General features: G+C 44.0%; 158 protein-coding genes and 2 pseudogenes (1 of these 160 cut by a window edge). 113 read left to right on the forward strand and 47 right to left on the reverse strand.

Translation table 11 applies throughout. The annotated features are described in order from the left end of the window. The 11 genes and pseudogenes from F0145_RS26030 to F0145_RS00050 all read left to right on the forward strand — a co-directional run. Positions 1 to 339: pseudogene (locus tag F0145_RS26030) on the forward strand (hypothetical protein); the annotation flags it as partial. A gap of 397 nt (positions 340 to 736) precedes the next feature. Further along, positions 737 to 2,017 carry an MFS transporter gene (locus F0145_RS00005; RefSeq protein ID WP_150086019.1) on the forward strand — a complete coding sequence of 427 codons (1,281 nt, stop codon included), beginning with the start codon at positions 737 to 739 and terminating at the stop codon, positions 2,015 to 2,017. A gap of 219 nt (positions 2,018 to 2,236) precedes the next feature. After that, complete coding sequence (locus tag F0145_RS00010) at positions 2,237 to 4,645, forward strand: ABC transporter permease (RefSeq protein ID WP_150086020.1); 2,409 nt, start codon at positions 2,237 to 2,239, stop codon at positions 4,643 to 4,645. Between the two features lie 338 nt (positions 4,646 to 4,983). Further along, entirely contained in the window at positions 4,984 to 7,374 is a 2,391-nt protein-coding gene (locus F0145_RS00015; RefSeq protein WP_150086021.1) for an ABC transporter permease, read from the forward strand. 215 nt (positions 7,375 to 7,589) lie between these two features. Continuing rightward, positions 7,590 to 9,062: a TolC family protein gene (locus F0145_RS00020; protein ID WP_150086022.1), complete on the forward strand. Its 1,473-nt coding sequence runs from the start codon at positions 7,590 to 7,592 to the stop codon at positions 9,060 to 9,062. Positions 9,063 to 9,463: 401 nt separating this feature from the next. Next, positions 9,464 to 10,006: a DUF922 domain-containing protein gene (locus F0145_RS00025; RefSeq protein ID WP_150086023.1), complete on the forward strand. Its 543-nt coding sequence runs from the start codon at positions 9,464 to 9,466 to the stop codon at positions 10,004 to 10,006. Positions 10,007 to 10,799: 793 nt separating this feature from the next. Beyond that, entirely contained in the window at positions 10,800 to 13,871 is a 3,072-nt protein-coding gene (locus F0145_RS00030) for a T9SS type A sorting domain-containing protein (RefSeq protein ID WP_150086024.1), read from the forward strand. A 418-nt stretch (positions 13,872 to 14,289) separates the two neighbouring features. Further along, positions 14,290 to 14,664: a TM2 domain-containing protein gene (locus tag F0145_RS00035; RefSeq protein ID WP_150086025.1), complete on the forward strand. Its 375-nt coding sequence runs from the start codon at positions 14,290 to 14,292 to the stop codon at positions 14,662 to 14,664. A gap of 120 nt (positions 14,665 to 14,784) precedes the next feature. Next, a complete protein-coding gene (locus tag F0145_RS00040; RefSeq protein WP_150086026.1) occupies positions 14,785 to 16,185 on the forward strand; it encodes an RtcB family protein in 1,401 nt (466 codons plus the stop codon). A gap of 110 nt (positions 16,186 to 16,295) precedes the next feature. Then, positions 16,296 to 16,856 carry a DUF2911 domain-containing protein gene (locus tag F0145_RS00045; protein ID WP_150086027.1) on the forward strand — a complete coding sequence of 187 codons (561 nt, stop codon included), beginning with the start codon at positions 16,296 to 16,298 and terminating at the stop codon, positions 16,854 to 16,856. Between the two features lie 977 nt (positions 16,857 to 17,833). Then, positions 17,834 to 19,615 (forward strand): T9SS type A sorting domain-containing protein, encoded by a 1,782-nt coding sequence (locus F0145_RS00050; protein ID WP_150086028.1) that lies wholly within the window; start codon positions 17,834 to 17,836, stop codon positions 19,613 to 19,615. 112 nt (positions 19,616 to 19,727) lie between these two features. Here the strand turns inward: F0145_RS00050 and F0145_RS00055 are convergent, their stop codons facing one another. From F0145_RS00055 to F0145_RS00070, 4 genes are all read right to left on the reverse strand, one after another. Continuing rightward, on the reverse strand, positions 19,728 to 20,474 hold the full coding sequence (locus F0145_RS00055) for a DoxX family protein (protein ID WP_150086029.1): 747 nt from the start codon (positions 20,472 to 20,474) through the stop codon (positions 19,728 to 19,730). 500 nt (positions 20,475 to 20,974) lie between these two features. After that, positions 20,975 to 22,219, reverse strand: coding sequence for a DUF4153 domain-containing protein (locus F0145_RS00060; protein ID WP_150086030.1), 1,245 nt, complete (start codon positions 22,217 to 22,219; stop codon positions 20,975 to 20,977). A 230-nt stretch (positions 22,220 to 22,449) separates the two neighbouring features. Next, complete coding sequence (locus F0145_RS00065; protein WP_150086031.1) at positions 22,450 to 22,746, reverse strand: winged helix-turn-helix domain-containing protein; 297 nt, start codon at positions 22,744 to 22,746, stop codon at positions 22,450 to 22,452. Then, entirely contained in the window at positions 22,743 to 23,381 is a 639-nt protein-coding gene (locus F0145_RS00070; protein ID WP_150086032.1) for a hypothetical protein, read from the reverse strand. The genes F0145_RS00065 and F0145_RS00070 overlap by 4 nt, the downstream gene beginning before the upstream one ends. A gap of 638 nt (positions 23,382 to 24,019) precedes the next feature. Here F0145_RS00070 and F0145_RS26035 point away from each other — a divergent pair. The 5 genes from F0145_RS26035 to F0145_RS00090 all read left to right on the forward strand — a co-directional run bounded on the left by F0145_RS26035 (position 24,020) and on the right by F0145_RS00090 (position 29,664). Beyond that, on the forward strand, positions 24,020 to 24,163 hold the full coding sequence (locus F0145_RS26035; RefSeq protein ID WP_190277433.1) for a hypothetical protein: 144 nt from the start codon (positions 24,020 to 24,022) through the stop codon (positions 24,161 to 24,163). A 183-nt stretch (positions 24,164 to 24,346) separates the two neighbouring features. Further along, complete coding sequence (locus F0145_RS00075) at positions 24,347 to 26,509, forward strand: PKD domain-containing protein (protein ID WP_150086033.1); 2,163 nt, start codon at positions 24,347 to 24,349, stop codon at positions 26,507 to 26,509. Between the two features lie 623 nt (positions 26,510 to 27,132). After that, on the forward strand, positions 27,133 to 27,690 hold the full coding sequence (locus F0145_RS00080) for a hypothetical protein (protein WP_223815745.1): 558 nt from the start codon (positions 27,133 to 27,135) through the stop codon (positions 27,688 to 27,690). 235 nt (positions 27,691 to 27,925) lie between these two features. Next, positions 27,926 to 28,672 (forward strand): DUF3784 domain-containing protein, encoded by a 747-nt coding sequence (locus F0145_RS00085; protein ID WP_150086035.1) that lies wholly within the window; start codon positions 27,926 to 27,928, stop codon positions 28,670 to 28,672. 116 nt (positions 28,673 to 28,788) lie between these two features. After that, positions 28,789 to 29,664, forward strand: coding sequence for a TraB/GumN family protein (locus tag F0145_RS00090; RefSeq protein WP_150086036.1), 876 nt, complete (start codon positions 28,789 to 28,791; stop codon positions 29,662 to 29,664). 351 nt (positions 29,665 to 30,015) lie between these two features. Here the strand turns inward: F0145_RS00090 and F0145_RS00095 are convergent, their stop codons facing one another. The 6 genes from F0145_RS00095 to F0145_RS00120 form a co-directional block, all read right to left on the reverse strand. Continuing rightward, positions 30,016 to 30,603 carry a phosphoglycerate mutase family protein gene (locus F0145_RS00095; protein WP_150086037.1) on the reverse strand — a complete coding sequence of 196 codons (588 nt, stop codon included), beginning with the start codon at positions 30,601 to 30,603 and terminating at the stop codon, positions 30,016 to 30,018. A gap of 26 nt (positions 30,604 to 30,629) precedes the next feature. After that, positions 30,630 to 34,196 (reverse strand): BamA/TamA family outer membrane protein, encoded by a 3,567-nt coding sequence (locus F0145_RS00100; protein ID WP_150086038.1) that lies wholly within the window; start codon positions 34,194 to 34,196, stop codon positions 30,630 to 30,632. Between the two features lie 113 nt (positions 34,197 to 34,309). Next, on the reverse strand, positions 34,310 to 34,699 hold the full coding sequence (locus F0145_RS00105; protein ID WP_150086039.1) for a hypothetical protein: 390 nt from the start codon (positions 34,697 to 34,699) through the stop codon (positions 34,310 to 34,312). Positions 34,700 to 35,090: 391 nt separating this feature from the next. Continuing rightward, entirely contained in the window at positions 35,091 to 35,291 is a 201-nt protein-coding gene (locus tag F0145_RS00110) for a hypothetical protein (RefSeq protein ID WP_150086040.1), read from the reverse strand. Positions 35,292 to 35,531: 240 nt separating this feature from the next. Then, positions 35,532 to 35,720, reverse strand: a complete 189-nt coding sequence (locus tag F0145_RS00115) for a hypothetical protein (RefSeq protein WP_150086041.1) — start codon at positions 35,718 to 35,720, stop codon at positions 35,532 to 35,534. Between the two features lie 178 nt (positions 35,721 to 35,898). After that, positions 35,899 to 36,099: a hypothetical protein gene (locus tag F0145_RS00120; RefSeq protein WP_150086042.1), complete on the reverse strand. Its 201-nt coding sequence runs from the start codon at positions 36,097 to 36,099 to the stop codon at positions 35,899 to 35,901. A gap of 452 nt (positions 36,100 to 36,551) precedes the next feature. Between F0145_RS00120 and F0145_RS00125 the strand changes: the two genes are divergently transcribed. The 10 genes from F0145_RS00125 (at position 36,552) to F0145_RS00165 (ending at position 44,475) form a co-directional block, all read left to right on the forward strand. Beyond that, the gene (locus tag F0145_RS00125; protein ID WP_150086043.1) at positions 36,552 to 36,941 is read left to right on the forward strand and encodes a hypothetical protein; all 390 of its coding nucleotides are present in this window, start codon (positions 36,552 to 36,554) and stop codon (positions 36,939 to 36,941) included. A 10-nt stretch (positions 36,942 to 36,951) separates the two neighbouring features. Further along, positions 36,952 to 37,455: a hypothetical protein gene (locus F0145_RS00130; protein WP_223815746.1), complete on the forward strand. Its 504-nt coding sequence runs from the start codon at positions 36,952 to 36,954 to the stop codon at positions 37,453 to 37,455. Positions 37,456 to 37,879: 424 nt separating this feature from the next. After that, the gene (locus F0145_RS00135; RefSeq protein WP_223815747.1) at positions 37,880 to 38,827 is read left to right on the forward strand and encodes a membrane-binding protein; all 948 of its coding nucleotides are present in this window, start codon (positions 37,880 to 37,882) and stop codon (positions 38,825 to 38,827) included. Positions 38,828 to 38,978: 151 nt separating this feature from the next. Continuing rightward, positions 38,979 to 39,140, forward strand: a complete 162-nt coding sequence (locus F0145_RS26040) for a DUF6970 domain-containing protein (protein WP_190277434.1) — start codon at positions 38,979 to 38,981, stop codon at positions 39,138 to 39,140. A gap of 302 nt (positions 39,141 to 39,442) precedes the next feature. Continuing rightward, positions 39,443 to 40,216 (forward strand): hypothetical protein, encoded by a 774-nt coding sequence (locus F0145_RS00140; RefSeq protein ID WP_150086045.1) that lies wholly within the window; start codon positions 39,443 to 39,445, stop codon positions 40,214 to 40,216. A 111-nt stretch (positions 40,217 to 40,327) separates the two neighbouring features. After that, positions 40,328 to 41,380: an SMP-30/gluconolactonase/LRE family protein gene (locus tag F0145_RS00145; protein ID WP_150086046.1), complete on the forward strand. Its 1,053-nt coding sequence runs from the start codon at positions 40,328 to 40,330 to the stop codon at positions 41,378 to 41,380. A 26-nt stretch (positions 41,381 to 41,406) separates the two neighbouring features. Beyond that, the gene (locus F0145_RS26755; protein ID WP_190277435.1) at positions 41,407 to 41,685 is read left to right on the forward strand and encodes an SMP-30/gluconolactonase/LRE family protein; all 279 of its coding nucleotides are present in this window, start codon (positions 41,407 to 41,409) and stop codon (positions 41,683 to 41,685) included. 159 nt (positions 41,686 to 41,844) lie between these two features. Then, entirely contained in the window at positions 41,845 to 42,483 is a 639-nt protein-coding gene (locus F0145_RS00155) for a hypothetical protein (protein ID WP_190277436.1), read from the forward strand. 152 nt (positions 42,484 to 42,635) lie between these two features. Further along, a complete protein-coding gene (locus tag F0145_RS00160; protein WP_150086049.1) occupies positions 42,636 to 42,971 on the forward strand; it encodes a hypothetical protein in 336 nt (111 codons plus the stop codon). A gap of 82 nt (positions 42,972 to 43,053) precedes the next feature. Beyond that, positions 43,054 to 44,475, forward strand: coding sequence for a hypothetical protein (locus tag F0145_RS00165; RefSeq protein WP_190277437.1), 1,422 nt, complete (start codon positions 43,054 to 43,056; stop codon positions 44,473 to 44,475). Between the two features lie 208 nt (positions 44,476 to 44,683). Here the strand turns inward: F0145_RS00165 and F0145_RS00170 are convergent, their stop codons facing one another. From F0145_RS00170 to F0145_RS00195, 6 genes are all read right to left on the reverse strand, one after another. Continuing rightward, complete coding sequence (locus F0145_RS00170; protein ID WP_150086051.1) at positions 44,684 to 47,167, reverse strand: TonB-dependent receptor domain-containing protein; 2,484 nt, start codon at positions 47,165 to 47,167, stop codon at positions 44,684 to 44,686. Between the two features lie 266 nt (positions 47,168 to 47,433). Further along, the gene (locus F0145_RS00175; protein WP_150086052.1) at positions 47,434 to 48,309 is read right to left on the reverse strand and encodes an alpha/beta hydrolase; all 876 of its coding nucleotides are present in this window, start codon (positions 48,307 to 48,309) and stop codon (positions 47,434 to 47,436) included. 307 nt (positions 48,310 to 48,616) lie between these two features. Further along, positions 48,617 to 49,744, reverse strand: a complete 1,128-nt coding sequence (locus F0145_RS00180) for an acyltransferase (RefSeq protein WP_150086053.1) — start codon at positions 49,742 to 49,744, stop codon at positions 48,617 to 48,619. A 208-nt stretch (positions 49,745 to 49,952) separates the two neighbouring features. Beyond that, the gene (locus F0145_RS00185) at positions 49,953 to 52,697 is read right to left on the reverse strand and encodes an outer membrane beta-barrel protein (RefSeq protein WP_223815748.1); all 2,745 of its coding nucleotides are present in this window, start codon (positions 52,695 to 52,697) and stop codon (positions 49,953 to 49,955) included. Between the two features lie 105 nt (positions 52,698 to 52,802). After that, positions 52,803 to 54,065 (reverse strand): sensor histidine kinase, encoded by a 1,263-nt coding sequence (locus tag F0145_RS00190; RefSeq protein WP_150086054.1) that lies wholly within the window; start codon positions 54,063 to 54,065, stop codon positions 52,803 to 52,805. A gap of 6 nt (positions 54,066 to 54,071) precedes the next feature. Further along, on the reverse strand, positions 54,072 to 54,749 hold the full coding sequence (locus F0145_RS00195) for a response regulator transcription factor (protein WP_150086055.1): 678 nt from the start codon (positions 54,747 to 54,749) through the stop codon (positions 54,072 to 54,074). A gap of 669 nt (positions 54,750 to 55,418) precedes the next feature. Here F0145_RS00195 and F0145_RS00200 point away from each other — a divergent pair. Further along, entirely contained in the window at positions 55,419 to 56,252 is an 834-nt protein-coding gene (locus tag F0145_RS00200; protein ID WP_150086056.1) for a DUF5694 domain-containing protein, read from the forward strand. A 319-nt stretch (positions 56,253 to 56,571) separates the two neighbouring features. Here F0145_RS00200 and F0145_RS00205 read toward each other — a convergent pair whose 3' ends face one another. Then, positions 56,572 to 56,766 (reverse strand): hypothetical protein, encoded by a 195-nt coding sequence (locus F0145_RS00205; RefSeq protein WP_150086057.1) that lies wholly within the window; start codon positions 56,764 to 56,766, stop codon positions 56,572 to 56,574. Between the two features lie 26 nt (positions 56,767 to 56,792). Continuing rightward, positions 56,793 to 57,254 carry a hypothetical protein gene (locus F0145_RS00210; protein WP_150086058.1) on the reverse strand — a complete coding sequence of 154 codons (462 nt, stop codon included), beginning with the start codon at positions 57,252 to 57,254 and terminating at the stop codon, positions 56,793 to 56,795. A gap of 284 nt (positions 57,255 to 57,538) precedes the next feature. On the opposite strand from F0145_RS00210, the gene F0145_RS00215 reads away from it, so the two are divergent. Beyond that, positions 57,539 to 62,248, forward strand: a complete 4,710-nt coding sequence (locus F0145_RS00215; RefSeq protein ID WP_150086059.1) for a DUF3320 domain-containing protein — start codon at positions 57,539 to 57,541, stop codon at positions 62,246 to 62,248. Between the two features lie 121 nt (positions 62,249 to 62,369). Continuing rightward, the gene (locus F0145_RS00220) at positions 62,370 to 64,136 is read left to right on the forward strand and encodes an APC family permease (protein WP_150086060.1); all 1,767 of its coding nucleotides are present in this window, start codon (positions 62,370 to 62,372) and stop codon (positions 64,134 to 64,136) included. Positions 64,137 to 64,335: 199 nt separating this feature from the next. Here the strand turns inward: F0145_RS00220 and F0145_RS00225 are convergent, their stop codons facing one another. Then, the gene (locus tag F0145_RS00225) at positions 64,336 to 64,581 is read right to left on the reverse strand and encodes a hypothetical protein (RefSeq protein ID WP_190277438.1); all 246 of its coding nucleotides are present in this window, start codon (positions 64,579 to 64,581) and stop codon (positions 64,336 to 64,338) included. Between the two features lie 216 nt (positions 64,582 to 64,797). Between F0145_RS00225 and F0145_RS00230 the strand changes: the two genes are divergently transcribed. Continuing rightward, positions 64,798 to 65,472 carry a porin family protein gene (locus F0145_RS00230; protein ID WP_223815749.1) on the forward strand — a complete coding sequence of 225 codons (675 nt, stop codon included), beginning with the start codon at positions 64,798 to 64,800 and terminating at the stop codon, positions 65,470 to 65,472. Positions 65,473 to 65,597: 125 nt separating this feature from the next. Here F0145_RS00230 and leuB read toward each other — a convergent pair whose 3' ends face one another. Beyond that, a complete protein-coding gene (gene leuB, locus F0145_RS00235) occupies positions 65,598 to 66,653 on the reverse strand; it encodes a 3-isopropylmalate dehydrogenase (RefSeq protein ID WP_150086062.1) in 1,056 nt (351 codons plus the stop codon). Positions 66,654 to 67,347: 694 nt separating this feature from the next. Between leuB and F0145_RS00240 the strand changes: the two genes are divergently transcribed. The 4 genes from F0145_RS00240 (at position 67,348) to tnpA (ending at position 73,830) form a co-directional block, all read left to right on the forward strand. Next, the gene (locus tag F0145_RS00240) at positions 67,348 to 68,619 is read left to right on the forward strand and encodes a Gfo/Idh/MocA family oxidoreductase (protein ID WP_150086063.1); all 1,272 of its coding nucleotides are present in this window, start codon (positions 67,348 to 67,350) and stop codon (positions 68,617 to 68,619) included. 51 nt (positions 68,620 to 68,670) lie between these two features. Next, entirely contained in the window at positions 68,671 to 72,114 is a 3,444-nt protein-coding gene (locus F0145_RS00245) for a DUF1080 domain-containing protein (protein WP_150086064.1), read from the forward strand. Positions 72,115 to 72,561: 447 nt separating this feature from the next. Beyond that, positions 72,562 to 73,197: a hypothetical protein gene (locus tag F0145_RS00250; RefSeq protein ID WP_150086065.1), complete on the forward strand. Its 636-nt coding sequence runs from the start codon at positions 72,562 to 72,564 to the stop codon at positions 73,195 to 73,197. A 201-nt stretch (positions 73,198 to 73,398) separates the two neighbouring features. Continuing rightward, complete coding sequence (gene tnpA / locus F0145_RS00255; protein WP_150086066.1) at positions 73,399 to 73,830, forward strand: IS200/IS605 family transposase; 432 nt, start codon at positions 73,399 to 73,401, stop codon at positions 73,828 to 73,830. A gap of 167 nt (positions 73,831 to 73,997) precedes the next feature. Here the strand turns inward: tnpA and leuD are convergent, their stop codons facing one another. The 7 genes from leuD to thrA all read right to left on the reverse strand — a co-directional run bounded on the left by leuD (position 73,998) and on the right by thrA (position 83,177). Next, positions 73,998 to 74,624, reverse strand: a complete 627-nt coding sequence (gene leuD, locus F0145_RS00260; RefSeq protein ID WP_150086067.1) for a 3-isopropylmalate dehydratase small subunit — start codon at positions 74,622 to 74,624, stop codon at positions 73,998 to 74,000. 6 nt (positions 74,625 to 74,630) lie between these two features. Further along, positions 74,631 to 76,046 (reverse strand): 3-isopropylmalate dehydratase large subunit, encoded by a 1,416-nt coding sequence (gene leuC / locus F0145_RS00265; protein ID WP_150086068.1) that lies wholly within the window; start codon positions 76,044 to 76,046, stop codon positions 74,631 to 74,633. A gap of 2 nt (positions 76,047 to 76,048) precedes the next feature. Then, positions 76,049 to 77,233, reverse strand: a complete 1,185-nt coding sequence (locus F0145_RS00270; protein WP_150086069.1) for a 2-isopropylmalate synthase — start codon at positions 77,231 to 77,233, stop codon at positions 76,049 to 76,051. A 116-nt stretch (positions 77,234 to 77,349) separates the two neighbouring features. Further along, positions 77,350 to 78,669, reverse strand: coding sequence for a threonine synthase (thrC, locus tag F0145_RS00275; protein WP_150086070.1), 1,320 nt, complete (start codon positions 78,667 to 78,669; stop codon positions 77,350 to 77,352). A 146-nt stretch (positions 78,670 to 78,815) separates the two neighbouring features. After that, positions 78,816 to 79,394 carry an O-methyltransferase gene (locus tag F0145_RS00280; protein ID WP_190277439.1) on the reverse strand — a complete coding sequence of 193 codons (579 nt, stop codon included), beginning with the start codon at positions 79,392 to 79,394 and terminating at the stop codon, positions 78,816 to 78,818. A 41-nt stretch (positions 79,395 to 79,435) separates the two neighbouring features. Then, positions 79,436 to 80,362, reverse strand: a complete 927-nt coding sequence (locus tag F0145_RS00285) for a homoserine kinase (protein WP_150086071.1) — start codon at positions 80,360 to 80,362, stop codon at positions 79,436 to 79,438. A 370-nt stretch (positions 80,363 to 80,732) separates the two neighbouring features. Next, positions 80,733 to 83,177, reverse strand: a complete 2,445-nt coding sequence (gene thrA, locus F0145_RS00290) for a bifunctional aspartate kinase/homoserine dehydrogenase I (protein WP_150086072.1) — start codon at positions 83,175 to 83,177, stop codon at positions 80,733 to 80,735. A 517-nt stretch (positions 83,178 to 83,694) separates the two neighbouring features. Between thrA and ilvD the strand changes: the two genes are divergently transcribed. From ilvD to F0145_RS00320, 6 genes are all read left to right on the forward strand, one after another. Beyond that, a complete protein-coding gene (gene ilvD, locus F0145_RS00295) occupies positions 83,695 to 85,398 on the forward strand; it encodes a dihydroxy-acid dehydratase (protein ID WP_150086073.1) in 1,704 nt (567 codons plus the stop codon). Positions 85,399 to 85,500: 102 nt separating this feature from the next. Further along, a complete protein-coding gene (ilvB, locus tag F0145_RS00300; RefSeq protein ID WP_150086074.1) occupies positions 85,501 to 87,240 on the forward strand; it encodes a biosynthetic-type acetolactate synthase large subunit in 1,740 nt (579 codons plus the stop codon). 149 nt (positions 87,241 to 87,389) lie between these two features. Next, on the forward strand, positions 87,390 to 87,950 hold the full coding sequence (ilvN, locus tag F0145_RS00305; protein ID WP_150086075.1) for an acetolactate synthase small subunit: 561 nt from the start codon (positions 87,390 to 87,392) through the stop codon (positions 87,948 to 87,950). Positions 87,951 to 88,081: 131 nt separating this feature from the next. Beyond that, positions 88,082 to 89,128, forward strand: a complete 1,047-nt coding sequence (gene ilvC / locus F0145_RS00310; protein ID WP_146904533.1) for a ketol-acid reductoisomerase — start codon at positions 88,082 to 88,084, stop codon at positions 89,126 to 89,128. 97 nt (positions 89,129 to 89,225) lie between these two features. Then, positions 89,226 to 90,500: a threonine ammonia-lyase IlvA gene (ilvA, locus tag F0145_RS00315; protein ID WP_150086076.1), complete on the forward strand. Its 1,275-nt coding sequence runs from the start codon at positions 89,226 to 89,228 to the stop codon at positions 90,498 to 90,500. 724 nt (positions 90,501 to 91,224) lie between these two features. After that, positions 91,225 to 91,590 (forward strand): response regulator, encoded by a 366-nt coding sequence (locus F0145_RS00320; protein WP_150086077.1) that lies wholly within the window; start codon positions 91,225 to 91,227, stop codon positions 91,588 to 91,590. Positions 91,591 to 91,695: 105 nt separating this feature from the next. On the opposite strand, the gene F0145_RS00325 is transcribed toward F0145_RS00320, so the two are convergent. Further along, positions 91,696 to 94,257, reverse strand: coding sequence for an ABC transporter permease (locus F0145_RS00325; RefSeq protein WP_223815750.1), 2,562 nt, complete (start codon positions 94,255 to 94,257; stop codon positions 91,696 to 91,698). Positions 94,258 to 94,390: 133 nt separating this feature from the next. Further along, positions 94,391 to 95,104, reverse strand: coding sequence for an ABC transporter ATP-binding protein (locus tag F0145_RS00330; protein WP_150086078.1), 714 nt, complete (start codon positions 95,102 to 95,104; stop codon positions 94,391 to 94,393). Between the two features lie 168 nt (positions 95,105 to 95,272). Between F0145_RS00330 and F0145_RS00335 the strand changes: the two genes are divergently transcribed. From F0145_RS00335 to F0145_RS00370, 8 genes are all read left to right on the forward strand, one after another. Then, positions 95,273 to 95,956 carry an arylesterase gene (locus F0145_RS00335; RefSeq protein WP_150086079.1) on the forward strand — a complete coding sequence of 228 codons (684 nt, stop codon included), beginning with the start codon at positions 95,273 to 95,275 and terminating at the stop codon, positions 95,954 to 95,956. Positions 95,957 to 96,141: 185 nt separating this feature from the next. Beyond that, on the forward strand, positions 96,142 to 97,338 hold the full coding sequence (locus F0145_RS00340) for a ribonuclease D (RefSeq protein WP_150086080.1): 1,197 nt from the start codon (positions 96,142 to 96,144) through the stop codon (positions 97,336 to 97,338). A 541-nt stretch (positions 97,339 to 97,879) separates the two neighbouring features. Beyond that, positions 97,880 to 104,404 carry an ice-binding family protein gene (locus tag F0145_RS00345; RefSeq protein WP_150086081.1) on the forward strand — a complete coding sequence of 2,175 codons (6,525 nt, stop codon included), beginning with the start codon at positions 97,880 to 97,882 and terminating at the stop codon, positions 104,402 to 104,404. Positions 104,405 to 104,441: 37 nt separating this feature from the next. Then, complete coding sequence (locus F0145_RS00350) at positions 104,442 to 105,389, forward strand: PorP/SprF family type IX secretion system membrane protein (RefSeq protein ID WP_150086082.1); 948 nt, start codon at positions 104,442 to 104,444, stop codon at positions 105,387 to 105,389. A 30-nt stretch (positions 105,390 to 105,419) separates the two neighbouring features. After that, positions 105,420 to 107,402, forward strand: coding sequence for an OmpA family protein (locus tag F0145_RS00355; protein WP_223815751.1), 1,983 nt, complete (start codon positions 105,420 to 105,422; stop codon positions 107,400 to 107,402). Positions 107,403 to 107,817: 415 nt separating this feature from the next. Beyond that, on the forward strand, positions 107,818 to 108,276 hold the full coding sequence (locus F0145_RS00360) for a GNAT family N-acetyltransferase (protein ID WP_150086083.1): 459 nt from the start codon (positions 107,818 to 107,820) through the stop codon (positions 108,274 to 108,276). Positions 108,277 to 108,393: 117 nt separating this feature from the next. Further along, on the forward strand, positions 108,394 to 109,008 hold the full coding sequence (locus F0145_RS00365; protein WP_150086084.1) for a hypothetical protein: 615 nt from the start codon (positions 108,394 to 108,396) through the stop codon (positions 109,006 to 109,008). A gap of 255 nt (positions 109,009 to 109,263) precedes the next feature. Continuing rightward, positions 109,264 to 111,015 (forward strand): S41 family peptidase, encoded by a 1,752-nt coding sequence (locus tag F0145_RS00370; RefSeq protein WP_150086085.1) that lies wholly within the window; start codon positions 109,264 to 109,266, stop codon positions 111,013 to 111,015. Positions 111,016 to 111,103: 88 nt separating this feature from the next. On the opposite strand, the gene F0145_RS00375 is transcribed toward F0145_RS00370, so the two are convergent. Beyond that, entirely contained in the window at positions 111,104 to 112,594 is a 1,491-nt protein-coding gene (locus F0145_RS00375) for a hypothetical protein (protein WP_150086086.1), read from the reverse strand. Between the two features lie 357 nt (positions 112,595 to 112,951). Between F0145_RS00375 and F0145_RS00380 the strand changes: the two genes are divergently transcribed. From F0145_RS00380 to F0145_RS00480, 21 genes are all read left to right on the forward strand, one after another. Next, positions 112,952 to 113,137, forward strand: a complete 186-nt coding sequence (locus F0145_RS00380; RefSeq protein ID WP_150086087.1) for a hypothetical protein — start codon at positions 112,952 to 112,954, stop codon at positions 113,135 to 113,137. A gap of 102 nt (positions 113,138 to 113,239) precedes the next feature. Next, positions 113,240 to 114,976 (forward strand): ABC transporter substrate-binding protein, encoded by a 1,737-nt coding sequence (locus F0145_RS00385; RefSeq protein WP_150086088.1) that lies wholly within the window; start codon positions 113,240 to 113,242, stop codon positions 114,974 to 114,976. 4 nt (positions 114,977 to 114,980) lie between these two features. Then, positions 114,981 to 116,363, forward strand: a complete 1,383-nt coding sequence (locus F0145_RS00390) for an ABC transporter permease (RefSeq protein ID WP_150086089.1) — start codon at positions 114,981 to 114,983, stop codon at positions 116,361 to 116,363. A gap of 1 nt (position 116,364) precedes the next feature. Beyond that, positions 116,365 to 117,450 carry an ABC transporter permease gene (locus tag F0145_RS00395; protein WP_150086090.1) on the forward strand — a complete coding sequence of 362 codons (1,086 nt, stop codon included), beginning with the start codon at positions 116,365 to 116,367 and terminating at the stop codon, positions 117,448 to 117,450. A gap of 518 nt (positions 117,451 to 117,968) precedes the next feature. Continuing rightward, positions 117,969 to 121,163, forward strand: coding sequence for a SusC/RagA family TonB-linked outer membrane protein (locus tag F0145_RS00400; protein WP_150086091.1), 3,195 nt, complete (start codon positions 117,969 to 117,971; stop codon positions 121,161 to 121,163). 24 nt (positions 121,164 to 121,187) lie between these two features. Then, positions 121,188 to 122,696, forward strand: a complete 1,509-nt coding sequence (locus tag F0145_RS00405; protein ID WP_150086092.1) for a RagB/SusD family nutrient uptake outer membrane protein — start codon at positions 121,188 to 121,190, stop codon at positions 122,694 to 122,696. Between the two features lie 78 nt (positions 122,697 to 122,774). After that, the gene (locus F0145_RS00410) at positions 122,775 to 123,587 is read left to right on the forward strand and encodes a 3-keto-disaccharide hydrolase (RefSeq protein WP_150086093.1); all 813 of its coding nucleotides are present in this window, start codon (positions 122,775 to 122,777) and stop codon (positions 123,585 to 123,587) included. Positions 123,588 to 123,650: 63 nt separating this feature from the next. Next, positions 123,651 to 125,009 carry a Gfo/Idh/MocA family oxidoreductase gene (locus tag F0145_RS00415; RefSeq protein WP_150086094.1) on the forward strand — a complete coding sequence of 453 codons (1,359 nt, stop codon included), beginning with the start codon at positions 123,651 to 123,653 and terminating at the stop codon, positions 125,007 to 125,009. Between the two features lie 110 nt (positions 125,010 to 125,119). Then, complete coding sequence (locus F0145_RS00420; RefSeq protein WP_150086095.1) at positions 125,120 to 125,575, forward strand: cupin domain-containing protein; 456 nt, start codon at positions 125,120 to 125,122, stop codon at positions 125,573 to 125,575. A 304-nt stretch (positions 125,576 to 125,879) separates the two neighbouring features. Continuing rightward, positions 125,880 to 126,743 carry a sugar phosphate isomerase/epimerase family protein gene (locus F0145_RS00425; protein ID WP_150086096.1) on the forward strand — a complete coding sequence of 288 codons (864 nt, stop codon included), beginning with the start codon at positions 125,880 to 125,882 and terminating at the stop codon, positions 126,741 to 126,743. A 100-nt stretch (positions 126,744 to 126,843) separates the two neighbouring features. Next, a complete protein-coding gene (locus F0145_RS00430) occupies positions 126,844 to 127,755 on the forward strand; it encodes a VOC family protein (protein ID WP_150086097.1) in 912 nt (303 codons plus the stop codon). A gap of 670 nt (positions 127,756 to 128,425) precedes the next feature. Further along, positions 128,426 to 131,545: a SusC/RagA family TonB-linked outer membrane protein gene (locus F0145_RS00435; protein ID WP_150086098.1), complete on the forward strand. Its 3,120-nt coding sequence runs from the start codon at positions 128,426 to 128,428 to the stop codon at positions 131,543 to 131,545. Between the two features lie 21 nt (positions 131,546 to 131,566). Further along, complete coding sequence (locus F0145_RS00440; RefSeq protein WP_150086099.1) at positions 131,567 to 133,183, forward strand: RagB/SusD family nutrient uptake outer membrane protein; 1,617 nt, start codon at positions 131,567 to 131,569, stop codon at positions 133,181 to 133,183. Between the two features lie 95 nt (positions 133,184 to 133,278). Then, the gene (locus F0145_RS00445; protein WP_150086100.1) at positions 133,279 to 134,211 is read left to right on the forward strand and encodes a sugar phosphate isomerase/epimerase family protein; all 933 of its coding nucleotides are present in this window, start codon (positions 133,279 to 133,281) and stop codon (positions 134,209 to 134,211) included. A gap of 248 nt (positions 134,212 to 134,459) precedes the next feature. Next, positions 134,460 to 135,251, forward strand: coding sequence for a 3-keto-disaccharide hydrolase (locus F0145_RS00450; protein ID WP_150086101.1), 792 nt, complete (start codon positions 134,460 to 134,462; stop codon positions 135,249 to 135,251). A 57-nt stretch (positions 135,252 to 135,308) separates the two neighbouring features. Continuing rightward, on the forward strand, positions 135,309 to 136,655 hold the full coding sequence (locus tag F0145_RS00455) for a Gfo/Idh/MocA family protein (protein WP_150086102.1): 1,347 nt from the start codon (positions 135,309 to 135,311) through the stop codon (positions 136,653 to 136,655). 15 nt (positions 136,656 to 136,670) lie between these two features. Then, positions 136,671 to 137,756 (forward strand): DUF6807 domain-containing protein, encoded by a 1,086-nt coding sequence (locus F0145_RS00460; RefSeq protein WP_317133161.1) that lies wholly within the window; start codon positions 136,671 to 136,673, stop codon positions 137,754 to 137,756. 430 nt (positions 137,757 to 138,186) lie between these two features. Continuing rightward, entirely contained in the window at positions 138,187 to 138,699 is a 513-nt protein-coding gene (locus F0145_RS00465) for a hypothetical protein (protein WP_150086103.1), read from the forward strand. A 353-nt stretch (positions 138,700 to 139,052) separates the two neighbouring features. After that, positions 139,053 to 139,502 carry a c-type cytochrome gene (locus tag F0145_RS00470; RefSeq protein ID WP_150086104.1) on the forward strand — a complete coding sequence of 150 codons (450 nt, stop codon included), beginning with the start codon at positions 139,053 to 139,055 and terminating at the stop codon, positions 139,500 to 139,502. Between the two features lie 105 nt (positions 139,503 to 139,607). Continuing rightward, a complete protein-coding gene (locus F0145_RS00475) occupies positions 139,608 to 140,552 on the forward strand; it encodes an NADP-dependent oxidoreductase (RefSeq protein ID WP_150086105.1) in 945 nt (314 codons plus the stop codon). Positions 140,553 to 140,663: 111 nt separating this feature from the next. Then, entirely contained in the window at positions 140,664 to 141,458 is a 795-nt protein-coding gene (locus F0145_RS00480; protein ID WP_150086106.1) for an SDR family NAD(P)-dependent oxidoreductase, read from the forward strand. Between the two features lie 413 nt (positions 141,459 to 141,871). Here the strand turns inward: F0145_RS00480 and F0145_RS00485 are convergent, their stop codons facing one another. Then, positions 141,872 to 142,933 carry an oxidoreductase gene (locus F0145_RS00485; RefSeq protein ID WP_223815752.1) on the reverse strand — a complete coding sequence of 354 codons (1,062 nt, stop codon included), beginning with the start codon at positions 142,931 to 142,933 and terminating at the stop codon, positions 141,872 to 141,874. 165 nt (positions 142,934 to 143,098) lie between these two features. Between F0145_RS00485 and F0145_RS00490 the strand changes: the two genes are divergently transcribed. Beyond that, positions 143,099 to 144,457 carry an alpha-L-fucosidase gene (locus tag F0145_RS00490; RefSeq protein ID WP_150086107.1) on the forward strand — a complete coding sequence of 453 codons (1,359 nt, stop codon included), beginning with the start codon at positions 143,099 to 143,101 and terminating at the stop codon, positions 144,455 to 144,457. Between the two features lie 419 nt (positions 144,458 to 144,876). On the opposite strand, the gene F0145_RS00495 is transcribed toward F0145_RS00490, so the two are convergent. Further along, complete coding sequence (locus F0145_RS00495; protein WP_150086108.1) at positions 144,877 to 145,809, reverse strand: alpha/beta hydrolase; 933 nt, start codon at positions 145,807 to 145,809, stop codon at positions 144,877 to 144,879. A gap of 234 nt (positions 145,810 to 146,043) precedes the next feature. Between F0145_RS00495 and F0145_RS00500 the strand changes: the two genes are divergently transcribed. The 3 genes from F0145_RS00500 (at position 146,044) to F0145_RS00510 (ending at position 149,830) form a co-directional block, all read left to right on the forward strand. Beyond that, on the forward strand, positions 146,044 to 146,577 hold the full coding sequence (locus F0145_RS00500) for a hypothetical protein (protein WP_150086109.1): 534 nt from the start codon (positions 146,044 to 146,046) through the stop codon (positions 146,575 to 146,577). A 292-nt stretch (positions 146,578 to 146,869) separates the two neighbouring features. After that, a complete protein-coding gene (locus F0145_RS00505; protein WP_150086795.1) occupies positions 146,870 to 147,832 on the forward strand; it encodes a sugar phosphate isomerase/epimerase family protein in 963 nt (320 codons plus the stop codon). Positions 147,833 to 147,886: 54 nt separating this feature from the next. Beyond that, the gene (locus tag F0145_RS00510) at positions 147,887 to 149,830 is read left to right on the forward strand and encodes a pyrroloquinoline quinone-dependent dehydrogenase (protein ID WP_223815753.1); all 1,944 of its coding nucleotides are present in this window, start codon (positions 147,887 to 147,889) and stop codon (positions 149,828 to 149,830) included. A 181-nt stretch (positions 149,831 to 150,011) separates the two neighbouring features. Here F0145_RS00510 and F0145_RS00515 read toward each other — a convergent pair whose 3' ends face one another. Further along, complete coding sequence (locus F0145_RS00515) at positions 150,012 to 151,124, reverse strand: hypothetical protein (RefSeq protein ID WP_150086110.1); 1,113 nt, start codon at positions 151,122 to 151,124, stop codon at positions 150,012 to 150,014. Between the two features lie 678 nt (positions 151,125 to 151,802). Next, positions 151,803 to 153,425: a hypothetical protein gene (locus tag F0145_RS00520; protein ID WP_150086111.1), complete on the reverse strand. Its 1,623-nt coding sequence runs from the start codon at positions 153,423 to 153,425 to the stop codon at positions 151,803 to 151,805. 792 nt (positions 153,426 to 154,217) lie between these two features. On the opposite strand from F0145_RS00520, the gene F0145_RS00525 reads away from it, so the two are divergent. From F0145_RS00525 to F0145_RS00600, 17 genes are all read left to right on the forward strand, one after another. Then, positions 154,218 to 155,600, forward strand: a complete 1,383-nt coding sequence (locus tag F0145_RS00525) for a glycoside hydrolase family 88 protein (protein WP_150086112.1) — start codon at positions 154,218 to 154,220, stop codon at positions 155,598 to 155,600. Beyond that, on the forward strand, positions 155,600 to 156,430 hold the full coding sequence (locus tag F0145_RS00530) for a sugar phosphate isomerase/epimerase family protein (RefSeq protein ID WP_150086113.1): 831 nt from the start codon (positions 155,600 to 155,602) through the stop codon (positions 156,428 to 156,430). The genes F0145_RS00525 and F0145_RS00530 overlap by 1 nt, the downstream gene beginning before the upstream one ends. A 448-nt stretch (positions 156,431 to 156,878) precedes the next feature. Then, entirely contained in the window at positions 156,879 to 158,030 is a 1,152-nt protein-coding gene (locus F0145_RS00535) for a Gfo/Idh/MocA family protein (protein WP_150086114.1), read from the forward strand. A 104-nt stretch (positions 158,031 to 158,134) separates the two neighbouring features. After that, positions 158,135 to 158,905: a 3-ketoacyl-ACP reductase gene (locus F0145_RS00540; RefSeq protein ID WP_150086115.1), complete on the forward strand. Its 771-nt coding sequence runs from the start codon at positions 158,135 to 158,137 to the stop codon at positions 158,903 to 158,905. A 232-nt stretch (positions 158,906 to 159,137) separates the two neighbouring features. Then, positions 159,138 to 160,427 (forward strand): MFS transporter, encoded by a 1,290-nt coding sequence (locus F0145_RS00545; protein WP_150086116.1) that lies wholly within the window; start codon positions 159,138 to 159,140, stop codon positions 160,425 to 160,427. 216 nt (positions 160,428 to 160,643) lie between these two features. Further along, positions 160,644 to 162,980, forward strand: coding sequence for a GH92 family glycosyl hydrolase (locus F0145_RS00550; RefSeq protein ID WP_150086117.1), 2,337 nt, complete (start codon positions 160,644 to 160,646; stop codon positions 162,978 to 162,980). 365 nt (positions 162,981 to 163,345) lie between these two features. Then, complete coding sequence (locus tag F0145_RS00555) at positions 163,346 to 166,660, forward strand: SusC/RagA family TonB-linked outer membrane protein (RefSeq protein ID WP_150086118.1); 3,315 nt, start codon at positions 163,346 to 163,348, stop codon at positions 166,658 to 166,660. Between the two features lie 22 nt (positions 166,661 to 166,682). Then, the gene (locus F0145_RS00560; protein WP_150086119.1) at positions 166,683 to 168,473 is read left to right on the forward strand and encodes a RagB/SusD family nutrient uptake outer membrane protein; all 1,791 of its coding nucleotides are present in this window, start codon (positions 166,683 to 166,685) and stop codon (positions 168,471 to 168,473) included. Positions 168,474 to 168,775: 302 nt separating this feature from the next. Then, positions 168,776 to 168,934, forward strand: coding sequence for a hypothetical protein (locus tag F0145_RS26045; protein ID WP_190277440.1), 159 nt, complete (start codon positions 168,776 to 168,778; stop codon positions 168,932 to 168,934). A 206-nt stretch (positions 168,935 to 169,140) separates the two neighbouring features. Then, complete coding sequence (locus F0145_RS00565; RefSeq protein WP_150086120.1) at positions 169,141 to 169,908, forward strand: hypothetical protein; 768 nt, start codon at positions 169,141 to 169,143, stop codon at positions 169,906 to 169,908. Between the two features lie 222 nt (positions 169,909 to 170,130). Then, the gene (locus F0145_RS00570) at positions 170,131 to 170,373 is read left to right on the forward strand and encodes a hypothetical protein (RefSeq protein WP_150086121.1); all 243 of its coding nucleotides are present in this window, start codon (positions 170,131 to 170,133) and stop codon (positions 170,371 to 170,373) included. Further along, positions 170,364 to 170,663: a type II toxin-antitoxin system RelE/ParE family toxin gene (locus F0145_RS00575; protein ID WP_150086122.1), complete on the forward strand. Its 300-nt coding sequence runs from the start codon at positions 170,364 to 170,366 to the stop codon at positions 170,661 to 170,663. The genes F0145_RS00570 and F0145_RS00575 overlap by 10 nt, the downstream gene beginning before the upstream one ends. A gap of 209 nt (positions 170,664 to 170,872) precedes the next feature. Then, positions 170,873 to 172,492: an FG-GAP-like repeat-containing protein gene (locus tag F0145_RS00580; protein ID WP_150086123.1), complete on the forward strand. Its 1,620-nt coding sequence runs from the start codon at positions 170,873 to 170,875 to the stop codon at positions 172,490 to 172,492. Between the two features lie 513 nt (positions 172,493 to 173,005). Further along, a complete protein-coding gene (locus F0145_RS00585) occupies positions 173,006 to 176,095 on the forward strand; it encodes a SusC/RagA family TonB-linked outer membrane protein (RefSeq protein ID WP_150086124.1) in 3,090 nt (1,029 codons plus the stop codon). A 20-nt stretch (positions 176,096 to 176,115) separates the two neighbouring features. Then, positions 176,116 to 177,732: a RagB/SusD family nutrient uptake outer membrane protein gene (locus tag F0145_RS00590; RefSeq protein WP_150086125.1), complete on the forward strand. Its 1,617-nt coding sequence runs from the start codon at positions 176,116 to 176,118 to the stop codon at positions 177,730 to 177,732. 394 nt (positions 177,733 to 178,126) lie between these two features. Beyond that, complete coding sequence (locus F0145_RS00595; RefSeq protein WP_150086126.1) at positions 178,127 to 181,654, forward strand: VCBS repeat-containing protein; 3,528 nt, start codon at positions 178,127 to 178,129, stop codon at positions 181,652 to 181,654. A gap of 82 nt (positions 181,655 to 181,736) precedes the next feature. Further along, on the forward strand, positions 181,737 to 182,441 hold the full coding sequence (locus F0145_RS00600) for a TlpA family protein disulfide reductase (RefSeq protein ID WP_150086127.1): 705 nt from the start codon (positions 181,737 to 181,739) through the stop codon (positions 182,439 to 182,441). A 150-nt stretch (positions 182,442 to 182,591) separates the two neighbouring features. On the opposite strand, the gene F0145_RS00605 is transcribed toward F0145_RS00600, so the two are convergent. The 3 genes from F0145_RS00605 to F0145_RS00615 form a co-directional block, all read right to left on the reverse strand. Next, a complete protein-coding gene (locus F0145_RS00605) occupies positions 182,592 to 184,898 on the reverse strand; it encodes a CRTAC1 family protein (protein ID WP_150086128.1) in 2,307 nt (768 codons plus the stop codon). Positions 184,899 to 184,907: 9 nt separating this feature from the next. Further along, positions 184,908 to 188,429, reverse strand: coding sequence for a VCBS repeat-containing protein (locus tag F0145_RS00610; RefSeq protein WP_150086129.1), 3,522 nt, complete (start codon positions 188,427 to 188,429; stop codon positions 184,908 to 184,910). Positions 188,430 to 188,679: 250 nt separating this feature from the next. Beyond that, a complete protein-coding gene (locus F0145_RS00615) occupies positions 188,680 to 190,113 on the reverse strand; it encodes an outer membrane protein assembly factor BamB family protein (RefSeq protein WP_150086130.1) in 1,434 nt (477 codons plus the stop codon). 298 nt (positions 190,114 to 190,411) lie between these two features. On the opposite strand from F0145_RS00615, the gene F0145_RS00620 reads away from it, so the two are divergent. Beyond that, positions 190,412 to 191,851 (forward strand): glycoside hydrolase family 30 protein, encoded by a 1,440-nt coding sequence (locus F0145_RS00620; RefSeq protein WP_223815754.1) that lies wholly within the window; start codon positions 190,412 to 190,414, stop codon positions 191,849 to 191,851. A 292-nt stretch (positions 191,852 to 192,143) separates the two neighbouring features. Here the strand turns inward: F0145_RS00620 and F0145_RS00625 are convergent, their stop codons facing one another. Continuing rightward, positions 192,144 to 193,493, reverse strand: coding sequence for a vanadium-dependent haloperoxidase (locus F0145_RS00625; RefSeq protein WP_150086131.1), 1,350 nt, complete (start codon positions 193,491 to 193,493; stop codon positions 192,144 to 192,146). A gap of 305 nt (positions 193,494 to 193,798) precedes the next feature. Between F0145_RS00625 and F0145_RS00630 the strand changes: the two genes are divergently transcribed. Beyond that, complete coding sequence (locus F0145_RS00630) at positions 193,799 to 194,515, forward strand: LytR/AlgR family response regulator transcription factor (RefSeq protein WP_150086132.1); 717 nt, start codon at positions 193,799 to 193,801, stop codon at positions 194,513 to 194,515. Positions 194,516 to 195,497: 982 nt separating this feature from the next. Next, positions 195,498 to 199,001, forward strand: coding sequence for a VCBS repeat-containing protein (locus F0145_RS00640; RefSeq protein ID WP_150086133.1), 3,504 nt, complete (start codon positions 195,498 to 195,500; stop codon positions 198,999 to 199,001). 266 nt (positions 199,002 to 199,267) lie between these two features. Here the strand turns inward: F0145_RS00640 and F0145_RS00645 are convergent, their stop codons facing one another. The 3 genes from F0145_RS00645 to F0145_RS00655 all read right to left on the reverse strand — a co-directional run bounded on the left by F0145_RS00645 (position 199,268) and on the right by F0145_RS00655 (position 201,303). Continuing rightward, a complete protein-coding gene (locus tag F0145_RS00645) occupies positions 199,268 to 199,840 on the reverse strand; it encodes a hypothetical protein (RefSeq protein WP_150086134.1) in 573 nt (190 codons plus the stop codon). Positions 199,841 to 199,968: 128 nt separating this feature from the next. Further along, a complete protein-coding gene (locus F0145_RS00650) occupies positions 199,969 to 200,523 on the reverse strand; it encodes a GNAT family N-acetyltransferase (protein WP_150086135.1) in 555 nt (184 codons plus the stop codon). A 9-nt stretch (positions 200,524 to 200,532) separates the two neighbouring features. After that, positions 200,533 to 201,303 carry a creatininase family protein gene (locus F0145_RS00655; RefSeq protein ID WP_150086136.1) on the reverse strand — a complete coding sequence of 257 codons (771 nt, stop codon included), beginning with the start codon at positions 201,301 to 201,303 and terminating at the stop codon, positions 200,533 to 200,535. Positions 201,304 to 202,241: 938 nt separating this feature from the next. Here F0145_RS00655 and F0145_RS00660 point away from each other — a divergent pair. The 9 genes from F0145_RS00660 (at position 202,242) to F0145_RS00700 (ending at position 212,766) form a co-directional block, all read left to right on the forward strand. Next, complete coding sequence (locus F0145_RS00660) at positions 202,242 to 203,705, forward strand: 3-keto-disaccharide hydrolase (protein ID WP_223815755.1); 1,464 nt, start codon at positions 202,242 to 202,244, stop codon at positions 203,703 to 203,705. Positions 203,706 to 203,723: 18 nt separating this feature from the next. Beyond that, the gene (locus tag F0145_RS00665) at positions 203,724 to 205,811 is read left to right on the forward strand and encodes a c-type cytochrome (RefSeq protein WP_150086137.1); all 2,088 of its coding nucleotides are present in this window, start codon (positions 203,724 to 203,726) and stop codon (positions 205,809 to 205,811) included. A 352-nt stretch (positions 205,812 to 206,163) separates the two neighbouring features. Further along, a complete protein-coding gene (locus F0145_RS00670) occupies positions 206,164 to 206,475 on the forward strand; it encodes a hypothetical protein (protein WP_150086138.1) in 312 nt (103 codons plus the stop codon). A 6-nt stretch (positions 206,476 to 206,481) separates the two neighbouring features. Beyond that, positions 206,482 to 206,949 carry a hypothetical protein gene (locus F0145_RS00675; protein ID WP_150086139.1) on the forward strand — a complete coding sequence of 156 codons (468 nt, stop codon included), beginning with the start codon at positions 206,482 to 206,484 and terminating at the stop codon, positions 206,947 to 206,949. Between the two features lie 272 nt (positions 206,950 to 207,221). Further along, complete coding sequence (locus F0145_RS00680; RefSeq protein ID WP_150086140.1) at positions 207,222 to 207,773, forward strand: REP-associated tyrosine transposase; 552 nt, start codon at positions 207,222 to 207,224, stop codon at positions 207,771 to 207,773. Positions 207,774 to 208,215: 442 nt separating this feature from the next. Continuing rightward, complete coding sequence (locus F0145_RS26760; protein ID WP_150086141.1) at positions 208,216 to 208,629, forward strand: sulfatase-like hydrolase/transferase; 414 nt, start codon at positions 208,216 to 208,218, stop codon at positions 208,627 to 208,629. After that, entirely contained in the window at positions 208,611 to 209,597 is a 987-nt protein-coding gene (locus F0145_RS26765) for a sulfatase-like hydrolase/transferase (RefSeq protein WP_262719522.1), read from the forward strand. The genes F0145_RS26760 and F0145_RS26765 overlap by 19 nt, the downstream gene beginning before the upstream one ends. An 81-nt stretch (positions 209,598 to 209,678) precedes the next feature. Further along, positions 209,679 to 210,779: a glycoside hydrolase family 43 protein gene (locus tag F0145_RS00695; protein ID WP_150086143.1), complete on the forward strand. Its 1,101-nt coding sequence runs from the start codon at positions 209,679 to 209,681 to the stop codon at positions 210,777 to 210,779. A 349-nt stretch (positions 210,780 to 211,128) separates the two neighbouring features. Next, the gene (locus tag F0145_RS00700; RefSeq protein WP_223815756.1) at positions 211,129 to 212,766 is read left to right on the forward strand and encodes a family 43 glycosylhydrolase; all 1,638 of its coding nucleotides are present in this window, start codon (positions 211,129 to 211,131) and stop codon (positions 212,764 to 212,766) included. Positions 212,767 to 212,847: 81 nt separating this feature from the next. Here the strand turns inward: F0145_RS00700 and F0145_RS00705 are convergent. Beyond that, positions 212,848 to 213,501: pseudogene (locus F0145_RS00705) on the reverse strand (NAD(P)-dependent oxidoreductase); the annotation flags it as partial. Positions 213,502 to 213,573: 72 nt separating this feature from the next. Then, the gene (locus F0145_RS00710; protein ID WP_150086145.1) at positions 213,574 to 213,981 is read right to left on the reverse strand and encodes an Rrf2 family transcriptional regulator; all 408 of its coding nucleotides are present in this window, start codon (positions 213,979 to 213,981) and stop codon (positions 213,574 to 213,576) included. A 430-nt stretch (positions 213,982 to 214,411) separates the two neighbouring features. On the opposite strand from F0145_RS00710, the gene F0145_RS00715 reads away from it, so the two are divergent. Next, the gene (locus F0145_RS00715; RefSeq protein ID WP_150086146.1) at positions 214,412 to 215,764 is read left to right on the forward strand and encodes a glycosyltransferase; all 1,353 of its coding nucleotides are present in this window, start codon (positions 214,412 to 214,414) and stop codon (positions 215,762 to 215,764) included. 493 nt (positions 215,765 to 216,257) lie between these two features. Here the strand turns inward: F0145_RS00715 and F0145_RS00720 are convergent, their stop codons facing one another. Continuing rightward, on the reverse strand, positions 216,258 to 217,409 hold the full coding sequence (locus tag F0145_RS00720) for an endonuclease/exonuclease/phosphatase family protein (protein ID WP_150086147.1): 1,152 nt from the start codon (positions 217,407 to 217,409) through the stop codon (positions 216,258 to 216,260). 232 nt (positions 217,410 to 217,641) lie between these two features. On the opposite strand from F0145_RS00720, the gene F0145_RS00725 reads away from it, so the two are divergent. The 10 genes from F0145_RS00725 to F0145_RS00770 all read left to right on the forward strand — a co-directional run bounded on the left by F0145_RS00725 (position 217,642) and on the right by F0145_RS00770 (position 229,430). Beyond that, the gene (locus F0145_RS00725; protein WP_150086148.1) at positions 217,642 to 218,961 is read left to right on the forward strand and encodes a BNR repeat-containing protein; all 1,320 of its coding nucleotides are present in this window, start codon (positions 217,642 to 217,644) and stop codon (positions 218,959 to 218,961) included. Between the two features lie 129 nt (positions 218,962 to 219,090). Beyond that, positions 219,091 to 220,713 (forward strand): right-handed parallel beta-helix repeat-containing protein, encoded by a 1,623-nt coding sequence (locus F0145_RS00730; protein WP_150086149.1) that lies wholly within the window; start codon positions 219,091 to 219,093, stop codon positions 220,711 to 220,713. 49 nt (positions 220,714 to 220,762) lie between these two features. Beyond that, positions 220,763 to 222,016, forward strand: coding sequence for a glycoside hydrolase family 88 protein (locus F0145_RS00735; protein ID WP_223815757.1), 1,254 nt, complete (start codon positions 220,763 to 220,765; stop codon positions 222,014 to 222,016). A gap of 50 nt (positions 222,017 to 222,066) precedes the next feature. Further along, a complete protein-coding gene (locus F0145_RS00740) occupies positions 222,067 to 223,221 on the forward strand; it encodes a glycoside hydrolase family 43 protein (RefSeq protein ID WP_150086150.1) in 1,155 nt (384 codons plus the stop codon). 77 nt (positions 223,222 to 223,298) lie between these two features. Beyond that, positions 223,299 to 223,880, forward strand: a complete 582-nt coding sequence (locus F0145_RS00745; protein ID WP_150086151.1) for a Crp/Fnr family transcriptional regulator — start codon at positions 223,299 to 223,301, stop codon at positions 223,878 to 223,880. Positions 223,881 to 224,110: 230 nt separating this feature from the next. Continuing rightward, positions 224,111 to 224,944, forward strand: coding sequence for a 4,5-DOPA-extradiol-dioxygenase (ygiD, locus tag F0145_RS00750; RefSeq protein ID WP_150086152.1), 834 nt, complete (start codon positions 224,111 to 224,113; stop codon positions 224,942 to 224,944). 141 nt (positions 224,945 to 225,085) lie between these two features. Continuing rightward, on the forward strand, positions 225,086 to 225,760 hold the full coding sequence (locus F0145_RS00755; protein ID WP_150086153.1) for a YceI family protein: 675 nt from the start codon (positions 225,086 to 225,088) through the stop codon (positions 225,758 to 225,760). 387 nt (positions 225,761 to 226,147) lie between these two features. After that, a complete protein-coding gene (locus F0145_RS00760; RefSeq protein ID WP_150086154.1) occupies positions 226,148 to 227,020 on the forward strand; it encodes an AraC family transcriptional regulator in 873 nt (290 codons plus the stop codon). Positions 227,021 to 227,218: 198 nt separating this feature from the next. Beyond that, entirely contained in the window at positions 227,219 to 228,232 is a 1,014-nt protein-coding gene (locus F0145_RS00765; RefSeq protein WP_150086155.1) for a ScyD/ScyE family protein, read from the forward strand. A gap of 241 nt (positions 228,233 to 228,473) precedes the next feature. Continuing rightward, positions 228,474 to 229,430 carry a homocysteine S-methyltransferase family protein gene (locus tag F0145_RS00770; RefSeq protein WP_150086156.1) on the forward strand — a complete coding sequence of 319 codons (957 nt, stop codon included), beginning with the start codon at positions 228,474 to 228,476 and terminating at the stop codon, positions 229,428 to 229,430. 37 nt (positions 229,431 to 229,467) lie between these two features. Here the strand turns inward: F0145_RS00770 and F0145_RS00775 are convergent, their stop codons facing one another. From F0145_RS00775 to F0145_RS00785, 3 genes are all read right to left on the reverse strand, one after another. Further along, the gene (locus F0145_RS00775; RefSeq protein ID WP_150086157.1) at positions 229,468 to 229,920 is read right to left on the reverse strand and encodes a GNAT family N-acetyltransferase; all 453 of its coding nucleotides are present in this window, start codon (positions 229,918 to 229,920) and stop codon (positions 229,468 to 229,470) included. 98 nt (positions 229,921 to 230,018) lie between these two features. Beyond that, positions 230,019 to 230,264 (reverse strand): hypothetical protein, encoded by a 246-nt coding sequence (locus F0145_RS00780; protein ID WP_150086158.1) that lies wholly within the window; start codon positions 230,262 to 230,264, stop codon positions 230,019 to 230,021. A gap of 375 nt (positions 230,265 to 230,639) precedes the next feature. Next, positions 230,640 to 230,686 carry the 3' end of a hypothetical protein gene (locus F0145_RS00785; protein WP_150086159.1) on the reverse strand. 289 nt of this gene lie beyond the right edge of the window, so the window shows 47 of its 336 coding nt (coding positions 290-336); its start codon lies beyond the right edge, outside the window; it ends in the stop codon at positions 230,640 to 230,642.

The following is a 230,686-nucleotide window of genomic DNA, read 5'->3' on the forward strand; positions in this document are numbered from 1 at the left end:
TTAGTGCAACTCACGCTGCTGGCTTTGTTTGCCGCTAGCAAGATAATGCTCTTGCACCTGGCTTCTAAACAGAAAGAAGCCGTGCCGCTGGCAGAAAGCTTTACCCGGCAAGAAGTCGCTTGTATGCAGGCTTTACAAAAACGTTATGAAGGAAAAACAGCCAAGCAGCGGAATCCTTACCCCCAAGACTCTTTACAATGGTGCTACTGGATAATAGCCCGATTAGGCGGGTGGAAACCCCACGAAAAGCAGGCGGGGGTGATTACCCTTTTGCGCGGTTGGAATTACTTCCAGCATATCTTGCACGGGTGGACCCTGGCCCAAAAATTTGTGTCCTAATCGTAGCCCTAATTTAGGGAAGGTGCCCGGAGGGCGGAAGGGTTAAGCTACTCCAGAAGAAAAGCCGCACCAGCAAAAGCTAAAAAGACCGGAAAAGTACCACAGCATAACAAAGCATCCTGAATAGACAACAAAGAACCTTCATTTTCAAATAATGCCTGTTCAGCCTTCCTCTGGAATAACGATAATATAAATTGGTATAAGACCGAACTTCTAATTTTCAAATGTGAACCAGTTAATTTTTAAGGTGCTGCAAATACTGCCGGCTAAACCATAATCGATTTTTATGCTTTCTCTTTTTTCCTAATCACTTTCTTGTATATTTAATCTTTGAGAAAATACCAATAAAAGACTTATAACCCAACGCTTACCAACCACCACAAAGAAAATTACCCTTATGGAAAATCATATTGCTCAGTCGCGGTGGTACCGCCTGATACCAGTAGCCTTTATCACGTACAGCCTGGCTTATCTCGACCGGGCTAATTTTGGTTTTGGGGCGGCCAGCGGCATGGCCACCGATTTGGGTATTACTCCGGCTATGTCGTCGTTGCTGGGATCGTTGTTTTTTCTGGGCTATTTTTTCTTTCAGATTCCCGGCGCGCACTATGCGGCGCACAACAGCGCTAAACGTTTAATATTCTGGTCTTTAATTTTGTGGGGCAGTTTAGCTACGGCTACCGGTATGGTAAGCGATGTTAACTTGCTCATCGTAATCCGGTTTATGCTGGGCGTAGTAGAAAGCGCCGTAATGCCGGCCATGCTCATTTTATTGAGTAACTGGTTTACCAAAACCGAACGCTCGCGGGCCAACACATTTTTAATTTTAGGCAATCCGGCTACAGTGCTTTGGATGTCTATTTTATCGGGTTATTTAATAGAGGCTATGGGCTGGCGCTGGATGTTTATTCTGGAAGGAATACCGGCCGTAGTTTGGGCTTTTTTTTGGTGGCGCTTAGTAGACGATAAACCGGCAGATGCCAAGTGGCTGACCGACCCCGAGAAACAAGCATTGGCCAACCAATTACAAGCCGAGCAACAAGGCCTGAAACCGGTAAAAAACTACTCAGAGGCTTTCCGCTCCCGCACCGTAATTTTGCTTAGCTTACAATACGCCTTTTGGAGCATTGGGGTATATGGCTTTGTAATGTGGCTGCCCTCCATTATTAAAGCTGCCCCCAACATGGATATGGTAACTACCGGCTGGCTTTCTTCGGTGCCTTATTTGCTGGCAATAATAGCAATGCTGAGCGCTTCTTATTTCTCCGATAAAACCCTGAACCGGAAAGTTTTTGTGTGGCCATTTTTATTTATTGGCGCCTTGGCTTTTTACGCGTCGTACGTGGTAGGTCCCGATAGTTTCTGGGTGTCGTTTGGGTTACTTACGGTAGCGGGTGGCGCCATGTACGCACCTTACGGGCCGTTTTTTGCTATTATTCCGGAAATATTGCCGCGCAATGTAGCCGGCGGTGCCATGGCTTTAATTAACAGCATGGGTGCGTTGGGATCGTTTGCGGGTTCTTACATTGTAGGCTACTTAAATGGTACTACCGGTGGTTTTGGGGCTTCTTATATTTTTATGGCGGGGTCGTTGTTTTTAGCGGCTGTGCTAACCTTGTTGGCCGTAAAAAGCACCACCGCCACCCACCAACCCAAACTGGCCGTAAACCCGGCTTAGTTCGCCAGCCCTGTTACAGAACCGAACAATATTTTGTATCATAACCGAACAAATAATTTTTTATTTATCAACGTAAATTATTGATTAATAATATTTTATAGTTGTGGCATAATTATGATTGCAGGATGTTTGTGCAATAACGCTTGTTGTAAATATTTCCGGAAGGATGGTGTTTTTACAGGCAGGAGCGCACAACCAGAAACCTTTTAATCAGATATTATGCTCCAGAACTACTTCAAAATAGCTATTCGCAATTTATTGCGGCATAAAGCTTTTTCTGTCCTGAACATACTTGGGTTGGCCGTGGGCATTGCGGCGGCGCTGGTTATTTTTCTGGTGGTTTCGTTCGAACTGAGTTTTGATGCTTTCCATACCAAAAAAGATAGGATATACCGGGTAGTAAACGAGTTTAAGCACGCGGCTGGTAAAGATTACCAAACCGGCGTTCCTTTTCCGTTTGGTAAAGCTTTGCAAACCGATCATCCCGAACTGGAAAAAGTGGCTATGGTTTTTAACGGCAACAACAACCAGATTTCGGTACTAGATGCTAACGGCAATGCCGGTAAAAAATTTAGAGAAGAAATTACCGTTGCTTTTGCCGGTCCTGAATATTTCGAAATATTTGATTATAAATGGCTTTCGGGTACGGCTGTGCAAGCCCTGAATAAACCAAATGCCGTAGTTTTAAGCCGGCGCATGGCCGAAAAATATTTTGGCAACTGGCAAATTGCCACGGGTAAATTCCTGAAACTCGATAACGAAGCCTTGTTGCAGGTAACCGGCATTCTGGAAGATTTACCCGAACACACCGATTTAAAAAAGGAAGTAATTATTTCGTATGCTACTATCCGGAGCTTAATTGATGCCAGAGAATTTACCAATTGGCGCAGTGTCTGGAGCGATTCGCAATGTTACCTCTTGTTGCCCGCCAGTACCAGCGAGAAAACGTTTAACGCTTCTCTGGTAAATTTTTTAAAGAAACACCAGCCCGAAGATAAAAACCATATTTATCTTTTACAGCCGCTCCACGATCTCCACTTTAATCCTAATTATCCGCCCCCTTCGTTTCGCAGCATCAGCAAACAGACTATTCTGGCGCTGGTATTAATTGGCTTGTTTATATTGGTAATTGCCTGCATAAACTTTGTGAATTTAGCTACCGCCCAAGCCTTGGGCCGGGCCAAAGAAGCGGGCGTGCGCAAGGTGCTGGGCAGTAATCGCAAGCAGTTGGTATGGCAGTTTTTAGGCGAAACTTTCTTAATTGTGCTTCTGGCTGTACTGTTTGCCGCCGTGTTGGTTCAGTTTATGTTGCCGGTTTTGCAACCGGTTTCTAATCTGCCCGAAAATTACAATGTAACCGATAATATTTACCTGTGGCTTTTCTTAGCGGGGCTGATAGGCGTTGTAACGCTTTTATCTGGCCTTTACCCAGCTTTGGTGCTATCGGGTTTTCAGCCCATACAAGCGCTTAAAAGCAAAATGACCATCCAGACTATTGGCGGGGTTTCGTTGCGCAAAGCTTTGGTGGTACTGCAATTCTCTGTTTCGCAGGTATTAATTATTGCCACGCTTATTGCGGTTTCCCAAATGGATTTTATTCAAACCAAAGATTTAGGGTTTAACCAAAAAGCCATTTTGCTGGCCGAAATTCCGGATGATAGTTTAGCTATTAGTAAAATTAGCACCCTGCGGAACCAGTTTGCGGCTTTACCGGGCGTAGAAAAAGTAAGTTTTCATTCGGATGCCCCGGCTTCGGGTAATTCTTCCATGACCAACTTCCGGTTTACCAATATGGCCGAGGACGAAGATTTTCCGCTGAGCATGAAGGCAGCCGATGCATCTTACTTCGATACGTTTGCGCTAAGGTTTCTGGCCGGCCGACCTTACACCCCCAGCGATACGGCCCGGGCAGTGGTCATAAACCAAATGTTACTCGAAAAAACCGGTATTAAAAATCCGGAAGATGCTATTGGCAAACCCATCAGTATTGCGGGCCGCCGGTATCCGGTGGTAGGGGTGGTAGAAAATTTTCATCAGGCCTCCTTGCGCCAGAAAATTGTGCCCATTGGCCTGGTGAGCCAAAAAACCAGTTTCCGGCAGGTTGCCCTGAAAGTATCGGGCCATAACTTAAAAGAAACGCAGGCCGCTGTAAAGAATATCTGGTCGGCAGCTTTCCCGGACTACGTTTATGAAGCTACTTTTCTGGACGAACGGATAGCTGAATTTTACGAAGAAGAAGCAAAATTGGCCACCTTGTTTCAGTTGTTTGCCGGCGTTGCCATCTTCATCGGGTGTTTGGGCTTGTACGGGCTGGTATCGTTTGTAGCGGTGCAGAAAACAAAAGAAATTGGCATTCGCAAAGTGTTAGGCGCATCCCTCACCAATATTGTGGCCTTGCTTTCGAAAGATTTCTTAAAACTAGTAATATTGGCCAATATTATTGCCTGGCCGCTGGCCTGGTGGGCCATGAATAATTGGCTCCAGGATTTTGAATACCGCACCCCAATTGGTTGGTGGATGTTTGCCGTTGCCGGCTTAGGCGCTTTAATAATTGCTTTGGTAACCATCAGTTTCCAGGCAATAAAAGCCGGCTTGGCCAATCCGGTTAAAGCCCTAAAGAATGAATAATATTCAGCACTAGTTTCTTCTTACTTCACTTTATAAAAAGCCGGTTTTCTGTTAAAGAAGCCGGCTTTTTACTGGAATATTTATTCTGGGTTTAAAGGTATTATTGCCGCTGCTAACCTGTTGCAAAACCGAACATAATTTGTATCAAAACCGAACAATTTTAGCGTTGTTTAAATAATATTTAGATGGTAAGTTGCTGATATTTAATAAGATATAATTGTGGCATTTTTATTACTTATACAGTTGCGGGGGCAGCCTTTGCTAATTCCAGCGCAGTAATATTTTGCGTTATACCCGGTTTGCTTTTTGTTGAATTTCAAAATCCTAAACTTCTTATTATGTTTCAAAACTATTTTAAAATAGCCCTCCGGAATCTGCTGAAACAGAAGTTTTATACTTTTATCAACGTAGCCGGCCTTACTTTAAGCATTTCCTGCTGCTTGCTCATTTTCCTGTTCGTACAAAACGAGTTAAGCTACGATAATTTTCATAGCAAAAGCGACCGGCTTTACCGCGTATTACGGGTAGCGGCCATGAACGGGGAGGAAGGTAAAATTCCCTACACCTCCGGACCTTACGGCCGCGCGTTGGTGAACGATTTCCCCGAAGATATTCAGGCTGCGGTGCGGGTAATGCCGGGCAATACCCTGGTTACCATCGGGAATAAATCTTTCCAGGAAAACGAATTTGTGCTGGCCGATTCTAATTTTTTCCAGGTGTTCAGCTTTCCGCTGGTAAAAGGCGACCCTAAAACTGCCCTGGCCGGACCGGATGACCTGGTAATTAGCGAAGAGTTAGCTACGAAATATTTCGGCACCGAGAACCCCATAGGCAAGGTCATACAACTGGATAAAACCGAAATAGGCAAAATATCTGGCGTGATGGCCAATGTGCCCGAAAATTCGCACCTGAAATTTGATATGGTAGCTTCGCTTAAAGCTGCCGAAAAGCAAGAGTGGTTTTATGTTTGGCGCAATAATGCTATGTATACGTATGTGTTGCTGGCATCGGCAACGCAGGTGCCCGCGCTCGAATCTAAATTCCCGGCTTTTATGGATAAGTACATGAGCAAGGAATTTAAAGAATGGGGCGACAAAACGAATCTGGAACTGCAGCCGCTCCCCGAAATTTATTTAGCCGGCGGTACTATTTTCGATGGCGTGGAGCACGGCAGCCGCACCAATGTGTATATGTTTTCGGCCATTGCCTTGTTTATTCTGGTTATTGCCTGCATCAACTTCATGAATTTAGCTTCGGCGCGTTCGGTGGGCCGGGCCAAAGAGGTAGGCGTGCGCAAAGTGCTGGGCGCTTATAAAAAGAACCTGATTGCCCAGTTTCTGAGCGAAAGTACTTTGCTGGCTTTGGTGTCGGTGGTGCTATCGGTGGGCATGATTATGCTGGTAATGCCCTACTTTAATGCGCTGGCGGAGAAAAACTTAGCGGTGCCGTTTGCCGATGTGCGTTTGTATTTGTTTTTGCTGGGTGTAGCGGTACTGGTAGGCTTGCTGGCGGGTAGTTATCCGGCTTTCTTTTTGTCGGCTTTTCAGCCGGTAAAGGTGCTGAAAGGGCGGCTAACCACTGGTGCGGGTAACTCCATTATGCGCAAAACGCTGGTGGTTTTTCAGTTTAGCATATCTATATTTCTGATTATTGGCACCGCCGTAATTTTTAGGCAAATGCATTATATGCAAAACAAGAACCTGGGCTTTACCAAAGAGCAGGTAATTAAAATGCCGATGAATAATAGCGAAATCCGCGAGCGCGAGCAAACTTTTATCAGCCGGGTAAAACAATTATCCGGGGTAAAAAATATTTCGGTTATGTCGGGCGAGCCCGGCGGCTTCCACGATCGGTTTACGTTTGATGTACCCGAAAAGCCCAACGAAAAGTGGAACTTCCGGACCGTTTTCACCGATTATGATTACTTGCCAACCATGGGGATTAAATTATTAGCCGGCCGCAATATTTCAAAAGCTTTCCCCACTGATTCTACCAAAGCAATTATTTTAAACGAAAGTGCTGCGAAGCATTTGGGCTGGACGGTTAACGAAGCAATTGGCAAAGAAATAGAAGACCTGGGCTTTGGCAGCGATACGCACAACCGCCGGAAAGTGGTAGGCGTGGTGCAGGATTATCATTTCTCTTCGCTGAAAGACCCCATTGAGCCCATGGTTATTATGATGCGCAACGACCACCGCGTGGCGGCTATCCGGTTAGCGCCCGGCAACCCCAAAACAGCCCTGGCGGCCATCGAAAAAGTATACACCGAAACCGCCCCGCAATATCCTTTTGAATATACTTTCCTGGACGAAGAATTTGCAAAACTCTACCGGACTGAGCAAAAGCAAGCCCAAATATTTACGGTATTTTCTATCCTGGCTATATTTATTGCCTGCTTGGGTTTGTTTGGTTTGGCATCTTACACCACCGAGCAGCGCCGCAAAGAAATTGGTATCCGGAAAATATTAGGTGCTTCTACTACTGGCATTGTATCACTACTTTCGTTCGATTTTCTGAAACTGGTACTACTCGCTAACTTGCTGGCCTGGCCGTTGGCCTGGTATGCCATGCACCAGTGGCTCGCTAATTTTAGTTACCGCATTAACCTGGGCCTGGCCATCTTTCTTCTGGCGGGTGTGTTAGCCTTAATTATTGCTATCCTAACCATTAGCTTCCAGGCGGTTAAAGTTGCCGTGGCCAATCCGGTTAATGCGCTACGCGAAGAGTGATGCGGTTTACAGTTAGCAGTAATCAGTAAACAGTTAGCAGTAAACAGTAAACAGTTAGCAATAAACAGTAAACAGTAAACAGTAATCAGTCAGTAGTTAGCAATCAACAACTAACAACTAACAATCAACAATCAGCAACTAACAATCAACAACTAGCAATCACCAATATTCATTAACAATTTTCATACAGCCTGGCGGCGGTAAACAATACAACTATGTCTAAAATTTTAACTTTTCTGCTTGGTTTCCTGGTGTTAAGTGGTCCGGGTAACCTCTTCGCCCAAAACCACCAGGGGCCTTGGTCCTTAGAAGATTGCATTAGTTATGCCTTAACCCACAACAGCGATGTAAGGCAGAGCGAGCTGGCGCTGGAAGTAAGTAAAGCCACGCAGGCCCAGGCCAAAGCTGCTATACTACCAACGGGCCGGGCCGGAGTTTCGCACGGCTATAATTTTGGCCGCTCTATTAACCCATTTACGAACCAGTACGTGGAAGAACAAATCCAGACCAGTAGCCTCGATGTAAGCTCTAATTTATTATTATTTAATGGCTTGCAGTTGCAGAACAATATTAAGCAAACTACTTTGGGCGTGAAGGCCAGCCAGCAGGATTTAGAACAAGCCGCTAATACTGTTTCGTTAAATATTGCCTTAGCTTATTTGGCTATTTTGCAAAACCAGGAATTACTGGAAATTGCCACCCGGCAGTTAACTACCTCGCAGGAACAAATAACGCGGGCCGAAAAACTGGTAAATGCCGGTGTAATTGCGCAATCTACCCTAGCCGATTTACAGGTGCAGGCCGGCAACGACGAACTCGAAAAAGTAAACGCTCACAATAATTTAACTACCGCTAAACTTACGCTCATGCAGCTCATGAATTTGCCCGCTGAGGCCGATTTTCAGGTGCAGCCGCTAAACGTTAATTCTTTGGCCGTGGGTACTTATGATAAAACAGCGGCCGGGGTTTACGAGATTGCCCAGAAAACCCAGCCTGCTATTATTGGGGCCGATTTGCGGGTACAGAGCAGCCAAAAATTGGTGCAAGCGGCGCGGGGTGCGCTTTTGCCCTCGTTGTCGTTGGTGGGTTACATGGGCACCGCGTATTCCAGCGCCGTACCTACCAGCCGGTTTGTAGCCGATGGTACCGGTTTTACCACCCAAGATGTAGCTTCCGAAACCGATTATGTACTCGTAAATGGCAACCGGCAACCCATTATTTCAACGCAGCAAGTACCCAACGGCCAAATGGAAAATTTTTATTACCTCGACCAGTTAAAGTTTAATTTGGGGCGCTACGTAGGTTTAAATTTAAGCATTCCTATTTTAAACGGCTGGCAAACGCGCAATCGCATCAGCAATGCCGTTATTACCCGCAAACGCGCCGAATTTGCCGCCGATAACGCCCGCATTCAGTTGCGCCAGAATATTGAGCAGGCTTATACCAATTTAAACGCCGCCCAAACCCGTCTGGAAACCTCGCGCAAGCAAGCCGATGCTTCCGCTATAGCGTACCAGGCAGCCCAAAAACGCTTCGAAAATGGCAGCGTGCACTTTGTAGACTTAAACTTAGCCAAAACCAACTACGACCGGGCGCAACTAAACATGGTGCGCGCCAGGTACGATTACGTGTTCCGGAAAAAAATACTTGATTTCTACCAGGACAAACCTTTGACTTTACAGGAGTAGACGAATAAAAGTTTAGAACTACTTTTGAGAAACTTCTGCGCTGTTCTGGTATTAAAATTAAGGTAAGAAACCACCTTAATAGATAACGTCACAACTTATCGGAAATAAATATTGCCGAAAAAGGTAACTTAGTTCCCCGCCTAAGTTTAGGAGGGGTTAGGGGTGGTTGTTTTTCTTAACTTAACTTCCATCAGGTTCTGTCGCCGTCTATATTTTAGCCCATTTCAATATTTTCGCTAATTCAACTATCATCAAGTCTTTAGCAATGTAAACCAGCAGAACCGGATAGCACTGGTTTTGGCTTTATTATTGTCCAGTGCTGTAGCAAACGCTGTGTGTTTTTCCTGTGGGCAAGCGTAACGCTGGCGTTTATTTGCTGGTTGGCAATATTTAAGAAGATTATGATGAAAAGTTTCTGGCTGCTTTTATTCAGTTTGTTAATAGCGTTCAGTGGATTAGCGCAAGGACGCGACTCCTTGATTTATAGCCCTGACCGGCAATTAACCTGGGCCGATTTTAAAGGTAAACCTAAATTTTCTGACCAGGCGAGTGGCGCCCAAATAACCGTAACCATTAATCTGAAATTAAAAAAAGTAAACTTCTGGACCGGCAAGGCGAAATACGACGCTTTTGCGGTTGCCTTTACCGATGCTTCCTGGGTAAAAACCGCTTACAAAGATGCCTACACCTTGGCGCACGAACAGCTACATTTTGACATTGCGCACCTGTATGCCGAAACCCTGGAATTAGAACTGAATAATTTAGATAAATCTGGCCGGCAACCAGAACAGGTAGAAAAGCTGCTGCAAAAATATATAAAGCAGATGACCGACTATCAGAAATTATATGACCAGGAAACCAGCGGGGGCAATAATATTGCCCGGCAAAAAGAATGGGCCGCCAAAATTAAAAAAGACCTGAGTATTATTAATAAGGTGCTCTAAATATGCCCGGCAAAAGTGACCATTAACAATGCCTTAAACAAGCTTAAACCGCGAAGCCAGCCAAATAATACTACTATCAAATAGAAAATGCGCTTAAATGTACATTATTTGTCATCCTGAGCTTGTCGAAGGATCTATAACAGCATTGTACAGTAGCTACTACCTGTTTCGATAAGCTCAGACTGCACTAATTTAAGCAAGCGATAAGCTAAGCGTTAATCTAAAGTATTCAGGTCTACGCATGTGCAGGCTGAACAAATATTTAGGTGAGAATACAAATCTTAGTTCTACCAGCAGCCTAAATATTCATGACCGGAGTTAAAGCCCGCACTTTTATAATCAGCTTCTGTCTACTTCTAAAACTAAATTCTTTACCCGGCAGACACCTGACACTTCCCGCTTAAGGTGAACTACCAACTCCACAGAAATATTCCATTCCGACTAATGTTCATAACCCAATACTTGTTGTTTAACCTGCCAAACCGGGCATTAAGCAGATAAAAATTGATTTGCGCCGGGCGCTGATGCAACTTTAAAATGCCGAATGGTATCCTGTTAAAGCGGGCCTGATTTTCTGTACCTAAAATCAGGGAAGAACCGGCTAAACCGATAAAAAACGAGAAATATTAAACCAACTCCGCTTATGAAAATGGTTTTTTAGCAAGTAGAAAATTAACGCTGTTTTAAAACAGAATAGAATACTAACAGGTATCCACTGCAACAGCAGGGCTCGCCTCAACCAATTACCAATCGCGCTTTAATCCCCGACCTAATAAAATAAAACTATTGAAAAATGAATTACAAACCCCTTATCCGGAAAAACAAAAGAACACTTAAAGACCTCTCGTCTGTGTTGCTGTGGCTTTTTGTTTTAATATTCTTGATTCAGTACACCGCCCGCGCCGAAAATATTGATCCTGGTTTAGACCCTACTTTTCAGGTGCCCGATGTTTGGGCCAACGGAACGGTTACGCAACTACTGCCGCTGCCGGAAAACAAAACGTTAATCCGTGGTAATTTCGAGAAAGTACATAACCAGTCTAAACCAGGTCTGGCCCGCCTTACCGCCGATGGTTTGTTAGATAACAGCTTTACCGCCGATGTTTCGGCCTATACCATTCAGGTGATGGCGGCGCAGTCGGATGGGAAAATATTAATTGGGGGCTACGTTAAAAATAATAATGGTACGGCGCAACCGGCGGTGGTGCGCTTAAACCCCGATGGCACCCCCGATAACAGTTTTTTGGTTCAGCTAACCCCAAACGCCAACGGCTTTTTGCTGACTAAAATATTGGTGCAGCCCGATAATAAATTTATTTTGGTGGGGGGCTTTAAAGTAAAAGATACGGCTAAGCAGGATTTGGTGCGATTTAATGCCAACGGTACGCCCGATGCCGGATTTAATGTAACCTTAGTGCCGGAAATTCCTAACCAAGACCCCACGGAGTTTATTCAGGGTATAGGTTTGCAGCCGGATAATAAAATTTTGCTGAGCGGCTTTTTTACCCAGGTAAACGGCGAGGCCATTATGGATTTGGTGCGCCTGCATCCCAACGGCACCGTTGATCATACTTTTACCAGTGCCATTATGGGTGGCGTGCATACATTTGCCTGTCAGGCCGATGGTAAAATATTAATTAGTGGCTGGTTTTACGATCAGCAAGATAAAAGTTTTGTACTGGCCCGTTTAAACCCGAACGGTTCTTTAGATACTGGTTTTGATGCCGTAGAAGAACACGACGACGGGTATACCACTTATTATAATGCCATAAAAGCCATACAATTGCTGCCGGATGGCAAAATATTGGCCGGTGGGTATATTTATAAAGTAAATGGTACAGAAAAAGTAGCACCGGTGGTTCGGATTAACAGCAATGGCACCCTGGATAAAAGTTTTAACTACCAAATGCCTTTTACTGCTTTTGCGGCTTTCCGGGTATTGCCTTTTGGTATATTGGTGGCGGGTACTTTTAACAAAACGGTTGCCGGCGAATGCGTGCACCTAACTCGTTTGCACGCCAACGGCGGTGAAGATGGCAGTTTTAATTTAGCTTTGCAGTACCGTACCGGGGTATACCTGGCGCAGCAACCCGACGATAAAATATTGGTGTATGGTTCGTTTTACCAGGTTGGCCCCCTGGATCGGCGGAGTTTAGCCCGGCTGCTTCCCAATGGCCACCTCGACGTTAACTTTAATCCTGTTTTCGAAAGCCAGGGGCCTTTGTATATTTATGCGGTTAGCGTATTGCCCGACGGTAAAATATTGGTAGGTGGCAATTTTACGAAAGTGAACGGGCAACCCCGCCAGGCGCTGGTAAAACTTAACCCCAACGGCTCCCTCGATAACACCAGTAATTTCCCGGCCATTGAAGGTTACCCCGATGTGGTGCCGGAAATCAGGAGTATACTGGTGCAGCCGGACAACCGGGTAATTATAAGTGGTGTTTTTGCCAAAGTTGCTGGTAAAAATAAGGTCAGCCTTGCCCGGCTAAACAGCAATGGCACTTTAGACGAATCTTTTAACCCCGCCGTGGATAGGGGTGCTGCCAGCCGCATGTATTACCAGGCCGGTGCTAACCCAAGCTCCAGCAAAATTATTATGGCTGGTCTTCTGCGGTTTACCGGGGCAGATGGCCGGCAATTTTACAAAACCATTTCGCGCTTAAACGAAGACGGTACCCTGGATAATAATTTTGCTTTAGATGAAAGTAGTTTTACCTCGTTCAACAGCTTTGCCGTTTTGCCCGATGGCAAAATATTATTGGGTGGCCGCAAGGGAGCTAACGACCCGTCTAAACTTTTTTTGTGCAACGCCAATGGGCAGCCCGATGCAAATTTTAGTGTAACCCTCAATAGCAGCAGCGAAAGAATTCTGGCAATTGCCCCGCAGCCCGATGGTAAAATATTAGTAGGCGGATATTTTTCTGGCATCAACAACAGCAGCCAAACCAATATTGCCCGCCTGCACGCCAACGGCTCCGTAGATACCGAGTTCACCACCAACTTAAGCAGCCCCGCTTTTGTTAGTAGTCTGCTAACCTTATCCGATAATACTATTATTCTGAGCCGGTATACCTTGTTAGCGGGTTCGGGAGATTTACCGGCGGTGCAAAAGCTGGTATTTACTAATAATGTGCCCCCGCCAGCCGAGCAAACCATTACCTTTGCGCCAATACCAAATAAAATATTGGGGGAGGCACCTTTTCTGCTATCCGCTACGGCTTCGTCGGGTTTACCTGTGGCATTTACGGTGGTTTCGGGACCGGCTACCATACAAGGCAACCAAATTACTTTAACAGGTGCCGGCGAAGTAAAAGTAAGAGCCCTGCAAGCCGGTAATAATAATTATAAACCCGTGGCCCTGGAAAGATTTTTTTGCGTTAATCCGGTTAAACCAACCTTAACCGCTACAGGTAATCTGCTTTCTTTTAGCGGCACTGCCCATACTAATTATACTTACCAATGGTACCGGAACGGCTCGGCTATTATTGGTGCTACAGCCGCTAACTACACCGCTACGCAATCCGGCGATTATACCTTAACCGTTAGTGTAGGAGATTGTAATTCGGTTAGTTCGGAAGTGCAAGCGGTAAATCTTCCGGAAGAACCGGCCACAGAACAAATTGCTTTCTTCCCGAATCCCACCCGCCAGGATTTACAAGTGCGGGCAACAGCAATAGCTAGTAGCAAAATAGCGTTCCGGTTAATAGCCGCTACGGGTAAGTTGGTTTGGCAAAAAGAAACGGCCGTGGTAAATAAACAAATCGCCGAAAAAATTAACTTACAGCCATTTGGCGCGGGTTTGTACGTGCTGCAAATAAATACCGGCAGCGGCTGGGTTAGCCATAAAGTTGTAAAAATATAGGTTGAAATATTACGGAATGCTGTTGCACAAATATTGGTAAATATTACTAAGGTAGGGTTCAAGTAACCCACATTTGTCCTTCAGGAGGAACCTATTTTGCAGGTAACCAAATAATTTCCTCCTGAATGACAGCCTTGAATTCCTTAGACTTGTAAATTATTTAAAAGAAAATCTGGTGTAATATCACTTAGTAAGCAAGCAGGGATTATGTTTGAATATTTTAGTAACAACAACGCAGTTTGAGTAACCAGAAAGGCAATATTTTTGGCCGGTTTAATAAAAATACTTTGGGTTAATCTGGTGTATAAAGAAATTTGTAGGCAGAATCCTAATTTATATAGGTTTAATAAATATATTTATCAATCAGTAATTTAAGTTTATTAAACCAACTTCCCTAATCACTTAAAATATACACACCATGGCCAATGTATTTAACTTTATGCCCGAACTGGAGCCCGACGAAATGGCTTTTGTGCAATCGGTTATGCAAAACATGAACGATGCGCAGGCCCAGCAGTTCACCAATATTTACCGGTCGCGGCGCAAAGACCCCATGCTGATTTTAATTACCGCGGCCATTGGCTTTTTTGGAGCGGCTGGTATTCATCGGTTTATTACCGGCAGTATTGGTTTGGGCGTAGTTTATCTGCTTACGGCCGGCTTTTGCTTTATTGGTACCATTGTAGATGTTATTAATTACAAGCGCATCACTTTTAAATATAATGCCAAAGAAGCGCAGCGGGCTGCGGCCTTAGTGGGCGGGCTGTATAATGGCGGCCCCGGCTTTTATTAAGGTTTATCTCTTTTTTTTATTTCTCTGGTAATAAAGTTGGGCTTATCGTTAAAATACCAACACTGCGCCGCCGAATGCCGTAGCTAATTAGCACCAATTATTAAGCGCTAAAGCAGCTATATGGCACGTGAGAAACTGAAAGGCAAAGATATTCTGGATTTGGGCTATCCCGAAGGCAAAGCAATTGGCTTGGCCCTGAACCTGATGGAAAAATATTACAAGAGTACCGCCAAGGACGAGCAGCTGGCTATCCTGAACGACTTGTTTCATAACCCGGAAAAATACCGGCACCACAAAAAACTGGAAAAGCTGGTGCAGGAACTGGATGCCGAGAAAAACAAGCTGCGCGAAATTGCCTTAACCGAAAGTGTGCTGGATTTTAAAACCTACGGTGCCGAATATATTGAGCCGGGCGCGGTATTCCAGATGGAAACGGCCATGAGTTTGCCCGTAACCGTCGCCGGAGCCTTAATGCCGGATGCCCACCAGGGTTACGGTTTGCCCATTGGCGGGGTACTGGCCACCGAAAATGCGGTAATTCCGTATGGCGTAGGCGTAGATATTGGCTGCCGTATGTGCCTGACCTTGTACGATTTGCCGGTGCAGGTGCTGGACCGGGACAAAGCCAAGCTAAAGCAATTCCTAAACGACAACACCCGTTTTGGCGCCGGCAAAGGTTTCGAAAAACCGATGGACGACCCAATATTCGACCGGAATGAGTTTAAAGAAATAGCGGTAGCCAAAGCCAATAAAGCTAAAGCCCGTGATCAGATAGGCAGTTCCGGCTCGGGTAACCATTTTGTAGAATTTGGCATTGCCGAACTTACCAGCGGGCAAAACGAATTTGATTTACCAGCCGGCCATTATTTGGCGGTGTTGTCGCACTCCGGCTCGCGGGGTTTAGGCGCTTCCATTGCCAACCATTATACCAAACTAGCTACGCAAAACCGCAAATTGCCACCGCACGCTCGGCATTTGGCCTGGCTCGATTTAGATTCGGAAGAAGGGCAGGAATATTGGGCCGCCATGACCTTGGCCGGCGATTATGCTTCGGCTTGCCACCACCACATCCACGAGCGCCTGAGCAAAGCCCTCGGCGAAAAACCTTTAACCATGATAGAAAACCACCACAACTTTGCCTGGAAAGAAAAGTTAGGTGATGGGCGGGAAGTAATTGTGCACCGCAAAGGCGCTACGCCGGCCGGCAAAGGGGTACTGGGCATTATTCCGGGTTCCATGACTTCGCCGGGCTTTATTGTGCGGGGCAAAGGCGTAGAAGAAGCCATTTATTCAGCCTCGCACGGGGCGGGGCGTATAATGTCGCGGCGGCAGGCCATGGATACGATTTCGGCCAAAGATGTAAAAGAAATATTGGCCCAGCACGGGATAGAATTAATTGGCGGCGGCCTCGACGAAGCGCCTATGGCCTATAAAAATATTCACCACGTAATGGCCAGCCAGGCCGAGTTGGTAGAAGTGCTCGGCACCTTTACGCCCAAAATTGTGCGCATGGACCGGTAATAAGTCAATACTTTTATCTGGAATCGGGTAATCCAAATATTAAGTATAATTCGTACAATATATTTAAATAAAAAACGATATTTGTTTAACACACCAAAAATTTAAGCGCTATGACCAATATTTCTGTTTTTCAGTTTTTTAGAACCGGCCTGCTTGCGGGGTTGGTAATGCTTTGTTCTTTTATGGCAGTAGCCCAGGAAAATAAAGCTCCTGCCAGTCCGCCGGCCACGGTTAGCGGTAAAATTGGCACCGCCGACGTAACCATTAATTACAGCTCGCCAAGCGTAAAAGGCCGTACCATTGGTAAAGAAATTGCCCCTTACGGACAAGTTTGGCGTACCGGAGCCAATGCTGCTACCAAAATTACTTTTTCTAAAGACGTAACCCTCGAAGGCCAGGCGGTAAAAGCTGGTACTTACTCTCTTTTTACTTTACCTAGCGAAAACGAGTGGGTAATTATTCTGAACAAGACTGCCGACCAATGGGGTGCCTTTAAATACGACCAGGCCCAGGATGCGCTACGCGTAAAAGTGAAACCTACAACCTCCAAAGAAAACAACGAACGCTTTAAAATAACCGTTGCGCCTAAAGGTAAAAATGCCGGGGTAATTACTTTACTGTGGGGAAATATTGCCGTACCGTTTAATGTTAAATCGGCGGGTGGTGTTTAAGCTGTCATAAGCATATGTAAGTGGTATAAATATTTTAAACATAAAAAAGCGCTAATCAATTATTTGGTTAGCGCTTTTTTTTATAGCTAAACGTGAGTAATACCAATTGGTATAATCATTATTGCATAGGAAGGCTGAACAGGCATTATTTTAAAGTAAAGGTTCTTTGTTGTCTATTCAAGGCGCTTTGTTATTGGGTGCTACTAAAGGCCTTTTTAGCTTCACTGGTGCGGCTTTTCTTCTGGGATAGATTAACCCTTCTGCCCTCCGGGCACCTTCCCTAAATTAGGGAAGGAGTTCGGCCGAACCGTATTGTTGCGCATTAGATTTGTTCGGGAGGTTTAATATCTGATAGTGATTGAGACTTAGAAAAGCAGCAGCTACTGGCAAACGACAGCAGTTTGGACAGTGAGGGCCTTCTGGAAGATGCTCTTCTAAGGTTGTGGTGCGAAGCATTCCGACGGAGGAGGAAAACAAGCTTAGACAGCCCGAATGACCAAACGGGGCCCTGCGGCCGGGAGCTAACTTAGGCTTATATATTTAGTTAGCACTTCTGCATTGAAAGATAGAATCTTTCAAAAGATAAACAGAAAGACCAGACTGTTTAAGGAATATCGTTAAGGAGCATTCCTGATAAGTATTATTTTAGTAGCCTCCCGCATTATTAATGTATTTTGTAAATATTATTATACAAGCTCAATTCTGCCTTTCGGCCTAATCTAGCCTTAAAATATAATTATAATAAAATTTAGTGCCGATATATTTATAATTACAATTGTAAAATGTAATTAAACTTTTATGCATTAATATCATGTAAAAAATAAATTTAAATAAAAATAGATAAAATATATATAGTATATTATATATGTTTCTATATTTGTATCGAATTGTATCGGAGAAATTAAAATTTAAACAAATTAAATATTTGTTGCTAATACCAAAGATAATATTGCCATTTATAAATTAAGATTTTCATTATGAAGCTGTCTACTCAAAGTAAATATTTATTAAGTACTAAAAAGGAACATGGTTTTAAAGCTTTGTTACCAATACTAAGCTTATTTGTTTTGGTAAGTATTGGTTTGGTGTTTTTACCTAAAATTGCCTTAGCCGAATGCCCGGATTTCCCGGCTTATGCAACAGTAGTTAATGGCGGACAAGGAGATTATAAAATAAACGGCAACAAGGTTTACGTTTTTAAAGGTAATTTTACCGGCAATATATCCGAACTTGGCAAGAATGCCAGAATATATGTGGATGCTGCGGCTACTTTTAAACCGCAAAATTTTCAGAATGTGGCGGGCGAAGTAATCAATTGCGGTTCCGTAAATCTTAATAATCTTAACCCATCATCTAATTTTAAAATTAGTAACTATGGGGCTGTTAATATTGGTAACCTTAATGCTGCACCTAATTTTGGCTTTACCAACTACGGGTTGGTTGTTATAGGCACTCTGAATACGGCAACCGGCTTTACCCTTACCAATTTTAAAGAAGTTACTTTTAATGGCAGCATTAATTTTAACGGGCAATCATATATTAATAACATGACCGGTGCTACTTTAAATTATGATAAAGGATTTAATTTAAGTAGCGATTCTAAAGTAACCAACGATGGTACCATTATTCAAAAAACGGGCGGCTTTACTTTAAATTCCGGTAAAATTATTAACTACGGTTATTTATCGAGTAGTGCTGGCAATGCTTCTATTAACGGTAGTATAGAGAACTTTGGGGTATTTACCATTAATGGCGGAACATTAACTTTAAATAGTGCGGCTGGGCTGATAAATTATTGTACGGTAGTGGCGAAGCACGGTATTATAAATAACACCACCCTGGAAAATGCCGGTTTAATACTTGCCTCGCAGAATTCAGATAACAGCATTACCAATAACGGCAGAATTATAAACAACGGTTATATACAAGGCTCTGATTTTAAAAACAACAACGCTGTTAACGGCAAGGGTAGTTTTTACTTTACCGGGCACACCAGTACGCAGGGGAGTTTTGCCAATAATGCAGCAGATGATATTACATTTTACGATGCAACTTCTAATAGCGATAAAATATTTGACCAGGGGCAAAATGTGGGTAAAGTGAAGCGCAGCGTAGTAACACCTTTGCCGGAACAACATCGGCCGGAGGCTTGCAGCGCCATTATTACCCCCGTGCCGACGCCAGATGATAAAGACCCGTTGCCGGTAGAACTGGTTAACTTTAAAGGCAAGCTTGTAAATGGCAATATATTGCTGGAGTGGCTTACGGCTACTGAAAAAAACAACGAGAAATTTGAGGTAGAGCGTAGCACCGATGGCCTGAACTTTATTAAAATTGGCACGATTGCCGGCAATGGTACTACTACTCATAAAAACAATTACCGATTCGAAGACCAACGGGCACCTGGTAACAAAACATTATATTACCGCCTAAACCAGGTTGATTTCGACGGAAAGCACACTTATTCTAAAGTTATTGCTGTAAAAACCAGTAATCACCAAATGGTAGTAACCCCCACGCCCAACCCTTTTGGCAACGGCGATCGGGTAACCTTAAATATTACCACAAACGAGAATACGCCAGTGGTGCTAACGCTGCTAAATTTGGCCGGCAATACCATGCTGAAAAAACAAGTGCAGCTAAACAGTGGCAATAGTACCCTTAACCTGGAAAACTTAGAACAACTTACTGCCGGTATGTACGTGTTGGTGTTAGAATATAATGGTAGCCGCCTGCAACATAAATTATTAAAAAAGTAAGCTAATATTTTTGTTAGAAATAATAAGGCCCGGTTTTAACCGAGCCTTTTTGCTTTTACCGGGGAAAGGAATAGAACACTGGTGTTTAAGAAATCCTGCTGTTAGCGGCCGTTTATTTATTGGGTGTTGTACGCATATTAGCCGTCTTGCCGCTTGCTTTTGCCTTTTCGTAATCTGCTAAACATTTGCTTAGCGGTTTGCCCTGGTTATGAATACAATCGCAAAATGCTTCGCAAGCCTTAGGGTTACTATTCCCAGGACAGCCATTCCAGCATTCCGCTGGTTCATTGCCAGGCCGAATATCATAAATAACATTGTTAAAAAACACAACCGTTGCCAGCGTAGCCACTACGCCGCCAAAAAACAAAAATGGAAATTTGTTATCTAGCTGTTTTTCAACTGTCGGGTTCGCAGTAATTTTAACCTGCTTAAAAGGCAGAATAGATTTAAGTCGGTTGTAGTCCCAGCATAATAAAAATGAATTAGCCAATAGCATAAATGTTGCGGCACGCGTGCCTTCAAACCTAAGCGCATAGGTCAGTACACAAATATTTAGTATAATCGGAAAACTGCTAAGGGCACCCAGTAGGGCCGTTCTTGGAATGAGTAATAAGATAGCCACTATTACCTGGCTTACACCAATAAATGTATAATAATACCCGGTATTGAGTAAAGCATCAAAATATTGTCCTAATGGGTGATTATGCGATAAGCCGGCTGCAAAGCGTTCGCCTTTAATTTTTATTAATCCTGAAATTACCCACGCAATAGCTAAGCTCAAACGGCAAAAAACAGCAAAGTAGCCATACCATTTATTCCCTTTTGCTTCATAATAATATTGCTCAAGTTTGTTCAGCATTTTGCTATGTATTTATTTTTATGTTTTAAATCGGCTTTAATTGCCGCTAATATTGCGCTTATAGAAAATAGCTACTAGATGTTTTGTAATTCGAAACTTACGCTTAGGTGTTTACTACTGGGTTATCCTGAGCTTGTCGAAGGATCTGTTACAACCAAATAAAAGTAGATTCAGCTACATCGGGAGGCGCAACATGACTACAATATTTTAAGCGCAATACCAAAATAAAATGATTGCTGCGCTTTTAAATATACAAGGGCATACTACCCAACGTAGTTATTCCGGAGGAATCTTAACGGTTACCTGCTAATAAGATTCTTTCAGAATGACCGGGTTGCGTGGGTATGCTTTAGAAAATATTGGAAAATAAACTAAGGCGCATCTTCAATTTGATAATGGTATAATATTGGTATAATTACTTTATAAGGCGGTTATAGAGCTTTTGACAAGCGCCGGAAAACAAAATGTTAAGCACGGTTACTGTTTAGCAGTATATTCCGTTACTTAAACCCAAATATTACCGGAAATATAAACGTGACGATGATGGCCCAGCAGGCGTAAACGGGCAAAAAGAAAGCAATAGATTTGCCTACTTCGGAAACATCTTTTTTCCGGATAATTACCTGCCAAAGCTTTATGGCTACCAACAGCAGATTTATTAATATTAAAATATTGCTACCCATTACTGCGGCCCGGTTAGGCGTAATGCCCCATTCGGAAATCCGGAATAAAATGGCCGATAGGGCAATACCGTTCACGATTACCGTTACTACCGACAGCAAAAACAAAATAATTATTTCTGTTTGGCGCTGGCTGTTTTTAGCAGATTCGGCCACCGAAAACAAAATAATAGCCATTACCCCAACTAACAGCGCGTTAAAAATAATTAAGAATTCCCGGTCGTTGTAAGGGTCTTTGCCCGAAGTAATAATAGCTACCAGGTAACCAACCAGGGTAATTAAAACCAACGGGCTGAACAGGCGAGCAATTACCGGCGATATTTTATTAACCAGTTGAGGATTGGTTTGGGTAATGTAAGTGCCCACAATAGGCAAGGCGGCCAGGCCCATAATTACCACATATTGAAAATAAATTTCTTCAATTTTATAGCCAATAATGGCGAAAAGGTTAATGGTTATACCGGTAAGAATGCCGCCTGAAATTAACAGCAGCGCACACATAACCAGCAGGTCGCCGTTGTACCGTAAAAAAGAAAGCCGTTTTTGGAGATTGCCCGGTTGGTTGCCTACATAAGCAAAGCCTAACATTGCCCACAAAAGCAAGATCAGGTGTATGCAGGACAAAATTAAGGTATCGCTGTTTTTTACATTAGGCAGGAAGTTGATATAAATTAAAGAAATTACCGTTACGCCAATAATTAAAGCGGTTTTCCTGATTTCTAGGTGGCTTTTTAAGGCAAAGTAGGTGGTAAGCAACGGGAAAACGATAAAACCTATATTACGCGGGTAAAAAAACTCTTCGTCCAGAGAAAATATTGCCGGTATTTTGGCCAGAATACCGGCTACCAGCGCGGCAATAATTACGAATTGCAAATCCCGTCGCGTTCCCCAATAAATTTCATCGGTTTCGTAGTGCAGCCTTTCGTGCCAGAATTGGGCCAGCGAATTATCGCTCAGTTCGGGGTATAAAGCGCTAAAAGCTTTTTTAAAAGCCGATTTGTTTTGCCGGTACAGTTTCTCTAACTGTTGCGGTTGGTTTAAGTGGGTTAATATTTCGTTTTCCATGATGTTGTAGTTTAATATTTTCGTTCTCGGGTTTCTGAGTTATGTACTTTTAAATTTTTTTGTCTTAAAGTACTTTGTATTTCAAAGTATATAATCAAAAAAATAGTGCTCTGTATATTTTATAAAAGCATCAATGGTTAATCTGGAATATTTGCGAACATCCACCAATTAAATATTACTGCTGCCATTGTGCTTCGTTCCGCATAAATTTCTTAGTAATGCATAATAATTTACTCCCGGGTTTTAATGAGCTGCTCCAGCGCATCTAAGTGTTGGTCGAAAGCTTGTTGGCCGGAAGTGGTTACCGCGTAAGAAGTGTTTGGTTTTTTGCCAATAAATTGCTTGCGTACCTGAATAAAATCCAGTTTTTCCAGAGCCGATAAATGGCTGGCCAGGTTGCCATCAGTTACCTGTAAAATTTCTTTCAGTTCTGTAAATTCCATCCAGTCATTCACCCTTAAAACCGACATAATACCCAACCGAATTCTGCTTTCAAATGCTTTATTTAATTCGCCAACCCAGTTCATCGTTCGTATTTTTGGTACATGCGCGCACCGTAAAAAATATGCAGTACCCCAAACCCAATGGCCCAGATAAACAACCCGTAGCCAACTACAAAAGAGGCGAGTAAACCCAAAGAAATTTCGCTTAAAGCCAGGTACCGTAAATCGGGGTAAGTGTATTTGCTGGTATTAAGCAGTGCCAAGCCGTAAAACAACAGGGTAGCCGGCGCTACCAGCGTAAATATACCGTGATCTAGCAATACTAAACAAAAAATGCCGCCCGCCGAGAGCGGTATAAACATATTCCAGACTACGCGCTGCGCGGTTCTATCCCAAATAGGCAAATTATGTTTGCGGGCGCGTTGCGTGGTTAAAAAAATAGCCACCGATACCGAGGCTACCAACACCAGGATGGCCACAGTAAACAGGTAAATAAAAAACTCAGCATCAGGAATACCCGAACTAAGGGTGGCCCGGGTGTAATATTCTTCCATGGTAAACGACAACCGGTACCGGATAGCTACCGCAGCTGCACCCAATAAAGCAAAAATACCCGCAAAAACGCCCGATAAACCGCTCAGGGAAATGAACCGGGAAGAACGCTCCATCATCGACCTGATATCGGTTAATGTTTCCAGGGGATCGGGCTTGTGTTCCATTAGTAAATGTTTTAAAGTACTTTGTAATGCAAAGTTAAAATAACGAACCCGATAACCTAATGTTTCGGCCAGAATATTTTATTTATTAATTGGAATTAAGGAAAATTTCAGATGAAAGTAGTTTAAGAAAAGCGCAGCCATTATACAGCGGAAGTTATTAAGATGCTTACCTGATTGCAATAAAGAGAAAAGCGTTTGTTACGGCGTTTAAGCAACCCATCGCTGTTATTCCAGAGGAACCTGTTTTGCAGATAACCAAATAGGTTCCTCCTGAATGACAATTGTGGGTGTTTTAGGTTGATATTAAGTATCTGAAATACAATGCGATAAATATTTATTGGCGTAAAATTAGGCTTGCGGCATGCTTTGGTAGTTTCAAAATTGGAGGAGGAGGTATCTGCTTAGAATAACCAACCACCAAAGCCAGGTTTAAGTAGTTCGAATAAAATAGCAGCAGCATTCAGGTTCTTATTTGGCTTGTTCAGGACTAATATTCCGGCATTTACCCAATTAAAATTGATTACGGCTTCTTGTTAGTGCTACTTTGTAGAGCAGGAAGGCAAAAACCACGCTGTTAGTTGTTGGGTTTAGCCGCCGCCAGTACCAGAGTTACCCGACCCATTAGCCAAAATAAAACTATGAAAACTATTACCAACCTTTTTAACCTGAGTGCCCTGGAATGGGTACACTGCTGCCAGGAAAGCATTTCTGTTATTTACCGGAATTTTACTTCGCCGGCCAGAAACTTAAGGCCTCTTTTAATAACTGCCCGCGTGCGCTAAAGCCAATAAGCTGCGGGCAGTTATTATTTATTTCGGCCTTGCCCATATAAATACAAGCCCTGACATAAACCAATCACTTAAAGAACTTACAAACCGGAAAGTAGCTAAAATGCTTTTCTTAAAATTTTATTGCCAAACCTTTTTTCCTAACCTAAAAAAACACCTGACCTATTAACAAAAACTATGAAAACCAAAAACCTACCAAGTGCCTTTACCCCAGCAAATAACCGGCTCCGCCTGTACAACCTGGCCCAGTTTAATTTTTCGGTAAAAACTTTAATGCTGCTGCTGGTAGCTGTTATGGCCACCTTAACCAGTTGCGAAGAAGATAAGCCGGAGCCAAAACCCGCTACCACCGTTACAGCCAAAGCCGGCGACGACCAAACCATTAACCTGGGTACTTTGGTTACCTTAGATGCCAGCGCCTCTACTGATAGTGAAGGCAAAACTTTAACTTATAGCTGGGCCATTGTTACCAAACCCGCTACCAGCAACGCTACGCTTACCAACGCCAACCAGGCTAAACCAACTTTTACGCCTGATGTAGCCGGCGAATATGAACTGGAAGTATCGGTTTCGAACGGCACCGGATCGGCCAAAGACAAAGTAAAAATTACGGTAACTGCGCCAACTGGCGGCAATATTAACCTGAACGAGCCCATTGAGCAAGATATAGTGCTAACCAACGTAGTAGCCGACCCTACTAAACCCGATTACCGGCTTACCCAAAACTTGCTGGTGAATGCCAAATTAACCATTATGCCCGGGGTAGTAATAGAAGCAGATGCCGATAAAGGTATTTACATTAACGAAAACGGCGCTTTAATTGCCAAAGGTACGGCCACCAACAAAATTGTATTTACCGGTAAAGATAAAACCAAAGGTTACTGGGAAGGCATTATGGTTATTTCGGGCAACCCGGCCAACGAGCTGGATTTTGTAGAAGTAAATTATGCGGGCAGCAGTAACTTATCTGGTATTGGCTCAGCTATTAAAGCCGGTATGGTTATATCTTACCACGGCACTATTCCGGGCCAGATGAAAATATCCAACACCACTTTTTCCCAAAGCAATGGTTATGGTTTGTACCTGCACGGCATTGGTCAGGTATCTGCTTTTGCCAACAACACTTTCTCGAACAACAGCGGCAACGCCATGTACCTGGCCGCTAACTTAGCCCATAAACTAGATGCCGCTACTAAATTTAAAGGCGGTAACGGCTACGAAGGCGTAGAAATTGCCGGCGAAGTAGAACACAACGACGAAGTAACCTGGCCTGCTTTTACCGATGGGGCTTCATACCTGGTTTCGGAAGATATTATTTTAGAATCGGGCGTGAAAATTACTGCCGGTGCTAAATTAGAATTTGCGAACGAAACCGGTTTTTATGTAAGAGACAACGGTGCCTATTTAATTGCCAAAGGTACTGCCGCTAATAAAATTGTATTTACCGGCCGCAACAAAGTAACTGGTTTCTGGAACGGCGTAATGATAATATCGTCTAGCCCGCTAAACGAAATGGATTATGTAGAAATAGCGTATGCCGGCAAACGCAACTTATCTGGTATGGGTTCGGCTATTAAATCTAACCTGGTATTATCGGGCTTTAACCCGGGCGCTAAATTAAAAGTTACCAACTCCAGTTTTACCCACAGCGGCGGCTACGGCATGTACGTACAAGACGGCCACGCCCAATTTACCGGTTTTGCTAACAACACTTTCAGCAACAATACCGGCTCTGCCTTGTTTGTTTACGCCGAGCAAGTACACAAAATAGATGCCGCTTCTAAACTGAAAAACAGCAACGGTTTTGATGGTGTGGAAACCAGCGGTGAAATATCGCTCGATAACGAAGTAAGCTGGGCAGCCTTTACCGATGGCGCTGGTTACTACATCAACGGCGATTTGTTCTTCGATTCTGGTGTAAAACTGGAAGCAACTGCTAACGCTACTCCAACCCTCTACTTTGCTACCGATAAAGCTTTGTATGTACGCGAAAACGGTTACATTATTGCCAAAGGTACTGCTACTCAAAAAATTACTTTTACCGGTAAAACAGCCCAAAAAGGCTTCTGGAAAGGTATCATGATTGCTACTGACAGTCCGTTGAACGAAATGAACCACGTAAACGTAATGAACGGCGGCAAAACCAACCTAAGCGGGGTTAACGAAAAAGCTAATGTAACAGTACGCTACGATGCCGCTCTGAAAGTGGTTAATTCCAAAATAAGTAACAGCGGCGGCTACGGATTATTTGTAAAGAGAAACGGTATTATCAATGCCGATGCCGGCACCGCCAATACTTTCGAAAACAACACCAGCACCGGCTACCACAAAGAACAATAAGAACAACCTGGTACACCGTGCCTGCTAATTTAAAATATTCATTCTTTTCCCCCGGAGAACAAATTACACAAGTCTCTTTTAGAAAGGTAAAGAATAAAGATTAATAAAAGTTTTACATGCAGTTTGTTTTTAAGGCCTCCTGGTTTCCGGGAGGTTTTTTTTATATCTGCTCGTTCTTTTTCCAGTAACAATTTTGGTAGTTAAACTACAATATTTGCACCAGGTACAAGCCCCTTAGTTCAGAAGGTTTATAGCTTGCAATATTTAGGCTATGGTGCAAAAGCTAATAAAACTTAGTATAAAGGCTTATATTAAGTATTATACCAAATAGTATAAGCTATCTTCCATAGATACGCTCTCTGTCATTTTGAAAAAATCTATTGTTTAGAAGTTCTTACAGGCAACTAGCGTTAAAAGGTATATTACCTTCTTGATTTTCTAACCAAAAGGTCCTTCCAGGATGACAAAAATAAAGGTGCGTTTTATGGAACAGCAAATTTACTATTTGGTATTACTTATTTACAGAAGTTTGCTATAGCTTACTTGCTTTTAGTATTCTATATTAGCTGTATAAACGCACCGCTTACGTTTATAAACAAGTTAGGCGTAGTAAACAATAATTTTTGAAATTGGAAACAATTAAATTAAATAAAACCATTGAAGAAGAATACCGGCAAGCTTTGTTCCTTCTCAACTTCATTAGAGCCATAGAATTAAAGAGTATCAGGTATAAACTCATTTATATACTTTCTTTGACTGCTATATTAGTTGGACTATCTGTGTTCGGCTCCATAGAATATTTAATTGGTTTCTATATTGTTTTAATCGTGTCCTGGGCTATTTTCATAATAAACTACTTTATTAAGTTTCGGAAATACAAACAAAAAAAAGCCAAGTTGAAGGTTGTTGCGGAAGAAAATTTTAATCAGCTAGGAGATTTTATATTGGAATTTAATCAGGATTTAATAAAAGTTACAACTGAAAAATTTAATTCTGAGGTTAAATGGGAATATTTTAGAGCTTATTTGGAGGAAGAAAATACTATTTATATTCTAATGGAGCAGATTAGTTCGACTTGGTCCTTTTCAAAGCAAGAAATTGGCGAAGATGCTCTTAACAAACTGAAACAAATCGTTAAAGAGAAATTGCCGCCACTAAAAATAAAGAATTTTAATGCCTAACAAGGCATATACCAAACCCTTGCTCAGCTGTAGGCTTTGCATATACTAAAAGTTCGGCAGCATTAATATCATGAATTTAATAAAAGCAATAGTAGACAAAAGCAATTATAAAATATTTGACGACTTTCTGAATATCCAAATTGGCGAATACTGGCTTGAGGAAAAATTAATATTTCTTATCCTGATCTTTTTGTCCGAATAAAGTGCCTCAAAACCAGAAACAAAATTTAAGAAAATGATTTATGTATTAATTGGCATGAGTATACTTTTTGTTGCAATCGGGTTTATTGTAACAGAAAATAATGCGAAATATTTGCTTTCCGGCTACAACACCATGCGTGAAGAAGAACAGAAGAAAGTAAACATCAAAGCATTTATTCCTTACTTCCGGAAGTTTCATGTTTTTTTAGGCATATCTTTTCTGGTATTCGGATTAATATTAAATTATTTAATAGATGAAAACGCCGGGGGTATTTTTCTGGCGGTTTATCCTATTCTGGCTTATATTTATTTTATTAGCACAAGTTCAAAATATGCAATAGGTTTCAACACAAGAAGCAATAAAGTTGGTATTTATATTCTTATCGGAACACTAATATTTGTAATAGGGCTGTTAGGTTTTGGTTTAAAGGAAAATAAATTAAATATCAACGCAACGGCAATAGCATTCAGCGGAAGCTACGGCGAAACTTTAACACCATCTGAAATACAAAGTATTGAACTCGTAAACCAACTGCCAAAAATAACCTTTAAAACCAATGGGTTGGCGCTTGGGAAGGTAAAGAAAGGTTATTTTAAAACAGGAACCGGCGAAATCGTAACGCTCATTTTAAATGCAGATAATAAACCGTACATTCTTGTAACAAAGTCCGATGGGGAGAAAATATATTTTTCAGCGAAGCAAACATCTAACACAAGTTTATTAGAAGAAATGAAAAAAGCTTTGCCCGCTATTAAGTATAAGCAGCAGTCAATTCAATAATAATTTAAGGGTTTGTACCGGTAATAAGCTTGAGGTTAGCAGAAAATTAATCATCTTGAAATGTGCTTCTATTGCTATACCAGACTGTTATGTACCATCAATAATTAACTAAAATAATGCAAAGAGTTCTGCTGGTTTTTACGCTAGTTTTGGTTGCTTCGGTGTTGCAGGCGCAGAATATGCCGAAAACAATTCTCTGGAAAGTATCAAAACCTGGCAGTAAAAACGAATCTTTTTTGTTTGGTACTTTTCATGAAGTAAGCCCCTTTTTTTTCAATTCTTTACCCAATGCTGTAAGCAAATTGCAGCAATCAAATATTTTATTTGTAGAAGAGCGCATGGCTGCAGCTAAAGCGTTGCTGCCGGAGGAACAGCCGTTATGGAATTATAACCGATGGAAGAAAACTTTGAGTCAGGCGCAGGCCCAAATATTTACTGATTTTGTTAATAAGGCGGAAGATTCTTCTTACTATAAGCTCGATCCTTTGCTTTTAACGCTAACTACCTCCCGCTTGTACTTGACAAATTTTTGCAATACCGATCCGGTTCTATCGGAGTTGATGGATCATTATATTGAGAAATTGGCCATAAAGCAGCAGAAACAAATTTACTCTTTAGATGGAAATCAGAATGCAATGCTACACCAGGAAGCTAAGCGTTTTAGTGCACCAGAAGATTCTATGTACGCTACTTACGCCATACACTTTATGAAGAGCATGCTCAACAATGATACAACGAGTTGCCAGATAGTAAGTGCCTATAAAAAGTTTGACCTCAACTACGAATTAAACTTAGATATTACCCGCAGCGCCTCCCACTCACCTTTACTTATAGAGCGGAACACCAAGTGGACCCAAATCCTGGATAAAGCATTTGCAGCTAACAATTGTTTTGTTGCTGTTGGGGTCAGGCATTTGTTTTACAAACAAGGTTTAATTCAGCAGTTAAGAACGCTGGGTTACCAGGTTACCCCGGTGCCAACCGCACAATAATATTATTATCTAATATAGAATGCGCTTAAAATATTGTAGTCATCCTGAGCTTGTCGAAGGATCTATAACAGCATTATAAATCTAAATTGGACTTTAAAAACAATAAAATAATGACAACCAAATATCTACTCACCGGGGTCATCCTGGAAGAATTTTATTGGCTACTTGCTAATAAGACTCTTCCAGAATACCTCCTATGGGAGGTAGAGCCTTTGCTTTATTAAAAGCGCAGTATGCATTTGATAAGGATGTTAGCTATTTAGACAGGCTCAACAGGACCGCGATAATGTAAGCGCAGTACCTAAATAATAATGCTATTAAACTAAATTTCTGATAAAAAGAAGGTTTTTTTTAAGGAGCTGCTTTTACGAGTTCGGTAACCGATAAATAGCCCCGGCCATCTTTGCGCACAACCTGCCAGCCTAGTTTTCTTAAACATTTCCGGATAAAAATATTCAGGACGCCGTGTGCCACCAGTACGGTTTTGTTTTCTTGTGCGGCGTATTGTTGCAGCTTCTCGGCGCACTGGCGAGCCCGGTTTTGGGCTTCTTTGTAGGTTTCGATGCCCTGGTTGTTCAGGCCCAGCAGCCACAAGGCCCGGGCACCGGCTAGCCATACTTTAATCGGGAAGCGGAACAAAGGCAAGGATAATATTTTGCGTTCGCATTCATTAAATAATTTATCTTCTACCAGTTCCACTTCCGGACCAAATATTGCCAAAGCCGTTTGTTTTGCCCGCGGCAGCAAACTGCAATGCACCCGTTTTACTTCGGTAAATGGCAAACCCGTGGGTTTGTTAATAATGTTTTCTATACCGGCCGCATCGTATTCCGAAATAAACTGCGTAGCCTGGGTGGCATCAAATAAGCCTTGCTGGTTAACCTTAGGCTTGTAGTGCCGCACCAGAAAAATATGCAGTTGCTCAGTTGGATGCGCCATATTTTTGCCGCCGGTTTAAATTAAACTTAGAACAGGAAACCGGCCCGTAACAAAGGCATGCGGCTTTCTTTCGAAACAGCGTATTCTGCCGATAGTACCAGCAAATTAACCGGCGAAATCCAGATGCCTCCCCCGTAACCGGTGTGCCACTTTTTAGAATTCTCGTTTTTCTCCCACACCCGGCCAATATCATGAAAGCCCAGGATACCCATTGAGCCCGGAAATAAATAAGTCTGGAAGTTAAATAATTTCAGGCGAGCCTCGGTGTTATTGTAAAAGCTGCTGCGCCCGGCAAAGCGGTTTTGACGGTAACCCCGCAGGTTAGATAAGCCATCGAGGCGGTTTGCCTGGAAGAATTCGTAATCGCCGTAGTTTTTAGCGGCACCTGTGCGGTTGGCTAGGGTAAGCCGCACGGGTACCCGGAAAGTACGGTATAAACTAACCTCGCCCGATAACCGGTTAAAATCAGAAGCATCTCCGCCCAAACCTTTATACAGGCCCGGACCTAATGCAATATAAACGCCCTTGGTAGGTTGGCTGGCTTTATCGCGGGTATCTAGCTGGTACCTGAATTCCAGACCACCGTACGTTTTAGCTTCAAATAAATTGTAGTTGCCCTCTTGCTCCCAGGCAAAATTGGTAATAAACCGCTCGGGCGTAAGGTTCAGGTTTATGCGCTGGTACGATGGACCCAACAGCAAGGTCTGGCTCTTGCCAATTTTGCGGCCCAGCATGGCATTAAAATAATATTGCCGCGATGTATAACGGTAAAAATCAATTTCTTCTTTATCCTCGTCGTACTGGGTTTCGTTACCTAAGCCAAAAAAGGTGGTATTAAAATTAGGCGCCCGAACATCGAAGTTTAGTTGTAAATCGAATTTTTTAATAATATGGGTAAAATAGCCGTCGTAGGTAAAGCGGTACGAGTTGGTGCGCAGCGCGTATTTGCCTATTATTCGGTGGGAAGCCGCAAACGGCTCTTTTTTAAAACCCTGGGTTTTAATTAAAGCCCCGGCTCCGAGTTGTATACCGTTATCGCGGTTAAATTCTATGGCGCCCAGCGGACCAAAATAATCGTACACAAAAGCTTTGCGGTCGTATGCGTTTACTTCTTCGCGGTTAGAAGTCAGGTTTTTGGTTTCCGGCCCAAACTTAAACTCGTTTTCGGCGCGGGTATCGTACACGTAGGTTTTTTTAGAGAGGCCGGCAACTTTAGAATTATCGGTAATTTTATCTTTATCATCGCCGCCAATAATGCGCACTTTTATACCCTTGTTTACTTCTCCTGATATCCGGAACTCATCTTCGCCCCCCAAACCATACAACCGGATTTCTTTTGTTTCGGCGGTTTTAAACTGGCGCTGATAAATAACTTGTTCTAAATCGCCGGATTTACTGATTTTGCGCACCGTAACGTTGGTGTGCGCATCGTCTTGCCGCTCTACCAAAAATAATTCAGATTTATCGCTGCCGACTACATCTACTTCTTTGGCCAGGAACTTATAATAATCAACGGCATCGCGGGGTAAGGCATCCCGGCGGGCTTTCAGGTCCGAAATAATGCGCGGCCCGGATAAGCGGAATATTGGTGCGGGCAGTTGCTTAATAGATTTTTCTATTTCAGCATCGCTAATAGAATTTTTAAGATCGTTGGCCGTCTCCAGCCAATCAGTTAATGAAAGTTCTGTTAAGAAAGTGCGGTCGAAATAGCGGGCATTAAAGTTAAAGCTGGCTACATCGCGAATATCATCGTCGAAGCCCTGAATTTTAGGTAGCAACCATTTACGGCTGGCAATATTGGGAATTACGCCCTGGTTTATAAAAAAAGCCATGTCGCGGTCGCGCGGAATAGGCTGGAAAATATCGCCTTTCTCGCCTTGCTTTTCGAAACTGGCCCAGCGCCACTGGTCGTCGTGGCGGTCCCAGTCGCCGATTATAAAATCAAATAATCGGGCCCGCGCCACCGATTTCTGGTCTACTTTGTTGTCGTTGTCTTCCTGCAGGTTTTCGAGTACTTTTTCGGTGCCCTTTACATTTTTAGAATTACCAAAATGCGGCGCATCCGACTGGTCTTCGTCCGGCCGCTCTTCAAATAAACCTACTGTGTTGGCAAAACCTTCGCGGTATTTACCCAGACGCGGATCGTCGGGGATGTAAAAATATTGCGGATTGGTGTGGTATATTTTGGCGGCATCGGCCAAACTACCCAAGGTAAGCGGGGCATAAGGGTGCGAAGCAGAAATCTGGTCTTTCACCACATCGGCCGCAATGGTTTTGCGCAAAGGCCGGGGCAGAGCCGCCGCCGGGTACTTTTCTACGGAACGCAGCACGTATTCGCGCCCGGTAGAGTCGGCGAGGCGCAACGACCGGGTCTGAAACCCGCCACCTTGCTGCACTACTTTCAGGCCACCTTTTACTTGGCCAATATCAAAATAAGGCAGTTGTACTTTAGTGGCCCATTCTTCGCGGTAATTTTCGCCCATGAGCCACTTCCGGAAATTGCTGGCTATGTAATCGGTGCTGGCGCTAACGCTTTTAACACTATCGGCGTAATTAAAATGCTGACCTTTTAAGCTGGCGGTTATCATGGCTTGGGTAGGTTTGCGCATGAGCAGGGTGCGGTAAGCTACCTGACCGGTGGTGTTGCCGGGGTTGGCCGCCGTAATAAATTCGAGCCAGGCCTCACCGTTTTTATAAAAATTTACGCGGGCTACTCCGGCTGTATCGGCCGCGAACAGCTCCTTTTCGCCTTTGGGTAATTTTATTTGACCTGCTTTATTGCCAACCGAAACATAATGAATGCTATCGGAAAAACTGTGGCGCAGGGCAGTACCATTATTTTCGATGTAAATAAGACCAGGATGCTGCTTAAAAAACTGGGCAAAATTGCGGCGCAGGTATTTATACTCCATTGGTTTTATAGTCTGCGGAATATTGGCCGCCACTATAACCTGCTTTTCGTCGTAATTGCGCAAAATATCATCGAGCAGGGCCACCACCTGCGAAGGTCGGGTTGCGGGGCAGGTGCTAAACTCATCGGTTATTTCGTTGCCGGGCAACAGCCGGCGGGTATCCAGCAGAATAAGTAAAATATCCTGGTTAATGTGTATTTCCAGCGGACCGGGGCAGCCGCCTTCGGGTACAAATATTTTTTCGTTCTGGAGGTGGGTTGCAATAAATGCTTCCTGGCGTTGGTAAGGTTTATCGTCGCGGTCGGTTTTACCGCCCGGTGCGCCCGGTATAATCATGGCTTTGCCCTCGTAATTGCTTAAGGGCGCCAGTTGTTCTTTAAGCTTGTTTTCTTCGGTTGCCCGGTTTTCTTTTTGGTTGTCGGGCAAGGTTTGGGGATATAGCGGATTGCCAATAAAGACAACACTGCTATTTTTACCGGCCGCCGGCAAAAGCTGGCTAAGAATAGGGGTAACTATTTGCTTAGCGTTTGCTTCGCCGGTGTTGCCGGTTACAATTACCGAGTAAGTTAGTTCGCTGTTGGGTGAGGCCGGTATATTGGGGGTTTGTGCCTGGCTTAAAGCCGGAATAGTAATACAAATATATACTAATAGTTGTACATATTTAGAAAGTGGCAGGTACATGTTTTTAGCGTTTCAGTATTTAGTTACGTGTATTGGAATTTAAAAGAGGCGGGTTTAATGCCTCTTTAAACGGAAGGTATTTTATACCTGACTACACGTACGTTTAAACGCTATTAATCGTTTGCTTTGGTGCTTTCTAAAGCAAAGGTTTGGTTTTCGCAAGGTACTACCCGGAAATAAAGCTGCCGGCGCTGATCCAGCCACAGCAATTCTTCGCCTTTAACCTTGGCGCAATTCGAATTCAGAATTTTTTCCCACTGCTGTAACTTCTCGTTGGGGTAAATGCTTACCGTTTTATCGCATTTATCGTTGTTAAAATAACAAATCAGGTAAAGCGAGCCCGCTTCGGCTTTGTTGCTCCAGATACTCATATTAGGCAGATCTACAATCAGGGTAGAAGTAGGCTTAATAGAGCTGATGTATTTCTTCTTCTTGCCAATTAATTCCTGTGCAAACAAGGTTACCGGAAACAAGATTAATAAGAGTGTAATGATTTTTTTCATAAGCCTGAATAGAAAATAATTAATAATAAAATATTTTTCAAAAATTAGTCTTACAAAAATAAATACAGAATAATAATATTCCTAAGCAATATTTTAAGCTTATTTATAAATAAAATTATAAATTTAACTATTAATTAATAGGGTTAGTAATTTGTAGTTTGATAAGAATTAAAACAAGCGCTTCGGGTAACGTGGTAAGCTTTGTAATTAGCAGTAAGCGGCAGATGTAACCTAAAGGGGTAATTAATAGCATTAGTTATTAACCAAATTTAGCATGAGCCGGCTTATTTATATTCAAAGCTGCGGGCTTAACAAAAAACAGCTACGTAGTTTATAGCTGGTTTTAGTACGTGGGGCAGAAAAGAAGCGCAGGCCTGAAAGCAGGCGTTACTTACGCCTGAGGCTCCGTTAAAGTTAATTCCTTAATCCGATGCTCCAATTGTTCCATCGATCGGCTAAGTTCTACCCGGTGCGCCAGGTCTTCTTCCCGTCGGTACAGGTAACGCAGCAGCATTAAAGTTTCTTCGCACGCCGCTTTATCAAAGGTGTTTAGCTGATTTAATTTAAATCTTTTTTCGTATGTATTTTCCATAGCAACTCCGGGTTTTAAAACCTTGTGCTTACATAATAACAGCCGGCAAAACAGAGGCAGAAGCCTGAAAGATTAAATATTATTATAGTATGGAGTAATATAAATTATAGCAGAATATACAACCACCAATAAAAACCTGGCAGATAATTATGCCTGCCGGAACATTAAGGTTACTACTTGCCCAAGCTTTGTAAACCGGTTGGTACCGGCAAATAGAGAGATAAATAAAAACAATAAAATTTAACCAATAACCAAGGTAGTAATGCGGTGCTTAATTTTCTGAATATAGGTTCTTATTCTGCCCGATTCGGCCGGAGCTGGTTGCAGGCTTTGCAGATAGCGTAAAAAGTCCAGGGCTCTTCCTATATCTAGCTTTTCAAGAGAGTCGAGCGCAGGCAGGTGCATGGTAGAATTAGTTTCGGATTTCATGGTGTTAAGCGTTAGGTCGTGAAATAAATTTACTAAAAAAGAAATAGATAAGCAATTGAAAATCAATAAATAATAATGGGTTTATGCTTGCCGGAAGATGGATGGAAATGTACTGTCGCATTCCCATCCATTTAGGTTATAAACTTAAATAGTAAATATTTTCAGGTAGTTAATATTATTAAGCCGCATTCGGTTTCATTAACTGCACAAACCTCTTTTCTAATTTTTCGATCTTAGCTTTGTTTTCTGCTGTTTGCAGGGCGGCTACTTCCAAGGTTTGTAAATAACGCATAAAAGCAATGCACTCCCGAATGTTAAACCGCTCTAAGTGGTCTACTTTTGATAAAATGTAAGGCTGAGTTTCCTCTTGTTGTAACATCACCGAATGATTATAATAGATATTTAAATGTTAATAAATGGTTTAATTAATCATACAACACTAAAATGCTGATAAGATTCATTGTTGTAAATAAATTTGCTGATTTTTAAGTATTTACACCTTATTTTAAGTAAATGCCGAAAAAAATATTGATTGGTAAGTTAAAAGCAAGGCTATTCTTATACTTTAACACAAACCTGTTCTCCGGCAGTTACCATACAACAATATTTAGTTTTCTTTACACCAATCAGAACGGCTCCGGTAAGAATTAGTTTAGCTCCTGAAGTTACCAAATAGTTAAGTTAATAAGGGCAGGCGGTTATTCTTGGTTTGATTATTGGCTATATTAAATCAGAAAAAATAAATACTGGCGCAAGCAACCAATTACGGCTGAATTTACTCTTACTCATTAAAGAACTTGCTTTTTTACCGGCTTAATTAACCCATTGGTTATGAAAAATACATACTTGAACCGTTTTATGTTGCTTTTCCTAGTGTGGGCTTTTTCTTTTTCGGCCTGTACCCAGAAAGAAGATGCTGTAATGCCGCAGGAAAATTGCGATACCCTGGCGGTAGTGCAGTACGTGCCCAGTTGCGGCCTGCAATTGCTGTTAGAGAACAACCAGGTAGTGGTGCCGGTAAATGCCTCTTACGCCTATGGGCCAACAAATGAACTGGTGTTTAAAATAAAAGATTTTCCTGTACAAGTGGGGCAGCAAATTATTATAGGCTACAAAAAATCTTACGTAGAAATGGGCGCTACACCTTGTAATGTGGCGGGCTATGGCCATAATAATTTAGTAGATATTACCTGTATAGCCGGTATTGAGCAGGATATTTAGTTAACTTTATATGAAGAAAGGTTGTCTTGTTTTCCTGCTTTTAACGTTTTATAGCAATTTTTCTTTCGGCCAGTTTTTGCCCGAAACGCCATCTCGCCCTAAAATGGCAATAGTAACGGTTAAGCAGCCTTTAATAATAATTGGTTCGTTGGAAACAAATCATCATTCTTTAATTCTCGATCGGAGTAACCTGAAAATAATTAAAACTTACACCGATTCGCTGGAGTTGGTGCCTTTTGGCGAAAAGGGGCAAGGCGGCATTATTTTGGCCCAGTTACAAACCAATATTCCGCTGTTAAGATTAGATGAAGTGCTGGATTATTACAAAATTCCGGCTAGTGACCGCACCTTAAAAGTTATGGTCGATAATAACTTAGTTAATCCGGACCTGTTTTTAGCCGATGTTTCGCGCATTATTAAAATAGAAAAGACCAAACAAGCTATTACCAGCCCATTTTTGTATAGCCTAAATAAAGACGAAGAATACCTGAATATTATAACCCAAAAGGATTAATCGTTTTTATTAAAGTTGCTTCTTGCCCCCAACAAGCAAACTACTGGCTACCAGATTTAAGACATAAGTAGGTAAGCCAATATTTAGTATTTGGTTTCTGATGCAAAAGCTCCTTTAAATTTGAGGAGCTTTTTTGTTTTTTTAAGTTTAGCACGAGTAAAGACTCAACCGCCAAACCCCAGGCAGGTGGCTACAAGAACTAATATTAGTGCAAAAAATGCTTATTTAATATACTATATATCAGATGTATGCCGTTAGTAAAAACAGGAATATTTGCTTTTGGTAAAATGCTATTTTTATAAAAATTGGCAGCAAGTTTGCTAATATAGGTAGAGCAACATTAACCAGACAGCCCAATAAAGCAGACAGGTTATTTGCCTTAAAAACAGGAAAATAATATTAAAAATATTTAATTATAAACGCTATGAAAAACATGATTAAACGGGGTTTGGCCTGGTTGGTAGTAGTAGTGTCGTTGGTGCAAGCGCCCGCCTTAACCGAGGCAGCCGTGGCTACCAAAAATACGAGTGCTGTTCCGGGTAATACGTATGGCGCACCGGGTGCCCGCGATATTATTAAAGAAATTATTGATGTAGTGGGTCTGAAGCCGCGCTTTGAAGTACGGGAAGCTGATGTAGATAATGCAGCAGCCGTTATTTATAACGGGCAACGGTATATTTTATACAATCGCCAGTTTGTGGCCGCGGTAAATAATGCCGTTAAAACCGACTGGGCTGCCGTAAGTATTCTGGCCCACGAGATAGGCCACCACCTGAACGGCCATACTTTATCCAGAAGTGGCAGCAACCCGCAAGACGAATTGGAAGCCGATGAATTTTCTGGGTTTGTACTGCGCAAGATGGGCGCCAGCATGGCCGATGCCCAGGCTGCCATGCGCCTGTTATCCGATGAAGAAGGTTCTTATACGCACCCGGGCCGGAGTTCCCGGTTGGCTTCTATTAGCAAAGGCTGGCAAAGTGCCAACGAGCAAATTATTGCCAGTACCAAATCTAACGGTGCAATTGCCCGGCCAGTAACGCGTCCGCAGCAGCAAGCGCCGGTAGTGGCATCGGCTCCAAACCGTACACCGGTTCGGCAAACCAGCGCGCAGCGGGTAGTATTAACCCAGGCCGATATTCTGCGGAAAGTAACTTTTAGAGCGGTACCGGGCGAGCGGTTTTACCTGACCAAAAAATTATCTTTGATTCACGTAGATGATAATGGTAGGGTAGAGGTAATTGGTAAAATGGCCAATACCAACAGCCGCAATTATCCTTTTGTATTACAAAGCTCTTATTTCGATACTATTTATGTAGGTAATAATGGCGTGCTGGTAACCGAAGACGGCGACCGGATAGGTTACTTATCTTAACGTTTAAAAATATTCCGGAAGAATAATTAATTATAATTAATACCAAAGCCCTGAATTTATTCAGGGCTTTTTTTATGCTTATGTAACTAATTTAAAGCTGCTATATACTTCTGGTAAAGACCTTTATATTGGTAAATCATCTTGCAGAACTATGAAAAAACCATTCTTTATTTTTTATTCTTGGCGCTGTTTACTTCCTGTCAAAATAATTTGCCACCCCAACGGCGGCATTCTCGGCCGCGGCGGCGGTAAATGCGAGGATTTTTTTACAACGCGTCAGCACGAGAAATTAAATTGGGAAGATAAGCGCTAAATAAAATAATTAGCGTTTGTTTCTGAGTTAAAAACAGACAATAATATTAGTATTCTTATCACTTACATCAGGGCACGTTGTGACGTGTAACCCTGTAAACAAATCTCTTGGCAAGTACTTTATATTTGCACCCAAATAGAGAACTACTAAGCGCAAAATATTCTACTGCTCTCTTTATACTTGTTTATATAGATAGTATATTCGATAGTTCAGTTATAGTTAGCTGCAACTACTAATATATTGCAGCTAAGCCAAATATTCGGTTTATACCCTAGTTAACAATAGTTTGACAATATTACTCAATGAAAATTTACCTGCTTTTATTTTCAATTCTCTGCTTGTTAACTAACTGTAATAAGATAAATCAGCCTACACAAAAAACGCACAAAGAGGAATTAATCCGTGCTGAAAGTATATTAAGGTATGGAAATGGTAATTCTATTTTCAAGTTCTTCAATGATAGTAGCTATACCTATGAAGTTAACTATAAGGACTACGATTATGAGAAGAAAGAAAAGTTCGTAGGTTACTGTTCTATAAATAAAGATACAATTATATTTTTCCCTAGTCGGTTTAGATTTAACGGTTGTGAGAAAGCGGTTATCAAGAATGGATTTATTGAGTTTGTAGATGCGGAATCAACATTTAAGTTAAAGATAAGTAAATCTAGAGTGCCAGTAGTCTCTAAACTTGATTTTGAAAGCTTTAATGATTACGCTATCTTTTCTTTTAATCCTAACCTATATATCTATTTCCCTAAAAGTTCCAGCCCTTATGATATAACTCAATCAGATCTAATTAAAATAGATGAAATTCTAAAGGCTTGTTTGAAAGAAAATCCAAAAGAAATTGAAAGAGATATAACAGAGTACATTAAGCAATGTATGATAGTTATTAATGAAAAAGGAGAAAAAGAAGCTTTAATAATGTGCCACTGTAAAAGCCCGGAATCAATTAAAACATTTGAGTACAGTATGTTTAGTTTAGGACATGATGGTGGCGATTGCCGATTTAGAGTAAAAATAAATCTTACTAAAAATACTTATTCAGAATTATTAGTCAATGGTTTAGCATAATAACTTCTACCAACAACCCCTGAAAAGTATTTAAATACATTTTAGCCCAACCGTTGTGCGTCATGTCCTTGATATTTTTTCAACGCTCACTTTATTTAAACCTCTGCTTAGATGAGAATTGCACTACTGAAGTCAACTTTCCTTTTTCTGACCCTATGTTCTGTTTTGCTTGTTAAGGCACAGACGAATTATACCACAGTGGGAATAATTGGTTCTGCCACTCCAAAAGGATGGGATGCATCAACTCCGATGAAACCAGTCAGAGGGAACGAACCGCACCAATGGCAGGTAATGTTGCCCTTGTCGCACGGAGAAGTAAAATTTAGAGCAAACAACAGTTGGGATGTGAACTGGGGCAACAGCTCTTTTCCTTTGGGCATCGCTGTTGCAAGCGGAGCAAACATTCCCATTTCTCTTGCTGGTACTTATAAAGTAACATTCAACGATCTTACAGGGGACTATTCGTTTACGGCTGTTTCCTATGCAACTCCACAAAAAAGAAATGTCCAAAGAGGCTTAAACAGTCAAAAAACAGGTGGCGGAAACATTTTTCCAGCAGCGGCAAGCGTTCAGGAAATCTTTTCAAACGGTGAGGATTTTCTGGAAGGACCTGCAATGTCCCAGGATGGTCTTCTTTACTTCTCTGATTTTAGCGAACAAACAAAGACAGGGATCATCTGGACGTTGAACCCACAAACCAGAGCGTATAAAGTTTTTCGCTCTCCAAGTGGAATGGCAAATGGACTTGCATTTGATGCAAACGGTGACCTCATCGTTTGCGAGCAGGCCGGTGGTGGTGGCCGACGCGTTACAAAGACAAACATGAAGACGGGCATCACCCATGTCCTTGCCGGTCAGTATCGAAACAAACCGTTCAATTCACCTAATGATCTTTCAATAGATGCAAAAGGAAGAATTTATTTTACAGATCCCAGCTACGTTGCCAATGATCCAGTCGAGCAGAATCAAATGGGCGTTTACCGCATTGATGGCGACAGCAGTGTGCACTTGGTTGCCGCTAATGTGAACAAGCCCAACGGCATAGCTGTCTCACCTGACCAGAAGAACCTCTACGTGGTGAATTGTGATTTTCCCGGTAATGGCAACCGGTGGTTTTTGCCTGAAGAAAAAACACGCTGGGGCCAAGCGGTGAAGGGTCAATAATTGCCTTCAACCTACAGGAAAATGGTTTGCTTCAGGCACCTTTAAAACTCATTGATTTTGGAAACAGCATTGTACCGGATGGCATGACAGTCGACGCAGAGGGCAATCTTTATATTGCTTTAGGCGGCCGTGTGGTCGTTTATGATGCAGCTGGAAACAAATTATCGGAGATCAGATGTCCGCAGGCGACCAATCTTTGCTTTGGAAGAGGAAAATACAGTAAAACACTATTTATCGCAGGCGGAAAAAGCATTTATATGGTCGAGACGAACAAAGAAGGATTCGCTTTTTCTGAAAACAAATAAAACAGCAAGCACGAACGTACAACATAATGTTTCTAAAAACAGCGGCTTCAAGGCAAATACTCAACAACATAGCTTTGTTCAAGAATAAATCATGGCTGTTGCGGAAGCAACACAGAATACCGCTACTGCAGAAATACCCTCAACATTATATGCAATCAAATGTATAAACTACTTGCAATTCTATTTTTAGGGTTATCATCGTGTCAGCAGATGGAAAAGGTGAATGAATTACCGCCATTGAAAAATGATGTAGTTGAGCCAATGAAATCTATAATATCTGAAGATGCTCAAAAAAAATATAGCCTGGACGAAATTTACCAAAAGTATATTAGTACAGAATTGCTGTTATTTATTGAAAAAAATCATCCGGCTTGGTCTATTCCGAATGAAAACATGTGGTATCCGCAGTTATTTAATAAATACAAAACGGATAGTTCTCTTGTGAATTCTATAGCGGGTGACTTTGATTGTAATGGGCAAAAGGACCAAGCATTGATCGTTGACAAGGGAAAGAACAGTTTGTCAGCTGTGGTTTTTTTAAAAGTTGATAACAGTTTTGAAGCCGTGGAGTTAACAGAAATTGGTGCCGCCGGTGAAAAAATTGAGTTTGTGCTTACATTATATAAACCTGGGCGCTATAATATAATAGACCCCGATTTAAGCCCATCGGATCTTAATACCGTAGATTTTAAGTGTGATGGTGTGGGAATTGGTAAGTTTAAAGAGCTTTACGAAGGAGGCAACGATGTATTTTATTGGAATCGGAACCAATTGCAATCTTGCCTGATAGAGGAATAGCTGCGTACAACAGTATGGTTATGAAATTAGGCTTGGCCAAATGAGCAATTAATTATAAATTATTACTTTGTTATTGCGGTTAATTAAAACTAACCTATTTTAATGTTGCAGCTTCATAAACACTTTAACATTGGCAAGCATTAAAACAAGAGATGTATAATTACAGAATTAGACTTGGTTATGGAAGTGGCAAGCTTTTAATTGAATTTGTGAAAGGTGTAGAGAAGGAAAACTTCTTGACAGACTTAAAAGAAGCTTTAAGCCCAATTAATTTAGAGTTTGAAGAAATCTTGGAGTTATGGATGAATAACGAAGTTTTATTCCATGTTAATTCTTCAGAGGGAAAATTCTTGCTGTCAAAGGATATATGGGATTTTGCCTTTATTTTGGCAGACGATAATCAGGAGTGTGTTAAAAGAATTGATCAAATTTTGAGTAAAAGCAAATTCTTTATAAAGGAAGAAGTTGATTTATCTAAAAATAAATAAAAGATAACTACACTTAACCACAACTAAAACCCACTAACGCGTGTCTTAATCTAACACGTTGACTGAAAATTAAATAAGAAATATGAGTGAGGTGTCATACGAAGTGCTTTTTAATTCGGCGCCCGTGCCATTAATTGTTACGGATACTAAGGGAGAGATTAAACTCATAAATGAACATGCAGTTGCCTTGTTAGATGATAAAATGCTTGCATTTTCGGGGTTAAACTTTTGCGATTTTATTGAAAAATCATTTTTGAAAGATTATATCAAAACCGATGCAAGCTTTAGTTTTGAAGATTTTTTAGAAATATACCAGACAGAACATAAATATTGGGTAAAAAGTAAAGCAGGCACAATTATTTACGCCGATATTAAAGCTGTACTTTTTGAATCGGTTGAGCAAAGTTTATATATCTGGACCATCGACCCAATTGAAATAAGCAAAAAACTATCTTATGAATTAAAAGAGCGCGTAAAAGAACAATTGGCTATTTTAAAAGTAGTGGAAGTCTTTTCGCAATACCCCGATACGCAAACTGCCTTAGAACTTTGTTTACCTATTATTAAGGAAGGCTGGCAATACCCGGAAGTTACTGGGGTTCGCATATTACTGGCGAATGATGAAGAATATATTACAGATAATTTCCAAAGAACAGAATGGCTCTTGCAAGCAGCAATAAAGAGTGAAAAGGAACAGTATGGTTATTTAGAAGTTTGTTACCAACAGGAAGTGCCTGCCTACGGAAGTTCGATATTTTTGTACGAAGAAGAAAGATTGATTAATATACTTGCCAAGTTGTTAGCAATATTTATTGAGCGTTGGCAAGCGATTGAGAAAAATAATGCGGATGCTTTACTGTTAAAAAAAATTACGAGCAACATACCGGCTAATACTTATCAGTTCGAAATATTACCAGACGGCCATACTAAAATGTTGTTTATTAATAAAGGCAATGAAGCTTTTAATTACGACTATGATTATATAGATATAATTGAAGACACGACAGGAACAACTGAAGTATTATACGAAGCTGATAAGGCTAAAGTACATAATGCGTTTTTAGAGGCTTATAAAACCAAAAAGAATCTTATTGTTCAGTACAGAATTATTATAAATGGTATAATAAGATGGCGGTGGCTAAGCGCCATTCCGGAAAATACAGCCGATGGCAAAACAATATGGTATGGTGCTTCGCAAGATATAACCCCCTTTGTTGATTATGTAACTTCCGTAGAACAAATCCTGTTCGATATTTCACATATTATCAGAAGGCCCATTGCCAATATTAAAGGTATCAGCAAGCTTTTAAAAGATATTAAATTAACCGAAAGTGAACTGCACCATCTTTCAAAACTTTTACTTACAGCTTCTGAAGAATTAGACTCTTTTATTCAGCAATTAAATCTATCGTACGAAGAAAAGCGAAAACTTAATCAAGACTTTCAAATCGACTTCTCGGCATTAGTTGATAAAAGAAATAATTTTTTTGATGCTAGAAATTAACATTCGCCTAGACTTGCCTTACACCAGTTATAATATACTATTATCAATTGATTAATGCGCTCAAATTTTTGCGGTTACGTTAAGTTTGTTGAAATAGCTGAATTTACTTTTTCATAGTTTTAATAGAACCTTCGACAAGCTCAGGATGACCCAGTAGCAAAAACTTAAGCGCAGGCTTCGTTTTATAATAATATTTAAGTTTCTTTATTTAATCTAGTTCTGGAGCATTGGTGTCGTCGGAGTCGTTGTCTTGGTTGCGGCGGTTACGGTCGCGGTTTTGCTGGCCCGGAGTGGAGCCGAAGCGGTATGAAAAGCCAATAAAAGCAATCCTCGATTGGCGTTTACGGTAGCTTTCGGAATTGAAGTTTTCGCCAGCTTGGCTAAAATTAAATTCCATGGTATTAAATATATCGTTCAGCCGGAAGCTAATGGTACCTTTTTTATTCAGCACATCTTTTTTCAGGGCCATCTCGGTGAAAAATATAGCCGACATGGTGCCTTGCGGCAATAATACCGGCGAACGGTAATTGGCGGCAACCTGTAAGTCCAGGCCTTTCCAGAAAGTAAGGTTAGAGTTTAGCCGAGCCGTCCAGCTAAAGTTGCGGTTATCTATATTGGTGCCTTCGTTGGTGCCATTTAAAATATTCCGGAAAGCCGAAGCCGTTCCGTTCAGTTTCCAGTTGCGGGTCAGATTTTTGGTGGCAATAAATTCCAGGCCAAATGCTTGCCGCGAAGCCAGGTTAATATCGGTGTTAAACGTGGTAACGCTATCAATAATTTGGCGGTAGCGCTGAATTACATCGGTAGTTTTGCGGTAAAACAAAGTGGTATTCAGGCCGGAGTTATTTTTGCCGTAGTGAATTTGGCTCAGTTCAAACGCATTCGAAAATTCGGGGCGCAAAGCCGGATTTCCGCCCCGCGGGTTCAAGGGGTCCGATACATCTACAAACGGGTTCAAATCCCACATGCCCGGCCGGTTAATGCGCCGGCTGTAACTTACCTGTAACTGGTTGTCTTTATTGATTTCCTGGGTAATAAATACACTCGGGAAAAAATTAAGATAACTGGTATCGGGGGCGGTAATATTCAAGGCTTTTTGCACGCCTTTGTTGCCGGTATATTCCAGGCGGCTACCCAATTGGTAACTGGTTTTATTAAATTTATTGCCGTAAGTCGCATACAAAGCGTGCACCTGCTGGTCGAAAATAAAGTTGTTCGAAATGCCCGGGTTATTTTCCCAAAGGCCGGTCAGGCTGTTTAATCCCTCAAATCGGTAATCGTCGTCGCGGGTACTAATAATGCTTTTGTAACCGGCGTCGAAGCGGCCATCTTCGCCAATGGGGTCGGAGTAATCTATTTGGGCGGTGAGTTGCGAGTTGGTTTCGTCGGTATTGCTTCTTTCCAGAACCGGGGTTCGGGTTTCGGCCGATACTAAGTAGCGTTGGGTGAAATTCTGGTTTTCGCCGCCGGTAGCCGTGCTGTAAATAAGATCAGCGGTGAGTTCACGGCCTTTTTTTGCGAAAGTTTTGCGGTAGCCCAGCGTATATTCCGAATTGTGGCTGCGGTCGTTCTCGATATTGTTCCGGCTATATTGCTCTTGCAGGCTTTGGATAGGACTAAACAACCGGTTTATTACTTCTTCGTTTTCTTTGGAAAGGCGGTTGCGGTACTGCCACGAGGCACTCAGCGTTTGAGTATTAGTTAAGCTAAAATCGGTGCCTAGTTTAATTACATTGTTTGTAAAGTTGCGGGTTTCTTCTTCGTCCTGGTCCAGCAACGTGGTGCGGCCTTCAAAAGTGGTGTAGCGTTCCTGGTTGCCGTAGCCGTTGCGGTTATCTTTCCGGAAATCGTAGTTGCCAAAAATATTCCATTTGCGGTAACGGTAATTGCCACCCACCGAAGCATTGTAGCGGTTATTGGTACCCACATTTACCGAAGCTAAGCCGTTAAAACCCTGGTTTTTTTCTTTCTTCAGAATAATATTAATAATGCCGCCTTCGCCTTCGGCATCGAATTTAGAAGAAGGGTTGGTAATGATTTCGACGCTTTCGATAGAACTGGCTGGAATTTGTTCGAGAATCTGGGCCTGGTTATCGGCGACCATGCCGGTGGGCCGGCCATCAATTAAAATACGCAGGTTGCTGCTGCCCCGCATACTTATGCCACCATCGGCATCAACGGTAACCGAGGGTACGTTCTTCATCACGTCGGTGGCGGTGCCGGCAATACTGGTTAAATCTTTGGCTACATTTACTACTTTGCGGTCCAGGCCGTAAGCTACGGTGGGGCGCTCGCCTTGCACTTGTACTTCCTGCAACCGAGCACTACTGGCCGCAAACGTTATGGTACCCAGGCGCGCTTCCGGGTTTTCGGGCGTTAAAGCAATAACCGGCAGGCGTTTAGACTTGTAACCTACCAACGATACTTTGGCAATAAACCGGCCATACGGCAAATTATCGACAAGGAAATTGCCCCGGTCATCGGTCATGGCGCCGCCAGCAATCTGGGAGGTATCGGCAATTGGCAGCATTATAATATTGGCGTAGCCTACGGGTTGGCGGCTGTTCTGATCTATTAAAGTTCCCCGTACTTTACCGCCACCTGCAACAGGATTTACCGGGTTTAACTGTGCTGCTACCTGATTTGTGAGGAAGATGCTGAAAATCAAAGATAAATATAAAAACTTCTCCATGCCGTTCGTCTAACGTTTGCCTATATAAAAACGATTAACGAGGGGTATTGTTTAAATTTATATTTAATCTACCGCATTCATAAAGAAGCAGTTGTTAAAATAAAGTGCAAAAAGGCAGGCAATCCGGCTATAATTTTACCTAAACTTTTGCCGGAATAAACCGCCTGGTGCTACGTGTAAAGTAATATTTTGCTAAGGACAGGGCTCCTTAAATTAATAAACTGTTTAAAAGAAAATATTGCCTTACAACGGAAACTTAACAGCGTTTATAATATTAATTTATCAATTTTGGCAATGGTTTCTTGGGGCAGTTCTTTTAAGGTGGTAATGTGCTTGGTACGGGTTTTCCAGAATTCTTTTGGCTCTTGGGCGTGGTCGTAAATTAACTGGCCGTGGTAAAAAGCTACTTCTTTATCAACTTCGCTGTGAATAATTAATTTGGGTGTATTTTTTATATTTTTAATATCTCTTTCGGCTACGTACTCCTGGTTAAAATCTTGCGGCGATTCTTTAGCTTTTTGTTTCAGAAAACTAACCGGCGAATAATCAATGGCTATATTCTGGGCCGAACTGAAACTGCCCTCCAGCACCAGCGCATCAATTAAATTTTGGTTTTCGCTTACAATTTTAACGGCCATTTGCCCGCCCAACGACATGCCGTATACTAATTTTTTCAGAGAATCGGATTGGGTAAGGTTTATAAAATCTTTAAAAGCTACCTGGGTATCTTGCATAACTCCTTTGTAGTTAGGGCTACCCACCGATTTACCGTAGCCCCGCCAATCTACTGTGTACACATTATAATTGCCCTTTATTAAAGTTTGAATAAGGTCCTGGTAGTAGGTAACATTTCCGCCTGCTCCGTGTACCAGAAAAATATTGGCTTTGGGCGTAGACGTAGCCGCTTTAAAAAAATAAGTTTGAATTTTAACGGAATCAGCTACCGGTAACGATTTTTCGGTGAAAGCTAAATGGCTCATATCCCGCATATCTTTTCTAGGAAAATAATACAGTTTAGACTCATCGTTATTAACCATTGCTTTTATAGTGGGGTTGGTTTTATAAGTATAAAAGCCAAACCCAATAATTAATAAAAATATAATTAAGACGATAATCCCGACTATTTTAAAAAGCTTTTTCATGTTGGGGTGTTTGCCGCAAAGCAGGTAAAAAAGTAAGTTTAGTGTTTAAGAAAGTAAATAATTTTCGAAGCTGGTAATTAATAATTTCTGTTAAGCATAAATTATACAAATGACTTTCTATCAGCCTTCGGAAGCCACTCCTGTCATTCAGCAGGAAACTATTTGGCAGTCTGCTACATAGGTTCCTCCTGAATGACAAGAGTGGATTGCTTGAACTCTCATTTTGTTGGCTTTTGCGTAACAGCGGTTAATAAAAGAGTAAAATAATATTTCGGCCGATAATCTGAAAACAAAATATAATTGTGGGTTACATAATTACTTTCCGGGTAATATTATTCAGGCTAAGCAGCCAGCTAACCAACAAAGAAATAACAAAAGAAATAATGGCAATTAATATTATTTTAACAAAAGCCGGCAGGAAGGTAAGCGGGGAAACAAAGTCGTAACTTAAGTGCACAAATATATAATGGCATAAAAATATTCCGAAAGACAGCGCGGCCATTTTGGATAACCAGGGCCTTGCTTTGGGGTTACTTTTCTGGATTACCATAAATATCGGTAAAGTCATTAAAATCACGTTTATGCCGTAGAAATACCAGATAATTTCGAGGCTAGCGTAGCTGCCAGGGAAATATTGCTGAATTAGGATAAAGCCCGCTGTGGTAACCGCGTACCCAACTAGGAACAACGGAATAGCCACAGCCAGGGTGCGGCGCCAAGACCAGTTTAGGGGATATTTAATCAGGTAAAAGGCTAGCACCAGGTAACCTAAAAAGCCGGCAAAATAATAAAACGTGCCAAAAGCATTCCAGAAGCTTACGCCCAATACGCCCCGGTTGCCGTAGTTGCCGGTGTAGCCAAAATGCGGCGCAACTATCTCCAGATAAGGTACACCCATACTAATTATCCAGAAAAGCAGAAACCAATGCAAATCGCGTTTAGAAGCTTGTTTTAGCCACGCGCTAATGATGGGCATAAACAGGTAAAGGCCAATTAGCATATAAACGTACCAGAGGGCAGTTGTATCGTAATTAAAGTTAAACACAAACGTGTACATCTTTTGGATGGTCGTCTGCCAGGTATAATCGGCGGGTAACAAGTTGGAATTAATATTTTTTAGCCCCGAATTAACGTATAAGTAAAAAAGAATGGGCAGCATTAACGACCAGAAAACAAAAGGTAATATTAATTTTTTAAGCCGTTTGGCGTAAAAAGTGGTCATATCGGTAGTTACCGGCAACAGCAATACGCCCGAGATCATGACAAACAGCGGCACGCACGATCGTACTAAGCTACCCATGTAAGCGCCGGCCAGAAATTCGTCAGAATATTTATCTGTATGCCCTACAAACGGACCGCAGGCATGCGAAATAATTACCAGCAAACAGGCCAGCACCCGTAACACATCTACCCAAGGAAGGTGCTCTTTTTGCATTCTATTAATTTAAGTTACCCGAAATTAGAAAGATTAATATGGCTCGCAAATGCCGCCGAAACTAACTTCCGGCCCGAAATATTATTAGGAATATTATTAGAAGGCCCGAAAATTTCAACTCGAATAATTTTCGGAAAGAATGGTTAAAACAAAAGGCGTTACCTGTTTTAAATAGGTAACGCCTTGTTTGTTGAATATTTAGGATTGCTTAATCACGTTGTGGTTGGCCTTCAAAATCTTTTTGGCTGGTACCTACTCCAAAGTAGCGAATGTTGTAGGTAAAGCTAAGCATGAAGTAGCGTTGCAGCACGTTGGTTTGCACATCTTCTACGTAGGCATCCGAAATATTGCGCCAAATGCTGTTGTTTTGTTTGAGTAAATCGTACACGTTCAGGTTTATTTCGCCGCGCTGGTTCCGGAATATTTTTTTACCTACACTCATGTTCCAGAGCAGGAAATTATTGCTTAAATCCGAAAGACCGGAGTAGGCCTGGTGGTGCAAATCGGTGCGGTACACAAAACCTTTCCAGAAAATCCAGTTATAACGCAGGCGGGTAGTCTGGCTAAAGTAGTTGTTGTTCAGGGCCGGCCGCAGGGTATTTTTTACAATATTGTAGTTAGCCCGCGTAGAAATATTAAAATCTATTCTTTCGGAAATATTGCTGCTCAACGATAACCCTAATCGGAAACTGCTGGAGTTAGCCACGTTTATTTCGTTGTTTATTAAGCCGGGCCGACTGGTATGGCCGAAGCCGCCGCCCAAATTAATGTTAGAAGAAATAAAATTAACCGGCTGGCCGTAGCTAAAATAAGAGCGCACATCCCAGTAGCCATTCAGGTTTACCGGCCGGATGAGCTGGGCACCGCGGCCCAAGGTTACTTCTTCGTTTATTTGCAGCGGCTCCTGGGCTATTAAGGTACTGTTGGTTATATAATTTTTAATGAACGTTCCCCAAACTGATGAATAGAATGTGCGGTTAGTATTAGGGTTATGCGAGCGGTATTGTAACCGGGTCCAGTTCTGGTAAGATTGGTTCAGGTTGGTATTACCCACGCGTACTTGCAACGGATTTGAATAATCAATAACGTCTTGTAACTGCCCCACCGAAGGCGCAATGGTAGAAGCCCGGTAATTAAATTCCAGGTTGTTCGCTTCCGAAAATTTATATTCGAAGCGGGCCGAAGGCAGTACGCTTTGGAAACTGCGGTTTAAATTGGCGGACATGGGAAATTCCTGTTTGTTTTTTAAAGTAGCTTCCTGGAAAGATGCTTCTACCTGAAATTTTAACTTCTCGGTATTATACCGGTAACCGGCTTCGGCTTCCTGGGTAATGTAGTTGTTGGTAAAGGTGTTGCTCAACGGAATATTCAGGCCGGAGTAATCATTGTTCGATTCGAGGTAATCGTAAGTGCGTTTATCTGAATCGTTTACGCGGTTGCCTACTTCGTATTCCAGTTCCAGTTGGCCGTTTTTGCCCAAAGGTTCGGTAAACGATACTTCGCCTTCCCAGTCAAAGCCTTTGCGGTCCAGGTTGGTGTATTGGTTTAATATTTCGGTACTATCGCGGAGGCGGCTGTAAAAAATATTCTCGGCCAGCCGGTAGCTGTCGGCATTATCCATGTGGTAGCCGGTACGCAAATTAAACGTAATGCTGCGGCCGGGTTTCAGGAAACGGTGGCTGTACAAAAAGTTATTGTTAATGTCGGAGTTTACATTATCGCCGTGGGCGTTATTCGTCGATTGGTTCAGCGGGTTAAAATCGTTTTGCGTGCGGCCCAGAAAATAAGAGTTGTTGTTGAAGTTCTGTAAATAAATGCTGGGCCGGAAACGAATGCGGTTCCGCTCATTAATATTATAATCTATGCGCATCCGTAAGGTGTGGTTGGCATCGTTGTTTGTATTCCGGTTTTCTTCGGTGTAAACCTGCCCCGAATCGGTGGGCAGTACAAAATCGCGGAAACGTTGCTGGGTGGTAACACTGCGGCGGTTGTTGTAAAAATAACTACCCGATACTTCCAGTTTTTCGCCAAAGGTTTCGCTGTAGTTTAACCCAAAACCATTGGTGTTAATAATGCCGTTCTGCGGCCGTTCGCCGCCGCCATTATTTGGGTCGGCGGTAAAGTTTAAAGTGTTTATGTTGTTGCTGAGGCCGGTTACGGTAATGCGGCGTTCATCGCTGAAAAAGTTTACGCTGGCGCCTGCCTGGTAGCGGTTATCGGAGCCATAACCCACGGAGGTACGGCCAAACCGGCCTATTTTGCGACTGGGCTTGGTAATAATATTAATGGTTTTTATTCTTTCGCCATCGTCGAAACCACTTAATTCGGCTTTATCGCTTTTTTTATCGAATACCTGAATATTGGCAATAACGCTGGCGGGTAAGTTTTGCAGGGCGGTACTCACATCGGTACCAAAAAACGGTTTGCCGTCAATTAATATTTGCTGCACATTTTCGCCCTGGGCCTGAAGGGCACCGTCTTGTACGGTAATACCGGGCATTTTTTGGACTAAGTCCTGGGCGCTGGCATCTGGCGCGGTTTTAAACGCTTCGGCATTAAACTGGGTGGTATCGCCTTTTTGCTCGCCGGGCGGTATTTTGCCAATTATCTGCACTTCGCCCAAATTGGTTGCTTCTTCAATTAAAGCCAGGGTACCTACGTTTACGGCGGCGTTTTCTATTTCAATGGGTTTCCGAAACGTGCTATATCCTAAATATTGCACTTTAAGCGTGTACTTACCCGGTGCCACTTTTTCAATCCGGAATTTACCTTCTACGTCGGTGGTGCTGCCGGTTATGGTAACATCATCTACGCGGTTGGTAATTACTACGGTAGCCCCAATCAGAGGGGTTTTATCGGCGACACCTTGTACCGTGCCCGTTACATCATAGCCCTGGGCATAAGCGCCCAGCATATTTAAACAGCAAAAGCAAAAGAGTAAAACGTTTTTCATTATAATTTAAGCGACAAAATATTCCAAACTAATCTTTACGGCAGCAGCCCATTTTAAGCCTAGTTTGGGAAATATACTTTACAATTCTGTCGTAAATCTGAAGTATCAGAAAGTCAGGTCGAAAAAATGGCGTTCGTTTTGGTAGTGGTGGGTAATGCTGAGGCCGTTTATATCGCAGATTCTTTTAACAATAGCCAAGCCTAAACCCAGGGATTGCGGCTTATCGGGGTTTTTGCGGAAACGGTCAAAAATCTGGTGCGACTCGAACGTAAGCGGCGTACCGGTGTTGCTAATACTTAATTTATGCGGTATTAGCGTAAGACTGATTTCGCCTTTTTTAAAGTTATGGGTAAGGGCATTTTTGAGCAGGTTGCTGAGCAAAACATCTAATAAATACGGATCGATAAACAAGGTGGCTTGCTCGTCTAAATCGGTTATTATTTTTACATTTTTCAGTTCGGCCAGTTCTTTAAAATTAAATAAAATATTCTGAATAAAAGCTTTTAGGTTAATGTGCTCTTTGTTCTGAAACTCCTGGTTATTAATGCGGCTCATGAGCGCCAGCGTTTTACTGAGTTTAGATAACCGGGTGGTAGACTGGTAAATGGCATTGAGCGCCTGGTATTCTTTTTCCGGAATATTACCTGATTTTAGCAGCATTTCGAGTTTGGCCCGCATAACGGCCAGCGGTGTTTGTACTTCGTGCGAAATATTATCGGTAAACTCTTTTATGTTGCGGTAATCGTATTCAATGCGGGTTACCATCTGGTCTATTAAGTGGTTTAACTCCTGAAATTCTTGCGTGCTGGTAGGCTGCAAGGCAATAGCCTGGTTTTTATTAACGGAATAATGCCGGATTTGCTCCAGTGTATGCCGGAACGGTAGCCACAAAAAATGCGACGATAAATAATTGAGCAGCAACAACACCACCATTAAGGCCAGAAACAAGTACACCGCCGCCTGAATAATAAATTTTTGCAGCAGTACGTAATCCTGCATGGCTATAAATATAGAAATGCGGTATACTTTGCCCCGAATGGCTTTGTCAAAAGTGCGCACCCGGAATAATTCGGTGCGGCCCGACATGTCATTAAACAGTTCTACATCTCTGTCGAAGCCCGCAATAACCGGGGCTTTCACGTTAGGTAACCGTTCTACTTTAAGCGTGTTGTAAGAATTTATTAGGTCCAGATCGGGTTTGGGCTCCGATAACAAAGTAAGTACGCGGTGCTCGCGGTACCGGAAGTTTTGCTTTACCTGTTCCTGGATAAAATTATTGGCGGTGGTATATAAAATATAACCGCTACCCGAAATTACCAGCGCAATAATAAGCAAGTACAGCAGGGTAGTTTTGGTTATCAGCTTCATTTTGTGCTACGCCGAAATAAATTTATAGCCCATGCCGTACACCGATTTAATATTATTGCGGCTGCCTTTGGTTAAAACTTTTTTGCGCAAATTTTTAATGTGGGTATAAATAAAATCAAAAGAATCGGCCATATCAATATTATCGCCCCACAGGTGCTCCGCAATAGATTCTTTGTTTAAAATGCGGTTGCGGTTGCTAATAAAATAAAGCAGCAGTTCGTATTCTTTGCGGGTTAAGGTAATTTCTTCGTTTTTTACAAATACCTGGTTGGTGGTGGTATTTACCCGAATATCGTCTAAAACAATTTCGTTGCTGCCGTTAAAGCGTTTGCGCCGCATTAAAGATTGTACCCGGGCATTCAGTTCGGCCAAATGAAAAGGCTTCGTTAAATAATCGTCGGCACCCAAATGCAAACCTTCCAGTTTATCGTCGAGCGCATTTTTCGCCGAAACAATTAACACGCCAGCCTCGGAGCGGTTTTGTTTTAAATTTTTTAAGAGTTCCAGGCCGCTGCCATCGGGTAAGGTAATATCCAGCACGATAATATCGTACTGGTAAATGGCAATTTTTTCGTCGGCTGTTCGGTAATCGGGCGCTGCTTCACAAATGTAACCTTCCTGCCGCAAGTAATTCACCACGGTCTCCGACAAGTCAGCATTATCCTCCACCAATAATATTTTCATATCTCTCCAAATAAAAACTAAAGATACAACGGGAATCTGAAGTAAAATTGAAGCGCCGACTGGTTGTTTAGCCGGTCATAAAATTAAACGGTTTAAGTGGTGCTGGCAAAATATTCTTCTGGTAATGGTTAATTGGTTAAAACCAATATTATAATTAAATGGGCGCAGGTGGTGATTGGGTGGTATGAGAAAAGTGGTAAGGCGTACCGGTAATTTTACCTTGTGGAGGTAGGTAAATAATTCCAAACTGTACCTTTTGAATTCTCATTTCGGATTTCTATCACTTTTTTCAGGGGACTCATCACACTTATTCTCTACTAGAAGAAAATCATAATAGGTTTGTCACATGAAAATAAGATACCTAAAGACAGCCATAGCATCCCTTTTCTTTTATACCAATACTTATGGTTTACAGCAGATAGTTGACTTTCACTGGAGAGGGGCAGTTCCTGATTTATTTGGCTCTCCCAACTGTAAAGGCCGTCACCTTCAGTTGAATTTTATAGGTTTCAATTGACTTACTCGGGCACCTACCTCCTGTTTATTTATATTTTTAGATTCTGTGAGCATTGCAGTTATTCACCCCAATGTCTTTTTGATCGATTTCTAAGACTATTCAAAGACATTTACAGCTTTATTTCATTTTTATTAAAGTAATCAACGCATAGCATGAAGTTATTTTCTTTTAACATAATCTTTTTCCTTTCGATAAGCCTTTCCGGCTTTTGCCAGCAAACGTTAATTCATCCCAAAGAAAAAATTAAAATACTTCTTTTAGGTACATATCACTTTGCTAATCCTGGACAGGATAAGTTTAACGTTAAGGTCGATGACTATTTTTCAGAACATCGGCAGAAAGAGATTCAAGAGGTAAATAATTCCCTGGCGAAGTTCAAGCCGGAGAAGATTTTCACTGAAATTGGTGTCAGATTTCAGCCAGAAGTAGATGAGATGTATCAGAAATTTAAATCCGGAAAAGTCGAACTTACAAAAGGATATGTCAACGAAAAGTTTCAAATTGGCTTAAAGCTTGCCAGGCAACTTAATAATGAGCGGTTCTATGGTGTTGATGCGGGTGGATTATGGTTTGAAGATAAAGTTAAGCGATATGCAGATAGTACTGGGATGGGGTTTTATGCTGCTTTTGAGAAAGCCACACAAAATCATGTGGAGTATTTGAATAATTACTTCAGCACGCACACAGTTAAGCAAAATCTATTACTCCTAAACAGCAAGCAGGAGCAATTAGAGCAGAATCATTACATTTATAATTACATTTTAAGCCGTGTTGGTGCAGGTGATAACTATATTGGTGCTGATTTGGTTGGCGAATGGTACAAACGTAACTTAAGAATATATAGCAATATACTCAAGTTTGTAGATACTGAAAAAGACAAGCGATTGTTGGTGATTTTTGGTAATGGGCATATGCACATTCTTAAACAGCTATTCGAAGATAATCCGGACTTTGAGGTGGTTGATGCTACTAAGTTTCTGAAATAAAGCGTATCGCTGTCTGCCCCATTTGCCGATTAGTACATTTATAAATCTCTTTCAGCCTGCATGGCGCGCGTTTAACGGAGTGTAACGCGTGCCAAAGTTATCTTGAAAATAATTGTAGTCTTTTAATGGTGCTTTAACATCACCTAATAAAAAGGTTCCGGCAGAAAAGCTTTTTGCGTAGCACGCGTTGCGCTTCGTTAAACGCGCGCCAGCTGCTGGGCAAGCATATTGCTTTCGTCTCACAGAATTATATTAACCCCTAAATATTTTTCTGTAGATCGAATAACGAACAACGATTAACGGCTAACGAATAACGCCCTTACCCCTGCACGTAATCCTGCAATATTGCCATGGCTTCGGCATCGGAGGCAGCTTCTACCACTTCGTCCATTACATACTGGATTTCAACTTCCGACCAGTTTTCTTTTTCGGCGGCTTTTACAAAGGCTCCTAAGGCCACATACCGGGAGGCTTCTACGGGCAAAATCATTTTTACTTTTTTCCGGATTCTCATGCGCAGGTTTACGGAAAACCAGAAAATTAAAGCAACCTTAATATTTTAGGGGCTTGGGGTTCCTGGGCAGTTTTCCGGTTTATTTCGGCTATTACTTTTTCGTGCAAATAAGCAATATTCGCGCAAACTTCATATTCTTCCAGCGTAGAGAATATTACTTCGTAAATGCGCAGGTTAACCAATAATATTTCTAAATCGATTAATAAAGCAAAATGCAGGAGCCGGGCTGTATTTTCCTGAGCTGCGGCATCAGCATTACTAAATAACGTGCACGAAAATAGTTGGGAACACGTAGTATCGAGCAGCGAACAGAGTGTTTCGAGGTATTGAATATTATATTTCTGCTGAATGCCGTTCTCGAAAAACAGGTGCAGCAGCTTCATTTTAGCAAAGCTTAGTTTGTCTTCTTCCTGCTGGTAAAGCGGTATAAGGGTTTGGGTTAAGTATTCCTGGTTTTCCAGAAGTTCCCGGTAATGCTGAATAGTCATGATAAGGGTAAGCAGTAAATATTTTGCTAAAGTAATTTAATAAAATATTTTAGTAACAAAGGTGCTCTTACCCGAAAATTTTTGATAAATAAAGTATATTATTATAATAATTGCATTTAGTTTAGAATTTGTTTGAATTAATCTTAAAGCAAACCTCTCGTTGGTTTTGTTAGTATATTAGCTCCTGATTTAAGGTTAATACGTTTTTGGCCCGCCTCAAAATAATGTTTTAAGTTAAGGGCCGTTATTGTTGGATTGAACTTGTTGAAAATTTAGCCTGCTACATGCCTGTTTCCGAACACCCGATTGCTGCTAAACTAGAAGCTGCCCGCCGCGAGCTCCTGGATTTGAGTTTGCGTAACCCTTTGCTGAATTACCGGCCCTTAAAATCGAGGGGCGTAGAAGTGGTAAACGAAATACCCGCTACGGTTTACCGCATATTGGTAAAAGAAGGTAAAGCCATGTCTTTTTTGCCCATAAATGCTAAAACAGCAGTAACGCTGGGTGAACCAAACCCGGAACCCGGAGTAGAAGAAGAACCGACGCCGGAACAATCCGATAACAAACTCCAGACCAAAGAAGCCCCGGCTAAACTAGATGCGCGCCTCCTCGATACCTACCACTCGGCGCGGATGTTTATGGAAGAGCAGGGCGTTAGTATCTTATATTTAGCATTAGGGTCTTTAACCTGGTACGAAGCCGAAAACAGCACCGAAGGCCGTTCGGCTCCCCTGATTCTGGTGCCCGTAGAGCTGGAACGAACCACCGCCCGCGACCGATTTCAGGTACGTTTTACCGGCGGCGAAATTGGTTCTAACCTTTCGCTGATTGCCCGCATGAAGGCCGATTTTGATATTATTTTGCCGGAGCTGCCCGAAGCCGAAGAAATTAACGTGGGGCAATATTTTGATGAAATTTGGCGCCGGGTGGTGGGCCGGAAAGGCTGGGTAATTAATTCCAAAGCTATAACGCTGGGTTTTTTCTCTTTTGGTAAGTTTATGATTTATAACGACCTAGACGAAGCTAATTGGCCCGATACGAGTAAACCCCAGCAACACCGCATCCTGAACGCCTTATTACTGGATCAAGGTTTTACCGAACCAGCCTCGCATATCTCGGAAGATGCCCACCTCGATGAATATTTAGCCCCGGCCACAACCCGGCAAGTAGTAGATGCCGATAGCTCCCAAACCTTGGCTATTCTGGATGTAAACCAAGGCCGCAACTTGGTTATACAAGGCCCACCGGGCACCGGTAAATCCCAAACCATTACCAATTTAATTGCCGAAGCGTTGGGCCAAGGCAAAACGGTGTTGTTTGTAGCCGAAAAAATGGCGGCGCTGGAAGTGGTAAAACGGCGACTGGATAAAGTGGGCTTGGGCGTAGCCTGTTTAGAACTGCACAGCCATAAAACAAATAAAAAAGATTTGCTGCAGGAGCTTAACCGTACCCTGGAATTAGGCAAACCTAAAAACCAAACCCTGGACAGCGACCTGAAATTGCTGGAGCAAGTACGCAGCCGCCTGAACGACTACGCCGAAGCCGTAAACACCCCGGTAGGCGTAAGCGAATTAACGGTGTATACTATTTTTGGACGGCTGATGCAACTCCGGAAAAAGTATGCGGGCGTGGTGCTGCCGCGCTTGGTATTACCCGCTTTCTTAAACTGGACGCTGGATGAATTTAAAAGCCGCGAGGTGCTGGTAGAAGAAACCCAGGCCCGCCTGAAACAAATTGGTCAGCCTACTAATTTGTTGTTTTGGGGCAGCCAGCGCAAAACCTTATTGCCTTCGGAACAAAACCGCTTAGAGCCGGCTTTGGAAGCGGCCGCCGCTGCCACGCAAAGCTTACGCGAAGCCACTGGCCAACTGGCCCAAACCCTTTCTTTGCCAGTTCCCGAAACCATACCGGAAGCCGAAAACTTAAGTAAAATTGCTTACCGTTTGCAGCAAAGCCCCCGGTACCAGGGTATAAATTTGCGTTCCGAAGTTTGGCTGCAACAAGCCACTGATTTACAAAAGCTGATTGCGGCTGGTAAACAAGTAGCGGTTATTCGCCAGCAACACGAACTGGTGTTGTTGCCCGAAGCCTGGGATGCGCCCGATATGTTACCCATTCGCCAGGATTTAATGGCGTACGGCGATAAATGGTGGAAATTTGTATCGGGGCCTTACCGCCAAAGCAAAAAGAAATTAGCCGGTTACACCCAAGCCGGTCTGCCTACTGATAATGCCGGGCAGCTAGCTCTGGTAAATGCCGTGCTGGAAGCTCAGCGGCAGCAAAAAGTAGTAACGCAATATGCTGAGTTGGGCAAAAATGCTTTTGGTACCCAATGGCAAGCCGAAGCCTCTAACTGGAACCAACTGGATGAAGTAAGCCGCTGGGCCACCGCGCTGCACCAAGCCGTAGAAAAAGCTGAACTCCCGGGGGCCGTTATTGCTTTCTTGGCCCAGGACCCGAATCTTGCTGGTTTAAAACCATTGCAGGTAGCGCTGGAAATCGCCTTACAAGAGCAAAACGCCCAACGCCTGGAAATAACGCAATTGCTGCAGCTAAACGATACCCAGCGGTTCGGCGAAAATAATGATTTGCGTAATCCTACTTTCCGGGAGCAGGAAGCCTTGTTTTTGGTATGGCGCCAGCACCTGGATGAACTACACCAGGTAGTAGCCTGGAATAATTTAACCCAGCGGTTACAGGATGCCGGGCTGCAGGAAATAATAAACCTGGCTAATACCTGGCCGGAGGCGGCCCAATATTTAACCGTGGCGTTTGCGCAAACCTGGCTGGAAGCCCTCCTGGAAAAAGCGTACGAAGAACGACCGGCTTTACTGCATTTTGAACGGGCCAGCCACGAAGAAGTAATTCATAAATTTACGCACCTCGATAATTTAATGCTGGCTTATAACCAAACCCGGTTGGCGGCTTTGCATTATAATCAATTGCCTTTACACGAAGCCGGCGGACAATTGGGAATATTAAGACGGGAGTTTGAAAAGAAATCGCGACACTTGCCTATCCGGCAGCTCATGGCCAAAGCGGGCAAAGCCATCCAAACCATTAAACCGGTATTTATGATGGGCCCGCTTTCTATTGCTAATTTTCTGCCGCCCGAAAGCCTGCATTTTGATTTGGTGATTTTTGATGAAGCCAGCCAGGTAAAACCCGTAGATGCTTTAGGTGCTATTTTACGGGCCAATCAGGTGGTAGTAGTCGGCGATAGCCGCCAAATGCCGCCCACCAGTTTTTTTGATGCGCTGGTAAAAGAAGATGAAGTAGTAGAAGAAGAAAATTTTACCGCCGACGTAGAAAGCATATTAGGATTATTTGCCGCGCAAGGCGCTCCCCAACGCATGCTGCGCTGGCATTACCGCAGCCGCCACGAATCGTTAATTGCCGTATCGAACCAGGAATTTTACGAGAACCGGCTGGTTATTTTCCCGAGCCCGGATGCGGGCCGCAAAAAAGCTGGCCTGGTATACCATCACTTACCCGAAACTTTTTATGACCGCGGCAAAACCCGCACCAATCCCAAGGAGGCTGAACGGGTAGCCCAAGCCATAATGGAACACGCGCGCACCTCACCGGAACTGAGCCTGGGCGTAGCTGCTTTCAGCATGGCCCAGATGCAGGCCATTATTAATTACTTAGAAATATTGCGCCGCGAAAATCCGGAGTTAGAAAGCTTTTTTATGGGTAATCCTAATGAGCCTTTCTTTGTTAAAAACCTGGAGAATGTGCAGGGCGATGAGCGTGACGTAATATTTATCAGCATTGGGTATGGGCGCACCGAAGACGGGCAACTCTCGATGAGTTTTGGACCTTTAAACGGCATAGGTGGGGAGCGTCGCCTGAACGTGCTCATCACCCGGGCCCGTTTGCGCTGCGAAGTATTTACCAACCTAAGCCCCGATGATATTGATTTAACCCGTACGCAGGCCCGCGGCGTGCAGGCTTTCAAAACTTTTCTCAGTTATGCGCAAAATGGCCAGTTAACGTTAGCAGCCGGTAACAGCAAAGAATTAGAATCGCCGTTTGAAACCCTGGTTTACGAAACCTTAATTAAAGCCGGCTACGAAGTGGTCGCCCAGGTGGGCTCGGCGGGTTTTTACCTCGATTTAGCGATTGTGCATCCTAAACAGCCGGGTCGTTATTTATTAGGCATTATAAGTGATGGTGCCAGTTACCACCAGGCGCGCACTGCCCGCGATCGCGACCGACTGCGGCAATTGGTAATGGAAGGTTTAGGCTGGCGCATTTACCGTGTTTGGAGCACCGATTGGTTCCGGAACCCCGAAGCTGAACAAAAACGCTTATTGCGGGCCGTGGAAAAAGCCCTGCAGGAAAATACCGAATCCCAGCCCCAGCTAAATGGACAGGTAAAGCAAGTGCTACCCCAAATCCAGCGCGAAGAAGTAAAAGCACCGGCTCCAAATAATGCTTTGCCACTTTACGAAATTGCATCGTTAAAAATTAATACCGGCGCTCGTGAGTTACACGAAGTGCCCGCCGCGGAATTAGCCAAATGGGTTGAGGAAGTGGTTCAGGTCGAAAGCCCGGTGCACCAGGAAGTGGTTCTGGAACGGTTAGCCGAAGGAGCCGGTGTAAACCGGGTAGGACCGCGGTTGCGGCTGGCTTTTGCTACGGCGCTTGATCGGGTAGTACTGGCCGGAACCGTAAAGCAAGCCGGCGAATTTTTGTGGTTACCCGAGCAAATAACGCCGCCCTTACGCGACCGCAGCAATTTACCCGCCGATTCGCGCGACCTGGAATTAATTTCTCCGGAAGAGTTAAGCGGTGTTATTTTAAAAGTAGTAGGAGAGGCTTTGGGCTTGGCGCTAGCGGAAGCAGCCCCAGCTGTAACCCGGCTGCTGGGCTTTACACGCTGCACCGATTATATGCGGGAGCGCACTACCCTAATAATAGACGAAATGCTACAAGCCGGGAAATTAGTAAAACAAGGCGAACAATTGCATTTACCCCGGCCCAAGTAAGTAGCGTAAATATTCATGAACAACGCCAGAACAACCCTCTAAATCCAACGTATGTGCTCTAGGTACTTAGAAACGACCCTTTTAACTTAAATATTCCGGATTTTTTATATTTAAAATCACTATGGATAAAGACTTAACCAACGTCGTTTCTCCAACGCATGCCCCTAAGCTGAAAGAATTACCTGCCACGGCTATTTGTGGTAACGATATTACTTCTTCCTGTTTATACGTTTCGGCGCTGGCTATTATTTATGCGGGCCAACTGGCCTGGGTAGCCTTGCTAATTGTGGGCCTGGTGTTGTTTTTGTTCCGGAAAATATACGCCGAAGTAGTAGGGGCCTTGCCTTTAAACGGCGGCGCTTATAATGCCCTTTTAAATACTACCAGCAAGCGCACGGCCTCGCTGGCAGCTTGCCTTACCTTGTTATCGTACATGGCTACAGCAGTTATTTCGGCTACCGAAGCCATGCACTACGTGCATCATTTATGGGAAGGCTTGCCGGTAATAGCGGCAACCGTTGGGCTCCTGGCTTTTTTTATGGGCCTGACTATTCTGGGCATCGGCGAATCTTCTATTGTAGCAATTGTTATTTTCATTATTCACATGGTTACGCTCTGCTTGCTAATTATAGTCGGAGCTATTTTTCTTTTAAACCATGGCTTCGATACGCTAACCTTAAATTATAGTCAGCCAGTGCAGGGTAGTGTTTTCCGGGCTTTATTTTTTGGTTTTGCGGCGGCTATGCTGGGTATTTCGGGCTTCGAGAGTTCGGCCAACTTCGTAGAAGAACAAGCGCCCGGCGTATTTATTAAAACCTTGCGCAACATGTGGCTGGCCGTAACCATTTTTAATCCGTTAACTGCTTTTTTGGCTTTAGCTATTATTCCAATGTCGGAAGTAGCGCCGCATCAGGCGGCTTTACTGGCTTATTTAGGCGAAATTGCCGGCGGCAACTGGCTGGCCTGGCTAATCTCGATTGATGCGGCGCTGGTACTCAGCGGGGCGGTTTTAACTTCGTATGTGGGCGTAACCGGGTTAGTTCACCGCATGACTTTGGACCGTTGCTTGCCCCAGTTTCTTTTAAAAACCAACCAGCGTGGCACGGCTTACCTTATTATTATTGCCTTCTTTATTTTGTGCGTATCTATTTTGTTTATTACCGAGGGCGATTTGGGCGCTTTGGCCGGCGTTTATACCATTTCTTTTCTATCGGTAATGGCTTTGTTTGGCATTGGTAATTTGTTGCTGAAATTTAGGCGTAACCGTTTGCCCCGGCCGGTAAGGGCCCCCATTATAACGGTGCTTTTAGCGGTAGTGGCAGTAGTGGCCGCGCTGGTGGGCAATGCCTTGTTAAATCCGGCTTACTTATGGGTATTCCTTAAATATTTTATTCCTACAATGGCTGTGGTATACATGATGTTGTACCGCATTAGTTTGCTGCGCCTGCTAACGTATTTGCTGCAACGCGCCGAGAAAAAACTGGGGTGGATGCTCCCCATTACTTCTTATAACCTGAAAAGACTTATTACTGACATTAATTCGCAGCAGTTTGTGTTTTTTACCAAGGGCGATAATATTGCCAATATTAATAAAGTAATGCGCTACATTGAAGACAATGAAAATACCCGGCGCATTAAAATTGTGAATATTTTAACCGAAAATGAATCGCCGCCCAAAAAGCTCATGCACGAGGTAGATGTACTGGACCGGGCTTACCCCGATCTGGACGTAGATTTTATTATTATGAAAGGGCATTTTGGGCCGGAGCTTATTCAGGAACTCTCCCGCAAGTGGAATATACCCAAAAACTTCATGTTTATTGGCTCGCCCGGCGACCGCTTTTTATACGGTGTGCAGGAGCTGGGCGGTGTGCGTTTGGTTATTTAAGAGCAAAACAAGCCTGGTGCTGTACAGGGAATAAAAGTAAAATACTGGCTTTTAGCGTAGGCAACTTACCCACCGCATTTTAAAAGCAGCAATTAAAAAATATTGATCCATTAACCAGAATATCAAGATAGCCTTAACAAAATATTCTTCTGTATCGGAAATTAAAAACTTATAATAAAGATGAATAAAGGCTGGTGGTTTAGCTAAGCTTAAGGGCTTCTATTTGCTCATCAGTTAGTAAAATATACCGGTTGTTGTAGGGGCTGGCGTAAAACTTTTCGGCAATAATATATTCGCCGGTATTTAGTTTATGAATATTGTAGCTAAATAAACTGTTCGATTTTTCGATTACTTTTTCCGTGTTTCGTAGGTCAAATCTTTTTCCGCAGGTGGTGCTAATAATTTGGTTATCATTAATTTCGGAATTCATAAAAATGCTTCTCATTACTTATTTTTTATGGGCTTATCTACGGAATATTTCTCAGAAGGATAAACAATTATTAAGTTAATTTCGGGTAGTTTGGGTATAACTGTTATCCTGCCCGAAGGTTTAAAAAATTAGCTTAAGCCACAATTTTTGTATTTGGCACGGTTTTTTGATAGTTGTTAGACAGCAATTCAACGCTGAAATTTTTCAGTTTAACTCTATAAAGAAACTACCATGAAAAAGATTTTTTACCTCTTCGCCCTGATGCTATTGGCAGCGCCATTTTATAAGGCTTCAGCCCAAAATATTAAAGTTGGCATTAAAGGCGGCTTTAATGCGGCTAACTGGGAAGGCAACGCCATGAATAATTTCCAAAGCATTGTGCAATTATCGAACGGGTACGTTAATACCGAAATGCGGCCTGGTTTTCACGCCGGCGCTTTCCTGAGTGTACCGGTTACTTCGTTTTTAACCATTGAACCGGGGGCTTATTATTCTCAGAAAGGCATTCGCTTAACTGGTCAGCTTTCTTCCCAAACCCTCGATTTTCTGGATGTGCGGGCTACCCTTACCAATAGAGCCGAATACGTGGATGTACCGTTGCTGGCCAAGTTTTTTGTTGCCGATGGATTTCATATTTACGGCGGTCCGCAAATGTCCTTCCTGGTTTCAAATAAAATTAATGTGCGGGCCGGTGCTTTTGGTATAAATGTGTTAAACACCAATATTAATTTCGATAATCAAATCCGGAAAACCGATGTGGGCTTGGTAGGTGGTGTTGGTTACCGTTTTGCCAACGGGCTGAACCTAAGTGGCGGCTACGATTACGGCCTGAATACCGTTGATAAAGGCGGCAACCTGAATACCTATAACCGGGTTATTAAAGTATCGATGGGTTTTGAGTTTTAAGTTGAATCAAAATTTGTTGGATAGTAATTTTGATGATTTTATAAAAAGAAGGCCGCTTAATAGCGGCCTTCTTTTGTGTTACATACCAAATATTTAACATCTGGTTTCTAGCATCAAATATCAAATTAAATAAAATCACAGATTTTCTGACCCACTTCAGTAGTGCTCATAAATTTATCTGGGTTAATATCTTTGGTAACGTAGCCAAGGTTTAAGGCTTCCTCCACCGCGTGGCGGATGGTTTTGCCTTCGGCCATTAAGTTAAACGATGTTTCTAAAAGAGTAGCAGCCGAAAGTACAGCCGCCATGGGGTTGGCAATATTTTGGCCGGCGGCCTGCGGGTATGAGCCATGAATAGGTTCGTACAAAGCTACCTGGCTGCCCACCGAAGCCGATGGCAACATGCCCAAAGAGCCCGTAATTACGGAAGCCTCATCGGTTAAAATATCACCGAACATATTTTCGGTTAAAATCACGTCGAAACGGCGCGGGTTCTGGATGAGAGCCATGGCGGCATTATCGACAAACATCAGCTCCAGTTCAATTTCAGGGTGTTCGGCAGCGTATTTCTGTACTACTTCGCGCCACAGCCGCGAGGTTTCCATTACATTAGCTTTATCTACCAAGGTAACTTTTTTGCGGCGTTTAGCGGCGGCTTCAAAAGCCAGTTGGGTAATGCGGTATATTTCGTCGTGGGTATAGGTGCAGGTATCGTAAGCGCTTAAGCGATCATCCGAACGACCTTTCTTGCCAAAGTAGCTGCCACCGGTTAACTCGCGGAACACCACAAAATCTACACCTTCTACTATTTCGCGCTTCAGCGGTGAGGCATCGGCCAGGGCTTTAAAAGTATTTACCGGCCGAATATTGGCGTATAAACCCAACGCTTTGCGCATGGCCAGTAAGCCTTGTTCGGGGCGTACGGGGGCAGTTGGGTCGTTGTCGTATTTGGGGTGCCCAATGGCGCCAAATAAGATGGCATCCGCCGATTGGCAAAGTTGCAAAGTTTCATCCGGAAAAGGGTTGCCGGTTTCATCGATGGCAATAGCGCCTACCAAACCTTCTTCAAACGTGAATTGGTGGTCGAAAACTTCGCCTATTTTTTTTAGCACCTGTACCGCTATGGCGGTTACTTCGGGCCCGATACCATCGCCGGGCAATACAGCAATTCGCTTATTCATAAGTTTATATCTCTTAACTATTGGTATTGGGCGGTAAAAGTAAGGAGTTTTAATAATTCAGACCGAATAAAATAGTAAATTGTTAAAGCTGTTGCCCTTAGAAATATTCTTGTTCCGGAAATAGCTTAAAGGTTACTTATATTAAATATTAAAAAGCAGTTTGCATAGCAGAAAAGAATAGCTAATCTCACCTATCTGGGTCATTTTGGAATAATCTCCTGATTAGGTATGTCAGAAGATTCTTTCAAAATGACCGAGTTGAGCAGGAAGCAAAAATTTCCTACATCTCTAGCAGATTGTTCAGGCTATTGGGTATTATGCAGCAGCATTATAGGCGTTTGAGTAAGTAGCAGGCTAATATTTAAAAGTTTCTATTTTGTTAAAAGTTAATCTATTTAAGAAAACTTTTATAAAAAAATTGTAAAAGTTTTAAAAAAATAGTTTTACTTTAAGGTCTAAATAGAAAAGCCTATTATAGGTAGTTGCAACCCCGCAAATAATTACTTAAATATAGGTCTGTAAGGCACGAGTTCTGTTAAAATTATAAAGTGGGTACTGTTTCTAATGTATGTAAAACCGACCAGGAGCGTAGCAGTCTGTTGAGTAAAATAAATATTTACTGAGGCGTAACAGAACGCCACTTTAATTATTCACCATAAATAAATTTAAGTAAACTATAGTATTATACCAGTCTATGACTTCACCCAAAGCAAATTCAAGACGTAAATTTTTTAAAACCTCTATTGCGGCTTTAGCTGGCATTACCATTGTTCCCCGCCATGTGTTAGGCGGGCCCGGTTACCTGGCTCCAAGCGACCATTTAACTAAAGGAATTATTGGGGTAGGTTCGATGGGGCGGGGCCACATTGAATACGCCGGTACCAAGGTGGTAGCTATTTGTGATGTAGAAAAGAAACACTTAAAGCTGGCGCTGGATAAAATTGGCAGCAACGTTAAAACCTTTGCGGATTATCGTGAACTAATACAACTGCCCGAAGTGGATATTGTGCACATTGCTACGCCGCCGCACTGGCACGGTATTATGGCCGCCGATGCGGCCCGGGCCGGTAAAGATATTTGGTGCGAAAAACCCATGACCCGCACCATTGGTGAAGGCAAACGGGTGGTAGAAGCCGTACAGCAGCACGGCCGTATTTTCCGGTTAAACACCTGGTTCCGCTTTTCCGATACTTTCTACGGCATGGGTACCACCGTTAAACCCATTAAAAAATTAGTAGAAAGCGGCTTATTGGGCTGGCCGTTAAAAGTAACCGTGGGTGCCACCACTGGCTACGACTGGAAATTTTACTGGGTAGGCAAAACCGACCTCGACCCGATGCCGGTACCCGACACCTTAGATTACGAAGCCTGGTTAGGACCAGCGCCTTACAAACCTTACAACGCGCACCGGGTACATGGCACGTTCCGGGGTTACTGGGATTATGATGGTGGCGGACTTGGCGATATGGGGCAACATTACCTCGATCCGGTGCAATATTTCCTGGGCAAAGACAACACCAGCCCGGTTTCAGTAGAAATTGACGCGCCGCAGCAGCACCCCGACGCCGTAGGAACCTGGCGCCGTATTACCTACACTTACGAAGATGGTTGCCAGATTATTCTGGACGGCGAAGGTAAAGATAAGGATGCCGCTTATATTGAAGGACCTAATGGTAAATTATACCCGGGTTTCCGCTCTACTATTCCGGATCTGGAGAAAAAATTAGCCGCTTTCCCGGACCCGCAGCCGCAGGTTACCGACTTTGTTGATGCCGTTAAAAACCGCAAGAAGTTTGCCCTGAACGAAGAAAACGGTCACCGTTCCTGTACTATTGTAAATATTGGTTTGGCTGCCTTAAAGCTGGGCCGCTCGCTTAAGTACGACCCGGTAAAGCAGGAATTTATTAACGACGAAGGCGCTAACCGGTTGATTAACCAGCCAATGCGGGCCCCTTTCCTGATTTAATAATTTGGTGCTGTAGAAATATTAAAGTTTGTACCCGATAAATTGCTTTACATGAAAAAAATATTTATTAATTGTTTGTGCCTGTTGCTGCTCACGGGACCCGTAGTGGCCCAGACAAAAACAGATAACCGTACCCTTACTACCCGCATTGCCGATGTGTTAGCCATGTTTCCGGCCAACGATGCTGCCCAGCTTAAAAATAACATGAACGAGATCAGCGCAATGGGCGAACCCGGTATTCTGGGAATGGCCAAAATGCTGGTTACCCCCGAAAAAGGCGATAATACCAAAATTGAATATGCCTTGGGTGGCTATTCTTATTATGTGTCGCAAGGGAACCAGGAAGCTTTACGCGCTACGGCCGCTAATGCTTATATAAAAGCGCTGGACGAGGTAACCGACCCGGTAAACAAAGCTTTTATTATTACCCAACTGCAAATGGTGGGCAAAGACGAGGCGGTACCCGCTTTAACTAAATTATTAACTACCGAACAATTTTGCGGTCCGGCTGCCCGGGCTTTGGTAAAAATAAATTCGCCGGCAGCTCAAACTGCTTTGCTTACGGCATTAAGAAGTGCCCAGGGCAATTGCCAGTTATCGTTTGTAGAGGCGCTGGGCGATGCCCGCGCTAAAGGAGCTGCAGCCGATATAAGCAAACTGGCTACCAACAGCAATCCTAACTTAAAAAAAGTAGCCCTTTTTGCGCTGGCTAATATTGGCGACCCTGCTTCGGAAGCGGTGCTGGCCAGCGAAGCCGAAAAAGCCGGTTTAATTTACCATAATGCCAATGCTACGGCCGCTTACCTGCGCTGGATGGAAACCATGCTGGCAGCCGGTAATAAAGACCAGGTAGGAAAAGCCGCGCAAACTTTATTAAGCAAAGCCACCCAGGATACCCAGTTGCATACCCGTATTGCTGCCCTTAACTATGCGGCAAGGGTACAAGGCGACAACAGCATGCCTTTGCTCTTAACCGCCGTAACCGATAAAAACCAGGCCTACCGGGTAGCTGCTTTAAAATACGCCGCTGCTTTAAAAGGCAGTGGCCAAACGCAACAGTGGTTAACTGCCCTGAAAAAAGCCGAACCCGCTGCTCAAGCCGACATTATTAACATGTTGGGTAATCAGCAAGATGCTGCCGCTTTACCAGCTATCACCAAAGCGTTAAAAAGTAAAAACCCGCAGGTAAAAATTGCCGCTATTACCGCCGCTGGTAAAATAGGTCAGCAGGAAGCTTTACCAGCCATTTTAAAAATAATGCGCAAAGGCGATTCGGCCGTGGTACAAGCTGCTCAATCGGCTATTTTAACCATGAAAGGCGAAAACGTAGTAACCCAGGTGGCAGCTGCCTTACCCAAAATGAAAACAGCGGGTAAAACGGCCTTGCTGGAAGTACTGGGTGCCCGCAAAGCTACCCCACACATAAACGTGGTGCTGGACCAAACCAAAAGCAAAGACCCGGTTGTAGAACTGGCTGCCCTGAACGCTTTGAAAAACATGGCTACCCAGGAGCATTTACCTGCTTTGTACCCGCTACTGGCCAGTGCCAATACTCCCGAAGAAGTAACTGCCGTGCAGGAAGGAATTTACAATGCATTAGCAGATGTAAAAGATAAAAATCAGCAAACCGATATTATTCTGGCGCAAATGGCCCAGGCCCCAGCCGATAAGAAAACCCTTTACTATAATGTGCTGGGCCGCATAGGAGGTAAAAAAGCCCTGCAAACCGTAGCGGCCGATTTTAAAGGTGGCGACGAAGAAATTAAAAAAGCCGCTTTCGCCGCTTTAGGCCGATGGAATGATTTTTCGGCGGCAAACGAATTAATAAATATTGCCCAGGCCAATATTGGTTCCCCTTATTTCGACCAGGCCTTACGCGCTTACGTGCGCCAGGTAAGTTCCGCTAAGTTTCCGGGCGAGCAAAAACTGCTGTTGTTAACCAAATCGCTGGATATTGCCCAAACCAACGAACAGAAGAATTTAATACTGCGGGAAGTAGGCCGCAGCCATACATATTTGTCGTTGTTAACCGCTGCTAAATATTTAGATGATGCCAGCTTACAGCAGACCGCGGCTACTGCCGTTTCGAATATTGCGCTGGGTAACAAAGAAATATTTGGCAACGATGTACGCGAGTACCTGAATAAAGCCATGAACGTAATGCGTGGCCAGGAGGTAGAATATACCAAAGCCAATATTCGCAAACACCTCGACGAAATGCCGAAAGATGCGGGCTTTGTATCGCTGTTTAACGGCAAAGATTTAACCGGCTGGAAAGGTTTGGTAGCCGACCCGATTAAGCGTTCGAAAATGGATGCCAAAACCTTGGCAACTGCCCAGGAAAAAGCCGATGAGCAGATGCGCCAGGACTGGGCCGTAAAAAATGGCGAAATCATGTTTGTAGGCAAAGGTTACGATAACCTGACGAGCATTAAAAAATACGGTGATTTCGAAATGCTGATAGACTGGAAAATTTACGACGATGGTAAAGGCGAAGGTGATGCCGGCGTTTACTTGCGGGGTACGCCGCAGGTGCAAATGTGGGATACCTCCCGCGTAAAAGTAGGCGCCCAGGTAGGTTCCGGCGGTTTATACAACAACAAAGTACACCCGAGCAAACCGCTTAAAGTAGCTGATAACCAACTCGGCGAATGGAACAACTTCCGGATATTAATGCAAGGCGACCGGGTTACCGTTTACTTAAACGGCGAGCTGGTAACCGATAATGTAATCCTGGAAAATTACTGGGATCGCAACATGCCTATTTTCCCCGAAGAACAAATAGAACTGCAGGCCCACGGTTCGCCGGTAGGTTACCGCAATATTTATATCCGCGAAATTCCCCGGCCAAAGCCTTTTGTACTAAGTGCCGCCGAGAAGAAAGAAGGTTATAAAGTATTATTTGATGGCACCAACATGCATGAGTGGATGGGCAACACCACCGATTACACCATTGCTGATGGCAACATGGTAGTAGACCCTAAGCCCGGCAGCCGCGGTAACTTGTATTCCAAAGACCAGTACAGCGATTTTGTTTTCCGGTTCGAGTTTAAATTAACTCCCGGCGCTAATAATGGTTTAGGCATCCGGGCGCCATTGGAAGGCGATGCGGCTTACACTGGTATAGAACTACAAATACTGGATAACGATGCCGATATTTACAAGAGCCTGGAAAAATACCAGTATCATGGTTCGGCTTATGGTGTTCTGGCTGCTAAACGTGGTTATTTAAAGCCAGTGGGCGAGTGGAATTACCAGGAAGTAATTGTAAAAGGCCCTAAAATTAAAGTTATTCTGAATGGTACTACCATCCTGGACGGCGACTTAACCGAAGCGCGTAAAAATGGCACGCTCGATAAAAAAGACCACCCGGGTATTCACCGCAATACCGGTCATATCGGTTTTCTAGGTCACGGTTCTAAACTGGCTTTCCGCAACATGCGGATTAAAGATTTAAGCAAAGACAGTAATAACAATCTAAAAGCACAACGTTAATTCAACTTCGGGAATACGCTTCCTGAAACCAACTAAATATTGCCCTGTATTTTGAAGCTTATCAGCCTTAATCTGATAAGTTTCAAACTACAGGGCTTTTTGATTAAAGGCCTCTCTTGTATTACGTTACAGTCAGAGTTTAAGTAACACGTTTCTTGCCGCCATCGCCTAAAGTTGCCAGCGTATACTAAATTGTGTTTATATATAAAAAGTTATATTTATAAGTATAGCAAAGCAACTGCATTTATTAAGGAGATGGGCTTTGCCCGAAAAAGTTAAGGGCATGTATAATTTACTTTAGGAGGTGTAAATTATTGATAAATAACCTGGTAAGTACTTTTTTGTAAATAATTCCGTATTTATTCTTTATTAATTTTTCAGCCTTATTCTTATTTATACCCGTAGAAGAAAGCTGTTTAGATTTTTTATCCTTAAAAAGTTAAATTTATGAAGAAAAGATGGATTTCAGCCGTAGCCGCAGCCTTACTGTTTCCTGCGACATTAGTACTAGCTGATAATAGCGATAAAGGTAAAGTGATTAACCAACCCGCTCAAACCACTGGTGGCTCCACTGCCGGCGGTACTACTGCGGGCGGAACAACTAGTGGTGGCACTACTGTTGGCACTACCACAACCGGTACTACATCGGGTACTACCGCCGGTAGAACCACTACTAGTACCACCAGTGGCATTACAGCTGGTACCAGAACTACGGCTGGCACTACCGCCGGAAGAACCACCACCGGTACCACGGCTGGAACAAGAGGCGGGCGAACTACTGTCGGGACAACTGTTGGTACTACCACTGGAACTAGAACAGGTACCACCACCGGAACCACCTCGGGTAGAACCACTACCGGGAGTACCAGCGGTACCACAACTGGCCGTTCAACCTCTGGAACGACAGCGGGCACTACAGCCGGTACTACCAGTGGAACAACCGCTGGAGGTAGAATGGGAACTACTGCCGGACGGACCACCACAGGCACAACGGCTGGCGGTACTACAACAACCGGTACAACTAGCGGCGGAACTACTTCCGGGGGGACTACCGCAGGAGGTGGAACTACCGGTGGACGGTAAGTAGAAAAGTTTGTTAATAGAAGAGGCAGTCAGGAATATTCTGGCTGCCTTTTTTAGATTTATTGATATTCTAAATCCTGTAAAACAGACTATTCTCTTTCGACAACAAATTAAAAATCCTTAAGTGGGGGCGAAAAGTAAATTAATGTCTGAATTGCCCTGGTTTAGCTCAGGAGCTAAATTTTCGCCAAATAAAAATCTATGCCTTTTGTAAAAATCTGGATTCATTTGGTATGGTCTACTAAAAACCGGGAGCCTTTCTTAACCAAAGAAATCCGGCAAAAAGTTTTTATGCCTATTCGGGAGAACGCCAATGAAAAGGGTATTTATATTGATTTTATAAATGGCCATATCGACCACGTACACTGCCTGATATCTCTAGGGGTAAGTCAGAACATAGCTACAATAATGCAGCTAATAAAAGGAGAATCTTCGTTCTGGATAAACAAAAACAACTTATGTGCGGGTAAATTTGAATGGCAGGAAGAATATTTTGCGGTATCGGTGAGTGAGTCTATGGTGGATAAGGTGCGAGATTACATCAAAAATCAAGAGAGGCATCATCAGTTTAAAACCTATGCAGAGGAGCAGGAAGACTTTAGGCGGATCTATGGTTTTGAAAAGTTGGGTTAAAGCTTTTAAAATAATCTGATTCCTCCATCTAAAGATGGAGGCAATTCAGGGGCGAGTAGATAAGCAGTATTTCCTGGGAAAATGAATGGCCACTAGCTTCAGCTAGTGGAAACAAAAAAGCCAGTTCAAACGAACTGGCTTTTCTATTAAAATAATATTTTTAAAACTTAAGCTTCAACTTCCTGGTCTTGGCTTACCAAGCTCAGATATTTACTCGTTTTCTCGTAAGCTTCAATTTTCTCCCGCAAATTCAACAAATAATCAATATCGTCGTAGCCGTTAATTAAGCAGGTTTTTTTGTACTGATTAATTTCAAACTTTTCCGAAATATTAGTACCAACGATAGTTACGGTTTGGGCTTCTAAATCTACTTCTAATTGCGTGTTTTTATCGGCAAAAATATGCTCGAAAACGGTAGCTAAGAATGATTCAGATACCTGTACCGGCAACAAGCCATTGTTCAGGGCATTGCCTTTAAAAATATCGGCGAAGAAGCTGGAAATAACTACTTTAAAACCGTAATCCGCAATGGCCCAGGCAGCGTGCTCGCGGCTGGAACCGCAGCCAAAGTTTTTGCCAGCCACTAATATCTGCCCGCTAAAATTTGGGTTGTTCAATATAAAATCTGGTTTGGGATTATTCTGGTTATCGTAACGCCAGTCGCGGAACAGGTTATCGCCGAAGCCGTCGCGGGTGGTGGCTTTCAGGAAACGTGCCGGAATAATCTGGTCGGTATCAATATCTTCTATGGGTAACGGAACAGCCGTTGAGGTTATCTTTACAAATTTTTCCATGATGTACTAAGCGTTTAACAATTCACGAACATCGGTTATTTTACCAGTAATGGCGGTAGCGGCGGCCGTAAGCGGACTTACCAGCATGGTGCGGGCACCGGGGCCCTGACGGCCTTCAAAATTCCGGTTAGAGGTAGAAACGCAATATTCGCCTTTCGGTACTTTGTCTTCGTTCATGCCTAGGCAAGCCGAGCAGCCTGGTTCGCGTAGTTCAAAACCGGCCTCTTTCAATATTACATCTAAGCCTTCGGCTTTGGCCTGGTTTTCTACCTGTTTCGAGCCCGGTACAATCATGGCGTTTACATTAGGGGCTTTGTGTTTGCCTTTTACAAAATCGGCTACTAACCGTAAATCTTCGATGCGGGAATTGGTACAGGAGCCAATAAATACGTAATTAACCGGCTTGTCAATTAAGGTGTCGCCGGCATTAAAGCCCATGTACGCCAAAGATTTTTCGAAAGAAGCTTTGCCGCTTTCTTCTTTTAAATCGGCTACGGTTGGAATATGTTCGGTTATTTTAATGCCCATGCCGGGGTTGGTGCCGTAGGTAATCATCGGCGTAATATCGGCAGCATCGTAGGTATATTCTACATCAAACGTAGCGCCTTCGTCGGTGAAGAGGGTACGCCAGTAAGCCACGGCTTCGTCAAATTTATCGCCTTTAGGGGCAAATTCTCTGCCCTTGATGTAGTCAAACGTAATATCGTCGGGGGCAATTAAACCACCACGGGCACCCATCTCGATGCTCATGTTGCAGATGGTCATACGGGCTTCCATGCTCAGGCTGCGAATAGCCGAACCGGCATATTCCACAAAATAACCGGTAGCACCACCCATCGATATTTTAGAAATTATGTACAGGATAATATCTTTGGAAAGCACACCGTTGGCCAGCTCACCTTCAATATTAATACGCATGGTTTTGGGCTTGCTTTGCATCAGGCACTGCGTAGCCATAACCTGCTCTACTTCCGATGTTCCAATACCAAAAGCAATGGTACCAAAAGCGCCGTGGGTAGAAGTGTGAGAGTCGCCGCACACGATGGTCATGCCGGGTAATGTAACGCCCAGTTCGGGTCCGATTACGTGTACAATACCCTGAAAGGGGTGGCCCAAACCGTAGAGTTCAATGCCGAATTTTTTACAGTTCTCGGTTAATTTATCTACCTGAAAACGCGATAGTGGCTCGGCAATGGGTAAATGCTGATCTTTGGTAGGTACGTTGTGGTCGGCGGTAGCCAATACGTTTTGCGGCCGGAACACCCCGATACCTCTTTTTTCCAGGCCGGCAAAAGCCTGCGGACTGGTAACTTCGTGAATTAAATGTTTATCGATGTATAATACATCGGGTCCTTCTTCGATGCTGGTTACGACGTGCGCATCCCAGATTTTCTGAAATAATGTTTTCTTATCGGATGTCATTACTAAATATTAGCTTTAATACCTGCCTTCTCTTTCTTCGTCTCAATTTTTTGGTAAAGTACGCCCAGGTGATCGTCATTTACAACCTTTACCTCATCTGCTAACACCAGGTAATCTTTATAAATTTCATCCAACTCGTCTTTTGAAATAAAGTAGCCCAGGTTTTCCATGCGGTGCTTTAAAGCGGCGCGACCACTGCGGGCGGTTAACACAATTTTAGAGTTATCAACGCCTACATCGTGCGGATCGATTACCTCGTACGTTTCGCGGTGTTTCAGGAAGCCATCCTGGTGAATACCCGAAGAGTGCGCAAAAGCATTATCGCCCACAATAGCTTTGTTCGGCTGCACGCGCATCCGCATCAACCTTGAAACTAAGCGGCTGACGGGGTAAATGCGTTTGGAGTTAATGCCGGTATTTAAGTCAAGCTCTTTGTGGCTCTTCATAATCATCACCACTTCTTCCAAAGAGGTATTACCGGCGCGTTCGCCAATACCGTTAATGGTACACTCAATTTGGCGCGCACCGTTCATCACGCCCGCTATAGAATTAGCCGTTGCTAAACCTAAATCGTTGTGGCAATGCACCGAAATAATGGCTTTATTAATATTTTTTACGTTTTCGCGGAGGTATTTAATTTTCTGACCGTAATCCCAGGGCAAAGTATAGCCGGTGGTATCCGGAATATTAACTACGGTAGCGCCAGCCGCAATAACGGCTTCCACCATCTGGGCCAGGAAAGGCAAATCAGCCCGGCCGGCATCTTCGGCGTAGAATTCAATATCTTCTACAAATTGCTTGGCGTATTGCACGGCCCACACGCCCCGCTCCAGTACATCTTCGCGGGTAGAATTAAATTTATGCTTAATGTGCATATCAGAAGCGCCAATGCCGGTATGAATCCGCTTGCGCTTGGCAAATTTCAACGACTCTACGGCCACATCTATATCTTCTTTCTTAGCGCGGGTTAAAGCACAAATAACCGGTTCTGAAACCGCTTTCGAAATTTCAACGATTGAAGCAAAGTCGCCGGGGCTGGAAATAGGGAAGCCAGCCTCAATTATATCAACGCCTAGTTCTTCCAGGGCTAGAGCCACCTCAATTTTTTCGCGGGTGTTAAGCTGACAACCGGGAACCTGTTCGCCGTCGCGCAGCGTGGTGTCGAAGATATAGACCTTGTCGTTCATGAGAATTGATCTTTATAATTTTAAAAATAAAAGCTTAATGGTAATATATTTTTACAAGTTACTAAGTTCAGCAGAAATTCTGAACAGAAATTTAGGTTTTTTGCTAAAATTGCGGCTTAAGCCTGCGAAATCAGGTAATCTTTTAAGGCTTCATAGTCAGCGCTCATCCGGATAGATTCTTTCTTTTTCTCCAGGTAGCCCTGTAAATTAAAGGGGATTTCTATTTTTTGATTGATAGTATCTTCTACTACATCAATAAATTTAGCCGGATGCGCCGTTTCCAGGAAAATACCAATCTGTTGTTCGTTGTTCGTTATTCGATCTTGCTCCTCGAAATATTTCTTTAAGGCGCCGTAACCAATGGCGCCGTGCGGGTCTAGTACGTAATCGTATTGCTGATAAACTTCCTGCATCAGTTGCCGGGTTTCGGCATCGGTAAAACTGTAACCAATTATTTCTTCCCGGATTTTCTCCAGCGAGTTGTCGTACATATCCATCAGGCGGGCAAAGTTGCTGGGGTTCCCAACATCCATGGCGTTAGAAATGGTATGCTCCGATGGTCGTGGGATAAAGAAACCGGTGTGTAAATATTCCGGCACAATATCGTTGGCGTTGGTGGCGGCAATAAATTTATGCACCGGTAAGCCCATGCGTTTAGCCAGCAAACCACCTGTAATATTGCCGTAGTTGCCGCTAGGCGTGGCAAAAACCACTTCGCGGCCTTTGTCTTTTACCTGCGCATAGGCATAATGGTAGTAAAACGACTGCGGGATGAGCCGGGCAATATTTATGGAGTTAGCTGAAGTTAACTGCATTTTCTGGTTCAGGTCTTTGTCGAGGAAAGCCTTTTTAACCAAATATTGGCAATCATCAAAAGTGCCTTCTATTTCTAAAGCGGTAATATTCTGGCCCAGGGTGGTAAGCTGTTTTTCCTGAATATTGCTCACTTTGCCGCTGGGGTAAAGAATAACCACGTTAATACCAGGTACGCCCAAAAAGCCGTTGGCCACGGCACTGCCAGTATCGCCGGAGGTAGCTACCAATACGGTAATCTGTTTCTGGCTGTCCTGGGTAAAGTGCGCCAACAGGCGCGCCATAAACCGGGCGCCTACATCTTTAAAAGCCGAGGTTGGGCCATGGAATAATTCCAGGGAATAAATATTATCGTGCACCGGCACCACCGGAATATCAAAATTCAGGCTGTCTTCTACAATCGTGCGCAAGTCTTCCCGGCTCATTTCATCCTTCAGCAAGGCGGTAGATACCTCTAAAGCAATTTCAGGCAAAGTCAGCTTCTGAGTATTTTCGAAAAAAGAAGCGGGCAATTGCGGAATGTGCGTCGGCATGAACAAACCGTTATCATCGGCCAGGCCTTTTACCACGGCTTCTTTTAAGTTAACTACCGGGGTTTGTTTATTGGTGCTGTAGAAAGACATTATTCAGTTGTAAGTTGTTAGTTATTAGCTGTTAGCCTTTAGGCATAACTGACCAAATATAAACTAAGGTTAATAATAAATTTATTCGTTTTCAGCGGGCATTAAAATTCCGCTGTTTCATTTTTTTGTATTAAGGGCGAACCGTTTTACTTTTTTACCGCAATAACTATTCCGGTTGCCCAAACTTGCTTGGTTAATATTAAATCTGCTCTTGTTTCTAAATAATTAATTAGGTTAACTGCTTTTTCCTGGTGCCCGTCGGGCCAGTTAGGCTGGGCTAGCATATCGTCTATAATATAAAGTCCGCCTTTGTTTAACATGGCTAAAACATCGTCCAGCAGCAGATATTTTCCGTGCCAGGTGTCCGCAAAGATATAATCAAATTTAGCATTTTTATTCTCGCTTACCCACTCACCACCATCAGTATGAATAAGGTTTAGCCGGTTATCATCCGCCAGAAATTCTTGCGCAATTTCCAGGAATTTTTTATCATTATCGATAGATAACAAGGAAGACGCATCATCCATCCCGTCGAGAATCCAGGCGGTGGAAAGCCCGGTTCCGGTGCCCAATTCCAAAAACTTACCTTTGGGTTTAGTAGCGGCCAGCGTACGCAGCAAAGAACAGGTTAACACATCGGAAGCCATGGTAAACCCCGAGGCTTGGGTCGCTTCGTCTATGGCTTTATACGCCTTCGGTAATGGTTGATTTATTTCTTCCGTCAATGGATTTGCTCTTTAAACAGCTTAGGGTAATTAGCTTATTGCTAAAGCACTTTTGGCCCTTGCTTGTTAATTTTACTTACGTAGCTGTGGTTCTCAATTTCAAACTGGCTGAAAGTTTTGGTCATTGCCTGCGCTACTCGTTGTGCCGTTTCCAGGGAACTACTCAGCGCAAACATAGACGGGCCGGAACCCGAAATACTGGCACCTAAGGCCCCGTTGGCCAGCGCCGCTTCTTTTACTTCATCGAAACCTGGTATCAGCATTGAGCGGATCGGCTCAATAATTACATCTTTTAGGGACCGGCCAATCAGCGGGTAATCACCTTTCATGAGGCCGGCAATTAAGCCGGCAATATTGCCCCACTGGGTTACCGCATCTTTCAGGGTAATACCTTTTCGCAATATTTTGCGGGCATCCTCGGTTTTTACTTCTATCTGCGGATGAATAATAGTGCAGTACAGTTCTTCCGGATAAGGAATCTGAATTAAATCGAGCGGGTCGTAGCTGCGTACCAGCACAAAACCACCCATAATAGCGGGGGCTACGTTGTCGGCGTGCGCCACACCGGCGGCCGCTTTTTCGCCCTGCATGGCAAACTGCACCAAATCGGTTTGGGCCAGCGGCCGGCCTAATAATTCGTTTACGGCAAAAACGCTGGCGGCCGCACTGGCGGAGCTGGAGCCAATACCGCTGCCGGGTTTTATTTTAGAATGAAACGTTATTTCAAAACCATCTTCTGAACCCAAATGCTCTAAATAAGCTTTAAGCGAAACTACGGCCGTGTTTTTATTTACATCGCTCGGGAAAACAGTATCTGCGGTTTTATTAATTACGGTAAATCCCGGCTCGTTCCGGCGGCGCACTTCTATTTCGTCGCCCGGACTTTCCAGGGCAAAACCCAATACATCAAAACCACAGGCCACATTGGCCACCGTTGCCGGTGAAAATACTCTGATACGCTCTTTCATTTATGTAAGCCAAAGGCTCCTGGCCCTGGTTAAATTATTATGCTAGGTAGAAAAAACTACCTTCTTATCCCTTTTAAGAAGGGAAACCTGATACTCTTTTTGGCGGCAGAATTATTTCAGCCTAAACTTTTAATAATACTTGCTGGCGCGAGCGTCCCGCTCGTGTCTATTTTCCTCTGGCCTCCGGCCAACAGTATTTCTATTTTTTTACAGGCCAGAGGCCTTATAAATTATAGACACGAGGCGGAGCCTCGCGCCAGTAATAGTATAAATTGCAATGTCTAATACCCTTACCAAACGACTTGTAGCTTACTTGCCATTAGCCCGGTGCCCCGCCTTAGCTAAGGAGGGGCAGGGGGTGGTTGGATAATTAATTCGCAATTCGGATAATATCGGCAAACACACCGGCCGCTGTTACTTCGGCGCCGGCGCCGGAACCTTTCACAATCAGCGGCTGCACTTTATAACGCTCGGTTGTGAACAGAATAATATTGTCGGAACCCGATACCGAATAAAACGGATGCCCTTTTTCTATTTCCCGTAATTCCACGCGGGCTTTGCCTTCTTCCCAGGCCGCAATTAAGCGGTAGCCTTTGCCTTGATTTTCCAGTTCGGCGCGTTGGGCTTCAAAGGTATTTTCGTAATCGCGCAAGTTTTGCCAGAATTCGTCCATCGGTCCATCTTGTAAGCAGTTGGCCGGTAAAAACGGCTTAATGGCTACATCTTCCAGTTCCAGGTTTTCGCCGGTTTCGCGGGCCAAGATCAATATTTTACGGGCCACGTCTTTGCCGCTTAAATCAATGCGCGGGTCCGGCTCGGCGTAACCCAGATCCATGGCTTCTTGTACCACGGTGCTTAGTTTTTTATCGGCACTTACGGTATTAAACAGGTAGTTCATGGTACCCGAGAAAATACCTTCAATCTTCAGCACGGTATCGCCGCTACGAATTAAATCGTTTAGGGTGCTAATAATTGGTAAGCCGGCACCCACGTTGGTCTCGAACAGGAATTTTACCCCCCGTTTGGCCGCCAGTGTTTTTAATTCTTTATAAGTATGGTAATTACCCGAAGCCGCTATTTTATTAGGCGTTACTACCGAAATGCTTTTATCGAGCAAGGTATTATAAACCGAGGCTACTTCGGCGCTAGCCGTGCAGTCCACAAAAATGGCGTTCGGCAGGTTTAGCTCTAATATTTTATCTACAAACGTGTCAATAGTAGAAGGCTGCGTCGAATTTCCGAGTGCTTCTTTGCAGGAGTCGAGCGGAATACCAGCTTCGTTGAAAATAGCGGTTTTGGAATTAGATAATCCGATTAACTTTAAAGCAATATTATGTCCTTTGTATAAATTAGCCGCCTGCCCGCTGATTTGGTCCATTAAGGTTGCGCCTACGGTGCCAGTACCCACTACAAACAAATGCAGGGTTTTGGTTTCCGATAAGAAGAACGACTCGTGCAACGTATTCAGCGCTTTTTCTTCGTCTTTTTTCTGGATAACGCACGAAATATTAAGCTCCGAGGTGCCCTGGGCAATGGCGCTGATGTTAATACCGTTGCGGCCCAAAGCACTAAATAATTTACCTGCAATACCGGGGGTGTTTCTCATGTTAGAACCCACCAGTGCCACAATCGCTAGGTTATTTTCTATCTGCACCTTATCTACAATACCCGCTTGCATTTCCAGCCGGAACTCTTCTTCCACGGTTTGTTGTGCCCGCGTAGCATCTTTCTGGTTAATGCCCACACTAATTGAGTGTTCCGAAGAAGCTTGCGTAATTAATATAACGTTAACGCCTTTCCGGCCCAGCGCCCCGAAGAAACGCATGGCAATACCCGAGGCACCCACCATGCCACTACCCGAAATAGTTAGCAAGGAAATTTGCTCGATTGAAGAAATACCTTTTACCGGGGCTTCGCTGGGACGCGGACTGTGGGTAATAAGCGTACCGAAAGCCTCTGGCGCAAACGTGTTTTTCAACCTGATCGGAATGCGGCGGCTCAGCGCCGGTTGTATGGTAGGCGGATAAATAATTTTGGCGCCAAAATACGAAAGCTCCAGGGCTTCTTCGTAAGACATTTCCTCAATCGGAATAGCATTTTTTACCCGGCGCGGATCGGCAGTCATCATGCCGCTCACGTCGGTCCAGATTTCCAGGCCCGAAGCTTCAATGGCCGCCGCAATAATAGCTGCTGTATAGTCGGAGCCGCCCCGGCCCAAGGTGGTAGTAGCGCCGTGTTTGGTGGTACCCACAAAGCCCGGTATTACCAGCAGGTTTTCGTTACCGGCAAAATAATTTTGAATATTCTGGTTAGTCAGTTCAAAGTTTACGCGGGCGTTGCCAAAATTATTATCGGTAATAATAAAGTTGCGATAATCAACCGCCGCCGCCGGTAAACCATTTTCTTTAAAAGCCTCGGCAATAATATACGACGATAAGCGCTCGCCAAAACTCAAGATAAAATCCAGGGTTTTTTGGCTGAGTTCTTTTACCAGGAAAACACCTTGCATAATGTCTTCCAGTTCGTTCAAGATAAATTTAACGTTGGCTACAATAGAGCTCTGGCGCTTGGCATGAATCAAATCTTTAATAGCAGCCAGGTGCCGGTCTTCAATTTTAATTAACTCTTGTTTAAAGCTGTCGTCGCCGCGCTCAGCCAGCCGGCTGGTGTGCAGCAAATGGTCGGTAAGGCCGCCAAATGCCGAAACAACTACTGCCAGTTGTTTAATAGAAGCATGCGACCGGACAATATCGAGCACCTTTAATATATTTTCAGGACTACTGACCGAAGAACCGCCAAACTTAAGAACTACCATGCGTTGTGTAAATATGTACGTTACAAAATTGGGTAATCGAAATTAACTTTTTAAATATTAGTTTAATAAGTTAAAATTTTCTGCTGTTGCCAAGGCTTATACAAGCCGGCAGCAAAAACCAGATTGATAAATTTTAAATATTGCCTCAGAAAGATTAACTTGTATTAAATATTTTAAAATTATTTAATCTAATCCCTTTCTGATTGGGTTTTGTGGGTGCCAATATGAAAAAATAGTACGGAAATTAAAATTTATATTTTGTTTTGTTCTGAATTATTAATTACTTAGCGGCCCAAAATAAACATTTACCGGACTAAGAAAAATAATGAACTTTCGTCACGTCATCCTAAGCCAGATTATTTTTAGCGTCATTATCGACGCTAAGCGGTTAATGGTGTGACTTTGTTTTTAAATATAAGATAAGCGCCATTCCCGAAAGAGTGGCGCTTTTTTTTAAATGTGCCGGTACGGAAATAGCATTAGTGTTAAATAAATTTTTAATACCCTAATTAAACCCATGAGTACAAAACTAAACCGATACAGCTACCTGGTTACCCAGGAAGAAACCAATCCGGCCGCTCAGGCCATGCTGCACGCCATTGGCTTAAACGATGCCGATTTGCAAAAAGCCCAGGTGGGTATTGTGAGTACCGGTTTCGACGGTAACCCTTGTAACATGCACCTGAACGACTTAGCCAAACTGGTTAAAAAGGGCGTTAACAGCACCGACGATGTATTGGGTTTAATATTTCATACGATTGGGGTAAGCGATGGCATTTCGATGGGAACGCCGGGTATGCGTTACTCGCTGCCGTCGCGCGATATTATTGCGGATTCTATTGAAACTGTAGTAAATGCCCAGAGCTACGATGGCGTAATTGCCGTAGTAGGCTGCGATAAAAATATGCCGGGTGCGCTGATTAGTTTTGCCCGTTTAAACCGCCCGGCCATTATGGTTTATGGCGGTACCATTGCGCCGGGTAATTACTGCGATGCGGCGGGTAAGTTCACCGATAAGAAATTAGATATTGTTTCGGCGTTTGAAGCGCTGGGCGAAAAATATGCCGGTACTATTTCGCCGGAGGATTTTAAAGGGGTTATTGAACACGCTTGTCCGGGTGCCGGGGCTTGCGGTGGTATGTACACGGCTAATACCATGGCTTCGGCCGCCGAAGCATTGGGTATTGCTTTGCCTTATACCTCATCTAACCCAGCCATTAGCCCTGATAAAAGCGAAGAATGCGTACAGGCGGGTTTGGCTATTCGGCAGTTGTTAGAAAAAGATATTAAGCCATTAGATATTTTAACCAAAAAGGCTTTTGAAAACGCCATGGTGGTAGTTACCATTTTAGGTGGCTCTACTAATGCGGTGTTGCACTTGCTGGCCATTGCCCGCACCGCCGGCGTAGATATTACCATCGACGATTTCCAGCGCATCAGCGACAAAACGCCTTTACTGGCCGATATGAAGCCGAGTGGCAAATACCACATGGAGCAGGTACACAAAATTGGTGGTATTCCAGCGGTTATGAAAATGTTATGGAAAGCGGGTTTATTGCACGGCGATTGCTTAACTGTAACTGGTAAAACCATAGCCGAAAACCTGGAAAACGTGCCCGATATGGCCGAAGGTCAGGATGTAATTATGCCGCTGGATAAACCGATAAAAGAAACCGGCCACATTCGTATTTTGTACGGCAATTTAGCGGAGCAAGGCGGGGTGGCTAAAATAACCGGTAAAGAAGGCGAAATATTTACCGGTACCGCCGTGGTATTCGACGGGGAGTTTGAGGCCAACGACGGTATTCTAGCTGGTAAAGTAAAAGAAGGCGATGTGTTGGTTATCCGGTACGAAGGCCCTAAAGGCGGACCCGGTATGCCCGAAATGCTAAAGCCTACTTCTTTAATTATGGGAGCCGGTTTAGGTAAATCGGTGGCTTTAATTACCGATGGCCGGTTCTCGGGTGGTACGCACGGTTTTGTGGTAGGCCATATTACCCCGGAAGCCCACGTGGGCGGCATGCTTGGTTTGCTGCAGGATGGCGATAAAATTACCATAGATGCGGTTAACAACCGGTTAGAAGTAGATTTAAGCGAAGAAGAAATTGCTCGTCGCCGGGCTGCCTGGCAGGAACGGCCGTTGCGCAAAACTTCCGGTATATTATATAAATACGCCAAAACGGTGTCGTCGGCATCGGAAGGTTGTGTTACCGATAGATAATTTACTTCGCTGATAATCAGAAATAAGTAAAAAAATAATTCTTCGGGATGGAATAATTATCTTTGTAAGATGGTTGATTAAATAAACTTAAGGTTAAAAGTCATGAGTGTAGCAGTAGAAATTAAGGAAAAGGAACCGAAAACCGAGCCAAAAAAGATGCTCGTTACCGGCGCGCAAGGTGTGTTACTGTCGTTGCTGGAAGAAGGGGTCGATACTATTTTTGGATACCCGGGTGGCGCTATCATGCCCATCTACGATGCACTCTATGATTTCTCCGATAGCCTAAAGCATTATTTGGTCCGGCACGAACAAGGCGGCGCACACGCAGCGCAGGGTTATGCCCGCATTACCGGTAAGCCGGGCGTGTGTTTTGCCACTTCGGGCCCGGGTGCTACCAATTTAATTACCGGTATTGCCGATGCGCAGATAGATTCTACCCCGATGGTTTGTATTACCGGGCAGGTATTCTCACATTTATTAGGTACGGATGCTTTCCAGGAAACCGATGTACTGGGCGTAACCATGCCGGTTACCAAATGGAGTTACCAGGTAACCCGCGCCGAAGAAATTCCGGAAGCCATTGCCAAAGCTTTTTACATTGCCACCTCCGGCCGGCCTGGTCCGGTACTGATAGATATTACCAAAGATGCGCAGAATGCCACCTTTGAGTTTAATTACAAAAAGTGGAAAAAAATTGCCAGCTACTTCCCGGTACCTAAATTAAAACAATCGGAAGTAGTTGCGGCGGCCGAATTAATTAACCAGGCTAAAAAGCCATTTGTTATCTGGGGCCAGGGCGTTTTGTTGAGCCATGCCGAAGAGGAATTTAAAGCCTTTATTGAGAAAGCGGGCTTACCAGCGGCTTGGACCATTTTGGGTTTATCAGGATTGGAGACCGAACACCCGCTGAACGTGGGTATGCTGGGCATGCACGGCAATTACGGCCCTAACCTGAAAACCAACGAGTGCGATGTGCTGATTGCGATTGGTATGCGTTTCGACGACCGCGTAACCGGCGATTTAAAACGTTATGCCAAGCAGGCTAAAATTATTCATATCGAAATAGATCAGGCCGAAATAAATAAAAATGTACACGCCCATGTTGCCGTAAATGCCGATGCCAAAGAAGCTTTGCAGGCCTTGTTGCCATTAGTAGAGCAACGGGAGCATAAAGAATGGGTACAAAGCTTTTTCGACTGTTATAAAATAGAGTTCGATAAAGTCATTCGGGAACAATTGTTTCCCAACACGCCCGGTTTGCAAATGGGCGAAGCCGTTCGAATTATTTCGGAATTAACCGAAGGCAAAGCGGTGTTAGTAACCGACGTAGGGCAGCACCAGATGGTGGGTATGCGCTACTATAACTTTAAAGAAACCCGCAGCAATATTACTTCGGGTGGCTTGGGAACGATGGGCTTTTGTTTACCGGCGGCCATGGGGGCTAAAGTAGGCGCGCCCGATCGCCAGGTAATTGCAGTAATCGGCGACGGTGGTTTCCAGATGACCATCCAGGAATTGGGTTGTATTTTCCAGTACCAAATAGGCGTTAAGATTGTAATTCTGAACAACAATTTCCTGGGCATGGTACGGCAGTGGCAGCAACTTTTCCACCATAAACGCTACTCGTTTACCGAAATGGTGAACCCCGATTTTGTAGGAATTGCCAAAGCTTACGGCATTGCCGGCAGCAAAGTAACCGAACGTGAATATTTGCAAGGACATATAAAAGAAATGCTGGCGCACGATGGCCCTTATTTGTTAGAGGTTGTAGTGGAAAAAGAAGAGAACGTGTTCCCAATGGTACCGGCCGGCGATTCAGTAGCTAATATCCGGTTAGATTAGTAGGTATCTTTAATATTTTAAATAATAAATAAGCACAAACAGCCGGTTTGTTTAAAGCTAAAAATTAAGGGTTACAGGTAACTAACAACCTGTAACCTTTAACGCTAACCTTTAACCCAATACCGGCAACAGTAAGAAATATAGCAGCAATGGATACAGCGCCCAATTATTCCGATTCAGAAGAAAGAACTTATACCATATTTGCCTTTACGGAAAACAAAGTAGGTCTGCTGAACCGGATAGTCATTATTTTTACCCGGCGTCATATAAATATCGAAAGCTTAACGGCCTCTGAGTCGGAAGTGCCGGGCGTTTACCGGTATACCATTATTATCCGGGCGCGTTACGAGCAGGTAGAAAAGCTGGTGAAGCAGATCTCCAAACAGGTAGATGTCCTGCGCGCCTCTTTTTACCCGGAAGACGAAACCGTATTTCAGGAAATGGCGCTTTATAAAATCCCGATGACTTCGCTTATTAGCGGCCACGAGGTAGAAAAAATAGTGCGCGATAGCTACGCCCGTATTTTAACGGTAGACCCGCAATATATTATTATTGAGAAAACCGGTCACCTGGAAGAAACCAAAGCTTTATTTGAGCAACTGAAGCCGTTTGGTATTTTGCAGTTCTCGCGCTCGGGCCGGGTAGCAATTACCAAGCACATGAAAGATCTCAGCACATATTTAAGAGAACAGGCTGAGGCGCATTTATAATTAACAGATTACGGCAATGCTGGTACCGTTATAATATGAAGCAAAGTTAGAGCTGAATATTACTGGAAAGTAAACGGTAGCCAGGAAAACAAAAACTAAGGAAAAATCACTAATTAATAAAAAGTAAAACAATGGCAAAAATTAACTTCGGCGGAACAGAAGAAAACGTAGTAACCCGTGAAGAATTCCCACTTGACAAAGCCCGGGAAGTACTGAAAAACGAGACAATCGCAGTATTAGGTTACGGCGTACAAGGTCCTGGCCAGGCACTAAACCTACGCGACAATGGCTTTAACGTAATTGTTGGTCAGCGTAAAGATTCTAAAACCTGGGAAAAAGCCCTGAAGGATGGCTGGGTAGAAGGTGAAACGTTGTTTGAGCTGGAAGAAGCTTGCGAGCGTGGTACTATTCTGCAATTCTTACTTTCTGATGCCGGCCAAATTGCAGCCTGGCCTATGGTACAAAAAGCCCTGAAACCAGGTAAAACCCTTTACTTCTCGCACGGTTTCGGTGTTACTTTCAGCGACCGGACCGGTATTGTACCGTCTAAAGATGTTGATGTAATTCTGGTAGCACCTAAAGGTTCTGGTACCAGCTTACGCCGCATGTTCCTGGAAGGAAAAGGTCTGAACTCCAGCTTTGCCATTTACCAGGATGCTTCTGGTAACGCCCGCGAAAAAGCGGTTGCTTTGGGTATTGGTGTTGGTTCTGGTTATTTATTCGAAACTGATTTCAAAAAAGAAGTATATTCTGACTTAACCGGTGAGCGTGGTACTTTAATGGGTGCTTTAGCTGGTATCCTGGAAGCGCAATACAACTTGCTGCGCAAAAAAGGTCACTCGCCATCTGAGTCTTTCAACGAAACCGTAGAAGAATTAACCGAAAGTTTAATTTTATTGGTAGCGGAAAATGGTATGGACTGGATGTATGCTAACTGCTCTACTACTGCCCAACGTGGTGCGTTAGACTGGAAAAACAAATTCCGCGATGCCGTAGCTCCGGTGTTTGAAGAATTATACGAAAGCGTAGCTACCGGCGAAGAAGCCCAGCGCTCTATCGATACCAACAGCCAGCCAGATTACCGCGAGAAACTGGATGCGGAATTAAAAGAACTGCGCGATTCAGAAATGTGGCAGGCAGGTGCGCAAGTGCGCAAACTGCGTCCGCAGAATAACTAATACATATAAAGTTTAAAGCTATGAGGCCACAGTAACAGAAGAAGGAAACCCGTATTCTGTAACTGTGGCCTTTTGGTTTATTTAAAATAGTAAAGAAATGTCAGAAGTAGTGCAGGCAGTTGTAAAAGATAAAGTAAGTGTAGCGGGCATACAAGCTGCTGAAGAAAGATTAAAGGAAGTAGTGGTGCGTACGCCGCTTATCCGGAGTATGAATTTATCGGAGCGGTACGAAGCAAATATTTACCTGAAGCGGGAAGATTTGCAGGTAGTGCGTTCTTATAAACTACGCGGGGCTTACAATATTATGAAAAGCCTTACTGCAGACCAATTACAAAATGGTGTAGTTTGTGCCAGTGCTGGTAACCACGCCCAGGGAGTAGCTTATTCGTGCCACCACATGGGTATTAAGGGACATATTTTTATGCCGATTACCACGCCTAATCAAAAAATTAAACAAGTACAGTTATTTGGCCGCGAACACGCCGAGGTAGTGCTGGTAGGCGATACCTTTGATGACTGTTATTACGAAGCACTAAAGTTCTCCGAGCAGCATCAAATGGCGTTTATTCATCCCTTTGATAACCCTAAGGGGATTGAAGGGCAAGGCACCGTGGGTGTAGAGATTCTGGACGACATGAAAGGGCCGGTAGATTTACTAATTGTACCGGTTGGCGGTGGCGGTCTGGCCGCTGGCGTGTCTACTTATTTTAAAGCGATGAGCCCCCAGACCAAAGTAGTGGGGGTGGAGCCGGCTGGTGCGCCTTCCATGAAAAAATCGCTGGACGCCGGTCAGAAAGTAACCCTCGACCAGATTGATAAGTTTGTGGATGGGGCGGCGGTAAAATCGGTAGGGGACTTAACTTTCCAGATTTGCCGCGAAAACCTGGACGATATGCTAACCATACCCGAGGGTAAAATCTGTACCACCATTTTGCAGCTTTACAACGAAGAAGCCATTGTGGCCGAACCGGCTGGTGCTTTATCTATCGCGGCTTTAGACTTCTTTAAAGACGAAATTAAAGGCAAAAACGTGGTTTGTGTGGTAAGCGGTGGCAACAACGATATTACCCGTACCGAAGAAATAAAAGAGCGCTCGTTGCTGTACGAAGGCCTGAAGCATTACTTTATCGTAAACTTCCCGCAACGCGCCGGCGCCCTGAAAGAGTTTGTAAACGATATTCTGGGCCCCACCGACGATATTACCCACTTTGAGTATACCAAGAAAAACAGCCGTGAAAAAGGCCCGGCCTTAGTTGGCATTGAGCTAAAAAACCGCGACGATTTTGAGGCGCTGGTAAAGCGCATGGCCGATCGTAACTTTAACTGCGAATACATTAACGACCGTCCAGAATTTTACCATTTTATTATTTGATTGCTTTTTAAAGTTTACAGGCAGCGTTTATCTCTTTCTATTAATATTGTCTGTTTTTCTGGTATCTGGATAAAGCAGGAAGCCCAAATGCTTAAGTAGCCCAGTGTTAATATTTAACGCTGGGCTTTTTGTTTATTAATCTACACCCTTACGTAATGGGTACAGCCCAGCAGCAGGGCTTTTGCGTTAGAATATTTTAAGGGCATGACCAGCCAATAATATTCAATCTCTTCGTGTGCTTGCTGGTTATTGGCTTGCTTTTCATTGTACTATAATCTTATCTATAACAAGCCTGTTTTCAAAGTTTTGAGAAACTTTCCCATCAATTAAAGCGGAACTAAGTTGGCTTTTAAAATATTAAATTACTTATATTATTGATTTAATAATTATAGGATGTGTTTCCAAATGATGGAATAAAATTATATAAATTGAATTATTAAATATTTTAGTAAAATATAATTAAAAATAGTAAGATATTTCCTAATAATTAGTAAAATAGCTAAATAGCTATTTAAAAACAATTTTACTAAATATTTGATTTGTGTAAATTATATTATTTGAATGTATGTTTAATAATTATGGATGTGCTGTAATTAGAAAAGGTAAATTGTACTTAATGTATTTTAATAAAGTACTTTTTGTAAATTTTTAATAAAATTGTATATAGTTAAATTTTAATATATATCTTTGAATCAGTAAAACAACTAATAAAGATTAAAGGGATATGTTTAAAATTCTGTTGGCTGAGGACGATAAATTTAACCAGAGTTTGGTAGCAAAAGTTACAGATGATTTTGGGTTTGACTTAGATATTGCCGAAGACGGACAAGCTGCTATAAATAAATTAATTCAGAACGAGTACGATTTAGTGCTGATGGATATTGAAATGCCGATTATGAATGGGTATGAAACTACAAGCTATATTCGTTCTAAAATGGGAGCCAAAAGTAATATTCCTATTATAGTCGTTTCGTGCAAATCCGATTTGGGCGAAGCGGCTAAATGTATGTTGCTGGGGGCAAACTCGTATATGTCTAAACCATTCAATTCTAATGACCTCTTATCCGAAATAAATACTTTGTTTTTATAATAAGCGATAGTAGTAAAACACACGTATTTGGCTACAGTCTGGCTGACTTTTAAATACAAGTTGGAGTAAGCTAAACGCTACTAATTTTTCAGCAGGGCGTTTAAATCAAACTTCAGTACGCAAAATTTCCAGCGGCGATTTTATTAATACGCTGCGGCTGTTTAACAAACCAATGGCTACCGTTAGCAAAGAAACAATAGCAAATACGGCCAGCGGAGGTCCTAACTGCGGATTAAAAGGCGCCTCGAAGCTGAATTTAGCCAATGCCCAGGTAGCTACAACCGATAACAGAATACCGGTGGCGGCGGCTAAGGCTCCCAGGAAGAAATATTCCAGGGCGGTTATGGTTAAGATTTGCCGCCGGTTGGCACCTAAGGTACGCAGGAGTACACTTTCCTGAATGCGCTGGTACTTGCTGATTAATACCGAAGCAATGAGTACCACCAAACCGGTGCTGATGCAGAAAGCAGCCATAAACTTGATAACAAAGGAAATTTTACCTAATATTTCGTCGAGCGTAGCCAATATTAAAGCCAAATCAATAACCGAAACATTGGGGAAGGTACGTACCAACGCTTGTTGAAACTGAGCTGACACCTGGTTAGATGGTACGCGGGTAACCAGTACGTGAAACTGCGGCGCTTCTTCTAAAACTCCTTTCGGGAAAACCACCAGAAAATTGGTTTGTACCCGGTTCCAGTCTACTTTCCGGAAACTGCCGATTACCGTAGGTATTAAGGCTCCCTGCACGTTAAATAATAACCGGTCACCAATTTTAGCATTTAAATTGTCAGCGTAATTTTCGGCTACCGAAATATAGATGGTGTCGTTGGGTGAGTTTACGGTGCCGCGCCATTTACCTTCGATAATTTTTTCAGAATCTACCAGCGTATCGCGGTAAGTAACCCGGTACTCGCGGTTAAAAACCCACGGTCTAATTTCAGCGGTACTGTCTGCTTTTATTTCTACACCCGTACGGCCATTTATTTCTTCCAGGCGCATGGTTACAATGGGTACCTGCTGCAGCAGCGGTAAGTTGTTTTGCTGGGCTAGTTTGGCTACCTGGTCGCGCTGGTTCGTCTGAATATCAAATAAAACCATGTTGGGCTGGTTGCCGCTCGCCGATAAACTTACCCGGTCAATTAAAATGCCCTGCACAAAATAAAGCGTGGAGATAAAAGCCGTACCTAAGCCAATAGAAACCAGTAATATTAAAGTTTGGTTATTGGGCCGGTATAAATTAGCAAAACCCTGCCGCCACAGATAGCCCCAGGAATTGGGAATAGACCGGCGCATCAGCCACATTAAACCGTAGGCTACGGCGGTAAGTACCGCAAAACCCAATAATACGCCGCCGGTAAAATATACTGCCTGGCGCCAGTTTTCCATTTGCAGCAAGCTAAAGCTTAAGACAAACAAAATAATGAGGCCGTACACCAGCCATTGCAAAGGATCGCGGCGGAAATTTACTTCTTCTAAAGAAAGGCGCAACGTATTCAGCGGCGAAATATTCCGGACCGAAACCAAAGGCAGCAAGGCGAAAAGCAAAGATATAATTACCCCCAGCGCCACGCCTTGCCCAATGGCCGCCCAGGAAGTAGCCATGGTAATTTCGATGGGTAGAAAATCGCCGAGTACGGCCGGTAAAGCTCGTTGCACCAGGGTGCCCAGAGCAGCCCCAATGAGCGAACCCAGCAAACCAATGCCCACAATCTGGATTAAGTAAATCAGGAAAGCTTGTTTGGCCTTAATACCCAGGCACCGTAATACAGCAATGCTGGCCACCTTTTCGCGCATATAAATATGAATGGCGCTGGCTACGCCAATGCAGCCCAGCAGCAAAGCAATAAAAGCTACTAAGGTTAAAAAGCGGGTTAAATCGGCGAAGGAACGGCCGGTATTTTCTTTGGTAGAGGCAATGGTATCTTGGTTGAGGCCTTCCTTATCTAAACGCGGTTCTATGGCTTCGGATAGTTTTTCGACATCAACGCCTTCGTCAAACTTATAATAATACCGGTAGTTTACGCGGCTGCCTTTTTGTACCAGGCCGGTTTGTTCTAAATATTGCAACGGAATATAAACCGCTGGGGCTACGGTGCTAGTGAGGCCGGTCTGGCCCGGCGCTTTGTTTAAGATGCCGGCAATAGTAAAAGATAAATTTCCAATCCGGATAGAGTCGCCCACATGGGCATTAAACTGCAACATCAAGGTTTTATCTACCAGGGCTTGGCGGCTGTTCCGGAAATTTTGGTTAGCGCTGATCGGAGTAGTTTCGAGAGCACCGTAATAAGGATAAGCACCTGCTAAAGCTTTTACCTGAACCAACCGGGTGCCTTGGTTTTTAATGAAATAAATCATCGAAGCAAAACTCCGTTCCTGCGAGCGGGTAGTGCCCAGCGAATCAATCAATTTTTGTAAGGCCGGCGCCGGAACCTGGTTGCTGGAAATAACCAAATCGGCGCCCAGCAATGTTTTAGCCTGATTGTCTATATCGTCGCGCAGGTTGTAGCCAAACGAATAAATGGCCACCAAAGCCGCAATACCCAGAATAATAGACGATACAAATAAAAACAAGCGCGAACGGTTCCGTCGGCTATCGCGCCAAGCCATTTTCAGAAGCCACGGCAGGTTTAAAGGTGTTTTAAAAATGGTGCGATCAATATCCATGGTTTCGTTATGCGTTACTCGTAGTTCGTTGTTCGAGTATCTCTGGTAATTATTTGCTAATTGTTAATTTCTAATTGATAGATGTTCCTGGAGCTGATTAACTCTTTCCTGTTAACTGATTACTGTTTCCTGATCACTGATAACTGTTCCCTGCCAACTGATCACTGTTAACTAATTCGTCGGAAGCAATGTGGCCGCCTTTGATGCGAATAATGCGTTGAGTTTTGGCTGCTAAATCCAGGTTGTGCGTAACCAAAACCAAAGTAGTGCCGGCATCCTGGTTCAAGTCGAATAATAATTTCTCTACTTTGTCGCTGGTTTCGGCATCCAGGTTACCGGTGGGTTCATCGGCAAATAATATTTTGGGCCGGTTAGAGAAAGCCCGCGCCAGCGATACGCGTTGCTGCTCGCCTCCCGAAAGTTGGGCTGGGTAATGGTGGTGCCGGTGCGCCAGACCAACTTTATCGAGTAAATCCAATGCTTGGTTTTTAATATTTTTCTCGCCGCGCAGTTCCAGCGGTACCATTACATTTTCGAGGGCGGTAAGCGTAGGTAATAATTGAAAGTTCTGAAAAATAAAACCCACGTAACGGTTGCGCACCTGGGCCCGCTGGTCTTCGCTGAGGTCATCGAGCCGGATGTTATTTAGCTCTACCGAGCCGGAGGAAGCCCGATCCAAGCCGGCACAAAGGCCCAATAAGGTAGTTTTGCCGCTACCCGAAGGCCCAACAATGGATACAGCCGCTCCTGCGGCAATCGAAAAATTTATATCGGTTAATACGGCCAGTTCTTTGCCGCCGCTCCGGTAGGTTTTGCCCAGGTTCCGGATATCTAATATTGTCGCCACTTTGCTTTTGGGTTATGAAGGCGCTTTTGAATATATTGCCTCCCAGATGTTTTTTTATTACTATAATAAACTCTTAAGTACGAAAATTATTTTAATATCTAAACCCTTAACCCTGCTACCTTGTTTAAATAAACGCTGGTTTTATAATAATCAGTTAAAATAAATTTTATGCTTAAAAATATTATATACGCGTGGCTGTTTTCCGTACTGGTGCTGGCTGGCTGTAATTCCGATAGTAAAAATCAAGCACAGGAAACTACAACAGCCGCAGATAAAGCAGTGGAAGAAAATAAAAAAGTAGAAATGAAGACCATTTTGTTCTTCGGCAACAGCCTGACCGCCGGTTATGGCTTAGATCCGTCCGAAGCCTTTCCGGCATTAATTCAGCAGAAAATAGATTCGTTGGATTTGCCTTACAAAATTATAAATGCGGGGTTGAGCGGCGAAACCACCGCCGGCGGCAAAAACCGGATAGATTGGTTATTGCGCCAAAAAATAGATGTATTTGTCTTGGAACTAGGGGCCAACGACGGCTTGCGTGGCATACCTGTTACCGAAACTGCCCGTAATTTGCAGATTATTGTGGATAAGGTAAAAGCCAAATACCCCGATGTAAAACTGGTGTTAGCCGGCATGGAAATTCCGCCGAATATGGGCGGAAAGTATGCGGCGGAGTTTCGGGTAATATTCCGGCAAATAGCCGAAAAAAATAACATGGCTTTTGTGCCTTTCTTGCTGCAAGGCGTGGGTGGCGTGCGCGAACTAAACCAGGGCGACGGTATTCACCCCACCGAAAAAGGCCACCGGATACTCGCTGAAAACGTATGGGAGATACTGCAAACAGTATTGTAATTGCTTAAACTTAAAGGCTGGTAAAAAAATGGCTTAGGGCATTAATTCGGCGATTCTGTTTTAATTAATTATATTCATTAACCAAAATAGCGCTGCACGAAAACAAGACGGGCAATGGTTTGTTTACTTATATACTACTAATATGAAGTAGAATATATAATTTTGATAAAATAAGTAATTGGTAAATGGCTGAAGTAGTAGCTCCGTTGAATGGGTACGCGGTAAAATATATTTCTGATGATGATGCTTTTCAAGAGGCCATAGCGAAATTAGAAAAAGCCCCGACCCTGGCTTTGGATTTGGAATTTGACGATAACCGCTATACCTACGGCCTTACGCTCTGCCTCATTCAGGTTGCCGATTTAGATACCTGCTACTTAATTGATCCGTTTGGGATTACCAGCTTAAAACCACTTTGGAATATTATTCAAGAGCCGGCGGTAATGAAAATATTTCACAGTGCCAGCAACGATATTTTACTGCTTAAAAAATTAGGTTGCCAGCCCCGCAATATTCTGGATACCGAAATTGCTTCGAAAGTTCTGAATTACGGGCGCACTTCTTTTGCCAACATGATGGCCGCGTTGTTTAATATTGAAATAGATAAATCGTACCAGGTAAGTAACTGGAATATTAGGCCGCTTTTTGAAGAGCAACTAAATTATGCCGCTGCCGATGTGGTGTATTTGCACGCCCTGAAAGACCGTTTGCTCTCGCAGGTGGAGTTGCTGAACCGCCTGGACTGGGTACAGGAAGAATGCCGCCTGCTGGAAGGAATAGAACAGAAAGGCCAGACCGACCGCTATCTGAAATTACGCGGCGCCGACCGCCTTACTTATTTTGAATTATATATCTTAAAGCAGCTTTATGATTTCCGGGAGAGCTTAGCCATTAAATTAAACAAACCGTCCGGCTCGGTTATTCCGAACGAAGTGCTGGTGAACCTGGTGCTGGAGCCACTCACCGATTACCGCGATTGGCAAAACACCAAAGGCTTGATGGGTCGCATTAAAGACCATGCCCACTACAAACTGTTTCAGAAAGCTTACCAGGAGGCCGAAGCGCAAGCCCGTGCGTTAAATATTTCAATGGAAAGGCCACCGCGTCCCCGTCGTCCGGATTACCTGGTTACCCGCGAAGAAGCCGACCGGCGTAAAAGCCGCCTTCAGCCCGTTCGACTCAAAATTATAGAAGAATATGGCGAGTTTACCGCCAGTCTTCTTTTTCCGCAAGGTTTAGTAAACGATTACGCCGAAGGCAAGCCTTTGGAAATTAAGAAAAATTACGCCCGCCAGGTAGTAGAGCCGCTTATCCAGCATTTCATGAGCGAAGAAATATTGCCAGACGATAAAACACCAATTCTATCCGAACAACCGGAGTAAATATATTATTTCCCACAATCCTGCTTCTAAAGCAGCACGGCTTTGCCAGTGCCTGGTATTTTTTTGACTTATCTCAAGTATTCTGTTATTCCTTTTCTGTAATTTTTGCACAAACTAAATATAAAATAAATAATTTGGGTAAAGCCTTAATAAAGCTTTATTTAAAATTAAAGAGTAGAGTTATTTTGAACTTTATCAGGTTTGTAAAATTAATTTAGCGCTGTATTTACAATGTTAATTTATTTAATAAGTAGAATAAATTATAAATATTAAGTTTATTTAATATATACTTAATAGGCGACTATGGTAATAAAAATATAATTATTGTATTCTTTTTAAGTTAGGGTTATTGGATTTTTAAGGTAAATTAGATTTAACTATAAAAAAATATAGGCTTACGTTGAAGTTGTATAATTTGTTGCAGGCAGCTTGGTAAATATAATTTTTATTTCGGATATTTGGTGCTGATGAGAATTGTACTTAATTAAAGTATTGCTTGTTGTGGTAGCAAATGTTATAAATTTACTTTAAAGTGTATTGGATGAAAAAAATTATACTCTGTCTGATACTTCTTACTTTTATAAAGATTTCTGGTAATAGCCAAGTAAAACCAGTGCTGGGAGCAGCGGCTCGTTTTACCGTATTAGCTGGTACCGGGGTAACCAACGCCGGTAATACCGAAGTTGATGGTAACCTGGGGGTGGCTCCCGGCAATAGTTTAACGGGCTTTCCGCCGGGTACCATCCGGGGAGGTACTCATTTAGCCAATACTACTGCTACAACGGCCCAAACAAACTTAACTAACGCTTATAACAGCGCCGCAGCGCAGGTTGCTACGCAAAATTTAACCGGGCAAAACCTGGGTGGTAAAACCTTGAAGCCGGGCGTTTACAAGTTTAACGGTAATGCTGCTTTAACCGGGGCGCTCACGTTAGAAACCAACGGCGATCCCGAAGAAATATTTATTTTTCAGGTTGATGGCAACTTACTGGTTGATAATAGTGCCACTGTTGATTTTCTGGAATTAGCGAAGCCCCGCATCGGCAATATTTTCTGGCAAGTAAACGGCAGTGTTACCATTGGTGCCGGCAGCTTTTTCCGGGGTACCATTATGGCCAATCAAACCATAAACATGGGAACCGGCGCGACCATTCAGGGGCGTTTATTGTCGCGTTCTAGTAATGTTAACTTAATCAATAATATTATTACTATTCCTACCGATTTAGCAGTTACCAAAACCAAAAGTCCGGGCATTAAAGCTCCCGAGTTATACTCGGTCGGCGAAAATATTACCTTTACCATTACGGCCCGTAACCTGGGGCCTTTAGATCGGACCAATGTGCGGGTAAATGATGTGCTGCCTTCCGGTTTAACGTATTTGAGTTCTACCACTACCAGCGGCACCGCTTACGACCCGCTTACTTCGCTTTGGGTAATTAATAATTTGCCGGTAGGCGCCACCGAAACACTTACCATTGTTACCCGCATTAATACCAGCCCTTCGGATTTTATTGTAAACAGCGCTACTATTGCGGGCGACGGCTTTGATGAAATAATTGAAAATAACCGGGCTACCGTAAACGTGTGCGTAGCGCCTTCTGACCCCGGCAATATCGCCGGACCGGTATCAGTATGTGTGAACAGCAGCGGCAATACCTACAGCATTACGCCTATTGATGGTGCTCGCTCGTACAATTGGACCGTACCCACTGGCTGGACCATTACCAACGGTCAGAATTCGGCTACTATTACGGTAACAGCCGGCAACAGTGGTGGTTTTATTACGGTTACTGCCGAAAATGTTTGTGCCGTAAGTGCCGTTAGCCGGAAAGAAATACAAGCTTCCAGATTATTGCCGCCGATGCCCGGGCCTATAACGGCTAACCCGGCCACAACCAATGTTTGCGCCAATCAAACTGGTTTTACTTACACCATTGCGCCGGTAACGGATGCAGCTTCTTACACCTGGAGCGTACCCGCCGGCTGGACCATAACGGCCGGACAAGGAACCACCACCATTACGGTTACTTCCGGTGCAACCGGCGGTAATATTGCGGTAGCAGCCGTTAATGGTTGCGGCAGTAGCCAGCCTCGTACTTTACCCGTAACTACCTCTACTATGCCGCCGGCACAACCTGCTGCTATTACCGGAAATTCCGGGCCTTGTATTGGCGTAAGTACAAGTTATTCGGTTGCACCAATTAGTGGCGTAAACTCGTATAGCTGGACCGTGCCTACCGGCTGGACCATTACCAACGGACAAGGTACCAACACCATTATCGTAATTTCAGGCAGTAACGCTGGTAATATTACAGTTACCGCTGCTAACGGCTGTGGTATCAGTACGGCAACTAATCTGCCGGTAAACCCTATTACGAATACTGCGCCGGCTAATATTTCGGGGCCAAACAATCCGTGCAACGCCAGTTCCGGTAATAGTTACAGTGTAGAAGCCGTAGCGGGCGCTGCCAGCTATACCTGGACCGTGCCGAACGGCTGGACTATTACCGAAGGACAGGGAACGACTAATATTAAGGTTACAGCGGGTAGTAATGCCGGTAATGTTACCGTAACTGCTTTTAATGATTGCGGCCCTAGTGCCACTAAAAGCTTGGCAGTAACGCCAACCAACAAACCGGAAGCACCCGGCGAAATAACCGGAACTACCAGCCAGCCTTGTGCCAGCCAGAGCAGCTTAACTTATTCTATTGCGGCAGTAGCCGGTGCCACCAGTTATACCTGGTCAGTGCCTAGCGGGTGGTCGATTACCGGCGGACAAGGAACAACTTCTATTACCGTTACCGCTGGCACTACGGCAGGAAATATTTCGGTAGCTGCCGTAAATAGTTGTGGCAGCACGCAACCCCGCACGTATGCAGTGTTTCCATCTACCACGTCACCAGCGCAGCCCGCTAGCATTACCGGAAATTCTGCGCCTTGTATTGGCGTAAGTGCTACTTATTCGGTTTCGGCTACAAGCGGCGTAAATTCTTACACCTGGACGGTACCTGCCGGCTGGACGATTACTGGTGGTCAGGGTACCGCTAATATTACGGTTACAACCGGAAATAACGCTGGTAATATTACCGTTACCGCTGCTAATGGCTGCGGAACCAGTACGGCCGCAAACCTGGCAGTAAGTCCCATCACCAATACCGCACCAGGCAATATTTCGGGTGTAACAGCACCGTGCGCTACTAGTACCGGCAATACTTACCACGTAGAAGCCGTAGCGGGTGCTACCAGTTATACCTGGACGGTGCCTAATGGCTGGACAATTACCAATGGACAAGGAACTACCAATATTATGGTTACCGCCGGCAATAATCCGGGCAGTGTTACCGTAACCGCTTTTAACGATTGCGGCCCTAGTGCCACTAAAAGTTTAACAGTAAGCCCAACTAACAAACCGGAAGCGCCGGGAGACATAACTGGAACTACCAGCCAGCCTTGTGTTAGCCAGAACAGTTTAACTTATTCTATTGCGGCAGTAGCCGGTGCCACCAGTTACAACTGGTCAGTGCCCAGCGGTTGGTCGATTACCGGCGGACAAGGGACAACTTCTATTACCGTTACTGCCGGAGCCAATGCCGGTGATATTTCGGTAGCTGCCGTAAATAGTTGTGGTGTTGGGATTGCTGCAAATTTAGCGGTAACACCTAGTACTACCGTGCCCACTGAGCCGATTAGCATTATTGGTAAAGAAAACCCTTGCGTAAGTGAAACCAATGTAACCTACTCGGTAAATCCGGTAACAGGTGCTACCGGTTATACCTGGACGGTACCGACCGGCTGGTCAATTATTGGGGGCCAGGGTACTGCGAGCATTACCGTAACTACCGGTAGCATCCCCGGTGAAATTGCTGTAACAGCAATAAATAATTGCGGCTCCAGTACGGCCAAGGCATTGTCGGTGGTGGCCTCAACGGCTCCTTCACCCGCGCCGGGAACTATTACCAGTAGCCAGTTACAACCTTGCTCCGGCGAAACCAATATTACTTACTCCGTTGCGGCGGTAAACCGGGCTACCAGTTATGCCTGGACGGTACCGGCTGGTTGGGTTATTAACAGTGGACAAGGCACAACAGCCATATCGGTAACAGCCGGTGAAACGCCCGGTAAAGTTACGGTAAAGGCTGTAAACGGCTGCGGCACTAGCGCGCCCAGTGAATTAAATGTAACCCCGCTGTTAAGTGTGCCATTAGAGCCCATTACTATAACTGGTACTTTTATTCCTTGTGCCGGACAAAATAACCTTACTTATTCCATTGCTGCCGTAGCTAATGCTAATGGTTATACCTGGACGGTACCGGCCGGATGGAGCATTACTGCTGGTCAGGGAACAACGAGCATCACCGCAATGGCCGGCACCCAACCCGGCGAAATAGCGGTTACTGCCCGGAATAATTGCGGCAGCAGTTCTGCTAAAATACAAGCGGTAAATGTAAGTACCGTAGCACCCGTTACTCCTGGTGCCATTACGGGTAATACTAATTTATGTGCCGGCCAGAATGGAATTACTTATTCGGTGTTGCCGGTGGCCGGTGCTAACAGTTATATCTGGACGGTACCAAACGGCTGGAATATTACGGCTGGCCAGGGTACAAACGCTATTGTGGTTTCGGCCGGAAGCACCGCTGGTGTTATTTCGGTAAAGACTACAAACAACTGCGGCACCAGCACGGCCCGCGAAGTTAGTGTATCGCCTACCACCAAGGCGCCAAGCAATCCGGGTGTTATTTCAGCAAGCAATACTACTATCTGTGCTGGCCAAACCAATATTATTTATTCGGTAACGCCGGTGGCCGGGGCTACTACTTACAACTGGTCGGTACCGAGTGGTTGGAATATTACCAGTGGCCAGGGAACCAATAGCATTACGGTAACGGCCGGCGCTACAGGCGGTACTATTTCGCTTACCGCTTATAATAATTGTGGAGCTAGTCCTGCGGCTATTTTAGCGGTTACGCCCGGTACACTGCCGGCTCCGCCAGTGGCTATTACCGGCGGTATTGCCCCTTGTTCCGGCAGTACGGGTAATACTTTCCGGATTGCCGCTGTGCCGGGTGCCACTTCTTATGTCTGGACGGTACCAACGGGTTGGGCAATTACCGCCGGTGCGGGAACCACAAACATTACAGTTAGGGCTGGTGAAGGCAAAGGGGTAATAACCGTAGCAGCAATTAATAATTGTGGTACCAGTGCTACCGTTAGTATTAATGTGGGGGCGGCTACGGCAGTGCCGGGTTTACCAGGTACTATTACGGGCAGCGGCAGCGTGTGCGCGGACGTAGCAGACCTTACTTATACCATTAACCCCGTAGAGAATGCTTCTAATTATATCTGGTCGGTGCCGGCAGGTTGGGTAATTACCGGTGGGCAAGGTACTACTATGCTTACGGTTACGGCCAGCAACAGCCCCGGTACTATCTCGGTTATTGCCGAAAATGGTTGTGGGTTTAGCACCGCCAGTATATTGCCGGTAGCCGTTACGGGCTCGGCGCCGCCGGTACCTTTGGCTATTAAAGGAACCACGAAAGTTTGTGCTAATCAAAACGAAATAGAATATTCTATTGGTGGCGTAAACGGCGCTACTACTTATACCTGGACCGTACCTGCCGACTGGGAAATTATTTCGGGTCAGGGAACAACTGCTATTAAAGTGAAAACCGGTACTACCTCGGGTAGCGTAAGAGTGGCTGCAGGCAACGGTTGCGGGGCCAGTACGGCCCAAGCTTTGGCGGTAAATATTACCAACGCGCCGGAACAGCCTTTAACCATATCGGGCATTCTTAACCAATGTGCCGGTAATACCGGTAGCAAGTATAAAATAGATGCCATTCCGGATGCCACTTCTTATACCTGGACTGTACCCACCGACTGGAAAATTACGGCCGGGCAAGGAACCACTACTATTACGGTAACGGCTGGTAAAGAATCCGGCAATATTTCGGTAACGGCGGTTAATGGTTGCGGCAGCAGCAAGGCCAGCACCGTAGTAGTTACTTCGGCCACAACGCCTACCCCGGCTCCCGGCCAAATCCGGACCAGTCAGGTATTGGCGTGTATTGGTCAGGAAAATATTACCTATACCATAGAGCCCATCGCAAACGCTAATTCTTACAACTGGGCCGTGCCCGCCGACTGGACCATTACCGCCGGTCAGGGAACCACCAGTATTACGGTTATTGCCGGGTCAAAAGCCGGCAGCGTTTCGGTAAAAGCGGTTAACGGTTGCGGCGAAAGCGATGCCAGCAGTATCAGCGTAAATCCGGGCCAAACCCCGGCGGTAGAAGTAGGCGTAGTAACCGGCGAGCCAATGGTTTGTACTGGTACTAAAAACTTAATTTATACCATTGAGCCGGTGCCGGGCGCTATTACTTACACCTGGGAGGTGCCGGCTGGTTGGGCAATTACAAATGGCCAAAATACCAATACCATAACTGTTACGGCGGGTAGCACAAGCGGCTTAATTTCGGTAACGGCTGCCAGCACCTGTGCTACCAGTTACCCCAGCAAGCTCGAAGTAAAAGTTAATCCGGCACCGCAGGCCCTCGGCGCAATTAAAGAAACCAGCACTTCTTGTACTGGCCTATCGTACTCGGTGGCGGCGGTAAACGGCGCAACCGGTTATACCTGGGAAGTACCAACTGGCTGGACCATTGCCAGCGGACAAGGAACAAATAATATTACCGTAACAGCTCCGGAAAACAGCAGTAAAGGCATTATTAAAGTTTCTTCGGTAACAGCCAGTTGCACCAGCGAACCCGTTTCTTTTGAAGCTGACCCCAGCCGGGCCAAGTCTAACCTAACCATTGCCAACGTGTTTTCGCCGAACAACGACGGCACCAACGACAAGTGGGAGATCCCAAATATTCTGAATTTCCCGGATAATGATTTGGTAATTATTAACCGCTGGGGCAACGAAGTTTATCGGAGCAAAAGCTACCAGAATAACTGGGACGGCGGCAGCCTGAGCGCCGGTACTTACTTTTATGTGTTAAACGTGAAAGAATGCGACGGCAACTACAAAACTTACAAAGGCTATGTAATGATGATGCGCTAAAAAGTTTGGTCTTAAGAAAGATAAAAAGCAGCAGGATATGAAAAAACTTTTACTCTTCTGGTTATTACTCTTGGGTTACGGGGCCTCGGCCCAGCAAAACCCGCAGTACAGCCAGTATATTTTTAACGGGCTGGTTATAAATCCGGCTTATGCCGGCAGCAAAGGCATTGTAAATATTAACGGTATTTACCGTACCCAGTGGGTTGGCTTGGAAGGGGCGCCCACTACCCAAACCCTGAGTTTGGATGCCGCCGTAGCCAGAGAAAAAATAGGCTTGGGTTTACACGTAATGAACGACCAGATTGGCGCGCAGGGGCAGAAAAGCTTTTACTTCAGCACAGCGTTCCGGGTACGGCTCGGCGAAAGTGCCCGCTTGGCTTTAGGTTTAGCGGGCGGCGCTTCGGAATATTATATTGATGGTACCCAATTGCACCCCACCGATCCGGGTTTTGACAGCGCTATCCCGACCAGTTACGAAAGATCGATGTTGCCCGACGCGAAAGCCGGTGTATTTTTTAACACCGAACGCTTTTACCTGGGTTTATCGGCTTCTAACTTGGTTGGTTTTAAAAACGACTTTGTAGCTACGCCCACGCGCCATTATTTTATTACCACCGGCTATGTTTTTGACTTAAGCGATATGATTAAGTTTAAGCCTAGTGTTTTGCTCAAAGACGATTTAAAAAGTACCGCCAACCTGGATTTGAATAGCTTTTTCCTGATCGGCGACCGGATTTGGCTGGGTGGCGGTTACCGCATGGGGGTTAAATATTTAAGCAAGCCAAACCCCGAAAATCAGGATTTGAGCATGCGTAACGCCTGGATGGGCATGACCGAAATTTATTTCACCCCGAAAATAAAAATTGGGTACTCACACGATATTACCCTTACCAGCTTAAAAAGTTACGCCACCCACGAAGTATCAATTGGCTTTTATTTTTTCAAGAAAGAAGAGGCCCGTACCCTAACTGTTCGGTATTTCTAAGGCCAATATTTTAATAGTATTTAGTTCTATATGATACGCCGTTATACTTTTGCTGTAATTTTATGCTCGTTGCTGATGGGGGTATTTACGCCCGTATTGGCGCAGAAAAAGGAGCTAAAAGCAGCCAATGCCCTGTACCAGCAATTCCATTATGCCAAGGCGGTAGAAGCCTACAAAAAAATATTGGAGCATCATCAGCCTACGCTGGAAGTAAGCCAGAAAATTGCTGAATGCTACCGGCTTATGAATAATTCCAAAGAAACTGAATTCTGGTATGCCCAGGTAATTGGTTTTACCGGCCATACTCCTAAGGATATTTGGAATTATGCCGAAGCGGCCCGCAAAAACGGCAATTATGCCAAAGCTCAGCAATCTTACAGTGCCTATGGCCAGGCCGTGCCGGCCGAAGCTGCTATGGCCGAAAACCTGGCGGCTGCTTGTACCCGGGCGCAGGAATGGCTGGCCAAGCCGCTATCCTACAAATTAAAAAAAGTAACCGCGCTTAATTCCGAAAACACCGATTTTAGCCCTACCTATTACCAGGATGGATTGGTATTTACTTCTAACCGGCCAAATTCCGAAAAGAACGCCGAATTATCGGGCTGGACCGGCAAACCGGATTTTAAACTTTTTTACGCCAAAGGCAGCGACAGCACCTGGCAAGCACCCGAATTATTGCCCGAACCCATCAACAATAAATTCCAGAATGGTTCGGCCGTTTTCTCGCCCGATCAGGCAACAATATTTTTTACCCGCATCAACAAAGTAAAAAAGAAAACCAAAAAGGCGAACACAGACCCCTTTAGCTGGGTTAAATTCCAGGGTGGCAGCGAATATATTAACCGCTTGGAAATATTTATTTCGGAGAAAAAAGAAGATAAATGGACCGAACCCAAAGCTTTCCCTTATAACAAAGTAGCCGAATATTCGGTGGGCCACCCGGCTTTGTCGCCGGACGGTAATTACATGTATTTTGCTTCGGATATGCCCGGCGGGCAAGGCGAAACCGATATTTATGTGTCGCAGAAACAAGCCGATGGCACCTGGGGCAAACCCGAAAATTTAGGAACCGATATTAATACCGCCGGCAAAGAAATGTTTCCCACTTTTGGTCCGGACAGTATTTTCTACTTTTCGTCGGAAGGCCACAACGGCATGGGCGGTTTAGATATTTACGCCGCCGAAGGCTCGGGCAGCACCTGGGGTAAAGTCCGGAATTTAAGAGCGCCGCTGAACTCGCCGCAAGACGATTTTGGTATTTTGGTTGATAAAACCAACGAAGCCGGTTACCTGAGTTCTAACCGCGAAACCCCCGACGGATCTGATGATTTATACGCTTTTAAACTGGTGCGGGTAGCTTGTAACCTGGCCGGTAAAGCCATCGAAAAAATTCAGGTAAAACCCGGTGTATTTCGCGAAGCGCCAGTAGAAAACGTATTGCTGCAATTATTTAAAGAAGGGGATACTACCGCTTTAAAATCTTTCTCCGACGCCAACGGTATATTTTCTTTCCCGATTCTGGACGGTGTACAATACATAGTTAAGGGCAGCAAGCCCGGTTATTTAACCCGTTCGGTTACGGTAGCGCCCAATTGCCAGTCTACGTTAGATATGATTAAAATGGGCATGGTGCTTAACCGCAATACCCTGAACAAACCCATTATTATCGAGAATATTTACTACGATTTAGATAAATACGATATCCGGCCCGATGCCGCAATAGAATTAGATAAACTGGTGCGTACCCTGCAAGATAACCCTAAAATTAAAATTGAGTTAAGCTCGCACACCGATAGCCGCCAAACCCACTCGTATAATAATTTGTTGTCGCAAATGCGGGCCGATGCCGCCGTAAATTATATTATTTCGAAAGGAATAGCTTCTGACCGGATTATTGCCAAAGGCTACGGCGAAACCAAGTTGCTGAACAAATGCGCCGATAACGTAAACTGTTCCGAAGCCGACCACCAACTGAACCGCCGGACCGAGTTTAAAATATTAAAAGCAAACTAAAGGCTACCTTATTTTCCAGTACTAAACTGAGTATTTAATAAAATGCTTCTAAATATTAAAAATCCGTTGCCTCGCAGTCCTGACGCCTGAACAAACTTTTCTGGTCAGATTAAAAAAATAGCTTTTCCGGTTGCCTTTTTACCGGGAAAGCTATTTTTTTAATTTAGTAAAATATAAACCTTAATTACACTTAATAATATTAATTTTCTTCCATAAATACGCGCTTGGTCATTTTGGAAAAATCTTTTGTTTAGATGTTCTTACAGGCAACTACAGATAAAGGGTATTTTGCCTACTTGATCTTCTAACTAAAAGATCCTTCTGAAATTCTCCGAATTCTTCAGGATGACAACAATAAAGTTTTATTTCATGGAGGGCAATATTTACTACTTAGTATTACACACAAGCTAATTAAATGCTAACGCTACACAGAACAGATTCTACCAACCCGGATTTTATACAACTGGTTAATTTGCTGGATGCCGATCTAAGAATCCGGGACGGGGAAGACCATACCTTTTTTGCGCAGTTTAATAAAATAGCTGCTATCCGGCACGTAGTTGTCGCTTATTTTGATGGAGTGCCCGTTGGTTGCGGGGCTGTAAAAGCTTATACAGAAGAAGTAGGAGAAATTAAAAGAATGTACGTGCGGCCCGAATACCGCAAACAAGGCATTGCCGGCAATATTTTAAAGGAACTGGAAAACTGGGCGGCGGAGTTAAACTTTAAAGAAGTAATATTAGAAACCGGCCAAGCCCAGCCCGAAGCCATTGGGTTGTATAGCAAGAGCGGCTACCAAATAATTCCGAATTACGGCCAATATGCACACGTTGCCAGTAGTGTATGTTTCCGGAAAGCTATGAACCTGGGTTAAAAGTAGTACTTGTGATTTATTATTTTTACGAATAAGGGTTTATCTTTAAAAGCATTCGCCCGTAATTAATTGGCAAATACCAGGTACACCAGCCCAACCGGTAAAAATTATTAACGTTTGGAAACATTTGTTTCAGCAGAACTCCACGAAAAAGTAAGGTTAAATTCTTTCGGCGAAAGAAACCATACCCTAATTTTAAATGCCAACTACTTTATCTTAAATAATACCCAAATTAAGCTAGCCGATATTACCCAAATTAAATTTGGCGTAAATAGCGTACAGTTTGGTATGTTTCCGCTGGGGAACCGGTACCACTTAAGCCTCAAAACAGCCGGGCAGGAATTTAACCTGGTTTTGCACAGTTATTGGGGTATCCGAAATAATTATTTAGTTAATTTATACGAAAAGCTGGTTAATGGCATTTGGCTCCGGATAGGGGAGCGACTTACCGATGATGCCATTAATTGTTTAAAAGCGAATAATTCGTTTGTGGTTGGTCCGTGTACTGTAAGCAGGAGTGGCATAAAGTTGCAACAAAAAAGTGCCTTTTCGGTTAATGCTGAGCTTATTACGTGGAACGATTTATTTTACGAAGTAAAATACGACCGCCTGGTGATTAATAGTAAAAAAGATAGCAGGTTGTGGCTAAACCTGTATTTTTTAGAATATTGGAACACAGAAGTACTGCGGGAAGTGTTAGAGTGGCTTTTTACCGAAAATGGATTAACCTAATTAGAAGCGTAGGGCCTAACTAAGGAATAATTTCATTTTTTCCGGGTTAAAAATACCTCAAAATTGAGCCTATAAACTTTAGTATTAATTATATAAAAATAAATATACTAAATAGCTTTATAGTTTATATATAATATATTAATTTTACAATATATAAATGTGGTACTTATAAAACGGTAACGGCATTAATATTTAATTAAGATAAATTTATATATTAGTTACTTCGTATTTTTTGCTAGCCAGTAGTTTTTGCTTATGAAAAGAATTATTACCCCGCTTAAGCCTTATCTTCTTTCTTTAACGCTGCTTTCGGTCTTAGTGGTATCTTCTGGCTTTGCCGACCGGTATTTCGAAATTGCCAGGCACCTCGATACTTTTGCCTCGCTTTACCGCCAGCTAAATAATCATTATGTAGATGAAGTAAACCCCGCCATCTTAATGCAGGAAGGTATTGGCGCCATGCTAAGTTCCCTGGACCCTTATACCGAATATATTCCGGAATCGGAGCTGGAAGATTTTAAGATGAACTATGTTAGCAAGCAATACGCCGGTATTGGGGCTTCGGTTTTTAACAACAAGGCAGGTAAAGTAATTATTTCGGAACCCTACGAAGGTTTTTCGGCGCAAAAAGCAGATCTGCGGGCTGGCGACGAAATATTATCTATTAACGGCGTATCTGTAATTGGTAAAACCAGCAACGGCACCACCGATTTGCTCAAAGGCCAGAAAGGAACCAGCTTAACGGTTGTAGTGAAGCGCGATGGCGAGAGTAAACCCTTGGAGAAAACCCTGGTACGGGAAATTATTACCTTTAAAAATGTGCCTTATTATGGCCTGATAAACGATAGTACCGGTTATATTAAGCTAGATAAGTTTTTAGAAAATGCTGCCCAGGAAGTACGCGATGCAATGGTAACGCTTAAATCTAAACACCGCATAAAAGGGCTGGTGCTTGATTTACGCGGTAATGGCGGCGGCATTGTGCAGGAATCGGTAAATATTGTAAACTTGTTTGTAGAAAAAGGTTTACCTATTGTAACCCAAAAAGGTCGCGTAACCGACCGCGATGTAACGTATAAAGCAGTTTTTCACCCGGTAGATGCTAAAATTCCGTTGGTTGTGTTGGTCGATAAAGGTTCGGCCTCGGCTTCCGAAATTGTTTCGGGTGCTATTCAGGATTTAGACAGGGGTACCATTATTGGGCAGCGCACATTTGGCAAAGGACTGGTGCAGCAAACCATTAGTTTGCCGTATAATTCTTTGTTAAAAGTTACGGTAGCTAAATATTACACCCCCAGCGGACGCTGCATTCAGGCCATGGATTATTCGCACCGCAACACCGATGGCAGCGTAACCCAAATTTCCGACTCGCTGAAACACGAATTTAAAACCCGGCATGGTCGCCTGGTGTATGATGGCAGCGGCATTTTTCCTGATGTAACTACCCCCGAAATCCGGTACAGTAATATTACCAATACTTTAATTAGTAAAATGCTGCACTTCGATTTTGCCACGCAATACCGCAACACGCACCCGGTACTGGCCGCTGCCCGCGAATACAAGATGACCGATGCCGAATACGAGCAATTTTTAAAATTTTTAGCCGACCAGGATTACAGCTATACCACCAGAAGCGAAAAATATTTGCAGGAACTTAAAGCCCAGGCCCTGAAAGAGAAGAACTTTGAAAATATTAAAAAAGAGTTCGATGCCCTGGAAAGCCGCCTGCAAGGCAACAAAAAAGACGATTTAAGCCGCTATAAAGAAGAAATAAAAGAAGTGTTGGAAGCCGAGATTGTATCGCGTTATTATTTCCAAAGTGGTAAAGTAGAAAATTCTTTCAGAAACGATGCTGATATGAAAGAAGCTCTACGCGTATTAAATAATAAAAAGCTGTACGTTAATATTTTAAAAGGCGACGGCACTTACAAAATTATTGGTAAACCCAAATCGCTTGCTTTTGTGAAATCAACGCTTGCCGCCGAAACAGAGAATATCGATAATTAAACCTTGCTAAATAAATACAAAAGCGTTCTGGCTTATTTTTAAAATAAATAAGCCAGAACGCTTTTTGTACATAATAAATACATAGCGGCTACTCTTCTAATTCCTGCAGAATATTCAGCAGTATCTGCCAAAGTTGCTCGTACGGAATTATTTCAATTTCGGCAAAGGCATCGCCGGGTTCGGGGGTATCTTGCAAGCGTTCGTAATAGGTTTTTCCTTTCTTCAGGGCTTCCTGGTAATCGAGGTTGGCATTTACTACTACTACCAGCAACTTAAAGAAGTAAAGGCTTCTTTTACTAAAGTTTTCGCGCAAATGGCGGCCGGCATATTTCTTTAAACTTTCTATGAGGTAACCCAATACATCGGTGTCTTTGGCCCGCACGTGATACAAAAACTGGAGTACCATTATAGCCACGTTAAAGCCTTGCTTGTCTTTGCTGTACTCCGGAATAGAAGAAATAATTTGTTTGAAGGAAGAAGGCCGTAACAGGTTTTTCGTTGGATTTACAAAGTACAGGTAACTGCGGTAAAGGGTCCAGCGTTCCTGGGCATTTTCTCTGATTTTCTTAAAGAACGAATTCTCCGATACGTCTTCGAATATTTTAACGGCTAAATCGTACTTACCGGCGTGCATGGCCAGCAGCATATAGTTCTCCATAAAGGCAAACCAGTTATTGGTAGAGCGGTTAAAAGCGTTCATATTCGCTTCGGCAAAGGCTAGCCCGCTTGGGTAATCTTTTACCCGTAAATAAGCGTACACTGTAATAAAAATATTGTACCGGATATCGAAGCGTTTTTGGTTAATTTTACCTTTTTGTAACAGCTTTTCGGAAGTGGTGGTAATTTTTAATATTTCCTCGAAATTGCCGTAAAGCTCTTGCTTGGTAATGTCCAAAATATAAAAATATTCAAAAATATTGGCCGATTGTGTGGCTTCCCAAAGTTCTTTTAATCGTTCTAACGATTTTTGTAACTTAGGCAAGAAGCCGCGTTTGGCTAGTACAGATTTGTTTTGTTCTAGTTTAGCTGTATAATACAAATCTTCTGCTTCGTGCTCAAAGGCTGCCAACTTCCGGTAATGCTCCAGGGTTTTCTTGGTTTTGTAATAAAGATTAGATTTTACCGTAAGCGAATAATTAATCAGTAGCAGTTCCAGGCAAGATATTATAATAGAAGTAAACTCTGCTTCGGTGGCCAGCTTAAGGGCATGCTGCAGTAGCTTAGCCGATATCTTGTGTTCGCCTTCGTTCATCAGAGTTCTGCCCTGGTGCAACAGGCTTAAGCATTCTTGCTCGTAACGGACCGATACTTTCAGGCGGCTATCCGAAAAATCGAGGAAAAACAGGTGATTTAGCAGTTTTTTGCGCAATCGTGACTTAAGCATTTTAAGCCGGGGGTCGTTGGGCTTGCATTTGTACAGGGCAGCCGCTGCATCCTCATCGGTTAATAACTGACCTTTTTTTATTCTTAAAAATAAATCGGTCTCTTTAGCCAGGTATTTGCTTTTTGTTTCGAGCAGAGGGTGTGTCTTCTGACCTCTGTTTGTTACAATTTGCACGAGTTTGCGCAAGTCTTCCATCTTGAAATAAATAAATTTTTAATCTTAATAAATTTAAATTGCAATATACACAATAATGCTTTAGTAAAATAGGATAATACCCTTAATACCTAAAAGTGATAAATGCAACAGTAAAAATAGAATATTTTAATAAATTAATTTTTAATAAATTTGTTACAAATAAAGGTATTTTAAACCAAACATGAAAGTTTAAAAATTGGTTTATGCTTTAATTAAGCATTTTAAGTCTTTTTAATTAAAAATTAGGTTTAAAAAGTTGTTGTTACTTTTTTGGGCACATTGTCCTTTGTTTGCCATCCAGAAATACTGATATTTGTTCCATCAAAACAGAAACCAAACACTTAAAATAATACAGCCATGTTAGAATTACTTTTTTCCCTTTTGTTACAGCTTTCTTTATTACAAGGTGGCGTAAATAAACCTGTTGTTGAAGATAAAGCTGCTTCTGGTAAGAACGCAACTACTATCACTACAAACAAAGCAGCTAGCTCCGGCACTACCGATTTAGGTATTGGCAGCGGCGGCTGGGACGATAAGAACTAATTGTAAGAATAAATAAAATATAAATAAAGTAAAGATTAACCTTAAATTTATTTTGTGCCTATTATCTTAGTGTGTTTGAAAAACACAAGAACTAAGTTTTAGATGAGAAGGATAACTTTTACATTTTTAATCTTTACTTTATTTTTTTCTTCGTTTTTTTATGCTTGCCGACAGTCGCCGGCCCGGCAGGATCATGCCGTTAGGGTAAGAGCAACCCAAGACCCGGAAAACTTAAATCCGGTTAATTATAACAATGCGACCGCGCTCGAAATAATTAACCTGGTTTACCAGAGTTTATTAACTCCAGATCCAGAGACAAAAGAACTTAAACCGGTACTGGCTGCCCAACTGCCCCTTGTGCAGAAGCAAGACAGTATAACGGTTTTTAGTTTTAAGCTGCGGCCAGAAGCCCGATGGCCCAATAACCAGCCCATAACCGCCGCCGATGTTGCTTTTACTTTAAAACTGTACCGGTGCCCGTTAATAGATAATGATCGGCAAGCTGCCCGGTTTCATTTTATAAAAGATGTTGTAGCAGATACGGCTAATCCTCTGGCTTTTAACCTAATTTGCGAAAAATACACACCCGAAATGGATTTAATGACGGGTGATTTTGCCATTTTGCCGGCGTACCTCGTAGATCCCAAAGGGCTGTTAGCCGAATTTACATTACCCCAATTAACCCGGCAAGCCGAGGCTTTAAGCGAGCACCCTAAAATTAAGGAGTTTGCCGCTTGGTTTGATACCGATAAATTTAGCCGGGATAAAGAATTTGTGCAGGGAAGCGGCGGTTATTTACTGGACGCCTGGAAAACCGGACAATATGTACGGTTAACTAAAAAGCAAAACTGGTGGGGCGAAAATTTAATTGATACGCCACATATTACCGCTCACCCCGAAAAAATAACTTACCGCATTATTCCGGACAACGCCACTGCCTTGCAGGCGCTAATGAAGCAAGATATTGATGTGTATACGGGCATACCGGTTTACACTTACCAGCAGTTACGCACCGACCAGAACTTTAAAGAAAACTTTGATTTATATGCGCCGGAATCGTATGACATTACCTATTTAGGAATAAATAGCCGATTAACTAAATTTAAGGAGGCCCGCACCCGGCAAGCTTTAGCGTACTTGCTAAACGTTGACGAAATTATTAAAGGCACTATGAATGGGTTTGCTACCCGAACCGTGGGGCCAATAACGCCAACCGACAAACGCTATTACAATGCCACCCTTACACCTTACACCTATAACCTGGAAAAAGCAGCTAAATTATTGCAGGAAGCAGGCTGGGTTAAAAAAGATAATAGCTGGCAAAAAATGATTGGTGGCCAGTGGCAGCCCTTAACCATTACCTTAAACTATAAAGCCGGCAACTCTGAATTTGAAAGAATTGCGCTGTATTTTCAGGAAGCCGCTGCCAAAATACAAATACCTGTTTCTATTCAGCCCATAGAAGGCGTATTGCTTAACAATAACTTAAAAGCCCATCAGTTCGAAGTATTTATCCGGTATTTAATGGGCAACCCGTTTGTTTATAATTTTAAGGAATTATTACACACCGAGAATGCCGCGGAAGGCGGCGCCAATTTTACAAACTTTGGTACCGCCGAAAGCGATCGCCTGATAGACCAGATAAACTGCACCCCGGATTTACAAGCAAAAGCCCAATATTTGAGCCAGCTCCAGGAAATACTGCACGAGCAAAGCAATTTAATATTTCTTTATGTTAGTAATGAGCGCATTGCAATAAATAACCGTTTTGCCAACCTTAAAATATCGGGCCTGAAACCTGGTTACGATATTAGCGCCTTTACTTTAAAAGCCCAGTAGCAACATGCTGGGGTACTTCTTAAAAAGGCTACTGCTAATTGTACCTACTGTTTGGCTGATTGGGTCGTTGGTTTTTTTATTGAGCCGGATTATTCCGGGGCAGTACGCCGATTTAATGGCGGAAGCAGAGCAATCGGCGGTAGGTGGGGTTAGCTTAAAGCGCAATCGTAGCAGCTACTTAAAAGAACTGGCAGAAAGCGGCCAGGATAAACCGTTTTTCTATTTTTCGGTACGTAATCGGGCGCAACCCGACACGCTTAACCGGGTTTTTCCGGAAAAGCACCAAATTTTGCTGCAACAACTCCTGAATTATAATGGTAACTGGCCTGCTGTAGCGGGTTATTACCAAAGCCTGCAACAATTACAAACCCGCACACGCGAGAAAACAGATAGCACTACTGGTGTTTTGGCCGGGCAGGTTCAGGTATTATTGCAAACACCAGACCCCGTTGTAATAAGCCATATATTACAAGAATTACAGCCTTTTAAAATTAGTTACGGTGGTGCCATAACCGAGCTGCAAAAGCGCTTTGACCAGATGCAGCAACAGGCGCTACTTTTAAATTTATATTTACCCCGTTTTAAGTGGCACGGCTCTCAAAACCAATACCACACCTGGCTGCTTCGGGTAATTACCGGCGACCTGGGGTTTTCTTATAGAAGTAAAGAGCCGGTGCGCACCGTTATTGGCGAGGCATTGGGAAACACCTTGCTGTTGTTAATCGGCAGTCTGTTTTTAACTTTTGCGGTGAGTATACAATTGGCATTGGCTTTAAGCCGGTGGCGTTTTGGGCAGCAGCCAGTACTAAATGCTTTGTATGTGCTCGACAGTACGCCTTTGTTTATTATTGCGCAGTTGCTGTTTACTTATCTGGCCGGGCCGCAGTTTTTAGATTTGTTTCCGACTTTTGGTTTGGGAGAAGAAGACGAAGCAACTACCGGGTTCTTTGCTTTAACATTAACCCGTTTGCACCACCTTTTATTGCCGGCCTTGTGCTTGCTCATAACTAGTCTGCCGTATATTACCACCCAGTTATATCAGGTGTTGCAGCAAGTATTAAACCACCAGTACGTAACCACAGCCCGCGCCAAAGGTTTACCCGAAAAGCAAGTGCTGCAACAACATGCTTTCCGGAATACCTTACTGCCTTTAATTACCCTATTTACGGGCAGTTTGCCGGCTATTATTGCAGGCGCCTTGGTAATAGAATATATCTTTGCCATACCCGGTACTGGTCAGTTGCTGGTGTCCTCGGTGTTAAGTCGAGATTACCCGGTTATTATTGGCTTGGTTTTACTGATTGCCCTTATTCAGGCTTTTGCCCACGTTTTAGCCGATTTACTTTATTTTATTGCTGATCCGCGAACGCGTTTAAAGCCGGCTTAACATGAACAACCCGGTTGTAAAGCAAAGCACGAATAAGCAAAAGCCATGGTTAAACCGCCTGAGCCTGGCGTATCTTTTGCTAATATTATTGCTGGCTTTGTTTGCTAATTGGCTGCCTTTGGGTTTTGCGCCCGACTCCACAATGGGCCAACCCATATACCAGGAGCCTTTTCAATGGCAATTATATAAATCTGGCACACCCTTTCACTGGCTGGGCACCGATAACCAGGGGCGAGATTTATTAACTGTTTTAATTTACGGTGCCCGCACGGCTTTTCTGATAAGCTTACCGGCTATGGCGCTTGCTACCTTAATAGGTGTAAGTTTAGGCATGATGGCCGGCTACTTTGGCGATACCGGTATCAGGTGGCCTTTAGGTAAATGGCTGGCGGGCATTATTGCGGTATTATTTTTCCTTTTTTGCGCTTTCAATACGGCATTCAGCTTTCCTGCTGAGGCTGGTATTATGGGCAACGTTTTTTTTAAAATTGCGCTGTTTGCTATTATCAGCTATCTGTTACAGAAAGTTTTGGGTTTTCTGTTGTTAAAGCTACCTTTTTTCAGACCTGAATTTCCAGTGCCCTTCGATTTCTTCTTGTTAAAAATAATTGAGCTTTTAGGAGCCGTGCCCCGGTTGTTATTGGTGTTGTGTTTGGCCGCTTTTTTCCCGCCCGCCGTAGATAAAGTAATATTATTAGGAATGCTTACTTTTTGGCCGAGTATTGCGCGTTTAACGCGGGCCGAAATGTTAAAACAAAAAAGTTTGCCTTACGTGGAAGCGGCTGTAGCCCTGGGTTTCTCGCCGGCCCGTGTGCTAACCAGGCACGCTCTGCCCAATATATTAGTACCGATTCTGGTAGCTGTAACTTTTGGTATTTGTAACCTGATTGCCCTCGAATCAACGCTTTCTTTTTTGGGCTACGGGCTGCCGCCCGAAACTCCCAGTTGGGGGCAAGCTATCAATGGCTTTCGGGCAAATACCGGCGCCTGGTGGTTATTATTATTTCCCGGGTTAAGTATTATTTTGGTAGTGCTGGCCCTGCAGAATGTAAATAATTATATAATCCGGTACTTGCAGCCAAAATAAGTCTATTACATATTTAATTGTAAAATAGGTATTTTATTGCGGATTTCGCAATGCTTGTTTTTTGTTAGGGTGCCCGATTTATTTGCCTGTAAATTAAATTCTTATGGCAAATTTATAGCCCGATCACTTTCGCCTTATCTTTCGAAGTTTTATAGCTTTTTCCTAATATTTTTCGGTAACGTTATCGGTAACGATCTCGGAGCTTCTAAATAAATTATTAATTAAAATTGTTTGTATTTTAAGTTGTAATTAACTAAGCTTATCTCTGTAGAAAATTTCTTTTTTATAAAGTATAAGTGAAAATATTGCTTTTTTTGAAAAATATTCAAACAAGATTTTAACAAAGAGCAGGATTGTTAAATCTATTTACATCACCAGGAGCACTGCTGAAGTAGGATGAAAGTAATAATTATAGGTAAAGCAAGAGCTTGGTTAAATAACTGGAGCTAACAAGACGAATAAATCCGAAATATTATCCACCACAAATAATTATCCACCCTTAATTTTTATCAGACTGTATGAAAAACTTTACCCGATTTAGACCGCGCAAGGTTTGTATCTTGCTTTTGGTGTGTTGTTTTTCCGAAGGCGCTTTTGCCGGCCCTGCTGCCCGCAGCAGCTTGGCAACGGCCGCTTTTACCGCTTCTACGTTTAACCTCGGTAAGCCAGCTAATTGGTCTGTTACCGGCAAAGTAAGTTCAGCCAAAGGCGAGGCCTTGCCGGGCGTTACGGTTTTACTAAAAGGCACTACCATTGGCGCTACCACTGGCGTAGATGGTACTTACGCCATTAGTGTACCCGAACAAGGCGGTACGCTGGTATTTTCTTTTATTGGTTTTGCCACCACCGAAAAAACCTTCTCCGGTCCGGGGGCAGTTAACGTTACCATGGCCGAAGATGCCAAAGCCCTGCAGGAAGTAGTGGTAGTAGGTTACGGTACCCAGAAAAAAGCAGATTTAACCGGAGCAGTAGCTACTGTGTCAGCGGAAAAATTTAAAAACAAGGCAGCAGTATCTTACGGCGAGGCTTTGGTGGGGCAAATGGCCGGGGTACAGGTGCAGCAAACCAGTGGTGCGCCGGGCGGCGAAGGCTTAAGCATCCGGGTAAGAGGTACGGGTTCTATTACCGCGGGTATGTCGCCGTTGTATGTGATAGATGGCTACCCCATGGAAAGCAGCGCCTTCTCCCTGATTAACCCTTCGGATATTGAAAGCATTCAGGTATTAAAAGATGCTTCTTCTACCGCTATTTACGGTTCGCGGGGCTCTAACGGGGTAGTAATTATTACGACTAAGAAAGGCCAAAAAGGTGCGCCTACCATTGCTTTTAATACCTATTTTGGTATGCAGCAAGTAGCCAAGAAAATGGACATGATGAACCGGGAGGAATATCTCCAGTTTTTCAAAGACGGCCACAACCAAGCCTGGCTCGACCGCGCGCCTATGGCCGGCGACCCTGCCCATACCATCAACGATCCCAACTCGATGCGGCAGAAATATTCTAACTCCAGCTTCTATGTTATTCCGGAAAGTTTTAACGATCCCAATAACTTTGTAGACACCGACTGGCAGGATGTAATGTTGCGCAACGCCATGATGCAACGGCATGAATTGTCGATTATGGGCGGTAGCGAAAATACCCGTTATTCGGTTTCGGGCGGTTACACCGACCAGGATGGTATTGAAATTCACAGCGATTACAAACGCTATAACTTAAGAACCAGCGTAACTTCTAATATTAGCAAAAAGCTGGAAATTGGGTTAAATATTGCCGGGTATTTCTCCGAAAGCAATAACCTGGATAACGGTAAAGACAGTCCGCTTTCTTATGCCATTTACTTGCCACCCATTTACCCAGTGCGCAATGCCGATGGTACCTACGGTTCGCAGGTGCGTAACCCCGAAATCTGGGCCGGCGACGTAGCCAACCCGCTGGGGATTGCCGAAAATGTAACTAACTTCACGAACAAGAACGGTATTATTGCCTCTACTTACGCGCAGTACCAAATTATAGAAGGGCTGAACTATAAAATAAGCCTGAATGGTACGCTGGACAACCGCCGCCTGAAATATTACCGGCCTTCTTTTGTAGATACCGATGGCTCCCGCGCGCCCAAAACCGCTGATGCCCGCAACGAAACCTGGCTCGACCGCGACTGGCTGATTGAGCAAACTTTAACTTACAACAGGAACTTCGGCGAAAAACACAGTTTTAATGCCTTGGTTGGTTACACCACCCAAAAAGTTTACGGCGAGTACGCCCGCGTAAATGCCCAGAATTTCCCGAACGATGTGGTACGCACCATAAACGCCGGACAAATTGTGGGCGGTAGCAATACCGAGTACCAGAATTCCATGATTTCTTACCTGGGCCGGATTAACTATGCCTACGACAGCAAATATTTATTAACAGCTAATTTCCGTACCGATGGTTCTTCCAGGTTTGGTGCCAATAACAAGTGGGGTACGTTCCCTTCTGTGTCGGTAGGTTGGCGCGTTAACAGCGAAAGTTTCCTGAGCGATGTTAGCCAAATCAGTGACCTGAAACTGCGGGCCAGTTGGGGTTTGGTGGGTAATAACCGCATTGGTAATTACGATGCCATTGCCCGAACCGGCACCGGTTATTATGTACTAAATAATGCCTTGGTTAACACGGTAAATCCTATTAACTACCCGAACCCCGATTTAGGCTGGGAAAAAACCCGGCAATGGAACCTGGGCTTTGATTTTGGCCTCCTGAACGACCGCATCCGCTTAGAAGCTGATTTCTACAACAGTACTTCCGTAGATTTATTACTGAATGTACCGGTGCCAACGCTTACCGGTTATGCTTCGCAGCTCCAGAATATTGGCCAAGTGGAAAATAAAGGAATGGAATATTTGCTGCGTACCCGCAACCTAACCGGTGACTTTAAGTGGTCTACGGATTTTAATATTTCCTTTAACCGCAACAAAGTGTTGGCCCTGGGTCCAGATGCGCGGCCGATTTACGCCGGTGCTGCTAACGCTGCTAATACCTTTATTACCACCATTGGGCAACCGGTTGCTACCTTTTACGGCTACAAATACGATGGCGTATTTAAAAACCAGGCCGAGCTAGATGCCGCACCGCACTTACCCAACGATCGCCCAGGTGACCCCAGATACATAGATGTAAACGGAGACGGTTCCATTACGGCTGCCGATAAAACTTTCCTGGGTAATAATCAGCCAAAATTTATCTATGGCTTTAACAACGATTTTTCTTTTAAGAACTTCGATTTTAATGTGCAGTTAACCGGTTCGCAAGGCGCTAAAATATTCAGCTTCTTTAACCGGATGGTGGGCATTTACCACGGCGACCGCAACGGCCGGGCTAAATTAAACGACCGGTGGCGTTCTGAAACCGAAGTGGGCAGCGGGGATATTTTACGTGCCAACCGCGACCCCAAAGGTTTACAAAAAGAGCCATCCAGCTACTGGGTAGAAAATGGTTCTTACCTGCGCATCCGCAACCTTACGCTGGGTTATAACTTCGATAACGCTTTGCTGCAGCGCATCCGCATGAAAGGTTTACGCCTGTACGTAACTGGCCAGAACCTGTACACCTTCACCAAATATCCTGGCTACGATCCTGAGACCAGCAGCGAAGGCTCCGGCTTATCGCGCGGCGGCGATTACCTGGGATACCCGGCTGCCCGCTCCTTTATTGCAGGCTTAAATGTAAGTTTTTAATTTTTTAGCATCAGGTTTAAGAAAATGAAGAAAATATATTTATTAGGTTTAATAAGTCTTTTTACTTTTTCTTGTAAAGAAGATTTTATTGATCTGCAGCCCATTTCGGATATGAATGCGGGCATTTTTTACAAGACCGAAAAAGACATGAACCAGGCGGTATTGTCGCCTTACGCTTCCTTACGTTCGTTGTACAACCAAAACTTTATTTATGTCAGTGAGATCCGATCCGATAATACTACCTTCTCGTGGGTGCCCGGCAACTCCAAAGACATGACTTCCATCGATAACTTCGGCGACCCGCTGTTGTCGGATAATACCTATGTAACTAACGTTTGGAACGATAGCTACAACACCATTCTGCGAAGCAATATTGTGCTGGATAAGATTGAGGCCGTTACGTTTACCGACAACAAGCTAAAAGAGCAATACAAAGCCGAAGCCAGGTTTATCCGGGCGCTGGTATATTTCTGGCTGGTGCGGGTGTACGGCGATGTACCCAAAGTAGACCATCAACTAAGCGTGCAGGAAGCTTATACCATTGGGCGGTCTTCTACCGAAGAAATCTACAATTTTATTGTTGAGGACTTGAAGTTTGCCGAAGCCAATTTGCCGGCCAGTTATGCCGCCGTAGACAAAGGCCGGGTTACCGTGGGCGGTGCCAAAGGTTTACTGGCCAAAGTTTACATGACCATGGCCGGTTATCCGCTTAAAAAAGGTGCGCCCTATTACGCCCTGGCCGAAGCAAAGGCTTTGGAAGTAATTAACATGCCGCAATATTCGCTGGTACCCGATTACAAAGCTTTGTTCGATGTTACAAAGAAAAACAGCTCCGAATCGCTGTTCGAAATTCAATACAAAAAAGGTGGTACCAGTACCGGCAGCCCCTGGAATAATGATTTTGCCCCGCGTTTCTCTAATCGGGAAGTGGTGCAGGTTGGCGATAAGAGCGGCTTTAACGCCCCAACCCCCGATATGTCGAAAGCTTATGAACCCGGCGACCCGCGTAAATCTATTTCGATGAGCGATGGCTACGTGGCGGTACCGGGCGGCCAGACCGTAAACGAGAAATATGTTAAAAAATATTACGACGTTTCTTTCAGCGGTTCCGATAACGACAACAACTGGATAGAACTGCGACTGGCCGATATTTACTTATTATACGCCGAAGCTTTGGTGCGCCAAGGCAAACAACAAGACGTAGCGCTTATGTATCTGAATAAAATCCGGGAGCGGGCCCGCAACAGCATCGGCGGTAGCGCCAATATTCTGCCGGATTATGCGCCCTTTAGTTCTGATGCCGAGTTTTTATTGGCCATTGAAAAAGAGCGCCGCGTAGAACTGGCTTTCGAGAATCACCGCTGGTTTGATTTAGTCCGGACCGAACGCGCCAAAGCGGTCTTGTCGGCTGAACAAAAAGAACAAAACGGTTTCGACCCGGCGGCCTGGAAAGATAATATGCTGTTTTTCCCGATTCCGTTACAGGTAATTCAGTCTAACCCCGAGAAAATAAATCAAAACCCCGGTTATTAACCAACCCAGTGTACCTTCCTGTAACACCTAAAAATTTACAGGAAGGCCACTACTTTATTTTTTTATAAAACAGAAAATATGAATCATAAAAATTTAGCTTTTAAATTGGTAAATAGCCTTTATTCTTTTGGTGCCTTATTGCTGCTGTTAGGGCTATTGTTAAATAACCCAAATATTGCTTTCGGACAAAAGGCAACCACCGGAAAAGAGGCCACTGGTATTAATACTTTAACGGCAAAAGAAAAAAGTAATGGCTGGAAGTTACTCTTCGACGGTAAGTCTACGAATGCCTGGATCGGGACCAAAGGCAATGGCTTTCCGGAAAAAGGCTGGGTGGTAGAAAACGGTATTCTAACGGTATTAGGTGCTTCCGGCGATAGCCATGCCAGCGGCGGCGATATTATCACGAAAGAACAATACGGCAATTTTGAATTAGCCCTGGAGTTTAAAATCCCGAAAGGCGCCAACAGTGGCATTAAATATTTTGTGGTAAATAATTTTCCGAACCAGAAAAACAACTACCTGGGCCTGGAATACCAGATAATTGATGATGCCAACCACGCCGATGCCAAATTAGGCGTGAACGGCAACCGTACTTTAGCGTCTTTGTACGATTTAATTCCGGCTAAAAATAAAAAAGCCAATCCGGTAGAACAATGGAACCAGGTTAAGATTGTGGTTAAAGGCAACCACGTGGAACACTGGTTAAACGGCAGCAAGGTTTTGGAGTTTGAGCGCGGCAGCGACGAGTTCCGGAAACTGGTAGCGGCCAGTAAATACAAAGACTTACAAGGCTTCGGCGAAATGCCTAAAGGCCATATTTTATTGCAGGGCCACGGCGATACCGTACATTACCGCAACATCAAAATCCGGAACCTGGAAAATATTTAGAAGCAAAAACAAAATATTCCACCATCAAAAAAATAAAGCGTTACCAACTTAATTAACAGTAGCATGAATAACGAACAAAATAATTCTCGCCGGGATTTTATGAAGAAAGCCGGTTTAGGAACGGTTGGCTTAGCCCTGAGTAGCACCTTTGGCTTTAGTGCCAAGAGTTATAACCGCATTATTGGCGCCAATGAATTGGTGCGTATTGCCACCATTGGGGTTAATAGCCGGGGCAATAGTATGGGGCGCACCATTGCGCAACAGAAAAATGCGGAAGTAGGTACCGTATGCGATGTGGACCAAAGAGCTATTCCCAAAGCCATTAAAAGTATTATGGATGCCAAGGCGAAGACTACTCCTAAATCTGAAAAAGATTGCCGCAAGGTTTTGGCCGATAAATCTATTGATGCTATTTATATTGCCACGCCCGATCACTGGCATTCGCCTTTAACTATTATGGGTTGCCAGGCCGGCAAACACGTGTACGTGGAAAAACCGCTGAGCCATAACCCCCGGGAAGGTGAGTTGGCCATTGCCGCTGCCCGCAAGTATAATAAGGTGGTACAAATGGGCGCCCAACGCCGCTCCGCACCTATCTTAACGCAAGGAATTAAGAAGTTGCACGAAGGTATTATTGGCCGGGTGTATATGGCTAAAACCTGGTACACCAACAACCGCAAGGCCACTAATCTGAAGCCGGGTACGGTACCTTCCTGGCTCGATTATGAATTATGGCAAGGACCTGCGCCCCGCCAAGCTTATAAAGAAGGCTTGATTCATTACGATTGGCATTGGTTCTGGCATTATGGAACCGGCGAAGCCCTTAATAATGGTACCCATGAAGTAGATATAGCGCGTTGGGGATTAGGCGTAGATTATCCTATTCGGGTGAGCTCAGTGGGAGGTCGCTACCAGTTTAAAGACGATTGGGAAACCCCGGATACCCAGATTGTAACCATTGATTACCCCGGGCGGATATCGCTGATGTGGGAAAGCCGGAGTTCTAACGGCCGGAAGATAGAAGGTCAGGACCGGGGCATTATTTTTTATGGCGAAAAAGGCAGCCTGGATACCGGTCATGATGGTTACCGGGTTTACGACCAGGAAGGAAAACTTTTACAGGATGTTAAAGCAAACGAAACGGCCAGTCTAGAAGGCCGTAATACCGCCAGCCCGAGCCTGGGCATGGACAGCCTGCACGTAGCCGATTTCCTGGATGCCATTAAAAACAACCGCCGGCCGAACTGCGATGTGGAACTGGGTCATAAGAGTACCGTGGCCATGCAGCTAGGGAACATTGCCTGGCGGGTAGGCCGCGACTTAAAAATCGATCCCAAGAATGGCCATATTATCGGCGATAAAGAAGCCGAGAAATTATGGAGCCGGGAGTACGAAAAAGGCTGGGAGCCTAAAATTGCTTAATTTTTAATATTTTATGGCTTGCCCCGTTTTAGTTTGCCAAACTGGTAAGCTAGCTTGGGGCAAGCCAATATTTGTACCTGCATAATTCAAAAAACTTTAAATAATTGGTTATGATAACCCGGAGAGATATTGGCATAGCTTTATTTACCATGAGCGCTACGTTAGCAACCGTGGCGGTTACGTATTCGCAGGGCAATATCATGTCTTCCTCTATCTTCGACTGGAACCAGATAGAAGCAAAAGAAACCCCGACAGGTTCTTCCCGACGATTTTTCCGGGCACCAACCGCTACCCTGGATGAGTTAGAATGCCACGTAACCACGCTAAAACCCGGCGAATCATCTCATCCGCCGCACCAACATCCGGAAGAAGAAATATTGATTATAAAAGAAGGAATGGTGGAATCGTTGGTTAATGGGCAGATGAAGCGGGTAGGACCGGGCTCGGTTATTTTTCAGGCCTCTAACCAAATGCACAGTATTAAAAACGTAGGCAATGTGCCGGCTACCTATCATGTTTTTAGCTGGCATTCGCCGGGGATGTTAAAAAAGAAAGCTAAAAATTAAAGTAGCGGTTATAATTATTAAAAATTTACTTAGAAGCTGTTTAATATTTGGATCAAAAAGCAAAGTTGGTCGCCATTGCTGGTGTTATTAAGCTACTTGAGTTGGCCCTACTAATAGACACTAGTTAAAAGTTGGCGCGAGCAAATGTAAATAATGCTAAAATATTCCTTAGCTAACTGCTTGCTGGTGAAAACACACAGCAAGGGCAACTATTACTTGGTTTTAGTTTAAATACCAAATAGCTTTTTTAATATTACGAGTCTTCGTTCAAGTCAGAGTTGTTTGTATAATCTTCAAAATATTTATGTCTAAAATTTATTTTCTACTAAGTTTTGTTACCCTGCTGTTTTTAGGCCTGGAGAGTGCTTCTGCCCAAAAAGGTAAACCGCTGTTTCCGCAAACGCCTGGTTTGGTATCGTATACCCACCGCCAGAGTTTTGCCAAAGACGTGGCGGCAACCCTCGATACCATTAAAGCGCTTGGCGTTACCGATATGGAATTTTCGAATTTATTTGGCAAAACACCGGAAGAGCTGCGGAAATTACTGGATGAGCGCAATATTAAATGCTCTTCTTTGGGCGTTGGCTACGAAGAACTGGTGAATAAAACCGATGAAGTAGCCCGGAAAGCAAAAATATTAGGAGCGTCTTTCGTACGGGTGGCCTGGATTCCGCACAAAGCACCTTTTAAACTCGAAGATGCCCAGAAAGCTGTAGCCGATTTTAACAAAGCCGGCAAAATATTAAAAGAACAACACGGCTTAACCTTTTGCTACCACAACCACGGTTACGAGTTTCAGCCCTACGGCAAAGGCACTTATTTCGATTACATCGTGCAGAATACCAATCCCAACTACGTGTCTTTCGAGCTGGATATTTTGTGGGCTTTTCATCCGGGCCAGGATCCAGCCCAATTGCTGAATAAATATCCTAAACGCTTTAAACTGATGCACCTGAAAGATTTACGCAAAGGCGTAAAAGGCGATTTTACTGGGCAAACACCTGTCGAGAACGATGTGGCTTTGGGTACCGGACAAATAAATATTCCGGCCGTATTAAAAGCAGCTAAAAAAGCCGGTGTGCAGCATTATTACATCGAAGACGAAAGTTCGCAGAAAAGTGTGCAGGTGCCCCAAACCATGACTTATTTAAAATCATTAAAAGAATAATTTTCCCTGCCGGATAGTTTTCGCGTGTTTTGGAAAGCTATCCGGCAGATTTATTATTTTTTGCGGTTGCTTTAGCTTTTAAAAAGGTTGTATAAGCCACATGAGAAAAAAGCGGTTTTGGGTAATATTTTATTTTATTTTTTTAAGGTTAAGCATTAATTGGACAGCCCCGGTTCTGGCCCAAAACAATGAAAAACCGGCTATATTGGGTATTAGTCAGGTAACTTTTAGCGTAAAAGAATTTTCAAAAAGTATTAATTTTTACGAAGGATTACTGGGTTATAAAGCTGTTCGGGTTCGCCAAAAGAATAATTTGCCGGAGCAGGTAATTTTTAAAGTAAACAACCGGCAGCAAATTAAAATAGTATCGGGTTTGCCAGACGGGCAGGATGAACGATTGCTGGAGATAGCCCTCGAAGTTTCCGATGCCGAAGGAATGCGGCGTTTCCTTTCGGGCAAAGGTGTAAGGGTGCCCGAAAAACTAACACAAGAGCCGGCTGGTAGCTTATCGTTTACGGTAGCAGATCCGGAAAAACACCTGATTAAATTTATCCAATATTCCCGCAAAAACAATTCTAAGCCGTCTCATAAAGCCCAGCAGACAGCTGGTATTTCGGACAGAATTCTGCACGTGGGCATTACTGTTGCGGATGTTAAAAAGATGGATGCCTTTTACCTGAATTTACTGGGCTTCTCGGAAATCTGGCGCGGTGGGCGGCCCGATACTGTTATTAATTGGATTAACATGCGGGTACCCGATGGCACCGATTACTTCGAATATATGCTGGTTACGGGCCCCATAAGCCGGCAGCAATTAGGCGTGTTGCACCACGTAGCGCTGCAGGTACCCAGTATGCAAAAAGCTTTGGATGTACTACGCACCAGAACCAATGGCCCTCAACCTTATAAACTAGAATCTCCCCGGATTGGCCGCAATAACCGTTGGCAGCTTAACTTATACGACCCGGATGGAACCCGGATTGAGTTAATGGAGCCTTTCCCGATGCGTTAGCCCATGCGGTTACAAATTCTTTTTTAGATTCGAAAAACTGTAAATCCCGAGTAAATAAATGCATCCCTAATATTTCTCCGCAATATTTTAAGGATTAATCTTACTTTTTACTTTGCATCATTGCGGTAAGGCTGCCGCCAATATTCAGAATCTGCTTGATTTAAGTGCAATATTACCTAAACCAAAATAAAGGTAAGTTTAAGTTTATCCAGAAAATATTCAATTTTTGGCTGTTCTTTTATTTTGTCTGGCTGTTAGTTGTTTAGACTGTACAGTTTGTTAAAAATTCTTCCGTTTTTAAAATTATATTCAGGTAAATAGCTTTTTAAAACTTCCGGCATCGATTGCGTTAAAATTATTTGTATTTTTAATTGTAATTTATTATGCTTGTCATATTTTCTTTGAAAAATTTACAAGGCTAAAAACTATATTGCTTTTGTTTTTAGAAAATGTTTAAGTAAATTTTCAATAAAAAATTCAATTACTTATTGCCTGCTATAAGGGCAGATAAACTGCTAAAACCAAACAGACAAACTAATATGCTATAAATAAGACAATTACCTTATTAATTTATTGCTCCCGATCCTGATTGCCACACCTGGTTTATTAAACTAACCAACTTGTCCCGATACCAAATAATTATCCATTCAAACAATTTTAATTAACCTGTATGAAAAACTTTACCCGATTAAAGCCAGGCAAGGTTTGTATCTTGCTATTGGCCTGTTGTTTTTCCGAAGAGGCTTTTGCCAGCCCCGATGCCCGCAGCAGTTTAACCCCTGCCAAAATTAATTTTTCCAAGCCTTTCCTGAGTAAACCAGTTAATTGGCCCATTACCGGCAAAGTAAGTTCAGCCAAAGGCGAGGCCTTGCCGGGCGTTACGGTTTTATTAAAAGGCACCACCATTGGCGCTACTACCGGGGTAGATGGCACTTATGCTATTAGTGTACCCGAGCAAGGCGGTACGCTGGTATTTTCCTTTATTGGTTTTACTACCACCGAGAAAACCTTCTCCGGTCCGGGGGCAGTTAATGTTAACATGTCCGAAGATGCCAAAGCTCTGCAAGAGGTAGTGGTAGTAGGCTATGGTACCCAGAAGAAAAGCCAGGTAACGGGTGCTATTTCTTCGGTATCTTCTAAAGAAATAACCGAACTGCCGGTTACCAGTGCGCAGCAGGCTTTGCAAGGCCGCGCCGCCGGGGTAGAGGTATTAAGTGCCGGTAACCGTCCGGGCCAGGGCGTAAGTGTGCGTATCCGGGGCCGCCGGTCTTTTAATGCCGGTAACGACCCGTTGTATGTAGTAGATGGTATTCCGTTGTCCGGCGATATTAACGATATTAACCCGCAGGATATTGAATCGATGGAAATTCTAAAAGATGCTTCTTCTACGGCTATTTACGGATCGAGGGGTGCCAACGGGGTTGTAATTATTACCACTAAGCGCGGTACGCCGGGCAAAACCACCATTAGTTACGATGGTTACATGGGCGTTTCCAAACCCATTGCCCTTTACGATATGATGAACGGCGCGGAGTTTGCCGAATACAAGCGCGAATCGCGCCGGGCCATTGGCAAATACAACGATGCCGATCCGGTGGCCGCCGATAAAACGGTATTTGAAGCCGTAGAACTGGAATCAATTGCCATGGGCCGCGAAACCGATTACCAGGATTATATTGTCCAGAACGGTTCAATTCAAAGTCACCAGTTGGGTATTGCGGGCGGTGGCGATAAAACCCGGTTCAACGTTTCTTTCAATCACTTTTATGAAAAAGGGGTAACCATTGGTCAGGATTTTACCCGCGATAATATTCGGATTAACCTGGACCAAACCATTAACGACAAGCTCAAGTTTGGGGTATCGATGCTAGGTAGCTTAAACAAGCAAAACTGGGGCGCCGACCCGTGGGGACTGGCCTTACGCGAAAACCCTTTAGGCGTGCCTTACGACAAAAACGGTAATCTGCTCTGGCAAAATACTTCGGATGGTGCCCAAACCAACCCGCTACTAGAAGTGCAGAAGAATGCTACTGTAGATGAAAACCGCCGGACCCGTATTTTGGCCAGTGTTTACGGCGAATACAAAATATTGCCAGGCTTAACTTACCGGTTAAATTTCGGACCAGATTATGGCATTCGCCGGAATGGTTTATTTCAGGCCAGCTTAAGCAATGCCCGGGGCCGTGGTACGCCCTTTGCCCGTAACGAAAGTAACCACCAATTTTCTTACACGGTCGAAAATATCCTGAACTACAGCAAGACCTTTAAAGAGGTACACGATCTGAATATTACCGGTCTTTTTTCGGTACAGAAAGAACGGCGCGAATTTTACCAGATTCGGGTTAGTGGTATGCCTTACGAATACCAGTTGTTTTACAAACTTTCTTCGGCCCCAACCATCGAGGGTGTAGATAGCGACTTGAATGAAAGAGGCTTACTATCTTACATGGGCCGGATTAATTACGGCTTCCGCGATAAATATTTGCTTACCCTTACTACCCGTATCGACGGTTCTTCTAAATTTTCCGGCGAAACCAGCTTGTTTGGCGATACTAAAAAATACGGTTTCTTCCCATCGGCCGCTATTGGCTGGCGGGTAAGCGAAGAACCATTTATGAAAGGCATTACCTTTTTAGATAACCTGAAACTGCGGGCCAGCTACGGCTTAACCGGTAACGAAGGTATTGGGGCTTATGCTACGCAGGGTTCATTAAGCCGCACTACTTATGCCTGGGGCAATACATCGGCTTTTGGTTACCGGCCAAATGCGCTGGTTAACCCTGATTTACGCTGGGAAACTACCGCCACCACCAACTTTGGTTTAGATTACGGCTTCCTCGATAATCGTATTTCGGGTTCTATTGAAGTGTACCGCCAAAATACCTACGATTTGTTAATGCCCCGCAACCTGCCCTGGACCAGCGGTTACGGCAGTGTGCTGCAAAACGTAGGCAAGAGCCGGAATACCGGTATTGAGTTTGCCGTTTCTACCGTAAATGTTGATATGGGCAGCAACGGTTTCAGATGGACCACCGATATTAACCTGAACTCGAACAAAGAAGAAATTGTAGAAATTTATAGTGGTAAAAACGACGATATAGGCAGTTTGTATTTTATTGGTAAGCCATTAACAGTTTATTACGATTACGAAAAATTAGGTATCTGGCAAACCAATGAGGCCGACGAAGCCAAGAAATACAAGCAAAACCCCGGCGAAATAAAAGTAAGAGATTTGAATAACGATGGCGCTATTACCGCTGCCGACCGCAGAATACTGGGTTCCGATATTCCGGATTGGTCGGGTGGTATTACCAACCGCTTCAGCTACAAAGGCGTCGATTTATCGTTCTTTATTTTTACCCGCCAGGGCGGTATGATCCGGAGCAACTTGTATACCAGCGGTATTAATGCGTTGGCCGGCCGTTACAACAACTTGGATGTAGATTACTGGACGCCAACCAACCCTACCAACGACCATCCGCGGCCAAACCAGAACCAGGAGTTCCCGCTGTACGACCGCACCCTTTCTTATTTTGATGGATCTTTCACGAAAGTAAGAAATATTACCCTGGGTTATAATTTGCCGGCTGCTATTACCAACAAAGTAAAAATGGGCTCGCTGCGGATTTACGCCAGTGCTCAAAACCCTTTTATATTCTCTAATTACGGCAAAAACCTAGACCCGGAACAAGCACGGGGCAGAAGCAACGACCGGGAACAAACAAACGAAATCGGCATTGGTACGCCATCGGTTCGCTCGGTTATTTTTGGGGTAAATGCTAAGTTTTAATTTTTAATTGGTTCAGATAAAATGAAAAAGATATTAATATTAACCTGCTGTCTGGCTTTTTTGAGTCAGTCGTGCCAGGATGTTTTAAAAGAAGAAATTGTTTCGGGTATTACACCGGCTTATTACGAAACAGCCGGCGGTTTTGAGGATGCCGTAAAAGCAACTTACCAACCCCTCCGGACCTGGTATGGTACCCAGCGCGGTTTTACGCTCACCGTATTTGGCACCGATACCTACACCCGCGGTGCCGACGGCGGTTATAAGTTTGTAAATGATTATACCCCTAACTTAAATTCCGGGGTAGATTATTTCCGCGATTTATGGAACGACTTTTACCGGGCCATTAACACGGCCAATACCGTAATAGACCGGGCTCCGGCCGCCAGTATAGCCGAAGATATAAAAGCTATTCGGGTAGCGGAAGCTAAGTTTTTGCGGGCGCATTATTACTTTATTCTGGTGCAAACTTTTGGTCCGGTACACCTTACTTTAGAGGAAACCACCAAAATAGAAACCACCGCCAGCCGCACGCCGGTTAAGGAAGTGTATGATGCCATTGTAAAAGATTTGGAAGATGCCATTGCGGCCTTACCGGCTACCCAAGCTAATTACGGCCGGGCTACCAAACCAGCCGCTGAGCACATGCTGGCCAAGGTGTTGTTAACGCGGGCCGGGCAGCCAACAGCCGCCAAACCCGACGATTATCAGCGCGCCGCCGATTTAGCTAAAAAAGTAATTTCGGACTATAACTTTAAGCTACTGCCTAATTTTGCTGATGTATTTAACCAGGCCCGGCAAGAGCACGAAGAAGTAGTTTGGTCGGTGCAGTATACCTCCGACTTAATAACGAATGGCGACGGTAACAGCGGCCACTTGTACTTTATTATGGAGTACGATGCCGGCCACAAAGGCACTATGCGCGATGTTGCCAACGGCCGGCCATTTAAACGGTTTAAGCCTACTATGTATACCCTCGATTTATTCGACCGTACGAAAGATTCCCGTTACAATGGTTCTTTTAAGCAAGTTTTTTATGCCAATAACCCGGCTACGCTAGCCCCCGGTATGAAAATTGGCGATACGGCTATTTGGGTAGCACCCACCAATATTTCCGCCGAATTTAAAGCTAAAAAGAACTACCGGATTATTGATCGGGCCGAAGTATTTTCGTCGGGCAACTACCGGTATTTCCCAACGCTGAGCAAATTTTTAGATCCGTTGCGGCCTTCGGTGCAGGACGAACGCGGCTCCCGCGATTACATGGTAGCCCGTTTAGGCGAAACGTATTTAATTGCCGCCGAAGCCTTACTTAAAGCTGGTAAGCCCGACGAAGCCGTTACTTACATAAATACCCTCAGAAGACGTGCTGCCCTGCCCGGTAAAGAAAAGGAAATGGAAATAACAGCTGCCGACCTGAACATGGACTTTATCCTGGACGAAAGAGGCCGCGAATTATTAGGCGAAATGGACCGCTGGTTTGATTTGGTTAGAACCGGCACGTTGCTGGAACGGGTTAAAAAATATAACCCTGAGGCCGCGCCCAATATTCAGCCCTACCACGTACTACGGCCCATTCCTAGCGACCAGATAGACCGTTCCGGTGGTCTCCAGGTATTTGCCCAAAACAATGGCTACTAATTTATTAACTTAAAAATAAATCCCTGGTAATAATCATTTTTTTATTACCAGGGAATATTTTATAACTTATCTGCTCAATCAACTAAATACTTATTATGTCCACCGAATTATCACGCAGAAAATTTCTTGCCCAACTGGGCCTTACCGCGCTGGCCTTGCCTGTACTAACTGGTTTTCAGGCAGGTGGCTCGGGCCGCATTTCGGTACCAGGTTTAAAATTAGGCTATTCGGCCATTACCTGGGGCGGCAACGATGTGCAGGCTATCAAAGATATTGCTGCGCTGGGCTTTAAAGGCGTGCAGTTGCGATCTAATGTTTTAAAAGAATATAGCACTAAACCCCAGGAGCTAAAAGCCTTACTTACGCAGTATAAACTTGAGTTGCCTATGTTTTCGAGCGGTAACGCCAATATTAATACCGGCGACGATGAAAAAGTAATTCAGCAGCACCTGGATAATGCAAAGTTTGTGAAAGCTTTAGGTGGCCAAAATATTCAGATTACCAATTCCTCACGGCCCAAAGAAGGAGCACCCACCACCGAGGATTTGCAAAAATACGGCAAGTTGCTAAACGAAATTGGGCGTCGCAGCCGCGATATGGGCATAGTAACCAATTACCATAACCACATGCACCAACTAGGCGAAACCCCCGAAGAAGTTGATGTTATCCTGAGTAGCTGCGATCCGCAGAATGTAAAACTGGAACTCGATATTGCCCATTACCACCAGGGCGGCGGCGATCCGGTAGCAGCTATAAAAAAATACCAGAGCCGTTTAAATGCCTTGCACCTGAAAGATGTGCGCCCCAAAGAAGGCGCAGAAGCCAACTCCAGGGCTTATACTTTTGTGGAGCTGGGTCAGGGTAAAGTAAACCTGCCGGGTGTGTTTAAAGCTTTAGCTGATGTTAAGTTTAAAGGCTGGGGAATTGTAGAATTAGATTCGGTGCCGGATAAAGCCAAAACGCCCGTACAATGCGCCGAAATTACCCGCAAGTACCTGAGCTCTTTAGGGTTTAAAGTTCAGTCTTAACGCATGTTCAGGAGCATAATGGTTGCTGCCGGGTAATATTTAGCAACGAGGATAGTTATTTTAAATATTTATATGTAAATTGTTAATTTATAGATATTAAATAAATTTAGAACTTTCGCAAAATTAGCCAAAGTGCTCTTTTAGAGGAGGCAAGGAGAGGTTTTAAGATGTTTAAAAACTAATTAGCGAGAGTCCTGAAATTCTATAAAAGATTGTTTATTATCTTTTAGCCAAATTAAAAAGTTAACATGCACCTGATTAAAGGCTACTTATTTATTGCTGCCTTTGTTTTAGCTGGTTTAGCAGGCGGTTGCCGGCCTGCAGAACAGGTTTCGGATACCCATCAGGGTGGCGGAATGGCTTTACAGATCAACGCTGAATCGGAGAATCAGAAGCACCTTACCGCTGCTGAAGAAAGTGCCGGCTGGAAATTATTGTTCGATGGCAAAACTTCAACTGGCTGGCGGGGGGTAGGCAAAAATGCTTTCCCGGCCGGCGGCTGGAAAATAGAAAACGGCGAACTCATAATTTTAAAAACCAATAGCGGCGACGCACGGAAAGGCGGCGATATTGTTACAACAGAACAGTTCGCTGATTTTGAGCTAACCCTGGAAGCAAAACTAACTCCGGGTGCTAACAGCGGACTTAAATATTTTGTAACCGAACAAAAAGGCTCGGCCCTCGGGTTGGAGTTTCAGATTCTGGACGATGACCAACACCCGGATGCCAAAATGGGCAAAAACGGTAATCGTACTATTGGCTCTCTTTACGATTTAATACCAGCTCAAAATAAACAGGCTAAACCAATTGGCGAGTGGAACCAAATACGGCTGGTAGCTAAAAACAAACACGTGGAACATTGGCTAAACGGCACCAAAGTGGTAGAGTACGAGCGGGGTAGCCCTGAATTTAGACAACTGGTAGCCGAAAGCAAATACAAAAAATACAAAAATTTTGGCGAAGCCGCCCAAGGACCAATATTATTGCAGGACCACAGCGACGAAGTGCATTACCGGAATATTAAAATCCGGCCACTTTAATTAAGTAACTTAATACCATAAATTATTCACCAAATTAATTAAAATAATACAGTACACATGGAAAACAACAGTAATAACCCGCGTCGCGAATTTTTGAAAAAAGCTGCGATGGGAACGGCGGGCTTAGCCGCCATGAACCTGGGCTTTAGTGCAAAAAGCTATGGCCGTATTTTAGGAGCCAACGATCGGGTACAAGTAGGTATAGTAGGTTTCTCTAATCGTTTCAGAAGCTCGCTGGTGCCTTCTTTTATGAACCATGCCAAAGATTTAAATTTTGAATTTGCCGCCGTATCCGATATCTGGAACCGCCGCCGCGATGCTGCCGAGGCTTACATTAAATCTAAAGCCGGCGTTAAAATTAAAAAGCACCGGAACAACGATGAACTGTACGATAACAAAGATATTGACGCGGTAATTATTTCTACCGCCGATTTTCAGCATGCTTTAATGGGCGTGGAAGCCGTAAGAGCCGGCCGCGATGCCTATATTGAAAAGCCCATGGCCGAAACCATGGAAGATGCGCGCGCGCTGCTGAAAGCCGTAGAAGAAACAAAGAAAATTGTACAAATTGGTTCGCAGCGCCGCAGTGCGCCTAACTACATTGCCGCCAACGAATATATTCGGTCGGGTAAATTTGGCGATATTACCATGGTAGAAATGTGCTGGAACGTAAATCAGCCCGGCCGCTGGCGGGTACCGGAAGTAAAAGACATTCGTCAGGAAGATACCGATTGGGATCGTTACCTGATGAACCGCCCAAAAGTAGCCTGGGACCCGCGTAAATATTTAGAATTCCGTTTATTCTGGCCTTATTCTTCGGGTATACCGGGCCAGTGGATGGCCCACCAGATAGATACCGTACACTGGTTTACCGGCCTCGATCATCCGCGTAGCGTAGCCGCCAATGGTGGTATTTACATGTGGAAAGATGGCCGTACCAACGCCGATACATTAACTGCCGTTATGGATTACGGTCCGCAAAACGACATGACCAAAGGCTTCCAGGTAATATTCACGTCGCGGTTCCACAACGCGGCCGGCGGTACCAAAGAGCTGTACTTCTCTAATGGCGGTATGATAAACCTCGATACCAATAAAATAACATCTGAAGGTGGTTTAACCAAAAGAATGGCCGACGAAATGGGCATGAAACCAAATCTGCTGGAATCTTCTACCTTGCCTAATGCAACCAGAATGGAAACCGGTGCCAACACCGGCGGCGACCCCATGACTTCGCTGCACATGCGCAACTGGATGGAATGCGTGCGTAGCCGGAAAACGCCAAACGCATCCGTAAAGGCCGGTTATAACCACTCTATAGCCAATATTATGACCCGTATAGCGATGGAAACCGGCAAGCGCGTTACCTTCGACGATACCAAACAAGATGTTGTTGCTAGCTAAGAGAAAGAAAAAATAATGCTTAAAAATATCAAACGGGTTAGCTGGAGCACGCTTACCCTGGCTGTGGTTTGTCTGGCCATGAGTTTTGTGCCGAAAGAACCAAAGCAAGGAAAGCCCAGCAAAACCCAACGTTTTACCATTACCGAAAACAAAGCTGGTAAGCGGGTGGATATTACGGTAGACGGTAAGCCTTTTACCTCTTATATTTACCCCAACGAGCTAATGAAGCCGGTACTATACCCGCTGCGCACTGCTAAAGGTACCCTGGTAACCCGGGGCTGGCCCATGGACCCACGACCAGGCGAACGCGTAGACCATCCGCACCACGTGGGCATGTGGTTTAATTACGGCGATGTAAACGGTCTCGATTTCTGGAATAATTCTACGGCTATTCCGGCCGAAAAGAAAAAGGATTTCGGTACCATTAAGCACCGGGCTGTTACCAAAATGACCAACGGCAACGATAAAGCCGAGTTGGTGGTAACCGCCGATTGGCAAAAACCAGATGGCACTAATTTGTTGCTGGAAGAAACCCGGTTTATTTTTAACGGCCAGGGCAACGACCGCACCATCGAGCGCATTACCAAACTAACGGCTTTAAAAGAAGAAGTTTTGTTTAAGGATAACAAAGAAGGTATGCTGGGTATCCGGCTGGCCCGCGAACTGGAACACCCCTCTAACAAACCCGAAGTGTTTACCGATGCTAGTGGTGTAGCTACCGCTGTACCTAAACTTAACAACGAAGGCGTAACCGGTAAATACATCAGCAGCGAAGGTAAAACCGGCGACGATGTTTGGGGAACCCGTGGCAAATGGGTAAACCTGGTAGGTACTATTGGGCAGGAACCCGTTTCGTTGGTAATACTGGATAACCCGCAGAATGTGGGCTACCCTACTTACTGGCACGCCCGTGGTTACGGTTTATATGCGGCTAACCCACTGGGCCAGAAAGCCATGAGCAACGGCAAAGAAGAGCTTAACTATAAGCTGGCACCTGGCAAATCGGTTACGTTCCGACATAAAGTAATTATTCATTCGGGCAGTAACTTAACCAATGAGCAGGTAAACGCTGAGTTTCAGAAGTTTTCGGCTGTTAAGTAAAAGAGCTTAAAATTTGAATTATAAAGGCTATCACGTAAGTGGTAGCCTTTTTGCATTTAAAAAGAATTTCTACCTAAGCCGGTTAATCCCTTTCATATTACCGCTATCAGTTTTTATTGCGCCTCATTTTCCGGTAAGTTGTTGCGCTTACCCAATTGGCTTAAGCTGATTTTATACAGCTAAAAAAACGAAAGATGACCAGTCGGGCACGTTCAATCCCTTAGTCTGGGTTACAAAAATATAACAAATATTCGCTGGCAATCCAGCTAACAAGCTCCAGTGTCAGGGCTATCACTCGTTTAGGTAATTAACTGTTTAAAAGGATTTTAAAAAGAATATTAGGCGAAATATTTAATATTTATTCTTATATTTCTTTTCTATTTTGATATTATATTTATCATTCCCAGATACCAAAATTACTTTTAAATTTATGATAAACACCCAAGTTGCTGATGGCAGCATATTGGTATTGGCAGTAGCCTCAGCCTGGCTAATTGGTAATTATTTTTACCGCACCCGGAAATCAGGAATTAAAAAAATACCACTGTTGCTGCTGGTTTTTATGGCTATGTGGTGCGCGCTGAATATGGTTGGTCATTTAGTAGCGGTAATATGGGTTAATATCCAAAGAATGCAGGCGGGCACGTTTTCTTATAACCTGCACTTTTATAATTTGCTGCTAATGGGCGTTGTGTTTCTGAGCTTAAGCTTACTGCAGTTAAGGTGTATTAAGTTTTTGAGCCGGGGCAAATATTATATGCGCAAACCGCTTACCATTTTTAGCCTGAGTTTGGCGCTACTTAGTTTCCCGCTCTTCCCATTTAATCCGATTGGCTTGCTGCCAGTTATATCTTCGCTGACGATACTGGCTACTGTGGCTGCCACCAAAAAACAATGGCAGCGTACCACGCACGAGAAAAGCCGCCGGGTCGTTTCCGCTTAATCTTTCCAGCGCCACACAACCTTACCAGATTTTACAACCACATGAACAAAATAAAACCTGCTCGCTAAAAAAATACGAGAATATTTACGACCTAACAGGTATGCTGCTGGTCCGTAAAATAAAGATGCTGTTGCCGCTGCCAAAATATTTGAATACGCTTTTTATGCAGTAACTTTAAGATTCTCAAAAATAAATGGGAATATCAGGCGTTTATTTGCGAGACAGCACAAATTTGCTTAAATCTGTACCCGAAATTTCAAAGAAGGCATAGTTATTGAATTAAACCAGCCGGTTGTTGTTGTACAGCCAGGGAATCAGTTATAAATATTTAATTTTAGTAAAAGTAAAAATCAATGAAAAGGAGTTTAACAAACTGTTTTAAGGCGGCCGGCGTACTGGCAATTGTTATGGGGTCGTTTGCATTTACCGGTAAAACGGTAAATCCTACAACCGAGGTGTATCAGGCCGGCGGTGCTGCTGCTTTAAAAGGCAAAGCCCTGATGGATAAAAGCGACTGTAATGCTTGCCACTCGGTAGATAATAAAATTGTTGGTCCGTCTTTTAAAGAAATTGCCCAAAAATACAAAAGCGATAAAACGGCCGTAGCCAAGTTATCCGAAAAAATTATTCAGGGTGGTGCAGGTAACTGGGGCCAAATTCCAATGAGCCCGCACCCGCAAATTTCGCAAGCCGATGCTGGCGAAATGGTTAAATATATTTTATCGTTAGCTCCTGGCGCTACACCGGCAAAACCAGCTACTCCAGCCAAACCAGCCACCAAGGCTCCGGTTAAAAAAGGCTAATTAAATATTTTTATTAAACTGATTTAAAGGCCGGCACAAAAGTGCCGGCCTTTTTTTTAGCCGTTTCAATTGGTTTTCCGTTTCAGAAAGTTAAAATATAACCTTATGAAAGCAATTATCCTGAACGAACCCGGCGAACCTGACAATTTACAGTTGCAGGAAATAGAAAAGCCCACCCTAAAGCCAAACGAAGTATTAATTAAAGCCAAGGCTTTAAGCATTAATCCGGTAGATATTAAAACCCGGAAGGGCAAAGCGCAATATGGCCAGCTACGAACCGAGCCACCCGTTATTTTGGGTTGGGATATTTCCGGCGAAGTAGTAGAAGTAGGAAATGAAGTTAAAAAATTTAAGGTGGGCGATGCTGTTTTTGGCATGGTAAACTTCCCGGGCCACGGCAAAGCTTACGCCGAATACGTGGCGGCACCCGAAATACATCTGGCCTTAAAACCCGAATCTATCTCGCACCAGGAAGCGGCGGCGGCTACGCTGGCGGCCCTAACCGCCTGGCAGGTTTTGGTACAACAGGCCAAAATTAAACCGGGGCAGCGGGTGTTTATACAGGCCGCCGCCGGTGGCGTGGGCCATTTTGCGGTCCAGATTGCCAAACACATTGGTGCGTATGTTATTGGCGTGGCATCTGGGAATAATGCCGATTTCTTAAAAGAATTGGGTGTGAATCAGCATATTGATTATACCCAAGAACAGTTTGAGGAAGCATTACCCGTTGTAGATTTTGTGCTGGATAGCCTGGGCGGCGATATGGTATCCCGTTATTTTAAAATTCTGAAAAACGAAGCGCAACTAATAAGTATTGTAGGCGGTGTAAACGAAGAAATGAAAAAAAGAGCCGATGCCTTACACATTAAAGCTGCTAATTACCTGGTACACTCTAGCGGCGACGATATGCAAAAGCTGGCTGAGTTACTGGCGACGGGTGTTCTGAAAGCCCACGTATCGCAGGAATTTTCGTTTGAAAATATTGCCGATGCGCACCGCCAGATAGAAACCGGCAAAACCCGCGGCAAAGTGGTTATTAACCTGGATTAAGGTTGCTATATTAAAGCAATATTCGCTTCCCCGGCAGGGCCTGGTGCAAACTTTAAAAAGTAACACGTTGTCGGCAAAATCAGAATTTTAGAAGAAAGAAAAAATTTAAAAATGGATTTAAAATTAACCGGCAAAACCGCTTTAATTACCGGTTCCACGGCGGGTATTGGTTTTGCCATTGCCAAACAATTAGTAGCCGAAGGCGCTAACGTGGTGGTAAATGGCCGCACGCAAGAGCGGGTAGAAGCCGCAATTTTAGAATTGAAAAAAGATAATCCGGCCGCCAATGTAACGGGCGTAGCCGCCGATTTCTCGAAAGCCGACGAAGTAACCGCTCTTACGCAACAAGTACCGGAAGTAGATATTTTAATAAACAATGTCGGAATATTTGCGCCCACCCCATTTACCGAGATTACCGACGAAGATTGGTTTCGGTTTTACGAAGTGAATGTTTTAAGTGGAGTACGGCTTTCCCGTTTTTATTTTCCGAAAATGCTGCAGGCCGATTGGGGACGCATTATATTTATTTCGAGCGAATCGGCGGTGCAAATTCCCGAAGAAATGATTCATTATGGCATGACTAAAACGGCGCAATTGGCTATTAGCCGCGGATTGGCAGAGTTAACCAAAGGTACCAACGTAACTGTAAATACCGTTTTGCCCGGCCCTACCAAATCAGAAGGTGTAGGTGATTTTGTAGCCAGTCTGGCAAAGGCGCAAAATATTACCCCCGAGCAAGCCGAAATCGATTTTTTTAAGAATGCCCGCCCTACCTCAATTATTCAGCGTTTTGCAACCGTAGAGGAGATTGCTAATATGGTTACTTATGTAGCCAGTCCGCTTTCGTCGGCTACCAACGGTGCCGCCTTACGCGTTGATGGTGGCGTAATAAAAACCGCGGTTTAAATATTTATTGAACTAATAAGGACAATCCCTGATAATTCTGAAAAACTTATTTCCGGAAGAAAGCTCATTTCTTATAAGAATCAGCGGTTTAATTTTTTATAGTAATTCCAAACAGATAAAGTAGAGATTATATTGCCCGCACTTGTCATTCAGGAGGAACCTATTTAGCTGATTCAGTATCAGTTGCTATGTAGAAATCAAATTGAGAAACGATTATAATTAAACTCAATCTCAACGTAATTTTGCCAATAGCACCAGCTTTTGAATCCGCCAAATAGTTTCCTCCTGAATGACAGCTGTGGATTACTTAATTTCTACTTTTTAGCATTTACCTAACATCAGGTAATTACTACATGTACCGAAGAATATTTAAACTATTAAAAACCAGTATTTTGACTCGGTTTGCAACTAAATTATAATTCGATTGTTCGTTTTTCTGCGTTGCTTTGAATAGCCGCTTCAATGATTTGAATGCCCAGCATGGCTTCCTCTGGTTTAACGGCCAGCTCTTTTCCTTCGCGGATGGCTGCGTAAATGCTGTTGTAATATTGCGAATAGTTGCCCGGCAAAGTTTCGATGGTGCCCTGGAAATGCAGGCCGTTTAGTTGGGTATTGAGAAGCCCCCAGGTACTTTTGTCTTCCATGCCCCAGTTAGGTTCGGTGGGCAACTTACCGGCTTTCAGGGCGTCTTCCTGTGGGTCGAGGCCGTATTTTAAAAAAGTGCCTTCGGTGCCGTGCAAAATATAGCGCGGACCAGGTTCGCGAACCAGGTAACTCGATTTTAAGGTAACCCGCAGGTTGAGGGTAGGGTAGAAGAGCGTAATGTGGTAATAATCGTTTACCTGGCCGCCCGGCCGCTGAATGCCTAACTCCGCCGAAACCGTAGCGGGTTTACCAAACAGTGCCAGCGCCTGGTCTATCATGTGCGAGCCCAAATTATACAATATGCCGGAACCCGGACCAGCTTCTTCCTTCCAGGTATTCGCCTCAATGTAATTCCGGTAACGGTCGTAGTGCGCTTCGTAATCTACCAACTTGCCCAGCAAATTTTGCTTTACTACCTGCTGCACCGTTAAACAATCGCCGTCCCAGCGCCGGTTCTGAAACACGCTTAACATCCGGTTATTGGCCTTGGCAATATTTATTAGGGTTTGAGCATCCTGGCTCGTAACCGTAAAAGGTTTTTCCAGGATTACGTGCTTGCCGGCTTCTAAAGCTTGTTGCGCCATGCTCAAATGCAGCGCATTAGGCGTATTTATTACCAATAATTCTAGCAAATTATCTTGCAGAAGTTCCTCAAAAGTTTTAACTACTTTAACCTCCGGATACCGCTCCTGCGATTTATTAGCCGAGCGTTCCAGTACAGTTTGCAATTTAAAACCTGGGTGGCTCGAAACCAGCGGAGCATGAAAAACTAATCCGGACATGCCATAAGAGGACAGGCCAACGGTAATGGGGGCAGCAGTTTCGTTCACAGGCGAAAGGTTTTTAATTCAACGGCTAAAAATAAAGAAGTCTTTTCTATTTTTACAGAATAAAATATTTGCAGCCTGGTAGTTTACCTGATTTTAGTAAATGCATTTGGTTCTTACACCCAGGAGTTTTGCTTATATTTAAATAGATTTACCTTATCAATCCTCATGTTAAGATTTACTTTAATATTATGCTTGGCGGTATGTCAGGTATTTTTAGCGGTTGCCCAATCGCTGCCCAAACCCACCCCGCGCCAACTAGCCTGGCAACAACTCGAAACCACGGCCTTTCTGCATTTTACCGTAAATACCTATACCGATAAAGAGTGGGGCGATGGCACCGAAAGCCCGCAAATATTTAATCCGGTAAATTTTGATGCAAATAAAATAGTGGCAACGCTGAAAGAAACCGGTTTTAAAATGGTGATTATTACGGCGAAGCACCACGACGGCTTTTGCTTGTGGCCTTCTAAAGTAACCAAACACTCGGTAGCCAGCAGTCCCTGGAAAAACGGTAAAGGCGATGTGGTAAAAGAAATTGCCGAGGCCTGCAAAAAACAAGGCGTAAAGTTTGGGTTTTATTTATCGCCCTGGGATCAGCACGAGCCTACTTACGGCACCGCCAAATACAACGATTTTTACAAAACCCAATTACGCGAACTCCTAACGAATTACGGCGAGGTATCGGAAGTTTGGTTTGATGGTGCCAAAGGCAAAAATGCGAAAAACATGGAATACGATTTTAACGGCTACTGGGCTTTGGTGCGCCAGCTACAACCGAATGCCGTATTGTTTTCGGATGTGGGGCCGGATGTGCGCTGGGTAGGTAACGAATCGGGAAATGCCGGCGAAACTTGCTGGTCTACTATTAATACTACCGGCATGGCCCCCGGCAAAGCCGATCCGAAATATTTAAATACTGGCGACCCGAACGGTAAATTATGGATTCCGGCCGAAACCGATGTTTCTATCCGGCCGGGCTGGTTTTACCATGCTGCCGAAGACAGCAAAGTAAAAACCGGTAAGCAATTAGTTAATTTATATTATCAGTCGGTGGGCCGCAACAGTTTGCTTTTACTAAATATTCCGCCCAACCGCCAAGGGCTTTTAGCTGACGCGGATGTAGCCAGCTTGCGGGAGTTCCGGACTACCCTAAACGAAACGTTTAAAACCAACTTATTAACTACCCAAAAAAGCAATAAAAGCCTGACCGATAATAAACTGAATACTTTTGTAACATTGCCCGTAGGCCAGTCTATTGTTTTTAATTTAGGTAAAGCTACCACTTTCGATCGGGCCATGTTCCAGGAAAATATTGCCGACGGTCAACGCAACGAAACTGCTTTACTCGAATATTGGGATGGCAGCAAGTGGCAGAAAATAAACGAGTTTACGACCATCGGGTACAAGCGCCTGCTTCGCTTCCCCGAAGTAAAAACCGATAAAATAAGGGTTACCATTATAAAAGCCAAAGAACCCGTGCAGCTGGCCGAAGTAGGTTTGTTTAAAGCTTCCGCCAAAGAATAATTTTGAATATTTATTACTGATAAAACAGAAACGCCGGGCTCTTGTCCGGCGTTTCTGTTTTAAGAAGCTGTTGAGCATTATAATAATTTGCTAGTCAGTAGCTCGCAGCTCTTGCATTGCCCGGGTGCTTTAGCCACGGGTTTAAGAAATATTCCCCTGGCTAAAGTCAGGGGCAATTCAAAGTTAAGCGATTGGAAAAAGGTGTATGTAGTAAATCTTTTTTCTTAGCCTGCATGCTTGTGGCATATTTTAAAATAATATCTATCTGCTCGCGCCAGCTTGTAGCTGGTGTGTCCTGATGAAAGGAAGTTTTTAACTTCCGGCCAGTTGAAAACTGGCCCTTATCAATAGACGCAAGTTACGCTTCGCTAAACTTACGCCAGCAGCACCACTAAAAAGCTTCTAAGTATAAATCAGGTTTAACCTTTCTGCGGCTGCGACCACTCGGCCAGCCAATCCACCAATAAGGTCGTCCAGCTTTTGAGGGCGGGGTTATCCAGGGCCATGCCTACACCGTGGCGACCGTGCGGATAAACGTGCAGGGCAAACGGTACTTTGTTTTTAGAACAGGCGGCGGCAAAACGCAAACTATTCTCAACGGGTACGCCGGCATCATCGGCGGTATGGAACAGGAAGGCCGGCGGGTTTTGCGCGGTTACCTGCTGGTCATTGGAGAATTGTTGCAATAATTTTTCGTCGGCATCTTTTCCTAATAAAGCTTCGGCGGAACCTTTGTGGGCAAATTCCTGGAAAGAAATAACCGGATAACCCAGAATAACGCGGTCGGGCCGGGCCGAAACCTTGCCGGCTAAATTATCCTGCGGGTCTTTAAATAATTCGGGTTGGGTAGCTACGGTTGCCGCCAAATGGCCGCCCGCACTAAAGCCCATAATACCAATGCGGGCAGCATCAATATTTAACTCTGTAGCCTGGTTGCGCAGCAACCGGATGGCCCGGCAGGCATCGGCGTAAGGCAAGGTGTGCTTCTCCGGCGAAATATGATACGTTAACACGGCGCCTACTATGCCTTGCGCGGCAAATAGTTCGGCTAAGGGTTGCCCTTCGTGCGGAGCCAGGTTGCGGTAGCCACCGCCGGGACACACCACAATGGCCGCCCGCTTTTGCGTGGTAGTTCCTTCGGGAATAAATAATTCCAGCCGCGGCCGGCCAAATTTTTCGTGTACCTGGTTGTTCGGCGATTTATCGGCCCACAGGTTTATGGTTTTGCGCACTACTTTCGGTTTAGGATTTTGGGTTTCGGGGGCAGCAGTAGCGGGTAGCGAAGCCAGGCCCAGTGCGCCCACCAAAAGTGAACTGTCTTTCAAAAATTGCCGGCGGTTTTTAGAAGCCATATATTTTAGATTAATCGTTAAGTTTCTTCCGGGGCTTAATTTAATTTTTTTTGCTTATTACACCTACTAATTAAGTTTATTACTTACGCTGCCACAAACCAGGCATATTAAATATTGGCATTGGCTTTTTAAAATATTATTTTTAAGTTAAAGCGATATTATATGCTTGTACCGGAAATTGCCTGCGTTTATTAGGAAGTTGGCAGAAATACAACCTTACACCGTCCGAACTTTATGGAAGTATCAAAACTAACGCTTGGACATACTTTTTATGGTGATACAGGAGAGTTGTCAGGACTCGTTCACGATTATCTTCTTACAAAAAACGACACTTGTTTTTTTGTAGTTGAACTAAAAATTTATGGTAAAAATAAAGTCCGGGAGTTTTCTAGCTTACAAACAGCCTTAAAATATTCACGTTATCATAATGTAGTTTACAGATTTATAGAGTACACAGACTTAGATGAGAGACGTAGAATTTTAGTTATACATAATGTATATTTTAGCAACAAGAATATCGGTTACCAGAATTTTTATGGAATAGGCGGTGATTGGAAGTTGTTTGTGAATGACATGGACGACATTGTTGTACAACATATACAATTTCCTAAAACTAATATTACTGTAAGGTTTAGAGAATTTCCACGTGGAAGTGAGTTTTACCTTCACTTAGGTTGTTTAATTTATGTCTTGACTAATTACAAGCTTGATACAGAGAAGGAAATTAAATCCACTTTCCAACAGATAATAGATTGTGTACTGAAGTAGAGCTACATCCAACAATGGGTTTGTTAAAGTTGGGCTGGACGAGTTAAATTTAAACTGTAAAACATTAATTAAAGTGTCAAATGAATGAAGCTGTAATTTTTAAATATCTAACCTTCAAAAGTCAGAAAACATTAATCTTAATCTTAATAAAAAGGCTAGTTGCAGAAATAATATTTTAATACAGCATATTTTTTAGCATAAGTTAATTTAGGAAGACTACTATTTAGCTTACCATGCAATATTTTTAAACCTAAATCTAAAATATTCACCACAAATATTCCCTCATTAAATAATGAACGATTCTAACTATTCCCGCCGTCACTTCCTTACTACTTTGGCTGCTGCCGGCGCGGCTTTGCCTTTTGCCGGTTTGGCGGCTAGTACAACCCCTAAAATTGTGGCGGCTAATAATATTCAAATTTGTGTATTTTCGAAACACCTGCACTGGTTGCCTTACGCCGAGATGGCGAAAGCCGTTAAAAAAATGGGTTTCGATGGCGTAGATTTGTCGGTTCGGCCCGATGGCCACGTGGTGCCGGAGCGGGTAACCGAAGATTTGCCCCGGGCCGTAGATATTATCCGGAAGGCTGGCTTGGAAGTGCCCATGATTACCACCGCCATTACTGATCCCGCCGATAAATATACCGAACCAATTGTAAAAGCCGCCAGCAAGGCCGGTATAAAATATTATCGCACCGGCTGGTTAAAATACGATAATAACCTGGGGGTAATCAAAAGCCTCGAAAAATATAAGCAACAGATTGCAGGTTTGGCCGCCTTAAATCAGAAATATAATATTCACGGGGCTTACCAAAACCATACCGGCACGGGCGTAGGCGGTCCGGTTTGGGATATCTGGCATTTAATAAAAGATTTGGATCCGAAATATTTTGGCTGCCAGTACGATTTAAAACACGCTACCGTAGAAGGTGCAAACTCTTGGATTCATGGGTACGATTTAGTGAAGAATCATGTAAAGACGGTTGATATAAAAGACGTGGCTTGGCAGAAGAAAGGTGATAAGTGGCAAGCCGTAATTGTACCCTTGGGCGAAGGTATGGCCGATTACAAAACATTTTTGGGCTTGCTGCAACGCGATAATTACGCCGGCCCCATGTCTATTCATTACGAATACCCCTTGGGTGGTGCCGAATCAGGTAAAAAGCAAATATCTGTGGCACCCGAAGTAGTATTTACCGCCATGAAACGCGATTTGGAAACCCTGCGGGGTATGCTGAAGCAAGCTAATTTATAATTTTCTTACTAACTGCATTTCACATTTAGATTAACGCGCTGCAATAGTTTTGTTGTGAAAATATTTTCCGGATTATTTAGTTTAATTGGCTTCAGAAGAATAGGCACTGTCGCGGCTTGGGCTTTGCTGTTGCTGCTATTAGAAGCCTGCACGGTAACTCCAAAAGGAAATGCCAGGTATGCCGGGCCGGATTGGACCAGTTATGCCGGCGATGATAGCAAAAGTCGCTATTCTACCTTAACCCAGATAAACAAGCAAAACGTTAGTCAGCTTAAATTAGCCTGGACTTACCGGTCCGGCGATATTTCGGAAAAACCAATTTCTACGATAGAATGCAACCCGTTAGCTATAAACGGGGTGTTGTATGCTACCACCCCCACGTTGCATTTAGTGGCCCTGGATGCTGCTACCGGCAAAGAATTATGGCGTTTTAAGCCGTTACCCGATGCTTTATTAAAAGAACTGCGCGAGAAAGAAAAAATAAATATTCAGCCGGGGTATAATTATTGGGTGAACCGGGGCGTAACGTATTGGGCAAAAGGCAAGGATAAACGGATTTATTACAGCGCCGGAATTTATTTGTTTTGTGTAGATGCCCGCACCGGCCAATTATTAACCAATTTCGGCGACCAGGGCCGTATTGATTTAAGGCAGGGCTTGGACCGGGATATTACCGGTATGCATTACAACAGCACCACACCGGGCGTTATTTACCAAAACCACTTAATTATGGGTTCCACGGTAGGCGAGGGGCCGGATGCCGCAGCCCCCGGTTTTGTACGCGCTTTCGATATTCATACGGGTAAACTAAACTGGGTTTTTCGTACTATTCCGCGCGCCGGCGAATTTGGGGCCGAAACCTGGGAAAATAATTCCTGGAAAATTGCCGGCGGGGTAAATGCCTGGGGCGGCATGAGCCTGGACCAGCAGCGCGGTATGGTGTTTTTAGCGACCGGTTCACCGGCCTGGGATTTTTACGGTGCCGACCGGCCCGGTCAGAATTTATTTGGCAACTGTGTTATTGCATTAAATGCCGCTACTGGCGAGCGCATCTGGCATTACCAAATTATTCACCACGACATCTGGGATAAAGATTTGCCCTGCCCACCCAACTTAGTTACCGTTACGCACAACGGCCGCAAAATAGATGCAGTGGCCCAGGTAGCTAAAACTGGCTACGTATATGTATTTAACCGCAGCACCGGCGAGCCGCTTTTCCCGATTGAAGAAGTACCCGTACCGGCTTCGGAAGTTCCCGGCGAAAAAGCCTGGCCTACGCAACCCATTCCTATTAAACCAGCGCCTTTTGCCCGGCAAGGCCTCACCGAAAAAGATTTAACCCAGTTAAACCCCGAAGCGCAGCAATATGCCCGGGAGGTATTTCGGAAATCAACCAGCGGCGGGCAATTTACACCCATTAGTTCGCAGGGCACTTTAATCATGCCGGGGCTATTGGGCGGGGCTAACTGGAGCGGTGCGTCCTTCGATCCGGAAACGAGCTATTTGTATATAAATGCGAATGAATTGCCTAGCCTTATTACCTTAGCGCCAAACGAGAAGGTCAAACCTTACTCTTACCGCCATACCGGTTATAACCGTTTCTGGGACCCGGCGGGCTACCCGGCTATTACGCCACCTTGGGGCACGCTTACGGCCATTAACCTGAATACCGGCGACTTTGCCTGGCAGGTTCCCTTAGGCGAATTTGATGAACTAACGAAAAAAGGCATTCCGCCCACCGGCGCGCCTAATTTGGGGGGCACCCTCGTAACCAAAGGCGGTCTGGTATTTATTGCCTCTACCAAAGACGAAAAATTTCGGGCGTTTGATAAAGCTACTGGTAAAGTTTTGTGGGAAGTAACTTTGCCCGCCGGCGGCTATGCCTCACCGAGTACCTACGAAGTAAACGGCAAACAATACGTGGTAATAGCCGCCGGTGGCGGCGGTAAAATGGCTACTAAACCCGGCGATTATTACCTGGCCTTTGCCTTGCCTTAATATTATTGCCTTAAAAGTAATTGAAAGCTTAGAAATGCTAGTCTGGATGGGGACTTCAAAGTTTGAGATATAGCCTTTATATATTATTGGGGTAAACATAAAGAAGCCGCCGGTTCATGAACCGGCGGCTTCTTTATGTTTAAAACTATTTTTAGGAGTTACAATCTTAAAAGATAGCTATTTAATCGCAGTGGCCCGGACCAGTAACGCCATTGTTGTAAGCGTCTAATATTCCCGCCCATTGTGTTAATTGGTCTTTGCTGACTGCCGTTTGAGTTGGCATATTATTCTTAAAGAAGTTTGTTGCATTATTGTAGGCGGTCATGACGGAAGTCGGCATGGAGGCTCCACTTTTCAGGTTAAGGGTAGCTGCTACATATTGGTGCGCTAATATATAATAAGCATTACCCCTTGGCTGTACATCAAAAATAGAAAGATAGGTTTCACTACTACTGAAAAACTGCGTTGTAGCTAAATTGCCCCAATTAGGATCAGCCTTTTTAGAGCCGGGAGCGTGGTTTTTCCAGTAGCCTTGGGTTTTGGTGCAGCCGGTTTCCGGAATTTCCCGGTCGAAATTAATATTATCGATAGCGCCGGACCCGTTTACCGAGGTAGTTCCCAAATGCACTTCCATTCTGGCTACGCCGGGGGTGTTTTTTAAATCAACCACTTGGGAACTGGCATTGCCAGCGTTAGGTACCGGAATGTTGGTGCCTATTTGCATATTGCTGGCATTAAATAATTTAATAAAAGTGCCATCTTCTTCGTTATCTAAAAATACCAGGTTTTTCAAAGTAACTGTTCCCAGCGAAGAAAAGTCGACGTACATAACGCCACCCCAGGCCCAATCGTCAGGCACATCGTAGCGGCTGTTATGGTTTATGATTAAAGCATTTCCTGTATTAGATGCTGCATCTAAATCGCCGTCGTCGCTTATTCTACTGCCCCCCGGAATAGAGGCATCAGGCACCGAAACCGGTTTATTGTTGGTATTAAAAAGATTAGCCCGGTTTTCAGCTGAATATTCACCAGGGTTTGCAGGAGACCAGTTAGGAACAAATGATCGCTGAATTCCTCTAATGCCAATGATAGCGCCTCCGTCGGAGGTGGCAGCGGTTACAAAATTACTTACCCGGGTAACGCCATAGTCGAAACTAAGCATGTCGCTGGTCATGGCTTTTTCCGACGACGAAATTTTATCAAGTTCTTTTATGCTTTGTTCCTCAGGACTACAAGCATAAAATAATGAAACAGCGGCTGCTAAAAAGCAGGATTTAAACAGATTTGCCTTCATAGGAGTTTAGGTATAGTTAAAGTGGAAAATACAAAACCAGAAGTATTTGAAACAGCACTTTAAGATCCGCTAACTGCAATGCCTAATTCACCTACCTATAACAGGTAAAATGTTGCTCCTTATCTTTTAATAAAACTTATATACTAATATAGGAATTATTTAACCATATTAAATTAAATTGCTTATAAAAAAACTTGAAATTAAATAATTAAGATAGTGATTTATAGAATTAATATTGTATAAAATTGTATTATTTATTATTGTGCTTCCTGTTTAATGTTTAAATAAATATAAATTTATTACTTATTTAATAAGGGTATAAATATACATTTAAGCAAAAAGAAGCTTAAGGAAGTCAGAAATAAAGGCTAGGTAAATACTTATGCTGAGCTTAGTACTAATTAGCTATTTTTTTCAGGCTTCCGAAGTGATAAGTACTAGTTCTTACCAGTATTTAGAATTCTGAAAATTAGACTACGTGTTAAAAGAATGCCAGGCGGTATTAAATATTACCTGTAAGTTTTAATGCGGGGTTAACTTGTAGCAGCACTTACTTTTTATAATAAGTACAGTTTATAACCGGATAAGTGAATATCTGCCCATAAAAAAACCGGCAGATGTTTTATCTGCCGGTTCTTGAAAATCAGACTAATTTTTAAGATTAAGATTCTTCAACGATCAATCTGGGCAATGGGCAGGGCCAAGTTTGCCATTATTGTAAGCATCTAAAATACCAGCCAATTGCGTAGCTTGCGCATGCAGTGCTTTATTACCATCTACCTGGGCTGGTGTATAGGTATTAAAGAAAGCAGTAGCTTGGGTATAGGCAGCTTGTACGGATGCCGGGGCAGAAGCAACTTTCAGGTTTAAGGTAGCTGCTACGTACTGGTGAGCTAGTATGTAGTAAGCATTACCTTTTGGTGGTACATTCAGGATAGAGTAGTAGGTATAATTGCTCTTGAAGAATTTAGTTCCTTCCAACTGACCCCAGGTTTTATCGTAGTGCTTAGAATTAGAAGCATGATTTTTCCAGTAGCCTTGGGTTCTAACACAGCCGTTTTTAGGTGGTTCGGGGCAGAATACAATATTATCGATAGCGCCGGAACCAGTTGGGCCGCTGCCCATTACCACTTCCATTTTTACCACACCGGTAGTGTTACCTAAATTAACGGTTTGTACACTGCCATCGCCTGTTGCGGGTACCGATATGGTATTCAGCAGAACACCACCAATGCCGTACAAATAAATTTTGGTGCCAGTTTCTTCATTATCCAGGTAGGTGAGCGAAGTCAGCATAACTGTTCCCAGCGAAGAAAAATCGACAACTAATTTAGAACCATTGGCAAAGTCATCTGGTACTGAAGCTGTACCGGTATGGTTGGTAATCAGTACATTGCCGGTTTCGGCCATCATTAGGTCAGTATCATCGCTGCCAATTACAGGCGTTGTACCGGTAGTATTTAACAGGTTAGCAAAAGAAGTAGTACCATAGGTGGTGCCACCGCCAATTCTTCTAAAGCCTTGCACACCAATATTAGCGCCGTAAAGACTTTTTACGCTGGTAACAAAACCAGAGGCATCACGGGTTACGGTTTGCTCAAATGTAATTATATCGCAGGGCGGCTGTACCTGCGGACAGAAATGAATATTATCGATAGCGCCGGAACCAGTAGTGCCGCTACCCAAAATAACTTCCATTCTTACTACGCTGGCAGTATTACCTAAGTTAACGGTTTGTACACTGCCATCGCCCATAACAGGTACGGGCACTGTTTTAATTAACACATTGGCTGCGTTGTACATATTTATTACCGTATTCTTCTCTTCATTATCCAGGTAAGTGAGTGAGTTTAGAGTTACTGATCCCATAGAAGTGAAATCCAGAACCAGTTTAGAACCGTTGGCAAAATCATCCGGAATAGCTGAATTATCGGTTTGGTTTACAATCAGCACCTTGCCGGTTTCGGCCTGCATCAAGTCGGTATCGTCGCTGCCGCCGGGGTTAGTACCGGTAGTGTTAAATAAGTTGGCATAATTAGTAGCAGTGTAACTACTGCCGCCGCCAATTCTTCTAAAGCCTTGCACACCTATTGTTTGTCCGCCGGCACTTGCCACATTGGTAACAAAGCCATTGCTGCCACGCGTTGCAGCATGCTCAAAAGTAATTACATCGCAAGTTACAGCAGCATCAGATTTACTATCTGTGGCAATAGTAGGGGCAACCTGTTCGTCTGGGCTACAAGCATAGAGCAATAATAAAGCGGCTGCCAGAATGTTGGTTTTTAGGAGTTTTTTGTACATAAAGATTTGTGATTAAATTGTGGATAATAGTATTTTACTCACCATATACATGGTGTTAATTCCGGTAACGGAGGTGTAAATAAAATTCAGGAATTATATTGTGATTAATACAATTGTAAATAAATAACTTTATATTTCCTAATTTTTAAACGATTTTATTCGTAAAAAGTTTATAAAATAAATAAAAATACTTATATAAAAAGTGTCTTAAATTTTGTTTAAGAGCAGTATGGTAAACAGTAAACACAATTAGGTGCAGAAGATTTGAAAAAACGGTTTCGTTAAACAGTGTATTAAAAAGTCCTATATTTTTTAGCTGTTTTTCTGATAGTAGTGGTAAAGCATTAAAAATGTATTAACCAACTTTAATTAGTTGTTTAATTTACCTTAAACTAAATATTAATGCGCCAGAAGCACCATAAACTTGCTTGTGCTGCAGTTTACAATTGAATTCATTTTTTCTTTCAGAAAAAGCCTTTAAGCTTAAGTAAAAAGGGGTAATAATTTCTTGAACATGGGGTTAAGCAAGCTCATTATTCAGCTAAATTCCTTTTAGCATAATATTCCTGTAATCATTATTGCCTTCCATTTGGGAAAAGGTTGTTTAATTAACTTAGCCGGTTTAAACAAAAACTTATATATTACCAAGCCGAAAATCTGCTAGTAAATAGTTTTCAGCAGGGTAAGTTTTCTATTGAAATATTCTAGTAAGATGACTATGCTTGTTAGATGTTTTTTAATCAAATAAAAATTATATAAAGCAATACATATAAATCGCTTCTATCACCACAGATGATTTCAATCAACACCACGCTACAACCCGCCGATTTGCAGAGCCCGCTGCAAAACTTTTGGGAGTTATCGGGCCAGAAAGTAAACCTGATTCAGCAACAATACGATGTAAGCAAAGGCTCGCCGGTTTTTACGGTACAGGGCCGCTACACCACCCGCGGCTGGACCGAATGGACCCAGGGTTTCCAGTTTGGATCGGCTATTTTGCAGTTTGATGCTACCGGCGAGGAAGAGTTCCTGAATTACGGCCGCCAGAATACCTTAAACCTGATGGCCCCGCACGTTAGCCACATTGGGGTACACGACCACGGTTTTAATAACGTAAGCACTTACGGCAACTTGCTCCGGCTGATGCACGAAGGCAAAACGCCTCACAACGAATGGGAGCAGAACTTCTACGAACTGGCCCTGAAGATTTCCGGTGCCGTACAGGCCAGCCGCTGGACGACCACCAAAAACGGCGGCTTTATTCATTCCTTTAACGGTCCGCATTCTTTATTTGTCGATACCATTCGTTCCTGCCGGGCCCTGATGGTCAGCTACCGCTTGGGTCACCAGTTTCAGGCAGAGAACGATGTAAAGATTAACCTGCTCGAACGGGCTTTGCAGCATTGCCACGCTACCGCGCAATATTCCGTTTTCTACGGTGAGGGCCGCGACCGCTACGATATTTGGGGCCGTACTGCCCACGAAAGCATCTTTAATACCAAAGACGGTAATTTCCGCTGCCCCGGTACCCAGCAGGGTTATTCTGGCTTCAGTACCTGGACCCGCGGCATGGCTTGGGCTATGTGCGGCTTTGCCGAAGAACTGGAATTTTTGCAAACCATACCCGACCAGGATTTAACCCATTTAGGAGATAGGCAAGTAATAGAAGAATTCATGCTGAAAGCCGCCCAGGCTACTTGCGATTTTTATATAGAGCAAACCCCCACTGATGGCGTGCCTTACTGGGATACCGGTGCCCCTAACCTGCATAAATTGGGCGATTATTTAAACCAGCCGGCCAACCCTTATAATAACCAGGAGCCCGTAGATAGCTCGGCGGCCGCCATTGCCGCACAGGGCTTGTTAAGATTAGGGCGTTATTTGCAGCAAACGGGCCAAACGGAAGCCGGTAATAAATATTGGCAGGCCGGCCTTACCGTTTTGCAAACGCTTTTGCAGGAACCATATCTCAGTACTGACCCCGCCCATCAGGGTTTGTTGTTGCATTCGGTATACCACTGGCCTAACGGCTGGGATAACGTGCCCGAAGGCAGTACCATTCCGTACGGCGAGTCGAGTATGTGGGGCGATTATCACATTAGGGAAGTCGCGCTTTACCTGCAAAAAGTTATAAACCAGGAGCCTTATTACACCTTCTTTAACTGCGTAAAATAATGGCCCAGGCGTTAACTGATTTTTCAAGGTTATGTGTGCACACCATTACCACCAAGCCCTGGCCCCTGGAGAAAGCGGCTAAAGAATTTTCGGCGGCCGGTGTTAGCGGCATAACCGTTTGGCGTGATACCTTAGCTGGCAAAAATATTGCCCAGGCTCGTCGGATGCTGCAAGACCTGAACCTGGAAGTGGTATCGTTGTGCCGCGGAGGTTTCTTTCCGGCCCGCGAGGCCGCCAAAAAACAAGCTGCCATCGACGATAATTTAAAAGCCATCGACGAAGCCGCAGCCTTGGGCGCGCCCCACGTGGTGTTAGTTTGCGGAGCCGTGCCGGGGCAACCCTTAACCGAATCGCGGAAGCAAATTCAGGAGGGCATTGCCGCCTGCCTGGACCATGCTGCCGCCGCTGGTGTAAAACTAGCCATCGAACCCTTACACCCCATGTACGCCGACGACCGCTCGGCTGTAAACACCCTGGCCCAGGCCAACGACATGGCCGAAGCGCTAAATTCCCCGTGGGTAGGCATAGCCGTAGACGTGTATCATTTGTGGTGGGACCCGGACCTCGAAAACCAAATAAAACGCTGCGGCCAGAACGGTAACTTAACGGCCTTTCATATCTGCGACTGGAATACCCCCACCACCGATTTGTTAAACGACCGGGGCCTGATGGGCGAAGGCTGTATCAACCTAAAGGAAATTCGCGGCTGGGTAGAAGCTACCGGTTTTACCGGTTACAACGAGGTAGAAATATTCTCGCATAAATTCTGGGCCCAAGACCAACACCAGTTCCTGAATAAAATAAAAGAAGCTTATTTAAAGCATTCTTAATTAAAGGAGTTCTGGCTTTTGCTGGCGCGAGGCTCCGCCTCGTGTCGACTTTCTTCCGGCCTCTGGCCGCTAATAATGTTTAGAAAATAAATTTCTTTCGGCCAGAGGCCAGAGGATAAAAGGCACGAGGCGGAGCCTCGCGCCAGCAATACTTAAACAAAATAATTTAAAAAATATTACCCCGCAACGGAATAATATTGGCGGGTGCATCAACAACGATTTACTATCCGAGCGGTCAGCGAGTTTAAATCGTCTTGATTCTTTTGGAACTCCTTCCCTTGCTAAGGGAAGGTGCCCGAAGGGCGGAAGGGTCTGTCTCATCAAGGAGAAAAGTAAGGCCCAGCCGGCGAGGCGAAAGCTGGCAAATAGTAAAGCTTATAAAATCAAAAATGGCTCTAAAATTTAAGAAGCTTAAATAACTTTTAACTCTAAACTCTTAACTATTTACATGACCCCAACCATCCACCAAGTAGGCATTATCATGAATGGCGTAACGGGCCGCATGGGCACCAACCAGCACCTGCTGCGCTCCATCGTAGAAATAATCAAACAAGGCGGCGTAAAAGTCAGCCCTTCAGAATTTATTATGCCCGACCCGGTGCTGGTCGGCCGCGATGCTATTAAGCTGAAAAAGCTCGCCGATATTTCGGGCGTAAAGAAATTTACCACCGATCTGGACAGCGTGATGAACGACCCAAATTACCAGATTTATTTCGATGCCCAGACTACCGGCCGCCGGGCAGACGGCGTGCGGCAGGCCGTAAAAGCCGGCAAGCACGTTTACTGCGAAAAACCAACTGCCGTTAGGACCGAAACTGCCATGGAACTGTACCAACTGTGTAAAGAAGCCGGTATTAAAAATGGCGTGGTGCAGGATAAACTCTGGCTACCAGGTTTATTAAAGTTGCAACGATTAATTCAGAACGGCTTCTTCGGCGAGATACTGTCTGTGCGGGGTGAGTTTGGTTACTGGGTGTTCGAAGGGCATACCATACCGGCCCAGCGGCCCTCGTGGAACTACCGCCAGGAAGACGATGGCGGAATTATTGTGGACATGCTTTGCCACTGGCGTTACGTACTCGATCATATATTTGGTAAGGTAAAAGCTGTTTCCTGCTTAGGCGCTACCCATATTCCGGAGCGGATTGACGAGCAGGGCAAACCATACAAAGCCACCGCCGATGATGCTGCTTATGCCACCTTTGAACTCGAAAACGGCGTAATCGCGCAGTTTAATTCTTCCTGGACCGTGCGGGTGCGTCGCGACGATTTGTTAACCCTGCAGGTAGATGGCACCAAAGGTTCGGCGGTAGCTGGGTTGCGCGAGTGCTACACCCAACACTATGGCAATACCCCCAAACCAACCTGGAACCCCGATATTCCGCAGCCGATAAATTTCTTTGAGGGTTGGGCCAAAGTACCGGAGCAGGAAACTTTTGAAAACGCTTTTAAAGTGCAATGGGAATTATTCCTGAAGCACGTGGTAAAAGACGATCCGTTTCCGTGGGATTTACGCGAAGGCGCCAAAGGCGTGCAACTCGCAGAAAAAGGCCTGGAAAGTTGGGCCAAACGCTGCTGGGTAGATATTCCGGAGTTATAAGCCTTCTTTCTTACCTTAAAATAATTCTGTCTTATTATATTCCCTTCGGTTTCAAGTTCAGAGTACCTGAAACCGAAGGGAAATATTTAGCTTAAAAATATTACATGAAGCGAGTAGCATTTATTACCGGTGGCAGCCGGGGTATTGGTTATGGCATTGCGGCGCAACTGGCCTTGGCCGGGTTCGATTTAGCCATTAATGGGGTGCGGCCGCTGGAAGCCGTTACCGAAGCTATAGAAGGGTTGAAATCCAGAGGAAGTGATGTAATTTATGTGCAGGGCGATGTAGCTTCACCGGATGCCCGTACCCGGATGCTGGACGAGATAAAGGAATATTACGGCCGTTTGCACGTGCTGGTAAATAATGCCGGTATTGCCCCCCGCGAACGCAAAGATATTCTGGAGGCCACGGAAGAAAGCTTTAGTCATTTGCTCCAAACCAACCTGCAAGGACCTTATTTTCTGACCCAAGCCGTAGCCAACTGGTTTATTCAGCAGCAAAGCCAAGCCGATAACTTTTCCGGCTGTATTGTAAATGTATCATCTATTTCGGCTACAGTGGCTTCGGTAAATCGCGGCGAATATTGCATAGCTAAAGCCGGCCTGAGCATGGCTACTCAATTGTGGGCTACCCGCCTGGGCGAGTTTAATATTCCGGTGTACGAAGTGCGCCCCGGTATTATCCGCACCGACATGACTGCCGGCGTAACCGATAAATACGACAAACTCATTGCTGAAGGCTTAACTGTACAAAAACGGTGGGGAACCCCCGAGGATGTGGGCAAAGCCGTGGCGGCTTTGGCCAAAGGCGATTTTCCTTATTCCACTGGCCAGGTAATCATGGTTGATGGCGGCCTTACCTTATCGCGCTTGTAAAATATTGAGGCACGCAACTCAAACCTGACAGCAATAGCTTGCACCTGGCAAATATGAATTAATAGATCTGAAGTAAAGAAAACAGCCGAAACAGTTAACTCAATATTCCTTTTTTACCCGAAATCCGGCTAAAGTTACCCTAATCCTTTTGTCAGGCTTAGAAAATTACTTAAATTATTGGGGCTTAAATGCGCCAACCGAAAACGTAACCACCACTTAAATTAAAATTTGTATGACAGCCAACGCTCCCCTCCGGCACCTTCTGAAAATACCTGTAATTGTAGCGGCGCTCGGGTATATGGTAGATATGTACGATTTATTTCTGTTTAATATTGTGCGGGTGCCGAGCCTGAGAGATTTGGGTTTAACCCAGGAAGAATTGTTTACCAAAGGCGCTTTTATCTTAAATGTGCAGATGGCCGGCATGTTGCTGGGCGGTATTTTATGGGGCGTGTTGGGCGATAAAAGAGGCCGCCTTTCGGTGCTGTTTGGGTCTATTTTGCTGTACTCGCTGGCCAATATTGCCAACGGCTTTGTAGCCACTTTCGACCAATATTTATTTCTGCGTTTTATTGCCGGAATTGGTTTGGCCGGCGAACTCGGAGCGGGCATAACCCTGGTTGCCGAAATATTGCCCAAAGAAATCCGGGGTTACGGTACCACGCTGGTGGCTACTGTGGGCGTATTGGGGGCTATTCTGGCTTATTTTGTTGCCGATATTTTTAGCTGGCGAACTTCTTACTTTGTGGGCGGCGGCTTAGGTTTGGTATTGCTTTTAATGCGGGTAAGCGTGTTTGAGTCCGGAATATTTCTGCATCTAAAAAACAAACACGTTAAGCGTGGTAATTTCCTGATGCTGTTTTCGAGTTGGGCGCGGTTCTCTAAATATATGAGTTCTATTCTGGTGGGTATGCCCATCTGGTTTGTGTCGGGGGTATTAATATTTTTCTCACCGGAATTTGGGCAGGCGCTGGGCGTAACCGAACCCGTAGTGGCCGGTAAGGCTGTGATGCTGGCTTTTGCGGGGCAGGTACTCGGCGATATAATTAGCGGTTACCTGAGCCAAGTGTTTCAAAGCCGTAAAAAAGGCATGCTGGTATTTATGCTGGGCTCTTACGCCATGATGCTCGTGTATTTACTCACCACTACCCAAAGCCTGACTACTTTCTATATTATTTGTGCCTGCTTAGGTTTTTTCAACGGGTTCTGGACTTTGTTTGTAACCATTGCCGCCGAATTATTCGGTACCAACCTGCGGGCTACGGTAGCCACCACCGTCCCTAATTTTGTCCGGGCTTCGGTTATTCCTATTTCAACTTTGTTTTTACTAGCCAAAGGCGAGTGGGGCATTACCAACGGCGCCATTGCGGTCGGAACACTTGTGATGGCTATCTCTTTGCTGGCCCTGTGGCGTCTGGAAGAAACCTTTACCAAAGATCTGAACTACGCCGAAGAAGATGCCCCAGCGTTGGATCTGGCCGTGCCGGAAGTAAGCAGCCCGAGAGCTTTAACCAAGAAGTAGCCGGACATAAGTGTATAATTTTGTCGATTGAACTTAAAATATTAGAGCTTTAGAAGCTTGAGTATCCCACTCGTGTCATTCAGGAGGAAACTATTTAGCAGGTAGCCAACAAGTTTCCTCCTGAATGACACGAGTGGGTGCAAAGTACTTGATAAGTAAATATTGGTTAAATGCGGCTAGATAATAGTTGTCCAAAACAATGCTCCCAGTAAAATAATGATTCTCACCAGTTCTGCCCAAAAGTACCATTTATCATTTTTTCGTCTGTTTCTCTTATTAATAATCGGAATCAGTTGCAGCCCAAACAGTTTTGCCCAGAAATCCACAACCGCTAATTGGGTACAATTCGTTGATCCGCTGATTGGTACCGGGCTGGCCACTACCGCCAGCGCCAAGGCCCACAGCGAAGCCCAATCGGAATTAAAAGGCCAGACATTCCCGGCGGTGGGCGTACCGTTTGGCATGACGCACTGGACACCCCAAACCCGTACCACCGAAAGAAAATGCATCTCGCCCTATTATCATGCCGATACGAAAATATCAGGCTTTCGGGGCAGCCATTGGATGAGCGGCTCGTGTACCCAGGATTACGGCAGCGTTACCATTATGCCTACTACCGGCGCCGTAGAAGTTAACCCCGAAAAATATGCCTCAACCTACAGCCACACTACCGAAAAAGCTTCGCCGGCTGCTTATACCGTAACCTTAGCTGATTATGCCATTGATGCCCAAGTAACGGCTACTTCCCGGGCCGGTTTGCTGCAATTTAAGTTTAACAAAGCCGCCGATCAGGCCCCCATTATTATTTACCCCAACAGCGACGAAGGCCAGGCCAGCTTAACCATTAATGCGAGTAAAAACGAAATTAGCGGCTACAACCCGGTGCACCGTATTTACCAGGGGCAAGGCAAGCCGGCCGGGTTCAGCGGTTATTTTGTTATTCAGTTTAGCAAGCCTTTTAAAAGTGCTGGTACGTTTCGCGATGGTTCTGTTACCAACCAAACTACCGTTAACGGCGAAGGAAAAAGCGTTGGCGGGTATGTAACTTATGCGGTAAAAGCCGGCGATATTATTCAGGTAAAAGTAGGCACTTCTTTTACCAGCGTAGCCGAAGCACGCCGGAATTTAGAAGCCGAAATAACTGGCTGGGATGTAAATAAAGTAAAAAATATTGCGGCGTCGGCCTGGAACAAAGCTTTAGGCACCGTGCAGGTAACCGATAATAATACCGAAAAGAAAAAGATATTTTATACTGCCCTGTACCACGCCATGCTGCTGCCGCGCGTTTACAGCGATGTAAGCGGCACTTACCCGGCTTTTGCGCAGCAATACAAAACCGAAAAAACCAACAGTTTTGAGTATCACGGTGATTTTTCGTTGTGGGATACTTACCGCGCCGTGCATCCATTGTACGTATTATTGCAACCCGAACGCGCCCGCGCTATGGTTAATACGTTAATTTCGATGTCGGAGAGTGGCGGCTGGTTGCCCAATTTTCCGTGCTGGAACAGTTACACCTCAGCCATGATTGCCGACCACGGGGCTTCGGTTATTGCCGATGCTTATATTAAAGGCATCCGGGGTTTTGATGCCGAAAAAGCTTACCAATTTATGCGCAAAAATGCGCTGGAACCCGCCGGGCCGGAAGATTACGCCGATGGCCGGGGCCGCCGGGCTTTACCTTCTTATATCAAGTACGGTTACATACCCATGGAAGACTCGGTGTGGCAGGCATTTCACAAACGGGAGCAGGTATCGCGCACCTTAGAATACGCCTACGACGATTTTGCCGTAGCCCAACTGGCTAAATCCTTAGGTAAACAACCAGATTACCAGCTATTTCTGCAACGAAGCAACAACTACAAAAATATTTATGATAGCCAATCGGGTTTTATGCGGGGGCGCCACGCCAATGGAACCTGGTACAAAAATATTAACCCAAACAAAAAAGAAATATATATTACCGAAGGTACACCCTGGCAATATACCTACTCGGTGCAGCAAGACGTGCCCGGCCTGGTAAACCTGATGGGCGGCAAAGAAAATTTCGGTAAACGATTAGATGCTTTTTTTGATCAACAACAATACTGGCACGGCAATGAGCCCAGCCACCACATTGCTTATTTGTTTAACTACGCCGGCACCCCCTGGAAAACCCAGCAAAGAATAAACGAAATCAGAACAGCCGAATACGGCAGCGGCCCCGGCGGCATCAGCGGCAACGACGATACCGGCCAAACTTCGGCGTGGTACGTGTTTAGCGCTATTGGTTTTTACCCGGTTACACCCGGTACACCTTATTATATAATAGGTACCCCGCAGTTTAAAGAAGTAAGTTTACCGGTTAGCAATAACCGCACTTTCCGCATCGTAGCCGAAAATCTTTCTCCAGAGAATATTTATATACAAAGTGCCACTTTAAACCAGAAAGAATATAATAAGTCGTATTTACGGCATAATGATATTTTGGCAGGTGGTGAGTTAATTTTTAAAATGGGGAATAAGCCAAGTAAAGATTGGGCGAATGCTATTATAGGTACGCTAACAGATTAAAACTTTCGGAATATTTAAGAAAATTTTTGGGCCTTTTTTAAGATAACTAAAAAGTAAATCATTTAGAATATTTCTAATTAAATATTAAAATAATTGTGTTTCTGACACTATTAAACGGCTTGATTGGCCGTTTTTTTTATTTATTGTAATTGTTGTAAATACAAGGGTCTAATAATACCAATAAGTCGATAGAGAATATTAAATTCTAAATACTGTTAGATAAAATTTTATTAAGGTTTACGGCTATTATTTGCTTTTATATTAAATATTTGATTTGATCTACGAATATTAAAATTTCTTTTCTAAATTATCATAGAATTTAGTGTTCATTTCCAACTTTCCAACAAACAAATTATCCAAAACAAATGAAAAAAATTACTCATCGCTGGCAGCCAAAAAGTTGCCTTTTGTTGATGCTGCTTGCCTTCGGCGGGATTTCTGCACCCCTTCAGGCAGCCGTAGAAACAACCAGAATTGCCACTAAGCCAGTGGTTTGGCAAATTACAGGTCGGGTTACCTCGGCGAGCGGAGAACCTTTACCTGGTGTTACAGTGCTGTTAAAAGGAACTTCGAACGGTACGGCTACTGATGTTGATGGAAAATACTCGTTGAGTGTTCCGGAAACCAGTGGTACGTTGGTTTTCTCTTTTATTGGTTATACTACCCTGGAAAGAGCATTTTCGGGACCGGGTGCGATTAACGTTAACATGGCCGATGATGCCAAAGCCCTGGAAGAAGTAGTAGTAACGGGTTATGCCACGCAACAGAAAAAAGATTTAACCGGCTCGGTAGCAGTAGTTAACGTAGAAGAAATGACAAAGCAGCCAACGGCTCAGGTTACTTCTATGTTACAGGGTCGCGCCGCGGGGGTAACCGTAGTTGGTTCGGGGCAGCCGGGTCAGGCGCCGCAAATCAGAATCAGAGGTATTAACACCTTTGGTAATAATACCCCTTTGTATGTAGTAGATGGCGTACCCACCACCAATATTAACGACCTCAACCCGAACGATATTGCCAATATGCAGGTGCTGAAAGATGCCGGTTCGGCTTCTATTTATGGTTCGCGGGCGGCTAATGGGGTTATTATTATTAGTACCAAGCGGGGAAAAGATAAAATTAAAGTTAATTACGATGCTTACTACGGTACCCAGCGTCCGCCGCAAGGCAATGTTTGGGATATAGCCAGCCCGCAGGAAATGGCCGATTTGAAACGCATGGCCCTGGTAAATTCCGGCGTAACTAACCTGAACGACCCGCAATACGGCAATGGTTCTACGTATGTGCTGCCAGATTATTTAGTAGGTGGTACCAGTTACGGCTTAAAAGAAGGCGACCCGGCCGTAGACCCGGCCAAATATAAGGTTAACCCGTTTTACACCGGTGGCTCTTCGGAGTTGAGTTCTTTTTACCGGATTGTAAAATCCAACAAACAAGGTACCGATTGGTTCCACGAAATATTTAAGCCGGCGCCTATTACCAGCCACAACGTAGCCGTTAGCGGTGGTGGCGAATTAGGTAGTTATTATTTTTCGCTTAACTACTTCGATCAGGAAGGTTCTTTAAAGAACACCTACAACAAAAGGTACACCATCCGTTCTAACAGCACGTTTAACCTGAATAAGAAAATTCGCATCGGCGAAAACCTGGGCTACTCCCTTACCGATAATCCGCAGATTACCGCCCTTTCGGAAGGTAGCGGTATTGGCATGGCCTTCCGGCAGCAGCCTATTATTCCGGTTTATGATATAATGGGTAACTATGCCGGCTCTTTCGCCAAAGGTTTAGGCAACGCTCGTAACCCGGTAGCTATTCAGGACCGTATCCGCAACAATAAATCGCTGAACAGCCGTTTGTTTGGTAGTATTTTTGCCGAAGCCGATATTCTGCCAAGCTTAACGTTCCGGACTACCTTCGGGGGGGAATATTACGCCAACAGTTCGCGTAGCTTTGCTTACCCCGAATACGAAAACAGCGAAAATGGTACTACCAACCAATATAACCAGAACTCCGGCAATGGCTATAACTGGACCTGGTCTAATACCTTGGCTTACAGCAAAATATTTAACGAGATTCACAACTTTAAGCTGTTAATTGGTTCGGAAGCTTACCAAAACGTGGGCACCAGCTTAGGCGGCAGTACCCAGGGGTATTTCTCTTTCGACCCAATATTTACCACGCTTTCTACGGGTTCCGGTACCCAAACCAACTCCAGTAGCCGCTACGACGATGCCTTGTTCTCGCTGTTTTCGCGGTTAGACTATAGTTTAAAAGATAAGTACCTGTTAGGGGCTACCATTCGCCGTGACGGATCTTCCCGGTTTGGGGAAAATAACCGCTACGGGGTGTTCCCGGCCGTAAGTGCCGGCTGGCGTATTTCGCAGGAAAGCTTTATGCAAAATTTAGCCTGGCTAACCGATTTAAAAATACGTGGGGGTTATGGCATTATGGGTAACCAGTTAAACGTAGATCCTAACAACGCTTATACCCTTTATGGTGCCGACCGGACAAGTACTTATTATCCGATAACTGGTACGAATAACTCTACCCAGCTTGGTTTCAGAAAAACCCGGATTGGTAACCCAGATGCTAAATGGGAAAGCAACGTGAACGGCAACGTAGGTATAGATGCAACTTTGTTTGGTGGCGTAATAGATATTACCGCCGATTATTACAGCAAGCAAATTCGGGATTTATTGTATGCCGTTGAATTACCGGGTACTGCCGGGGCAGCAACGGTTCCCTCGGTAAATATTGCAAAAATTCAGAACAAAGGATTCGATGGGTCTATTACCGGGCACATTAACGCCACTTCTGATTTAACCTTCGATATTACCGGTACCATTACTACTTACAACAACAAAATCCTGAAAATATCTAACGGGGCGCAAAACTTCGAATTAGAGTCGCGCCGTTTTAACGGTAGCAATATTATCCGGAACATGGTGGGCGAAGCAATGAGTTCGTTCTACGGCTATAAAATTGCTGGTTTCTGGAACGACCAAGCCGAAATTGATGAAGCTAACACGCAAGCCAGAACAGCCAGCGGCGACGCCAATGCCGTTTACCAGAACGACGTTAAACCCGGTCGTTTCCGTTATACGGATGTTAACGGCGATGGCCGCGTTACCGATGCCGACCGTACCGTGCTGGGTAGCCCTAACCCTGATTTTACTTATGGCATTAACTTGGCGGCTACTTACAAAAACTTCGATTTTAACATGTTCCTGTACGGCAGCCAGGGTAACGAAATCTGGAACCAGGTAAAATGGTGGACCGATTTCTACCCGAACTTTGAAGGTGCTAAGAGCAAAACCGCTTTATACGATTCCTGGTTGCCAGAGCGCCGGAATGCAAAAGCGCCTATTCAGGAAAACGTAGGTTCGTTTAGCACCACCAACGTGCCAAATTCTTACTACGTCGAGAACGGATCTTACCTGCGGGCCAGAAATGCCCAAATAGGTTATACCTTGCCGGGTAATTTATTAAGCCGTTATGGCGTAGGCCGCTTAAGGGTTTATGTACAAGGCGCTAATTTATTTACCCTTACCAAATATTCCGGGGTTGATCCTGAAATATCGGGGGGAACTGACTTTAATACAAACTCCCGGGCTTTTGGTATAGATGAAGGTGCTTACCCAAACATGCGCCAATACTTAGTAGGGCTTAATGTTACATTCTAATTATTTAAAGATTAAATTAAAAATGAGAAAATCTAAATATATATTTATGGCAGCTGTATTGGCAGCAGCCATGCAAGTTTTACCTTCCTGTAAAGATGAGTTTCTGGAAAAGCCGGCTTTTGGCGCCTTAAGCGACCAGGTATTGGCTAACCGGGCCGGGGTAGATGCACTCTTGATTGGGGCTTATGCCGCTCTGGATGGCCAGGGCAACGGTGCTGCCATTGCGGGTGGCGGCCAATGGGAAGCTGCTCCTACCAACTGGATTTACGGCAGTGTGGCCGGCGCCGATGCCCACAAAGGCAGCTCCGGTTCCGACCAGCCGGCCATAAATTCTATCCAGAATTTCACCCTCGACCCAAGTAATGGCTTCCTTAATTCTAAGTGGCGGGCTATGTACGAAGGCGTTTCCCGGTCTAATTCGGTTTTAAATTTATTAGCGCAGGCCACCGATATAAGCGAGGCCGATAAAACCAGCATTAGCGCACAAGCTCGTTTCCTGCGCGGACATTTTTACTTCGAGTTGAAGAAAATGTTTAACATGGTGCCGTGGGTAGACGAAACCACCACCGATTTTAATCAGCCTAATACCGAGGACATCTGGCCCAAGATTGAAGCCGATTTTAAATTTGCCATGGATAATTTACCTGCTACCCAAGCGCAGGTAGGCCGGGTAAATAAATGGGCTGCCGCCGCTTACCTGGGTAAAACCTACTTGTACGAGAAAAAATACCAGGACGCAAAACCGGTTTTCGACCAGGTAATTTCTTCTGGGGTTACTTCTAATAATTTAAAGTACGGGTTGGTAGACAAGTTTAAAGACAACTTTGATGCCGCTACTGAAAACAACAAAGAATCGGTATTTGCTATTCAGATGGTAGCCAACGATGGTACCAATACCATTGCCAACGGCAACCAGGGCGAAATGCTGAATTATCCATACAACAGCCCTTTCCGGTGCTGCGGCTTTTACCAGCCTACCATAGATTTGGTAAACTCCTATCGCACTACGGCAGTCGGGCTTCCTTTCAGTATTACCAACTACAATGCTAACCCGGTAAAGCACGATCAAGGCTTACAGTCTTCCGATCCGTTTACGCCCGAAACCGGTAACCTCGATCCGCGTTTAGACTGGACCGCTGGCCGTCGGGGAGTGCCTTTCCTGGATTGGGGTAACCACCCTGGCCAGGCCTGGATTCGTGAGCAAATCAGTGCCGGTCCTTACTCTTCTAAAAAGCATATTTACTATCAGGCTACGGCCTCTACCTTATCCGACCAGAGTTCCTGGGCACCGGGTTCTGCCATTAACGTGGTATTAATTCGGTTTGCCGATGTGTTGCTGATGGCCGCCGAAGTGGAAGCCCAGTTGGGTAATTTAACCCAAGCCCAAGATTATGTAAATATGGTACGGGCCCGGGCCGCGCTGCCGGTAAATGTTGTGTATAAATACGCCGATGAAACCAAACCCATGGGTGGTTATTCGAATGCACCGGCCGCTAATTATAGTGTAGCGCCTTACCCGGCCGGTACGTTTACTGGCTTGGGCAAAGAAGGAGCCCTTTCGGCTATTTATTTTGAGCGCAAGCTGGAGTTAGCCATGGAAGGCCACCGGTTCTTTGACCTGGTGCGTTGGGGAATTGCCGAACCGGTATTAAATGCCTATTTTGCTTACGAAGGCAAAATAACCGGCGATGTAAAAGAAGGCCGTTTTACCAAAGGTAAAAACGAATATTATCCAATACCGCAGCGTCAGATTAACTTACAATCGGTTAACGGCGTATCCTCTTTAAAACAAAATCCGGGTTATACGCAATAATTAGGTTTATAAATTATTCAGAAAGCGAGGTGCAGTTGTGCCTCGCTTTTTTTATGATTTTATTTTTAGTGGTATTTATGTTCAGCGATTACCCAAGGCTGCTGGTAAAGCCAGTGAATAAAAAAATTGCAGAAATATTTACTTGTATACTAATGTGAGCGCAACTGAGAGCAGAATATTCATTCTTATCTTTATAGTTATATATAGTCTAATTTATTAGTCCAGTTACGGCTATAAGCTTATCTTACTGGGACAGTGAAGATGCATTTTAAAAGGCGTTATTTGATGGCTCAGTTCGATTAATGCGAAAACTGGACTTCATTAATGAAGTAGATATAAAACTTCCTAACAAAGGGGAAAAATATTCTATTAGTGTCAATAAATCAAGCTTAGAAGAATTTACTGGAGTAGGATTTGATGAAATTATAAATGATTGGGATAATAAATTTTCTAACCCGTAAGTCTATACCGAATCTGGAAGGAATAAGTTTTTTGATAAATTCGGCAAAGTTGAATAAAGCAATCTTAGCCCATAAATAGCAATATTAGTCTGATTTGCATATAAACACGTCTGCTAACTTTGTGTAAACACTATGCTTTCGTCGATGGCCTCGTATGCTGTTTACACGAGACTGTTGGCAATAAGCAATAATGGCACCCGACTACAATGAGAAATTATGACTTAACTTTCAGCGTTTCAGACGTTTCTAGTATTTTCAAAATTGACAAAGAAACTATTAAGAAATGTTCTTACCATTTCAGAGATTATTTAAGTAAAACTGCCAATCCGGAAAAAGGAAAAGAAAGAATCTTTGCTCCATCTGACATTTGTACATTAAACTACATCCTTTATTATTGGGAAGATAATCCAGACTTTGAGTATATTAAATATGGACTAAATGCAAACGAACACTTTGAGGAACCATTTTCAAATATATTGACTGAAATTGTACCTATCTTTAGAAAATTCGATGATAATGAAATTGATACAAATATTTGGCTTATAGGTGGCGAATTTGATGATATAAAATTATTTGAACTCGGAGAAGCGTATAAAAGTGCAGGCGATAAACTTTCTGAATTAGCGCAGAAAGAAGAGCAGATTTTTGTGGCTAGCGTATATCCGATTATCTATAATTATAGACATGCAACAGAACTCCTAATCAAATCAGTTTTACACAATCACGAAGAAACACACGACCTATTAAAACTGTATAAAAAATTTAAGAAGTATTTGCTGGACAGATTTAGCTATACACCATCAAGGTGGATAGAAAAGCTTATTGAAGCTTTTAATGATTTTGACCCTTACGGAACAACTTTTAGATACGGAGTAAAAATTAACAACGACGAGATGGTCGTTGACTTTAATCATATTAAAAGAGTAATGAACTTGTTCAGCCAGTTAATCATTGCAATTAAGAAGCAGCAATAAATGTAACATGACTATACCTGCTGCCAATTGTGTGTTTATAAAATTGAAGCGGCACGGTAAGAGTTCATCGATAAATTGCTATTTTGCTTTTGTGATTTAACTTGATGCTTTTCAAATGCCACAACTTCATAAACAATTCAACGTTGGGCAAAAGGCATAAATCAATAAAATGTAATTTTTCGTATTCTGTATTTTAAGTATCTTTACTAAAAGAGTAATCGCATGGACTTACAAGCAAGAAAAATACTTTTTGTGCAAGAATTCTTGCGGCTTAATAATGAGAATATTATCTCAAAGTTTGAGCACATACTGCATACGGAGAAAAAGAAGTTGTACGCTGAAAAACCTTCTCCCATGTCTCTGGCCGACTTTAATCAAGTAATAAACAATTCGGAAGAGGATGCCGCAAGTGGAAGAGTTAAAGAAACCGATGAACTGGATAAGGATATCGACGCATGGTCTTAAGAGTTCTATGGACAAGTACTGCGAGCGGACATTTAGAAAATATATTCGATTACTATAAAATTACAGCTAACCTTACAATTGCCAGAAAATTAGTTAAAAGTATTGTACGGAAAATATCTGCTTTGTCAAAACACCCAAATATAAGCCAGCATGAACCATTACTTGCCGACAGGCAAAAAGAATACAGGTATATTGTTGAAGGCAACTACAAAATAATTTATTGGGTAGACGCAGCAGCTATTTACATTGCAGCAGTTTTTGATACTCGGCAAAACCCAGATAAAATTTGAAGAGCCGAATAAAAGCCCCTGCTCACATTGTGTAAACGTCATGCTACGGCCGGATGATCTTGCTCGTTGTTTATACAACCCATTGACTGCAAGCTTAAAAATTAAAACAAAACTAATAATTTTACCTGCTGCTTTTTCCTAAACCTCCTATCAGAACGCAGTTAAATATTTTATTTAGCGTACCCCTGCAAAAGCTATAATATTCTTACATGCGTGTTTTCCTGTTGCTGATTGTAGTGCTGCTTTTTTTTACCAATTGTTCCGGCTCTGCGGGTAAGGAGAAAAACCTGAAAGACGAAAGTATTAGTTTGTCGGAAGCAATATTGCCGGATGCTGCTAAAACCGCGCATTTAAGCGGAAAAGATTTAGCAAACGCTTACTGTCAGGCCTGCCACGCCTTACCCAACCCAGGGTTGTTAGATAAAGCTACCTGGCAAAATAAAGTATTGCCCCAAATGGGCTTGCGCCTGGGTTTGCCGGCCCCCAACATTAACCCGTTTTTAGGTAAACAACCCGACGAAATATATACCCTAATTAAAGCCGGCATTTACCCGCAAAAGCCTTTAATAGCCGCTAAAGACTGGCAAAAAATAGTGGAATATTATACGCAGGCAGCGCCCGAAAAATTAACGTTGCCCACCTTAACAAAATTAGACACTATCCTAAACAACTTTTCGGTAATTATTCCGGATTTAAACAAAGGCAAGCCAGCTTTAACTACGCTCATTAAATACGAAACCCAGGCAAAAGAACTTTGGGTTGGCGATTTACGCAACTGGCTGTTCCGGCTAAACCAAGATTTACAGGCAGTAGATTCCGTGCACCTGCAAGCGGTGCCCGTAGATTTAATTAAAAACAATGCGGGGTACAAAGTTGTAAATATTGGTTCTATTTTACCTACCGATAAAGCAACAGGCAATATTTACCAGGTACCGCCCACTGCAAAAGAAAAGAGCACCGGTATATTATTAAAAGATTTACACCGGCCGGTAAATATTATTGAAGCCGATTTAAACCAGGATAAACTACCAGATTTAGTAGTCTGTAATTACGGGTATAATTTTGGTTCGCTGGTGGTGTATTTTAATTTGGGTAAAGGTAAATACGAGCCGGTTACTTTAAAAAACCTGCCCGGCGCCCGTAAAGCAGAAATTAAAGACTTAAACCACGATGGGCTACCAGATATAATAGCCTTGTTCGCCCAAGGCACCGAAACCCTGAAAGTATTTTATAACCAGGGCAACGGAAAATTTGCAGAAGAAAATTTAGTACAGTTTCCGCCGGTTTACGGCACCAATTACTTCCAGTTAGTAGATTTTAACCAGGACGGCCACCTGGATATATTATTTGCCAACGGCGATAACGCCGATTATTCTTTTATTATGAAACCTTACCACGGCATCCGGATTTGGCTAAACAATGGCAAAAATAAATTCCGGCAAAAATACTTTTTTCAGATGCCGGGTGCCTGGAAAGCCGTTGCCCACGATTTTGACCAGGATGGTGACCTGGATATTGCTGCTATCTCGTACTTCCCCGATTTTGAACGCTCGCCCGAGCGCGGATTTATTTACCTGGAGCAAACCGCCCAGTTTAACTTTACAGCCGCCACTTTTAAGCAATCTCTACTAGGGCATTGGTTTACCCTCGAAACGGCTGATTATGATCAGGATGGGGACGAAGATATTGTGCTGGGTTCGTTTACCAATGCCCTAAGTCCGGTGCCACCTGGTATCAGACAAAATTGGCTTGCCAATGGCCCCGGTATACTGGTATTGCAAAATAAAAAAATAACTAAACCAAATCAGGTTATTTTTGTTAATAAGTAATATAAATATTTATTAATCAGATAATTATATGGTAATAAATAGAATGAGAGTAGTTGCTTTAGATACTAATATGCTGCCAAAAACAGGTTGGCTGTAAAAGAGGAAAAAAGCAAATAAATAAAGCAAAAATTATTCTGCAATCAGGCGTTTGTAGTTGCCGAAAAGAGCAACTTATTTTAAAAAAAATAGTAAATAAAATTGCAGAATAGAGTCTTTATCTCTAGGAATAATTAATGCCCTTCCTATTTTATAAGTCTGTGGTTTCTGCTTATAACTTTTCAAAAATTAATATTCCCTTGTATGTAAGTTTACAAAATCAAAAATTCAGTTAATGCCTGTTTATGCAAGAATATTTTTAACAGAGTTTGTTTGTGCATACAAATAAGCTAATAATTGTAATGTTATATTAAAAAAGCTATAAATTTTAAAGTTGACTTAGCGATTAAATATAATAAACTCTTTATAAAGTATATTTACCAAATTTTTTACCACCCAAACAAAATAATAGTGCTTATGAAAAGAAATACGCATCGCTGGCAACGTAAAAGTTGCCTTTTGTTGATGTTGCTTGCATTTGGTGGGGCTGCTCCTTTACAGGCAGCCGTAGAAACTAATATTTCTGCCACCCGGCCAGTAGCATGGACAATTTCCGGTCGGGTTGTTTCGGCAAACGGAGACGCCTTACCGGGCGTAACCATTCTGCTGAAAGGTACCAGCACCGGAACCGCTACCGACGTTAGCGGTAATTACACTTTAAATGTGCCCGAAAGCGGCGGTACTTTAATTTTTTCTTTTATTGGTTATACCACCCAAGAAAGAACTTTTACCGGTCCGGGTACCATTAATGTTACCTTAGCCGATGACGCCAAAGCTTTGGAGGAAGTAGTAGTAACTGGTTATGGTACGCAGCAAAAAAGCGATATTACCGGTTCGGTAGCTTCGGTTAAAGGCGAAGAAATAGCCCAGATTCCGACACCTAGTGTGGCCCAGGCTTTGCAAGGGCGGGCACCAGGCGTGCAGATTACGGCTAACTCGGGTTCACCGGGAGCTGGTTCCAGTGTTCGTATCCGCGGGGTAGCTTCGGTTAATGCCGTGGATGTACTGTACGTAGTAGACGGTGTGCAAATACCTTCTTCGGCGGGCGTAAACTTCCTGAACAACGACGATATTGCTTCGGTAGAAGTATTGAAAGATGCTTCCGCGGCAGCTATTTATGGTTCGCGGGCTGCAGGTGGGGTAATTTTGATTACTACCAAAAAAGGGAAAGCCAATACCTCTAATGTTAATTTTTCGGCTTACAAAGGTATTCAGAACACCTGGCGCAAGCTGGATATGACTAATTTGCGCGAGTATGCGGCGTTAGATAACCTGGCGCGTCAGAATGCCGGGGTAGTAACTAACCCCGAGTGGGCAAATCCCGAAAGTTTAGGCGAAGGTACCAACTGGCAAGACGCCTTATTCCGGACCGCCGATATTGAAAACTACCAGTTATCTTGGGGCGGCGGCAGCGAAAGCTCAACTTTTTATGCTTCCGGTAGCTATTATAAAAGAGAAGGTATTGTACTTGGTTCTGCCTTCGATCGCTACACCTTCCGGTTAAATACCGACCATAAAATTGGCAAACGTTTTAAAGTAGGTAACAGCTTACAGGTTAGCGCCACCAGCGAAGATATTATCCCGAACAACCAGGATTTACAAAGCGGCGTTTTAGGTCGGGGTATCCGGCAGGTGCCTTCGGTAAACGTGCGTAACCCGGATGGTACTTACGATGGCCCATTGGGTAACTTTGAAGGAGAAAGCGAAAACCCAGTGTTCCTGGCCCTGGAGTCTAATAACAACTCCCGTAACTACCGCGCTATTGGTTCTATCTACGGCGATATTGAATTATTTTCCGGTTTATCTTTCCGGTCTACGTTCAATATTGATGCCTACATGTACGACAATACCGATTTTAACCCACAGTTTCAGATTGGTAACAGAAACAATCCGGTAGCCAGCTTAAACGTGAGCGAAGGTAATGGCCGTACCTGGCAGTGGAGTAATATTTTTACTTACCGCAAAACTTTCGGTAACCACAGCATTAATGCCTTAGCTGGTATTGAGGCCCAGGATAACCACGCACGCTTTTATTCAGCGAGCCGGGCCGGCTTCCTGAAAAATGACGAAATTCAGTATTTAGATCAGGGTTCCTCTTCGGACCAGGCGCGTGGTGGTGCCAATGGGTATGCGTTGTACTCGCAACTTGCCCGTGTTAACTACGATTACGCGAATAAATACCTGTTAACCGCTACGGTACGTCGCGATGGTTCTTCGCGTTTCGGTAAAGAGAATCGTTACGGGGTATTCCCATCGGCCTCGTTGGGTTACCGGATTTCCGAAGAAGAATTTATAAAAACAGTGCCGGTAATTACGAACCTGATGCTGCGCGCCGGTTGGGGCGAAACGGGTAACCAGGCCGGTTTATCAAACTACCCGGTTTATGCTTCTTTAAGCGCTAACGGTCGTTACCCATTTGGTGGTACCGTATTATCTGGTTATTACGTGCCCACACAGGCTAACCCGGATATTCGTTGGGAAACCGTGCAGCAAACCAACTTTGGGGTAGATGCCGGCTTCTTCCAGAATAAATTAAGCTTATCGGTCGATTATTTTATTAAAAATACCACCGATATGATTCTGACTATTGAAATTCCGAGAAGTACAGGGCCAAATGCCGGTCCGACAAACTCTGGTGCATTGGTAAATAGAGGCGTTGAGTTAGCGGCTAATTACCAGGGCGAAGCCGGAGATTTTAGATACGGCGTTGGTTTAAACTTTACCCGCGTACGCAACGAAGTTACCGAATTGCAGGATATTCCTTTATCTGGTGAATATAACCGTACCCAGGAAGGAATGCCGGTTGCCCAGTTCTGGGGTTACCGCATGGAAGGTTTGTTCCGTTCCGATGAGGAAGTTCGGGCTGCGAATGCGCTTGACGGCAACCCCGCAACCGCTTATCAGCCAGGTGCCGCTGCCGGCGATGTACGTTTTGCCGATATTAACGGCGATGGCGTAGTAGACTCCGAAGACCAGACCTTTATTGGTAACCCGCTGCCTAAATTTACGGCCGGCTTAACCGGTAACGTTGCCTACAAGCAGTTCGATATGAATTTTATTTTCTCAGGCAGCTTCGGGAACGATATTTTAAACCGGATTAGCGCGTTTGGTTATTCCGCTGACCCTGGTAATAAATTCCGGGCGCTGATTAACAACACCTGGACTCCCCAGAACCCGAATGCTGAGTATCCGCGCTTAATATTAGGCGATCCAGGAGGAAGTAACCGAGCTAACTCCAGCCGCTGGATAGAAGATGGTACTTACGTGCGTTTGAGAAACATCCAAGTAGGTTATAATTTTGCCCCAACTTTGTTAAGCCGCATTGGCGGCAAAACAGCCCGGGTATATTTAGCCAGCGAAAACTTATTTACCTTAACCAAATACAAGAGTGGGTTTGATCCGGAGCAAGGCGCTTCTTACGGCGACCGTCCGTTGGATATAGGTACCGACCGGGGTAACTATCCGCAAGCGCGTACTTTCCTGCTTGGTATTAATGTTGGTTTCTAGTTAAAAATTGAAAAATTAAAATGAGAATAAATTTAAAATTTTCTGCCTTCTCCGGAGCCGCGCTGGTGGCCGGATTTCTGGCACTGCAAGCTTGTTCCGAAGATTTCCTGGATAGAAAACCCGAATCGGATTTAACTACCGGTAACTTTTATACAAGCGCAGACGATGCAATAGCTGCCTTAACGGCTGCCTATGACCCCTTGCAATGGGAATTAACTACCTTAAACTCGTGGCAGTTTGGCGATGTGGTAGGTGGTGATACCGACAAAGGTAGTACCGATGATCAGGATTATGCCCAGATTGCCCAGTTGGCTAACTTTACCGCCCGCGGCGATAACTCGGAGCTAAACTTTACCTGGGAGCAAGCTTATGATGGTATTTACCGGTCTAACCTGGTGCTGGAAAGAGTGCCGGAGATAGAAATGGATGAAACTCAGAAAAATCAGATTCTGGGCCAGGCTAAATTCCTGCGGGCCATTTATTATTTCTACCTGGTAAGAACTTTTGGCCGGGTTCCTAATATTACTACCGTATTGGAGCCAACCGAAGTTTACGTGTCGCGGGCTGCCAATATTAAGGAAAATTGGGACCAGATTGAAAAGGACTTGACCGAAGCCATCGCTGCTTTACCTGTATCCTGGACCGGCGCTAATGCTGGCCGGGCTACCAAGGGGGCTGCGCAATCACTGCTGGCCCGGGTTTACCTGTATCAGTCTACGGCTAACACCGTTTATTTTACCGCTGCTAAATGGAAAGAAGCCGCTGACTTAACCGATGCCATTATTGCTTCGGGTACTTATACCTTAGACCCCAATTATGCCCGGGTGTTTACGTTAGAAGGAGAAGATAGCCGCGAAATTATTTTCGCGATGCAGGCAGTAGGCGGAACTACCGGTTGGAACAACGATAACGAAGGCCAGGCCCTGAACCAGTGGATTGCGCCCCGTACCACCGACTTTTCCGGTTGGGGATTTAGTACGCCTATTGGGCCAAATACGCCTAATAACTATGCTGGTAATTCTAAAATAAAAACCAATAACATAGTAGAAGCTTACGAAGCCTGCGACCCCCGTTTAAAAGCCAATATTTTAGGCACCGACCCGAACGACGAACTTTTTGGTATAAAGTACAACTACCAGAAAGACTCCGACAAGCCTGGCCAGTATAAACTTCAGCCGTGGTCTCGTACCGGTTATAATATCCGGAAGTACATGATTCCCGAAAGTGCTTTGGGTGCGGGTGGTGCAAACTCACCGCTTAATGTGCCTTTAATCCGGTACGCCGAAGTATTGCTGATAAACGCCGAAGCTCATAACGAATTAGGTAATTCAGCAAAAGCTTTAACCTCTTTAAATGCCATCAGAAACCGCGCCGATAATATTACCCCAAGCGGTTCTTGCCCGGCGCCTGTTACAACCACTAACCAGGCACAATTGCGCGATGCTATTATGCAGGAGCGCCGGTTAGAACTGGCTTTTGAAGGGCACCGTTTCTTCGATTTGGTAAGAACCAATCGGGCCGAAGCTTTCCTGAATGCCATGGGCCGTCCGTTCAAAAAAGGTGTCAACGATTTATTCCCGATACCACAAGGCGAAATTAACCGCAACCCGAATTTAGAGCCGAACCCTTGGCAATAATATTCCAAACTTTGGTTTAAAAAGAAGAGGATCACTTTTGTGGTCCTTTTCTTTTTTTATGTTATCGTAAGCTTAATTTCAATAGCCATTCCGTCAAAAGCATGCAAACCGGCATAACCCAACGCTTGCCAGCATAATATTTTATACCAGCGCCTACGCATCGCTACGTTATGGTTAATATTGCACTACATAGAGCTTGTTTAAATTTTGTTTTCGGGAGCGAAAATACTTGGTATTGGGTGCTGGCGAGACTAATTTTGAGGGACATAGCAGCGCTACATTCCGAAAAAGAGGCGAAGGCAGGTTCCAATTGCCAGCCTTTGCAGCCCAAAGGATAAATTTTTTACATGCGCTTATTTCTTTTTACAATTACCAGGTAAACCTGGCTAATAAAATGAAAAATTATTATTCTGTTTTTTTCTTAATTCTGCTGCTTTCGCTTGCCGGGTGCAATAAAAATAAGCCTTTATTCGAGCGTAAAACCGCTTCCGAAACCGGTATTTCTTTTATAAACACCGTAACCCCCAACGATTCTTTAAACCTTTTAAGCTATGAATATTTTTATAACGGTGGCGGCGTTGCCGTTGGCGATGTAAACAACGACGGCTTATCTGATATTTATTTTACCGGCAATACGGTATCGAGCCGGTTATATATTAACCAAGGCAATTTTAAGTTTAAAGATGTAACCGAACAGGCCAAAGTAGGTACGCAAACCTGGGCCACCGGCGTTGCCATGGTAGATATTAACCAGGATAACCTGTTGGATATTTACGTTTGTGTAGCCGATTACCGCAGCCCCGAACTCCGGAAAAATTTGCTTTATATTAACAAAGGCCTAAATAAAGAAGGCATACCTACCTACGCCGAAGAAGGCGAAGAATACGGCTTAGCCGATAATGGTTACGGCACCCAGGCGGTATTTTTCGATTATGATAAAGACAACGATTTAGATGTTTATATTCTGTGCGTTAACAAAGAAGACGTAAATCCTAACCTCATTCGCCAGACCAAAAAACCTAAGCGCGACCCGAGTGTAGATCGTTTGTACCGCAACAACGGCAATAATACTTTTACCAACGTATCGGAGGAAGCCGGTATAAACCAGGAAGGTTTTGGCCTGGGCGTGGTGGTAACCGATATTAACCAGGATGGCTGGCCCGATTTGTACGTAGCCAACGATTTTATTTTCAGCGATCAGTTGCTCATTAATAACCAGAACGGCACTTTCTCCGACAGCATTAAAAGCTATATTAAACACACCAGCCAGTTTTCGATGGGCACCGATATTGCCGATTTTAACAACGATGGCCTGATGGATATTGTAACCGTAGATATGATGCCGGCCGATAACAAAAGGCAAAAGCTCATGAACGGCGTTAAAACCTACGACGAGTTTAATTTAGCCATCCGGCGCGGCTACATGCCGCAATACGTGCGCAATAATTTACAACTGAACAACGGCAACGGTACTTTCAGCGAAATAAGCCAACTGGCCGGCGTACACCAAACCGATTGGAGCTGGGCCGCTTTGCTCGCTGATTTTGACAATGACGGCCACCGCGATTTATTTATTTCTAACGGCATCCGGAAAGATATTACCCACCTCGATTTTGTCATGTACCACGCCATGCAAAAACGGGCGCGGTTTGGCCGGGCCGAAGGAGAAGACCAAATTCACCGGATGGTAGAAGAAATGGAAGGCGTAAAAAATCAGAATGCTCTTTTTCGTAACAACGGCGATCTCACGTTTACAAATAAATCGGAAGATTGGGGTTTAAAAGAATTTAGCTTTACCAACGGTGCGGCTTACGCCGATTTTGACAACGACGGCGACCTGGACCTGGTGATGAATAATATTGATGAAGAGCCCTACCTGTACGAAAATAATACTTTGCCGGCGGGTAAGAATAAAGATAAAAATAAAGCTACTACCAATAATTATTTACGTCTTAAACTTAAGGGCGGCGTACTGGATCACGGCACCAAAGTAAACTTAAGGTATAAAGGCCAAAAGCAGGTAGCCGAGTACACTCCTTACCGGGGTTTTCAGTCTACAGTAGAGCCTTATTTGCACTTTGGTTTGGGCAATATTACCCAGGTCGATTCGCTGGAAGTAATTTGGCCCGACGGCAAATATCAACTCCTGCAAAATATTAAAGCAAACCAATTGCTAACCTTACAACACCAGGATGCCGATGCCAAACCGCTTACAACGCCTAAGTCCCCACAAACTTTATTTACCGAAGTTTCGCAAGCCTTAGGCATAGATTACCAGCACCAGGATGCCGAGTACGTCGATTTTAAAGTGCAACCATTATTGCCGCATAAGTTTTCCCAAAATGGCCCTGGCATGGCCGTAGGCGATGTAAACAACGATGGCCTGGAAGATTTTTACGTAGGTGCCGGTGCAAATAAATTAGGAAAGCTTTTTGTGCAAAATGCCCAGGGTAAATTTAAAGCCACTACCATCACCGATAAACCTTCGGCTGCTGATGAAATGGGCGTGTTGCTTTTTGATGCCGATAACGATAAAGATTTAGACCTATATGTTGTGGGCGGCGGCAGCGAATCAAGGCCCGAATTAGGTAAATACCAGAACCGCTTGTTCCGGAACAACGGGCGCGGCCAGTTTACCGAAGATCCCCAGGCTTTACCCCCAATAATTACCAGCGGCTCCTGCGTTATTGCCGCCGATTACGACCAGGACGGCGACTTAGATTTATTTATTGGCGGCCGGGTAGAACCGCAAAAATATCCGTTGCCGGTAAAAAGCTGTATTCTGCGCAACGAAGGCGGCCGTTTTGTAGATGCTACCTCGGCAGTTTGCAAAGAACTCGAAAATATTGGCATGGTTACGTCGGCGCTCTGGACCGATTTTGACCAGGATGGCAAAGTAGATTTATTAGTGGCCGGCGAATGGATGCCCCTTACTTTCTTTAAAAATACGGGCGGTAATTTTAAGAACGTTACGGCAGCTACCGGTTTAAGCAACACCTCGGGCTGGTGGAACAGTTTGGTTGCCGGCGATTTTGACAACGATGGCGATATTGATTATGCGGCCGGTAATCTGGGTTTAAATTCCCGGTTTAAAGCCAGTGTAAAAGAACCCATAGAAGTTTACGCCAAAGATTTTGATAAAAACGGCAGCACCGATGCCATTATGAGTTTTTATATTGCCGGCAAAAAATACCCGGTGCCGGGCCGCGACGAGATGATAGACCAGATAGTTTCTACGCGCCGGGATTACCCTTCTTACGAAAAGTACGCCAACTTAACGTTTGCGCAAATGTATCCGCCAGAAAAGCTGGCGGGCACCTATGCGGTTAAAGCCGAAACTTTTAAAACCAGTTACCTCGAAAACTTAGGCGGTGGAAAATTCAGCATAAAAGCTTTACCCGTGCAGGCCCAGGTAGCCCCGGTGTTTGGCATGAGCGCCCAGGATTATAACCAGGACGGCCACCTGGACTTGGTACTAACCGGCAATTCTTACGCCACCGAAGTAATGACCGGCGCGTACGATGCTTTTATTGGCTTGTATTTGCAGGGCAACGGTAAAGGTAATTTTGTGCCGGTGCCCGTTACCCAAAGCGGTTTCTTTGTAGACGGTGATGCTAAAGGAGTGGCCGGCATTACTTTGGCCAACGGGCAGGCCTTAACGTTAGTATCGCAGTTTAATAACAAACTAAAGGCTTTTGCGGTAAACAAACCGGCGTCAACAGAAACGGCCAAAGTAATTTCGTTACAGCCCTTGGATGCATTTGGAATAGAATATTTAGAAAACGGTCAGCAGCGGAAGTGCGAATTTTATTATGGGTCTACTTATTTGTCGCAGTCGTCCCGGAAAATGTTGTTAGGGCCGGATGTAAAATCAATAGAAATATTTGATTACAACGGCAAAAGCAGAAAAGTTACCTTGTAATATTAAGCAGGAAGGCTCTTTTTAAGAGGCTTTTTCAGTTACTTTGCTGCCCGTTTTAGTTTGGCATAAAAGATTTAAGTTTATGAGAAGTTGGTTTGTACCCGTTTGGCTGTGCGTTTTTCCGGTGCTAATATCGGTTTCTGGCGTTGCTAATAATATTGCTGCGGTTCTAACGCCACCCAAAGATTCAGAAAAACTTGCCTTGCCTTTTTCTCAGGGTATGCTTGATAATAATAAACGCTTCGAAACGCTTGGTTACCAGAAAGGGCAGAAAGTGGCCGATTTTACCTTGTATGGTGCGGATGGAAGTAGATTTGTTTTATCGGAAGCATTAAAAAAAGGTAAACCAATAATGCTGGTTTCTGGCAGTTATACCTGTGATATTGCGCGCTATAACTTGCCCAACATCCAGAAACTTAAGACGCAGTACGGCGATAAATTAGCTATTTACTTGGTATACACCCGCGAAGCGCACCCTTCAGATGCCCCTAGCCCTTACTCTCCCAGGCAAGAAATATGGATACCCCGCCTTAATTTAAAAGACCAGGTAAAAGCCAACCAGCCCAAAACGTACGGCGAAAGAAAAGCATTAGCCGTTAAATGGCAGGAGCAGTACAAAATTCAGGTGCCGGTTTTATTAGACACGCCGGATAACAAGTTTTGGCTGAATTTCGGTCAGGCTCCCAATTTTGCGTACTTAATTGAACCCCAGGGCAAAGTTTCTTTTAAACAATCCTGGTTAAAACTGGAAGGTCTGGAAAATGCTATTGCGGATTTGATAAAGTAAATTATTGATGTTAAATATTTAATTTATTCAACAGCAACAACGCCCCTCGTAAAAATAGCAAAGGTGGAGTAGCCTGATTTTACCTTTTTCGCAAAGAGAAGTAGGTTTTTTATACTAGTAGCACGCCATAAAACAGGTTGAAAATTTTAGCTACTTTTCTTTTCCCTGCCTGGTAACCGGAGATGCACCCATCTGGTGATTATGGTGGTGCTGTTTTCCGGAGGGGGCGAAATTTAATTTCTTAACCGTTATTTTTTGTACCTGGTTATTCCCTTCCTGAATTCGGATAAACTGATTAACCGGAATATTCTTTAAAACCTGCACTGTGCCCGAACCGGCCCACCTTATTTCTAAAGCTTTTATAACGGTTGCCTTCCCCAGACCAACTTCTGCTTTTAAGGTAGCCGCACCAAAACTGCCGCCGCTGTTTACATCACGGTGAATAAATCGCTCTTTCCCGTTTTCGTCTAAAGTAAATTTTAGCCGCGTACCTATAGCCCCACGATTAGCTTTTTTCCCTTCGGGTTTAATCGATATCCAATTATTTCCGGTTGCATTACTTTCATTGCTATTATAAGGGTTCTGGAAAAGCGCATTCTGGTAATTGTCGCCTTCAAAAGCTCCGCCCAAAACGGCATAAATATCGCGGTCGCCATCGTTGTCTAAATCGCCTACGGCAATGGCGTGGCCTTTTTGCAAATGACCAACTTGCGCGGCCGTAGTTACATCCTGAAAATTTTGCCCGGCATTGTTCCGCAGTAATTTATTCGGAATAAGCGATTCAAAACTCGGGTCGCCGGTAGCCAGGTACATATCCAGAAAACCATCGTTGTCGTAATCCAGGAAATTACAACCCATGGTGTAAAAGGCTTTGTTTACGCCTGCTGCTTCAGAAACGTCGGTAAAAGTGCCATTTTGGTTGTTGCGGTAAAGACGGGCGTTTTCGGCCTGGCTGGGTAAACCCAAATATTCGGCGGCAATATTATAACCAACCGAAGGGTCGGTGCTGAATTTATAACCCGACACAAAAATATCGAGCCAACCATCGTTATTATAATCCCAGAAAAAAGTCGGGAACGACATAATAGGCTTGCCTAAACCAGCCTGGTCGGTAACATCAGTAAACTGAACCAAACCTTTTTTATCCGGGCCATTATTCCGGAACAAATGGTTTTTACCGTGCAGCGTAGAAACATAAATATCGCTGAAACCATCGTTATCAAAATCGCCGGAAGTTACGCCTTTCACATATTCGTTTATTTCTAAGCCGGCGTGCTCCGTAATGTTGGTGAAAGTGCCATTGCGGTTGCTCAGGTAAAGCTCCGAAGGAATAGGTGTAAATTTGTTATACTGCTCGTTGCCGATAAATAAATCGAGCCAGCCATCGTTGTTAAAATCTTGCCAGGTAGCAGTTTGGGTGGGATGTAGCGAGAGCAAACCGGCCGCCACGGTTACATCCCGGAAAGTGCCGTCGCCTTTGTTTTGAAGCAAAGAGTTAGGCTGGTTGCCAAATTCTTCGTGCCAGGCACCGCGTAGCACCAGAATATCCGTAAAGCCATCGTTGTTGTAATCGGCCTGCACCATGTTTAAGCCACTCACCATGCCTTTTAAACCGGCTTTTTCGGTTATATCGGTAAAAGTGCCGTCGCCATTATTTCTAAAATAGCGCATCTGGTCGCGCAAGCCGTAAGCCGAAACTACCAAATCCAGGTAATTATCATTGTTGAAATCTTCGATAATGCTGCCGCCCGAAATACCCGCTACATCTAAGCCCAGCGAAGCGGCAATTTCGGGAAAAGGCCGAGCCGGAAAATCTGCTTTATCGATACCCGGAATTAACCATTGCGCCGGCACTTGGTTTGGATATTGCCCTAAAGTCATGTAGGCAATATTTAGGAGCCAGCGGTATTGCAGCGCGTCCGGGTGTTTTTGCAGGATAGTAGTATAATGCGAAATAGCTTTGCTGGAGCCCTGCGGCAAAGTGTGGAAACCGGCTGCTCTAATTGGAAAAATACAGGAAGCCGAGGTGTGATTGACGAGGCAGTTTTCCTGTTCGCCGGTGCGTAAATAGGCCAGGGCAATATTGGCTTCGAGCTTAGCTAATAATTGCTTTTCCAGCGGGTTTAAATAATTCTTCTGATTGCTAAGTTCATTGTAAAGCTTTTGAAATAATACAGCGGCTTCTTTGGAACGGCCAACCCGCAATAATTCGGTGGCTAATTGGTTTTCGTAATTAAACTTTTGTTTGCCGGTGCTCTTTTTAGCCAGACTATCTAAATAAATTACCCGCACCTGGTTGGCAAACTTATTATCTGGTATATAATTTTTTTTGGCGGTGTTTTCCAGTAGCTCAACCATTTTAACGGTAGCGGCATCTTGATAAGCATTGTTCTGTTTAGGCTGACAAGCAGTAAAGCCAATTAGGGAGAGAAGCAACCAGAAATAAATATTGCGCATAAAGGATGTTTAAAAATCTATTCGCCGGCTTTTACCAGTATAATCTTTTATTATTACGTACTTCACTCCAATTGGCAAGGCCACTCGCCGGGTAGATTGCGACAAATAAGTAGAGCCATAATAAAACTCCTGTTTAGTTTTACGGCTGTCTTCGTAAAATATTTCTGCCCACGCATCCAGCGGCGCCAGTGAAATAGTGCGGGCAGCGGGTTTGTAATTAGTGGGCGTAAAAGCTTTTAAAGGTCCATCGTTAGCAGCAGTTAATATTATTGGTTTTCCGTCTGGAAGTAGCAATTGAGCTAAACCTTTAGCGTCGCCATCTGCAAAGAAACCGCTTTTGTTTACCGGCACAGGTACAAAATTACCTTTGCCGTTGCCCTGCAAATACAAGCCGATAGAAGCATCGTAAGCGCCCATTAATACTTCGGTATGCGGCGAGTTTCCGGTTAAGAGCAAATCCAGGTGGCCATCTTGGTTGTAATCTTGTACGCCAATGCCGAACACCGGCGCAAACTGGGCCTGCATAGGTAAAGGTTTAATACTGAACTTGCCGCCGCCCAAATTTTGAATATAACTGGTTTGCATGTTTACACTTTGCAGCACGGTTACGCCTTGCATTTCTTCGGGCAATATTACCTCGTTCATGCTGGCCTTGGCGTAGCTACTATAATTCGGGAAACGTTTGCGCATGCCTACTAGTTGGTCAATTAAATCGTCGCGTGAGCGTACCGGTACGTTTTTGCCTTGGTTGTAATGCGCTAATATGGGGTCGATGCTGCGGTTGCCATCAAAGTCGCGGGCGTAAACGGTTACCGGTTCTTTTTCCGATGCTTTTAATTTGGTGTTGAGGCCTAAGTTCCCAGCCACATAATCTACATCGCCGTCGTTATCAAAGTCGCCGGCGGACAGGCTGTTCCACCAGCCGGTGGTGTTGGGCAAACCTACTTCGGTGGTAATATTTACTAATCTGCCGCCCTGATTTTTAAGAAAAGTAATTGGCATCCATTCCCCGGTTAATATTAAATCTATCGCGCCATCCTGGTCAAAATCCGTCCAGAGGGCAGCGGTTACCAAACCAATATTTTGTAAGGGGGCATACACTTCGGCGGTTGCGTCGCGGAATTTTCCGCCCTCGTTTTTCAGAATATAACTTTGCGCTGCCGCCGGGTATTGGCTAGGGAATAGGCGGCCACCCACAAATAAATCCAGGTCACCGTCTTTATCAAAATCGGCGGCAGTTACGCATGAGCCGCTGCTGGTGGTGTTGGGTAGGGCTTGAGCATCCAGTATAAAGTTGCCTTTGCCATCGTTGCGGTACAATTTATCTTGCAAATAAGGCGAGCCTTTGGCGTATTCGCTGCTGCCGCTCACCACGTATAAATCTAAATCCTGGTCGTTATCGGCATCAAAAAATAGCGTGCCAAAATCTTCTTCAAACTTGGTTTGGGTGGTAATTGGTGTGCCTTTAAAAGAGCCGTTTTTTTGCTGATTAAAAATATACCCGGCATGTTTAAAAGCGCCGCCCACGTAAAAATCATCCAGGTTATCATTGTTTAAATCGCCTACTGCTATGCCAGGCCCGAGTTGGGAATATTTGTGCGGTACCAGCGGTTGAATTTTAAAATCAATAAAGGGTTCTTCTTTGTGCTTATAATTGATGCCTAGTTTGGCAGTAATGTCTGTAAAAATCGGCGCTTCGGGTTTAGCAGCGGGCGGCGTTGTTTCCGTGGCATCTTCCTGGCGAAGTGTTAAGAGTTGATTGGCTTTTACGTTTTGCAGGCGCTGGTATTTGCCATTTGGCCAGATAATTTCCACTTGTTTAATAATTTCATTCTTACCTAACCCAAAATGAATTATTGGGTCAACCGAAGACATAAAGCCCCGGTAAGGTGTGTGCTCGTAATATTGCTTTTGGTTCTGCTGGGTTAGCGTTATTTTACTGCCCAAGCCGTTTTGGTTAGGCGAATTTCCTTTTAAGTTTATCCGCAGGAAATTGTTTTTTATTAGTTGCTGGGCGTTGTTCTGATAAATAAAAGCAGCATCGTTAATATTATTCGTTACTATATCCAGGTCACCGTCATTGTCAAAATCGGCGTAAGCGGCCCCGTTGGAGTAGGAGGGAATATTTAAACCCCAATCCGGTGTTTTATTTGAAAAGGTTAAGTTGCCGTTATTTTTATAAAGATAGTTGGCTTTTTTAGCACCAGGCAGTTCATCAATAGTTTTGCGGAGTTGCTTGTTCAGGACGGGCAAAGGTACTGAGCTGTTTAGCCCCTGCATGCGGTACATAATAAAATCGCGGTTGGTAATATCTTTAGGAAAGCCGTTGGTAATGTGTAAATCTTTCAGGCCGTCGTTGTCGAAATCGGCAAAAAGCGCGCTCCAGCTCCAATCGGTACTGGCAACGCCGGCCAATTGGCCAATTTCGCTGAAACTGCCGTTGCCGTTGTTTAGCTGCAAAGTATTGCGCATGTACTGGGGCAGGTAGCCGTTTTTAATTTCGGCCATAAAGCGGTCGTAGTTAGAGCCGCCGTACATCAGTTTTTGCCGCTCGTTGTCCTCGGGCAGCATATCCAGGGTTATAATATCTACCAAACCATCGTTGTTAAAATCGGCTACATCGGTACCCATCGCCGATTGGCTGGTGTGCTTGAAATATTTGGCGGCTACATCGGTAAAAGTGCCGTTCTGGTTGTTCAGGTACAAAAGGTCGCCGGCTAAATAATCGTTGGCTACGTAAATATCGGGCCAGCCATCCTGGTTAATATCACTCACCGCCACGCCCAAACCATTGCCCTCGATGGTAATACCGGCTTGTTTAGATACATCTGTAAAGGTGCTGTTGCCGTTGTTGCGGTATAATTTATCGGTGTTGGGAGCGGTGCCGTTGGTAATGCGCGGACGCAGTAAATTCGGGTTGGTATCGGTTAAAGTATGATTCAGCAGGTACAGGTCCAGGTCGCCGTCTTTATCATAATCCAGGAAGGCGGCGTGGGTTGTATAACCATCATCGGCCAGGCCATATTGCGTGGCAGCGTCGGTAAAAGTGTTGTTGCCTTGATTTAGGTACAATAAGTTGCGGCGTTGGGCGGCCGGGTTTTTGCCCGTTACACACACGTAAATATCCAGTAATCCGTCGTTGTTAATATCGGCCATGGCCGCGCCGCTAGCCCAACGGCTGGTAGTATTAATGCCTGCAGCCGCGGTTATATCCTGAAATTTAAAATTGCCTTTATTCAGATAAAGTTTGCTCGGTACCTGGTTGCCGGAGAAAAAAATATCGGCCAGCCCATCCTTATTTATATCGCCGACGGCCACACCGCCGCCATTATAAATATATTCAAATTCCAGCGGGTTTAGGGTGTCGTTTTCGGTAATAATATTGGCAAAGGAAACCCCGGTAGCCGAGGCTGGGAGTAAGCTGAATAATGGCGTGCTGCCTGCTGCTTTTTCTTCTTTTTTGTTGGATGTATTACAGCCAGCCAAAAGCAGGAGCGCCGGAATAATTAATAAATAAAAATTTCTAAACATAATATTGTGGTGGAATTCGAAAGCGGATAGCTGGCCTGCTTTTTAAGTACAAGAACGCTAATAAGAACGCAAATAATAACAGGTAAATATTTACCGCCCCTCCTAAAACAAGAGCGAAGCTTTCAGCACTTTTATTTATATATACTTTAATTTGTCTGGCTACTTAGTACTTAATATAAAGGTAAAAATACCATAAATTTCAGTCTGTTTAAAGCGTTGTGCCGGGTGCCCCGAGATATTGGTTAGCCGGTTATTTATTCTGTAAAATGCCATTGTAGTGGTTGCCCATGTAGCTGCCCCAGGTAATTTCTTTTTTTAGCGGAATATTTGTTTTTAGCCGGAACACGCGCAGATCGGTGGGGCGGTCAATATCGTTGCGGGAGCCGGGAATATTGATGGTACTGCTTACAATATCTAATTGGCCATCTTGGTCCATATCGCCGAGCCAGGGGGTAGAGCCAATATTATTGCCTTCCAGCGTAGCACTGATGGGGTATTCTTTTTTATTATGAAAATCGTACACCCATAACTGGCTGCGCGGGCTGTTATCTTGCTCCCGACTGTTAATACTAATCAGGCCATCGTCGAAACCATCGTTGTTAAAATCGGCGGTTACCGGCGAACCGTACAAAAAAGTGCCGCTTACTTTCTGAAATTTAATTTCGCCGGTTTTGCCATCAATCATATATTGCACCGATTGTTTAATGCGCGGCCATTTGCCAATGCCGGCATTTACAAAAAAATCGGGTATACGATCGTTGTTAAAATACCCAACCGCCGGCGAAGAATAAATTTCGGTGCCGGAAGTAATAACCTGCCAGATTAAAGAATCAGTAGCGCCATTTATAGCCAATATTCGGCCGTCTACGGTATTGGCAATAATGTCGTAAATGCCGTCTTCGGTAATATCGGTTACCAGGGGGGGCGCTACAAAACCTTTATTTTTGCCTTCGGCCAGCGGCACCGCTGCTGAAATATTATTATTTAACAACTCCTTTAAGCTTACCCGGTACAAATGGCCGCCAATGGTTTCGCCGCCGGTACCAAAAATAATTTCCTCGTCGCCGCCGGGCTGCAAAGCTACTTTTACTAAAGACATATACGTTTCGCGGCCATCGGGTACCAAGGCTTGCGCCAGCACTTTGCCGGTAGCCGCACTAATAACCATTAATTTACCAGCCGGCCGCCGCGGGTCGTTGGGTTTTACGCGGTAGTCGCCGCCATTCGAAATTAAAATATCTTCCTGGCCATCGTTATCCTGATCCGGAATAAACTGCGGGTTATAAAAATTATAAATACCTGAATCAGCGGGCAGGCGTTTTGTATTTAAGGGGTAGAAACGCCAGATTTCTTTGCCGGTAGCGCCGTTAATAGCTAGTAGTTCGCCGGTGCGTCCACCAATAAATATATCGGGTATTTTATCGCCGGAAATATCTTTAAAATTGGCCGAACCTACTACCTGATTACGGCCCGGTACGTGCCACAACAAACGGCCATCGCGGCCATCCAAAGCAATTACTGCGGTATCACTGGGCATATTTTCGTAACCGCCGGCTCCTAAAACCACATCCAACACGCCGTCGTTATTCAGATCTACCAAACGGGGCGAAGAAGCCGTGCCCTGGCCCCGCAGGTGAATTTGCCAGCCTTGGGGTTTTTGTTCAGAACAAAATATAAACAGCAATTGCAGGGCAAGAAAGCAAGAAAGCAGCCGAGGTAAAAAAGACGGTAAAGCAACTTGTAATTTTTTGAGTAATGCACGAAGTTAACCCTCGTTTTTTATTTGCAGTAATAATAGATAATTTATTACGCTGAAAATAGTTAAATCAAAGCTAGCATTATAGATTTCGGCCTTTGCTTAAATATTAACGGTTTGGTAACAGAAGCTTTTAAATTGTTAGGAATTATGGCCTTTTTAAACCGTATATTCTGTAATATTAATAACGTTAGTGGTTGAATTAAAATTTTAAGGCTCCTTAGCCATGAGAAACAATTATAATTCTTTTTATGGAATAGCTTTCCTGTTAATGGGGGTACTTTTAGGCAATGTTGGTTGTCAGAACAAACAAGCAGGGCAGGAAACGGAAAAAGAAGCCGGAGTACAACTTTGGTTAACTACACCGGATAAATCGGATTTATTTGAGCACCAGGATACGGTTTTAGCCTTTAGTAAAGCCACCGCCGGGCAACCCAGCATTCAGGTAAATGAAAAACAAACGTACCAGGAAATTGATGGTTTTGGCTATACGCTTACCGGTGGGAGTGCTCTGCTGCTCAACCAAATGGGTGCAACGGAACGGGCCGCGTTGTTAAAAGAATTATTTGCTGCAGATGGTAATAATATTGGCGTGAGTTATTTGCGGGTAAGCATTGGCGCTTCGGATTTAGATTCACAGGTTTTTTCGTATAGCGATTTGACGGCCGGCCAATCCGACCCAAAACTGGAAAAGTTTAGCCTGGCCCACGACCAAGCTTATTTAATTCCGGTGCTGAAAGAAATATTAGCCATTAACCCGGAAATTAAAATATTGGGTTCGCCGTGGTCGCCGCCTGCCTGGATGAAAACCAACAACAATTCTAAAGGCGGTAGCCTGAAACCGGAGTGGTACAATGCTTACGCGCAATATTTCGTAAAATATATTAAAGGTATGCAAGCCGAAGGCATTCGCATTGATGCCATTACCATCCAGAACGAACCGCTGCACCCCGGTAATAATCCTAGTTTGCTGATGCTGCCCGAAGAACAAGCTGCCTTTATTAAAAAAAGTTTAGGTCCGGCCTTTAAAGCCGCCAATCTTAATACCAAAATTATTATTTACGACCACAACGCCGACCGGCCCGATTACCCGATTACGATATTAAACGACCTGGAAGCAAAGCAGTACGTAGATGGTTCGGCTTTTCATTTGTACGCCGGTAACATTGAGGCCCTAACCAAAGTACACGAGGCGCACCCCGATAAAAACCTGTACTTTACCGAACAATGGACCGGGGCACCAGGTAATTTTGCCGGTGATTTTGGTTGGCATATCCGGACTTTAATTATTGGGGCTACCCGCAACTGGGCCCGTACGGTGCTGGAATGGAACCTGGCCGCCGATCCGCAGCAACAACCCTATACGCCCGGTGGCTGTACCCAATGTTTAGGCGCCCTTACCCTCGATGGCAATAAAGTAACCCGTAATTCGCCTTACTACGTTATTGCCCACGCCGCTAAATTTGTGCGGCCCGGTTCGGTTAGAATTGAATCGAATATTCCGGAGAAATTGCCCAACGTAGCCTTTAAAACACCCGAGAACCAAAAAGTACTGATTGTACAAAACGATAGTTCGGCGGCGCAATCCTTTAATATTGGGTACCAGGGTAAAACCATAACTACTAGTTTGCCCGCCGGAGCAACAGGTACTTTTGTTTGGCAATAATTGCTGCTTACAAATATTTTGCTGCTAATACGTTGGTTTCTGATAAACAAAAAATACCTGAACCGCTTTGGTAACTAGTGTTACACACAGTTAAACCGTATACTTTCTATTAGCCTTTGAAGCTCACTTTTGTCATTCAGGAGGAACCTATTTAGTTGCCTGCCAAATAGTTTCCTCCTGAATGACAAAAGTAGGTTACTTAAACTTGTATTACTTTTGCCTTACATTAATTAGTAAGCAATTCAGGTATAAAATATTATTTAGCCTAGGCTGATAATCAGTTTTAAATATTTTAAAACTTGGCGATTTGGTTGCTTCTCCGGGTTTTGAGGCGCGCAGTAACCAGGGTGCCTACTTCGCGACCTTGCCGGGCGCCTAACTCGTTGGCCGGCTGGAAGTGAATGCCGCCGTACATCCGGCTCAAGCCGGCTTCGTTAGAAGCTTCGTAAAACGATTTAAATTTCCGAACCGGCAAGCCCAAAACTAATTGTGTAGAATCGGTAAACGCATAATTATCGCCGAAAAGGTGCGTGAGCGTAGTAGCCGCCGCCGCCGAAATTACACTGTGACCGCTCGGAAATTCCGGGAACGGCGGGGTTTGAATAATTGGGTCCCAATCCTGATCAATATATTTTTCGATATACGTTTCGGGCCGGATAGTAGTGTATTTGTATTTGGCATCCCAGCAACTAATAAAGCCATCGGCCAGGGCCGTAGAAACCAGTACATAGGTTTCGGCGGCTTGCATTAAATTTAATTTTTTATCTTTAATGGCCGTGGTGGCAATAGATAACCAGTGCCCGCCGGGGGTTAGTTTTTGCTTAAAAAAAGTAACGTGGCCTTTGGTAAACGAAACATTCGGGTTATCGTCCCAGAAGCGGGCAATAAATACTTTGTCGTTTTCCTGTTCTTTCGAATATTTGTAAATTTCGTAAGCTTCTTGGTAAAATTTAGAACCTGGCAATGAATCAAAAGGTGTTGGGGGTAAAGGTTTGCATTGGGCTGCCGAATCCATTACAAAAGGCCGGATGGTGTTCCAGTGCGGTTCTACGGCCGGCATGTAATCGGGGGGCGTAGGTTGCCACGATTCCGGGGTTTCCGATAACATGTGGCGGGTTAAGGCCCTGGATTCGAGGTAATTATCTTGAGCAGCCCAAGCCAAAACGTGCTGGCCCACTTTTTCGCCGTAAGCCAGGGAATTTTCGAGTACTTCTTGCCGGATACCGATTTTTTTTAATTGCTCCAGGTAAGCATTTTCAAAATCTTCGGTATTTTCCGGTACCAGGGTTAGTTTTTTACAAACGGTTGAGAAAGCTTTCATGCTGGCCACCGGAAAGTAATATTCTTTGGCAGCCTCTGGTTGGGGTACAACCGCAAATTTATGTAACTGCCCGCTCAGCGATTGGTAATCAGGGTAGGCGGGTACGAGGGCTTCATAAGCCGCAATATTGGCGTAAGCATAAATCCGGCTGGCAACCGGCGGCGAAAAAATATCTTTAATAATTATTTCGCTTAAGTTTTTATTCCACTGTTCTAACTGCGTATTCGAGAAGGCATCCAGACCCGCCTGGTTGTGCTTTTCTTCACAGGCAGTTAAAAAAAGGGTTAAACCCAAAAGAAACTGAAAAATAAATATACGCATGGTGTACTCGTAAAATAAACAAGTAAATATAATAAAAGTGCACCAGATTTTTAAAAATACCGGCAGCGAATATATTGTGGTTGAAGAGTTAAGCCGCCCGTTGCTAAATTTCCGGCGAACATAAGTTGCTTAATATTGTTTATGCAGAAGCTTGAAAGGGCAATTCTGAATATTATATTTACTTTTTGAATATTTTAATAAAAAATTTATTTTATTGAAGTTAGCAACAGCCGCATTAAAGCGGTAAGAACATAATAGGTTAATATAATTTATTATTTTCGCTTTTTATATTTAAAAACTACGCTATGTCAGGTACGGGCAATTCCGAAAATATCAGTATTAAAACCTTAATCATCGATGATGATCCTTTTTCGGCCAAAGTGCTGGAGAAGTTTGTTGGGAATACCGAATTTCTGGAACTGGCCGGCATTTGCAACAGTAGCCTCGAAGCCGCTAAATTTCTGCGCGCGCAACCCGTTGATTTGTTATTGCTGGATGTAGAAATGCCCGAAATGTCGGGTCTGGATTTGCTTTCGACCTTAAACCGCGAAGCCATGGTAATAATGGTAAGCGCCAGCCGCGACTACGCTGTAGAAGCTTTTGAGCAAAGCGTAATTGATTACCTGGTAAAGCCGGTAGCTTATCCCCGGTTTTTAATTGCCGCCCAAAAAGCCCGCGATAAAGTAAAATTAAACAGCCAAAGCGCCTCCACCGATTTTACTTTTGTAAAAGTAGAGCAAAAACTGATTAAGATTCCTTTTGCGGATATTTTTTACATAGAAGCCCTGGGCGATTACGTACACATTGTGGCCAACAGCAAAAAAACCATTGTGTACGCCACCATGAAATCCATCGAAAGTAAGTTCCCGTCTAGTAAATTTATTCGCGTTCACCGCTCGTTTATTGTAAACCTCGATAAAATTGGCGCCATAGAAGATAACAATATTTTAATCGGCGATAAATATATTCCCATTGGGGCTACTTACATGAAAAGCGTGCTGCAATTATTAAACCGGTTCTAAATATTAATTAAAGCATGCTTGCGGTATCTTTATTTTACTGATAATAAACCAGTCTAGCTAAAATAATTCAGCTGTATTTAAACTGCTTGCTCCAAAATCACCATGCTGCGGGCCAGAAAAGTTTTTTGCGCCCTTCCCAATTTTTCTTTATTTTAATAAGGTGTTCTGATGTTACAACTGTGTTGTGCGGTAGCTACGCCTAAGCAATTAAGATGGGATTTGGATTTAACTTATTCTTCAGTCTTTTTCTTATTCCCCTGACAGGAATTTTATTGCTGGCTTGGCTGCTATCGGGAAAACTCCTGATTGGAAAATTACTCGGGTTAATTTGGCTCGGAATAATGGGACTTGTGGTACTTGTGAGTGCGTTAAACTGGTTGACCTCCAAACAGAGTTGGCTAAGAAAGATTATTACGGAGAATACGTAATTAACAGAGATTACTTCAAGGGAAAACAAACTGATTGGCAATACAATCACTTTCGATTTGAAATAACAGCGCAAGACTCAATTTTCTTTAACGTCACCAATAAAGAGCAAATATTAAATACTTATCGGGGAACAGTTAGAACCACTAACCCCAAAAATTATCGCTCCGACAGACTTATAATAGAAATGGAAAAACCAACGCACCACATTCTGACCAGTAACCCGACAACTTACAGAAGTGCCTGGAGTTTCTATTTGGTGTTTAATTCGCCAAAATTCCATAACGTATTTTTCAAAAAAGGAAAATGGAAACTAATAGAATGAAGAAGCCGACGGCCTAATAGTATTTTTAACTTATAGCGGGCAACAAGTATTCTACTTTTACATAAGTTTGTTTACGCTCAACAATTTCCCGCTTCTAAAAACGGCACACGCCTTATTTATTGGCTCTTAGCATTGCTTTTTTAGAAATTAAATTATTTTATTTCTTGCCGGAGGCCTTAAAAATTAATTAATTACAGAAGCTTCGGTACCTTTAGCCTATACAATCTTTACATGAATCGTAAGTTTTTTGCCCCTTTCATTTTCCTGGTGGGAATGCTTAGTGGTTGTAATTTATTTAAAAAGGAAGAAACCCTTTTCACCTTATTGCCGCCTACGGCTACCAAGGTAACCTTTGCCAATAATATCGCCGAATCCGATTCTTTTAATATTCTAACGTTTACTTACATCTACAATGGCGGTGGCGTGGCCGTAGGCGATGTAAATAACGATGGCTTACAGGATCTGTATTTTTCAGGCAATATGGTTTCGAGTAAACTGTACCTGAATAAAGGCTATTTTAAGTTCGAAGACATAACCGCAGTCGCAGGCGTTGGCACCAAGGTTTGGGCCACCGGCGTAACCATGGTAGATATAAACCAGGATGGGCAACTCGATATTTATGTGTGTACCGTAAACCCAGTAGGCAGCGCCCAAACGCCTAATTTGCTTTTTATTAACCAGGGCTCCGGAAAAGACGGAACTCCTGCTTTTAAAGAAATGGCCCAGGCCTACGGCCTCGACGATACGGGCTACAGCACCCAGGCCGCTTTTTTTGATTACGATAAAGACCAGGATTTAGACCTGTACCTGCTCACCAACGCCTTCGATAATACTAACCGTACCACGCCCCGGCCGCGGCAAATTAAAGGCGAAGCCCGGAGCACCGACCGGCTTTACCGCAACAACGGAGATAATACGTTTACCAATGTTTCGAAAGAAGCCGGTATTTTAATTGAAGGCTGGGGTTTGGGCGTGGGCATCAGCGATATTAATCAGGATGGCTGGCCCGATATTTACGCCGCTAACGATTTTCTAAGCAACGATCTGCTCTGGATAAATAACCAGGACGGCACTTTTACCAACAAAGCCAGCCAATATTTGAAGCACCAAAGCTACAACAGCATGGGCATGGATATGGCCGATTACAACAACGATGGCCTGGTAGATATAATGGTGGTAGATATGATGCCCGAAGATAATTTACGGCAAAAAACCACCATGGTAGCCCCTAACTACGACCGCTTTGAACTAAACAAGCGCATGGGCTACGATATTCAGTATGTGCGTAATGCCTTGCAGTTTAACAATGGCAACGGTACTTTCAGCGAAATTGGGCAACTGGCCGGCGTATATGCCACCGATTGGAGTTGGGCCCCTTTATTTGCCGATTACGACAACGATGGTTTGCGCGATTTGTTCATCACCAACGGTTTTGTAAAAGATGTTACCGACTTAGATTATATTCAGTACCAGAATTTTGCCTCGCGGTTTGGTACCCAGGAATTAAAGAAGGAATTATTACAGGAAGATTTTGAAAAAGTACAGCGGGTTAAAATTCCGAATTATATTTACCAGAACCAGGGCGATTTAAGTTTTAAAAACAAAGCTACCGAATGGGGCTTTGCCACACCTTCTAACTCCAACGGTGCCGCCTACGCCGACCTCGACAACGACGGTGATCTGGACTTGGTGGTAAATAATATTAACAGCGAAGCTTTTATTTACCAGAACAACGCAAATAAATTAAAGCAGCACCATTATTTAAACTTAAAACTGCAAGGCGAAGCGCCTAATCGCGGCGGCATTGGCGCTACGGTTAAAATTAAATACCAGGGGCAACAGCAGTTTTACGAGCATTATTTAAGCCGCGGGTTTAAGTCTTCGGTCGATAATATTATTCATTTTGGCTTAGGCAAAATTAACCGCCTCGATTCCCTGGAAATTACCTGGCCCGATGGCCGCTACCAATTATTAAAAAATATTAAAGTTAATCAGGTTTTAACGCTTAATCAGCAACAGGCCAAACCAATAAATATTAAGCCGCAACCAGCACTACCGCCTTTTTTCCGGGAAGTTTCAGCCGCGCACAGCCTAACCTATAAACACCAGGAAGCAGATTACATCGATTTTAAAAACCAGCCATTAATGCCGCACAAACTCACCCAAAACGGCCCCGGCCTGGCGGTAGGCGATATAAACAACGATGGTTTAGATGATTTTTACATTGGTGGTTCGGGGCAGCGGCCGGGCACCTTATTTTACGGGCAGCAAAACGGCAGCTTCCGGCAAAAACCTTTGGGCAACTCCAGCCAGGCCGAAGACGACATGGGCGTGTTGTTTTTTGATGCGGATAACGACGGCGATTTAGATTTATACGTGGCTACGGGCGGCAACGCGTTTAAAGCCGAATCGGAAAATTACCGGCACCGCTTGTATAAAAACGATGGAAAAGGCAATTTTACCCCCGATCCGCAGGCTTTGCCCCGCATTGTAGCCAGCGGTTCCTGCGTAACGGCCGCCGATTTTGATAAAGACGGTGATTTGGATTTATTTATTGGCGGACGAAATAATCCGAGAAATTATCCCTTACCCGGCCAAAGCTGTATACTGCAGAATAATGGTGGCACTTTTACCAATGTTACCAAGCAGGTAGGTGCCGGGCTGGAAAATATAGGCATGGTTACCGCTGCCCTCTGGACCGATTTTAATCAGGATAACCAACCTGATTTAATAGTAGCGGGGGAGTGGATGCCTCTTAGCTTTTTCCAGAACGATAAAGGTGTTTTTAAAAATGTAACTGCCAGTACGGGCTTAAACCATACCAACGGCTGGTGGAACAGCCTGGTAGCCGGCGATTTCGACAACGACGGTGATATAGATTATGTGGCGGGGAATTTAGGTTTAAATTCAAGATACAAAGCTTCGCCAGAGCAGCCGGTAAGCTTATACGCGAAAGATTTTGACGGCAACGGCAACGTAGATCCTATTCTGAGTTATTTTATTCAGGGGCAAAATTACCCGGCTGCCCCGCGCGATGCCCTCACCGACCAAATTGTATCGATGCGCAAACGGTTTCCGCGGTACGTAGATTACGGTAAAACTGATTTTGCCGGAATGCTAAAACCCGAGGAATTGCAGGATGCCCTGGTATTGAAAAGTTATACTTTTAGCTCCAGTTATATCCAGAATAACGGCAATGGTAAATTTAGCTTGAAACCGCTACCAGTGCAAGCGCAGTTTTCGCCGGTTTACGGCATGATGGCCGCCGATTACAACCAGGATGGCAATCTGGATTTATTATTAGCCGGCAACTCTTACGCCCCCGAAACCGGCATGGGGTACTACGATGCTTCTTACGGTACGTTCCTTTCTGGCAATGGCAAAGGTAATTTTTCGCCGGTTAGTTTAAAGAAAAGCGGTTTTAATGTACCCGGTGATGCCAAAAGTATGGCTTGCCTGGTAGCCGCCGGCAATCAGCCTTTAATGCTGGTAGGCGTTAATAAAGATAGCCTGAAAGTATTTGCCGGTACACCCCAGGCAACCCGCAGCATCATAAAACTACAGCCGTTTGATGCGTACGCCGAATTAACTTTTAAGAACGGCCAAAAACGGCGGGAAGAATTTTATTACGGCAGCGGCTATTTGTCGCAGGCTACCCGCAGTTTAATTGCCAACAACCTGCAATCTGTATTTATTACCGACTACGCCGGAAAAAGAAGAGAAATCAAGCTTTAATAAGAAAGGAGCTTAAGTGTATTAAAAAGGCCGTTGCGGAGTTTAATCACCAGAGCGGCCTTTTTTTAATTTTTGATACTACTATGAAATTAAAAATGCGCCTTGGCTTCTTTATTAATATTTTCTCTGGAATTCCCATTCACCCCAGTCATTCCGGAGGAATCTTATCAGCAGGCAGCCAATAAGATTCCTCCGGAATGACAGTGATGGTTAGGAAGGATGGCCTTTGCTTTATTTTAAGACGCACCAATCATTTTATTTTGGTATTAATACTTTTTAGGTGTGGTTGAGAGTTGTTGTTTTTTAATTTTATTGGCGATTTCTGAAGTTGGATGAAAGGTTGAACAAGAGCTTGTTGTAAATAGTCTGTACTTCATCAATAACTTTTTCCAAAATTCAACCTCTTCTTTTTCATAATCAAAAGTTGTAAGGATTCCATTCTTGTCAATTTCTCCTCCAGGCGGAGGCGGCAGGTTAATATTAGATTTCTTTTTACTCCGGAAGCCTTTGACTTCATATCCAAATATTAAATAATGATTTCCAATTTTATAGAACTCCGCGCAATTCCCTACTTCCCATTGATTAATGGCTATAATTTTCTGATTTAGGTTTCCTTTGATAACTGAGGTAACATTAAATAAAATGTTAGTCCCATCTTTTTTTAATTTTTCTCTTGGAGAATTATTTTGGTTAATAACTGAATAAGGAGTTCCTTCTACTACTATGTCAGCATTACTAATCATTCTGGCAATATCTTTCTTGGTATCAGGTGTTGCGCAACTACACCCAAACGAGTAAGTAAGGGAGAGAGAAAAAATAAATAGTAATAGGTATTTCATAATTAAGTTACCTTACAATACCAGTTGAACCAATATCGCTTACTTTTCTATTTAAACAAAAGAGCTTTTCAGGATGAAATACAGTTGGTGTATATTTTATAAAAGCTGGTAAATGTGATTTGGTATTACTACCTATTTAGCAAGGCAAAAATATCTAAGCTAATAAATTTACCGTGCTTAATTTCGGTATCGGTTAAGGTGCCTTCGTGCTGAAAACCCAGCCGCCGGAGCAGTTGGCCGGAAGCCTTGTTTTCTGTTTCAGCATAAGCTTCGATGCGGTGCAGGTTTAAATGCTGTTGTCCGTAAACAATAATTCTTTCTAAAGCTTCCTGCATCAGCCCTTGCCGCCAGTAATTTGGTAGTAGCCAATACCCTAATTCGGCTTTGCGATGCAGGGCTTGTAAGTTATAAAAGCCACAAGCCCCAATCAGCTCGCTAAAATTATTGAGGGTAAGAGCCCACCACAAGCCGGTTTTATTTTGATACAAATTCTGGTACCAATTCATTTGTTCGCCCGTAGCCAAATAACTGTGATATTCTACACCATAATACCGGATAATCTCTGGGTTAGAAAGCGCCAGGTAAACCTGCATTTGGTCTGCTAATCTTATTTCCCGGAGTTCCAGGCGGTTGGTTTGCAGCACCGGAAAGCCGAAAGCCGATTTGGTGTTAATTCGGAACATCAGGTTAGATTATCTTTCGTATAAATCCTGAATATCGGCTTTGGCTAAATCTACCAGGAAAGAGGCAATTTTTTTAGCGGTATCTTCCAGGTAAATGCGACCTTTTTCGGCGGTGGCCTGGGCCGGGTTACCTACCCCGGTATCTTCGGTGGCTTTGCTCCATTCGCGCTGCGCCCATACCCAACCTTCCTGCAAACCTTTCAGCCGGAATTTATTTGATTTGCCGCTGCCAGCTTCTGCTAAAGGCAATACCAAATGCGGGGCAATGTGCATCATGGCGCTGGTTTCCATTTCGCCGGCATGGTCGCCGGGTTCGTCAAAATATTTATGCCAGTCCACGGCCCTAAACCAATGCATGGTGCACAAAAACATGTTGGGGTATTGGGCCTGCACTTCCCGAATCATTTGTTTAAAATCGTTGCCGCCGTGGCCGTTTAGAATTACCAATTTGTTTATACCCTGGCACGAAAGCGAATGCGTTACATCTTTTAAAACCGCCAGTTGGGTGCTCGGGTTCATGTTAATATCCAGGGTAATATCCAGCTGGCCGGTGTTTACGCCAAACGGAATAGTGGGCAGGGCAACAACCTGAGCGCCTTGTTCCCAGGCTAGCTGCGCCGATTCGGCGGCTACGTAATCGCATTGGGCAACATCGGTATTATAAGGCAAATGGTAATTATGGGCTTCGGTAGCACCCCAGGGTAAAATAGCTACTTCGTATTGGGTTTGTTTTACGGTTTTCCAGTTGGTTTCGGCAAGTATATAAGGTCTGGGCGTCATAATTAGTTGATTTGTACTGGTGTGAAGTTATTTAAATTTATCTGAAATCTTAAGCTTAGCCCAATAACAATATAATACTTAACGTAAAAAATTGCCTAAACAGAGCAACACCCTTGGTTATTGGGTTAAGTTTAAATAGTTACTAATAATTTTATAAAGAACCTTACAAAGTTTACAAGAATGTAAGCAAACAAGCAGGCGCGCATTTACCTGAACGCCGAAAAATGTATTGGCACGCCCCAAATATACTGAAGCTGGTTAATACGCTCAGAAGATCATTAATAGCAAATACGGTACTTACCGCATCAATACCAATTACCGCGGTCCTTTCCGGTCTGGTATTAATATTTACCGCTCGCCCGAGAATATTTTTGAGTTTCCGCAAGCTAAGAATATTTATGAGTTTAGCCGGATGTACAATGCCATAATGCACTACCAGGTTCGCAATTTCTTAGATAACGACTGGGGTGACTGGAACGGGATTAATTAACACCGTTGTGCAATTTGGAAGAAAATATTTACCCTTTAGAGTTAGGTAAACCTTACGGCCAAGATGGAAAATAGAAAGAAATATTATGGTAAATAGAAATATTATTTAGTATTACACGAATACTAAACTTGAAAATTTCCTATTATGACCAGCCTTATTATTTTGAGCCGATTAATTAAAGTTAAAGAGCTGCCTATCTGTTTCGAATCAGAAATAAGCCTGCGAAAGCCCAAACTGGTAAAATTATTTAATTAGTTAATTTTTAATATAAGGCTTATAAGTTTAATGAATATTTTATAAAACAATATTTTTGTTGTAAAACTTAAATTGGAGTAAAGCTTTGGCTAAAGACTGGCAAAAAACTAAAACTAATAGCTGCCTAAGTGGAATAGTAATATCAAAATTATCTTTTAATTTTAATTTATATAATATAATACACCCTAAATTAATGATGCGAATACAAAGACTAATGCAAAAAGGCAGGTCACAGGTATTGGGCATAGCCTTGTTTTTATGCTATCCCATCCTGGCGCCGGCCCAATCGGCCGCTGGCCAAACCAATACCATTTCTCTCTCCGATCTTTCGGCCTTCCGGAACCCCGGCAAAACCTGGCAAATAGCCGGCGACGTAAATGCCGACCTGAACAAAAACAATGTACTAACCACTACTAAAGGAACCGGCGTATTAGTTAACCTGCCGGGCAAAAAAGACCACGGTGCTGATTTATACAGCGCTGCCGAACACGGCGATGCCGAACTGGAATTAGATTACATGATTGCCAAAGGCTCCAATTCGGGCATTTATTTACAAGGAAATTACGAAATACAATTCCTGGATAGCTGGGGCGTGAAAAACCCGAAATCCGCAGATGCCGGTGGCGTGTACGAGCGCTGGGACGATAGCAAGCCCGAAGGCCAGAAAGGCTACGAAGGCTACGCGCCCCGCCAGAATGCCAGCCGGGCGCCCGGGTTATGGCAGCACCTGAAAGTTTTATTTCAGGCGCCAAAGTTTGATGCCAGCGGCAAAAAAATTGCCAACGCCCGCATGATACGCATTGAACTAAACGGCGTAACTATTCACGAAGACCTGGAAATGCTGGGAGCAACCCGCGGTGCCATGGGTCCGGAGAAAGCAACCGGCCCGTTGCGCATCCAAGGTGACCACGGCGCGGTGGCTTTTCGCAATATTTCTTTAAAACCAGGCGTAACCGTACCGCAGGAAACCAATAATAACCGGAACACAGTAGACCCGATTTTAGTAGAAGCTCCGGTTAATACCATGCTCCGCAGCTTTATGGATTTGCCCGGCCAGCCCCGCACACGGGTGGTACATGCCGTATCGGTGGGTAGCCCGCAGCAAGTACATTATACTTATGATCTGGATAAAGGTGCTGTAATTCAAGTTTGGCGCGGTAATTTCCTGGATGCTACCCCCATGTGGCACGAGCGTGGCGATGGCTCTTCGCGGCCGGCCGGAGCGGTACAGCGTTTTGGTCAGCCGGTTTTTGCCTTAGCTAAATTAAATTCGCCGCAAGCCACCTGGGTAGCCGATAGCGCCGGTACCAGCTACCGCCCTAAAGGTTATATCCTCGACGAAAACGACCAGCCAACTTTTAAATATCAGATTTATGGTTCTACCGTTTCGGATGCTATCCGGGTTCTGGATAACGGCCAGGGCTTGCACCGGGAAATATCGGTACAAAACCCCGCTGGCGGTGAATTGTACGCCCGCTTAGCCGAAGGTGCTTCTATCGAAGAAAAATCAAAAGGTACGTACCTGGTAGACGGTAAATCTTATTACCTGCGCCTCGACGATGCCAAAGGTACCAAACCGGTGGTGCGCGATGCCAACGGCCGCAAAGAGCTGGTAGTACCGGTTCGGGGCAAAGTTGGTTATTCTATTCTTTTCTAGTTATTAATTATTGTATTCATGAAATTTAATAAAAATATAGGTAAAAAGATTTTCCGCCGGGGTGCTTTGCCCTTGTTGCTGGCGGCTTTCTCTTTAGGTGGTGTTTCTACGGCGCAGGCCCAGGAACAAGCTAAAGAAGAAGATTTCTTTAAAATAATGAAAGTAGTAGCGCCCGAAGGTACTATTTTGGAAGTAGGTGGTTTAACCATGCTGCCCAACGGCGACTTAGGCGTTTCTACCCGGCGCGGCGATGTATATATTATAGAAAACCCCACCAGCCGCCGGCCTTATTTCCGGAAGTTTGCCTCTGGTTTGCACGAAGTATTAGGCTTGGCTTACAAAGATGGCGCCCTGTACTGTGCCCAGCGCGGAGAATTAACCAAACTGGTTGATACGAATAAAGACGGTAAAGCCGATGTGTACGAAACAGTTTACGCCTGGCCATTATCCGGCCATTACCACGAGTACAGCTTCGGGCCTAAAATTGCACCGGATGGTTCGTTCTTTGTAACCGGCAACGTGGCCTTCGGTGATGAGCAGTGGTGGCGCGGCGAAAGCCGGGTGCCTTACCGGGGCTGGACCATGAAAATCAGTCCGGATGGTAAAATGGAGCCTTGGGCTACGGGTATGCGCTCGCCGGCCGGTTTAGGCATGATAGACGGGGAATTATTTTACACCGATAACCAAGGCGAATACGTAGGCTCCGGCGGTATCTGGCACGTAAAAAAAGGAATATTTGCGGGTCACCCGGCCGGCTTACGCTGGACGAATTTACCTGGTTCGCCGGTTAAAATTACCGTTGATCAGTTCAATGCTAAATTAAATCCGCGCGATTTTAGAGATAATAACAACCGGGCCATTAAACCCGAGAACGTTGTAAACGAAAAGTTTGTAACCAAAGCCGATCTGAAAAAAGAATTCCCGGAATTACAGATGCAGGCGGTAATATTGCCCCACACCATTCTGGGAATTTCAAACTCCGAGATTGTAAAAATACCGGAAGGTGCTTTTGGCCCGTTTGCCGGCCAGTTATTAGTCGGCGACCAGGGACAAAGTAAAATCTCGCGGGTAATTATGGAGAAAGTAAAAGGTGAGTTCCAGGGCGTGGCCATCGAATTCCGCAGCGGTTTCCAATCGGGGGTAATGCGGATGGTTTGGGCACCGGACAATAGCTTGTTCGTAGGTGAAACCAACCGGGGCTGGGGCTCGGCCGGCGAATCTAATCAGGGTTTGCAGCGTTTGGTTTGGAACAACCAGATGCCGTTCGAAATGAAAAACGTACGGGCCATGCCAGATGGTTTTGAAGTAGAATTTACCAAACCGGTAAACCGGCAATCGGCCGAAGATTTGGCTTCTTATGCCATCGAAAGTTTTACCTATAAATACCACCCGGTATACGGCAGCCCGCCGGTAAACATCGAAACACCCAAAGTAAAAGGCGTTAAAGTATCTTCGGATGGTTTAAAAGCCCGTTTGGTAGTAGATGGCTTACGGGAAAGTTACGTACATAATATTTCGCTGGAAGGCGTTCGGGACCAGGAAAAATCTACCGCCCTGGTACACGCCAATGCGTTTTATACCCTGAATAATATTCCGGACGGTCAGAAATTGGCTATGTCTGAAGTTAGCACCAGAAATTCCGGTAAAGAAGTAGCGGTAAAGCGGGTTCCTACCGAGTTGATGCGGGACCGTTTTAACTACAAGTTGCAATCGGCGGTACCAGAGGCCGGCCAGAAAAACAACAATGTTACTGCTGCCAAAGGTGGAATAAAAGGTGTTACTAAAGGTGCCACTACTACCAAGAAAGGTGCCACGGCTGCCGCCAAAGCGCCAACTTTTGAAGCGATAAAACCATTATTAGCTAAAAACAACTGCTTGGCTTGCCACAATGCCGAAAAGCGCCAGGTAGGACCAGCTTACAAAGAAGTAGCCAAGCGGAATTATACCAACGAGCAGATTGTGGAGCTGATTCATAACCCGAAACCGCAAAACTGGCCGGATTACGCTACCGAAATGCCGCCAATGCCACAAGTGCCAAGAGCTGATGCCTTGAAAATTGCTGCCTGGATTAATTCTTTAGATGGCAGCCCCAGCGCTTCGCGGTAATTCTGCAGCCGGTTAACTATCCGGAACAGTAATATTTAGTATTCTCTACTTTTATTTTATAAAGCAGCGAATATTTACCACAAACCTCCCGAAACGGAATATTTCCAGTTTCGGGAGGTTTCTTTTTTTTTGAGAATTTAACTTCTGGTCTGCATAAAAACGCGTTCCTGAACGCTGTTGTATTAATAGTACTATTCAAGTTTCCGGCCAGGGCTTTTGCGTATTTATGCTAATTCCCAAAATGCTATAACCTGGAAGCTGCGTTGAACCAACTTTAATACAGGGCTGCCCAGAATTTAAGAAGTTGGTATATTTTTAGCTTACCTTTAACCGTAATAACGCTACTAACTCTATGAAAAAACTGCTCCAAATCTTGAATCTGGGTATGCTGCCTGTATTATTAAGCCTGCTATTGGGTTGTGCTACGCCAAAAGTGTTTTCGGCGCAAGGCACCGTAACCGCCATTGAACGCGGAAAGGATGGGTACACTGCTTTGTTAACGGACCAAAAAGGCCAGCGCTTTAATGCGGTTGTTAGTCGGGTTAACCTGGCCGAGAGCGGCGGCTACCAGGAGTTAAATATTGGCGACCAAGTAACCGTTTACGGCGATACCACCCGCCTGGGCGACGTCCTCAGTGTAAAAGTTAGTCAGCTCAAAAAATAATTACTCATGAAAAAGACGCTCCTGGTTGTAGTAGCCGGCACTTTATTCTTTGCTTGCAACCGCACTACCGACACCACGCAAACCACTCGTACTTCGGTCGCCGATGAAAAACCAGCCACTCTTTCGCCCGACGAAGAAATGTGTTTCCGGCAAGTAAGCGGTGGACAAAAAAGAGATACCGCCTGGGTGCACCTAAATATTAAAAACGCTAAAGTAACCGGAACCTACTGGAATTTGCCTTTTGAAAAAGATAGCCGGCGCGGCACTTTACGCGGCACTAAAAATAAGGATGTAATTACCGCCACCTGGACCTTTATGCAGGAAGGCCAAACCGATTCGTTGCCCGTGCAGTTTCGGGTAACCCCCAATACCCTACAGCAAAAGCCTTATAGCTACCATCCCAGCACTGGTCGGGAATATTTAGTCGATTCTGCGGAGTTTACGTTGGTTTATGAAAAGCTGGATTGCGAATAAAAGTATCGTGATTCTGAATGATAAGGCCAGCGGTATTGCCTTAAAATAAACGATGCGAATATTTGTACCGCAGTATTGTTGCACGAACCGTAGTGATACCGTAATTATAATCTACCCACTATGGCGCGGAAGTTACTTCCGTGCCTTTCTATAATTTATTATTCCTGCGTCCTTTAATAAGTTTATGGGTAATAAATTAATCCTGTCGTTGGTTTACACCTTTAGAATTCCCCAAAACGAAACAGAGCTGTTAGCGTTAAGCTAATGGTAATATGAGCGAGAAGTACAAAGTCCGGGACGAGGAAAAAATCTACTTTATTACGTTTGCGGTGGTGCAGTGGGTGGATGTTTTTACCCGCTGCGAATACAAAGACCTGGTGATTGACAGCCTTAGGTTTTGCCAAAGAGAAAAAGGCTTGGAAATATACGCGTGGTGCATTATGTCTAACCACCTGCATCTGGCTTTGGGAACAGCCGGTATTCTCCCGCTCCCTGATATTATTCGGGATTTTAAAAAATATACTTCTGTTACTTTGGTTCGGGCTATTGCGGCCAACCCACAAGAAAGCCGGAAAGACTGGATGCTGGAAATATTTAAGCGAACGGCCGAGACCAGCAACAAGCACCAGAAATACCAGTTCTGGCAAAATCAATACCACCCGATAGAACTGACTGACAATATTAAACAGCAGCGTTGCTTGCATTATATTCACCATAATCCGGTAGTGGCCGGTATGGTAAGTGAACCAGAGCAGTATGTTTATAGCAGTGCGATTGACTATGCGGGAGGGAAAGGGCTCCTGGAAATAAAATTTATGGAGTAGAGAAATGGGAAGTGTAGGAAAGTCACGGAAGTAACTTCCGCGCCATAGTGTGCAATCCACTATTGTCATTCAGGAGGAAACTATTTGATTATCTGCTAAATAGTTTCCTCCTGAATGACAATAGTGGATTGCTTAAACTTATTTTTTCTAACATTGCGGAACACAATTATAAGTAAGCCTCTTGTTTTAACTAAACAGTTAAACGGGAGGTTTTTTTATATTTACCTGGCTTGGCAATATTTTCGGGTTCAGGAAAGGATAGTGTTAGGAGTAATCCGGAATATTAAAGTAATTTATTGGCTCTTAAGCAGAAGGCGATAAACTGTTTTGGAATTATGCAGTGGCCCTGGTTGCCCGTAATTTAAGTACACGTTCATATTTTAAGTACAACTAAATTTATTTTTTAGCAGAACTCCTTAAAACCTATTAAATACATGGCCGAATGACAAAGAATATACGCGGCGTTTTGTTGGGTTTGCTTGTAGTAGGGTTCCTGGTCTTTACCCAAAGAACACTGGGGCAAAATATTAACACCGCTAAGCCCAATATTATTTTTATTCTGGCCGATGATTTGGGTTGGCGGGAGCTAGGCTGTTACGGCAATACCTTTAACCAAACCCCGAACTTAGATAAACTGGCCCGGCAAGGCATGTTGTTTACCCAGGCGTACGCAGCGGCACCGGTTTGTTCGCCTACCCGGGCGACCTTGTTAACGGGGCAATCGCCGGCCCGCGTGGGCATTACCGATTATCTCCGGCCCGAAGAATCGGTGCATTTGCCAACCACGCATATTACTTTCCCCGAAATGCTGCAAAACACGGTTATTATACCGGCATTGTGGGCAAATGGCACCTGACCGGTTACGCCAAAGCCGGCGCCAAAGAAGTGGGGCCTAGCCAGCATGGCTTTAACGAAACCATTATTTCGGAGAACGAAGGAATTGCCTGGGGTAGTTATTTTCATCCGTACCATTTTAACAAAGAAATAACCCAGAAGCTGCCGGGTAAAGAGCATTTGGTAGATCGGACCAATGCCGAGGCCTTAGATTTTATTCAACGCCATAAAGAGAAGCCTTTCTTTTTGTATTTAAGCCATTATGCCGTCCATACGGCCCTCGCCGGCAAAGATGAACTAGTGAAAAAGTACGAGCAAAAACCTGGGTCCGGTAAAGGTGCGTTGGCCCGTGAAAATAATCCGCATTTAGCCGCGCAACTCGAAGCCATAGACACGGGCGTTGGACAAATCAGGCAGAAACTCGAAGAATTAGGTTTAGCCCAGAACACTATTTTGGTGTTTACTTCGGATAACGGCGGCGAATCGGATTGGGCCAAAGCCGTTACCACCAATGCGCCGTTGCGGGGCGGCAAAAGTACTTTGTACGAAGGCGGCATCCGGGTGCCCTTGCTGGTATTATGGCCCGGAAAAGTTAAAGGCGGCAGCCGCAGTAACGTACCCGTTATTACCACCGATTTTTACCCCACACTGTTGGAAATGGCCCAGCTTAAACCAGATCCCAGGCAAGTGCTCGAAGGGGTATCACTAGTTCCTTTATTGCGTGGCACCAAAGCGGTATTACCCCGCAACACCTTGTACTGGCATTATCCTTTAAAAGCCAAGCACTTTTTGGGTGGTACTTCGGCCGCAGCTATCCGGCAAAACAACTGGAAATTAATTCAGTTTTACGATACCAATCAGGCCGAATTATATAACCTGCAACAAGACCCCGGCGAAATGAATAATTTAGCCACCGTTAATCCGGCCAAGACAAAAGCATTGCAAACCCAATTACAGCAATGGCAGCAAAAAGTAGGGGCAACTAAATAGCTGTATATTTGCTCCTGGCTAATAGTTAGTTAATTAGGGATTTTTATCTGCCGAAACAATTAAAACAAATATTAAACCCGCATGCACCTAAATAAATCTTTTTTAATTACCCTGCTTTATGGCGTTCTGGTGGCTGGCTGCACTACCAGTACCGTAGCGCCCGCAGCCAAACAAGCTAAAAAGCAACAAACCGCCGACACCTATTTTACTAACCCCATTGCCGATGGCGCCGACCCTTGGGTAATTAAAGTAAACGGTGCCTATTATTCCTGCGGCTCAGGCAAAGGCGGTATTTATGTTTCTAAATCCGATGGTTTAACGAAATTAGGCGAGCGGGTAGTAGTGTGGCGGCCACCCGCTACGGGCTGGAACCAAAGCAATATTTGGGCACCCGAAATCCATTTTATGAATGGCCGGTGGTATATTTATTACGCCGCCGGCAGCAAACCCGGTAATCCTTTTATTAACCAGCGTTCCGGCGTGCTGGAGTCAGTTACCGACGATCCGTTAGGCCCTTACGAAGACAAAGGCATGCTGTATACCGGCGATAATATACAAGACCCAAGCACCGTAAAGTGGGCCATTGATTTAAGCCCGTTCCGGATGAATGGGCAATTATACGCCGTGTGGTCGGGTTGGGAAGAAAACGCCGATACCGATAAAACAAAGCAACATTTATACATTGCCCGCATGAGCAACCCGTATACCATTAGCAGCAACCGGGTAAAAATATCGTCGCCGACCGAAGAATGGGAAACCGGCGGTGAACTGGATTTAAACGAAGGCCCCGAATTACTGCGGAAAAAAGAGAAAGCTTTTATTATTTATTCCTGCCGGGAATCGTGGCTGAAAGAATACCGGCTGGCGCAATTAATGTTAGCCGATACCACGCTGAACCCGATGGAGCCGGCTAACTGGCAAAAGTCTGGACCGGTTTTTCAGAGCACCGCAGATGTTTTTGGCGTAGGGCATTGCAGTTTCACCAAGTCACCGGATAATACCGAAGACTGGATTTTTTACCACGCCAAGAAATCAACTACGCCGGGCTGGCAACGCGAAATACGGCTGCAACCCTTTACCTGGAAAAAAGACGGCTCCCCGGATTTTGGCAAACCCATTTCTTCGGGCGTACCCCTAAAACTACCCTCCGGCGAAAAAGTAGTTGAATTAATAAGTAAGTAAGTAGTTGTTGAGGCTCTATGTAATAAATTTAAGATTGTATTGATTTCACGATTAAACTAATATTGAAAGGTTTAAGCATTTAAGTTTAAGTAACTCACTCGTGTCATTCAGGAGGAACCTATGTATTAGGTAGCCAAATAGGTTCCTCCTGAATGACAGACTTGGACTTTAATGCCTTGAAAAGAAGTTTTTGATTGAAATCAGGTCAACCTTTTAAATATTATAAAACTTACCTGAGGCAGACAGATGCTTAAATGTTATCTTTAAAGGGTAAGCAATGGATTAAAACGTTGCCATTTTTTGCCGGTACATTAAATTTCTGCATTTTTATTCACCACTTAATTATTCTATGAAAAAAATATTTCTGCCACTAGTCTGTTATTTGCTCTTTTCCTGTGGGTCTAACAAACAGTCAAATGCGCAACAGTCAGAAACAGCTACTACCCAAACCGAGAACGGAACAGCTAACCCCGAAAGTCCGGCGGCAGCTGCCGTAACGTTTACCAACCCGGTACTGCCCGGCGATTATGCCGATCCGTCGGTGGTGCGCGTCGGCGACGATTATTGGGCAACAGCTACCTCATCGGAGTGGGCGCCGCTGTTCCCGATACTGCATTCTAAAAACCTGGTGGATTGGGAAACGGTGGGGCACGTGTTTCCGGATAAACTACCCGGCTGGGCCGATGCGCATTTCTGGGCACCCGAAATTAACTACGACAAAGGCAAATATTACATTTACTATACTGCCGGTAAAAAAGGTGGCAACTTATGCGTGGGCGTAGCCAGCGCCACCAACCCCACCGGCCCCTACACCGACCATGGCCCGCTGGTTTGCCAGGAAGCAGGCTCTATAGATGGTTATCCCATCCGGGACGAGAAAGGCGAATTATACCTGATTTGGAAAGAAGATGGCAACAGCGTGAAGAAACCAACGCCGCTCTGGGGCCAGCGTATGAACGAAGAACGGACGGCCTTGTTAGGCGAAAAATTTGAGTTATTCCGCAACGACCCCAACACCTGGGAAGGCGGCCTGGTAGAAGGACCGGCGCTAATGAAGCGGGGCGATTTTTATTATATGTTTTATGCCGGCGATGCCTGCTGCGGCCGGGGTTGTACGTATGGCGTGGGCGTAGCCCGGGCTAAAAGTATTCGGGGACCCTGGGAGAAATACAGCGGTAACCCCATTATGAAACAAAATGCCACCTGGAAGTGCGCCGGTCACGGCTCCGTGGTTACGGATGCGCAGGGCAAGGATTATTTTATGTACCACGCTTACAGCACCGACGGTTTCGTTTATCCGGGTCGTCAGGGCTTGTTAGACCCGATTACCTGGGGCACCGATAACTGGCCGCGTTTTAATGATAATGCTCCGAGTGTTACGGCCGCTGCTCCCCACCAACAGAATGCCCCCGATGAACTGGATGTGCAGGATGAATTTAGCACCAAAACTTTAGCACCCAGTTGGCAATGGTCGGTTACGGGTGCGCCGCGCTTTACTTTGCAAAACAATAATAACGGCCGGCTGGTACTGCAAGCTGCGCCGCAGAAAATTGGCAGCTTATTGGGGCAGCGCACCAAAACTGCCGATTATACCGCCACCACTGTTTTAGATGCACAAGCTTTACCCAAAGGAACCATGGCCAGCTTAAGTGCCATTGGCGATCCGGATAATGCCATGGGTATTGGCTTAAGCGGTAACGAAATTTTACTCTGGACGACTAAAGGAAATAAAACCAGCACCGTGGCCCGTGCTGCGGCGCCCAAAACTGGTTTAATATATTTCCGGCTGGCTACGCAGGACGGCGATAAAATGCAGTTTTCCTGGAGTTCCGACGGCCAGAACTGGCAATCGCTGAACTACAACCAGGCGTTGGATGCGGCTTACTTACCGCCTTGGGACCGGGGCATCCGCGTCGGCCTGACGGCTAAAGGCGCCGTCGGCACAGCCGCCACTTTTGATTGGTTCCGGATTGATTACAGCAGCTAGTAACACTTACCTGATTGGAGTGATATAAAAAAGGAGGCATTTAGATAAGTGCCTCCTTTTTTATGAGTATTTATGTTACGCTTAGTAAGCGGCCGTAAACCGCTGCCGGATATGTTTAGGATTTTCCAGTTCATCTACAATAGCAACAGCGGTATCTTCTACGGAGGCAATGCTGCGGCCATTTTGGTCAAAAACTGGGTTTTCTAAACCGGTGCGGTAAGTGCCTTTGCGCTCACCGGAAGTACCCTGGTGCATTTCAATGGCCGGGCTCAAAAAGGTCCAATCCAGTTCCTGCTCTTCTTTCAGAATATTCAGATAATCGCGGGCAGCTAAAGCACCGGTTTTGTAATCGGTCGGAAACTGCGGGGTATCTACCAGTTGGGTATCCGGGCCCACGTATAAGCTGCCGGCACCACCCACGGTAATAAATCTTTTTACCCCCGATTTTTTTACCCCTTCCTGAATGGCTTTAGAACCTTCTAAAAAGTCGTTATACAAGTTGGGGTTGGTCCAGCCGGCGTTGTAAGTGCTGATAACGGCATCCGCGCCTTTTACCTGTTCGGCTACCTGGTCAGGCTCCGTGGCATCGGTGGCTACTACGGTTACGTTGTTGTTCGGAGCGGATACTTTTTCCGGGTGGCGCACCAATACTTTTACTTCGTGGCCACGATTGGTTAATTCTTTTAATACGGCAGAGCCTACAAAACCGGCTCCAATTAAGGCTACTTTCATGTTTTTTAAATTTAAGTGGTAGGGTTAAAATATTTAATTCTGTAAGGTTTAATGTTACAGTTATGTATAAAAAAATTAGCTGAACCGGTTAACGAAATCAGCTAAGGTTTGTTTGCCCAGCTTCTGCACCAAGGCTTCTTCGGCATCCAGGTACAAATCATCAATATGCATATTTATTTGCTTCCCAACCGGGCAATTCGGATTAGGATCGTTAAAACGGCCCAATAAAGGCGCTTGCCGCACGGCATTGTACACCTCAGAAATTAATATTTGGGCGGCCGGTTTAGCCAGCGTGCTGCCACCGTTTTTCCCTTCTTTACTCGTAACCAGCCCCAGGTTACGCAGGTTGCTCAGTTCCTTGCGCACCAAAACCGGGTTAATATTTATGCTGCCGGCAATATACTCCGACGATACTAATTCCGGTTCCTGCTGGGCCAGCAAGGTCAGAATGTGTAGCGCCGTAGCAAATCGTCCGTTGTTCATACTGTAATAATATTTATTACAGTATAAAGTAAAGGTTCTTTTGGTTCAAATGCAAAGCCTGTATGTAAAATATATCATTAGTTATTAAGGTCAATCTAGCTGCTTCAGGTCAGCTTAAGTCTTTATCAATATCGCGGCCTCCCCGTTTTGCCGGTTTAAGACTGAATATTTTCGTGTTTTTAGCGGGTTATTTAAAGCTTAGTTTAAGCCATTCAGCCGCTCTAATACGGGCTTTAGCCATAATTATTTTACAACGGGCTTTCCGGCGCACATATTTGTATCGTTGCCAGCCAAAATAATTATAAATCACCGGTTTAAGAGCGGCTTGTAGCCTTGCCGGTTTAGTAACCAATAAGTTTTAGGCAAGCTTGGTTTAACAAAATAAGAATAAGTACCCGACCTAATAAAAAACGCTGAAACCTATAAAACTATGAAAACCAAAAAAATATTATTTGCCAATATTCCAGCCGACGGTCACTTTAATCCGCTTACCGGATTGGCAATTCATATAAAAAGTATTGGCTACGATGTGCGCTGGTACACGGGTCGGAAGTACGAAGAAAAAATTATCAGTTTAGGCATTCCGTATTACCCGCTGGTCAATGCCATGGACTTTTCGGTAGGTAACCCGGAGGAGTTGTTTCCGGAGCGGGATAAATGTAAAAGCCAGGTGAGCAAATTACAATTTGATATTAAAAACGTTTTTTTGCTGCGCGGCCCGGAGTTTTACCAGGATATTAAAAAAATAAACGAAGAGTTTAATTTTGATTTACTCATTGCCGATATAACCTTTACGGGTATTCCGTGGGTGCGGGAAAAGTTAAATAAAAAGGTAATTTCGGTTGGCATAATGCCGCTTTCAGAAACCTCTAAAGATTTAGCGCCTAACGGTTTAGCTATTACGCCCAACCCAAGTTTTTTAGGCCGTTGCAAACAAAATGTGATGCGCTTTGTGGCCGATAAAATATTGTTTGCCGAATCGAGCAAATTGATAAAAGAAATATTTGGCCAGTACGGCATTAAGCAGGAAAAAGGCAATTTATTTGATGTGCTGTACCGCAAATCGGACCTGGTTTTGCAAAGCGGCACACCTGGTTTCGAGTACAAAAGAAGCGATTTAAGCCGGAATATCCGGTTTATCGGACCGCTGTTACCGGTTCTTAAAAATTCTAAAGTAACCTTTAAGCACCATGCCAAGGCCTTGGCCTACAACAAGGTAATACTAGTAACCCAGGGCACCGTAGAAACCGACCACGAGAAAATTATTGTACCTACGCTGGAGGCTTTTAAAGATTCGGATAGGCTGGTAATTGTGACTACCGGCGGCTCGGGCACGGCCGAACTAAGAGCCCGTTACCCACAGCGCAATATTATTATTGAAGATTTTATACCATTTACCGAGGTAATGCCGCTGGCCGATGTTTATGTAACCAACGGAGGTTACGGCGGCTTAATGTTGGGCATTCAGCATAAGTTGCCGCTGGTAGTAGCAGGCGTACACGAAGGTAAAAACGAAATTTGTGCCCGCGTTGGGTACTTTAAATTAGGCATTAACCTGAAAACCGAAAAACCTACCCCGCAGCAAATGCGCCTGAGCGTGGAGCAAGTACTGACTAACCCCATTTACAAGAAAAATGTGGAGCAACTCAGCGAAGAATTTAACCTATACAACCCGCCGGTACTGTGCGCCAAATACGTTGCCGACCTGATTGGCAAACCCGCGCAAGACGAAACTACCAGCCTGAATATTCCGGTTAAAACCAAAATGGCAGTAGCTGAATAATGGTTGCTAGTTGCTAGTTGTTAGTTGTTAGTAAATCAGAAACCTCACAGGACTTTAAGACCTGTGAGGTTTTCTTGTTATAGCGGTTAGATTATCTATCCACCACAAAGCAAAATTCTTAAATATTTCGGTCTAAACTAATTTTAGAATTTGTTTTATACCAAATAGTATAAGCTATCTTCCATAGATACGCTCTCTGTCATTTTGAAAAAATCTATTGTTTAGATGTTCTTACAGGCAACTAGCGTTAAAAGGTATATTGCCTTCTTAATTTTCTAACCAAAAGGTCCTTGCAGGATGACAAAAATAAAGGTGCGTTTTATGGAAAGTAATATTTACTATTTAGGATTAGTTTCTACTTAGTCTTTCCAGCGTATACATTTTCCACGTTATTATCAGTAAGCCCTGAAAGGGCATCATAACTCAGCCCAGGGTGTAGCCCTGGGTAAACAGAAAAACAATTGAAGGCGAAATCTTTAACCTGTAATAACAACTACGGCACAATCTCCATTTTACAGGCAATTGGGAAATGATCCGAAAATTTCTGGTTTACTGTCCGGAACTCCGCGCTTTTAATTTGGGGCGAATGTAAAATATAATCAATGCGCAGTAACGGAATTAAACCATTATAGGTGTTGCCAAAACCGGTGCCGCTTTCTACAAAAGCATCTTTTAAATTTCCGCTGATTTTATTGTAAGTGTAAGAAGAAGGCGGATCGTTAAAGTCGCCGCAAATAACTACCGGGTAAGGCGATTGCTCTATATGGTTGGCCACGGCATCCACCTGCTTCGACCGTTTAACCGAAGCAGTTTTAAGCTTGTTTAAAATATTCCACGAAGCCGATAGTTTATCTTTTTGCTCGTCGGGCTTGTTTAAAAATTCGTAATCTTCTTTCCGGAAACGGTTCGATTGGAAATGAATATTATACACCCGGATAGTATCCTGGTTGATTTTTATATCGGAATAAATACAAATATTATTCGTGATTTCATTAAAAAGAATATTGCCCTTTTTAATAATCGGGAAGGAACTGAACGTAGCAATACCCCAATGGTCGGTGCCCCATTTGGTGGCGGTGTAAGCCACGTGCACGTACGGCGATTGCTGTAAAGCCTTTATGCTGTCGAGGCTGTTAAAACCCGAGCGGCTGGTAGAGGTATAAAACTCCTGGATGCACAAAACCTGGGGAGCTTCCTGTTTAATAAAATTAAAAATGCGGGTGCGGGTATCAATCCGGTCGGTCCAGCCATACACATCAAAAAGCCGGGTATTAAAACTTACAAATTTAAACGCGTTGGCTTGGTTTAGCGGGGGCACCGCAGCCCAGGTAAACTGAAAATGATTGCGCAAAACCGGGTACCCCGCCAGAATTATGCCTATAGAAATAAAAATGGCCCGGTCTAATAAAAGCAGCCAGTACAAAACAAAAAGCAGGTTAACAACCAGTATATACGGGTAAGCAATGCCAATTAAGGCAATTATCCAGGCAAAAGCCGGGTTAATGTAAGATGCCAGAATAGAAACCAGCAACAACAAAGCAGCCAGACAGTTAAGAAAAACTATAAACTTATAAAGTAAAGTTTTCTTTTTAGCCCGGATGGTTATATGCCGCAACTTCTTTTCGCCTGAATATATTAATTGCACCGGTTTAGGATACTAGCTGAAATATAAAAATAAGTGATTACTGCGATAAAAGGTAAAAAGAAAACGGAATACCCCACCAATTTAACACACCTTTAGCCAGAAAATATTTTGCTTATTTTTTTTGCCAGGTTTTAGCGGGTGGCTAAAGGATGCGGCAGACCGGTATTCTTCGGTTTTTTACTTATATTTCTGCCAGTTAAATTTTTAATAAAGCTTTATTGGCGCGTTACCAATGCCTAATCTTCTTCAATTAAAAATATTTAATTTAACCCTGGTATTTTGGGCTGCTGTCGGTATAGCCGCTACTAAACCCGCTACTACTGAAACCGAAGTAGCATTAGGCTGGTCTAAAAACGCGGTTAATGCGGTGGTTTTCCGGAAAAACTCGGTGGTGAGCCACGCGGGTATGCAGTACACCGCTTTTTACGATACCGCCGGGTATATGGTACTGGCCAAGCGCCCGCTAAAAAGTAAAAAATGGGAGGTGCAAAGAACAGACTACCAGGGCAATGTGAAGGATGCGCACAACTCCATAAGTATAATGGTCGATGGCGATGGCTATTTGCATGTATCCTGGGACCACCATAACAACCAGTTGCGTTACAGCCGCAGCGCGGCGCCCGGTTCTTTAGCATTATTGCCCAAAATGCCCATGACCGGCCAGGACGAAGCCCGGGTTACTTATCCGGAGTTTTATAGGCTACCCACCGGCGACTTATTATTTATTTACCGGAACGGTGCCTCTGGCAACGGTGATTTGGTGCTGAACCGGTACAGCCGCAAAGAAAAAAAATGGAGCCGCTTACATAATGTATTAATTGATGGCGAAAAGCTCCGGAATGCTTATTGGCAGGCTTTTGTGGATGCGAAAGGTACTATTCATGTATCGTGGGTGTGGCGAGAAAGTCCCGATGTAGCCTCTAACCACGATATTGCTTATGCCCGCTCCGTAGACGGCGGTAAAACCTGGCAAAAAGCTACCGGCGAAAAATACGTGCTGCCCATAAAAGAGGCCACCGCCGAATACGCCGTAAAAATTCCCCAGCAAAGCGAACTAATTAATTCCACTTCCATGTACGCCGATGCGCAAGGGCGGCCGTACATTGCCACTTACTATCGCCCGGCGGGTTCACCGGTGCCGCAATACCACCTGGTTTACCACGATGGTTCTAAATGGCAAACCCAACAAATATCTAACCGCCAAACAGCTTTTTCTTTAAGCGGGTCGGGTACCAAAAAAATACCTATCTCAAGGCCCCAAATTATGGTAAACCAAATTGGCAGCAAAACCGGCGCTTATATGTTGTTCCGCGACGAAGAGCGGGGCAGCAAAGTATCGTTGGGTATTTGTAAAGATTTAGCCGTTAAAAAATGGGAAGTGAAAGATTTAACCGCCGATGCCGTTGGCAATTGGGAGCCCAGCTACGATACCGAACTTTGGCGCAATAGCGGTTTGCTGCACGTATTCGTGCAAAAAGTAGGCCAGGGCGATGGCGAAAAACTGGAAAATATTAAACCCCAAATGGTGCGCATACTGGAGTGGAAACCTTAAATCATCCTCCAACACAAAACCGTAACCACGAAAATCTCCCTTCGGAGGGGTAGGGGGAGGATAACCAATTACAAATAAATCTAGCATAAAATTAGCCTATCTAAATGAATATTGCTTTAACCATTCTGAATGCTTCCATCTAAATCAAAGAAAAATTATCCAGTATATTTCTTACCTAACCAGAATGTTTGGGCAATATTTTTTTTACTTTTCTGCTGCTACGCGTGTACCTTTTCGCCGCGAACTGGCCAAAAAGCCGTTACGGAAAAACAATATTTCGTAGATGCCATTAAAGGCGATGATGCCCACACGGGCCATTCGCCGAAGCAAGCCTGGAAAACCTTAGCCAAAGTAAACAGCCACGTTTTTGAACCCGGCGATAAATTACTTTTTAAATCCGGTACAACTTACGAAGGTCAACTAAAAATTCAGGGGGCCGGCACAAAAAACAAGTTAATTATTATAGACCAGTACGGCAAAGGCGCTAAACCGCAGCTAAACGCAAAAGGCAAACACCAAGCGGCTTTGCTGCTGTACAATACCCAATATATTGGGGTAAATAATTTAGCAATCGCTAACCAGGGCGAAAACCGCGAAGCCAAAAGGTACGGCGTGCAGGTAGAATTATCGGATTTTGGTACGGCTCATAATATTGCGTTGCGCAACCTGGAAGTACACGATGTAAACGGCAGTTTGGTAAAACAGCAGGGCGGTGGAGCTGGTATTATTTTTATCAACGGTGGCCGCACCACGCCTTCGCGGTTCGATGGGGTATTGGTAGAAAACTGTAGTATAAAGAACTGTGCGCGCAATGGCTTATTAATAAATGGTAACTGGCAGCGCAGCCGTTGGTTTCCTAATTTAAACGTTGTTATCCGGCGCAATTTAATTCAAGGTGTGCCCGGCGATGGCATTGTGCCCACCGGCTGCGATGGCGCTTTAATAGAACACAACGTCATGCGCGATTGCCCCCGGTTGTTGCCGCGCGGCGAAGCAGCGGCGGGTATCTGGCCCTGGAGCTGCGACAATACCCTGATTCAGTACAACGAAGTAAGCGACCACAAAGCCCCCTGGGACGGGCAAGGCTTCGACTCCGACTGGAACTGCCGCAACACCCTAATTCAGTACAACTACAGCCACGATAACGAAGGTGGCTTTTTGCTGGTTTGCAACGATGGCAGCTCCCCGCCAACTAACAATGTGGGCAATGTGGGCAGCATTATCCGCTACAATGTTAGCATCAACGATGGGCACCGCACGCAAGGGCAACACGCTGGCTTTTCGCCGGTTATTCATGTGGCCGGGCCTACCCGCAACACCCGCATTTACAACAACCTGATTTATGTTACCCGCCGAAGCGCCGGTATGGACAGCACACTGATAAACCTGGATACCTGGCACGGCTACGCCGACAGCACCTTGTTTGCAAATAATATTTTTTATGTAGCCGGCGGCGTTAAATATTTGTATGGCCAAAGCAGCCGCAATTTTTTCCAAAATAACTTATATTTCGGTCGGCATCACTCGCAGCCTCACGACCCGAACGGAATTTTAGCGGCTCCTGGTTTTAAATCCGGAACGCTAAAAGAAAATGTGGGTTTTGCGGCGCTTACGGGCTTTGGCGTAGTGGCTAATGCGCCGGTTGTGGGTAAAGGCTTGCCATTGGTAACTACATCAATTAAAGATTTTTTCGGTAACCCGGTTGTGCCAGGCCAAAATCCGAGCATTGGCATTCATGAACCTGCCCGGTAAAAGCCCGGTTTAAACAAGTAAATAATAGCTTAACCCAATAAATATTCGCGTGAAAAGTAAATCAGTAATTTTTTCGGGATTAATTTCCGGCCTGCTTCTGTTCCAGGCGGCTTGTACTACAAAAACAAATTCTACTTCTTCAACCGCAATTACTGCTACTAAAAGTCAGGGATTTAAACCCGAAGCCGATTTGGTAAAGAATATTCCGGGTTATATGCAAGAAGCCGCCCAACAATACAAAGTAATGAAGCAAAACCTGCCGGCCGGCCGCTTTCCCAAAACTTACGATCCCGCTACCAATGCGTTAAAAACCAGTGGCTCGGAATGGTGGTGCAGTGGTTTTTACCCCGGTACGCTTTTGTACCTTTACGAAAACACCAAAGATCCGGAATTATTAACCGAAGCCAAACGCATGCTGGGCTTGCTGGAGAAAGATCAATATAATAAATCTACCCACGACTTAGGGTTTATGATGTTCTGCAGCTTTGGCCACGCCAACCGCCTGAACCCAAAACCGGAGTACAAGCAAATATTAATAAACAGCGCCAAATCGCTCTCTACCCGCTTCGACCCCAAAGTAGGCGTAATTAAATCCTGGGATTCCAAGCCATCGGATTACCTAGTAATTATTGATAACATGATGAACCTGGAACTGTTGTTCTGGGCTACCCGCGAAACCGGCGACCAAACCTTCCGGAATATTGCCATTACCCACGCCGACAATACCATTAAACACCATTTCCGGCCCGATTACAGCTCTTACCACGTTATAAATTATAACCCTACCGATGGCACCGTGCAAAAGAAACGTACTGCCCAGGGCTACGCCGATGAATCGGCCTGGGCGCGCGGCCAAGCGTGGGGGCTTTACGGCTATACCGTTATGTACCGCGAAACCAAAGAGCAAAAATATTTAGAGCAGGCTCAACGCATTGCCGATTTCGTATTAAATCACCCCAATATGCCCGCCGATAAAATTCCGTACTGGGATTTTAATGCCCCAGATATTCCTAATGCTTTACGCGATGCTTCGGCGGGTTCTATCCTGGCTTCGGCTTTGCTGGAACTAAGCGGCTACGTAGATAAAACCAAAGGCCAGAAATATTTCGACGATGCCGAAACCATGATGCGAACCTTATCTACCCGCGAATACCGCGCCGAAACTGGTACTAATGGTGGCTTTCTGCTGAAACACGGCGTGGGTCACATTCCCGAAAAATCAGAAATAGATGTACCGCTCACTTACGGCGATTATTATTACATTGAGGCGCTGCACCGGTATAAACAATTGGCCGGCAAATAATAAGGCAAGTTTGATCTTAATAAATAATTAAAAACTAAAAGCGTTTTCCGATGAAAAGTCTTTTTTTGCTGGTATTAATTGCCGGACTGGGTTGGTGGAAACTCATATTTCCGCAGGAACCAACTATTAATGCTTCCTTCAAGCCCGGTCAAATTTGGGCTGATGCCGATGGCCAGCATATTAACGCGCACGGTGGCGGTATTCTTTACCACAAAGGCAAATATTATTGGTTCGGCGAGCACAAAACGGCCGGCAAAGGGGGCAACCGCGCCAATGTGGGCGTAAGCTGTTATTCTTCCACGGATTTATATAACTGGCAAAACGAAGGCATTGCCTTGCCGGTAGCACCCGAAAACAGCGGCTCCGAAATAGAAAAAGGTTGCGTAATTGAGCGCCCCAAAGTGGTATATAATGCCCGCACCAAAAAGTTTGTCATGTGGTTTCATTTGGAGCTGAAAGGGCAGGGGTACAATGCCGCCCGCACCGCTGTGGCCGTAAGTGATTCCCCTACGGGTCCTTTTACTTACCTGAAATCGCACCGGCCCAATGCCGGCGTTTGGCCCCAGAATTTTAATGCCGCCTGGAAAACCAAGACCGTAACCGAGAAAGATTTAAAAGCCTGGAGCGACGAATGGAAGAAAGAAGTGGCCGAAGGCTTATTTATTCGCCGTGATTTTGAAAAAGGCCAGATGGCCCGCGATATGACTGTTTACGTAGATGATAACGGCAAAGCTTATCATTTGCACGCCGCCGAAGAAAACCTAACGTTGCATATTTCGGAACTGACCGACGATTACCTGAATTTTACCGGCAAGTGGATAACCGTAGCGCCAGCCGGCCACAACGAAGCTCCGGCTGTTTGTAAATACCAGGGCAAATATTACCTGATTACCTCCGGCTGTACCGGCTGGGACCCCAATGCCGCCCGTTCTTTTGTATCCGAATCGATGTGGGGACCCTGGACACCGTTGGGCAACCCGGCTGTAGGGCAGGGTGCCGAATTAACTTTTGAATCGCAGAGTACTTTTATTTTGCCGGTGGCCGGTAAGAAAGATGCTTTTATTTTTATGGCCGATCGCTGGCGACCCAACAACCCCATCGACGGCCGTTACATTTGGCTGCCCTTATCTTTTGAAAACGGCAAACCCGTGCTGCGCTGGCAAGACGAATGGAAGCTAAATACTTTTGCTACGGCAAAAAAATAGTAACTGATAAATATAAAGCGATAGCGGTCTTAGATAAGTGGCTTCTGCTACTCTAAGATCGCAGAAAGTAGATTTTCATGTACGAGGTATTGGCTAAAAGCATTCGCGAGAAGGTTTTCCTGAACGAGGACGAGATGCAGCTATGCGCGAGTTTTTTTACCCCGAAAAAGCTGCGTAAAAAGCAATATTTATTGCAAGAAGGCGATGTTTGCCGGTACACGGCTTTCGTGGAAAAAGGCGCGCTACGTTCGTACCACGTCGACAAAAAAGATCAGGAACATCTAATTCAGTTTGCATTTGAAGGCTGGTGGATTGCCGATTCTTACAGCTTTTTAACCGAAGAACCTTCGGCTTATAATATTGATGCCTTAGAAGATGCGGAACTTTTGCTGTTAACGCTGCCAGCCCAGGAAGAACTATTACTGAAAGTACCCAAGATGGAACGCTACTTCCGTATTTTGCTGCAAAAAAGTTTAATTGCGATGCAGCGCCGGGTGGTAAGCTCTTTAAGTTATACGGCCGAAGAAAAATATATTAAATTAATGGAAGCTTACCCCAATATTAGTCAGCGGGTAGCCCAGCAACAGATTGCCTCTTACCTGGGTATAACGCCCGAAACCTTAAGCCGCATCCGCAAACAACTCGCTTCCGGTAAGTAAATTCCTTCCGGTAAATAAATCTCTTTCGGCAAATAAATGCTTTCCGGGAAATAATCTGCTTGATTTAGATCAAGGGTATTTCTTAATCTACATCAATAGAGTCCTGCTTCAAGCGCCGTAACTTTGCATCATCAGAAAAGATAATCTGCCGCAGGCTTTTGGCCGGTTGGCCGGTGAAGGCAATGCAACGAAAACATTTTATAAAAACCCTTGTAGCAGGAGCAGTGAGTATGACAGGTTTAACCGCATTTAATAAATTTACTGCCGGCCTAAAAGAAGACGAATATTTAATGCCGGTACTTTTTGTGGGGCATGGTTCGCCCATGAACGGCATAGAAGACAACGAATTCAGTCGGCACTGGACTAAATTGGCGCAGGAAATTCCAGTACCTAAAGCCGTGCTGGTAGTTTCGGCGCATTGGTTCAGCAAAGGGACCAAGGTTACGGCCATGGATTTCCCCCAAACCATACACGATTTTGGCGGCTTTCCGCAAGCCTTGTTCGATGTGCAATATCCGGCGCCTGGTAATCCGGCTTTGGCTAAGGAAACAGCCGCGCTCTTGCATAGTGCTAACGTAGAACTGGACCACGATTGGGGCCTGGACCACGGCACCTGGACCATTGTGCGGCACATGTATCCCGAAGCAAATATTCCGGTACTGCAACTAAGCATTGATTACACCAAAGGCCCGCAATACCATTTTGATTTGGCTAAAGAATTGTATGCGCTCCGGAAAAAAGGCGTACTCATAACGGGCAGCGGCAACATGGTGCACAACCTGCGCATGGTAGCCTGGGATAAATTAAACCAGGATGCTTACGGTTACGATTGGGCCTTGCAACTCAACAGCAAGTTTAAGGAATTAATCTCTGGCGGCAATTTTACCGACCTGATTCACTATGATCGGTTGGGTCCGGAAGCCCGGTTAGCCATTCCAACGCCGGAACATTACTTACCACTTTTATACACCTTGGGCTTAAAAAAAGAAAAAGACGAAGTTTCTTTTTTCAACGATAAAGCCGTAGCCGGTTCGCTTACCATGACCTCTGTTAAACTCGGGTAAACGCAAGCGTAATAATTTTTACACTTAGCTGAACCTTTATTTTAATTTATATGTATATACATTAAATGTAAATACATAAAATTTATTAAATTTGCTTAAATATTTACTTAACTCAACTCAGAAACTAAAACTTAATTAAAGATGAAAAAATTAACCTTATCCGCTTTGTTTGCTGCCAGCTTATTCTTATCGGCTGGTACTATTGCTACCGCACAAACTAAAAGCGCCACTGCTGTAAATAATGCTAGAGCCAATAAAGCTGCTAGTTACCAGGTAGATGCCGCCAAAAGCCAGTTAACCTGGAACGGCAAAAAAGTAACCGGCGAACATACCGGTACTATTAATGTAGCCAACGGCCAATTGTTAGTGAACGGCAACAAAGTAACCGGCGGCACGGTTGATATTGACATGACCAGCATTAAAAACACCGACTTAACCGATCTGGAATACAATGGCAAATTAATTGGACACTTAAAGTCTGACGATTTCTTTTCAGTGGAGAAAAACCCGAAAGCAACTTTTAAAATTACAGGCTTAACCCCCATTAAAGGTGCCAAAGCCGGACAGGCCAACTACACCGTTAAAGGTAACTTAACCATTAAAGGCATTACCAACGCCATTTCTTTCCCGGCTACCGTGGCCGTTAATAACGGCACTGCTACTGCTAAAGGAGTTGCTACTTTAGACCGTACCAAATGGGATATCCGTTACGGCTCTAAATCTTTCTTCGCTAATATTGGCGATAAAGCCATTAACGATGATTTTACCCTGGATTTTAACATCGTAGCCAAGCAAAACGATTTAGCCCGATTATAAGTTAAAAGTTTAATAATATTACCAAGCCCCGGCCTTCATAGAGCCGGGGCTTTTTTCGTGTTTTAGATAAGTGATGCTACGCAAAATTTTCTTGTAAACTTCCTTATTTGTCAAAGGAGCCCAAACCTGTCATTCAGGAGGAAACTATTTGGCTGCCTGCTACATAGTTTCCTCCTGAATGACACGAGTGGGTTACCTATACCTCTATTCAATTATATTTGCTAATATCAATTATAAAAATGCTGATAACTGAAAGAGCAGAAAAGTTGATTTTAGAATGTAAATTCAGTAGTCCGATGTAGTTACTCAGTAAGTAGAAATATCATCAGAGCGGAATATTACCAGAGTGGCTGTAAAAAGCCGGTAATTGTTTTGTACATTCAGGGCATGCGCCGTTATGTTCAGTACGAACCTTTTGATATTTACCTTTTCGAAACCGACACGTGGCAGCACCCGGTGCACACCCATAGCTATTTCGAAATAATATTTATCCGGAGTGGGCACGGCCAGCACAACGTTAACGGCAATACGTTTGCTTATGGCCCTGGCGATGTATTTTTATTAGGCCCCGCCGATTACCATTATTTCGAAATTCAGGCGCATACCGCGTTTTGCTACATCCGGTTTACAGAAAATTATATTAAAGATCAGGCCCAGGTAAAATCTTCTAACTTGCCCCGGACTATCGATTTTTTATTGAATACGCCTTACCAGGCTGGCGGCAGTATAGTTAATGCTAAAGAAGAGCAGGAAAAGCTTGAATATTTATTAACGGTTTTGCTGCAGGAATATAGCCAACGCGAAAGCGATTCGTACGAGCAGGTAATAAACGGCATTATGCAGGCCATTCTGGGTATTTTAACCCGTAACTTGGTTCGGCAGCAAGCTACCAGCTTTTCGGAATATAAAAAGCCGCAGCTTATTCAGGAAATACTGGTATACATTCGCCGGCATATTATGCAACCCGAATTATTGCGCTTGGAACACCTGGCCGCTAATTTTAATTTTTCGCCGGGCTACGCCAGTGTTTATTTTAAAAAAGAAACCGGCGAGTCGTTGCAAGGCTATATTTTAAAATACAAACTTAAGTTAATTCAAAACCGGTTGCGCTTCAGTGATTTAAGTATTTCGCAAATAACCCATGAATTTGGCTTTACAGATGCCAGCCACCTGCATAAATTATTTAAAAAATATTACGGGGTAGGGCCGCAGGCTTTCCGCCAGCAAAAAGTAATAAATAGCCAGCCAGATAATAGCTAAAAGGGCCTTATTGCTGCGTTAGGGGAATATTTTTGTGTTTTTAAGCTAAATATTCTGCAATAAAATAAAAGGCGCAAAACCTGCATTGGACACGGTAAAAGTTATTATTTAATTGGTTTATAAATATTTTATTTTTTTATATAAAATAATTTATAAATTACCTAAGTAATCATTTTTTAACCTAAACCATTGTAAGCCATGAAATTAAGAGTAACTACTTTGCTTTTTAGCCTTTCGCTTTTGGTTGCCACTAGCTGTCGCCAATTCTATGATTACTTTGATGATGTAGACCCCAAAAAGACAAAAGTTAAAGAGTTTGTGGCCGGACTGCAAGCCCCGCTTGGCTTAGATTTGGATGGTAAAAATCAATTGTGGGTTACCGAAGTGGGCACCGGCAATAACGATGGAAAGGTATCGGTGATTCGGCCGAATGGAGTAAAACACGTAGTGATTGAAGGTTTCCCTTCTTTTATTGGCGACGAAGGCTTAGCCGGGCTGAACCATTTATTGGTAAAAGATGGCATGCTGTATATTTTGCACGTAAATGGTTTGCTTTACAAAGCTAATATTGCTTCGTACCGGCCCGGTCAGGCTCCTATTCAGGCCAGTTCGCTGCCAACCGAAAATATTGGTGCCTTTGTCTGGAGTTATCCGTTTCAAGTGCCCATAGATGAATCTAACCCTTATAACTTAACCGTAGGGCCGGGTGGTAATATTTACATTACCGATGCGGGCGCTAATGCTATACTTCGCCGGACCGCTGCCGGGGCTTTAAGCGTAATTGCTACCTTACCTGATCTTGTTAATCCAACAAATGTTGGTCCTCCATTCATAGATGCCGTGCCTACCGGTATTGCTTATAACAGCGGGAAATTTTACGTAACTACGCTAACCGGTTTTCCTTTTTTAACCGGCAAAGCCCGCCTGTATACGCTCGGCCAATCGGGTAATATTATTAGCTACCAGGATGGATTTACCACCCTAACCGATATTGCCTTAGATGAACATAATGTGCCGGTAGTAATTGAGCACGGTCAGTTTGGCCAGGGCTTTGTTCCCAACACCGGCCGCATAGTAGCCACTTACGGGCAAAGACAAGCCGAAATATTAACCGGCGTAAACCAACCTACCGATATTGTTATAAGCGGGCCTAAAACCTTGTATGTAAACAGTTTAGTAGATGGGAAAATATTTAAAGTTATGGTAAAGTAGCTGCCTAACGCTATTAAGCCGCAGTATTTGGAGTTAACCGCCGGTTTTTTTTAACTGATTGGAGGCCAATATTATATAAATATTTTCCACCGTTTGGAGTCTTCTGTCCGAAGACTCCAAACTTTCTTTTTTAATGCCGGCCCCGCGTGCAGCCCAAACCGTGGGAAAAAACCCGAACGGGGTTGATTATTTATCTGTAAAATCTGCTTTGCTTTAAATATAATATTAAACCATAGTGGCCATGCCTCATAATTTATCAAATCTTCCGCACCAGTCGGGTAATATATTTTTAACCGATGGCGGTCTGGAAACTACGTTGGTGTTTCTGCAGGGCTTTGAGCTTCCTTATTTTGCGGCCTGCCATTTATTAAACGATGCTGCCGGTTACCAGGCCATGCAAGATTATTACCGGCGGTACTTAACTATTGCCCAAAAATACAATACCGGCTTTATTCTGGAAAGTCCCACGTGGCGCGCTAACCCCGATTGGTTAAAGCTTATGGGGTATTCCCCAACCGCCATAACCGACCTTAACACAAAAGCCATTAAGTTTTTAATTGATTTAAAAGATGAATTTGCCAGTAGCATAAATAATATTCTTATTAGCGGCTGCGTAGGGCCGCGCGGCGATGGGTACCGGCCCGAAAACCTAATGACCGCCGAAGCAGCCCAATCTTACCACGCCGCGCAAATAAATGTTTTTAGCCAATTACCCGTAGACTTGCTTTCGGCCATGACTATAAATTATGTGGAGGAAGCTATTGGCATTGTGCAGGCCGCCAACTCAGTAGGTTTGCCGGTTGTTATTTCGTTTACCCTCGAAACAAATGGTAAACTGCCCACCGGCATGTCTTTAGAAGAAGCAATTACGCTGGTAGATAGCAGCGTAGCCGAACCACCTATATATTACATGATTAATTGTGCCCACCCAACGCATTTTTTACCCGAATTGCAAAACCATGCCGGTAAGCCTTGGCTAGATCGGATTAAAGGAATTCGAGCCAATGCCTCTTGTAAAAGCCACGCCGAACTGGACGAAGCTACCGAACTGGATAGCGGCAACCCAACTGAACTAGGCCAGGAAAACAAGCAGCTAAAAAATTTATTTAAAAGTTTAAATGTATTTGGCGGCTGTTGCGGCACCGACGAACGGCACGTACTGGAAATTGCTAAACAAGTTGCAATCGCTAATAGCTAAAACTGGAAAAGCCGCTTTAATATTTTATATATTGGTACTAGCCTTTATTTAACGGATAATAAAAATGAACCACTTTTTCGGCAGTAGCACCGGTTTTGTGATAAAAGTCCAGGGCGTAATCGTCTACTTCATCGGCCTGTACAAATACTTCTTCTACCCCAATTTGCTTACAGTAACTGGTAATGCCCGAGATTAATTTTTGGCCAATTCCTTTTCGCTGAAATTGGGTTGCAACGGCCAGGTCATAAATATAGACCAAAGGTAATCTAGAATAGTATTGATTTAGCGTATAAGCCGTTAAGCCGCCTATTACTTCTGCATCTTGCAAGGTCACAAATACATAAAATCCTTCTTGTGCTAACAATTTCTGCAGGTATTCATCTTCTGGTATACGAAAGTCTTTCATTTCGAAAACAACTTCAAATACCCGGATAAGTTCTTTAAAGAGTTGAATTTCCTGAGAATCTAATTTTCTAATTTCGACCTGCATGCTTTTGAATTTAAGACTTATAAACTATTTATTTACTATCGCTTATTTAGCACTAGCGTACTTGGTAGCGGGCAGATAGATAATAATAAAAGGTATGCTTAAAATAAAGTTAATTGGTTTCTAAGAAGTTCTCGTTCTTTTTTTATTTTTTTGCCTTGAGTAGTGTCAATTGTTGCTAGCCCATCACGTACACTTAAAACGGTAGAAACTGAATAAGATGTATTAACTATTTCCCCTGTTTCCGATAGTTTCCTAATAATTTCAAGTATGCAGTCTATGCGTGTGCCATTCCTAAAAGCTATACGATTTTCAAGTATTTCTTTTTTAAAATCATTATCCTTCATATAGAAGTCAAAGGTTTCTCCACTTGTTGTATAATATCCTTTCCATTTATACGGACCAGGTTTTAGAACCGGAGAAATGATTTCTATCTCTGCCTGTTCGTCGATAATTGAAGGTAGTTCATCTGTGTCGAGAATGAATTTGCTAAAATCTATCTTCTCAATAATTTTAGGTTTAGACGCTTCTGTGTTATTTGAAGTTAATCTAGTAAATGAAATTTGATAAAGTTTTGAATAGTTATTTAATGTTTTAAAAAAATTTGATTTGTGTTTTATAATTTTGTAACTATTATTATTTATTAAATCTACTGTTCTATTAGTGTCTAATAATGAATTGGTACGATTAGCTTCATTTAACTCCCTTTCTAATTTCTTAATTTACAGTTTTACTTTTTGCTTTTGCAGTTCATCAAAATCATCATCTT

Source organism: Adhaeribacter rhizoryzae (assembly GCF_008629685.1).
In the GTDB taxonomy this organism is placed as follows: domain Bacteria; phylum Bacteroidota; class Bacteroidia; order Cytophagales; family Hymenobacteraceae; genus Adhaeribacter; species Adhaeribacter rhizoryzae.

Coding starts and splice junctions, on each gene's coding strand:
- F0145_RS00005 (WP_150086019.1), top strand. CDS start 737: ATGGAAAATCATATTGCTCAGTCGCGGTGGTACCGCCTGATACCAGTA.
- F0145_RS00010 (WP_150086020.1), top strand. CDS start 2,237: ATGCTCCAGAACTACTTCAAAATAGCTATTCGCAATTTATTGCGGCAT.
- F0145_RS00015 (WP_150086021.1), top strand. CDS start 4,984: ATGTTTCAAAACTATTTTAAAATAGCCCTCCGGAATCTGCTGAAACAG.
- F0145_RS00020 (WP_150086022.1), top strand. CDS start 7,590: ATGTCTAAAATTTTAACTTTTCTGCTTGGTTTCCTGGTGTTAAGTGGT.
- F0145_RS00025 (WP_150086023.1), top strand. CDS start 9,464: ATGATGAAAAGTTTCTGGCTGCTTTTATTCAGTTTGTTAATAGCGTTC.
- F0145_RS00030 (WP_150086024.1), top strand. CDS start 10,800: ATGAATTACAAACCCCTTATCCGGAAAAACAAAAGAACACTTAAAGAC.
- F0145_RS00035 (WP_150086025.1), top strand. CDS start 14,290: ATGGCCAATGTATTTAACTTTATGCCCGAACTGGAGCCCGACGAAATG.
- F0145_RS00040 (WP_150086026.1), top strand. CDS start 14,785: ATGGCACGTGAGAAACTGAAAGGCAAAGATATTCTGGATTTGGGCTAT.
- F0145_RS00045 (WP_150086027.1), top strand. CDS start 16,296: ATGACCAATATTTCTGTTTTTCAGTTTTTTAGAACCGGCCTGCTTGCG.
- F0145_RS00050 (WP_150086028.1), top strand. CDS start 17,834: ATGAAGCTGTCTACTCAAAGTAAATATTTATTAAGTACTAAAAAGGAA.
- F0145_RS00055 (WP_150086029.1), bottom strand. CDS start 20,474: ATGCTGAACAAACTTGAGCAATATTATTATGAAGCAAAAGGGAATAAA.
- F0145_RS00060 (WP_150086030.1), bottom strand. CDS start 22,219: ATGGAAAACGAAATATTAACCCACTTAAACCAACCGCAACAGTTAGAG.
- F0145_RS00065 (WP_150086031.1), bottom strand. CDS start 22,746: ATGAACTGGGTTGGCGAATTAAATAAAGCATTTGAAAGCAGAATTCGG.
- F0145_RS00070 (WP_150086032.1), bottom strand. CDS start 23,381: ATGGAACACAAGCCCGATCCCCTGGAAACATTAACCGATATCAGGTCG.
- F0145_RS26035 (WP_190277433.1), top strand. CDS start 24,020: ATGAAAACTATTACCAACCTTTTTAACCTGAGTGCCCTGGAATGGGTA.
- F0145_RS00075 (WP_150086033.1), top strand. CDS start 24,347: ATGAAAACCAAAAACCTACCAAGTGCCTTTACCCCAGCAAATAACCGG.
- F0145_RS00085 (WP_150086035.1), top strand. CDS start 27,926: ATGATTTATGTATTAATTGGCATGAGTATACTTTTTGTTGCAATCGGG.
- F0145_RS00090 (WP_150086036.1), top strand. CDS start 28,789: ATGCAAAGAGTTCTGCTGGTTTTTACGCTAGTTTTGGTTGCTTCGGTG.
- F0145_RS00095 (WP_150086037.1), bottom strand. CDS start 30,603: ATGGCGCATCCAACTGAGCAACTGCATATTTTTCTGGTGCGGCACTAC.
- F0145_RS00100 (WP_150086038.1), bottom strand. CDS start 34,196: ATGTACCTGCCACTTTCTAAATATGTACAACTATTAGTATATATTTGT.
- F0145_RS00105 (WP_150086039.1), bottom strand. CDS start 34,699: ATGAAAAAAATCATTACACTCTTATTAATCTTGTTTCCGGTAACCTTG.
- F0145_RS00110 (WP_150086040.1), bottom strand. CDS start 35,291: ATGGAAAATACATACGAAAAAAGATTTAAATTAAATCAGCTAAACACC.
- F0145_RS00115 (WP_150086041.1), bottom strand. CDS start 35,720: ATGAAATCCGAAACTAATTCTACCATGCACCTGCCTGCGCTCGACTCT.
- F0145_RS00120 (WP_150086042.1), bottom strand. CDS start 36,099: ATGTTACAACAAGAGGAAACTCAGCCTTACATTTTATCAAAAGTAGAC.
- F0145_RS00125 (WP_150086043.1), top strand. CDS start 36,552: ATGAAAAATACATACTTGAACCGTTTTATGTTGCTTTTCCTAGTGTGG.
- F0145_RS00130 (WP_223815746.1), top strand. CDS start 36,952: ATGAAGAAAGGTTGTCTTGTTTTCCTGCTTTTAACGTTTTATAGCAAT.
- F0145_RS00135 (WP_223815747.1), top strand. CDS start 37,880: ATGAAAAACATGATTAAACGGGGTTTGGCCTGGTTGGTAGTAGTAGTG.
- F0145_RS26040 (WP_190277434.1), top strand. CDS start 38,979: ATGAAAAAACCATTCTTTATTTTTTATTCTTGGCGCTGTTTACTTCCT.
- F0145_RS00140 (WP_150086045.1), top strand. CDS start 39,443: ATGAAAATTTACCTGCTTTTATTTTCAATTCTCTGCTTGTTAACTAAC.
- F0145_RS00145 (WP_150086046.1), top strand. CDS start 40,328: ATGAGAATTGCACTACTGAAGTCAACTTTCCTTTTTCTGACCCTATGT.
- F0145_RS00155 (WP_190277436.1), top strand. CDS start 41,845: ATGTATAAACTACTTGCAATTCTATTTTTAGGGTTATCATCGTGTCAG.
- F0145_RS00160 (WP_150086049.1), top strand. CDS start 42,636: ATGTATAATTACAGAATTAGACTTGGTTATGGAAGTGGCAAGCTTTTA.
- F0145_RS00165 (WP_190277437.1), top strand. CDS start 43,054: ATGAGTGAGGTGTCATACGAAGTGCTTTTTAATTCGGCGCCCGTGCCA.
- F0145_RS00170 (WP_150086051.1), bottom strand. CDS start 47,167: ATGGAGAAGTTTTTATATTTATCTTTGATTTTCAGCATCTTCCTCACA.
- F0145_RS00175 (WP_150086052.1), bottom strand. CDS start 48,309: ATGAAAAAGCTTTTTAAAATAGTCGGGATTATCGTCTTAATTATATTT.
- F0145_RS00180 (WP_150086053.1), bottom strand. CDS start 49,744: ATGCAAAAAGAGCACCTTCCTTGGGTAGATGTGTTACGGGTGCTGGCC.
- F0145_RS00185 (WP_223815748.1), bottom strand. CDS start 52,697: ATGAAAAACGTTTTACTCTTTTGCTTTTGCTGTTTAAATATGCTGGGC.
- F0145_RS00190 (WP_150086054.1), bottom strand. CDS start 54,065: ATGAAGCTGATAACCAAAACTACCCTGCTGTACTTGCTTATTATTGCG.
- F0145_RS00195 (WP_150086055.1), bottom strand. CDS start 54,749: ATGAAAATATTATTGGTGGAGGATAATGCTGACTTGTCGGAGACCGTG.
- F0145_RS00200 (WP_150086056.1), top strand. CDS start 55,419: ATGAAGTTATTTTCTTTTAACATAATCTTTTTCCTTTCGATAAGCCTT.
- F0145_RS00205 (WP_150086057.1), bottom strand. CDS start 56,766: ATGAGAATCCGGAAAAAAGTAAAAATGATTTTGCCCGTAGAAGCCTCC.
- F0145_RS00210 (WP_150086058.1), bottom strand. CDS start 57,254: ATGACTATTCAGCATTACCGGGAACTTCTGGAAAACCAGGAATACTTA.
- F0145_RS00215 (WP_150086059.1), top strand. CDS start 57,539: ATGCCTGTTTCCGAACACCCGATTGCTGCTAAACTAGAAGCTGCCCGC.
- F0145_RS00220 (WP_150086060.1), top strand. CDS start 62,370: ATGGATAAAGACTTAACCAACGTCGTTTCTCCAACGCATGCCCCTAAG.
- F0145_RS00225 (WP_190277438.1), bottom strand. CDS start 64,581: ATGAGAAGCATTTTTATGAATTCCGAAATTAATGATAACCAAATTATT.
- F0145_RS00230 (WP_223815749.1), top strand. CDS start 64,798: ATGAAAAAGATTTTTTACCTCTTCGCCCTGATGCTATTGGCAGCGCCA.
- leuB (WP_150086062.1), bottom strand. CDS start 66,653: ATGAATAAGCGAATTGCTGTATTGCCCGGCGATGGTATCGGGCCCGAA.
- F0145_RS00240 (WP_150086063.1), top strand. CDS start 67,348: ATGACTTCACCCAAAGCAAATTCAAGACGTAAATTTTTTAAAACCTCT.
- F0145_RS00245 (WP_150086064.1), top strand. CDS start 68,671: ATGAAAAAAATATTTATTAATTGTTTGTGCCTGTTGCTGCTCACGGGA.
- F0145_RS00250 (WP_150086065.1), top strand. CDS start 72,562: ATGAAGAAAAGATGGATTTCAGCCGTAGCCGCAGCCTTACTGTTTCCT.
- tnpA (WP_150086066.1), top strand. CDS start 73,399: ATGCCTTTTGTAAAAATCTGGATTCATTTGGTATGGTCTACTAAAAAC.
- leuD (WP_150086067.1), bottom strand. CDS start 74,624: ATGGAAAAATTTGTAAAGATAACCTCAACGGCTGTTCCGTTACCCATA.
- leuC (WP_150086068.1), bottom strand. CDS start 76,046: ATGACATCCGATAAGAAAACATTATTTCAGAAAATCTGGGATGCGCAC.
- F0145_RS00270 (WP_150086069.1), bottom strand. CDS start 77,233: ATGAACGACAAGGTCTATATCTTCGACACCACGCTGCGCGACGGCGAA.
- thrC (WP_150086070.1), bottom strand. CDS start 78,669: ATGTCTTTCTACAGCACCAATAAACAAACCCCGGTAGTTAACTTAAAA.
- F0145_RS00285 (WP_150086071.1), bottom strand. CDS start 80,362: ATGAAAGAGCGTATCAGAGTATTTTCACCGGCAACGGTGGCCAATGTG.
- thrA (WP_150086072.1), bottom strand. CDS start 83,177: ATGGTAGTTCTTAAGTTTGGCGGTTCTTCGGTCAGTAGTCCTGAAAAT.
- ilvD (WP_150086073.1), top strand. CDS start 83,695: ATGAGTACAAAACTAAACCGATACAGCTACCTGGTTACCCAGGAAGAA.
- ilvB (WP_150086074.1), top strand. CDS start 85,501: ATGAGTGTAGCAGTAGAAATTAAGGAAAAGGAACCGAAAACCGAGCCA.
- ilvN (WP_150086075.1), top strand. CDS start 87,390: ATGGATACAGCGCCCAATTATTCCGATTCAGAAGAAAGAACTTATACC.
- ilvC (WP_146904533.1), top strand. CDS start 88,082: ATGGCAAAAATTAACTTCGGCGGAACAGAAGAAAACGTAGTAACCCGT.
- ilvA (WP_150086076.1), top strand. CDS start 89,226: ATGTCAGAAGTAGTGCAGGCAGTTGTAAAAGATAAAGTAAGTGTAGCG.
- F0145_RS00320 (WP_150086077.1), top strand. CDS start 91,225: ATGTTTAAAATTCTGTTGGCTGAGGACGATAAATTTAACCAGAGTTTG.
- F0145_RS00325 (WP_223815750.1), bottom strand. CDS start 94,257: ATGGATATTGATCGCACCATTTTTAAAACACCTTTAAACCTGCCGTGG.
- F0145_RS00335 (WP_150086079.1), top strand. CDS start 95,273: ATGCTTAAAAATATTATATACGCGTGGCTGTTTTCCGTACTGGTGCTG.
- F0145_RS00340 (WP_150086080.1), top strand. CDS start 96,142: ATGGCTGAAGTAGTAGCTCCGTTGAATGGGTACGCGGTAAAATATATT.
- F0145_RS00345 (WP_150086081.1), top strand. CDS start 97,880: ATGAAAAAAATTATACTCTGTCTGATACTTCTTACTTTTATAAAGATT.
- F0145_RS00350 (WP_150086082.1), top strand. CDS start 104,442: ATGAAAAAACTTTTACTCTTCTGGTTATTACTCTTGGGTTACGGGGCC.
- F0145_RS00355 (WP_223815751.1), top strand. CDS start 105,420: ATGATACGCCGTTATACTTTTGCTGTAATTTTATGCTCGTTGCTGATG.
- F0145_RS00360 (WP_150086083.1), top strand. CDS start 107,818: ATGCTAACGCTACACAGAACAGATTCTACCAACCCGGATTTTATACAA.
- F0145_RS00370 (WP_150086085.1), top strand. CDS start 109,264: ATGAAAAGAATTATTACCCCGCTTAAGCCTTATCTTCTTTCTTTAACG.
- F0145_RS00375 (WP_150086086.1), bottom strand. CDS start 112,594: ATGGAAGACTTGCGCAAACTCGTGCAAATTGTAACAAACAGAGGTCAG.
- F0145_RS00380 (WP_150086087.1), top strand. CDS start 112,952: ATGTTAGAATTACTTTTTTCCCTTTTGTTACAGCTTTCTTTATTACAA.
- F0145_RS00385 (WP_150086088.1), top strand. CDS start 113,240: ATGAGAAGGATAACTTTTACATTTTTAATCTTTACTTTATTTTTTTCT.
- F0145_RS00390 (WP_150086089.1), top strand. CDS start 114,981: ATGCTGGGGTACTTCTTAAAAAGGCTACTGCTAATTGTACCTACTGTT.
- F0145_RS00395 (WP_150086090.1), top strand. CDS start 116,365: ATGAACAACCCGGTTGTAAAGCAAAGCACGAATAAGCAAAAGCCATGG.
- F0145_RS00400 (WP_150086091.1), top strand. CDS start 117,969: ATGAAAAACTTTACCCGATTTAGACCGCGCAAGGTTTGTATCTTGCTT.
- F0145_RS00405 (WP_150086092.1), top strand. CDS start 121,188: ATGAAGAAAATATATTTATTAGGTTTAATAAGTCTTTTTACTTTTTCT.
- F0145_RS00410 (WP_150086093.1), top strand. CDS start 122,775: ATGAATCATAAAAATTTAGCTTTTAAATTGGTAAATAGCCTTTATTCT.
- F0145_RS00415 (WP_150086094.1), top strand. CDS start 123,651: ATGAATAACGAACAAAATAATTCTCGCCGGGATTTTATGAAGAAAGCC.
- F0145_RS00420 (WP_150086095.1), top strand. CDS start 125,120: ATGATAACCCGGAGAGATATTGGCATAGCTTTATTTACCATGAGCGCT.
- F0145_RS00425 (WP_150086096.1), top strand. CDS start 125,880: ATGTCTAAAATTTATTTTCTACTAAGTTTTGTTACCCTGCTGTTTTTA.
- F0145_RS00430 (WP_150086097.1), top strand. CDS start 126,844: ATGAGAAAAAAGCGGTTTTGGGTAATATTTTATTTTATTTTTTTAAGG.
- F0145_RS00435 (WP_150086098.1), top strand. CDS start 128,426: ATGAAAAACTTTACCCGATTAAAGCCAGGCAAGGTTTGTATCTTGCTA.
- F0145_RS00440 (WP_150086099.1), top strand. CDS start 131,567: ATGAAAAAGATATTAATATTAACCTGCTGTCTGGCTTTTTTGAGTCAG.
- F0145_RS00445 (WP_150086100.1), top strand. CDS start 133,279: ATGTCCACCGAATTATCACGCAGAAAATTTCTTGCCCAACTGGGCCTT.
- F0145_RS00450 (WP_150086101.1), top strand. CDS start 134,460: ATGCACCTGATTAAAGGCTACTTATTTATTGCTGCCTTTGTTTTAGCT.
- F0145_RS00455 (WP_150086102.1), top strand. CDS start 135,309: ATGGAAAACAACAGTAATAACCCGCGTCGCGAATTTTTGAAAAAAGCT.
- F0145_RS00460 (WP_317133161.1), top strand. CDS start 136,671: ATGCTTAAAAATATCAAACGGGTTAGCTGGAGCACGCTTACCCTGGCT.
- F0145_RS00465 (WP_150086103.1), top strand. CDS start 138,187: ATGATAAACACCCAAGTTGCTGATGGCAGCATATTGGTATTGGCAGTA.
- F0145_RS00470 (WP_150086104.1), top strand. CDS start 139,053: ATGAAAAGGAGTTTAACAAACTGTTTTAAGGCGGCCGGCGTACTGGCA.
- F0145_RS00475 (WP_150086105.1), top strand. CDS start 139,608: ATGAAAGCAATTATCCTGAACGAACCCGGCGAACCTGACAATTTACAG.
- F0145_RS00480 (WP_150086106.1), top strand. CDS start 140,664: ATGGATTTAAAATTAACCGGCAAAACCGCTTTAATTACCGGTTCCACG.
- F0145_RS00490 (WP_150086107.1), top strand. CDS start 143,099: ATGTTAAGATTTACTTTAATATTATGCTTGGCGGTATGTCAGGTATTT.
- F0145_RS00495 (WP_150086108.1), bottom strand. CDS start 145,809: ATGGCTTCTAAAAACCGCCGGCAATTTTTGAAAGACAGTTCACTTTTG.
- F0145_RS00500 (WP_150086109.1), top strand. CDS start 146,044: ATGGAAGTATCAAAACTAACGCTTGGACATACTTTTTATGGTGATACA.
- F0145_RS00505 (WP_150086795.1), top strand. CDS start 146,870: ATGAACGATTCTAACTATTCCCGCCGTCACTTCCTTACTACTTTGGCT.
- F0145_RS00515 (WP_150086110.1), bottom strand. CDS start 151,124: ATGAAGGCAAATCTGTTTAAATCCTGCTTTTTAGCAGCCGCTGTTTCA.
- F0145_RS00520 (WP_150086111.1), bottom strand. CDS start 153,425: ATGTACAAAAAACTCCTAAAAACCAACATTCTGGCAGCCGCTTTATTA.
- F0145_RS00525 (WP_150086112.1), top strand. CDS start 154,218: ATGATTTCAATCAACACCACGCTACAACCCGCCGATTTGCAGAGCCCG.
- F0145_RS00530 (WP_150086113.1), top strand. CDS start 155,600: ATGGCCCAGGCGTTAACTGATTTTTCAAGGTTATGTGTGCACACCATT.
- F0145_RS00535 (WP_150086114.1), top strand. CDS start 156,879: ATGACCCCAACCATCCACCAAGTAGGCATTATCATGAATGGCGTAACG.
- F0145_RS00540 (WP_150086115.1), top strand. CDS start 158,135: ATGAAGCGAGTAGCATTTATTACCGGTGGCAGCCGGGGTATTGGTTAT.
- F0145_RS00545 (WP_150086116.1), top strand. CDS start 159,138: ATGACAGCCAACGCTCCCCTCCGGCACCTTCTGAAAATACCTGTAATT.
- F0145_RS00550 (WP_150086117.1), top strand. CDS start 160,644: ATGATTCTCACCAGTTCTGCCCAAAAGTACCATTTATCATTTTTTCGT.
- F0145_RS00555 (WP_150086118.1), top strand. CDS start 163,346: ATGAAAAAAATTACTCATCGCTGGCAGCCAAAAAGTTGCCTTTTGTTG.
- F0145_RS00560 (WP_150086119.1), top strand. CDS start 166,683: ATGAGAAAATCTAAATATATATTTATGGCAGCTGTATTGGCAGCAGCC.
- F0145_RS26045 (WP_190277440.1), top strand. CDS start 168,776: ATGCGAAAACTGGACTTCATTAATGAAGTAGATATAAAACTTCCTAAC.
- F0145_RS00565 (WP_150086120.1), top strand. CDS start 169,141: ATGAGAAATTATGACTTAACTTTCAGCGTTTCAGACGTTTCTAGTATT.
- F0145_RS00570 (WP_150086121.1), top strand. CDS start 170,131: ATGGACTTACAAGCAAGAAAAATACTTTTTGTGCAAGAATTCTTGCGG.
- F0145_RS00575 (WP_150086122.1), top strand. CDS start 170,364: ATGGTCTTAAGAGTTCTATGGACAAGTACTGCGAGCGGACATTTAGAA.
- F0145_RS00580 (WP_150086123.1), top strand. CDS start 170,873: ATGCGTGTTTTCCTGTTGCTGATTGTAGTGCTGCTTTTTTTTACCAAT.
- F0145_RS00585 (WP_150086124.1), top strand. CDS start 173,006: ATGAAAAGAAATACGCATCGCTGGCAACGTAAAAGTTGCCTTTTGTTG.
- F0145_RS00590 (WP_150086125.1), top strand. CDS start 176,116: ATGAGAATAAATTTAAAATTTTCTGCCTTCTCCGGAGCCGCGCTGGTG.
- F0145_RS00595 (WP_150086126.1), top strand. CDS start 178,127: ATGAAAAATTATTATTCTGTTTTTTTCTTAATTCTGCTGCTTTCGCTT.
- F0145_RS00600 (WP_150086127.1), top strand. CDS start 181,737: ATGAGAAGTTGGTTTGTACCCGTTTGGCTGTGCGTTTTTCCGGTGCTA.
- F0145_RS00605 (WP_150086128.1), bottom strand. CDS start 184,898: ATGCGCAATATTTATTTCTGGTTGCTTCTCTCCCTAATTGGCTTTACT.
- F0145_RS00610 (WP_150086129.1), bottom strand. CDS start 188,429: ATGTTTAGAAATTTTTATTTATTAATTATTCCGGCGCTCCTGCTTTTG.
- F0145_RS00620 (WP_223815754.1), top strand. CDS start 190,412: ATGAGAAACAATTATAATTCTTTTTATGGAATAGCTTTCCTGTTAATG.
- F0145_RS00625 (WP_150086131.1), bottom strand. CDS start 193,493: ATGCGTATATTTATTTTTCAGTTTCTTTTGGGTTTAACCCTTTTTTTA.
- F0145_RS00630 (WP_150086132.1), top strand. CDS start 193,799: ATGTCAGGTACGGGCAATTCCGAAAATATCAGTATTAAAACCTTAATC.
- F0145_RS00640 (WP_150086133.1), top strand. CDS start 195,498: ATGAATCGTAAGTTTTTTGCCCCTTTCATTTTCCTGGTGGGAATGCTT.
- F0145_RS00645 (WP_150086134.1), bottom strand. CDS start 199,840: ATGAAATACCTATTACTATTTATTTTTTCTCTCTCCCTTACTTACTCG.
- F0145_RS00650 (WP_150086135.1), bottom strand. CDS start 200,523: ATGTTCCGAATTAACACCAAATCGGCTTTCGGCTTTCCGGTGCTGCAA.
- F0145_RS00655 (WP_150086136.1), bottom strand. CDS start 201,303: ATGACGCCCAGACCTTATATACTTGCCGAAACCAACTGGAAAACCGTA.
- F0145_RS00660 (WP_223815755.1), top strand. CDS start 202,242: ATGATGCGAATACAAAGACTAATGCAAAAAGGCAGGTCACAGGTATTG.
- F0145_RS00665 (WP_150086137.1), top strand. CDS start 203,724: ATGAAATTTAATAAAAATATAGGTAAAAAGATTTTCCGCCGGGGTGCT.
- F0145_RS00670 (WP_150086138.1), top strand. CDS start 206,164: ATGAAAAAACTGCTCCAAATCTTGAATCTGGGTATGCTGCCTGTATTA.
- F0145_RS00675 (WP_150086139.1), top strand. CDS start 206,482: ATGAAAAAGACGCTCCTGGTTGTAGTAGCCGGCACTTTATTCTTTGCT.
- F0145_RS00680 (WP_150086140.1), top strand. CDS start 207,222: ATGAGCGAGAAGTACAAAGTCCGGGACGAGGAAAAAATCTACTTTATT.
- F0145_RS26760 (WP_150086141.1), top strand. CDS start 208,216: ATGACAAAGAATATACGCGGCGTTTTGTTGGGTTTGCTTGTAGTAGGG.
- F0145_RS00695 (WP_150086143.1), top strand. CDS start 209,679: ATGCACCTAAATAAATCTTTTTTAATTACCCTGCTTTATGGCGTTCTG.
- F0145_RS00700 (WP_223815756.1), top strand. CDS start 211,129: ATGAAAAAAATATTTCTGCCACTAGTCTGTTATTTGCTCTTTTCCTGT.
- F0145_RS00710 (WP_150086145.1), bottom strand. CDS start 213,981: ATGAACAACGGACGATTTGCTACGGCGCTACACATTCTGACCTTGCTG.
- F0145_RS00715 (WP_150086146.1), top strand. CDS start 214,412: ATGAAAACCAAAAAAATATTATTTGCCAATATTCCAGCCGACGGTCAC.
- F0145_RS00725 (WP_150086148.1), top strand. CDS start 217,642: ATGCCTAATCTTCTTCAATTAAAAATATTTAATTTAACCCTGGTATTT.
- F0145_RS00730 (WP_150086149.1), top strand. CDS start 219,091: ATGCTTCCATCTAAATCAAAGAAAAATTATCCAGTATATTTCTTACCT.
- F0145_RS00740 (WP_150086150.1), top strand. CDS start 222,067: ATGAAAAGTCTTTTTTTGCTGGTATTAATTGCCGGACTGGGTTGGTGG.
- F0145_RS00745 (WP_150086151.1), top strand. CDS start 223,299: ATGTACGAGGTATTGGCTAAAAGCATTCGCGAGAAGGTTTTCCTGAAC.
- ygiD (WP_150086152.1), top strand. CDS start 224,111: ATGACAGGTTTAACCGCATTTAATAAATTTACTGCCGGCCTAAAAGAA.
- F0145_RS00755 (WP_150086153.1), top strand. CDS start 225,086: ATGAAAAAATTAACCTTATCCGCTTTGTTTGCTGCCAGCTTATTCTTA.
- F0145_RS00760 (WP_150086154.1), top strand. CDS start 226,148: ATGCGCCGTTATGTTCAGTACGAACCTTTTGATATTTACCTTTTCGAA.
- F0145_RS00765 (WP_150086155.1), top strand. CDS start 227,219: ATGAAATTAAGAGTAACTACTTTGCTTTTTAGCCTTTCGCTTTTGGTT.
- F0145_RS00770 (WP_150086156.1), top strand. CDS start 228,474: ATGCCTCATAATTTATCAAATCTTCCGCACCAGTCGGGTAATATATTT.
- F0145_RS00775 (WP_150086157.1), bottom strand. CDS start 229,920: ATGCAGGTCGAAATTAGAAAATTAGATTCTCAGGAAATTCAACTCTTT.
- F0145_RS00780 (WP_150086158.1), bottom strand. CDS start 230,264: ATGAAGGATAATGATTTTAAAAAAGAAATACTTGAAAATCGTATAGCT.